The following is a 230,686-nucleotide window of genomic DNA, read 5'->3' as shown; positions in this document are numbered from 1 at the left end:
CATCTATTTTAATTTTATCTGTCTCTATCGTACTGATGATTCTTTTACAATTCATCGTACATAAAACAAAAATTGGCAAGGCAATGCGCGCAGTTTCACATGATGCAGATGCGGCACGCCTAATGGGAATTAACGTAGATAATACCATTTCAGCAACATTTGCTATAGGTTCGGCATTAGCTGGAGCTGCGGGTGTAATCTTCGGTGTGTATTATACGAAAATTGACCCGTTAATGGGTGTTATTCCAGGGGTTAAAGCGTTCATCGCCGCGGTTCTTGGTGGTATTGGTATTATTCCAGGGGCAATGGTTGGCGGTATGCTACTAGGTGTCGTGGAATCATTTGTAAGTGCACTTGGATTCTCTTTATGGCGCGATGCAGCAGCATTTGTCATTTTAATTTTAATCTTGATTTTCAGACCATCGGGTATCTTCGGTAAAAACGCCCGCGAGAAAGTGTAGGTGAGCGGTAATGATGAAGAAGTCTAAAGTTTTCTGGGGCTATGCAGTATTAGCGCTAGTCATCTATGTGGTTGTTCAGGCACTAATTACAACAGAAATAATTGACTTGTACTATAAAAATATGTTAATCACCATGTGCATTAACATCATGCTAGCTGTCAGCTTGCACATCGTTATCGGGGTTACGGGGCAATTCTCTATTGGACATGCCGGTTTCCTTGCAGTTGGTGCTTATATTTCAGCTATTATTACTACAAAGCTAATGCTGCCGTTCCCGTTAGCTATTTTCCTAGGGGCGCTTGCAGCAGCAGTAGCTGGTTTAATCGTAGGTATTCCAACACTACGTTTAAAAGGGGATTATTTAGCCATTGCAACACTTGGCTTTGCTGAGATTATTCGTATTGTCTTTTTAAATACGGATTACGTCGGTGGGGCAGCGGGGATGCAAGTGAAATATTTATCGAATTGGACATATGCATTCGTAGGAGTGGTATTGACGATTTTAGTTATTTCTAACTTTACAAATTCTCGCCATGGACGTGCTTGTATTTCGATTCGAGAAGATGAAATCGCTGCGGATGCCATGGGTATTAATACAACTTACTATAAAGTTGTAGCATTCGCGATTGGCTCTTTCTTTGCCGGTCTTGCAGGGGCTATTTTTGCACATAACTTCTACATTATTCAACCGACTACGTTCGGTTTCTTAAAATCATTTGATATATTAATTTACGTTGTGCTTGGGGGCTTAGGAAGTCTGTCAGGTTCTGTTATTGCAGCAGTATTTTTAACGTTGATTTCAACATACTTAGCGAACTTCCCAGAAACACGAATGATTATTTACAGCTTAGTATTAATCATTGTTATGCTATACCGTCCAACCGGTTTAATGGGGACAAAGGAAATTACGCATTTATTTAAGTTTGGTAAAAAAGGAGGTACAAAATAATGACTGGAAACCTTCTTATCAAAGTAGAAAACATGGGTATTCAATTCGGTGGTTTAAAGGCGGTACAGGGCGTTAATATGTACCTAAATCAAGGTGAATTAGTAGGGCTTATCGGGCCAAATGGTGCAGGTAAAACAACAAGCTTTAATATGCTAACTGGTGTGTATACGCCGACTGAAGGAACGATTACATTTAACGGATTAAAGTTAAATGGCCTTGCACCCTATCAAGTAACGCAAAAAGGTATTAGCCGTACGTTCCAAAATATTCGTCTCTTTAAAGAACTATCTGTATTAGATAATGTAAAAGTAGCGAACCATTCTCTAGCAAAACATTCGATGTGGTCATCTATTTTCCGTTTGCCAAGTCACTTTAAAGGTGAAGCGGCAATGGAACAGCAATCAACGGAATTCTTAAAAATATTTGGCTTAGATATTTATAAGAATGAGTTAGCAAAAAACCTTCCGTATGGTATGCAACGTCGTCTGGAGATTGCACGTGCATTAGCGGCAAATCCAAAGCTATTGTTACTTGATGAACCAGCGGCAGGGATGAATCCACAAGAAACACATGACTTAATGGAACTAATTGCTTTTATTCGTAAAGAGTTTGGATTAACGATTCTACTAATTGAGCACGATATGAGCTTAGTAATGGGGATATGTGAACGAATTTACGTCCTCGACCACGGGCAACTAATCGCTGATGGGACACCAGAAGAAATTCGCAACAATCCAAAGGTCATTGAAGCGTACCTTGGTGAGGAGGTTATCAGCTAATGCTAAAAGTACAAAATATTGATGTATTCTATGGAAATATTCAAGCATTAAAAGGCGTCTCTTTAGAAGTTAACGAGGGGGAAATTGTCACATTAATCGGTGCCAATGGTGCTGGTAAAAGTACATTATTAAAAACCTTGTCAGGCTTATTAAAACCTAAAGGGGGCATTCTAGAATATGAAGGCTTCTCGATTGCAGGTAAGGCTGCACAAACCATTGTAAAATCAGGTATTTCACACGTGCCTGAAGGTCGCCGTGTATTTGCTAATATGACAGTAGAGGAAAACCTTGAGCTTGGCGCATACTTGCGTAATGATAAGGCTGGCATAAAGAAAGATATGGATCATGTCTTTGAGTTATTCCCGCGTCTACTAGAGCGTCGTAAACAGCAATCTGGCACATTATCTGGTGGTGAGCAACAAATGTTGGCGATGGGTCGTGCATTGATGGCAAAACCAAAGTTGTTGTTAATGGATGAGCCTTCAATGGGGCTTGCACCACTTATGGTAAAAAATATCTTCAATATTATTGAACAAGTGAATAAAGAAGGTACAACGGTATTGCTGGTAGAGCAGAATGCCAATATGGCATTATCGGTAGCTGACCGCGCATACGTACTTGAAACAGGACGCATTGTATTATCGGGTACAGCGAAAGAGCTACAAGAAAGTGAACAAGTAAAAGCGGCATATTTAGGTGGTATGTAATTGGAAGGGGTGTCTCGGAATTGATTCGAGATACCCTTTTTCATGTTGTAGAACGACGATAATAGATGGAAGTAGCGCGAAACCTTTCTTTTTTGGTAAGGTGGGAAAAAGGAGTGAGGTTAGCATGCACTATTCAGCACAATATTTTATAGAAAAATTAGCATTGGCACAACATCCTGAGGGCGGATACTATATTTCTACGTTTAAATCGACAGAGGAAATAGCTGTAAGAGATGTAGAACGACCGATTTATACAAGCATTTATTTTTTATTACGTTCGCAAGATATCTCTCATTTACATCGGTTAAAGTCAGATGAGCTTTGGTATTATCATGCAGGTAGCCCATTAACGGTTCATATGATTTTCCCTGATGGTACATATGAGGCAAAAAAATTAGGCTTAAATATAGAAGCGGGTGAGGTGCCACAGGTGGCGGTGCCGAAAAATACGATTTTCGGTTCGTCTGTTGAGGATGCCAATACATTTAGTTTAGTAGGCTGCATGGTAGCACCAGGTTTTGATTTTGAGGACTTTGAGCTATTTACACAAAATGAGCTTTTAGCTGATTATCCGCAACATGAAGTGGTTATTCGTAAAATGGCTTACGAGACGATTAAATAGTCACAAAGAGTTTAGCAAAGAGCACTAGGTACACCGCAGAAAGCAACTGCGCAGTAAAAAGTGGTTGGGACATAACTAAAAAAATTTAAAGAACAGAGGAAAGGTGTTCATACATTTTTGCTATATGGAGAACTTAGCTATTCCTGCTTTTGCAATAAATAAAACATTAGAAGGGTTCACTAGTTGTTGGTAGCGGAGGCGGTGACTCCTGCAGGACAGCACACATCGTAAGACGCTGGCATTTCGCGCGTTAGCGAGGGTTGCGGCTTACTGTGCTGAGCGGAAAGTACCGTCGAAGCCAACAACAACGGCGAGCAAAAAAGGTGTTAGATTGACTGCCATCAATCTAACACCTTTTCTCTTTTGTCCTAGATTACCATAAAATTTCTTCAGGGTAGCTTGCATTGATTGGAATTTCATGTAGTGCTTTTTTTGTCGTACTGGCAACTTCGATTAATTGCGATTTAAGTGCAACGTATTCCTCATCCTCTAGCATTAAACGAAGTGCAAAGGAGGCTAAATGCGCTTTGCGTGTTTGCGTATTTAAATCTATGTATTCTAAATTTAGTACATCTACATACTGCGTAGCATAGCGGAAGGTTAAAGGGCTCTTAGAATGAATCATCCTTAAAAATACTAAAAATTCATCTTCCGTAAGCTCTTGCTCCAGACAGTCAGCAACCGCTGCTTGGAATTTACGAATCGTTGCCACATCACCATTCCAATCGGAAGAATCAATCAATTCCTGATGTAAGCGAATGAAATCATTTAAAGCAATCGCTGTAAAAAGAAGCTCCGGCCACAGTACCTCTGTCCCGTAGTAGACATTTTTAGTTGGAAAAATCGTTTCATGTCGAGAAAGTATACTTTTGTTCAGTCCATTACTGACAAATTCAAGCTGATGCTCACCTTGCATTGCTTGATGGAGATTACGGCAAATACCAAGAATGCGAAGTCGCGCACCTTGGTAATCATAGTATTTGTTTTCATCTCCAGTTACTTGATAAATCGCTTGAATAAGGGCATCTAAATCCCAAAAGTCACCGCTTATTCGTACACCCGTAAGTTGTTCAGTACTTTGAATAGAAAGCATCTTTCCAATCCTCCCAATTGCTTTATTTTACTGTGTAATTAAGTAGTTTAAATAATTCTGCTCGCTCTTTATCAGTTAAATCGCGCCATTGCCCGACCTTTAAATTGCCAAGCTTAATATTCATAATGCGTATGCGCTGTAATCGTTTAACGGAATACCCTAATGCTGAACACATACGGCGTATTTGGCGATTTAAGCCTTGCTCTAAAATAATTTTAAACACTTTATCTGAAATTTTTTCAACGTAGCAAGGTAATGTCGTTGTATCTAAAATATCAACGCCTGCAGCCATCTTTTTAATAAATTGTTCTGTTATCGGCTTATCAACTTGTACGATGTATTCTTTTTCATGGTGGTTTTCTGCACGTAGAATTTTATTTACAATATCGCCATCATTGGTCATTAATAATAATCCTTCAGATTCCTTATCCAGTCGACCAATATGGAAAATGCGTAGAGGATGATTGATAAAATCAACGACATTTCCTTTGATATGACGCTCTGTTGTACTTGTAATACCAACTGGTTTGTTTAAGGCAATATAAACTAGTTGCTCTTCTTTTTTTACCTCTTTGCCATCCACACAAACAATATCGCCCGCTTCTACTTGGCTGCCCACAGTAGCAAGTACGCCATTGATTGTTACTTTACCTTCTTCGACCCATTTATCAGCACCACGACGAGACACGATGCCCGCTTCACTTAAATATTTGTTAATTCTCATATAGTTCTCCTAAACATTTTATCGTAGCTTAAGTATACCCTATCGTTGTTTATAGCGTGAATTCTAGAAGCTTTTCTACTAAAAATAAATATTACAAAATTTTAATTTAAAAAGTTGAAATAATCATGCATTTCTGACAATATAGTGGGTAAGAAGGTTTCTATGAAAATATCGTTATTTCGATATATAATTACGATTTTTCTAGATATTTTCTATTATTTTGTGTAAAGGGGAGAAGTAAAATGGTTTATGCATTTCCAAACACTGAAGGATCGGTAGTTCAATTCAAAGAAAGATACGATAATTACATTGGTGGAGAATGGACACCCCCAGTGAAAGGTCAATACTTCGATAATGTCACTCCTGTTACTGGACAAGTTTTTACACAAGCAGCGCGTTCCTCTGCTGAGGATATTGAACTTGCACTTGATGCAGCACATGCCGCAAAAGATGCATGGGGACAAACATCCGCTACAGAGCGTGCTAACATTTTACTTAAAATTGCGGACCGTATTGAACAAAACTTAGAAAAGTTAGCTGTTGCCGAAACATGGGATAACGGTAAGGCAGTAAGGGAAACGTTAAATGCAGATATCCCTTTAGCCATTGATCATTTCCGTTATTTTGCTGGTGCATTACGTGCACAAGAAGGCGCGCTAAGTCAAATTGATAATGATACGGTTGCTTACCATTTCCATGAGCCAATTGGGGTAGTGGGTCAAATCATTCCTTGGAACTTCCCAATATTAATGGCTGTATGGAAACTAGCTCCTGCCCTTGCTGCTGGCAACTGTGTTGTGTTAAAGCCAGCAGAGCAAACACCAGTATCTATTATGGTATTAGTAGAGTTGATTGGTGATTTATTGCCACCAGGCGTACTAAACGTGGTGAACGGATTCGGTTTAGAAGCAGGAAAACCACTTGCATCTAACCCTCGTATTGGCAAAATTGCTTTTACAGGTGAAACGACAACAGGTCGTTTAATTATGCAATATGCTTCTCAAAACCTTATTCCAGTTACGTTAGAATTGGGCGGAAAGTCTCCAAATATTTTCTTCGAAGATATTATGGATGAAGATGATGCCTTTTTAGATAAAGCGGTAGAGGGCTTTGTATTGTTTGCCCTGAACCAAGGTGAAGTTTGTACATGCCCTTCACGCGCATTAATTCAAGAATCGATTTATGACAAGTTCATGGAGCGTGTATTACAACGTGTTGAAGCGATTCAAGTTGGGAATCCGTTAGATCCAAATACAATGATGGGTGCACAGGCTTCAAGTGAGCAAATGGAAAAAATTCTGTCTTACTTAGATATTGGTAAACAAGAAGGTGCACAATGTCTAATTGGAGGCGAGAAAAATAATGTAGGGGCAGGCTTTGAAAATGGCTACTACGTTAAACCAACTGTCTTCAAAGGGCACAATAAGATGCGTATCTTCCAAGAAGAAATTTTTGGCCCAGTTGTTGCAGTGACAACATTTAAAACAAAAGAAGAGGCATTGGAAATTGCCAATGATACATTGTATGGATTAGGTTCGGGCATTTGGACACGTGATATGAATACAGCTTATCGTTTTGGACGTGGTATTCAAGCGGGGCGTGTTTGGACAAACTGCTACCATGCATATCCTGCACATGCAGCGTTCGGTGGCTATAAAATGTCAGGAATCGGTCGTGAGACACATAAGATGATGCTATCGCATTATCAACAAACGAAAAACTTATTAGTAAGCTATAACGAAAACAAACTTGGTTTCTTCTAATTAGTAAGGAGGTGCTAACGCGTGGTTGAACGTGTTTTAGCAACAGAAGAAGCGCTGGCACTAATCGAATTATTGAAGGAAAAGCATGGACCGGTTATGTTTCATCAATCAGGGGGATGCTGCGATGGCTCCTCTCCGATGTGTTATCCTGACGGTGACTTAATATTAGGTGAGCAGGATATATGTTTAGGTAAGGTGGGGGGCACACCATTTTATATGCACAAAAACCAATATGATTATTGGAAGCATACACAAATTATTTTAGACGTAGTTGACGGCAGAGGCGGTATGTTCTCTCTTGAAGGCGTAGAAGGTAAGCGGTTTTTAACAAGGTCTAGAGCTTTTTCGACAGAAGAGTTAAAAGAGCTAGGTTTAATCGAATAGTTAGGGACAGCGGCAAAAAGCATTTTTGTCGCTGTTTTTTTATGCTAATTTTTTTGGAAAAGAGTATGTAGACTTACGTTAGTTGTGGAATTTCGCAATAATAAATAAAGCTGTATTCGGTGTTGTAAAGTTTGAGTGAATAAGTATTTTTTTATGGTTCTTTCAATCATAATAAAGCCCCCCATTCATCGTTTATTATCGTTATTTAACCATATAATACCTAATTCTTACATTAATTTAAGTTTACTTTTTATGTTTTTTGTTACAAAATGATTGAATCTTTACAACAGAATATTACGTAAATAGTGAAAAGGAGTGTGCCGAAGATGGATATTGTTATAATTGAAAACCAATTTACACAAACGGTAGAGGCTGTATCGAAGGTTGCAGGCAGGGCAGTTGATCGCAAAATTATCTTAGCTATTGCCAGCACATATGTTGCAGCAGGGAAAATGTTTGATACAGAAAAGTTTAAAGCTGTTATAGAAGAAATGAAGAGTCAAACATCGCGGATGTCGCCATTGCGTACATCAATAGGGTACATCAATAGGGTACAGCATTGCAGCCAATATGATGGAGCAAGACAATACCGAAGAGGCGGTAAAGACGTTATTAAATAATGAAAAAATATTAAAAGAAGCTCACTTTAAAAGAGGAAACTTTAGTTTTATTGGTGCTCAATTTTTAACAGAAAATGAAAATGAGAAGAGGGTGCATGCACAGACGGCAAGAGCTTTATATGAAGCTATTAGCAAACATCACCGCTTTCTCACTTCCTTTGATGTTATCCCATATACTGTGCTATTAAGTAGCCCGAATGACGATGTTGTTTTACGCGCAGAAACAATGAATCGTTATTATAAGGAATTACGCACGTATCAATTTAGTGTGGGAAATGAACTACAATGGTTATCCCAAATTTTAACCTTTTTATCTGCTCAATATGACAGTGACCTTATATCTACTGTTGCGACAATTCGCGATAATTTAAAGAAGCAAGGTGTCAAAGTAAAGTATATACATTATCCATTACTAGGTTTTTTAGCGATTTTTCAATTAAATTCAGGACAGCTACAGCAAATTATTGATTTGTATCATGATTTAAAGGGAATGAAATTATTGAAGTGGCATCAAGAATTTGTGTTGTTTATGGCGGTTCAAATGGCTATTTATGATATGGCTAAAGTGCAACAATCATTATCTATGGCAATTATGTCATCTATTGAATTACTAATTCAGGCACAACAGGCGGCGATGATATCCGCCATGACCGCAGCAGCAGTAGCGTCAAATTCCAGCACTTCATGATAAACTAAAGAGGAACAGAATATTCGGAGGTGTATTGAAAATGAACGAAACAAAGCTTTGGATAAATGGACAATGGCAAGAAGCGAAGGAAACCTATGAATTAACTTCGCCTTATAACGGTGAGATTATTGCAAAGGTTGCCAAGGCATCTGTTTCAGATGTTGAGCAAGCAATTGAAGGTGCCCAAAATGCTTTTCTTTCATTTAAACAAACTACTGCATACGACCGTGCCGAAATTTTATATAAAGTAGTCGACATTATGCGACGTCGAAAAGACGAATTGGCCGAAATTTTAGCACAAGAGGCGGGTAAACCTATTTCAGCAGGTTTACCTGAAATAGAACGCACGATTGCAACCTATCAGTTTGCAGCCGAAGGAGCGAAACAGGTGAAAGGGGAAACGGTACCGATGGATGCTGCGCCTGGAGCTGGCGACCGCATTGGCTGGACAAAGCGTGAGCCATTAGGCGTTATTTCTGCCATTACACCGTTTAACTTTCCTTTTAATTTAGTTGCGCATAAATTGGGACCTGCCTTTGCTGTGGGGAATACGGTCGTGTTAAAGCCCGCAACCCAAACACCGCTCAGTGCAATTGTAATGGCAGAAATATTTAAAGAAGCAGGATTACCAGATGGCGCTCTACAAATCGTTACGGGTAGTGGTGGTGAGCTAAGTGACACACTTGTGACTCATCCATTCGTGAAAAAAGTGACCTTCACTGGAAGTGGTAAGGTTGGATTAGGCATAAAAGAAAAAGTAGGCTTGCGCAAAGTAACGTTAGAGCTAGGCTCAAATGCGGCGGTGATTGTTGAGCCATCGACCCCTATTGAAAAAATTGTCGCGCGTTGTGTTAGCGGAGCATTTAGCTTTGCAGGACAAGTGTGTATTTCGCTTCAGCGTATTTATGTACATGCCTCGATTGTTGATGCTTTTACAAAAGCATTTGTAGCTCAAACGGAAAAGTTAGTTGTCGGTGATCCACTCGATAAAAATACAGATGTCAGTGCCATGATTAATCCGAATGAAGTTAGTCGTATTCATTCATGGATTGAGGAAGCGAAGGCTCAAGGTGCAGTGGTTGCTACGGGTGGAACATTTACTGAACGTACATTAACCCCAACAGTAATGACAAACGTGACTGCCGATATGAAAATTGTTTGTCAGGAAACATTCGCGCCAATCGTGTCAATTGTTTCATATGAAACATTAGACGACGCAATTCGACTAGTGAATGAGTCGGAACTTGGCTTAAATGCAGGGATTTTTACGAATGTCTTGCCAGATGCATTACGTGCAGCCGATGAATTACAAGCAGGTGCTGTTATTATTAATGATATTCCAACATTCCGAGTCGATAATATGCCATATGGCGGTGTGAAAATGAGTGGCTACGGTCGAGAGGGTATTAAATGGGCGATTGAAGAAATGACGGATATGAAGTTTATAACGATGAAAAAATCATTCTAAATTTGCATCCATTCTTTTTCTACGATACGATGACGAAAGGACATTACATGAAAGGAAGTAACTAGAACTATGACAACCAATGCTGTACCCATGAGCCAATCACGTACGGTTCAGACGCGTCTCGTATTACCACCGGATACTAATAATCATAATTCCATTTTTGGTGGAAGAGTGTTAGCTTATATTGATGAAATTGCGGCAATTACAGCGATGAAGCATGCAAAAGGGCATGTTGTCACTGCCTCCATTGATTCTGTTGATTTTTTATCAGCAGCGCATGTGGGTGATATTCTTGAAATTGAAAGTATTGTGTCATCTACAGGACGTTCATCTATGGAAGTCTATGTCCGTGTTATTTCTCGTAACATTGAGACGGGTGAAGAAAAATTAACAACCGAATCATTTGTAACGATGGTTGCAGTAGATGATGATGGTAAACCGAAGGCTGTTCCTGCTATTTTCCCAGAAACGGATGCAGAAAAACGGTTATTTGAAACAGGTCCGGCTCGACGAGAGCATCGCAAGCAAAAACGTGCTTTGGCACATTAAAACGAAAAGGAAATTGATACGATGTGATCAATTTCCTTTTTTTGTTGTGTTATATGTTTAATTCATTTACAACATTAATGAGTGAGTCAGAAGAAGAGGAGACGAGTGTTGCCCCTTGCGATAGCTCTGTAATTAAATTTGAAATGGCTGAAATATCCTTAGCCGTGTTTACATATTGTTGTTGAATACCTGATACTGCTTCAGCAATATCATTAAATGATTTCGAGAGGCTTGTTTGTGTATCAACGCTATGTTGGATTTTTTGATCCACATTGATAACTGAATTCGCCATTGTTGAAATATTACTTTCTGTTTCTTTTATCAGGTGTGACACGTTTTGCACAGCGCTTTTTGTTTCTTCTGCAAGCTTGCGGACTTCCTCTGCTACAACAGCAAAGCCTTTGCCATGCTCACCAGCACGAGCGGCTTCAATGGAAGCATTCAGTGCTAATAAATTTGTTTGGTCTGCAATACCTGTAACAAGTCCAACAATTTCAGAGATTTTTTGAGACGACGTACGCAATTGGTTCATCGTTACTTCAAGGCCATTAACACTTTGCAAAATAACATGTATTAAGTCATTTTGTTCTTGTAATTGCTGCTGTCCGCGTTTAGATTTGTCTTGTGTATCGGCAACGAAGTTCAAACCTTGTTTAGTGGCTACTGCAATATCATCCGTTTGAGAGGAGATGACTAAAAGGGAAGCGGCTGTTTCTTCGCTGATTGCATTTAACTCTTCTGCCGTACTTTGAATTGTAGTAACAAGTGCGTGCTTCGTTTTATCTGCAACGCTACGAATGCGTTCTTCTTCTTTTTCATAAGCCTCAATCACAAGTTGCTGTTCAAAGTTAATAAGTTTACAAAAGGCATTGATGGCACGGATAGCGTCATGCTTTGAAATATCTAAATCATTCGTAAAGTTTGTAAAAGTCGAAGTTAATGATTGGAATGAAGCGATATACCACTTTGATTGGAGCCCAATTCGAACATGTGTCTCAGCGATTGCCTTTCTTTCTTTAATGTAGTCGTCATTAATACGACTTTCGAACATATCACTTAGATGCTTATGTAAAGTCACTTTTAAACGGTCGATTTGTGATGTTCTGTTAATAATATCTAATAAATTTTGGCTTAAGCTAATCGCTGCATAAAATTGATCGACCATTTCAGGAATAACATTTTTCACTAATGGCTGCAATTGTTTAATGATGGCTAAATCTTCAGTAGTTAAGTCTAATAGTTGTAATTGTTTTTGTAACTTAGGATGATTAGAAACATCTAATTGTACTTGTTGTATAAACGCTTCTGGTGTTAGTGTAATTGAATAACCATAATTGTTCTTTTTTGAAAACCAACTCATTGTTGTCTGCTCCATTCTTTATAAATCCATAATAATATAGGTATCGAAGACGCTTTGTGTATATATTGTTAGGTTTGTAAATTTGGTGAATATATGGTATTTAATCTATTCTACTATTTTTTGTAGTGTATTTGGTTAAAAATTTCGTTTATTTCTATAATTTTTCACATTCTTGGCGGACATAATTCAGATTTACCTTTAAGCATTAGCGTTTCGCTCATAAAGCGTAATTTGAATTTCATTTAGGAAACATGTAAAATACGAACTGTTTAGCGTAACAAAAAAATGTATGTGAAAGAAATCGTATTGAGGAGGTATTACATGGAGAAGAAGCGTTTTAAGTTTGTGATTCCTGTGATGGTAATTGTAGCAATTGGATCTGTTTATATGTTAACGAACTATTATGCAGAGGTACCTGACTTAAACCAACTATTAATAACGATTTGTGCAACACTAATATCGGGCGTACTGGCATACTTTTTATTCCCGCAGCAAGGTGAAAATAAAGTAGATGATCGAGGTCCCTATTAATTATAGTGGAGACATTTAAAAGTTCCCCAAGTAAAACCAACTATTTTTTAAAATTAAAAATCCGCGTTTCGCCTTCTATGGGTAAAGCATGAGTTGCAACATGTACGAATGTAAGATGTTGTTCCTCATGTCTATTTTCCCTAGAGAGCTATGCGCGGATTTTGTTTTTCAAAAAAATTGTTTTGTTACTGCTTTAAGTTACGGTTTAAACAATTTGAACCAGCCTTTATATTTGAAAAATACCAACATAAATAGCCCAATCAATAGCATAATACCGAGAACGATAAAGTAGCTGTAACGGCCATGTAGTTCAGGCATATTATCAAAATTCATGCCATAAACTCCTGCTATAAATGTTAATGGAATGAAAATGGTGGAGACAATTGTAAGCATCATCATAATGCCATTCATTCGGCTAGAGTTCATAGCCATATAGCTATCACGCATATCTGCGGTCAGCTCACGATTAGATTCGACCATTTCCGTAAGTTTGACTAAATGGTCGTGAATATCCCCAAAGTAGGCTCTTTCTGATTTTTTTAGGGCAAAGCGATAAGAATTAAGTATTCGGTATAATAGGTCGCGCATTGGTAAAATGGTGCGCCGTAAATGGAGTAAATCACTGCGGAATTCAAAAACAATTTGCATCGCATTTACATTACTTTGATAAGTTAATTCATCTTCAAGAGCATTCAAATGGTCCTCAATTTTATAGACGAGAGGGAAATAACTATCAACTATTTTATCAATCGTTTGATAGGTCAGGAAAAAAGTACCGCGTTCCCAATATTTCGGTTGCTCTTCTAAAAGCTTCTGTACTTTATCGATTTCAGGTGCTTCATTTTTGTGGAATGTCACAATAAAATGATCGGAAACGAAAATATTTAATTCCTCAGCAATTAGCGTTTCTTCATTCAATTTATGAATAACGAAAAAGTGATAGTCTTCGTAAAAATCCAACTTTGGTCGTTGTAAACGCATTAAGCAGTCTTCAATCGCAAGCGGATGAAAGTGGAAAAATGTATCAAGCAATAGTTCTTCTTCAGTAGTTGGGCAACTAAAATCTACCCAATACCATTCGTAATGGTTTTGCTTAATGTTTTCAAGTGGAAAGTCCTTTATTAATTGTTGATCTTTCGTCATGGCCATCGTGCGAATCACGGCATTCACCTCAAATCTGTTTATCTCATTTTAAATAAGCACGAAGTCTCCCTTCAAAGCGTGAGAAGTAAAAGAAGACATGGGAAACGTCAGATCGAGTACCCGTAGTACTTATAGTACACCACTAAGTTGCAAGGATGCATCAGGAAGGGATGGAACCTTACTCTTTATAGCATATCCAACCACCAAATAATGTCGTTGCAAAAAATCGTGATGGCTGTGTAAAGCCTGCCTGCTGTAGAAGCGTAACAATGTCATCTTCACGCATAAATGAAAGCGAGCGTATGGACTGCTCCATGCTAGCTAAATCAGTAGTGGAAAGTTTTGTGTGCTGCTGCCAATATGCGCGCCATAGGTCAAATTGTAGCTCTGTGTCAGAAGAGTTGAGCTGTCCATATTTAGAAACAAGCACAAATGGTGCCCCTGATTTTAAATGGCTTGCAATCCCTTTTAATGTAGCAAGCTTCTCCTCATAGGAATTAATAAAATGAAGTACAAGTATACAGCTAGCAGCATCAAACTTTGTTGCAGGGATTGGTGCAGTTAGCATGGTGCCTTGTAGTAATGAAATCGCATTTGGTAGTGAATGTAGACGGTTTTCTGCAATTTCCAACATGGCTTCAGATGGATCGATACCGACAAAGGACCACTGTGGCCTTTGTTCAGCTAACTGTAGTATTTCATTGCCACTGCCGGAACCAACAACTAAAAAACTAGCATTCTCTTGTAAAGCGGATTGATAAAAAGTTTTCGTTAAACGTAGCATCGTATCGTAACTCGGTAAAGTACGACGAATGCCTTTTTCATATTCGTTCGCAAGTGTGCTGTTAAATTCCATCTGTGTATCACATACCTTTCAAAATAATTTTAAAATTGTCGAAACGATTTGAAACTATTTAGCGTATTGCTCCGTAAATAATAGTATTAATAAAAAGACATATTAAAAAGGGAAGGTTGAATAGATGGAAACAAAATGGTCTAAGGTCATCATACATGCCAGTGCGTTTTTTGCGCCATTTTTAGTGCCGATTATATTTTTCTTAATTAGTTCGGAAGAAGAAGTGAAAAACGTTTCTGTGCAAGCTTTATTGTTCCAAATCGCAATGGGCGTACTAATTGTCATTGCCAGTATTTTAAGTATTGTATTAATTGGTTTACCTTTCTTACTAATATTTATCGCTATGGTATACATCGTACCAATTATCGGAATCGTAAAGGCTATTTCAGAGGAACCTTGGCGTTATCCGATTGTCGGTCGCTGGGTATAATTGATAAAGACGCAAGTATATGCAAAAAGCATATGCTTGCGTTTTTTCTATAAGCAAAAAGGGTACATTAAACGATAAGTACGTTTTCGAGTGGTTAAAATTTTTTTACAATCAATCAACGATAAAAATTGCTTTAGACATTTCTCTGTGCGAATTAATTGCAATTATTTTTAAGCGTTTTGTATAATATACTCAAAGATAGTCAAAGATAGTCAAAGTCAGTGAGGTAAGCGAGGTGTATTCCTAACATGCGTAATATTTCAGACATCATAGAAGGCTACTTAAAGCAAGTACTTGAATTAGGTGGAGAAGGGCATATTGAAATTAAACGAAGTGAAATTGCAGATAAATTTCAATGTGTGCCATCACAAATAAATTATGTAATTAATACAAGATTTACAGCCGAGCGGGGTTACCTTGTTGAAAGTAAACGAGGTGGGGGTGGATACATTCGAATTTTACGTGTCCGTGCAAACTCACAAATTGATTTGATTGATGATGTGCTCCTACAAATTGAAGGTGGAGCCTCGCAAACAGTGGCGGAGGATTTAGTATATCGTTTAATTGACGAGCAGGTTATTTCAAAGCGAGAAGCGAAATTAATGTTAGCAGCGGTTGACCGTTCGACTTTAGATTTGCAGCTACCTTTACGGGACAGCATTCGAGCGAAAATTTTGCGAGCGATGTTAACCACTATAAAATACGAAAAGCAAAAGTAAAGAGGTGAGGGAAATGATTTGCGAACATTGCAAGCAGCGCAATGCGACAGTAACTGTGACACAAGTTCAAAATGGGCAGAAGGTGGAGCACCATTATTGCGATGTCTGTGCCTCGCAGTTCCATCCGTTCCATGCAGAGTTTAAACAAGAGCCTGTATCGATTCAACAATTGTTATCCAATTGGTTTGGCTCACCTACATGGCAAAAAGTTGGTGAAAAACAGCAAGCGCCACCTCAGCAACAAACATGTCCACAATGTGGATTTACGTATAAGCGATTTTTAAAAGAAGGTAAATTTGGATGTACCAGTTGCTATGACACATTTAGTGAGCATTTGCCAAAGCTATTTAATCGCATTCAAGCGGGGCCACAGCATATAGGGAAAATGCCTGGTGCTCGAAGCAATGTTTTTGTTATTAAAAAGCAAATTGAAGATATTCGAAAACGCATGAAGGCCGCTGTTGACGAGGAGCAGTTTGAAGAAGCAGCGAAGCTTCGCGACGAAGCAAAAAATCTCGAACAGCAGCTACAATTCGAAGGTGGTGATGTGTCATGATGATTGAATCGTTTTTAGCGCGAGCTACACCTGCATGGATGGAAATGGAGGATGATTATTCAGATATCGTCATCAGTACACGCATTCGGCTTGCTCGAAACTTAGACGGCTATCGTTTCCCTTTAGTTTTTTCAGAAAATGAAGCGTTACAAGTAGAGCAGGCTGTGACACATGCCATTCAAGACAGTCCGAAACTTCAAGAAAGATATTCTTATTTTTCCATAAAAGATTTAACACCGTTACAACGTCAAATTTTAGTTGAAAAGCATTTAATTAGTCCACAGCTTGCGAAAAAAGAGCAAGTCGGCTCCATGTTGCTATCTGAAGATGAATCAATTTGCATTATGGTGAACGAAGAAGACCATTTACGCATTCAATGTATGACGGCGAGTTTTCAACTTCAGAAGGCATACGAGGAAGCAAATAAAATTGATCGTGCCTTAGAAGGAGCCTTGCCATATGCATTTCGAGATACTTTCGGCTATTTAACAAGTTGCCCAACGAATATTGGTACTGGCTTACGTGCTTCGGTTATGATGCACCTTCCCGCACTTACACTGACAGGTCAGATGAATCAAATTATCAATGCAATGACACGTTTAGGGATGACTGTCAGGGGTATATACGGTGAAGGTAGCGAAAATTTAGGTAATGTTTACCAAGTATCGAATCAGATTACACTAGGTAAAACAGAAGAAGATATTTTAGCAGACATTCAAAGTGTTGCAGAAAAAATTATTCAAAAAGAACGGCAGGCAAGAAATAAGCTAATGGAAAAAGCGGAACTTGCCTTAGAAGATCGGATATACAGAGCTTTAGGTACATTAACGCATGCACGCATTTTAACAAGTGAGGAAGCGGCAACCTGTCTATCGAATGTTCGTTTAGGTGTAGATTTACAGTTGATTCAAAATATTAAAGCAACCACATTGAACGAGTGTGTGGTCAGTATGCAACCAGGGTTTTTACAGCACTATGCAGGAGAAGCTTTACCACCTGCTGAACGAGATCGAGTTCGAGCAAAAATGCTCCGAGAGGCATTATTTCTTGAAACAATGAGTAAGCCTACTATAGGGGGAAAAGGAGAGGATTCATATGATGTTTAATCGTTTTACACAACGCGCACAAAAAGTATTACAACTTGCACAGGAAGAGGCAATTCGTTGGAAGCACGAATCAATAGGAACAGAGCACATTCTTTTAGGGCTTATTCGTGAAGGCGGTGGTATTGCAGCGAAAGCATTAGAAGCCATCGATATTAGCCCTCAAATGATTGAAGCGGGGATTGAAGAGTTAGTTGGAAAAGGAACAGAGGATGTTGGACCAATCGTTCATTACACACCACGTGCCAAAAAAGTAATTGAACTATCTGTCGATGAGTCACGTAAATTAGGCCATTCCTATATCGGTACGGAGCACTTACTATTAGCGCTTATTCGTGAAGGTGAGGGGGTAGCCGCTCGTGTGTTAAACAATGCAGGTGTAGGCTTAAACAAAGCTCGTCAGCAAGTATTACTGTTGTTAGGCAATAATGATAACGCACAATCTGGACAACAAGCGACGCAGGCTGCAAATACGCCGACTTTAGATAGCTTGGCGCGCGATTTAACTCAAATTGCTCGTGAAGGTTCGCTAGACCCTGTGATTGGTCGCAGCAAGGAAATTACACGCGTTATTGAAGTACTATCACGCCGTACGAAAAATAACCCTGTACTAATTGGTGAGCCAGGTGTAGGTAAAACGGCAATCGCTGAAGGCTTAGCACAACAAATTATTAACAACGAAGTACCAGAAATTTTGCGTGATAAACGTGTTATGACGCTTGATATGGGGACAGTTGTAGCCGGTACTAAATACCGTGGAGAATTTGAAGATCGCTTGAAAAAAGTGATGGATGAAATTCGACAAGCAGGCAATGTTATTTTATTCATTGATGAATTGCATACATTAATCGGTGCTGGGGGAGCAGAAGGTGCAATTGATGCATCAAACATTTTAAAACCATCCCTAGCACGTGGAGAATTACAATGTATTGGTGCTACAACATTAGATGAGTACCGCAAGTACATCGAAAAGGATGCAGCGTTAGAGCGCCGTTTCCAACCAATTCAAGTGGATGAACCAACTGTTGAAGAAGCAATTCAAATTATTCACGGTTTACGCGATCGCTATGAGGCGCATCACCGTGTGAAAATCACAGATGAAGCAATTGAAGCAGCGGCAAAAATGAGTGATCGTTATATTTCAGACCGCTTCTTGCCTGACAAAGCCATCGACTTAATCGATGAAGCAGGGTCAAAAGTTCGCTTACGTTCATTTGCGGTGCCACCAAACCTAAAAGCACTAGAAGATAAACTTGAAAATGTTCGTTCTGAAAAAAATGCGGCTGTATCTGGTCAGGAATTTGAAAAGGCTGCGTCGTTAAGAGATACAGAGCAAAAGCTAAAAGACGAAATTGAAACGACACGTAAAACATGGAAAGAAGAACAAGGCAAAGCAGAATCGAAAGTAACAGTTGACGATGTGGCAGCAGTCGTTTCTATGTGGACTGGGATACCAGTAGCTAAAATTGCCCATGAAGAATCAGCTAAACTATTACAACTTGAAGAAGAGTTACACAAGCGTGTTGTTGGTCAAGGCGAGGCAGTCGAGGCAATTTCTCGTGCAATTCGACGTGCAAGAGCTGGTTTAAAAGATCCAAAACGTCCAATCGGTTCATTTATTTTCCTTGGTCCTACAGGGGTGGGGAAAACAGAACTTGCTAGAGCGCTGGCAGAAGTAATGTTTGGTGATGAAGATGCGATGATTCGCGTTGACATGTCTGAATATATGGAGAAACATTCGACTTCACGTTTAGTTGGCTCACCTCCTGGTTATGTAGGTTTTGATGATGGTGGTCAGTTAACAGAAAAAGTTCGACGTAAACCATATTCCGTTGTGCTTCTTGATGAAATTGAGAAAGCTCATCCAGATGTTTTCAATATTTTACTTCAAGTGCTGGAAGATGGTCGTTTAACAGATTCTAAAGGACGTGTCGTTGATTTCCGTAATACGGTTGTTATTATGACTTCAAACGTCGGTGCGGATGCGCTAAAATATCAAAAAAATCTTGGCTTCAGCTTAGGAAGCTCAGAGTCGAAACATAAAGATATGAAGGGCACAATGCTTGAAGAATTGAAAAAAGCATTCCGTCCTGAATTCCTAAACCGTATCGACGAAATGATTGTGTTCCATTCATTAGAAAAAGAACACTTAAAAGAAATCATTTCAATGATGGCCAATACGCTAACAAAACGTCTGCAAGAACAAGATATTACGTTAGAGTTAACAGATGCAGCACTCAATAAAATTGCAGAGGAAGGCTACGACCCTCAATATGGTGCTCGTCCACTCCGTCGTGCATTGCAAAAACAAGTGGAAGACCGTCTATCGGAAGAACTGCTGAAAGGCAATGTAGAAAAAGGAAACCAAGTCGTCATTGATTATGTGAATGATGAATTCGTCGTGAAGAAAAAAGAAGGCGTTTCAATTTCCAAATAAGCGGTTAGCCTATTTAACAAGCATAAATTCGGAAGACAGCGAGGCATATCGTGCCAAGCTGTCTTTTTTTATGTAAAATGAAAATAAGAACAAATATTCGAGGTGGTATGATGGCGAAGAAAAAAATTAAATTTGTCTGTACAGGTTGTGGCTATGAATCGGCAAAGTGGATGGGACGTTGTCCAGGATGTGGTGAATGGAATAAAATGGTTGAGGAAGTGGAGGTTGTAGCAAAAGGCCCTAGAGGAGCATTCCAACACTCTGCAACCGTCACGCAAAAAGCTGTACCTATTATCCAAGTAGAAGCGGCTGAGGAGTCCCGTGTAGCTACAGAAATGGGTGAACTCAATCGTGTCTTGGGCGGAGGAATTGTTCCGGGATCTCTAGTGTTAATCGGGGGTGATCCGGGTATCGGAAAATCGACATTGCTATTACAGGTGTCTGCGTTATTGTCCAATAAAGGTCATCGTGTGCTCTATATTTCTGGTGAGGAATCCATTCGACAAACGAAACTGCGTGCAGAGCGTTTAGGGGTTGTATCTCAAGAGCTGTATATATATTCGGAGACGAATTTAGAATTGTTAAATCAAACAATCGACGATGTACAACCAAAGTTTGTTATTGTGGATTCTATCCAAACGGTGTTCCATCCAGAGGTGACAAGTGCGCCAGGTAGTGTATCGCAAGTACGTGAATGTACAGCGGAGCTAATGCGGATAGCGAAAACAAAAGGCATTGCCATTTTCTTAGTTGGACATGTGACGAAGGAAGGGCAAATTGCGGGACCGCGTATTTTAGAGCATATGGTAGATACAGTGCTGTATTTCGAAGGAGAACGACATCACAACCACCGTATTTTACGGAGCCAAAAAAACCGCTTTGGCTCTACAAATGAAATAGCTATCTTTGAAATGCTTCAGGGGGGCTTAAAGGAAGTTTTGAATCCGTCTGAGCTATTTTTACAGGAACGTTCACAAGGTGCAGCAGGTTCAACAATCGTGGCATCGATGGAGGGAACAAGGCCAATTTTAGTAGAAATCCAATCACTTGTAACCCCTACAAGCTTTAATTATCCGAAACGGATGGCAACAGGGGTGGACCAAAACCGTGTGCAATTGCTTATGGCAGTGCTTGAAAAGCGCATGGGCCTCATGTTACAGGCACAAGATGCATATATTAAAGTTGCTGGCGGAGTAAAGCTAGATGAACCTGCCATTGACTTAGCTGTCTTGACGAGTATTGTGTCTAGCTTTAAGGATCAGGCAGTACGGGGAACAGATTGCTTTATTGGAGAAGTAGGGTTAACAGGAGAGGTTCGTCGTGTCACACGAATTGAACAACGTGTGCTAGAGGCGGCAAAGCTAGGGTTTAAGCGAGCATTTATCCCTGCTTCTAATATTGGCGGTTGGGATTTCCCACAAGGTATTGAAATAGTTGGTGTGGAAACAATTAAAGATGCATTAAATGCCTGCTTTAGAGAGCTTTAAAGACATGCAGTAATGCGTCACCATGTTGCGTCACGCTAGGCGTCTGTTGCTAGATGATGAAGTGGTTTCAACTAAAATAAATGCATGTTGGGCGACATCCTAGCATGCATTTTTACTTCATAGGTGCAACAATCATTAATTTCATGAAATTGGATAACAATTATTGTGGAAATTAGGCATCTCTTAAGCCTTCCATAACGTCCAATAAACTGAAGGAAATTTAATAATGTTTTGATGAGCTCAAAAAAGATTTTCTACAGTAAAATATGTATAATCGAATATAAGAATTGGAGGTGACAGTATGAAAAAATTTATTCAAATTGCTTTTTTACTGATTGGAGGAGCTTTAGGCCTTGTTTTCTTACCGCCATTATACGAATTGCTTCATTTATCATCTAATCCATGGCTTGATAATCCTTACGTATCAGTTGCTTTAGGTGCGTTTTTACTATTTACATTATCATTTGCTTTTTCCGATTATTTTGTTCGGTTAATTAGCTGGATGGAAGAGGTACTTTTTAAAGTGCCTGTTGGAGATTTATTATTTGGTACGCTTGGGTTAATTGTAGGACTTATCGTAGCCTATTTCCTAGGCTTTGCGATTGATAGCGTTCAAATTCGCGGTATTTCAGAAGTAATTCCAATTATCTTATCTTTTGTACTTGGATATTTGGGATTCCGTGTAGGTTTTAAAAAGCGAGATGAGTTACTTCAGTTATTCACCTTACGTGGGAATAATGCAAAGAAAAAAGCTGCTGAAGGGATTGACGTACCAGAAAATCGCGGTAGTTATAAATTGCTAGATACCAGCGTTATTATTGATGGGCGTATAGCGGATATTTCGGAAACAGGTTTTATTGAAGGCGTTTTGGTTGTACCGCAGTTTGTATTAACTGAGCTACAGCATATTGCAGATTCCTCAGATACATTAAAACGTACAAGAGGTCGCCGTGGTTTGGATATATTAAAGAAACTGCAAGATGAACGTATGACAAAAGTAGAAATTACCGAAGAAGATTTTGAAGATGTGCAGGAAGTGGATTTAAAACTTGTACGTCTTGCAAAGAAAATGGATAATGATACACAAATTGTGACGAATGACTTCAACTTGAACAAAGTATGTGAATTACATCAGGTGAAAGTACTGAACATTAATGATTTGGCAAATGCAGTGAAACCAGTTGTGATTCCTGGAGAAGATATGCAAGTGGTCGTTATTAAAGATGGGAAAGAGCATAACCAAGGTGTGGCTTATTTGGATGATGGCACGATGATTGTTGTAGAAGGAGGCCGCAATTTTATCGGACAGGCCATTACTGTAACGGTAACGAGCGTTCTACAAACATCTGCAGGTCGAATGATTTTTGCTAAGCCAAAGGACGATTAGGAAGTGGACAATGTGCAGTATGAAGTAGTGCTTCCGGCAGCAGGCAGCGGCAAGCGAATGGGAGCAGGTCAAAATAAATTATTTTTAGAGCTTTTAGAGAAACCGATTTTAATACACACATTAGAGGTATTTGAGCAAGATGAAAACTGTACTGGCATTTGGCTTGCGGTGAAACCTGAAGAACGTGCTGTTATTCAAAAGATGCTAGCAAACTATGGAATCTCTAAGGTCAAAGGCTTGCCTGATGGTGGAGCAGAGCGACAGCATTCAGTGCATGCTTGTATGAAAGAAATGGAGCAGGTTGATATTGTTTTAGTGCATGATGCAGCCCGCCCATTTATTACGCACGATATTATTGCAAACCTTGTACAAAGTGCGAATAATTTTGGTGCTGCAATCGCTGGTGTTCGTGCAAAGGACACAATGAAAAAAGTGCGTAATGGCATCATTGAAGAAACGGTGGACCGTGAAAGCTTATGGATGATTCAAACGCCTCAAGCCTTCCGCTTCGATTTGATAGTAGAAGCGGAAGATGTGGCTGAGAAAGTGGGCTTCCTCGGAACAGATGAGGCGATGTTAGTCGAGCGACTTGGTCATGAGGTGCACATTGTTGAAAGCAACTATGAAAACGTAAAGATGACAACAAAAGAAGATTTACTTTTTGGTGAAGCTATTTTACGTAAACGAGCGTTGGAGAATAATGTATAATCGCTTTAAAATCTCATCAGCAGAAGTAGCTGATGAGGTTTTTTTATACGATGGTAAACAAACTATAATATGTGGACTATAGTCGTTACGGACAGCTCAATTTCCTAGGAAATATGTTAAACTGTCTATAAATAGAAAATGAAAAAGGCAGGTGAATGCTGTTGCAATGGTCACTGTTGTAACGGCAGTATTGTATGTTTCGAGTAGGACAAGGTTTTGACGTACATGCATTTGAAGAAGGGCGTCCATTAATTATTGGTGGTATTACAATACCGCATGAAAAGGGTCTAGTAGGGCATTCGGATGCGGATGTCTTATTGCACACAGTAACTGATGCTGCGCTGGGGGCGATTGGAGAAGGGGATATTGGGCGACATTTTCCAGATACAGACCCAGAATGGAAAGATGCTGATTCAGCAAAGTTGCTAGAGTATATTTGGAAAATCGTTGAGGACAAAGGCTATGTGCTTGGCAATGTTGACTGCACAATTATGGCGCAACGTCCGAAAATGGCGCCTTATATTGAACAAATGAGAAATCGTATTGCAACTCTATTAAACGCTGATGCATCACAAGTAAATGTAAAAGCGACAACTACTGAACGACTCGGCTTTACAGGACGTGAAGAAGGCATTGCTTCAATGGCAACAATTTTACTGATTAAAAAATAAAAAAATGGCGCGTGTCCACTTGAAAAACACGCGCTACTTTAATTTCCTATACTACAGTGGTAAAATGAACAAAGTTAATAAGGTCGGAATTATTTTCAGACGAATATTTAGGAGGCATTTAATTATGACGAAAGAAGTTCGCGTTCGTTACGCGCCATCACCAACTGGATTTTTACATATTGGCGGTGCACGTACTGCGTTATTCAACTATTTATATGCAAAACATCATAACGGTAAATTCATCGTGCGTATTGAAGATACGGATATTGAGCGTAATGTAGAAGGTGGAGAAGCGTCTCAGTTAGATAACTTAAAATGGTTAGGTATCGAATATGACGAATCCATCGACATTGGTGGGCCGTATGCACCTTATCGTCAAATGGAACGCTTAGATATTTACAAAGAGCATGCTGAAAAGTTATTACAACAAGGCACAGCGTATAAATGTTTCTGTTCATCAGAAAAATTAGAAGCATCTCGTGAAGAACAAAAAGCTCGTGGTGTTGCAGCACCTACTTATGATGGAACTTGCCGTCATTTATCAGCGGAAGAAGTAGCGGCTAAAGAAGCGGCTGGCGAACAATATACAATTCGTATGCGTGTACCTGAAAACGTAACATATGAATTTGATGATTTAGTACGTGGACATGTAGCGTTCGAATCGAAAGATGTGGGCGACTGGGTACTTGTGAAAGCAAACGGTATTCCAACTTACAATTACGCAGTAGTATTAGATGACCACTTTATGGAAATCTCGCATGTGTTCCGTGGTGAAGAGCATTTATCAAACACACCAAAACAAATGATGATCTTCGATGCATTTGGCTGGGAGTATCCTCGCTTTGGACATATGACATTAATCATCAACGAAAATCGCAAAAAGCTATCAAAACGAGACGAATCCATTATCCAATTCGTAACGCAATATAAAGACCTTGGTTACTTACCAGAAGCGATGTTCAATTTCTTTGCTTTACTTGGTTGGTCTCCAGAAGGTGAAGAAGAGATTTTCTCTAAAGAAGAATTTATTAAAATCTTTGATGAGAAGCGTTTATCGAAATCACCATCTATGTTTGATAAGCAAAAGCTGACTTGGATGAATAATCAATACATCAAAAAATTATCTTTAGAAGAAGTAGTGGCATTATCTTTACCGCACTTACAAAAAGCAGGCTTATTACCAGAAGAGTTAACAGCAGAAGAGCGCGCTTGGGCAACAGATTTAATCGCACTTTACCATGAACAAATGAGCTTTGGTGCTGAAATCGTGGAACTGTCAAGCCTATTCTTTAACGATCATATTGAATATGATGAAGAAGCAAAAGCCGTTTTAGCTGGCGAGCAAGTACCAGAGGTAATGGCTGCATTTAAAGCACAACTTGAAAATTTAGAAGAGTTTACACCTGAAACTGTCAAAGCAGCTATCAAAGCTGTACAAAAAGAGACAGGTCATAAAGGTAAAAATCTATTTATGCCAATCCGTGTTGTGACGACTGGTGAAACACACGGTCCAGAGTTACCAAATGCGATTTGTTTAATTGGTAAAGAGAAAACAATTGACCGTGTAGAAAAATACGCGAAGTAATAGAATTTTATTGACAATTTATATTGTCGATGTAAAATGAATGTACATTGTGAAAGCGTTGATAAGGAGAAGTACGTAGCGCATGCTCTAAAGAGAGGACCATCACCGGCTGAAAGTGGTCTGAGCCAAGGCAAAACCGAAATGCACCTTTGAGCATAGAGCTGAACATTAGTAGGCTCTATCGGTTCGTTCCCGTTATAGGACGTCCAAAGTGGAAGGCTTTTGCCTTCAATCAGAGTGGAACCGCGCAAATTTCAGCGTCTCTGTCATTCCTTTATGGGAATGATAGGGGCGCTTTTTATTTTTTAAAAAAATTCATGTGTTAGATGTAAGAGGGCAATCATTACTAATAACAATAGGTTTTAAGGCTATTCATTGTGCGGGGTGTAGGATTTAAGGTCGCAAGGTTGAGGTCATGACACACATTGTAACGAAAAGGGGGAGTTTTAATGTTTAAAAGAATGAAGGAAGATGTAGATACTATTTTTGAGAATGACCCAGCGGCGCGCAGTGTACTGGAAGTCGTGTTAACATATTCAGGCTTGCATGCTACATGGGCGCATCGTATTGCACACTGGTTTTTTAAAAGACGTTTTTATTTTATCGCACGTGTAATTTCACAAATTAGTCGTTTCTTTACAGGAATTGAAATACATCCTGGTGCTAAAATTGGTCGACGCTTCTTTATCGACCATGGGATGGGAGTAGTTATAGGGGAAACGTGTGAAATAGGCGATAATGTTACCCTTTATCAAGGTGTTACACTAGGTGGTACAGGGAAAGAAAAAGGAAAGCGCCATCCGACATTAGAAGATAATGTATTAGTTGCCACTGGTGCCAAAGTATTGGGTTCTATTACAATTGGTGAGAATAGTAAAATTGGCGCAGGTTCAGTCGTTTTAAAAGAAGTGCCACCGAACGCTACGGTAGTAGGGATTCCTGGTAAAGTTGTGATGAAAGATGGCGTTCGTTTAGAGAAAAAACTAGACCATCAAAATATTCCTGACCCTGTAGAGGAACGTTGCCAAGGTTTCGAGAAGCAAATCGCAGCATTGCAAGAAGAAATCGGGCGCTTACAAAAGGAGAGAGAAAAACAATGAGTATTCAAATTTTCAACTCATTAACAAGACAAAAAGAAACGTTCGTACCGCTAGAAGAAGGAAAAGTTAAAATGTATGTTTGCGGTCCGACGGTTTATAACTATATTCATATTGGGAATTCACGTCCTGTCATTGTTTATGATACGGTTCGACGCTATTTCCAATATAAAGGTTACGATGTGAAATTCGTCTCTAATTTCACGGATGTCGACGATAAGATTATTAAAGCAGCTAATGAGCTCGGTGAGGAAGTTCATGAACTTACAGATCGTTTCATTGCCGCATATTTTGAAGATGTAACTGCATTAGGTTGCAAAAAGGCAGATGTCCATCCTCGTGTAACGGATCACATGGATGATATTATTGACTTTATTAAAGTGTTAATCGACAAAGGTTATGCATATGAGTCAGCGGGCGATGTCTATTACCGAACTCGAAAATTCAATGGTTACGGAAAATTATCACATCAATCGGTAGATGATTTGAAAATTGGTGCACGTATCGAAGCGGGCGAGAAAAAGGATGATGCATTAGATTTCGCATTATGGAAAGCAGCAAAGCCTGGCGAAATCTATTGGGAAAGTCCTTGGGGCAACGGCCGTCCTGGATGGCATATTGAATGCTCTGTGATGGCGCGTGAGCATTTAGGTGATACAATTGATATACATGCAGGTGGTCAAGATTTAACATTCCCGCATCATGAAAATGAAATAGCGCAATCCGAAGCGCATAATGATACAACATTTGCGCGTTACTGGATGCATAATGGATATATTAATATCGATAATGAAAAAATGTCAAAATCCCTTGGTAATTTTGTGCTCGTGAACGATATCCGTAAACAAATCGACCCGCAAATTTTACGATTCTTTATGTTATCTGTTCACTATCGCCACCCAATTAACTTTGCAAAGGATTTAGTAGATGCTGCAGCAACAGGTTTAGAGCGTATTCGTACTGCATATAACAATGTTAAGTACCGCCTATCTGCAACTGCAAGTCTTGGCGATTGCTCAGAGGAATGGCTCCGTCAAATTGCTCAACAAAAGGCGCAGTTTGAGGAAGCGATGGATGATGATTTCAATACGGCGAATGCTATTTCAGTATTATTTGAATTAGCGCGTATTGCAAATATTTACTTAAATGAAACAAATACGGATGAGAAAGTGTTATTAACTTTTATTGAAACTTTTGAGGTATTAGGTGACGTCTTAGGTATTGAATTTGCTAAAGAAGCTGAACTACTGGACGAAGAAATTGAAGCATTGTTGCAAGAACGCGTAGAAGCGCGCAAAAACCGTGACTTTGCCCGTTCAGATGAAATTCGTGACCATTTACAAGCGCAAGGTATCATTTTAGAAGATACACGCCAAGGGACAAGATGGAAACGAGGGTAAGTAACTTGGATAAACTCCGAAATGAAGATGTGAAGCAATTAAATGCATTAGCGCTTGCATATATGGGAGATGCGGTTTTAGAACAGAAGGTACGGGAGTATTTACTGCGTAGCGGACGCGTAAAACCGAACACACTCCATAGAGAAGCAACGCATTATGTATCAGCAAAGGCACAGTCAACAATTGTACATCGCATGATGGATGAAAACTTTTTAACAGAGCAGGAATTGGCAGTGTTCCGACGTGGACGCAATGCCAAATCCGGTTCTGTTCCCAAAAATACAGATGTACAAACTTATCGCAATAGTTCAGGCTTTGAAGCGGTACTTGGAAGCTTGTACTTACTAGGTGAATTAGAACGCGTTTATGCCATCATTGCATACGCTATTCAAATAATCGAGGAATTAAAAGGAGTGTCAAAATAATGGCAGAACAAAATGGTGAAATTATTGCCGGTAAAAACCCAGTGTTAGAAGCACTTCGTTCAGGCCGCGATATGAATAAAGTATGGATTGCAGAAGGTGTAAAAAAATCAGGGGTCAATGAACTGCTTGATTTAGCGCGCGAACGAGGCATCATTGTACAGTTTGTACCGAAAAAAAAGGTCGATCAATTATCAGATGCTAACCATCAAGGAATTGTGGCATCTGTAGCAGCATATAGCTATGCAGAACTAGACGATTTATTTGCAGCGGCACAAAACAAACAAGAAGATCCGTTTTTCTTAATTTTAGATGAGTTAGAAGACCCGCATAATTTAGGCTCTATTATGCGAACTGCAGATGCAATTGGCGTACATGGTATTATTATTCCAAAGCGTCGCTCAGTGAGCTTAACAGCAGTTGTGGCGAAAGCGTCAACAGGCGCCATCGAGCATGTACCTGTCGTGCGTGTTAATAACCTAGCCCAAACAGTCGATGAGTTAAAAGAACGGGGCGTATGGATTGCTGGTACGGATGCAAAAGGCTCTGCGGATTATCGCAAAATGGATGCAACTCTACCGCTTGCTATTATTATTGGTAGTGAGGGTAAAGGGATGGGGCGCCTACTAAAAGAGAAATGTGACTTTTTATATCATCTGCCTATGGTTGGGCATGTCACATCATTAAATGCTTCTGTAGCTGCGGCGCTTTTAATGTATGAAGTGTATCGCAAACGTCAAGAAGCGAATGACTAACGATGAAGAACATTTTGCTTGTTGACGGCTATAATATGATCGGAGCTTGGAAAGAGCTACGTCCATTACGTGACACGAACTTTGAAGATGCACGTAAGCGTCTAATTGAGCTTATGGCAGAATATAAAGCGGCGATAGGGTGGCGCGTGATAGTTGTTTTTGACGCCCATCTTGTGCCGGGCGTGGAGCAATCTTATATAGAAAATGGCGTCGAGATTATTTATACAAGGAAAAATGAAACAGCAGATGAACGCATTGAAAAGATGACACAAGAACTAAAAGCAAGACATATTCAAATTCACGTGGCGACTTCCGATATGGCTGAACAAAGTGTTATTTTTGGCAATGGTGCACTACGCAAATCGGCAAGAGAGCTTGAAATTGATTTAAGCATTATTCAACATAAAATTTCTCATGATGTAAAACGTAAGCAGGATAGCAAGCCACCTTCACGTATAGAGCTAAAGCCAGATGTGGCACTTGCTTTTGAAAAATGGCGCCGTGGTTTGAAATGATTGATTGACTGATATTTTCCAATTCCGTTATACTGTTCCTAATTATCTGTTGCAGCTGAGGTGATACCATGTTTAAAAATAGTATTGTACAAGTGACACAAGATTTTGAACGATTCAATGATGAAGAGCTTATTGAAATGGTGCATCAAGGTAATACAGATGCGTTGGATTTTTTAATTACAAAATACCGTTTGCTAGTAAGAGCAAAGGCGAGATCCTATTTTTTAATTGGTGCTGATAAAGAAGACATAGTACAAGAAGGAATGATTGGCTTGTATAAAGCTGTCCGTGATTTTAAAGGGGACAAGCTAGCTTCTTTTCGAGCTTTTGCGGAGTTATGTATTACAAGACAAATTATTACTGCAATTAAAACAGCAACAAGGCAAAAACACATTCCACTGAATTCCTATGTTTCGTTAGACAAGCCTATTTTTGATGAGGAATCTGATCGTACATTAATGGATGTATTAACAGGGGCGATTATGGATGATCCAGAAGAGTTAATGATTCATAGAGAAGAGTTTGGTTATTTAGAAGAAAAAATGAGTGAGATTTTAAGTGAATTAGAGCTACAAGTGCTAGCTCTCTATCTAGATGGGCAATCCTATCATGAAATTTCTGCAAAACTGAATCGCCATGTGAAGTCAATTGACAATGCTTTGCAACGAGTAAAGCGGAAATTAGAGCGACATTTAGTGCTCGAGGAAATGTCGTAGAGGTCACTTACCCTTGTTGACATTGACAATTTTAGGTGTTAGTCTTTAAAAGACAAAGTGCCAAAAAAGGTGATTACATGACAAAGAAAGTCGTGCTAAATTGTGAAAAATGCGGTTCGAGAAATTACACATTTCCTGCTAAGGGAGATTCTACTGTACGCCTCGAATTAAAGAAATTTTGCTCGCATTGCAATGAACATACAGTGCATAAACAAACGCTATAAAATATTTTGTAAATAGACAGATATGATTGATTCGGAGGTTAGGCTAGAATGGGTAAGATTAAAAGTTTTTTCAGCGACGTAATGTCGGAAATGCGAAAAACTAGCTGGCCAAAAAGTAAAGAACTGACGAAATATACAGTCGTTGTAATTTCAACTGTAGTAATTATGGCTTTATTTTTTGTGTTAGTAGACTTAGGTATTTCATCATTATTCCGCTGGTACTTAGATTTATAATTAGAAAAGAGCATGTTAATACTTTTGAAAATAGCCCGTCCTTTCCAATAACGGGTTTTTTCGTTTGTTTTATGAAGTAAAGAGCAGTAAAATGTTCTCATTATGATAAGCGTGCTACTAGTAAAAGTATGCTGGTAGCAATAGATGACTATGCTAATTAGGTATTTATCATCGGGCTTTCGCTTGCTATGGCGAAAGCTATGTTTTTCTATTGAGAAGCTTGTGAAAAGAATAAAGGATGCAAAATTGCATATCGCGATCATTTTCACTTTTATTAGTAAGGGAGGGACGGACGAGTAGTCCTAGCAGTTATGGAGAAAAATTGGTATGTTGTTCATACGTATTCAGGGTATGAGAACCGTGTAAAAGCAAACCTAGAAAAACGTGTTGAAACAATGGGGATGCAAGATAAAATCTTCCGTGTTATCGTGCCTGAGCATGAGGAAACAGAAATGAAAGACGGCAAAAAGCGCACAATGATGCGTAAAGTTTTCCCTGGTTATGTCCTAGTAGAACTCATTATGACAGATGATTCTTGGTATGTTGTACGTAATACACCAGGAGTAACTGGCTTTATCGGTTCATCAGGTGGTGGAGCAAAACCAACACCGCTATTACCAGAGGAAGCGGATCGTCTATTACAACAAATGGGTATGACAGATAAAGTTGTTGAAATCGATATCACAGTTGGTGAAGCGGTTGAAGTATTAGAAGGACCGTTTGCGCACTTCCAAGGGCGTGTTGAAGAAATTGACGCTGAAAAAGGAAAACTGAAAGTATCTGTAGATATGTTTGGTCGCGAAACGATTATGGAACTGGATTTTGAGCAAATTCAAAAATTATAACTTTAAATTCTAGTAACTAATTAGTGTATGATTGAGCGTATAACGCAAATTTTGTTAATTACTACTTGCTTAAAAAAATTAAAAGTGGTATCATTTCAAAGGTCAGACTGTCAAACTTCGGTTGACGTCTGTAATGATAATTTTAATGTTATCGGCACTTAGCTGACAGACAGATATTGAGTGGGAGGGGCAACCCAATTACCACATCACGGACTTAAGGAGGTGTGTCTCGTGGCTAAAAAAGTTATTAAAGTTGTTAAACTTCAAATCCCTGCTGGTAAAGCAAACCCAGCTCCACCGGTTGGTCCTGCATTAGGTCAAGCAGGTGTGAACATCATGGGATTCTGTAAAGAGTTCAATGCGCGTACTGCTGATCAAGCTGGTCTTATTATTCCGGTTGAAATTTCAGTATTCGAGGACCGTTCTTTCACTTTCATTACGAAAACTCCACCTGCAGCAGTTTTACTTAAAGTAGCAGCTGGTATCCAATCTGGATCTGGTGAACCAAACCGTAAAAAAGTTGCAACGGTTAAACGTGATAAAGTTCGCGAAATCGCTGAAACTAAAATGCCAGACCTTAACGCTGCTTCAGTTGAAGCTGCTATGTTAATGGTTGAAGGTACTGCACGAAGCATGGGTATTGTTATCGAAGACTAATTCCCATTTACTTGATGTTTTTGTTTTTTGGAAGGTTGCGGAGTTTCTTTGTGAACGCGCAACCTTTATTCGTGGGAGGTAAAATCCGCTATAACCACAATCAAGGAGGAAATATATAATGGCTAAAAAAGGTAAAAAACTGCAAGATGCAGCGAAATTAATCGACCGTAACAACGTATACGGCGCACAAGAAGCAATCGAACTTGCTCAAAAAACTAGCACAGTAAACTTCGACGCTACTGTAGAAGTTGCTTTCCGTTTAGGAATCGATACTCGTAAAAACGACCAACAAATCCGTGGTGCAGTAGTGCTACCAAACGGTACTGGTAAAACTCAACGCGTATTAGTATTCGCTAAAGGTGAAAAACTTAAAGAAGCAGAAGCTGCTGGCGCTGACTATGTAGGCGATGCAGAGTACATCCAAAAAATCCAACAAGGTTGGTTTGACTTCGATGTAATCGTAGCAACTCCTGACATGATGGGTGAAGTTGGTAAACTTGGTCGTGTATTAGGACCTAAAGGCTTAATGCCAAACCCTAAAACTGGTACAGTTACATTTGACGTAACAAAAGCAATCGAAGAAATCAAAGCTGGTAAAGTAGAATACCGCGCTGACAAAGCTGGTATTATCCACGCTCCTATCGGTAAAGTTTCTTTCGCAACAGAAAAACTTGTAGAAAACTTCTTAACTGTATTTGACGTTGTTCAAAAAGCAAAACCTGCTGCAGCTAAAGGTACTTACATGAAATCTGTAAATGTTACAACTACAATGGGCCCAGCTGTTAAAATTGACGCTGCTAACGTAGTAGTAAAATAATTTATTTATATAAATCGGTTGACAGCTATCCGCATCTTTGGTATGATGGATGCTGTTGTGAATCATCCATTTGTACCGTAGACAGTAGGAGTGACTTGTCACTTAATGTTCCTACCGAGGACATCGGAATTCGGATTCTTATTTTAAAGATGATGACTTTCAGCCTCTGTGTCTATATGACTCAGAGGCTTTTCTTTTGTCGGTATAAATGACCCATTCTAATAGGAGGTGTCATCATGAGCAAAGCAATCGAAAACAAACAATCTCAAGTGCAAGAAATCACAGAAAAATTCCAAAGCGCTGCTTCTGTAGTGGTAGTGGATTACCGTGGTCTTAATGTTGCACAAGTGACTGAACTTCGTAAACAACTTCGTGAAGCTGGTGTTGAGTTTAAAGTTTACAAAAACACTTTAACTCGTCGTGCTGCTGAAGCTGCTGGTGTTGAAGGGATCAACGAAGTATTAACTGGTCCTAACGCAATCGCGTTCTCAACTGAAGATGTTGTAGCTCCTGCTAAAATCATCAACGAGTTCGCTAAGAAAAACGAAGCTTTAGAAATTAAAGCAGGTATTATTGAAGGTGCAATCTCTTCTGTTGAAGATGTTAAAGCACTTGCAGAACTTCCATCACGCGAAGGTCTTCTTTCAATGCTTTTATCTGTACTTCAAGCTCCAGTGCGCAACTTCGCACTTGCAACAAAAGCTGTTGCAGAACAAAAAGAAGAACAAGGCGCGTAATTTCTTACGTAGCATAACTTCCGCGGCTTGACCGCAAAAAACTAAAACATATCCAATTAGGAGGAAATTATAATGAACAAAGAGCAAATCTTAGAAGCTATCAAAGCTATGACAGTTCTTGAATTAAACGATTTAGTAAAAGCTATCGAAGAAGAATTCGGTGTAACAGCTGCTGCTCCAGTAGCAGTAGTTGCTGGCGGTGCTGCTGCAGCTGAAGAAAAAACAGAATTCGACGTAGTATTAGCATCTGCTGGTGCTGAAAAAATTAAAGTAATCAAAGTGGTTCGCGAAATCACTGGTTTAGGTCTTAAAGAAGCTAAAGAAGTTGTAGATAACGCTCCTAAAGCTCTTAAAGAAGGCGTTTCTAAAGATGAAGCTGAACAAATCAAAGCTAAACTTGAAGAAGTTGGCGCATCTGTAGAAGTTAAGTAATCTCGTATTACTTTTATACAAAAGGAAGCTCGTCATTATGGCGAGCTTTTTCTTCATTCTGAGGAGGCGTGAAAATGTCAGATCACTATTATACAAGTAAGCCTCAAACTGAAAGTAAACCTCGTCACTGGACGTTCAAGTTACTTGGGCATACGTTTTCCTTTGAAACGGATGCAGGTGTATTTAGTAAAAGCGAAGTAGATTTTGGATCCCGTGTATTAATAGATGCGTTTCAAATGCCGGCTGTGGATGGTGCTATTTTCGATGTAGGTTGTGGGTATGGACCGATTGGGTTGTCTATTGCCAAAGCAAATCCTGAGCGAACAGTATTCATGATGGATATTAATGAGCGGGCAGTTGCGCTTTCACAAAAAAATGCGCAAGTAAACGGTGTTCAAAATGTACGTATATTTGTAAGTGACGGACTATCGAATGTTGATGATGAGGCGAAAGCTGCAGCTATTTTAACCAATCCTCCAATTCGCGCAGGAAAGGAAACGGTTTTCCGCTTTTACGACGGTGCTTATGATAAGTTAGTGACTTCTGGAGAGCTCTGGGTAGTAATTCAGAAGAAGCAAGGTGCACCATCAACGGTTAGCTATTTAGAGGAAAAATTTTCTGCAGTGGATATTGTGGAAAAGAAAAAAGGCTACTGGATAGTGCGTGCAAAAAAATAAATGAAATATGTATAAAATATTGACTTGACAAAACGGCTATGATAATATGATACAATGCAAAAATATTATTTTGAGGTCGTGTGCCCTTTTGGTATATGAATGATTTAATATGGGTATACTTGCCAAGATAAGTTTAGTTAACCGAAAATGAGATCTTTTGAAGACTCGTTTTCTTTTTGTCTTTCGAAATCATACACTATTTGGATGATTTTGCAAAGACCTAATATCGCTTTATTGAGGGGTGAATGAGTTGACAGGTCAACTAGTTCAGTACGGACAACACCGCCAGCGTAGAAGCTTTGCGCGTATTAAAGAGGTGCTTGAGCTTCCAAATCTGATTGAGATTCAAACGGCGTCTTACGAGTGGTTCCTTGAAGAAGGTTTACGTGAAATGTTCCGTGACATTTCGCCGATCGAGGACTTTACAGGTAATCTTTCATTAGAATTCATCGATTATTCATTAGGTGATCCTAAGTATGATGTCGATGAGTGTAAAGAGCGAGATGTTACTTACGCAGCTCCATTACGTGTGAAAGTACGTCTTTACAACAAAGAAACTGACGAAGTGAAAGAACAAGATGTATTTATGGGTGACTTCCCATTAATGACAGAAACAGGTACGTTCATTATCAATGGTGCTGAACGTGTTATTGTTTCGCAATTAGTTCGATCACCGAGTGTGTATTTCCATGATAAAACTGATAAAAACGGTAAAAAAGGCTTCGGTGCAACAGTCATTCCAAACCGTGGTGCTTGGTTAGAATATGAAACTGACGCGAAAGATGTAGTATATGTGCGTATTGATCGTACTCGTAAGCTACCAGTAACAGTGTTACTTCGCGCACTAGGCTTCGGTTCAGATCAAGAAATTATCGATATTATCGGTGATAACGAGTATTTACGTAATACGCTAGAAAAAGATAACTCTGAAAGTACAGAAAAAGCACTTTTAGAAATCTATGAGCGTTTACGTCCAGGTGAGCCACCAACAGTAGAAAGTGCGAAAAGTTTATTATACTCTCGTTTCTTCGATGCTAAACGCTATGATTTAGCGAATGTTGGTCGTTACAAAATGAATAAAAAGCTTCACATCAAAAATCGTTTATTCAACCAAACGATTGCTGAAACGCTTGTTGATCCAGAAACAGGCGAAATTTTAGTAGAGAAGGGCACTGTGCTTGATCGTCGTACTTTAGATAAGATTTTACCTTACCTAGAGGATTCTTCTAAAGGTATTGGCTACCGCACTTTATCACAAGTTGGCGGAGTACTTGAAGATGACGTAACAATCCAATCTATTAAAATTTATGCTCCGAAAGATGAAGCACAAAAAGAAATCAATGTAATTGGCAATGCCTACATTGACGAAGAAGTGAAGAACATTACACCTGCTGACGTCTTATCTTCAGTAAGTTATTTCTTCAACTTACTTTACCAAGTAGGGGCAACGGATGATATTGACCATTTAGGTAACCGTCGTCTACGCTCTGTTGGTGAATTATTACAAAATCAATTCCGTATCGGTTTATCTCGTATGGAACGTGTAGTGCGCGAGCGTATGTCTATCAATGATACAGCCGCTATCGTACCGCAACAATTAATCAATATTCGTCCAGTAATTGCGTCTATTAAAGAATTCTTTGGTAGCTCTCAATTATCTCAATTCATGGACCAAACAAACCCACTGGCAGAGTTAACGCACAAACGTCGTCTATCTGCATTAGGACCTGGTGGTTTAACACGTGAACGCGCTGGTTTCGAAGTGCGTGACGTTCACTATTCTCACTATGGTCGTATGTGTCCGATCGAGACACCTGAGGGTCCAAACATTGGTTTAATTAACTCATTATCTTCTTTCGCTAAAGTAAATAAATTTGGTTTCATTGAAACGCCATATCGTCGTATTGACCACGAAACTGGCCGAGTAACAGATCAAATTGATTACTTAACAGCTGACGAAGAAGATAACTACTATGTAGCGCAAGCGAACTCACTATTAAATCCTGATGGTACATTCGTAAACGATGAAGTTGTAGGTCGTTTCCGTGGGGATAATACTGTTTTCAACAAGTCTCAAATGGACTATATGGACGTATCGCCTAAACAAGTAGTTTCTGCAGCGACTGCATGTATTCCGTTCTTAGAAAACGATGACTCTAACCGTGCGCTTATGGGTGCCAACATGCAACGTCAAGCGGTTCCTTTATTAAATCCAGAAGCTCCGTTTGTCGGAACTGGTATGGAACACGTAGATGCACGTGACTCAGGTGCGGCTGTAGTAGCAAAATACGATGGTATTGTTGAGCATGTAGAAGCTCGTTCAATCCACGTACGTCGCATTGAAACAATCGACGGTAAAGAAGTTAAAGGCGATTTAACAAAATATAAATTACAAAAATTCATTCGTTCAAACCAAGGTACTTCATACAACCAACGTCCACTTGTAAAAGTTGGCGAACGTGTGAAACCTCGTGATATTTTAGCTGACGGTCCATCAATGGAAAAAGGTGAACTTGCATTAGGTCGTAACGTACTTGTTGCATTCATGACTTGGAACGGGTTCAACTATGAGGATGCTGTTATCATGAGTGAACGCCTTGTAAAAGACGATGTATATACTTCAGTTCATATTGAAGAATATGAATCAGAATCTCGTGATACAAAATTAGGACCTGAAGAAATTACACGTGACATTCCAAACGTTGGGGAAGATGCACTTCGTAACTTAGACGAACGTGGTATTATCCGTATCGGTGCGGAAGTACGCGATGGTGATATTCTTGTAGGTAAAGTAACGCCTAAAGGGGTTACAGAGTTAACGGCTGAAGAGCGCTTATTACACGCAATCTTTGGTGAAAAGGCACGTGAAGTTCGTGATACTTCATTACGCGTACCACATGGTGCGGGCGGTATCATCCTTGACGTGAAAGTATTTAACCGTGAAGACGGCGACGAGTTACCACCAGGTGTTAACCAATTAGTTCGTGCTTACATTGTTCAAAAACGTAAAATCCGCGTTGGGGACAAAATGGCCGGACGTCATGGTAACAAAGGGGTTATCTCTCGTATCTTACCGGAAGAGGATATGCCATTTATGCCAGATGGTACTCCTGTCGATATCATGTTAAACCCACTAGGCGTACCTTCTCGTATGAATATCGGACAAGTTTTAGAACTACATTTAGGTATGGCTTCTCGTTACTTAGGTGTTCATATGGCAACGCCAGTATTTGATGGTGCCAACGAAGAAGATGTATGGGAAACAATGGAAGAAGCAGGGATGAACCGTGACGGTAAAACAATCCTGTATGATGGACGTTCAGGTGAACCATTCGATAACCGTGTATCTGTAGGGATTATGTACATGATCAAACTTGCACACATGGTTGATGATAAACTTCACGCACGTTCAACTGGTCCTTACTCACTTGTTACACAACAACCACTTGGTGGTAAAGCGCAGTTCGGTGGACAACGCTTTGGTGAGATGGAGGTATGGGCACTTGAAGCATATGGTGCTGCATACACACTTCAAGAAATTTTAACTGTTAAATCTGATGACGTTGTTGGTCGTGTGAAAACATACGAAGCTATCGTTAAAGGTGAAAGCGTTCCAGAGCCAGGCGTTCCAGAATCATTTAAAGTATTGATTAAAGAACTTCAGTCTCTTGGTATGGATGTTAAAATGTTAACAATCAATGATGAAGAAGTAGAGCTTCGTGATTTAGACGAAGAAGAAGATCTTCAACCTGCTGACGCACTTAACATTGCGCCACAACCAGAAACAGAAGAAGAGCCAGTAGAGTCTTTTGAATAATGGATAAGTTCACATTCGTGTGAATATGGTCAAACTTATTTTTCAAATTAGTCGGGCAGGATTTAACGCCCTGCCCGACTTTCTTTACGAATGAAAACAATCTATTTTTAATCTTTTGTCAAAAGGTATTTTGGCAAACGATTGTCGAGCTGCGTAAAAGAGTCTTTATAAAGACCTATAACTAGAGGGAGGTAGGCTCCTTGATAGACGTTAATGAATTTGAATATATGAAAATTGGTTTAGCTTCCCCTGACAAGATTCGTTCTTGGTCATATGGTGAAGTAAAAAAACCAGAAACAATTAACTATCGTACATTAAAACCAGAAAAAGATGGTTTATTCTGTGAACGTATTTTCGGTCCTACGAAAGACTGGGAATGTCACTGTGGTAAATACAAACGCGTTCGTTATAAAGGCGTAGTTTGTGACCGTTGTGGTGTTGAAGTAACACGTGCAAAAGTTCGACGTGAACGTATGGGTCATATCGAATTAGCAGCCCCAGTTTCTCATATTTGGTACTTCAAAGGTATTCCAAGCCGTATGGGTCTTATCTTAGATATGTCTCCACGTGCTTTAGAAGAAGTAATTTACTTCGCATCTTACGTTGTCATCGAACCAGGTGCTACAAACTTAGAAAGTAAACAATTACTTTCTGAAAAAGAGTATCGTGCATACCGCGAAAAATTCGGTAACACATTCGAAGCTGCTATGGGTGCAGAAGCCATTAAAAAGCTTCTTGGTAAAATCGATCTTGAAGATGAAACACATTCTTTAAAAGAAGAGTTAAAATCTGCACAAGGTCAACGCCGTACACGTGCGATTAAACGTCTTGAAGTGGTAGAGTCATTCCGTAACTCAGGTAACTCTCCAGAGTGGATGATTTTAGATGTACTACCTGTTATTCCACCGGAGCTTCGTCCAATGGTTCAACTAGATGGTGGTCGTTTTGCAACTTCTGACTTAAACGATTTATATCGTCGTGTCATTAACCGTAATAACCGTTTAAAACGTTTGTTAGATCTTGGTGCACCAAGCATCATCGTTCAAAACGAAAAACGTATGTTACAAGAAGCAGTTGATGCATTAATCGACAACGGTCGTCGTGGTCGTCCTGTAACTGGACCAGGTAACCGTCCGTTAAAATCACTTTCTCATATGTTGAAAGGGAAACAAGGTCGTTTCCGTCAAAACTTACTTGGTAAACGTGTAGACTATTCTGGTCGTTCCGTTATCGTAGTAGGTCCAAACTTAAAAATGTACCAATGTGGTCTACCGAAGGAAATGGCGATTGAGCTATTTAAACCTTTCGTTATGAAAGAATTAGTAGAACGTGGTCTTGCACATAACATTAAATCTGCTAAACGTAAAATCGAACGTTTAAACAACGACGTATGGGACGTTTTAGAAGATGTTATCCGTGAGCATCCGGTCCTATTAAACCGTGCTCCGACGCTTCACCGTCTTGGTATCCAAGCATTTGAACCAACACTAGTTGAAGGTCGTGCAATTCGTCTTCACCCGTTAGTATGTACAGCTTACAACGCTGACTTCGATGGTGACCAAATGGCGGTTCACGTACCATTATCAGCAGAGGCACAAGCTGAAGCTCGCCTTCTAATGCTTGCTGCACAAAACATCCTAAACCCGAAAGATGGTAAACCAGTTGTTACACCATCTCAAGACATGGTATTAGGGAACTATTATTTAACACTTGAGCGTGAAAATGCTCGTGGTGAAGGTTCGATTTTCTATGGACCAAACGAAGTGCTAATCGCATATGATACTGGCCATGTTCACTTGCATACTCGTATAGCGATCAAAGCAAGTTCACTGCACAATCCAACGTTTACAGAAGAACAAAATAATATGTTCTTACTAACAACGGTTGGTAAAGTAATCTTTAACGAAATCTTGCCTGAATCATTCCCGTTCATTAACGAACCGACTGATTTCAACTTAGAGCAAGTAACACCAGATAAATACTTCGTAAACTTAACAATTGACGAAGAAACTCTAGCAGAGCTTGAAGCAGATGCTGCTTACAACCAATTAGATGAAAAAGGTAAAGTTGACGCACAACGTTCAGCGGTACTTCGCAAATACTTTGCATCTGTACCTGTTGTAAACCCATTCCGCAAGAAATTCTTAGGAAATATCATTGCAGAAGTGTTCAAACGTTTCCACATTACTGAAACATCTAAAATGCTTGACCGTATGAAAAACTTAGGTTTCAAATATTCAACTCGCGCTGGTATCACTGTTGGTGTATCTGACATCGTGGTATTACCAGATAAAGGTGACATCTTAGCAATAGCACAAGAGAAAGTAGATAAAGTTCAAGCGCAATTCCGTCGTGGTTTCATCACAGAAGAAGAGCGTTATGACCGTGTTATCTCTAGCTGGAGTGCGGCGAAAGATGAAATTCAATCAAAACTGATGAAGTCGCTTGAGAAAACAAACCCAATCTTCATGATGTCTGACTCAGGTGCCCGTGGTAACGCATCTAACTTTACACAGTTAGCAGGTATGCGTGGTCTGATGGCCAACCCGGCTGGTCGTATTATCGAACTTCCAATCAAGTCTTCATTCCGTGAAGGTTTAACAGTATTGGAATACTTCATCTCAACACATGGTGCGCGTAAAGGTCTTGCCGATACAGCCCTAAAAACTGCCGATTCAGGTTACTTAACACGTCGTCTTGTAGACGTTGCACAAGATGTCATTGTTCGTGAAGATGACTGTGGAACAGACCGTGGCTTAACAATCGGAGCGTTAATGGAAGGTACAGAACTAATCGAAGCGTTAGACGAACGTATTGTTGGTCGTCATACGAAGAAAACGATTTTCCATCCAGAAACAGGCGATGTTATTTTAGAAAAAGACGGCTTAATCGACCAAGATATCGCACGTATTATTACGGAAGCTGGTATCGAAGAAGTAACAATCCGTTCTGCATTTACATGTAATACAAAACATGGTGTATGTAAAAAATGTTACGGCATGAACTTAGCAACTGGTGAAAAAGTAGAAGTTGGGGAAGCAGTTGGTATTATTGCGGCTCAATCAATCGGTGAACCAGGTACTCAGTTAACAATGCGTACATTCCATACAGGTGGGGTAGCCGGAGACGATATTACACAAGGTCTTCCACGTATCCAAGAGATTTTCGAAGCACGTAATCCAAAAGGTCAATCTGTTATTTCTGAGATTGCTGGTACGGTGTCAGATATCACTGAAATCCGTGAAGGTCTAAAAGAAATTACCGTTCAAGGTGATGTAGAAACTCGTAAATACCAAGCACCTTATAATGCACGTCTAAAAGTCATCGAAGGTGACGCAATCGAACGTGGTCAAGTATTAACAGAGGGTTCTATCGATCCAAAACAATTATTAAAAGTAAAAGACGTTTCAACAGTTCAAGAATATTTACTAAAAGAAGTACAAAAAGTTTACCGTATGCAAGGGGTAGAAATTGGAGATAAACACATCGAAGTAATGGTACGCCAAATGCTTCGTAAAGTGCGCGTAATCGAAGCTGGTGATACAGAATTATTACCAGGCTCATTATTAGATATTCACCAATTCTCAGAGGCAAATGCAGATGCTGTGCTAAACGGCAAAAACCCTGCAACATGTCGCCCTGTAATTCTAGGTATTACAAAAGCTTCATTAGAAACAGAATCATTCTTATCTGCTGCATCATTCCAAGAAACAACTCGTGTGTTAACGGATGCTGCAATTAAAGGTAAACGTGATGAACTTCTAGGATTAAAAGAGAACGTAATTATCGGTAAACTTGTTCCTGCAGGTACTGGTATGCAACGTTACCGTCAAATCCGCATTGAAAAAGATGAGCTTGACGCAGAAGATCTAGTTTCTGCTGAATAACTTAAATGAAAGCTCCGAAGAGATGACAAAAGCGCATCTCTTCGGACTTTTTAAAGATATTAGTTGACAGTAGAAATTGATAATGATAATATATTGAAGGTTGATAGTTAACTGTCTGTACTTCGGAGGATATGAAAATGTCTTATGATAAAGTAAGGGCTAGTCAAACAATCATTGGTACAAAGCAAGCAGTAAAAGCAATGCAAGCTGGTTTAGTGAAAGAGCTTTTTGTGGCACTTGATGCAGACAATTGGGTAACCGATTCGGCCATATCTTTCGCGAGAGAAATCGGTATACCAGTTATTCTTGTCGAGTCCAAAAAGGAACTAGGCAAAGCCTGTGGAATCCATGTTGGAGCTGCGGTAGTTGCTATTGCTGTAGATTAGTTTTTGTGTATAAAACACAAAGACTTTGTTTTTACCCAAAAAATGAACCACCTGGATGTGTGGTATTAATAGTGAATGAATGAAGGGAGGAAAAACCGATGCCTACAATTAACCAATTAGTACGTAAGCCTCGTCAATCTAAAATCACGAAATCAAAATCACCAGCGTTAAACAAAGGATATAACTCATTTAAAAAATCTTTAACTGATGTTAAGTCTCCTCAAAAACGTGGTGTTTGTACTCGTGTAGGTACAATGACACCTCGTAAACCAAACTCAGCGTTACGTAAATACGCTCGTGTGCGTTTAACTAACCAAATTGAGGTTACAGCTTATATCCCAGGTGAAGGCCACAACTTACAAGAGCACAGTGTTGTTCTTATCCGTGGCGGACGCGTAAAAGACTTAGCGGGTGTTCGTTACCATATCGTACGTGGTGCTCTTGATACAGCTGGTGTAAACGGTCGTTTACAATCACGTTCTAAATACGGAACAAAACGCCCTAAAGAAAAAAAATAATTTAACACGCTAAGTGTTAATAAATAACGAGCCTGATGTTGGTATCACCGATTTCCAATCATGCTAGCTGATGTGGAAATGTAGTGATAACGACATTTTAGGCGAAGTTTATAAAAAAAATCGATAATTATTCGAAAGGAGGAAAACACATGCCTCGTAAAGGTCCTGTTTCCAAACGTGACGTGTTACCAGATCCAATTTATAATTCAAAACTAGTAACTCGTTTAATCAATAAAATGATGGTTGATGGTAAAAGAGGTACTTCTCAAAAGATTTTATACGGTGCGTTCGAACTAGTTAAAGAACGTTCTGGTGAAAATCCAATTGAAGTATTCGAAGCTGCTCTAAACAACGTAATGCCAGTTCTTGAAGTACGCGCTCGCCGTGTTGGTGGTTCAAACTACCAAGTACCAGTTGAAGTACGTCCAGAACGTCGTACAACTTTAGGTCTTCGTTACCTAGTTAACTATTCTCGTCTTCGTGGTGAAAAAACTATGGAAGAGCGTTTAGCTAACGAAATTCTAGATGCTTCTAACAACACTGGTGCATCAGTTAAGAAACGTGAAGATATGCACAAAATGGCAGAAGCGAACAAAGCATTCGCTCACTACCGTTGGTAATCTAAACATAGCATAAGCCCAATATGGAAGGAGAAATACCTAATGAAACGCGAATTCTCTCTAGAGAATACTCGTAATATTGGGATCATGGCTCACATTGATGCTGGTAAAACAACAACAACTGAGCGTATCCTTTATTACACAGGTAAGATTCACAAAATCGGTGAAACTCATGAAGGCGCTTCTCAAATGGACTGGATGGAGCAAGAGCAAGAACGTGGTATTACAATCACTTCTGCTGCAACAACAGCTCAATGGGCAGGCCACCGTGTAAACATCATCGATACTCCTGGACACGTAGACTTCACTGTAGAAGTAGAACGTTCTTTACGCGTACTTGATGGTGCTGTAACAGTACTAGATGCTCAATCTGGTGTTGAGCCTCAAACAGAAACTGTATGGCGTCAAGCTACAACTTACGGTGTTCCACGTATCGTATTCATTAACAAAATGGATAAAACAGGTGCAGACTTCTTGTATTCAGTAGGTACTCTACACGAACGTTTACAAGCAAACGCTCACCCAATCCAATTACCTATCGGAGCTGAAGATCAGTTCTCTGCTATCATTGACTTAGTTGAAATGAAAGCAACTTTCTACGGCGATGAAAAAGGTACTGCAGTAACTGAAGGTGAAATTCCTGAAGAGCACCGCGAAATCGCTGAAGAATACCGTGAAAAATTAATCGACGCTGTTGCAAGTGTTGATGAAGAAATCATGGAAAAATATTTAGAAGGCGAAGAAATCACTGTTGCTGAGCTTAAAGCGGCTATCCGTCGTGCTACAATCGCAGTAGAATTCTACCCAGTAATCTGTGGTACAGCATTCAAACACAAAGGCGTACGCCCAATGTTAAATGCAGTTATCGATTACTTACCATCTCCAGTTGATGTACCAGCAATCAAAGGTACTTCAGTTGATGGTGACGAAGAGTTAGAACGTAAATCTTCTGATGAAGAGCCATTCTCAGCTCTTGCATTCAAAGTTATGACTGACCCATTCGTAGGTAAATTAACTTTCTTCCGTGTGTACTCTGGAACATTAGATGCAGGTTCATACGTACAAAACTCTTCTAAAGGTAAACGTGAACGTGTAGGTCGTATCCTACAAATGCACGCTAACTCTCGTGAAGAGATTTCTAAAGTGTTCGCTGGGGACATCGCAGCAGCAGTAGGTCTTAAAGATACTACTACTGGTGATACTCTATGTGACGAGAAAAACCTAGTTATTCTTGAATCAATGGAATTCCCTGAACCAGTAATTTCTCTTTCTGTAGAACCAAAATCAAAAGCTGACCAAGACAAAATGGGTCAAGCTTTACAAAAACTTCAAGAAGAGGATCCAACTTTCCGTGCTCACACTGACACAGAAACTGGACAAACAATCATCTCAGGTATGGGTGAGCTTCACCTTGATATCTTAGTTGACCGTATGCGCCGTGAATTTAAAGTAGAAGCTAACGTAGGTGCTCCAATGGTATCTTACCGTGAAACATTCCGTAGCTCTGCAAAAGTTCAAGGTAAATTCACTCGCCAATCTGGTGGTCGTGGACAATATGGTGACGTAACGATTGAGTTCTCTCCAAATGAAGAAGGTAAAGGCTTCGAATTCGAAAACGCTATCGTTGGTGGTGTAGTTCCTCGTGAATACATCCCTGCAGTTGAAGCAGGTCTTCGTGACTCTCTTGACCGCGGTGTAGTAGCTGGTTACCCACTAATCGACATTAAAGCGAAATTAGTATTCGGTTCTTACCATGACGTTGACTCGAATGAGATGGCGTTTAAAATCGCAGCTTCTATGGCTCTTAAAGAAGCAGCTAAACAATGTGATGCTGTAATTTTAGAACCAATGATGAAAGTAGAAGTTGTAATTCCAGAAGAGTACCTTGGTGATATCATGGGTAACATCACTTCTCGTCGCGGACGCGTTGAGGGTATGGATGCTCGCGGTAACTCTCAAGTTGTTCGTGCAATGGTTCCACTTTCGGAAATGTTTGGTTACGCAACAACTCTTCGTTCAGCAACTCAAGGTCGCGGTGTATTCTCAATGACATTTGATCATTATGAAGAAGTACCAAAATCAATTGCTGCTGACATCATCAAAAAAAATAAAGGTGAATAATTGAATTTTCATCTTGCATAAAGTATAACTAATTTGTAAGCTATGATTGCAGGATAGAGGATGGGCCCGTTCTCTATCAGCATTCATTCTATAAATTTTTAAATAAAACATACAATTTCGAGGAGGCAATCTCTAATGGCTAAAGAAAAATTTGACCGTTCAAAAACGCATGCTAACATTGGTACAATCGGACACGTTGACCATGGTAAAACAACTTTAACTGCTGCAATCGCTACAGTTCTTTCTAAAAAAATGGGTGGTACAGCTAAATCATACGCTGATATCGATAACGCACCAGAAGAAAAAGAACGTGGTATCACAATCAATACTTCTCACGTAGAATACGAAACAGAATCTCGTCACTATGCACACGTTGACTGCCCAGGACACGCTGACTATGTTAAAAACATGATCACTGGTGCTGCACAAATGGACGGCGGTATCTTAGTAGTATCTGCTGCTGACGGCCCAATGCCACAAACTCGTGAACACATCCTTTTATCTCGTCAAGTAGGTGTTCCATACTTAGTAGTATTCATGAACAAATGTGATATGGTAGACGACGAAGAATTATTAGAATTAGTAGAAATGGAAATCCGTGACCTACTTTCTGAATATGACTTCCCAGGCGACGATATCCCAGTAATCAAAGGTTCTGCTCTTAAAGCTCTTGAAGGTGAACCAGAATGGGAAGAAAAAATCGTTGAATTAATGGACGCTGTTGATTCTTACATCCCAACTCCAGAACGTCAAACTGACAAACCATTCATGATGCCAGTAGAGGACGTATTCTCTATCACTGGTCGTGGTACAGTTGCAACTGGCCGTGTTGAACGTGGTCAAGTTAAAGTTGGTGACGTAGTTGAAATCGTAGGTATCGCTGAAGAAGCTAAATCTACAACTGTAACTGGCGTTGAAATGTTCCGTAAATTATTAGACTACGCTGAAGCTGGTGACAACATCGGTGCTTTACTTCGTGGTGTAGCTCGTGAAGAAATCCAACGTGGTCAAGTATTAGCTAAACCAGGCTCAATCACTCCACACACAAACTTCAAAGCTGAAGTTTACGTTTTATCAAAAGAAGAGGGTGGCCGTCATACTCCATTCTTCTCTAACTACCGTCCTCAGTTCTACTTCCGTACAACTGACGTAACAGGTATCTGTAACTTACCAGAAGGCGTTGAAATGGTAATGCCTGGCGATAACATCGAAATGACAGTAGAACTTATCGCTCCAATCGCTCTTGAAGAAGGTACTAAATTCTCTATCCGTGAGGGTGGCCGTACTGTAGGCGCTGGCGTAGTTGCTTCTATCCAAAAATAATATTTAGCTTAGGCTAATTTTAAAACCAATCTGTAGGGACGCTTACAGATTGGTTTTTTATGTTAAAATATATAAGTGAAAGGAGCGTCAGCGTATGGAAATGAAGGTTTTATTGATAGAAGATGATCCATCAATTTTTGCAATGATCGAAGAACGCTTTTTGCAATGGTCATTACGTGTTGTAGGTCCAACTGATTTTCAAAAGGTGATGGATGATTTTATTGAAGAGAAGCCACAGCTAGTTTTAATAGATATTCAACTACCGGCATATGATGGCTTTCATTGGTGCCGTGAAATACGACATATTTCAAAGGTGCCGATCCTCTTTCTATCTTCACGAGATCATCCAATGGATATGGTAATGGCGATGCAGATGGGTGCCGATGATTTTATACAAAAACCCTTCCATATGGAGGTGTTACTTGCAAAAGTTCAAGCTATTTTACGCCGTACTTATGACTATGTTGAAGAAACAATGGATGTGACGCGTTTCAATGGTGCTGTTTTGGATTATGCGCGTAGTGAGATTATGTATAATGGGCAGCTTGTTTCGTTAACTAAAAATGAACTGTTTATTTTACGAGTTTTATTGGAAAAGGCTAATCATATCGTTTCTAGAGAGGACTTAATGAGAAAACTATGGGACGATGAGCGCTTTGTGAATGATAATACATTATCAGTCAATGTTAATCGACTACGTGCTAAGCTAGAGGATATCGGCTTACAGGAAGTTATTGTGACAAAAAAGGGGCTCGGCTATATAGCAGTGACGCAGGTGACGTGAGTGAAAATGCTATTTTTATTTATAAGAGAACGACTAGCGTGGATTGGCTTTTTTGTTTTTCTTCTTGTTGTGCTTAACATATTATTTTCTTTAGACGTTGGTTTAGTTGGCATCTCTATTTGGTATGTCAATATGATTATGATTGTGGCGTTTTTCATTTTTTTATTATGGCGGTATACAAAGGAAATTGGTCAACTGAAAGATTTCCTGGGAAATGTAGATAGCAGGCTGGATGATGCTCATGCTAGAAGCTTAGCTCTATCACCTTTTCAGGAGGCATACTACCTAAAAATTGAAGACGTTTTCTATGATAAGGATGCAGAGCTGAATCATACGAAGGTGCAGCTACAGGAGTATTCAGATGAGTTGTTAGCATGGGTACATGAAGTGAAGGCTCCTTTAACAACTATAAATTTAATGTTAGATCGTATTGAAGACTCAACTTTGCGCAGGAAACTAGAGACCGAATGGTTAAGGTTGCATCTGCTTGTCGATCAGCAATTACACCAAACACGTCTTGCAACGATTGAAAAGGATAATTTTTTAAGTGAAATAGAACTGCGCGATGTTGTTTACAAAGAAATCCGTGCGATGCAAGCATGGTGCTTAGAAAAGGATATCGGCTTTGATGTTGGTGAATTAACAGAAGTAGTTTTAACTGATAGTAAATGGATAGCGTTCATTGTAAGGCAAATTCTATCAAATGCTATTAAATATAGCCCTATTAATACCGAAATCTTTATTTTTACAGAGGTTGATTCATCTGGTGCAACGTTGTTACATATTAAGGATAATGGCATTGGAATAAGAACAGATGATATGCCACGGATTTTCCAGAAATCGTATACAGGAACGGCAGGTAGAGAATCTGCACAGTCAACGGGGATGGGCTTGTATTTAGCACATAACATTGCTCAAAAAATTGGCGTTCGTATTAGTGTACAATCAGTAGTAGGGGAAGGGTCAGTCTTTACGCTACGATTCCCATTACAAAATGAATATGCCAAACTAACAGGTAGATGACGAAATTGTCACCTACCTTTTTATATTGTCATGTAAAACGCACGAATTGAACGTGTAGACAGGGTACACTTGTAGTATAGAAAGGGGCGTTAACCTGTGGCAGTTTTAATTGGACGTAAAGTAAAAAAAGTATATGGTAAAAAATCGACGGCACAAGAGGTGTTGAAGGGTATAGATTTAGAAGTGAATGAAGGAGAGTTTGTTGGCATTATGGGTCCGTCAGGCTCAGGGAAGACGACATTATTAAATGTGTTGTGTTCGATTGATTTTGCAACGGAAGGTGTCATTGAAATAAATGGACAAAGCTTACGAGGGATGAAAGAAAAAGCTTTAGCTAATTTCCGTCGCGAACAGCTTGGGTTCATATTCCAAGATTATAATTTATTGGACACTTTGACAGTGAAGGAAAACATCTTGCTGCCATTAGCGATTAGCAAGTTACCGAAAGCTGTAGCAGAAAGTCGTGTCAAAGAGCTTACTTATTTACTCGGTATTGGAGATATATTAAATAAATACCCAAATGAAATATCTGGCGGTCAAAAGCAACGTACATCGGCTGCGCGTGCATTAATAACAAATCCATCAATGGTCTTTGCAGATGAACCTACAGGTGCACTGGATTCGAAATCAGCAACAGCTCTGTTGAAAAATTTGCAAAGTATTAATGAAACCAAGAAAGCGACAATTATGATGGTGACGCATGATGCAGTGGCAGCGAGTTTCTGTACACGTGTTTTGTTTTTAAAAGATGGGCTGATTTACAGTGAACTATACAAAGGTGATAAAACAAGACAGGCGTTTTTCCAAGAAATCATGCATACGCAAAGTGTGCTAGGCGGTGACGGTTATGAGTCTTAGTAAGCTTGTATTCCGAAGTATGAAGAAAAATATGAAACATTATTATTTATACTTCTTTGCACTTATTTTTAGTGTGACACTCTATTTTTCTTTTGTGACATTACAGCATAATGGTGAAGTTTTTGATTCCGTTCAAAAGAGTGGCACAGCATCAGCAGGATTTAAGGCTGCAACTTATATTTTGTACTTTATTATTTTATTTTTCGTGTTATATGCAAACCACTTATTTATGAAGCGTCGTAGCAAGGAAATTGGCTTGTATCAGCTAATAGGAATGACAAAGGGATTAATTGTACGCTTATTGGCTTTAGAAAGCATTCTATTATTTGTAGGAGCTGTCGCTGTAGGGATAATTGTTGGTTTCTTTAGCTCTCGCCTAATCGCCATGATTTTATTGCGTATCATTGAAAAAGAGACGCTTGTGAAAATGACCTTTAGTACTCAAGCATTGCAGCAATCTATTGTTGTTTTCGCTCTCTTATTAGTTATCGTCTTGTTCCAAATGACGTGGATGATTCACCGTGTATCACTATTATCCTTATTTAGCGCGGCTAAACAAGCAGATGAGCGTGTAAAACGATTCAGCCCATTACAAATGGTTATTGGCTTTTTAGGGCTTGTACTCATTGCATATGGCTACTATGCATCAACGAAATTATTTGATATTAATAATGCAGGCAATCTATTTAATAATATGATTATTATTTTGGCTACAACAATTGGGGGAACATTCCTAGTTTTCCGTTTCTCTGTAGCATTTTTAATGAATACTGTTCGTTTAAAGAAAAATGGACATTTGACTGTCCATGATGTATTAGCGTTAACACCAATTATGCATCGCATGAAAAGTAATGCTAAATCATTGACACTGATTACAGTTTTAACGGGTGTATCACTTGGGATTACCACATTATCATATATTTCGTATTATTCTTCAGAAGCTGATGCCTATAGTCAAATCCCTGGCGATTACATTTTGCATGAAGATCAAGGACAGGATTTTTTAAAGAAACTAGAGGAAAATAATATCGCTTATGATAAGGTTGAATATCGTTTACAAGGGGTTACAGCTACCATCGCTCAGTTAATGGCTAAAGAACAAAAAGATAGTCCATTTTATAACATGGAAGGCACGATTTATACCATTCCACTTTCTGATTATCAACGTAGAAACCCAAATACAACAATTACGGGTAATGATGTTATTTTAACGAACTATGGTGGCTATATGGCGGAGATGTTCCCATTAGAAAAGGATCGTAATCTAGTCGTATCAGCAGGTAAACTTAAAGAAACACTGCATGTCAAAGCTATTCATGATGAAAGTATTATTGGTGGAACAGTAACGTCTGGTGGCGGAGGTCCAATTTTTGTAGTGTCTGATGCATTGTTTGAAAAATTGTCAACGCAAGCAAAACTATTCCCTTGGCATAAACAAACTTCGATTACATTACAGTCAAAGAAAGACCTTGCACTAGCTGAAAAATTGTATGAAGAATCAGGCGCAGATGCCATTACTATTTTTGATAATGATGGCAATACGCAAAACTTTAAAATCAAGTCATTTGAAGCTGAACGTAAAGGAAATATTGAATCACTTGGGTTAATAATTTTTACGACAGCATTTTTAGGCTTAGCATTTTTAATGACGACTGGTAGCATTCTGTACTTTAAACAAATGTCTGAAGCAGAAGAAGAACGAGGAGCTTATACAATTTTAAGAAAGATTGGCTTCTCAGAACGAGATATCATGAAGGGAATCTTTATGAAACAGGCGTTCAATTTTGGTGTTCCTTTACTGATTGGTCTACTTCATAGTTATTTTGCAGTGAAATCAGGATGGTTTTTATTTGGTTCAGAATTAACAACACCGTTATGGATTGCTATGAGCTGTTATGTCGCTTTATATGCAATTTTTGCAGTCCTTTCGGTTGGTTATTATAAAAAAGTAATAAGAGAATCATTATAACTATTAAATAGGAAGAAACTCCGAAAAACAGTATGATCTAATACAGGTCATACTGTTTTTTGAATTTTACATTTAATGAAATATTTCATAACAGCTTGACTTTCGTTTGTCAGAATATTAAAGTTTAACATATTAATAATCTAGTGTACGAAAGTGAAGTGTCTTTATGAATGCGGTAATTGTGGCAGTAGCTGTCATGTTAATATTAAGTTTGCTTCGAATCAATGTTGTCCTTTCACTTGTTTTAGGAACCTTTGCAGGGGGCTTAACAAGTGGTATGGGTATTCAAGCAACTGTTGAGTCGTTTACAGAGGGGTTAGGGGCAGGTGCTACTATTGCACTTAGTTATGGTCTACTTGGTGGATTTGCTATAGCTATCTCGAAGACAGGTATACCTGACTTATTGATTGCGGGTATGTTAAACGTGTTAAATAAAAATGGTTCAAGTAATAGGAAGGGCTTAGTAAAAGTATTAATTTTTCTTCTTATTTTTATCATGGCCATTTTTTCTCAAAATTTAATTCCAATTCATATTGCTTTTATCCCTTTACTAATACCACCGATTTTAAAGGTTTTAAATATGCTTGAAGTGGATCGTAGAATAATAGCAACATTGATTGCGGTTGGCTTAATTGGCACCTATAGTTTTGTACCAGCAGGCTTCGGGGCCATCTTCCAAGAAATTGTGTCAACGCAAGTTACAAATGCCGGAATGGTTGCACAAGCAAGTGATGTGCCTGTAGCAATGGCTATTCCTATCCTAGGTATGTTAGTAGGACTAGGGATTGCCTTCTATGTATATCGCAAACCACGTATATACAAAAATACAGATGTAGAAACAGCGACTTTAAATGTGAATGTCAGTAAATCAGTTATTATTTCTACGGCACTAGCATTAATTGTTTCCCTTATCGCGCAAATCGCAACAGATTCCATGATTGTCGGAGCCTTCGCAGGGATCATGATTATGTATTTTACGGGTGCTCTTAAATGGAGAGAGGCCGATGAAATTCTATCAGAAGGTATGAAAATGATGGCGTTCATTGGCTTCGTCATGATTGCTGCCAATGGATTCGCCTCAGTAATCAATGCTACGGGTGATGTAGATACCTTAATCACAAGCTCTCTGACGTACCTTGAAGGCAATAGAAGTTTGGCGGTATTTATTATGCTGGTGATTGGATTAGTTGTCACAATGGGCATTGGTTCTTCTTTTGCGACAGTACCGATTATTGCGACTTTATTTGTTCCGTTAGCACAAGGATTAGGAATGAGCCCTTTAGCGATATTGTGCTTAATCGGAACTGCGGGCGCATTAGGTGACGCAGGTTCACCGGCATCAGATTCAACATTAGGACCAACTGCTGGCTTAAATGTTGATGGACAACATAATCATATTTGGGATACATGTGTACCAACGTTTATCTTTATTAATATTCCACTCGTCCTATTTGGTTGGATTGCCTGTGTATTCTTTCTATAATATTGAGAAGCAGTTTCTAAATTTTAGAGACTGCTTTTTTTATTAATTGTTCGAAATGTTCGAAAACGTAGATAGCACAGGTTATGTGTTGCAAAATATACGAAAATTATATATACTAGTAAACGGCTTAAATAAGCGAGAAATATTAGTAGTAAAGAATATCTACAACATTTAAAAGAATTTAGCGAAAAGACTTGCTTATTCTTTTTTTATTGTATATAATGTTGAATGTTGGTCTTTGACTGCGATGAAACGAGAGGTTGCCGACACACCCGGCCGCTTTGCCATGGCGGTGCGTTGGAGAATTTTCGTGGAGAATGTCTAGAAAATAGGCGAGAAGGAGGGAAAATAATGGCAAAACAAAAGATTCGTATTCGTTTAAAAGCGTATGATCACCGTATTTTAGATCAGTCTGCTGAGAAAATTGTGGAGACTGCAAAACGTTCAGGTGCAAGTGTATCAGGTCCGATTCCACTTCCAACTGAGAAGTCTGTGTACACAATTCTACGTGCTGTTCACAAGTACAAAGATTCTCGTGAACAATTCGAGATGCGTACGCATAAACGTCTGATCGATATCGTTAACCCAACACCACAAACTGTTGATGCGTTAATGAAACTTGATTTACCATCTGGCGTTGATATCGAAATCAAACTTTAATGGTAAAAACAATATAACAACTTTTTAAAACTTACAGGAGGTGTGACAAATGGCTAAAGGAATCTTAGGTAGAAAAATTGGTATGACACAAGTTTTCGCTGAAAACGGCGATTTAATCCCGGTAACAGTTATCGAAGCTACTCCAAACGTAGTTCTTCAAAAGAAAACTGTTGAAACAGACGGCTACGAAGCAATTCAAGTTGGTTTCGAAGATAAGCGCGTTAAGCTTTCTAACAAACCAGCGCAAGGTCACGTAGCAAAAGCGAATACTGCTCCTAAGCGCTTCATTCGTGAATTCCGCAACGTGAACGTTGAAGAATACGAAGTTGGTCAAGAAGTCAAAGTAGAAATTTTCGCAGAAGGCGATGTAATTGATGTAACAGGTGTTACTAAAGGTAAAGGTTTCCAAGGTGTTATCAAACGCCACGGACAATCTCGTGGTCCTATGGCCCACGGTTCTCGTTACCACCGTCGTCCTGGTTCAATGGGTCCAGTTGCTCCGAACCGCGTATTTAAACAAAAGAAATTACCTGGTCAAATGGGTGGCACAGTAGTTACAATCCAAAACTTAGAAATCGTAAAAGTTGATGCGGAACGTAACTTACTACTTGTTAAAGGTAATGTTCCTGGTTCTAAAAAAGCTCTAGTTACAGTTAAAACTGCAATTAAAGCTAACTAATCACTTCAAGAAAGGAGGAAACAGGAATGACAAAAGTATCTGTACTTAGTCAAACAGGTGCTTCAGTTGGTGAAATCGAGTTAAACGAAGCGATCTTCGGAATCGAGCCAAATGAAGCAGTATTATTCGACGCAGTAGTTGCACAACGCGCTTCTCTTCGTCAAGGTAATCATAAGGTGAAAAACCGTTCTGAAGTTGCTGGTGGTGGTCGTAAACCATGGCGCCAAAAAGGAACTGGTCGTGCTCGTCAAGGTTCTATCCGTTCTCCACAATGGCGCGGCGGTGGTATCGTATTCGGTCCAACTCCACGTAGCTATTCTTATAAATTACCTAAAAAAGTTCGTCGTTTAGCTCTTAAATCTGCTTTATCAGCTAAAGTAGTAGAACAAAACTTCTTAGTTCTTGATGCTCTTACACTAGCAGCACCAAAAACAAAAGAATTCACTAAAATTCTTAAAGATCTTTCTTTAGAGAAAAAATCTTTATTCGTAACTGCTGACCTAGATGAAAACGTAGCATTATCTGCTCGTAACATCCCTGGTGTAACAGTGTTAACTGCAAACGGAATCAACGTTCTTGATCTTTTAGGTCACGAAAAAGTTGTATTCACAAAAGCTGCAGTAGAAAAAGTTGAGGAGGTGCTTGGATAATGGAAGCACGTGATATTTTAAAACGTCCGGTCATTACTGAGCGTTCTTCAGAACTTATGGCAGAGAAAAAGTATACTTTCGAAGTAGACACTCGCGCTAACAAAACTCAAGTAAAAGACGCTGTAGAAGAAATCTTTGGCGTAAACGTTGAGAAAGTAAACGTTCTTAACTACAAAGGTAAATTCAAACGCGTTGGCCGTAACGGTGGTTACACAAACAAACGTCGTAAAGCGATTGTTAAACTAACTGCGGACAGCAAAGACATCGAATTATTCGAAATGTAATCCTTTAAGGATTTATGATTTGAACAATCAAGAAGGAGGGAAACACAATGGCGATTAAAAAGTATAAACCTACCTCTAATGGTCGTCGTAATATGACGTCTTTAGACTTTGCGGAAATTACAACTAACAAGCCTGAGAAATCATTGCTTGAACCAACTAAACGCAAAGCTGGTCGTAACAACCAAGGTAAAATCACTGTTCGTCATCATGGTGGTGGTCATAAGAAGCAATATCGTGTTATCGATTTCAAACGTGTTAAAGATGGCATTCCAGCGAAAGTTGCTACTATCGAATATGATCCAAACCGTTCTGCGAATATCGCATTAATCAACTACGCTGATGGAGCAAAAGCTTACATCTTAGCACCAAAAGGTCTAGAGGTTGGTCAAACAATCGTATCTGGTCCAGATGCTGATATTAAAGTAGGTAACACATTACCATTAGCAAACATTCCAATGGGTACAACAATCCATAACATCGAGTTAAAACCTGGTAAAGGTGGACAATTAGTACGTTCTGCTGGTACTTCTGCGCAAGTACTTGGTCGTGAAGACAAATACGTAATCGTTCGTCTACAATCTGGTGAAGTACGTTTAGTTCTTGCTACTTGCCGCGCTACAATCGGTCAAGTTGGTAACGAACAACATGAACTTGTACACATCGGTAAAGCAGGTCGTAGCCGTTGGTTAGGTAAACGCCCAACTGTTCGTGGTTCTGTAATGAACCCTAACGATCACCCACACGGTGGTGGTGAAGGACGTTCTCCAATCGGACGTAAATCACCGATGACACCTTGGGGTAAACCAGCACTTGGTTACAAAACTCGTAATAAGAAAAACAAATCGGATAAATTCATCATCCGTAGTCGTAAAAAATAAAGTGGTTAAACTACGGTTCTATGTGAGAGCCGTGGTGGAATCACAGAGGGAGGTTCCTACATGGGTCGCAGTTTGAAAAAAGGACCTTTTGTTGACGACCACTTAATGAAAAAAGTGGAAGCACAAGAGGCTTCTGAGAAGAAACAAGTTATTAAAACTTGGTCTCGCCGTTCTACAATCTTCCCGAACTTCATCGGATTAACAATTGCTGTATATGATGGACGTAAACATGTTCCTGTATACGTAACAGAAGATATGGTAGGCCACAAACTTGGTGAATTCGCACCGACACGTACTTACAAAGGTCACGGTGCAGACGACAAGAAAACAAGACGCTAATTTTGAGAGGAGGTAAATCCTAATGACACAAGCTAAAGCTATCGCTCGCACAGTACGTATCGCTCCTCGTAAAGTTCGTCTAGTTGTAGACTTAATCCGAGGTAAGCAAGTAGGTGAGGCAGTTGCAATTTTACGTCATACTCCAAAAGCGGCGTCTCCAGTCGTTGAGAAAGTATTAAAATCTGCAGTTGCTAATGCTGAGCACAACTACGATCTAGATATCAACTCTTTAGTAGTTTCTGAAGTATTCGTTGATGAAGGTCCAACATTAAAACGTTTCCGTCCACGTGCACAAGGACGTGCAAGCGCAATTAACAAACGCACAAGCCACATCACTTTAGTGGTATCTGAGAAGAAGGAGGGTTAATCCGTGGGTCAAAAAGTACATCCAATAGGACTGCGCGTTGGTATTATTCGTGACTGGGAGTCAAAATGGTACGCTGAAAAAGACTATGCAACTCTACTTCACGAAGACATCAAAGTGCGTAAATATATTGAAACGGCTCTTAAAGACGCTTCTGTTTCTAAAGTTGAAATCGAACGTGCTGCAAACCGTGTAAACATTACAATTCACACTGCTAAACCAGGGATGGTAATCGGTAAAGGTGGTACTGAAGTTGAAAATCTTCGTAAATACCTTGGCGAATTAACTGGTAAACGTGTACACATCAACATCATCGAAATTAAACGTGCTGATCTTGACGCTCGTCTAGTAGCTGAAAACATCGCTCGTCAATTAGAAAACCGTGTTTCATTCCGTCGTGCGCAAAAGCAATCAATCCAACGCACAATGCGTGCTGGTGCAAAAGGAATTAAAACACAAGTATCTGGTCGTTTAGGTGGCGCTGATATCGCGCGTGCTGAACACTATAGTGAAGGAACTGTTCCACTTCATACTCTACGTGCTGACATCGACTATGCACACGCAGAAGCTGACACTACTTACGGTAAATTAGGCGTTAAAGTATGGATCTACCGTGGTGAAGTTCTTCCTACGAAGAAATCTGTGGAAGGAGGCAAATAATATGTTATTGCCTAAACGCGTAAAATACCGTCGTGAACACCGCGGAAACATGCGTGGCGAAGCGAAAGGCGGTAAAGAAGTATCTTTCGGCGAATGGGGCTTACAAGCTCAAACTGCTAGCTGGATTACTAACCGTCAAATCGAATCTGCACGTATCGCGATGACTCGTTACATGAAACGTGGCGGTAAAGTTTGGATTAAAATCTTCCCGCACAAACCTTACACGAAAAAACCTCTAGAAGTCCGCATGGGTTCTGGTAAAGGTTCTCCTGAAGGTTGGGTAGCAGTTGTTAAACCAGGAAAAGTAATGTTCGAAATTGCTGGTGTATCTGAAGAGATCGCACGTGAAGCACTTCGTTTAGCATCACATAAGCTTCCTGTTAAATGTAAGATCGTAAAACGTCAAGAAACTGGTGGTGAATCTAATGAAAGCTAATGAAATCCGTGACCTTGCCACTTCTGAAATTGAATTAAAAGTGAAATCACTGAAAGAAGAGCTTTTCAACCTTCGCTTCCAATTGGCGACTGGTCAATTAGAAAACACAGCTCGTATTCGTGAAGTGCGTAAAGCAATCGCGCGTATGAAAACTGTTATTCGTGAAAGAGAAATCAGTGCAAATAACTGATAAAGGAGGTTTTCAAGTATGACTGAGCGTAATCAACGCAAAGTTTACACGGGCCGCGTTGTTTCAGATAAAATGGACAAAACAATTTCTGTTTTAGTTGAAACTCACAAAAAGCACAAGCTTTATGGTAAACGTGTAAAGTACTCTAAAAAGTTTAAAGCTCATGATGAGCAAAACCAAGCGAAAATCGGTGATATCGTACGTATCATGGAGACTCGCCCGCTATCAGCTACTAAACGTTTCCGTCTAGTTGAAGTTGTAGAAAAAGCGGTTATTATTTAATAACTATTTCGGAACAACCAATTTCCGAAGGGAGGTAACCTAAGTGATCCAACAAGAAAGTCGTATGAAAGTTGCTGACAACTCAGGTGCACGTGAAGTTCTTACAATTAAAGTGCTTGGTGGCTCTGGCCGTAAAACTGCTAACATCGGTGATATCGTTGTTTGTACAGTTAAGAAAGCAACACCAGGTGGCGTTGTCAAGAAGGGTGACGTTGTTAAAGCTGTTATCGTTCGTACTAAATCAGGCGTACGTCGTAAAGACGGTACTTACATCAAATTTGATGAAAATGCTTGTGTAATTATTCGTGATGATAAATCACCACGCGGAACTCGTATTTTCGGACCTGTTGCACGTGAATTACGTGACAGCAACTTCATGAAAATCGTTTCTCTAGCTCCAGAAGTTCTTTAATTTCATGACAGTGCCAATCAAGGAGGTGCGACAGCATGCATGTAAAAAAAGGTGACAAGGTTAAGGTTATCACTGGTAAGGACAAAGGCAAAGAAGGAGTAATCCTAGCTGCTTTCCCTAAACAAGACCGCGTTCTTGTTGAAGGTGTAAACATCGTGAAAAAACACGTTAAACCTAACCAATTGAATCCACAAGGTGGGATTGTAAGCCAAGAGGCTGCAATTCACGTTTCGAACGTAATGCTAATCGATCCTAAATCTGGCGAGCCGACTCGTGTAGGTTATAAAATCGAAAACGGTAAAAAAGTTCGTGTTGCAAAAAAATCAGGTGCAGTAATCGACTAATTAGTAAATAAAAGAAGGGAGGTACACACATGAGCCGCCTAAAAGAAAAATATTTAAATGAAGTTTCTCCTGCTCTAATGAGCAAATTTGGATATAAATCAGTTATGCAACTTCCAAAAGTTGATAAAATCGTTATCAACATGGGTGTTGGCGATGCAGTTCAAAACTCTAAAGCGCTTGATGCAGCTGTAGAAGAATTGACAATTATCACTGGTCAAAAACCAGTAGTAACTAAAGCGAAAAAATCGATCGCAGGTTTCCGTCTACGTGAAGGTATGCCTATCGGTGCTAAAGTTACATTACGCGGTGAGCGTATGTATGAATTCTTGGATAAATTAATCGCAATCGCATTACCTCGTGTACGTGACTTCCGTGGTGTTTCTAAAAAAGCATTCGATGGTCGCGGTAACTACACTCTTGGTGTTAAAGAGCAATTAATTTTCCCAGAAATCGATTACGATAAAGTTTCAAAAGTACGCGGTATGGACATCGTGATCGTAACGACAGCGAACTCTGACGAAGAAGCTCGCGAGTTATTGACACAATTCGGTATGCCGTTCCAAAAGTAATTAAACAAGGAGGGCGAAAACGTGGCTAAAAAATCTATGATCGTTAAACAACAACGTAAGCAAAAGTTTAAAGTGCAAGAGTATACACGTTGTGAACGCTGTGGTCGTCCACACTCAGTATATCGCAAATTCAAACTTTGCCGTATTTGTTTCCGAGAACTTGCATATAAGGGACAAATTCCTGGCGTTAAAAAAGCCAGCTGGTAATCCCCTAATTTGGGAAGGAGGTAAATGTAATGACAATGACTGATCCGATTGCAGATATGCTTACTCGCATTCGTAATGCGAACATGGTTCGTCACGAGAAGTTAGAAGTACCAGCTTCCAACGTGAAAAAAGAAATCGCTGAAATTTTAAAGCGTGAAGGTTTCGTACGTGACGTAGAATACGTGGAAGACAACAAACAAGGTATCATCCGTATCTTCTTAAAATACGGTAAAGATAACGAGCGCGTTATCACTGGCCTAAAACGTATTTCTAAACCTGGTCTACGTGTATATGCTAAAACAAATGAAGTTCCTAAAGTACTGAACGGTCTTGGTATCGCTTTAGTGTCAACTTCACAAGGTTTATTAACAGATAAAGAAGCTCGCGCTAAACAAGTTGGCGGCGAAGTTCTAGCATACGTTTGGTAATTAGCAATAAATGAATGGAGGTGCAACTAAATGTCTCGTGTAGGTAAAAAAATTATCGAGGTACCAGCTAACGTAACTGTTACTGTCGCAGCTGACAACACTGTTACTGTTAAAGGTCCTAAAGGCGAACTTGTTCGTTCTTTCCACCAAGATATGAAAATTGAGCAAGAAGGAAATGTGATCTCTGTATCTCGTCCTTCTGATTCAAAAGAACACCGCACAAACCACGGTACTACTCGTGCGCTTTTAGCGAACATGGTTACTGGTGTTTCTGCAGGTTTCGAAAAATCATTAGAACTTATCGGTGTCGGTTACCGTGCGCAATTACAAGGTAAAAAGCTTGTTCTTAACGTAGGTTACTCTCACCCAGTTGAGTTCACACCAGAAGATGGTCTTGAAGTAGAAGTTCCGACTAATACAAAAATCATCGTTAAAGGTATCAGCAAAGAACGCGTTGGCGCTCTTGCATCTAATATCCGTGACGTTCGTCCACCAGAGCCTTATAAAGGTAAAGGTATCCGTTACGAAGGCGAATACGTTCGTCGTAAAGAAGGTAAAACAGGTAAATAATGCTGCTTAAGCATTAGAAAGGAGTGACCCTTGTGATTACGAAACAGGATAAAAATCAAGTTCGTAAAAAACGTCATGCGCGAGTTCGTTCTAAAATTTCGGGTACTGCTGAGCGTCCACGCTTAAACGTATTCCGTTCTAACAAGAACATCTACGCTCAACTTATCGATGACGTAGCAGGCGTAACACTTGTTAGCGCATCTTCTCAAGAAAATGGTTTTGAAGGTGCTGGTAACAACGTAGAAGCTGCATCAAAAATCGGTGAAACAATCGCGAAACGCGCTGCGGAAAAAAACATTACTGCAATTGTATTTGACCGTGGTGGTTACTTATATCATGGACGTGTAAAAGCTTTAGCTGAAGCTGCACGTGAGAACGGTTTAGAATTTTAATAAGAAGGAGGGACACATTTCATGAGTCGAATTGACGCAAACAAACTTGGAGAACTTGAAGAACGCGTAGTTACTATTAACCGTGTTGCTAAAGTTGTTAAAGGTGGACGTCGCTTCCGCTTCACAGCATTAGTTGTAGTTGGCGATAGAAACGGACATGTTGGTTTCGGTACTGGTAAAGCTCAAGAGGTGCCAGATGCTATCCGTAAAGCTGTTGAAGATGCGAAGAAAAACTTAATCGAAGTGCCACGTGTAGGTGGAACAACTCCACACTTAGTGCTTGGTCGCTTCGGTGCAGGAGAAATCCTAATCAAACCTGCTGCTCCTGGTACAGGGGTTATCGCTGGTGGTCCAGTACGTGCCGTACTAGAACTTGCTGGTATTACTGATATTCTTTCAAAATCACTTGGATCTAACACACCAATCAATATGGTGCGTGCTACTGTTCAAGGTTTAACTGAATTAAAACGCGTAGAGGACGTTGCAAAATTACGTGGCAAATCAGTGGAAGAAATATTAGGATAAGGGGGGAATAATAATGGCTAACAAATTAGAAATCACCCTTACAAAATCTGTGATCGGTTCTAAACCGGCACAACGTAAAACTATTGAAGCTCTAGGATTACGTAAATTAAATCAAACTGTTGAGAAAGCTGATAACGCTGCTACTCGCGGTATGCTTGATAAAGTAGCTCACTTAGTTACTGTAAAAGAAAATTAATTTTTAATTAATGAACAAGGAGGTGCCACCCACTATGAAACTGCATGAGTTAAAACCAGCAGAAGGATCTCGTAAGCAACGCAATCGCGTTGGTCGTGGTATCGGTTCTGGTAACGGTAAAACATCAGGTAAAGGTCATAAAGGTCAAAACGCTCGTTCTGGTGGCGGTGTACGCCCAGGCTTTGAGGGCGGTCAAAACCCGTTATTCCGTCGTTTACCTAAACGTGGATTTACGAACATTAACCGTAAAGAATACGCTATCGTTAACCTTGACACATTAAACCGTTTCGAAGACGGTGCAGAAGTAACAACTGCATTATTACTTGAAACTGGTCTTGTGAGCAATGAAAAAGCTGGAATTAAAGTTCTAGGCAATGGAACACTTAACAAAAAGCTTACAGTAAAAGCTCATAAATTCTCAGCTTCAGCAAAAGAAGCAATCGAGAATGCCGGCGGAACTACTGAGGTGATTTAATGTTTCAGACAATCTCTAACTTTATGCGTGTTCGAGATATAAGAAATAAAATCATCTTCACTCTTTTAATGTTAATTATTTTCCGTATTGGTACATTCATACCAGTACCGAATGTTGACGCAACTGTATTAAAGGCAACTGATGAGTTTAACCTCGTTGGTTTCCTCAATACTTTTGGCGGTGGTGCGTTGCAAAACTTCTCTATCTTCGCGATGGGAATTATGCCATACATCACAGCCTCAATCATTGTTCAGTTATTGCAAATGGACGTAGTACCGAAGTTTGCTGAATGGGCAAAGCAAGGTGAAGTCGGAAGACGTAAACTTGCACAATTTACTCGCTACTTTACAATTATTCTTGCTTTTATCCAATCATTCGCCATGTCATTTGGCTTCAACAAAATGTACGGTGGATCTTTGATTAAAGAAGAGGGAATTCTAACTTATATTACAATTTCAATTGTATTGACAGCAGGTACAGCATTCCTTGTATGGCTTGCTGAACAAATTACCTCACATGGTGTTGGTAATGGTATTTCTGTTGTAATCTTTGCTGGTATCGTGGCAGCATTACCTACAGGAATAAACCAAATCTATGCACAACAAATTGAGGGTGCAGGCGATAAACTGTTTATCAACATTATCATCCTTGCATTACTTGCTTTGATTTTACTTGCAATTGTCGTTGGGGTTATTTACGTGCAACAAGCACTTCGTAAAATTCCAATTCAATATGCAAAACGAGTTACTGGACGCAACCAACAAACAGGTGGTCAGCAAACGCACTTACCGTTAAAAGTAAATGCTGCAGGGGTTATTCCGGTAATCTTCTCAGTAGCGTTCCTTGTCACACCTCGTACGTTAGCAGCGTTCTTTGGTCAAAACGATATCACAGCATTCATTGAAAACACGTTCGATTATCAGAAACCTGTTGGAATGTTGATTTATGTTGCATTGATCGTCGCATTCACATATTTCTATGCATTCGTACAAGTGAATCCAGAAAATGTGGCAGACAACTTGAAAAAACAAGGTGCTTACATTCCAGGTATTCGCCCGGGTGAAAACACTCAAACGTATTTAACAAGCGTGTTATATCGACTAACATTTGTTGGTGCGATATTCTTAACTGTAATTGCTGTAATGCCGATTATATTCATCAACCTTATGAATCTACCTGCCTCAGTGCAAATCGGTGGTACTAGTATTATTATCGTAGTCGGCGTAGCGCTAGAAACGATGAAACAGCTAGAATCACAACTTGTTAAACGTCACTACAAAGGCTTTATGAAATAATGTTGATTTTTAGGGAACGTTCTTCGTTTCCTGAAATCAGCAAACCTTTTGTGGGAGGACTATTTCCGATGAATATCGTTTTAATGGGTCTGCCAGGTGCTGGTAAAGGTACACAGGCAGATAAAATTGTAGAGAAGTACGCAATTCCTCATATTTCTACAGGAGATATGTTCCGTGCCGCTATTAAAGACGGTACAGAGCTAGGCTTACAGGCTAAATCGTTTATGGATCAAGGTGCTCTAGTACCTGATGAAGTAACGATTGGTATTGTTCGTGAGCGACTTGCTAAACCTGATTGTGATAAAGGTTTCCTATTAGATGGATTCCCACGTACAGTTCCTCAAGCGGAAGCATTAGACAGCATTTTAGCTGATCTTGGTAAAGCTATTGAACATACGTTAAACATTCAAGTTGAAAAAGATGAGCTAATTGCTCGTTTATCAGGTCGTCGTATTTGTAAAACTTGTGGCACATCTTATCATTTAATTTTCAATCCACCTGCTGTGGAAGGTAAATGTGATAAAGATGGCGGCGAATTATACACACGTGCGGATGATAATCCTGAAACGGTTGCAAACCGTCTGGAAGTAAATATGAATCAAGCACAACCTTTATTGGACTTCTATGAAGCAAAAGGTGTGTTAACAAATATTGATGGACAGCAAGATATTAAAAAAGTGTTTGCTGATCTTGATGCTCTTTTACAGGGCAGCCGCAGCTGATACCCGGCTCCGGGCGCAGAATACTGCTTCCGCGGGAGGCATGCGGGAGCAACACCGAAACATAATTTTTTTGAGAGTTGCAAAAGCATATTGTGCCCGGTATATATTTCTTTTAAAAAGTGCAACATGACTTTTGAGAGAGTATAATGGGTTTCGTGGAAGCATCTGTGTAACGGGTATGAATATCTCATCAAAGACATTTCCGGTATTCGTGTAAACATGGGAGATTCAGTGCCCATACTGGTCCTGTATATTCCGTGGATTGTGTGAAGCGAAACCAGACGAGCGTCTTTCAAACATCTCTCATACAATCCAAACATATGTTGAAACGAGGTTGCTTCTATAGTTGCAGCAGATATCCGTTTGATGTAACGATGAGAACTTTAATTTGCATATAGAGAGGAGAGACAGAGTAGATGGCGAAAGATGATGTAATTGAAGTCGAAGGGACAGTTGTTGAGACTTTGCCAAACGCGATGTTTAAGGTAGAATTAGAAAATGGACATGTGATTTTGGCACACGTTTCTGGTAAGATTCGTATGCACTTTATCCGTATTCTACCTGGAGATAAGGTTACTATCGAGTTATCTCCTTATGATTTAACTCGCGGTCGTATCACATACCGTTTTAAATAATCTTTTGCGCTCCGGACTACTAAGGAGGTTAGGTTAGATGAAAGTGAGACCATCTGTGAAACCGATCTGCGAAAAATGTAAAGTAATTCGCCGACGCGGTAAAGTAATGGTAATCTGTGAAAATCCTAAACACAAACAAAAACAAGGTTGATTCTAAAGGAGGTGCACAACGTACATGGCACGTATTGCTGGTGTTGACATTCCTCGCGACAAACGCGTGGTAATTTCATTAACTTACATTTACGGTATTGGTAAAACTACAGCTCAGAAAGTATTAGCTGGCGCAGGTATTTCAGAAGATACACGCGTACGCGACTTAACTGAAGATCAGTTAAACCTAATCCGTGAACAATTAGATTCTTACAAACTTGAAGGTGACTTACGTCGCGAAACTTCATTAAACATTAAACGTCTGATGGAAATCGGTTCATTCCGTGGTATCCGTCACCGTCGTGGTTTACCTGTTCGTGGTCAAAATACGAAGAACAATGCGCGTACGCGTAAAGGTCCTCGTAAAACAGTTGCGAACAAGAAAAAATAATACGTAAAGGAGGTTCCTTCTTAACATGGCTCGTAAACAACAAACTCGTAAACGTCGTGTGAAAAAGAATATCGAATCTGGTATTGCACACATTCGTTCTACATTTAACAATACAATTGTAACGATTACAGATATGCAAGGTAACGCTGTATCTTGGTCAAGTGCTGGTGCTCTTGGTTTCCGTGGTTCACGTAAATCTACACCATTCGCTGCTCAAATGGCTGCAGAAACTGCTGCTAAAACATCCCTTGAACATGGTCTGAAAACGTTGGAAGTAACTGTTAAAGGTCCTGGTGCTGGTCGTGAAGCTGCAATTCGTGCACTTCAAGCTGCTGGTTTAGAAGTAACTGCTATTAAAGACGTTACTCCAGTTCCTCACAATGGTTGCCGTCCGCCAAAACGTCGTCGCGTGTAATGGGTGCTTCTCATAGTGTATGAGAACATCATTTTTTGTACAGACTGTCTTGTGCAGATAATAAACGATACGTCAATGACGATCGAATCTATGATGGAAAGAACCTATACATTCGATGTTTTGAAGGAGGGTAAATGAAATGATCGAAATTGAAAAACCAAAGATTGAAACGGTGGAGATCAGCGAAGATTCCAAATATGGAAAGTTTGTTGTAGAACCGCTTGAACGCGGATATGGAAACACTTTGGGTAATTCTTTACGTCGTATCCTTCTGTCTTCATTACCAGGAGCTGCTGTCACTTCAATCCAAATTGATGGCGTTCTTCACGAATTCTCAACTGTAGAAGGCGTTGTGGAAGATGTAGCTTCAATTATTTTGAACGTGAAAAAGCTTGCTCTTAAAATCTACTCTGACGAAGAAAAAGTTATTGAGATTGATGTAAAGGGCGATGGAACAGTTACGGCTGCTGACATTACACATGACAGTGACGTAGAAATTTTAAACCCAGATCTATATATTGCAACAATCGCTAAAAACGGTCATTTACGTATGCGTATGTACGCTCAACGCGGCCGTGGTTACACTCCTGCTGATCAAAACAAACGTGAGGATCTTCCTATCGGCGTGATCCCGATCGACTCTATTTACACTCCAGTATCACGCGTCAATTTCCAAGTGGAAAATACTCGTGTAGGTCAGTCTTCTGACTACGACAAACTTTCTCTTGATGTGTGGACAGATGGTAGCATCGGTCCGAAAGAGGCGATTTCGCTCGGAGCAAAAATTTTAACCGAGCATCTAAACATCTTCGTTGGCATGACAGATGAGGCTCAAACTGCTGAAATCATGGTCGAAAAAGAAGAAGATCAAAAAGAAAAAGTTTTAGAGATGACTATCGAAGAACTTGATCTTTCTGTTCGTTCTTACAACTGCTTAAAACGCGCTGGTATTAATACAGTACTAGAACTTGCGAATAAGTCAGAAGACGATATGATGAAAGTTCGTAACCTTGGACGTAAGTCATTAGAAGAGGTAAAAGCGAAGTTAGAAGAGCTTGGTTTAGGGTTACGCAAAGAAGACTAAGCGATTTAAACAAAACTTATAAGATCAGATATTTTTTATAAAGGAGGGAAACATCCATGGGTTACAGAAAACTTGGTCGTACAAGTTCTCAACGTAAAGCGATGTTACGTGACTTAGCTACTGATTTAATCATCAACGAGCGTATCGAAACTACTGAGGCTCGCGCTAAAGAAGTACGTAAAGCTGTTGAAAAAATGATTACTTTAGGTAAACGCGGAGATTTACATGCACGCCGTCAAGCTGCTGCATTCATCCGTCGTGAACTAGTAACAACTACTGACGAAGAAGGTAACGAAACAACTTCATTTGCGCTACAAAAGCTATTTGATGATGTTGCACCACGTTACGCAGAACGTCAAGGTGGTTACACTCGTATTCTTAAAGTAGGTCCTCGTCGTGGTGACGGTGCACCTGTTGTTGTGATTGAATTAGTTTAATCATAAGAGAAAACAAGTGGTGAAGAGGGTGGAACCACCACCCTCTTTCTTTATAAACGATTTATACGACAAATAATTAAGCTGAGCGTTATGATGAGCGGACACTGTTGTGTGGCGTCTCGTTTAGCTCTCCGCACCTCATTCAAAAGAGGCAAGGGCTTGAGCACCCGTGTTTCTTGTAAATGTAACGACTAGCGCATTTCTATCGAATGAGGTGCGCGCTTTTTTATTATTTTAATGAACAACGAAACAGCGCCAATTGATGGTGCTTTTTTTAATATAAAAGAATAAGCGCGTAGGCACTTTTCTTATACCGACATATTGATTGTAGTAGAATTCATACATAAAAAAGTGTAAGTTAGTTAGTATAGCTGAGCATGTAGAGAGGAGTTCTAGAAATGCCCGAAATTTTATCGTTAAATAATGTGACGTTTTCATATACACCTGAACAAGAGCTGCGAAATGCTGTTGAAAATGTAAGCTTTGCCGTCCAAGAAGGTGAGTGGATTGCCATCGTTGGTCATAATGGTTCTGGGAAATCTACGATCGCCAAATTAATGAATGGTTTATTATTCCCGCAACAAGGAGACGTTCGTATATTACGTGAAGTACTAAATGAAGATAACTTATGGGAATGCCGCTCACAAATGGGCATGGTGTTTCAAAATCCAGACAATCAATTTGTAGGGGCAACCGTACAAGATGATGTTGCCTTTGCGCTTGAAAATAACGGCATACCATTTGAAGAAATGGTAAAACGTGTACATGCCGCGTTGGAACAAGTGAAGATGAGTAACTTTGTGGATCATGAGCCACATCATTTATCGGGTGGACAGAAGCAACGTGTTGCAATTGCAGGGGCATTAGCACTGAAGCCAAAGTTGCTTATTTTAGATGAAGCCACATCTATGTTAGACCCACAAGGCCGTGTTGAAGTATTACAAACTGTCCAAACATTACGTGCAGAAACAGGGCTAACGGTGATATCGATTACCCATGATTTAGAGGAAGCCATGTTGGCTGATCGTATACTATTTATGAACGATGGTAAGAAGTTTGCGGAAGGATCACCTGCTGAAATTTTTTCACTGGGGGACAAGTTAACGGAGCTAGGGCTTGATTTACCATTTGCCATGAAGTTATCAAAGCTATTGCAAAAGGAAGGTGTTTCGTTAATGGGACAACATATGACAGAAGAAGAGTTGGTGAATGATTTATGGACATCAAACTTCAACAAGTAAGCTATGCTTATTCTCAAGGCACACCTTTTGAAAAACGGGCATTATTCGATGTCAATTTTGAAATTCCATCCCATACGTACCAAGCAATTATTGGACATACGGGTTCCGGTAAATCGACCATTCTTCAACATTTTAATGCACTGTTAAAGCCAACAACGGGCATTGTGCAATTAGGCGATCGCATAGTGGAGGCAGGTAAAAAAGCAAAGGATTTAAAAGCAGTTCGCCAACGTGTGGGTATTGTATTTCAATTTCCAGAGCATCAGTTGTTTGAAGAAACGGTATTAAAGGATATTATGTTCGGGCCAATGAACTTTGGTGTATCTGCAACAGAGGCTGAGGCGCGTGCTAGAGAACTTGTCCGTCTAGTTGGCTTACCTGAAAATGTGCTGGAAAAGTCACCATTTGATTTATCTGGCGGACAAATGCGACGTGTGGCCATAGCGGGTGTTTTAGCAATGGAGCCAGAAGTTATTGTTTTAGATGAACCAACAGCTGGGCTAGACCCCCGTGGTCAAAAGGAAATTATGGATATGTTTTATACATTACATCAAGAGCGTAATTTAACAACAATTCTTGTGACACACAGTATGGAAGATGCAGCTCGTTATGCGGACAATCTTATCATTATGCATGAGGGCAAAAATGTACTGAGTGGAACACCGCGAGAGATTTTTAAGGATATTGAGACATTGAAACAATTTCGTTTAGAGCCGCCTCGGATTGTGCGCTTTCAACAAAAAGTTGAAAAGATGATTAATACATCTTTGGCAAAGGTCTGTTTAACTGAAGAGGAGCTAGCGATTGAAATGGCTCGATTATTGAGAGAGGAGCGTGCAGAGTCATGATGGAGAAAATGATATTCGGGCGCTTCCTGCCAGGAGATTCTCCTGTTCATAAGCTTGACCCACGTTCGAAACTCGTTTTCGTATTTGCATTTATCATTATCGTATTTTTAGCGAATAATACGATAACATATGCAATGCTCTTAGCTTTTACGTTATTCATTGTTTTAGTATCGCGTATACGCTTGTATTTTTTAATAAATGGACTAAAGCCGGTGCTGTTTTTAATGGCGTTTACATTTTTACTGCATATTTTTATGACCAAGGAAGGCGACCTACTATTTCATTGGAAGTTTATCTCCATCTATGAGGGCGGTGTTCGCCAAGGGATTTATATTTCCACACGTTTCCTTGTACTAGTGTTTATGACATCCATTTTAACGCTGACAACATCACCAATTTCCATTACAGATGGGATTGAAGTATTGCTCAATCCATTGAAAAAAATCAAGGTTCCTGTCCACGAGCTAGCATTAATGATGTCCATTTCACTGCGCTTTATTCCAACGTTGATGGATGAGACAGATAAAATTATGAAGGCGCAAATGGCGCGTGGTTCGGATTTATCTTCCGGCCCAATAAAAGACCGAATTAAAGCCGTTGTTCCATTGTTAGTACCGCTCTTTGTAAGTGCCTTTAAACGTGCAGAGGACTTAGCAACCGCGATGGAGGTACGAGGATATCGAGGTGGCGAGGGCCGTACGCGTTATCGACAGCTCAAATGGGATATGGGCGATACATTTGCGCTTGCATTACTCGCGGCAATGGCGGTTTTATTATTTTTCTATAGAAGTTAAAGGAGTAGCTTGATGCGACGATTAAAAGCAATTATTAGTTATGATGGAACGCAATTTTCTGGTTATCAAGTGCAACCAGGAGAGCGTACAGTACAAGCTGAAGTAGAGCGTGTACTTGCCGTTATGCATAAAGGTAACAAGGTCAAAGTAACAGCAAGTGGTCGCACGGATGCAAGAGTACATGCAACTGGACAAACACTGCATTTTGATACGCCGCTTACAATACCGGTAGAAAAATACATGAAGGCGTTAAATGTACAGCTTCCTAGAGATATTCGTGTCTTATCCATTGAGGAAGTGGCAGCTGACTTTCATGCGCGTTATAGTGTAACAGGAAAACGCTATCGCTATATATGGTCGTGTGAGCCTGTACAAAGCCCGTTTCGTCGATATTACACAGTAGAGACCAATGGGGTTAAACCAGACGTTACAGCGATGCAGGAGGCGGCTAAGGCGATTATCGGGACACATGATTTCTCATGCTTCTGTGCAGCGAATACAAGTGTCCAAGATAAAGTGCGAACTGTTCATAAGCTCGATTTTGAATGGCATGGTGAAGAGCTACATATGGTGATTGAAGGTAGTGGCTTCTTATACAATATGGTACGCATAATTGCCGGAACTTTATGGGAAGTGGGCATAGGACGTCGAGAAGTGCAAAATGTCGAGCTAGTCGTTGCTTCAATGAATCGCGATAAGGCTGGCAAAACGGCGCCACCACAAGGTTTATACCTTGAAAAAGTGTTTTATTAAGGTCGATTGTTTAATAGAATATGGTATGTTTTAGAGAAGCGGCAATTCGCTTTAAAGAGAAAAAATATTAGGTGGAAAGGGACAATGTAAATGCCAAACGTTACCCTGTACAACTTCACCAGGTGTTTAATGAAATTACTTGACTTTAAAAGTCATTCATTATATGATAACAGATGGTATTTTCATTACCACCACAAATAAGCCCCGAAACTTATAGTGTAGACTAATGAAAAATAACGGTAATCGAATCGATTAGGAGGATATATACATGCGTACAACATTCATGGCTAAAGGTCACGAAGTAGACCGTAAATGGTTAGTAGTTGATGCAGAAGGCCAAACTCTTGGACGTTTAGCTTCTGAAGTAGCTGCAATCTTACGTGGTAAACATAAACCAACATTCACACCAAACGTTGACACAGGTGATCACGTAATCATCATCAACGCTGACAAAATCCATTTAACTGGTAACAAATTAGAGGGTAAACTTTACCGTCACCACACTCAATTTGCGGGTGGTTTAAAAACTCGTACTGCTGGCGAAATGTTAGAAAAGTACCCAACACGTATGATCGAATTAGCTGTAAAAGGGATGCTTCCTAAAAACTCTTTAGGTCGTAAAATGTTCGGTAAACTTAACGTTTACACTGGAACTGAGCACCCACATGCTGCACAAAAACCAGAAGCATATGAGCTTCGCGGATAATATAAATTAAGAGGAGGATATTACTTTGGCACAAGTTCAATACATCGGCACTGGTCGCCGTAAAAGCTCTGTAGCTCGCGTACGTTTAGTACCAGGTACAGGTAAAATTGTTATCAACAAACGTGAAATCGAAGAATACGTACCATTCGCTGCATTACGTGAAGTAATTAAACAACCATTAGTAGCTACTGAAACTACAGGAAGCTATGATATCCACGTAAACGTTAACGGTGGTGGATACACTGGTCAAGCTGGAGCTGTACGTCATGGTATCGCTCGTGCTCTACTTCAAGTAGACCCAGATTTCCGTGCTGCACTTAAATCAGCTGGATTACTTACTCGTGATTCACGCATGAAAGAACGTAAAAAACCAGGTCTACGCGGCGCTCGTCGTGCACCTCAGTTCTCAAAACGTTAATCAACCGATTCTATACGTTTTCAAAACCCTTTCCCACTTTTGTGGGGGAGGGTTTTTTGTGTTTAGAAAATTGTTTAGAAAATTGAATTATTAGAAATATTGAAAAATATTAGCTACCTTTAGTAAAATCTAAAAAAAGAATAGTAGATGCTAAGCATTTAGGGATTTAAAAATTACATAGACAAAGGATGTGAAAATGTTCTTATGAATATGGAAAAAAAGCAAGACCTTGCTTTTAAGTTTATTCTCGCCTACTTTATCGTTTTCATTATCTTAAAAGAAATATTTACTTTTTCAAGGCTGGTTAATTATTCCGTACCCATCATTGGAGTCCTCATCGCAGCATTTTTACGTTATAAATTGAAATATAAAAAATCCGAATAACTTATTTAAAATTTAGAACACATCGTTAAAATCTACGTGTTGACCCTCTGTTTGGATTACGTTTATTTCTGCATTTACATTTTTCATGAATAAACAAATAGACAAGGATGTGGAAACATTCTTATGAATATGGAAAAGAAGCGAGACGTTGCTGCAAAGTGTTTACTAGTATGCTTTGTTATTTTTAATTTCTTAACTACTGAAATTTTTGCTACATCAAAACAGTTTAGATATACAGGCTACTTCATTTGTTTCCTCATTGCTTTATTTTTACGCAATAAATTTAAAGATAAAAAATCGGACTAATATATAAAAGTACAAAAACCATCTTTCAAAACTTTTTTAGTGTTTGAGGGGTGGTTTTTGGTGTTTACATTACTTGTAATAGCGTTGAGACAAACAACTATTATCTGAAATATATTCAAAATGTATTAATGAAAATTTTTTTCATACAATTCTAATTATTGAAAATTATTTCTTTTTATATTATTTTAATTTTGAAAGCACTTTTATGTAATGAATGTTTAGATAGGGGGTGTATACATATGAATCTTTTGGATAGAATGCGAGATCAATTTCATTCCTTTACGGAAAAAGAACAAGTTATTGCGAGTTACATCATTCAGAGAACAAGCATACAGAATGAAAATATAACTGTATTGGCAAAAGAATTGAATACTTCACCTGCAACTATAACTCGCTTTTGTAAAAAGGTAGGCTGTAAAAGTTTTATTGAGATGAAGATGGAGTTAGAAAGAGGAGCTGCTATACACAAAAGTTTAAACAATCAACGAACATAAAAATGTATCTTAATTTGTCTGGAACTTTGGCTTGGGCATTTTTCATCCGTAAATTTATGGGCATATGGTGTGAAAACAATTGTTGATGAAAGCGTTTTAATCGTTTTAAATAATACTACGAAAAAGTGAGGTTAAGCAAAATGAAAAAAATATTATTCTGCTCAATACTACTTATTTCAATTATTATAGCAGCGGGCTGTAAATCTAAAAGTGAAAGTGAAGCGACAGAATCCTCTGAAGAAGCATCGGTAGAATCCTCCGAAGAATTATCAGGAGATATTGTGATGTGGCATTCATTTACACAAGGACCTAGACTAGAAAGCATACAAAAAACAGCAGATCAATTTATGAAGGATCATCCAAAAGTAAACATAAAAATTGAAACATTTTCATGGAATGATTTTTATACAAAATGGACAACAGGTTTAAACTCAGGAAATGTACCGGACATAAGCACAGCCCTACCTAATCAAGTTATAGAGATGGTAAATTCAGATGCATTAATCCCGCTCAACGATACGATTGACACAATAGGTAAAGAAAAATTCAATAGCAATGCATTAGATGAAGCAAAAGTGCAAGACAACTACTTTTCAATACCACTGTACTCACATGCACAAGTAATGTGGGTTAGAACTGACTTATTGGAAAAATATAATTTAGAAGTGCCCAAAACTTGGGATCAATTATATGAAGCAAGTAAGAAAATGAAGGAAGACGGAGTTTATGGAGTATCTGTTCCGATGGGGACGAATGATTTTATGGCGACAAGATTCCTCAACTTTTATGTAAGAAGTGCTGGCGGAAGCTTACTAACGAAAGATTATAAAGCTGATTTAACAAGTAAGATTGCACAGGACGGTATTAAATACTGGATTAAAATGTATGAAGAAATATCCCCGAAAGACTCCTTAAACTTCAATGTTTTACAACAAGCTACGTTATTTTACCAAGGAAAAACAGCATTTGATTTCAACTCAGGTTTCCATATTGGTGGCGTTCAAGCTAATAGCCCACAATTGTTAAATTCTATTGATGCGTACCCTATTCCAAAAGTAAATGAAGCTGATCCTGATTATGGGATTGAAACATCCAACGTACCTTTGGTTATTTGGAAAAACTCAAAGCACGCTGATGTCGCGAAGGCATTTTTAGAAAAGCTATTTGAAGAGGGCAACTATCTTGAGTTTTTAGATGCAACACCTGTCGGCATGTTACCAACGATTGATAATGTTACAGATAATCCTGCTTATAAGGAGAATGAAATAAGAAAGCAATTTGAACATGCTGAAGAGGTAATTACTAAAGCTGTAAAAGAAGGAACAGCTATTGGCTATGAGAATGGTCCAAGTGTTCAAGCGGGTATTATGACGAACAGACATATTATTGAAGAAATGTTCCAAGATATTATTTCAAATGGCACAGATCCGATGGAAGCAGCGAAAAAAGCGGAAATGAAGCTCAATGATCTATTCGAAACAGTAGCTGTGAATTAGAAGAAAGTATAAGTAGGCGACGACTCAAGTGGGACAAGCAAGGAAAGAAAAATCTGCGGCTAAGTTAGCAAGAATGCGGCTCTGCTTGCTCACAATCGTCTGCCGATTTTCAATAGACATGTTGGAAAGAAAAATGGAGTTGAATGTTCGTTGGACATAGTAGTCACGCAAAAGTAAAAAGGCGTTTCACTTTTTGCTTTAAAAGAAAGGAGTCAATATGCTAATAAAGAAATTTGATTACGCCCGCTGGCTATTTGTAATGCCAGCAATAATAATTGTCGGTTTACTATTTGTCTACCCATTTTTATCTAGTATTTATTTCAGCTTTACAACGAAAAATTTATTATCATCGAACTATCAATTTGTCGGTCTTGAGAATTATAGAAAAGTATTAGCTGACCCAGATTTTTGGAACTCATTTTTTAATTCATTAAAATGGACTTTCTTTTCTTTAGTCGGTCAAGTTTTAGTTGGCTTTATTTTAGCTCTAGCTATACATAGAATAAAGCGATTTAAATGGTTATATCGAACACTGCTTATTATACCTTGGGCATTTCCAACGATAGTTATCGCCTTTTCATGGCAATGGATATTAAACGGAGTGTACGGTTATTTGCCAAATTTAATCGTCAAATTAGGATTGATGAATAATCCACCTGCATTTTTTACTGATAGTACGTGGGCGTTTGTTTGTTTAGTAGGAATCAATATTTGGTTTGGTGCACCTTTAATCATGGTGAATGTATTATCGGCATTACAAACCGTTCCTCAAGAACAATTTGAAGCGGCTAGAATTGATGGTGCTTCCTCTTGGCAAGTATTTAGGTTTATCACGTTACCCCATATTCGGGTAGTCATTGGCTTATTAGTCGTATTAAGAACAATATGGATTTTTAACAACTTCGATATTGTGTACTTACTAACAGGAGGGGGACCTTCAAATGCCACAACGACACTCCCTATCTTTGCCTATAACCTTGGTTGGGGAACACAGCTATTAGGACGTTCCTCTGCAGTAACGGTATTGCTATTTTTATTCCTTTTAACAATTTGTTTACTTTATTTCTATATTATTAGGAAATGGGAAAAGGAGTCGAAATAAAATGGTTAAAAATAAAAAAACAATTGTAAGTTCGTTTCTGTCTCATGCTTTGCTAATAATAGCTACTATTCTTGCCGTATTCCCTTTAGTATGGATTTTCCTCTCCTCGGTTAAAGGCAAAGGTGAGTTAACGCAATTCCCAACAAGATTTTTTCCAAAGGACTTTACATTAGAGTATTTTATCCACGTAATTAGAGATTTACATTTTATAGATAATATCAAAAATAGTGTGTTAATCTCTTTAAGTACAACGGTCATTGCTATTATTATTTCCTCAACCGCAGCGTATGGAATAGTGAGATTTTTTCCGAAATTGGGTTCGATTATGTCGAAATTATTAATCACTACCTATATATTCCCACCTATATTATTAGCCATTCCATACTCTTTAGTAATGGCAACCATTGGTCTAAGTAATAGTCTAATTGGTTTAATTATCGTTTATCTATCATTTAGTGTCCCGTATGCGGTATGGCTATTAGTTGGGTTTTTTCAAACAGTACCCATTGGCATAGAAGAGTCTGCCCAGATTGACGGAGCAAATAAATTTACTATATTTTTTAGAGTTGTGTTACCTATCGTAGCTCCTGGGATTGTTGCTACGGCCATTTATACGTTTATCAATGCATGGAATGAATTTTTGTATGCCTTAATCTTAATTAATGATACTAGCAAAATGACCGTTGCAGTTGCTTTAAGATCATTAAACGGTTCGGAAATTTTGGATTGGGGAGATATGATGGCAGCTTCTGTCATCGTTGTGTTGCCATCGATTATCTTTTTCATTTTTATTCAAAATAAAATTGCAAGTGGGCTTTCGGAAGGTGCCGTTAAATAATTAGATGGAGGTGTTATTTTAATGTTTAAAGTCGGAACATTTAAAATAATGATTATCGTATTATTTTTCGTTTTTAGTACTTTAGGAAGTGCTCCAGTATATGCGAAAGATAGTTCAAATCCTGCTAAATTAGTTTATCAGACAGATAATGGGATATGAGAAATATGATTCTTGGTCGCGCAATGAGCTGCATTTAAAGAACGTTTTAAAGTTTGAAATATTAACATTGGAAGATATATATCAATAATAATTAGGAGGGAATACTCGTGGTGAATTATGCAATAGTGGGTACTGGATACTTTGGTGCGGAATTAGGAAGGTCCATTCTAAAAAACAAGGATGCTAACATTGTTGCCATTTATGATCCTGAGAATGCTAAAGAGGTAAGTGTAGAGTTAAAGGCAGAGGTTTCAACCTCCTTGGATGACTTAGTAACAAGAGAAGATGTGGATTGTGTTGTTGTAGCTTCGCCAAATTATTTGCATAAGGAGCCGGTTGTGAAGGCTGCTGAAAATGGCAAACATGTATTTTGTGAAAAACCTATCGCTTTATGCTATGAAGATTGTAAAGACATGGTAGAAGCTTGTAAAAAGAATAACGTGATATTTTTTGCTGGTCATATTATGAATTTCTTCAATGGTGTGCAGTATGCAAAGAAACTAATCAATGGTGGAGAAATCGGGGATATTTTGTTTTGTCATGCGGCAAGAAATGGTTGGGAAGAAAAGCAGCCGGAAGTGTCTTGGAAAAAAATAAGAGAGAAATCAGGTGGGCATTTATATCATCATATTCACGAATTAGATTGTATTCAATTTATTATGGGGGGGCTCCCTCAAAAAGCAACAATGATTGGCGGAAACGTTGCTCATAGAGGTGAGCATTTTGGAAATGAAGATGATATGATTTTTGTCAATTTAGAATTTGAGAATAAAAAGTTTGCGCTACTAGAATGGGGTTCAGCATTTCGATATGGCGAACATTATGTTTTAATCCAAGGAACAAAGGGATACATAAAATTGGATATGTACAATGTAAAAGGAACGTTAAAGGTGGATGGCAAAGAGAAGCATTTTCTTATCCATGAAACACAAGAAGAAGATGACGATCGGACAAGAATTTATAATAGTTCCGAAATGGATGGTGCTATCCAATATGGGAAACCAGGGAAAAGAACGCCTTTATGGCTTTCTTCTGTAATAGACAAAGAAATGAAGTACTTACATCAAGTGCTACAAGGAGCGGAAGTAAGCGAGGAGTTTCAAAAACTTTTAAACGGACAAGCCGCTTTAGAAGCCATTGCAACAGCGGATGCTTGTACACTTTCAATGATGGAAGATCGAAAAGTAGGGCTTTCGGAAATTGTAAAGTAGACAGAAAGCCTGTGATGTCGAGCAGAGGCTTTTAGTGAAATACTTGGCAGGTGTTTTTTGAAATAGAATTAACACGGGAAAGGATGTGGAAGTTTCCTATGACTATGCAGAAGAGAAAGATTGCTACAAAGTATTTGCTCGCATGCTTCATTATTTTTTATGTCATAAAAAGGATTATAAAGTAGGGAGACACTATGGTTAGTGAAAAAATATTCAAAGAAATAGAATCACTTTTATTTACAGAAGCTGAGTTTGGAGCACTTTTTGATATTCAAATCGATTATTTAAAGGAAACTGTCAGATTAGATGTGCTTAGTACAAGCAGAAAACGTATTAAAAAGACAATACTATTATTTGAGCAAGTACTTTCTTTGTACGTGTGTAAGTCTGAGGATGCAGAAGACTTTCGTTTAAACGAGCTAAATGATACAGCCGATGCATTATTATCAGAAATCAGCTACCACCCCTATGGCTTCGGTAAAATTAAAGCGGAGACCATAAGTGCAAAATTTAAAGGTAACAAAGAAATTACTTCAAATACTAATTTATATTTTCAAGTAAACAATAAAGATTATTTCTTTTTGGAAGCGAATCGTTTAGTCATCAATAATAAAGTGTTTAATAATTTGTTAGTTCCTTAAAAAACGTGAATTCTTTTAAATGAAGGAGATATTATGGAACATGAAAAAATAATGGAGGAAATTCAAACACTACTATCGGAAGAAACAGCGTTCGGTGTGGTGACGAATGTCGATATCGGTTATTTTGGAGAAACCGTTAAATTAGTTGTCGCTAAAAAATACAAACAAGAAGTGTTGAAAAAGGTTGTTTTCTTTGAACAAGTACTTTCCCTATACATGTGTCAGCTTGAAGATATAGAGGGATTCCGTTTAAATGACTACGATTATGGAGATGAGTTATTGCTAACAGGAATCAGTTATCATCCAGATGGCTTTGACAAAATTACAATCGAAAGTTTAGATTCTGAATTAAAAGGCATTGAAGAAATTTCATCTACTACAAATTTTAGCTTCCACATCAACAATAAAGATTATTTCTTTATAGAAGCGAATCGTTTAGTTTTTGAGGGCAAGGTTTTTAAAGATTTAATTGCTCCAGAAAATAAGCTGAAATGGGAAGATGAAAGTTAATTGTCTATAGGAAGATGCGATTGTACGCTGTAATGCAAGAAGTACATTAGAGGCCTTCATTAATTAAATAAAAATTTTCAAACTCTCAAGCCAATTGTTTGGGAGTTTTTTGTTTACTTTCTAGCATAGTTCCAACACGAACTTCGTACACTATAACTAAAGGGTGGTGGATATGGGTGAAGCGCTGGCTTGCACTAGGAGTAATTATGCTAATGAGTATAGTGGTCGTGGCATATGAAACGAATGCTTCGGACCGCAACTTCTTCTTACCTGACCCACTTGGTGGCACGAAAATTGTCATTGATGCGGGACATGGTGGTCAGGATGGAGGTGCTTCAAAGGGCGAAGTAATTGAAAAGGACATTACACTTGCAATTGCTCAGCACGTGGAGAAGCAATTAAAGAAGAAGGGCGCAACAGTCGTGATGACGCGTACACAGGATGGAGATGTTATTGATGAACACGCGCCATCAGAAAAATTTGGCACACTAAGGGAACGCAAAAAGCAAGATATCTTTTTAAGGAAGGATATTGTTGCAAAAGAACAGCCGAATATTTTTATTACGATTCATGCCAATGCAATTCCAGAGACAAAATGGCGTGGAGCACAGGTGTTTTATCATAAAGACGGACATGCTGATGGGGAATTGCTAGCCAATAGCATTCAGCAATCGATTCGTACGAAATTACAAAATACCGATCGGGAAGCGTTAGCAATTAAACAAATCTACTTGCTGAAAAAAGCGGAAGTACCTGCCGCATTAGTCGAGACTGGATTTATCAGTAATGATGAGGAACGTGCGCTATTAGTCGATAAAAAATATCAAGAAAAAATGGCGGATGCTATCGTTGAAGGTATTGAAGACTACTTACTTGGGAAAATTGAATAGAGCAACAGCTACTATGTAAATCAAAGCATTATGATATACTAACATTGACAGAAAATAAGGGGAGTGTTCGTCGTGATAACAGAACAACAAGTGCGAGAAATACTGGGACAACTACAAGATCCATTTTTACATAAATCATTAGCAGAAACTGACGGTATTACAAATGTGGCAATTAAAGAAGAAAAAAACCATGTCAGTGTAAAAATTGCGATTGCTAAAACAAATACACCGGAGCAAATGCAACTTCAAATGAAGATTGTAGATGTATTAAAAGAAGCGGGAGCTAACACGGTTGGTATTCGCTTTGAAGAATTATCAGCAGAAAAATTACAAAGTTTCCGTGGCACAGCAACAGAAGCTGAAGCGCAAGATATTTTATCACCACTAAGTACAGTACAAGTGATTTCAATTGCTTCCGGGAAAGGTGGCGTAGGGAAATCTACAGTATCTGTTAACTTAGCGGTAGCGCTAGCCCGTCTAGGAAAAAAAGTAGGTTTAATTGATGCTGATATTTATGGATTCAGTGTACCTGACATGATGGGTGTTACAGATATGCCAAAGGTAGTAGACAATCGTATTTTCCCAGTTGACCGTTTTGGTGTAAAAGTGATCTCAATGGGATTCTTCGTTGAAAATAATGCACCAATCGTTTGGCGTGGACCAATGCTAGGGAAAGTATTAGATCAATTCTTCCGCGATGTAGAATGGGGCGAGCTGGACTATCTTCTATTAGACTTACCACCAGGAACAGGTGATGTAGCTTTAGACATTCATCAAATGTTACCTTCTTCAAAAGAAATTGTTGTAACTACGCCTCACCCAACAGCAGCATTTGTTGCCGCTCGTGCAGGGGCAATGGCTCTACAAACTGACCATGAAATTCTAGGTGTTATTGAAAATATGGCATGGTTTGAGTCGAAATCAGGGGAACGTGAATTTGTATTTGGTCAAGGTGGCGGTGCAAAATTAACAGAAGAGCTACGTACAGAGCTACTTGGACAAATTCCACTTGGTCAGCCAGATTGGACGGATGAGGAATTTGCGCCTTCCGTGTATGCAGAAAAGCATCCAACAGGACAAACGTATATCAATATTGCGACGAAAATCATTCAAAAATTAAATAAATAAACAAAAAAGATTTCCTCAAATTGCTGAGGAAATCTTATTTGTTTTGTGAAGTTATTGGCCGCTCTGCTTTTTTTCTTTATCTGAGCTGCCGCCACCGTCAGCGCTAGCCTCTTTTTTGTTGCCGCTCTCAGATGAAGTACTCTCACCACTTTTTTTGATAAGCTCCAGCCATTTCGCCTGCATTAGTGGACTTTCAATCGTTTCCTTTACGACTTCCTCCATTTGCTTGCGCAAAGTAGAGGATTTTAAAATCGTCTCCATTTGCTTTTGCATATCAGGCTGACCAAAGAATGATTCCAAATCCTTTTGGTAAGTAGGATCTTTCATGAGTTCCTTCATAATATCCTGTTGTTGCTTTTGCATACTTTTGGCTACAGTTTCTTTGAATTTTGGATCTTCAAAAGTCTTTTTCCAAAAATCCTCTGCTTCTTTTGAAAGCAATGTTTCCTCTGTCGCCTTTTTTACTTCGTCATGTTCTAATATCAATAATTCACGAAAACTCGGCTCCTCTAAAAGCTGTCGCAACGCCTTTTTACCATCCTCTGTTTGTAGAGAGTCAATCATAATTTTTTTTATCTCATCATAAGACATGGTAGAGGTTTTATCTTGTGAACAGGCAGCAAGAAAAAGCGTTAAAATCAGTAATAAAGTCAATTTTCGCATGTAACATCAGCCCTTTCTATAGATAGACTCTTTCAATTATTGTTCACATTTATGATGACTTTATGTATTGCTTGCGAAGAGAAATAGCTTTTTTAACAATGCATTGTTAAAATGATTACAGATATATGAAGAAATTGGGGGACTTTGAGTTGTGACGATACGAAATTGGGCAAAGTTTTTCTTCTTTGCAATGCTCGTTGGTGGCGTAGTCAACGGAATTTTTAGTTTATTTATTCGATGGAGCTTCTTTCAACCATATGTAGCAAATGGTCAATGGGGTGAATTTTTCGCAGGGCTTTTATGGATGGTATTCCTAGGGTTTACAATGAGTGTTATTGCACAAGCAGGGTTTTTCGCCTATCTAACACTGCATCAAGTAGGTGTTAACATTTTTAGAACGCTAACGCTATGGAATTGGGTACAGCTATTATTGATTGCTGTTACCATCTTTGATATTGTGTTCTTCCGTTTTGTACCGGGTGTTAAAGATGGACAAAGCTGGGTATTCTATTTGGGACTTTTAATCGTTTTAATTTTTGCATCAGTAGCAACAGCCATGCAAAAAGTGAAAATGACTGGAAAAAAACATGTTTTAGTGTCCGCATTATTTTTTATGATTGTTATTACAACCTTAGAGTGGACAATCGCATTAATGGGACGTGATGAAAATATTAACGAATATGTTGCCTTATTATTATTCCCATTACTAGCTGTAAATGCATATCAATTATTAGTATTACCAAAATACAATGCAAAATCTGACGAAGATCGCCGAAAATTAGAAGAGCGTCGAAAAGCTCGCCTTAATCAAGCAAAAAATGCATAATGAATAAAAAATTGAGTAGCCTCAAAGATAGATGAGGCTACTTTTTTATGGGGTTTTTTTAGATTGAACTGAGTAACCGAATATATTTTCTTCAATAGATATAAATTTATTTTGCTGCAATAAAGTATTTAATGCTTTAAAAGAAACATTACTGTCTTGATGCAATGAAGTAAATAAGAAATCTCCTTTCTGTAATTGAGGCGTTTTTTCTCCTTGCCAAATGAGAGATGGCGACAGAATGTTTACTTGTTTTTGAAATAAGCTCTTTTGCAATTCCTGAGAATATTGATGATTTCTTGTGGCAAACCAAAGTGGTGTTGCCTTTAAATATCTTTCATAAGTTTCAACATCCTTTTGTATTAAGGAAATATCTATTGGTTTTTCTACTGAATCTTCAGGACCTAATAATCCTGTAGGTAGTTTCCTCTCTTGTATCACTTTAATATGCTCTGGTGAGCGTTCAATCCATGCAGCATCTAAAAGTAGAAGCGGATAAGGTGCTTTTACGTTTTTTAACCAATCTAACAACGCGTCATCAGAAAAAGAAATTTCGACAATAAGAGAAGTACCATAATGTCCTTTTGTTACAACAGTTGGTGCATTAGCGATATTAAATACAGAAATCATCGTAGAATTTAGCGGTTTGATAAAGACAAATAATATTACTATTAAACCCAGTGATATCAACGTTTTACGAATCATATTAAAGACCCCATTTCTATATTTTTAAAACGACAAAATAACCTCTTTAAAAAAACTTATGATTTTATGTTGACTTTCATGATTAATCGATGTTATTATGTATAAGTCGCCAAGAGATGACGCGACAAACGAAACAAAATGAACCTTGAAAACTGAACAAGCAAAACGTAATCAATATAGTTTTTATTAGCTATCTTATGTTAGTGAACGAAACAAAATTTTGGACATCAAAATTGATGCCAGCAAAACAATTTGAGCTAATCAAATTTCTTTTATGGAGAGTTTGATCCTGGCTCAGGACGAACGCTGGCGGCGTGCCTAATACATGCAAGTCGAGCGAACAGAGAAGGAGCTTGCTCCTTTGACGTTAGCGGCGGACGGGTGAGTAACACGTGGGCAACCTACCCTATAGTTTGGGATAACTCCGGGAAACCGGGGCTAATACCGAATAATCTATTGTCCCTCATGGGACAATACTGAAAGACGGTTTCGGCTGTCGCTATAGGATGGGCCCGCGGCGCATTAGCTAGTTGGTGAGGTAACGGCTCACCAAGGCAACGATGCGTAGCCGACCTGAGAGGGTGATCGGCCACACTGGGACTGAGACACGGCCCAGACTCCTACGGGAGGCAGCAGTAGGGAATCTTCCACAATGGGCGAAAGCCTGATGGAGCAACGCCGCGTGAGTGAAGAAGGATTTCGGTTCGTAAAACTCTGTTGTAAGGGAAGAACAAGTACAGTAGTAACTGGCTGTACCTTGACGGTACCTTATTAGAAAGCCACGGCTAACTACGTGCCAGCAGCCGCGGTAATACGTAGGTGGCAAGCGTTGTCCGGAATTATTGGGCGTAAAGCGCGCGCAGGTGGTTTCTTAAGTCTGATGTGAAAGCCCACGGCTCAACCGTGGAGGGTCATTGGAAACTGGGAGACTTGAGTGCAGAAGAGGATAGTGGAATTCCAAGTGTAGCGGTGAAATGCGTAGAGATTTGGAGGAACACCAGTGGCGAAGGCGACTATCTGGTCTGTAACTGACACTGAGGCGCGAAAGCGTGGGGAGCAAACAGGATTAGATACCCTGGTAGTCCACGCCGTAAACGATGAGTGCTAAGTGTTAGGGGGTTTCCGCCCCTTAGTGCTGCAGCTAACGCATTAAGCACTCCGCCTGGGGAGTACGGTCGCAAGACTGAAACTCAAAGGAATTGACGGGGGCCCGCACAAGCGGTGGAGCATGTGGTTTAATTCGAAGCAACGCGAAGAACCTTACCAGGTCTTGACATCCCGTTGACCACTGTAGAGATATGGTTTTCCCTTCGGGGACAACGGTGACAGGTGGTGCATGGTTGTCGTCAGCTCGTGTCGTGAGATGTTGGGTTAAGTCCCGCAACGAGCGCAACCCTTGATCTTAGTTGCCATCATTTAGTTGGGCACTCTAAGGTGACTGCCGGTGACAAACCGGAGGAAGGTGGGGATGACGTCAAATCATCATGCCCCTTATGACCTGGGCTACACACGTGCTACAATGGACGATACAAACGGTTGCCAACTCGCGAGAGGGAGCTAATCCGATAAAGTCGTTCTCAGTTCGGATTGTAGGCTGCAACTCGCCTACATGAAGCCGGAATCGCTAGTAATCGCGGATCAGCATGCCGCGGTGAATACGTTCCCGGGCCTTGTACACACCGCCCGTCACACCACGAGAGTTTGTAACACCCGAAGTCGGTGAGGTAACCTTTTGGAGCCAGCCGCCGAAGGTGGGATAGATGATTGGGGTGAAGTCGTAACAAGGTAGCCGTATCGGAAGGTGCGGCTGGATCACCTCCTTTCTAAGGATATTTTCGGAATACAAACCTTGGGTTTGTAAGATTACGTTTTGCGTTCAGTTTTGAAGGTTCATCATTACGATGAAATACTTCAAAACTGTGCTCCTGTCGCTACGCTTTCGTCGCAAATTTGCGAAGAAGTAGAAACAGGTAGTGAATTTGTTCTTTGAAAACTGGATAAAACGACATTGAAATTGTAACAAACACATTTATTTTTTTAAGTTTTTTATAGGCTTAATAACGAAATAGGGTTTCAAGACACAAGCAGTTCTAGGAAGCGAACGAGTGAATGAAGGAGCGTACTTACGTACGTGACTGATTGAACGAGAGAAGCTGACAACGAAATGCGCAGTGGATTGGAAGCCGATAGGTTAAGTTATTAAGGGCGCACGGCGAATGCCTTGGCACTAGGAGCCGAAGAAGGACGGCACTAACACCGATATGCTTCGGGGAGCTGTAAGTGAGCTTTGATCCGGAGATTTCCGAATGGGGGAACCCACTACGTTTAATCGCGTAGTATCTTGACGTGAATACATAGCGTCTTGAAGGCAGACCCAGGGAACTGAAACATCTAAGTACCTGGAGGAAGAGAAAGAAAAATCGATTCCCTGAGTAGCGGCGAGCGAAACGGGAAGAGCCCAAACCAAGAGGCTTGCCTCTTGGGGTTGTAGGACACTCTATACGGAGTTACAAAGGAATGAGTTAGATGAAGCGACTTGGAAAGGTCCGCCAGAGCAGGTAAAAGCCCTGTAGTCGAAAGTTCGTTCCCTCCAGAGTGGATCCTGAGTACGGCGGAACACGTGAAATTCCGTCGGAATCCGGGAGGACCATCTCCCAAGGCTAAATACTACCTAGTGACCGATAGTGAACCAGTACCGTGAGGGAAAGGTGAAAAGCACCCCGGAAGGGGAGTGAAAGAGATCCTGAAACCGTGTGCCTACAAGTAGTTAGAGCCCGTTAATGGGTGATAGCGTGCCTTTTGTAGAATGAACCGGCGAGTTACGATTACGTGCGAGGTTAAGCTTTAGAAGGCGGAGCCGCAGCGAAAGCGAGTCTGAATAGGGCGAATTAGTACGTGGTCGTAGACCCGAAACCAGGTGATCTACCCATGTCCAGGGTGAAGGTGAGGTAACACTTACTGGAGGCCCGAACCCACGCACGTTGAAAAGTGCGGGGATGAGGTGTGGGTAGCGGAGAAATTCCAATCGAACTTGGAGATAGCTGGTTCTCTCCGAAATAGCTTTAGGGCTAGCCTCGTGATGAGAATACTGGAGGTAGAGCACTGTTTGGACTAGGGGGCCATCCCGGTTTACCGAATTCAGACAAACTCCGAATGCCAGATATTTATACACGGGAGTCAGACTGCGAGTGATAAGATCCGTAGTCAAAAGGGAAACAGCCCAGACCACCAGCTAAGGTCCCAAAGTAATCGTTAAGTGGAAAAGGATGTGGCGTTGCACAGACAACCAGGATGTTGGCTTAGAAGCAGCCATCATTTAAAGAGTGCGTAATAGCTCACTGGTCGAGTGACGCTGCGCCGAAAATGTATCGGGGCTAAACGATTCACCGAAGCTGTGGATTGACATCTACGATGTCAGTGGTAGGAGAGCGTTCTAAGTGCGTTGAAGTCAGACCGGAAGGACTGGTGGAGCGCTTAGAAGTGAGAATGCCGGTATGAGTAGCGAAAGACGGGTGAGAATCCCGTCCACCGTATGACTAAGGTTTCCTGAGGAAGGCTCGTCCGCTCAGGGTTAGTCGGGACCTAAGCCGAGGCCGATAGGCGTAGGCGATGGACAACAGGTTGATATTCCTGTACCACCTCCTCACCGTTTGAGAAATGGGGGGACGCAGTAGGATAGGGTAAGCGCGCCGTTGGTTGTGCGCGTCCAAGCAGTAAGGCGTGTGTGTAGGCAAATCCGCACACTGTAACGTTGAGCTGTGATGGCGAGTCCGTATGGACGAAGTTCCTGATTTCACACTGCCAAGAAAAGCCTCTATCGAGGTGAGAGGTGCCCGTACCGCAAACCGACACAGGTAGTCGAGGAGAGAATCCTAAGGTGTGCGAGAGAACTCTCGTTAAGGAACTCGGCAAAATGACCCCGTAACTTCGGGAGAAGGGGTGCTCTTGAGCGTGCAAGCGCATGAGAGCCGCAGTGAATAGGCCCAGGCGACTGTTTAGCAAAAACACAGGTCTCTGCAAAACCGTAAGGTGACGTATAGGGGCTGACGCCTGCCCGGTGCTGGAAGGTTAAGAGGAGTGGTTAGCGCAAGCGAAGCTGCGAATTGAAGCCCCAGTAAACGGCGGCCGTAACTATAACGGTCCTAAGGTAGCGAAATTCCTTGTCGGGTAAGTTCCGACCCGCACGAAAGGCGTAACGATCTGGGCACTGTCTCAACGAGAGACTCGGTGAAATTATAGTACCTGTGAAGATGCAGGTTACCCGCGACAGGACGGAAAGACCCCGTGGAGCTTTACTGTAGCCTGATATTGAATTTTGGTACAACTTGTACAGGATAGGTAGGAGCCAGAGATCTCGGAGCGCCAGCTTCGAAGGAGGCGTCGGTGGGATACTACCCTGGTTGTATTGAAATTCTAACCCATGCCCCTTAGCGGGGCAGGAGACAGTGTCAGGCGGACAGTTTGACTGGGGCGGTCGCCTCCTAAAAGGTAACGGAGGCGCCCAAAGGTTCCCTCAGAATGGTTGGAAATCATTCGTAGAGTGTAAAGGCACAAGGGAGCTTGACTGCGAGACCTACAAGTCGAGCAGGGTCGAAAGACGGGCTTAGTGATCCGGTGGTTCCGCATGGAAGGGCCATCGCTCAACGGATAAAAGCTACCCCGGGGATAACAGGCTTATCTCCCCCAAGAGTCCACATCGACGGGGAGGTTTGGCACCTCGATGTCGGCTCATCGCATCCTGGGGCTGTAGTCGGTCCCAAGGGTTGGGCTGTTCGCCCATTAAAGCGGTACGCGAGCTGGGTTCAGAACGTCGTGAGACAGTTCGGTCCCTATCCGTCGTGGGCGTAGGAAATTTGAGAGGAGCTGTCCTTAGTACGAGAGGACCGGGATGGACACACCGCTGGTGTACCAGTTGTCTTGCCAAAGGCATCGCTGGGTAGCTATGTGTGGACGGGATAAGTGCTGAAAGCATCTAAGCATGAAGCCCCCCTCAAGATGAGATTTCCCATTACGCAAGTAAGTAAGATCCCTCAAAGACGATGAGGTAGATAGGTTCGAGGTGGAAGTGTGGTGACACATGGAGCTGACGAATACTAATCGATCGAGGACTTAACCAAAAAGTTTGAAACATTCAATGAACCGTTTATCCAGTTTTGAAAGAACAACCTTTCAATTAAATACTGTCTAGTGATGATGGCAAAGAGGTCACACCCGTTCCCATACCGAACACGGAAGTTAAGCTCTTTAGCGCCGATGGTAGTTGGGGGCTTCCCCCTGTGAGAGTAGGACGTCGCTAGGCGCAAAAAGTCGCTGCTGATACACTCAGTAGTGGCTTTTTTTAATTTCTTTCATTATGTGAAATATGACTATAGAGAGGCCATTAAACATGGCAAACTGTAAATTCATTTAAAAAGAATGGAGACATTTCACCATAATGCGTGAAATGTCTCCAAAATTGTTTTTTAAACAGTAGTCGCACGTAATTCAATACGACGAATTTTGCCCGATGTGGTCTTAGGAAGCTCATCTAAAAAGACAATACTACGAGGGTATTTATATGGTGCTGTTAGCGCTTTAACATGCTCTTGAAGTTCTTTTATTAATTCGTCCTCATCACGTCCTCTAAAGCTCTCACGTAAGATTACAAACGCTTTTACTATATGCCCTCTAATTTCATCTGGTGCAGCAACAACTGCACATTCTTGTACAGCCTCGTGTTTGTTTAAAGCATCTTCCACTTCAAATGGTCCAATTGTGTAGCCTGATGAGATAATAATGTCATCTCCACGTCCTTCAAACCAGAAGTATCCATCCTCATCACATTTTGCTTGGTCACCTGTAATATACCACTCACCTCTAAAGGCAGCTTGCGTGCGTTCAGGCTCACGGTAATATTCCTTGAATAAGGCAGGCGATGATTTATGGACAGCGATGTCTCCGACTTCTCCTACGGGTGCTTCATTACCTTCATGGTCTATAATACGTACAATATTTCCTGGTGTAGGAACACCCATAGAACCAGGTCGTAACTCTGTGTTTTCAAGCGTACCTATTAATAATGTATTTTCTGTTTGTCCATAACCATCTCGTACTTTCAGACCGAAATTGTTCATAAATGTTTCAATAACTGGACGATTTAATGGCTCACCTGCAGAAACAGCACTTCTTAATGAAGCTAAGTTGTAATCTTTAAGATTATCAATCTTTGCCATAATACGATATTCTGTCGGGGTGCAACATAGCACATTGACTTTTTCGTCCTGTAGGAGTTGAAGATACGTATGAGGTTCAAAACTACCATGATAGACAAAAGCCGTTGCTCCTAACATAATTGTCGATAAAAATGGACTCCAAATCCATTTTTGCCAGCCTGGTGCTGCAGTAGCCCAGACTAAGTCCCCTTCACGTACACAAAGCCATTTGGAAGCTGCTGTTCGAATATGCGCATAGCCCCAGCCATGAGAGTGAACCACCCCTTTAGGTTTACCCGTTGTGCCTGAAGTATAAGATAGGAATGCCATATCATCGCGTTTTGTCGCAACAGCTGTAAAGCTTGTAGGTTGCTTTTCAGCTAATGCATCTAAAGAAATCCAATTGTTCGTAGCGTTGCCAATTACTAATTTATTATCCAATGCTGCAACAGAAGAAGTAATTTTATCTACTTCACTAGTGAAAGCCTCGTAGGCAATAACAGCAGTTGCAGAAGAGTGTTCCATACGATATTCTAAATCACTTGCGCGTAACATCTCTGAACAAGAGATCGGAACAATACCTGCTTTTAAACAGCCAAGGAAAACAAAATAAGCTTCTGGTAGGCGGGGAATAATGACTAAAACACGATCCCCTTTTTGTAATCCTCTCTCCGTAAAAGCATTCGCGTATTGATTCATTTTTTGAATAAGATCGGCATAAGAAATTGTACGTCGGTTTTGTTGTGCATCCAACCATCTTATAGCTTGGCGATCACTATCTTGGGAGAATTTCTCTAATTCCTCCGTGATGTTGTAAAGCTCTGGTGCAATTAAATCCTTTGTTACCATATGAACATTCCTCCCCAAAACAAATTTAATAGAAAATTCGTAAAACTATTTTTATTTTAACAATTACAATAATATACAGCAAGAATATTTGATACATTAAATAGAAATATTAGATTTAATAGAGAACTATTGAGGTTTGATATACGTCAATTCGAAAATTATGCAATAAATTAAATAATTTTGTTGAAAAAGTATTGCATAATTTAGAATGCTTGCTATAATAATAAATGTACTTAAGAGGTTGTCAAAACCAAATTAAATAGTATTGTTCCGAAGTAGCTCAGTTGGTAGTAGCACCTGACTGTTAATCAGGTTGTCGCAGGTTCGAGTCCTGCCTTCGGAGCCATTTTTTTGCACTTTTTTAACTAATTTATAATTTAAAAAAGAAATTTTTAAAAAATACTTGCATCAAAATGAAAATGATGTTAATATAAATCTTGTCTTGTTTGAGACATAATAAATGGCCCCTTGGTCAAGCGGTTAAGACACCGCCCTTTCACGGCGGTAACACGGGTTCGAATCCCGTAGGGGTCACCATTTTCAAAACATCGTAGTAATGCATAGGCTTAAAAAGATAAATAAACTGTGAAGAAATAACACCTGTTTCTATGGAGGATTAGCTCAGCTGGGAGAGCATCTGCCTTACAAGCAGAGGGTCGGCGGTTCGAGCCCGTCATCCTCCACCATATAGTGTTTTTTCGGAGGGGTAGCGAAGTGGCTAAACGCGGCGGACTGTAAATCCGCTCCTTAGGGTTCGGCGGTTCGAATCCGTCCCCCTCCACCAGTTTTATTTATTTAAATGATTGGGGTATAGCCAAGCGGTAAGGCAACGGATTTTGATTCCGTCATGCCTAGGTTCGAATCCTAGTACCCCAGCCATTTTTTCTTTTATGAGCCATTAGCTCAGTTGGTAGAGCATCTGACTTTTAATCAGAGGGTCGAAGGTTCGAGTCCTTCATGGCTCACTTTTCTATATATTAAATTCAAAAGTGTAACATTAACTACAGATACTAATCTCTTGCTGAAAACAGCAGGAGATTTTTTTACGTATTAAATGAATAAATATACGATTTATTGTTGGGTTGAGCCAAGTGTATTGTAGGCTTTACAATAGTCTTATCACCAAAAGGGGGTATAAAAATATGAATAAACAACAAGTATCAATTATTGGAGTACCAACAGATTACGGACAAACACGAAGAGGGGTTGACATGGGGCCAAGTGCAATTCGATATGCGGGCGTTGTAGAGCGATTAGAGGCAATCGGACACGAGGTACATGATCAGGGAGATATACTTGTTAGTCAAAAGCATGATAGTAAAGAAGTTGATAAACAGCTATTAAATTTAGAGGAAGTTATAGATATCAGTACCACATTAGCTAACCAAGTACATGAAGTGTTAGAACAAAAAAAATTTCCGCTTGTATTTGGCGGTGATCATAGTATTGCAATCGGTACGCTTGCAGGACTTGGAGAGCACTTTCAAAACCTAGGTGTTATTTGGTTTGATGCACATGCCGATCTGAATACACCTGAAACAACACCATCTGGTAATATTCACGGTATGCCACTTGCGGTTAGTATTGGATTGGGTCATGAACGTCTTGTACAAATTCGCAACTATGCACCAAAGGTTAAGCCTGAAAATGTCATTATTATCGGTGCACGTTCAGTAGATCCGGGGGAACGTGAGCTAATTCGCCAACAAGGTATTAAGGTCTATACAATGCATGAAATTGATCGACTTGGTATGACGCGTGTGATGGAAGATGCAATCGCTTACTTACAAGAACGTAAAGTAGACGGTTTACATTTATCGTTAGATTTAGATGGTCTAGACCCGCTTTATACACCAGGAGTGGGAACGCCGGTGCCTGGCGGTATATCGTATCGTGAAAGTCATTTAGCAATGGAAATGCTACAAGAATCAGGGATGTTAACATCTGCTGAATTTGTTGAGGTGAATCCTATACTAGACGAGAAAAATAAAACGGCAGATGTGGCAGTAGCATTAATAGGTTCTTTGTTTGGTGAGACACTAGTTTAATGTAAATTGTGAAAAAAATCTTTATCGCCACATCGTTTAAAAAACTTTTGTTATAATTGAATATAAATTGAAACTTTTCTTATAGTCGGGTCGTATAGTATAAGACAGTTGTAAAGGTGGAGAAGTAAACACAATGGATGCGTTAGTAAATAAGAGAATAAAACAAGTGCTTAAAGGCGATCAAAACGCATTTGCCGATATTGTGAGTCTCTATCAGCACAAACTGTACCAAGTATGCTACCGAATGTTAGGAAACAAGCAAGAATCTGAGGATATTGCACAAGAAGCATTTGTTCGCGCTTATATGAACTTGCATACTTTTGATCAAAAAAGAAAATTTTCGACGTGGCTTTATCGCATTGCGACGAACCTCTGCATAGACCGTATTAGAAAGAAAAAGCCGGATTATTATTTAGATGCGGAGGTAGCTGGTACAGAAGGGCTCGATATGTATTCGCAGATTGCAGCAGATGACCAACTACCAGAGGAACAGTTAGAGCAGATGGAGCTACAAGATCGTATTCAATATGAGATTGGACGATTGCCGGATAAATATCGTTCAGTTATAGTATTGAAATATATCGAAGAATTATCGTTACAGGAAATCAGTGAAATTTTGGATATGCCTCTTGGGACAGTGAAAACGAGAATTCACCGCGGACGTGAAGCATTACGAAAGCAATTAAACAATCTGTAGGAGGGGGAGCGTCATGAATATTTGTCCAGAGCATATTATTGATTATATGCATGATTATTTAGACGGTGACATTAGTCGTGAGCATGAGCAAGAGTTGAAACAACATTTGCAATCATGCGGTGATTGCAAGCAATTGATGCAAGAATTGAGTGAAACGATCGCCTTTGTGAAGAGTGCTTCCCATATTACAGCACCTCCGGATTTCGAAGCTGCGGTGATGGCACGTTTACCGAAACCCAAAAGTCGTGTAGGTATGCAAAAATGGATTCGTCGTCATCCGTTCTTTGTGGCAGCAGCAGTTTTCTGTTTATTTATGAGTGCTACTTTATTAGGTAGTTTCATGGATGATCAAAACTTCTCGGTCTCCAAACAACCAAACCTTGTTGTAGAAGGACAAACGGTTATTGTTCCAGAAGGAGAGGTCGTAAAAGGCGATATCGTTGTCAAAAATGGCGACTTACTTGTTGAGGGTGAAGTAGATGGCAATGTAACGATTATTAACGGTCAGTATATGGCATCTTCAGCAGTCGTTTCAGGCAATATCGAGGAAATTGACGAAGCATTCGAATGGTTATGGTATACTATCAAAAATTCCGTCAAGGCAGCAATGACATTTGAGGAAAAAGAAACTAAATAGAACTCTATACGTCCTACATGGTAGTGCACGGTAGAGGATGAAAAGTCTACTCATATGGGTAGACTTTTCATTTGAAAAAAGTTACATTTGAAAAGAATGTGCTATACTTAAATGTGTATGGATTCGCAATGAAAAGTGGGGGATGCCACGTGCAAATTATCGAACAATTCACGGATTTAACACCAGTGAATATTGCTATTAACTTCATAGATGTACTGCTCGTTTGGTACGTTGTTTATAAAATTTTAACCCTCATTAAAGGGACGAAAGCTGTCCAACTATTGAAAGGCATTTTCGTCATAATTATTGCACGTATCGCAACAGACTTTTTAGGGTTAGAAACTTTGGGGTGGATGCTAAAGCAAGTAATCGAGTTTGGTTTCTTGGCCATCATTATCATCTTCCAACCGGAAATACGACGAGGTCTAGAACAAATTGGACGAGGAAAGCTTTTCCAACGTTCGACAAGTCAAGAAGAAGAAGAGCAAACAAGACTGATTGAGGCCATGAAGAAGTCGGTTAGCTATATGGCAAAACGCCGAATTGGTGCATTAATTTCTATAGAAAAAGACACAGGCTTGAATGAATATATTGAAACGGGAATAGGTCTAAATGCAGAAGTTTCTTCTGAATTGCTTATTAACATTTTTATACCGAATACACCATTACATGATGGTGCAGTCATTATGCAGAAAGATAAGGTTACAGCAGCAGCTTGCTATTTACCACTTTCGGAAAGTCCGTTTATTTCAAAGGAACTTGGCACACGACATCGTGCAGCTCTTGGGCTTAGTGAAGTAACAGATGCGATTACGATTATCGTATCAGAGGAAACGGGAGCTATTAGTATTACGTTAAATGGAAATCTACATCGCAATCTTTCTCTAGAGGAATTCGAAACACTGTTACGCAAAATGTGGTTCGGATCAGCACAAGAATCGAATGCAGCCTCTAAGTTGACTTGGAGGGGGAAAAAGAATGGATAAAATGATGGATAGCCCATGGGTATTGCGAATCATTGCGCTTTTTCTAGCGTGCTTACTATTTTTCTCTGTTCGGACTGAGTTAGCTTCTACAGATAAAACTGCGATGACTGAACAGGTTGAAGTCATTCGAGATGTACCCGTAGAAGTTTATTATGATGATGATAGTCTCATCGTGACGGGTATTCCAAAAACAGTGAATGTCACGGTAAGGGGACCAAAACAAATCGCCTTACAAGCAAAATTAGTGAAAGATTTCTCAGTATTTGTAAATTTAAATGATTTATTAATTGGTGAGCATAGCGTTGAACTACAATACGAAAATATTTCCGATAAGTTGCAAGTGACGCTAGACCCAGCAAAAGTAAATGTAAATATAGAGGAAAAAGTCACACAAGAGTTCCGTGTAGATCCGGAAATGAATAATCGTTTAATAGATGAAGGATATTACTTAAAAGGAATGTCTGCTAACCCAGCAACTGTGTTTGTAACAGGGGCAAAAAGTGCTATTGAAAGCATTAGCTATGTGAAAGCGACTGTTACGGGTGAACAAGGCTTGAAACAACCTTTCTCTCAAGCGGCGGCTGTTAAAGTATTAGATCGCGATTTAAATAAATTAGATGTGATAATAGAACCAGAACAGGTTAAGGTACGGGTAGATATTGCTGAATATAGCAAAGAACTTCCTGTTACGATAAAGGAAACGGGCAAAGCAGCAGAAGGGATTACCATTAATCAATTAACCCTTGATACTACTAGCTTAAGGCTATTTGGCAAGAAATCCATTATTGATGTTTTAACCGAAGTACCTGTTGAAGTGGATTTATCAAAAATCACGGAATCGAAAACGTATGAATTTGATGTGAAATTACCAGAGGGTGCGACTAAAGTATCTCAACAGAAAGTTAAAATTAAAGCGAATGTTACAAAGGCAGAGAAAGCCGAAAAGGTAGATCAGGTGGATCCAGTAGAACCGGTGGAAAAGGAAACGATTGCTAATCCTACAGAGACAAATCCTGAACCTGTGACAGAAGATATTGATTCTTAAACAATAACTGACTATAATTTTAACTTGATTCATATATGAGATTTCCTGTCTCTATAAATTGTGTGATCCAGCAAAGCGAAAATGCTGACGAACATAATGGCTCAAGTTAGCACCTGTATAATTCCGTTATAGTGAATGTGCGACACTTGAGTACCGACATCTTTTTGCCTTAGAGCCTTTAAAAGTGATTTAAAGAGGCCTAAATACTAGTAGATAAATAAAAAATAGACTTTTCCAAAAGTAAGCAGACGAGCCGTCCGATTGTCCGCAGGAAATAAGCATGATGCGGTCGTCTTGCATTGAAGGAGAGAACAATTAGAATGGGTAAATATTTTGGAACAGATGGCGTCCGTGGCGTCGCGAATAGTGAATTAACACCGGAGTTTGCATTTAAACTAGGCCGTGTAGGTGGCTATGTTTTAACAAAGGATGCAACAGGGCGTCCAAAGGTATTAATTGGTCGTGACACACGTATTTCAGGCGAAATGCTTGAAGGTGCACTAGTAGCTGGGCTTTTATCAATTGGCGTAGAGGTAATGCGTCTTGGTGTAATTTCTACACCGGGTGTTGCTTATCTTTCCCGAATTATGAGTGCAGATGCAGGCGTCATGATTTCAGCTTCACATAACCCAGTTGCCGACAATGGCATTAAATTTTTTGGTCCCGATGGTTTCAAGTTAACTGATGCTCAAGAAGCAGAAATTGAAGCAATTCTTGATGCTCAAGAAGATACATTACCACGTCCAATCGGTGCAGATCTAGGCATTGTAAGTGACTATTTCGAAGGTGGACAAAAGTATATTCAATACCTAAAGCAAACGGTAGATGAAGAATTTGATGGTATTCATGTAGCGCTAGATTGCGCACATGGTGCAACATCATCATTGGCAACTCATTTATTTGCCGACTTAGAAGCAGACATTTCAACAATGGGTGCTTCCCCAACAGGTCTGAACATTAATGACGGTGTTGGTTCAACACATCCAGAAGGTCTTGCTGCATTTGTGACTGAAAAGGGTGCAGATGTTGGTTTAGCATTCGATGGAGATGGCGATCGCCTTATTGCAGTAGACGAAAAAGGTAAAATTGTTGACGGTGACCAAATTATGTTTATCATTGGTAAACACTTAAATGCAGTTGGTCGTTTGAAAAAGCAAACGATTGTCTCAACAGTGATGAGTAATATGGGCTTCTACAAGGCTGTTGAAGAAAATGGCATGCATAGCGTACAAACGGCTGTAGGCGATCGTTACGTTGTGGAAGAAATGCGTGCTAATGAATACAATCTTGGCGGAGAGCAATCTGGTCATATTGTGTTCTTAGACTTTAATACAACGGGTGATGGCTTGCTGACAGGTATTCAACTCGTTAGTATTATGAAAGCTACTGGCAAAAAGTTATCAGAGCTTGCAGCAGAAATGACAATCTTCCCACAACGTTTAGTCAATGTACGTGTAACAGACAAGCATGCAGTGACGGAAAATGCTAAGGTTGCAGCTGTAATAGCAGAAGTTGAATCAGATATGGCTGGAAACGGTCGTATTTTAGTACGTCCTTCTGGCACTGAGCCACTTGTTCGTGTAATGGTGGAAGCTGCTACAGAAACGGACTGCGAAATTTATGTAGAACGTATTGCCAATGTAGTACGTACGGAAATGGGTTTAACGGAATAATTATAAATTACGCGATCTCCCACCATTGGGAGGTCGTTTTTTTATGTTTGAAATTTTTGAAGGAGGGAAGAATAAAGTAGAGTCACAATAAACAAGGGGTGTTTAATTTATATGGCTAAAATTGCAACAGTAATAACAGATATGTTTGAAGACGTGGAGTATACAAGTCCAAAGGCAGCATTAGAGGCTGCCGGGCATGAGGTCATTACAATTGACATTGAAGCAGGAAAAGAAGTTGAAGGTAAACATGGTGAAAAAGTGAAAATTGATAAGGGAATCGAGGAAGTTCATGCTTCAGAGTTTGATGCACTGTTTATTCCAGGTGGCTTTTCACCTGATATTTTACGTGCAGATGATCGCATTGTAGCCTTCGTCAAAACGTTTATGGATGACATGAAGCCAACCTTTGCAATTTGTCACGGGCCACAGCTACTGATTACAGCCAAAACATTAAATGGACGTGATGCAACAGGCTATAAATCCATACAAGTAGACTTGGAAAACGCAGGTGCTATTTTCCATGACGAAGAAGTATTTGTTTGTCAAAAGCAATTAGTAACAAGTCGTACACCAAAAGATTTACCAGCTTTTAACCGAGAAATTGTGAAATTACTTGCAAGCAAAGAGAGCTAAGCGTCGTTCCTTTTTAAGAGGCTGGGACATAACCTTAAAATATTAAATAGTGGTACATTGGTGTTGATAAATTATCGCTAATTAAATAAAAAGGAAAAACTAGTTGTTGGTAGCAAAGGCGGTGACTCCTGCTCAGGACGCACACAGCGTAAGACGCAGGCATTCTACAAGTTAGCGATGGTTGCGGCTTACTGTGCTGAGCGGAAAGCACCGCCGAAGCGGACAACAACGACACAGCAAAAAAGTGTTAGATTGGTGGCGGTCAATCTAACACTTTTTCACTTTTGTCCCAGCCATTTTGCTATTGTTATACAATCATGCTGGCATTTCTCATCTTACACTTTGATAGTTTGTCACAAAAAAAGTAGCTAAGGGTTATTTTTAATAACGAAAATTTGACGAATAGCATATGATTGAGTATTATGGAGAAGCTGACGGCTTGGGTGACCTTGTCCGCTTAGCAAGTGCTAAAGGAGGAAAGGAAGCACAAAAATCGGAAAACAATTATAGCGCCTGAGCTGAAGAAATTGGACGAAGACATCTTCAGCAGACGAGGTGGAGGTTTATCGAAAATTCGGCGGATGCCTCCCGATCGACATACCCGATTGTCATTTTTCATTTTGAAAGCATTTGAGTGATTGAATGTACAGAAAATGGAGAAGGTATAAGTAGAGCAATAGATAAATAGGAAAACTTCACGTATCGAGCAAAGCACTATTTTAGATAGCTGAAATAGTCTGAGGACGTGCGCGCATAAGTATGTTTATTTTCGTTTTGAAAATAAGCGGTACTGTTTACGCCCACCGAAAAATTTCGATAGGCTGAGGTCTAGTTTGTCATTGCGTTAATATGACAATATCGGAGGAAATATAATATGTGTGGAATTGTAGGATATATTGGTGAATCAGATGCTAAGGAAATTTTATTAAAAGGTTTAGAGAAGCTAGAGTACCGTGGCTATGACTCAGCAGGTATCGCTGTACGCAACGAAGAAGGCGTAACAATCTTCAAAGAAAAAGGTCGTATCGCTGATTTACGTGGAGCAGTAGACGAGGATGTAGCGGCTAAGGTAGGGATCGGTCATACACGTTGGGCAACGCACGGAGTACCTAACCGTTTAAACGCGCACCCTCATCAAAGCGCATCAGGTCGTTTTACGATTGTGCATAATGGTGTAATTGAAAACTATCATTTATTACAAAAAACATACTTAAAAGGCATCCCAATGAAATCTGACACGGATACAGAAGTAATCGTGCAGTTAGTAGAGCTATTTGTGAAAGATGGACTGCAAACAGCAGAGGCGTTCCGTAAAACATTATCTCTACTACACGGCTCTTATGCACTTGCATTATTAGATGCTGAAGCGGCTGATACAATTTTTGTGGCGAAAAACAAATCACCACTTCTTGTAGGTGTAGGCGATGGTTTCAATGTAGTTGCATCAGATGCCATGGCAATGCTACAAGTAACTGATCAATTTGTGGAATTACACGATAAAGAAGTCGTTATCGTGCACAAAGGTAGTGTGCAAATTACAAAATTAGATGGCACAGTAGTGGAGCGTGCACCTTACACAGCAGAGCTTGATATGAGCGATATTGAAAAAGGTACGTACCCTCACTATATGTTAAAAGAGATGGATGAACAGCCGACGGTTATCCGTAAAATCATTCAAGCGTACGAAGGCGAAAATGGCGATTTAACAATTGATGCAGCGATATTACAAGCATTGCAAGCTGCCGATCGATTATACATTATTGCTGCCGGCACAAGTTACCATGCAGGTTTAATCGGTAAACAATATTTCGAGAAAATGGCTGGTATTCCGGTAGAAGTGCATATTTCAAGCGAGTTTGGTTATAACATGCCACTACTTTCAGAAAAACCACTATTTATCTTTATTACCCAATCAGGTGAAACAGCGGATAGCCGCCAAGTACTTGTGAAAATTAAAGAGCTTGGGTATCCAACATTAACGATTACAAACGTACCAGGTTCAACGCTATCACGTGAAGCAGATTATACATTATTATTACATGCAGGTCCTGAAATCGCTGTAGCTTCAACAAAAGCATATGTAGCCCAGGTGGCAGTACTTGCACTAGCAGCATATGTGACAGCAAAAGCAAGCGGTAAAGGCTTAGAATTTGATTTAAAACAAGAGCTTGCAATTGCGGCCAACGGTATTCAAACAATTATTGATGCAAAAGATGTATTAGAAGACATCGCAGAGGACTACTTAAAAATTGCACGCAACGCTTTCTTCATTGGTCGTAATATCGACTTCTGTGTAAGTCTTGAAGGTGCTTTAAAACTAAAAGAAATTTCATATATTCAAGCAGAAGGTTTTGCAGGTGGCGAACTAAAACATGGTACGATTGCTTTAATTGAAGAAGGCACACCCGTTTTCGCCCTTGTCACACAAGAATCGGTAGCCTTAAATATTCGCGGCAATGTCAAAGAGGTAGCTGCACGTGGAGCATACCCATGCATTATTGCTATGGCAGGCGTAGACGAAGACGGCGACCGTTTAGTGATCCCGCATGTCAACGAATACCTAACACCACTTGTTTCAGTTGTGCCATTACAGCTAATTAGCTACTATGCGGCACTACACCGCCGCTGTGACGTTGATAAACCTCGTAACTTAGCTAAATCAGTGACTGTGGAGTAGGGCTTAGAGTTGTGGGTGTTAATTGTGTAGCTTTGTAAAAAAGATTGATCATTAATAATAAAGTTTGATAAAAAATAACCTCTTTGGGTATTATATCCGGAAGGGGTTATTTTTTATTTTCAGAAATTAAATATGGTTAAGGAGGATATATATTGTCTAATATTGAAGAATTACAATTTGGTAATTGGAAAATTGGTGGAACTGAATTTGTTTTAAGTGTAATATTACATGCAGATTATAGCAAAAATATTTTTGAGTTAGATTTTTATAGTGATACTCCAGATGCACTTCCTTACTATACGGATGTAGTTTATGGAAATACTTATCAAGGAAAAGCTTTTACTTTATACCAGTGCAATATTAATGGGGCGAGATCTACATCTATAGTTCATGGCTATAAAACAAAATATTTATATAAAGTTAATTGTAGTTACATTTTAGAAGGGGCAATGTTCAATTCTGAAAATGATATTTTAATAAAGGAGGTTTATTTTAGTGTAACAAACTTGAATAAATGGGCATTTCAAGAAGCAATTGAAATGGATTTAGATACATCTATGGAATATATGATAACTACTAAAGAAATTATTCCTATAATTCACAAGAATGAAAAATTTGAATTCAGTATTAGTTATGCTACGATGCCAGATTATAATTATAGATTTTCAAGTATGTTAAAAATAAGCACCAATGTAAGGCTAACAATTAAATTTGAAGAGCCTACGAGTTTGATTAGTGCCCATAAGATTGTATATCAAATTAGAGATTTCTTTTCATTATGCACAACTTTACCGACTTATATAGAATATATCTCTGGACTACCATATTATTCTCGACCTCAAGAAATCGATTTGCCAGTAAAAATTTATGGACAGGCAATTGAAACACTATTGTTTGATTTGGCTAGAAATAGTGGAGTCAATTAATGCAAGGTGAAGTAATTTTACATAATTTCGAATTAAATGATTTATAAATTTACATCCATTCGCTTATAATTTAAATAAGCGAACGGATGTTTTTGTTTAGAGGAATAATATTTTTGTTAATTTTTAGGAGGTTAAGTAGTTTGAAGATTAGGTATAAGGATTTTTTAACTGTAAGTGACTTTATCAATAAGAATGTTTTCATTGATAGTGAATATGTGATTAACAAAAATACTATTAGAAGAAATGCTATAACTAATGGGAAGCCACCATGGAAGGGGATTATACCAGGTGATGTATTAAGGTGGAAGTTAGCTTTGATTGATGCTTTTATAGACTTTACACCTTCGAATTCTAAAGTGAGAATAAAAAATATAGCTGCTTTAGAAGAAAGTGAAGTACGAATAGTTTCCTTTACATTAGGTATGTTATTTGCACAATGTTATGCCCAAAAATTTATGGGAACAAATCAACTTTATCATTTAAAAAATTTGATAAAAGATGGAACTATTACGGTCTCGACTAAGGGTAAATATCCAGATTTTATTGGTTTTAGTAAGAGCTTTGATGAAGTTTATTTGATAGAAGCAAAAGGATCTTCCACTAGGAGAAACTATATGTCTAATAAAACTATAGAAGAGGCTTCTGAGCAATTACAATCTGTTTTATCAATCGTAACTCATCAAATAGTTAGTGGAAATAATTATGATAAGTTGTATTTTGGACCAAATTTAAAAAAATATATAGTTGCAACGCATCCGGATTTAAATAACAATCTAGCGCAAGAAGTGATTGATCCAACAGAAGGAAGGGATTGTAAATTAGTAATGGATGCTGATAAAGCCGTATACTCATATTATGAACATCTACTTTTTTTACTTAATCATTCAACTAAAAGAAAAGTAGAAGTTTTAAATCATTCTTACATGGTTTTTGATATTCAAGGGTATCACTGTAGCATTGGTTTACTAACAGATCTTTATGAAATTTTGAATACATATTATAAAAAAGATTCTAGAAATATCGTTAGTGAGGGTTTAAAAGAAAAAATAGATGAAATTTTAGAGAACTTTAAAGAGGAAATTGATTTAGAACACGTTTCTATAGGGTATGATGGCATAATTTCAATGGATATAGATAAGGGGTGATTTAATGTAAAACGACAAAGAGGTTGGACTGAATCAAAATCTCTCGGTATATTAAGGAAGGTAGAGGGCAAGGTGAACTTGCTCTTTATAAGCCTTGGTTAACGATTCAAGATGTTCCCGTCGAGCGGGCGTATTCATCGTTTTATAGGGTGGAAAACGCCACGTGAGAATTTGTTCAATCATTATTCAAAACATGTGAGGATAGTCGAGACTGTCCGCAAAGTAACTTTAATGACTTTTCGGACAGCTCAGTTAATTTATAAAGTAACATCAATATAATTTTCACTTTGAAGAGGGCTTTTATAGGTGGAACTCTAAAAACCCGCCATTATATGCTTTTTTGTCATTATCGTAACTAACGATATACGTTAGCTTTTTAAACGCTAGTCCATTATTAGCCAACCACATTGTAATCTTGTCTGCACCCCTACTAATTTCAAAATCGGAGCTAGCTAATTTTTTTTGACGAGTTAAATAATGCTCAATTGCACCGGCTGTTAAGTCGGATATACTTAATAAATCTAAAAATAAAGTACCTTCGTCCTTAGGAAATGGTTTTCCGTAACCTAAAGTGTCATATTCGGCATTTTCAAAACTATAGATAGCGCTTTGTAAAAGATCTGCAATTTTCTGATGCATTTCTTCTGTTTCAATTGTTGAATCTTGATCGGACATCCAAAATATTTTTTTTTCATAAGGTACTAGTAAATGCACTAAATAAGAAATTAAAGTAAGAATCCGATATATTTTTTCTGCTACATCAGCTTTAACTGTGCCAAACCCTTGTTCTTCTAAAAATTTTGCAATAAATTTTTTTGAATTTTTTTCATTATGCCCATTTAACGAATGAATTTCCTTATCCACTACTAAAGTAAATACGATGCCGTTGACTGTATTATTAATCGCATTCAAATATTCATCCAACGAACGCTCAATAGGACCATATTTTAAGTCTTTAAAAGCAATTTCTTTTATTGGGTTATTTAATTGATACTTCTCTCGTATATTTTTCATAAAAACATCGAAAAAAGCAAGCTGATTATAGCCTACGAGTGTGATAGTATACGTAAAATATTTGCTATCTTTTGCTTCTCCACCATAATCTGTGAAAATTGCTACTGTTTCACACTCGTGAAAATTGGGTAGGACTAATTCGCCTCTAGATAATCTAGACATCAACCCATCATTTAATGATTTATAAAGAAGGGGAATATCTTCTCCTTCTTTTAAAATTGGAATTATAGGAAGGTGTATTTTTTCTTTTTGTAATAATAATGATTGTGCATATTCTTTTAAAACTTCACTCTCTGTCATCGCCAAACATCACCGCCTGATAAATTTTTTCGTTAGTATGAATCCTTATTCTTAAAATCAATTTTATCATCGTTTGCCTCTTTGGGCGTAAAAGATATGTTTCAGGGACGTTATTTAAAATAGGAGATGCAGAGAAATTTCGGACTCTGGTCATTATTAACAATCTTTTTTATAAAAACATACTAAATAAAACTCACACATTTTGATCAATCTTTATTCAAAATGTGTGGGTTTCTTCTATATAAAATCAACATTCGCAGCCAACTTTTTATAAAGCTACAATAAGTAATAGATTAGTAAACGAAAATATTAATCCGTTATATGTGGGCAAAAAATGGTCATCGGTTTCAAAGCGTTATTTTGCAGATAGATGGGATAAGTCATTATTGGATGGGGGGAATTAAAAGTGTAATAAGGTGGAAATTTGGATGTAATTTTTAATCAATCTTTTTTATAAAAATAGCTATTATGCCAAAACAGAACCCATGCATTTTAATCAATCTTTGTTTAAAACGCGTGGGTTTCTTCTATTGTAAAATTAATGTTTACAGTACACTTTTGAATCAAACTTTATTACAAACCTACAAATTGTGAGTTATAACTAATACTGTCACAATTTATAATTATGTTTGTCATAAATATATAAGATGTTGTGACATAAAAAATAAACCTTGGTACAGTGTAATCGATACTGTATCAGGGTTTGTTTTTTTATAATGTTTTTAAATATAAAATTCGTAATAAATAGATTGATTCTCATAGCAAAATATTATAATTAATATTGTCACTATTAAATATAGGTATTATCAGTCGGCAGAAGTATGTTCATACGGTTGATTGTCTACGTACAACTAAGTTATACCCTGCACAACATAATCGTACATGACATAACTTAGTTGTACCCTAATCTGTACACAACTCAATCGTGTGTAGCTTTGAAATAAAGTTGCGACGAAACACCCCTTTAGATTATTTTGGCAAAATGTATTTAAAGAAATTACTATGTTGAACAAGCATTTAAACAATACGATGCACATCGTCAAAAACGTAATCAAGATTTATATAAGCAGTGTTGGCAACCAAGAGATGAATTAAGTTATCTGAAGCAATCGCCCCCTTGAAATCGAATAAAAGAGCAACATTTCAAATAATGTTCCATGATATATTTCTCCTGTAATATAACTATGTTTGAATAAGGAGATGAAAGCATGAGTAAGTTAGCAGGAAAAGTCGCTTTAGTTACAGGTTCAAGTCGAGGAATTGGACGCAGTATTGCATTGCGTCTAGCACAAGAGGGCGCCTTTGTAATCGTTCATTACGGGAAAAGACGTAATGAGGCAGAAGCAGTTGTTCACAAGATCGAGCAAAGCGGAGGAAATGCTTGTGCGATTGGTGCTGACCTTAGTACTCTAAATGGGATTCAACATTTATTTACTACTTTGGATGATACTATTCGGGAATATTTGGGCGGTGACGGATTCGATATTCTTGTCAACAATGCTGGAATTGGTCAAATTATCAGTTTAGAAGAGACGACGGAAGAATCATTTGACGAGGTAATGAGGATTAATGTCAAAGCATCACTTTTTGTTACTCAGCAAGCTTTGCCACGTTTAAAAGATGGAGGACGTATTATTAATATTTCATCTTTTGTGACACGTTTAGCTTCTCCAAATGTCTTCACGTACAGTATGTCCAAAGGTGCTATCGACACATTTACGCGTCTTCTAGCCAAGCAACTAGGGAGCCGTAATATTACCGTAAACGCCATACAGCCTGGAATTATTAATACGGAGATGAATGCTGCGACTTTAGAAAACCTTGATGGACAAAAGTATGCGGCTGGTCTTTCAATCTTCAACAGATGGGGAGAACCCGAGGATGTGGCAGATATTGCCGCCTTTCTCGCTTCCTCAGACAGCCGTTGGGTAACTGGCCAATTGCTCGATGCAAGTGGCGGATCTCATCTATAGAACCTATAATGTCTTTCGCAAAACCAGCTAATAGTTGTCAATAATTTTCATTAAAAATAATAAAAATATCATGATATACTAAATTTGTGTATACCAAATAACCGTCCAAATACTTGATTTGGAAAGTTCAGGTCTACTTAGTTAAATTGTTAAATCAAGCTAAGTCTTAGAAAGAAGTTTTGCTTTTTAAAAGTGCATAAATCCAATGTAAGAGTTTGTTTGCACAGGCTATTACAGCTACTCTAAATGGTTTTCCTTCTTCCCGTTTTTTATCATAAAACGCACGTAATTTCTTATTACGAGGAAGGATTTCATTCGTTGTTTTCTGTTTTCGACAGTCACGAATAGCACATTTAACAGCCATATACAAAGCTTGCCGTAGTCTGCTAGAGCCTCTTTTGGTTATTCGGTTGTAAGTACCTTTGAATGTACCAGATTCAAAGACACTTGGATCAAGACCGGCAAATGCGACTAGTTTCTTAGGATGATTAAACCTTTCAATTTCCCCAATTTCAGATACAATCGTGGCAGCGATTTTTTCTCCGATACCGGGAATTGATCGGATAATCTTAGATTCTTCAATACTTTTTGATAAAGCATCTATCTCATTTTCAAGCATGGATAGATGTTTTTTATATTCAAAGAGCATATTAATATACATATCTAAGCTTAGGGCGAGACTAGAATATAAAGCCTTCTGAAAAGGGTTTTGAGCTGCTGCAGCCATTAGTTTTTCAGCTTGTTTGTTTGCCCACTGTAAAGAACGAGAATTACAGAATTCTTTTATTTTAGTTGCTAATACTTCATTATTGGCTTTCAATATATCCTCTGAAGTAGGAAATGCATGTAGTATTTTCAAAGAAACATCCGAATATAAGTCTCCAAAAACATTACTATATTCAGGAAAAACTTGATCTAAAACTGCTTGAAATTGTAGTTTAGTTTGTACAAACATGCCTGTAATATTATCGTGCTGTCTCGTAAGATTACGTAAGTTCGCAAGTTGGATACCACGCTTTTTATAAGGCTCTAAATCCTCCTTATAATACAGCTCACAGAGATGATTAGCATCAATGATATCTGTTTTTACCTTTCGTAAACTAGAACTTTTTGCTTTATAAGAGATGAGTGGGTTTACGATAATTACTAAATAACCTCTGTCCTCAAAATATTGAACAATTGGTGTGTGATAATGGCCTGTTGATTCCATAACAAGAGGGGGACGCTCTCCTGAAATTTCTTCTAATTCTTTAATAAAATCTAATAAACTAGCTAACCCATCAAGATCATGTTTTACTTTGAAACTTTTCTTGTAGGGCTTCTTTCTTTCCAAGTAAGCTTGAACCTGACTTTCACCTTTTGCAACATCCAGACCGATGACTGGATTCATTATAATTCCTCCTTCAAAATGATAATTGCCGGTAACCCCTAAATCCTCTTTGTAGTGTCATAGCTTCGCTTGTTATACGAGATCATTGTCCCAACCAGCCTCAAACATGTTTCTACAAATAGGGGGCGAACTGTTTTGCGGACGGGGTCTTAGCCCCACGGGCGCGAACGTTCTACCCCGGCTACCGTTATCATATATCGATATAAAAAATGGTCAACCAGAAATATTTTCTGGCTGACCTTATAATACGATCGGGCGCGACTGTAAAGGAACACAGATAGAAAATGAACAAACTTTTTATAAAACCGATATTTAAATCTGCTGTAAAAGTATCCATTTTGAACAATCTATATTTCAAAATGGATACTTTTTATTTGTATTTTTTGAAAACCCCTTGCTATGCGAGGGGTTCTAAAGAGCTTCTAGCTATGGACAAGAAAAAATCCCCAGCCGTACAATAAATTCAGGTCTGGTCAACCGACTTCGTACGAAAGGGGATCCAAATGGATAATAAAAGTTTAGCACACACAACATGGAATTGTAAGTATCACATCGTCTTTGCGCCAAAATATAGAAGGCAGATTATTTATGGACAAATTAAAGTAGATGTAGGTAGAATTCTTCGCCAGTTATGTGAAAGAAAAGGAGTAGAAATTATAGAAGCAACAGCCTGTCCTGATCATATTCATATGTTGGTAAGTATTCCACCAAAATTAAGTGTTTCATCGTTTGTGGGTTATTTGAAAGGGAAAAGTAGTTTAATGATATTCGACCGACATGCGAACCTGAAATACAAATATGGAAACAGGAAGTTTTGGTGTCGCGGATATTATGTAGATACAGTAGGAAGAAACAGAAAAATCATTCAGGAATATATAAAAAATCAATTACAAGAGGATATTCTTGAGGATCAAATGAGCATGAAAGAATTCATTGATCCATTTACAGGAGAAGAAATAAAAGCAAAAAAGCGAAAATGATAAAACCACTTTAGTGGTAGCGTGAAAACGGAGTGCGGTTGGCGGACCTTTCAGTGTGTCTTTAGACATGGGCGGCCAGTACCCCAGCGTTTCACGCGTAGAGCAAACCACCAGTTAGACTGGTGGTTCTGATTTTTATGTAAAAATGAACTAGAACATCTAAAGCCGAAAAGGGAGAATAAAGAAGGTCGTGGCTTTGGAGTTGGAGTGGATTATATGGGGAAATTATCAAAAAGTATTGTAAAAGAAACTAAACCTAATTTTAATCAAACTCTATTCCAAACCAACAAAAAGAACTTATTATTGAAAATATTTACATGGTTATGTTAGACTTAAATTGATTATATTGGAAATATATGAATTAAATATAAATTTAATAAATTTTTTATAAAAGAAAATTTATAGAAAAATATTGTAATTTATTGAAATAATTTGTTATTATTGGTAATAACAAGTCGCATTCAGAGGTGAATTATGGTTGATAATAATTTACGTTTTCTAAAACGTTTAGAGCCTTTACAAATAGGAGATTATCTAGAAAATGGTACTATTGATTCTGTTAATGATGTAAAACTATATGATTACATAGATGATTATAATTATTTACTAGTTTTCTTTTTTAGTACTGCATGTAGTGGGTGTTTACCAGTTATGGAAGCACTTAAAGATTTTATTGATAAACATCCCAATGTAAACACCCTAGTTTTATTTGATAGCCCTACAGAAAATGTAGAGTTTTTAAAGGAATATTATGATAATAAAACTAGTGTTTATCAAATGAAGCATAGAGACATGGAAAAAGTTTTTAATACTTCTTCTACACCTAGTATTTTTTTATTAAATAGGGTAGGACAAATATTGTTTACTGAATTAGGTCATCATGGGAAGACCTTTTACCAAATAGAAAAATTAATATCGAGCATAGTATCTGAAAAAGAGGTGTAATTATGAGTATTAAGAGTTTAAAACAAATGTTCATGAATCATAAAGATATACGCGAAGAAATGGAAATATTAGAGATAGGTAATGTTTTTCCACTATCCTTAGAAAATTATGAACTATCTGGAAAAACTGTTGTTTGCTTCGCATCTCTATATTGTAAAATTTGTATTGATCTATTACCTGGGTTAAGTAGATTTAATCAGGACTTTGTCTTAATAACAGACGGTTCAGAATCAGATAATGAAGAAATAATTAAAGAGTTTGAATATTCATTCCCGGTTTTGTCACTTCATTATGATTCATTTCATGATTTATTAGCTACGACACCAAGTCTTGTACTCATTGATACTAATGGAATAATCCAAAAACTCAAAGAAATTGATGAAATTGGAGAGGTTATTAGTTTTGTAGAAGAAAGTAGGTAATTGATATTGAATTACTTTTCTATGATCATAAGTTTACTGATTTCGAGTACATTCATTGCGTCATTCTATATGAAGGCAAAGTCATTTCCTAGTACAAAATGCGAAATTTATTCTTACAAAATTATAAAAAATCGTCAGCTTATTAATATCTCTAGTCATTTTCTTCTAATTACAGAATTATTGATAGCTATATGCTTTGCTTTTAATTTATTTGGTTACATAAAGATTGTTTTTTGTGGGCTCTTATTAATATTCTTTTGTTTAATTCTATTAAGTAAGAGAAAAAAAGAGAAAGATATAAAAGGTAGAAGCTGCAGTTGCTTTGGAGACATGGAGTTTATGAATAAATATCCCTTATTTAGAAATGGCATTTTATTGGGACTCTTATTTATTCAGCTTTTCTTACCAAATTATCACTTAGACTTTAAATTGGAAGTCACTTTATTTTTACTTATTGTTATAGTTATCGTTTTTTATGATTTAGTTTTACAAATTAAAAAGTTGAAGGCAAACTACATATGATAGATATCTTCATAATTTTCCTAATATTATTACTATTGTTGATTTTAATCAGTGTTTATTATATCAATAAAAAAATCTACTCAAATGATATACAAATACTCAAAAACTTCCTATTGAAAAATAATTTGAAAATAGATGGCTCAAATGAGTTTAAACTTGTATTTATTAATTATGAGTCTCCTGATTTCAAAAGAATGGATGATTTTCTGAGTTCTACTGAAGTAAAATTTCATGTGTTTTTAAATTCTCCTACTTGGTTATTTAAAACAAAAATAGATAAGTGGAAATATCATAATTTAAATCAAACAAAAGAATTTTTGTTCGAACAAAAGTATGAGTTAGTAATTTATGATCCAATAAATAATAGCTTATTAAAACATTCAAATTTATTAAGCACGTTCGAGTGTATAGATGCTCTAGACGTAAATAATAAAAACTAGAAGGGTAAGAAAACATGAATATAAAATGTCAAATATTGGTTGCTGAAAATATTGAATTTGATCCAATTGGAAAACAACATACGATTTTTAATGTATTAAATAGAATGTCAGTTCCTACAATTCCAGCAGCAGCAGTAACAAATGTCTACTTCAAATACCTTTTTAATGAAGACCTTGAATTAAATTCATGTGTATGTAGTGTAAAGGTTTTAGACCCTTTAGATGAACTAGTATATGAAGCTATGTTACCTGAGTTGAAAAATTTTAGAATTAAAGAAATGTTTCCAGGAATTGATGGGATGGTTGAAATACGATTTCCTGTTCTTATTAGTGGGAATTACAAATACATTATTTATGCAAATAATGAAGAAATTTTCAGATACCCGCTATATATAGACAAACAATAAACTGTTTATACATCAATATCTTTAAAGGAGGTGAAAATTATGTCGTGTGATCAAAGTAAAGTATCATATAAAGTGATTCAAGGTTCATCATTCTGCTCAGGTGCATGTGGAACTAAGAAACTTAGATGGCAAAACTATCGATATGTTTATACAAATGGAACTGATTGTTATGGTGATGAGTACCAAGGTTGTTGCTAATTTCAAATAAAATTACAAATACATCATTTATGCAAATAAAGAAGAAATTTTCAGACATCCGCTATATTTAGACAAACAATAAACTATTTATACATCAAAATCTTTAAAGGAGGTGAAAATTATGTCGTGTGATCAAAGTAAAGTATCTTATAAAGTAATTCAAGGTTCATCATTCTGCTCAGGTGCATGTGGAACTAAGAAACTTAGATGGCAAAACTATCGATATGTTTATACAAATGGAACTGATTGTTATGGTGATGAGTACCAAGGTTGTTGCTAATTTTAAGAAAATCTTCTCTAAGTTATTTGGAGGAGATTTTTTTGTGTAGAACTTTCAAATGAAAAAGGGGAGAAGGTATGTTAAAGAAGATAAAAAGTAATTGTAAGTTAATAACTTTTATAACAGTAAAGACAATTTCAACTATTTATAAGGTTTCTCCAATATACCTCTTAAGTACCTTATTTATAGTTTTATTAAAAGGGCTCTCACCTTTAATATATATATATTTGACTGAAAGAACAGTTAGTTCTTTGATGAGTGATTTAGAGTATTCATCGATTTCTAGTACACCATTTCTGTTCATTTTAATACAATTTGGATATTTTGTTTTGATGGAATACATAAATTATTTAAGTAAAATTATAGAATTCAGATTAAAACAAAAAATGGAGTATTTTTTTAATAACGAAATTTTTACGATGTGTGCAAGTATTCCGTTAATTTACTACGATGATTTAAATTATTATAATTCATTGCAAAGAGCTACATTAGATGTTGGAGGGACATCATGTACATATTTACAGCAGGTACTTGCCTGTATCCAAGCATGTATAACTTTCACAGGATTTATTGTTAGCCTTTATTTTATACACTGGTCTATCGCACTCCTACTTTTTATTATAATCATACTTTTAATGGGTATCAATTTCCATACATCAAAATCAGATTATGATCAATTTTTAAGTCAAATATTAAAAAATAGAAAAATTGAATATTTAGAGGAATTGTTCAAATCCAAAGAGGTAGCTAAGGAATTCCGTATATTTAAACATGAATCATACTTCATAAGAAAGTGGAAGGAACTATATTGGATAGTTGGTAACGATAAATATAGTTTAGAGAAAAAAAATAATAGGAAGCTGTTATATGTAAGCTATTTACAATTTTCTTTAAATCTTCTCTTTTTGAGTTTACTAGCATTCTATGTTTTAACAATGAAAATTACAATCGCTAAATTTGTGGCATTATCTCAAATGCTTTCGAGCTCATTAGGTATTAGTTATCAACTTGCATCATCAACGGGAAGAATTTACAGGGAATCTCTTACTCTTAATGACTATTATGAGTTCGTAAAAGATGTCCCTATTGAGAAATCAAATATAAAAAAGGAAATATTTAATAGTGAGTTTAAAAGTCTCAGCGTAAATAATATTTCTTTCTCATATCCTAATCACGAACATCTTATTTTAAAAAATATCTCATTTGAAATAACTGCTGGAAAGAATGTGGCCATCGTCGGTAGAAATGGTTCCGGTAAAAGTACATTGGTAAAATGTTTAACAGGTTTATATACTACTAAGAATGGTAAAGTTCTTTTGAATGGAGAAATTATCTGTAAAGAGGACAGAGATAGGTATTTTAGTACTGTTTTCCAAGATTTTTTAAAGTATGAGATGTCATTATTGGAGAATATCACGCTAAATAATGAACTAAACGAAGATATTAAGGATAAATTTAACCAAGTTATTCAAAGAACTGGAACATCCGAATTATTAAGAAAATATGATTTAGGAATAACAGATAATGTCGGTGCCACTTTACATGGAAGAGAACTCTCTGGAGGAGAATGGCAAAAAATCGCACTAGGTAGGGCGTTATTTAAAGATAACCCGATTATTATACTGGATGAGCCAACTGCAGCTTTAGACCCCGTTAGTGAGGCAAAGATTATTGAAGAATTTTTAGATATTTCGATAGGGAAAACTTCCATATTCGTTACACATCGTTTGGGGAGTTGTATAAATGCGGATGTAATTTTAGTTATGAAAGATGGAGAACTTGTTGAGCAAGGTACTCATGATGAATTGATACTCCTTAATGGCGAATATACAGAACTATTTAATATGCAAGCTAAATGGTATAAACAAAAAGAATATGAATACAACTAATAACGGTAATAATTGGGTTTATAATTAAGATTTAATAAAAAACAACTTCAGGGAATTATATCCGGGATAGGTTGCATTATTACTTTAGGGATAAATAAGGAGAGACTAACGGTACGTACTAATTATGTTATGTAGCACTTAACAAAAATTCACTTAATTACTTCTGGTATTGAAGTTTCTTAAAATAGCCAGACATAAAGAAATGCATATTAAACTAAAGCAAAATAAGGATTTGAAAAATATACCAAACATCAAACTGGATAAGATAGTAAATATAAATTGTTTATCATCAATTACTTTTATTTTATATTGTTTAAAGATAGTTACTAAAGCCATTAGTCTTCTAAAGTCTTTGTAAAGTGGAGGACTTTGAATTAAAAGGAGTATTGATGTACAGTTACGAACTTGATTTGGAGCGAGAAATCCACATAACAACTGACCATGGGATGACAACAATAACGTTACTAGTAGAAGCTCTAGTAAATAAGCCCAGAAAATTTTACAATGCGTAAAACTTTCTGGGCTTGCTAGCTCTTCATAGTTTATTTATCGCTCACTAGTTGTGGGGCTGGCTTTAAAAAGAACCAAACAATTAGTAACGTTACAAGTGCTAATATAAAAGTACCCATATAAATAAAATGTACACTGGAAGCCAATGCCTCTTGTGATTTGGTCGCTATGTTTGCTGTTGTTCCAGCATGTCCTCCAGAAGATACAAGGTCTAGGTTTTGAATACCTTGTGCATGGATCATCGTGTTGAACATCGCCCCGAAAACTGCAGCTCCTAACGTTTGGCTAAATGTATTAATAAATGTATTTAAACCAATGGCTGTTCCGCGTGTTTGATTTGAAACCGCTGTTTGAATTGTTACCATGTAAATTGGCGTCACAAGCCCCATGCCTAATCCGAATAATCCAACCCCAACATAAATAAGGAAAGCGGGTGACTCTATCGATAATGTAAATAATGAGAAGGCGGCAACGGATAGCACGCTAACCCCTAGTAGAATGATTTGTTTGGTATTGAAGCGACCTACTAGTTTACTAGAGAATAATGTACCAACTGTCCACATAACAGGTAGGGGCATTAAAATAAGCCCAGCATCTGTTGCGTTTTTCCCTAACACTCCTTGGCTCCAAATAGGAAGATACATCGTAATGCTGATAAGCATAGCACCAGAGATAAGGGTTAATATATTAATAGTTGATAATGTACGGTTAGAGAATAAGGCTAACGGAATTAATGGTTCCGGTGATTTTTTCTCTATCAATAAGAAAATAATAAATGACACAACGGCAAAGATTAGGAGACTTATAATGGACATGTCTCCCCAGTTGTTTTTGCTGCTACCTGTTAATAATGCGTAAAGTAGAGCGATTGCACTTAATGAGAACACTGTTGCACCAAGATAGTCGATATGATGTTTTGCAGGCCTAATAGATTCTTTGTAATAAATGACAATCATTAAGCAAGCGATAATGCCAAAAGGAACGTTTAAGAAAAAGATGTAGCGCCAAGAAAGAGAGTCAACTAAAAAACCGCCAACTAATGGTCCGATAACACCCGAGACACCCCAAACGGCACTAATCCATCCTTGCGCTTTTGCACGGTCTTTCACTTCGCTATATAGGTCGCCAATAATTGTCATTGTAATAGGCATGATGGCGCCGGCTCCAAGACCTTGAAGGGCACGAAAGACGATAAGCTGTTCCATTGAGGTTACAACACCGCAAAGCGCAGAACCGATTAAAAAAATGGCAGCGCCTATAAGTAATACTTTTTTGCGACCAAATAAATCTGCTAGTTTCCCGTAAATTGGGGTCGAAACGGCGGTGGCAAGCATATAAATGGCATACACCCAACTAACAAGTTCGACACCTGACAAATCACTTGTAATACGGGGGATTGCTGTACTAATAATTGTTCCTTCTACAGCAGAAAGGAATGTCATTAACATTAATGACACAATAACTTTTTTTCTCATAGTTTCCCTCTATACTTCCATACAGTTAAATTTATTCAATATATATTACCCCTAAATCTCCCAAATAACAAACCTAGTTTCACTTTGATAATATACCAAGCTAAAGCCTACGATTTTAATTCCCTTTGCGGACACCTTCTTTGTTATTCGTATAGGTTTTGATGAAAAATCCATCTGTCTGTGACCATTCCGCATACAAAATATCCTGAATTGTAGGGAAGCCTTCCTTGCGCAGTTCATCATATAACCATTCTTTGGATTTACCCGTATACCTTAATATTTCTTCGTTAATTTCTCCTTCATCCACAAATAGGAAGTTCATCGTGTCGTCTTTCGTTTTTAAATGAAGCATAGCTGGTGTGATAGTATCAAATTCAGCATATTTTTTTAGACTAACCGTACCACCAGGTTCTAAGTATAAATCACAAACTTCCCGAAGAGAGAAGACACCTTGCTGTCGTAGCATAATCCGTAACTGCTCCATTTCTAGATGATTCGCTTGTAGTTCTTTTAAGTTAAATTCACCATCTCTAATTAAAATGGACGTTTCGCCCTTTAGAAGAACTCTAAATTTATTGGAACGTTTCGATAGATTTTCGATGATGAACAGCAGCATTCCCCAAACGGCAACCGCGAACCATACATGAAGAGCTGAAATTTTGTTATCATAGATGCTTTCTTCCAATATACCGCCAAGAACAATGGAATATACAAAGTCAAAGGGGGTAAGCTGTGATATTTCTTTTTTGCCCAACAAACGTGTCACAAGTAATAAAGCAATTAACCCGAAAAATAACTTCAATCCAATATTCATATACGTCATGACAACAACTCCTCTGTTGATTTTCAATTTGTCCAATCTTTCCTCGTCGCTTGTAGTATCCTTTACCCGTTCTAAAAGAAATTTCATCCTCCATTTGGCTGTCCTTTCACAACCTGTGGTAGGATGATTATTGTGACCCAATTTAGATTAAACTATAATGAAGTTTAATAATTAACTAACTAGCAAAGGATTGAAACGATGACGATGGAAAAGGGAACGAATTGTCATATAGAAGAAATAGAGTCTTTATATAATGAGTTAAACGATTATCTTGATGCACATATTAATTATCCTGGATGGAAAAAAGGGATATATCCGATAAAAGAAACGGCAATTAAGGGTATACAGGAAGGTAATTTATATGTGCTGAAAGATGGAAGTCATATTGCAGGGACGGTTATTTTAAGACGTGAGCAGGAGGTTGCTTATTCGAAAGTGGATTGGAAAATTCATTTAGCTCCTGAAGACATATTGGTTATACATACTTTTGCCGTACATCCGGCTTATCTAAAAAAGGGCATTGGCACAAAAATTATGGATTTTATTATTGAGCATAGTAAAGCCATGAATATTAAGGCCATTCGCTTGGATGTATATGAAAAAAATCAACCTGCTATCAACCTCTATAAAAAATATGATTTTGCGTATATTGATACAGTTGATTTAGGTTACAGTGAATATGGTTTAGAGAAATTTGAACTGTATCAAAAGTTACTATAAAGTTTTAACTAGGGGCTGGGACATAACTAAAAAAATTTAAGAAATAGACGAAAGGTGTTCATGATTTTTTGCTAAATGGAGAACTTAGCTATTCTTGCTTTTGCAAAAAAAATTAGAAGTGTAATTAATCTTGCTATGCTGTTGTTGTCCGCTACGGCGGTGCTTTCCGCTCAGCACAGTAAGCCGTAACCCTCGCTAACGCGCGAAATGCCCGCGTCTTACATTGTGTGCTGTTCTGAGCAGGAGTCACCGCCTTCGCTCCAACGACTAGTGAGTCAATCTAACACTTTTTCTCTTTTGTCTCAGCCACTTCTTGGGTCTATCTCCATTAGGTATTCCTTTTATTAGAAAATAATGAATTGACAAAATTATTCTTTTGGTATAAAGTTACAAATAATTGAATGGAGGAGATTATATGTCGTTTTTACAACGTCTAATTTCAGCAACTCAACATCATCATATCCACTAGTCTTGCTATCTTTATTAATTTTTTAATAATGAATAGGAAGACTATTTCTCATGAAATCGTATAACTAAGCCGAAGTTGGAGCTTATGTTAGTACGGTTTTTTATTTTCTAAAAAAAGGAGCAATGAAGATGAAGAAAATGGATTATCAAAATGTTAGAGGAACGCAAGATTATTTACCAGAGCAAGAACGTATTCGTCGTAAAATCCGGCGTACGTTAGAAGATACTTTTATCACCTATGGGTGTAAACCACTCGAAACACCGATTTTAAACTATACAAACTTAATGGCATCTAAATACGCAGGAGGTGCTGAAATTTTACAAGAGATGTATGTGCTATCGGATCGAGGAGAACGTGAACTAGCATTACGTTATGATTTAACGATTCCATTCGCAAAGGTCTTTGCAATGAACCCTACATTACCGATGCCATTTAAACGTTATGAAATTGGCAAAGTGTTCCGAGATGGCCCGATTAAAGCGGGGAGATTTCGCGAGTTTACACAATGTGATGTAGATATTGTTGGAGTTGATTCACAAGCAGCTGAGGCGGAATTGATGATGATGGCATTAGATGCTTTTGAAAAGCTAGAGCAAGATGTTGTCATTCAATATAACAATCGTAAGCTATTAGTTGGCTTACTTGGTGTTTTTGGTGTAGATGCTGATGTGCAAAGTCGAGTAATTTTAATACTCGATAAAATTGAAAAAGTAGGTCATGATGCAGTTTTAGCAGAGTTAACAGAGCTAGGTTTGCAACTTGCTGTTGTAAAGCAAATCGCATATTTTTTACAAGACGATAGAAAAAATACACTTGCTTATTTCGGCCAATATGATGAGCCTCTGATTCAAGAAGGGGTAGCCGAAATGGAAGAATTAGAACACTATTTAAATAAGCTTGGTATTACAAAAAATTGTCTATTTAATCCTTTGCTTGCTCGTGGGCTAGAAATCTATACGGGAACTATTTATGAAATGTTCGTACGGGATGGTCGAATAACATCCAGTATAGGAAGCGGGGGTCGTTATGATAATGCGATTGGCGGGCTATTAGGGGGAACCGAAAAGTTCGCTACGGTCGGTATTTCATTTGGGTTAGATGTTATTTTTACAGCCATGATGTTAGATGAACAAAAAAACCAGGAGACATTAATTGATATTTATATCATTCCCATTCATACAACAGTAGAGTCTCTTGTATTAGCAAAAGCATTGCGGAAAGACTATCGCGTTGAAGTAGAGCTTAGTGGTAAAAAATTAAGAAAAGCGATGGATAAAGCAAATCGTGAAAACATTCCTTTTGTCATTGTGTTGGGGCAAGAGGAAGTAACGCAAAATCACTATATGTTAAAAAATATGCAGACAGGGGAGACCGTTACTAAAACTTTTATTTTCAATGCATGAATGGAACGATAACGAACGGTAAGGGGATAGATTATGGAGATTCGTATTTTAAGTAAATCAGATGCACAAGTATATCAAGAAGTGCGTTTAAGTGCATTAAGAAATAATCCGGAAGCATTTGGTTCCACATATGAGCGTGAAGTAAACGTTTCGTTACAAGAAGTTGCAGAGCGAATAGAAGCAACAGCGGAAAAGTTTGTGCTCGGTGCTTTTCATAACAATGGTTCGTTGGTAGGCATTGTAACTTTTGTGCGTGAAGACAGTCCAAAAATGAGTCATAAAGGGAATGTTTTTGGTATGTATGTTGCACCTGAAGGAAGAGGGCGTGGATTAGGGAAATTACTGATGAGCGAACTAATAAAGAGGGCGAAATGTTGTGAAGGTTTGGAGCAAATAAACTTAACAGTTGTTTCCGATAATAGTTCAGCCCAAAAGTTATATAAGTCATTAGGCTTTGAGGTTTACGGCTTAGAACGCAATGCCCTTCAATTTAATGGGCACTATTATGACGAGGAATTGATGGTGTTATATCTCTAATTTGAAAGAACTTATGATTTCACTTCTATCTTTGACTCATTCCTCATTTGAAAACCACCCGTCTCATCGCGGGTGGTTTTAATGCCTTAGAGGCTCATTCTATTTTTCCTTGATAAGCTGTAACGTTTTATCTCTAATTTCCCAAATTTGATCAGCTACTCTTTCTACAATAAGCTGATCGTGAGTAGTAAAGAGCACTGTTCCTTTATAGCCTAGTAAAAATTTTTCCAATGCTTCAATGGTAGCTAAGTCTATAAAATTTGTCGGTTCATCTAAAATAAGGACATTAGAAGGTTTGGCAAAAAGGGCTGCCAAAGAAATTCGTGTTGCTTCTCCACCACTCAGCGCATGTAAAGGTTTTCTAATAGTGGCTTCTTCAAAGCCAAGGTTACTGAGAATCGCCCGAATAAAACTTTCTTTATACTCACTCATCTTCATAAGATACTCTAATATACTTATGTCCCCACTCAGTTTATAATCCATTTGCTGATAAGTGCAAAATGCAATTTTCGAGGAAAGCGTGATACCATCTTGATTATTCATTATATAGTGTAAGAAAGTTGATTTACCTACTCCATTGTCTCCTACTATAGCTATCTTCTTGCCAAGTGGGAATTGGAAATCCTGTTCTGCAAGAAGTATATTGTCTCCAGCTGTTACTGTAATATTATGTCCCATTATTGGAAAACGATTATTTATTTCAAGCTCTTTCACTATCGGAAAAGAAATTGGTTTAGGATCTTTGTCAATATGAATCTCCTCTAACATGTCCATTCTTTTCTCTATTGATTTAACGGTTTTCATCATACTCTTTTGAACCGTGTCTTTTTGTTTGGAAGAAGCTAAGCGATTCGGTTTGATATTTCTTTGTTTGTTTTTTTCACTAACGATAGAAATTTTCTTTGCCTGACTCTTTTTCACTTCTACAGCTTCTTGTAATCGTTCTTTTTCTTTTGTGACTTTTTGATATTTTCTTTGTAACTCCAATTTCTCTTGTTGTTTCTGTTCCAGATATTGATCGTAATTGCCGTTAAATTCCTTGATTTTCCCATTCTCTATTTCCCAGATTTTTGTGGCAATTGCATTAATAAAATAGCGATCATGGCTGACAAATATTAAAGTACCGTAGTAATAATTTAATTCTTCAATCATTATGTCAATGCCATTTTTATCTACGTGCGTTGTCGGTTCGTCTAGCAGCAGACCCATTTTATATTGAGAAAGTAACTGAACTAAACGAAATTTTGATTGTTCTCCACCACTAAGTGTTTCAACACTGTTAGTAGGAACGTTCAAGCGGCTAAGTAGTTGGGAATCTAAATAGTCAGCATTCGTTTCTTCCTTTAGCTCGCCGATTTGTTGAAAATAATTGAAATCGACAAATCGTTCAATCTTTCCATTATCAGGTGTAATCGTACCTGCAATGATATTCAATAAAGTCGTTTTGCCTTGGCCATTTTTCCCTACGATACCAATGCGATCATTTTGATAGACGGTTAATTCCTTAGTATCAAAGATTTCCTTGTCCCCAAAACTAATTTGAACATTGTTTAATTTTAAAGCAAGCTCTTCCATTTGTATCCCTCCAGTCTCAAAAATGAAGATGGCATGTTCCTCTTCTTTGAATAAAACGTGTAGATCATGCTAAAAAAGAGAAAATTATTTCCATGGAAATATAAATTGTAGAACGATGCTTGTTTTAGTTTGGGTTTAAAATAAGGTTAGCGTTAGTTGCTTTCTTTTTCATAGCAATTCGTTGTTTTAAAACTCTCCAAACCATATTTCCAACTAATTCTTCCTCTTCTGATTTAATACCAAACAGTCTTATACATGTCATATGTATTAAACTTCGAATAATATTAAAATCAAATCGATTTTCATTTAATAATTTGTTAAAGTAGTTGGACAATTGAAGCTCCCAGTAGCTCAGTTGTTCTTTGTTGAAAGTAAAATGATGAGCTAAATCAGGATTTGAAGATGTAGCAATATCACTAAATACCAAATATTTATGTCTATTTTCACGGAAATTTTTTGAAAAGTCCTTATTCGAATAACCATCATCCATAATACGGAACTGTTGATGTAGATCTTTGGTATGAAGAGATAGTAGTTTAAAAACAAGATAAATAGCATGATCCACTTTATCTATTTTTTCATCTACTAAACAAGAAGCTAACAAACTAAGAATAAGCGTACTATCAGCACAGAAAAAATCCTCTGCCTCCGACATGGTAGTCAATCCTCCATATCTTTCGTATTCTGGGTCGTACTTTCCACTACTATAATCGATGATATCTCCGGCTATGACGCCTTGTGCTAAATATTCATCGATTCCATTAAATTGAGAAGTTGGAGAAATTCTTAATCTTATATGATGTCTATCATCAAAATAACGAATGTAAAAAGACTTAGTAATTGCACCGTTGGATTTTAGCTCTTTAATAAGCTCATTTAAATAAGTGCCTAAAAAGTCGTCTTGGAGTTCGTGCGGTAAATAAATATTAAAATGTTGCCAGTTAACTTTTCTTTCTAAATTTAATTCTTCCTTTGTTTGAAACAAAGGTAGTTGGACAAGTTTCTTAGGCTTAATCTTTTGTGCGACAAAGTTAAAAACAAACTCAGACATATAATGGTTGCCTTCTGAGTCAAGCGTAATGAAGTTTGCTAAGTTCAATGAATTTTCTTCAAGGTAAATAGTAAAAGAATTATCCGTTTTATAAATATCCCATAAAATATCTAAATCCTCTTTACGATGAGTATCGATTAATATTCTTAGGTCATTACATCTAACAAAAAGCGAATCCGGTATTTCATAAATCGTTTTCATTTCGGTAAACTTGCTGAAAAATTGATCTTGTGAGCGAATATCTCCCATATAATTTTTAATTAGCCAAGATTGAGGGATTAATTCAATGTCGTTAAAGAGAACCTTTGGAAAATGAATAAAGTCTTTCCGTATTTTTTGAATATCGAATAGTAGCGACATAATATTTGCGTAGTAATTGCTACTCCAAAATAGCAAGTCATTTAAAATATGTGGGGAAAAATGTTCAATATTAGATACATTATATTGCTCAAACTTTACTATTTTTTCGATACCACCATCTAATAATGCAGAAAGTGTTATTTTATTATCTTGTATGCTAATAAAGAGCTGCTCTAATGGAACTGATTGTTGATTTTCAGCAGTTCCATATTGAAGATTTAAATTGCCATCATAGCAATCATTCATAATATTATAGTAGTGTTGATTTTTAGGCATATATTTAACGGTAATGACCTCTGTATTAGCTTCTGCAATTTTTCTTCTTTCAATATTTTTCATTGTTGTAAAATAGGCTGGATTTATATAAGAAAAGCGTCCTTCTAAACGTCCAAGTCCCGAATTTCCAGCATACGGGGTTAGTGAAAAGTTAAGTTGTCCATTTTTACTCTCTAAATAAAAACAACTTTGTATTGTTGGAGAAATTTCGCTTTCTATTTTTAGGTCTTCAAAATGCAAATTTGCTATGTCGATTTCTTTTAAATGTCTGTATGCTGCCGTAGATGTTAGTGCTAATAATTGCATTTTTATTTTTTTCTCTAAATCTGAAGTTTTGCGTTCTAGCGAACAATTTTTCTCTCTAATCAATTGATAGTTTTTGTAGAAATCTAAAAACTTTACTTTTGAATTTCCGTACTTTTCTTTAAAAAAATGGATATCAGCTTGATATCTATCACTTACAGGTACCCGTATTGCATAAGTCGATAGGAAATTAACGAAAGGTAAGAGAGTTTTTTCTATAAGATCTTTATCTAAATCAAGATTAATAACGTTAGTTTCACTATCAAAGCGAAGGTAATGTTCACAATTATGAATTGAAGCTAATAGTTTTTCCAACTTGTTTACAGTATCTATATTGAACTTGCTTATAGAATTATTTTGATTTTTTATTAAAGTTCTTATTTGCTTGATCGCATCTTTTGGGAAAGAATAATTTTTCTCTTCAACATAGCGAATTAGAAGTTCGAAGTCTTGAATAAATGTTAAATTGTCTAAATCCGTAATCAAATAGCCACCGTGGATCAATTGTTTCACTACATTTAATAAAATTTTAAATGGTAAAAGAATACGATTTTGTTCTTCGAGTTTTTTGGCTAACTCTTCAACAGTAACGGCATTTTTTGCATGGACTTGAATTGCTTCTAATAGAGAATTTATTTGAATTTTATTTGTATTAAACTTCTTTTTATCATCTAATGTCCAATTATTATATAAAAAATTGGAATTTTGGTAGACCACATTTGAATTCCACGTAACCTGTAAGCTTGCTAAATTTTCATTTTTTAGAGTGGAAATAAATTTACTTATCCATTCTGAGTCAATACTTGTATATACTTTAAAGTCATGTTGAATAATCATTTGATTTGTTGAATGATTTACTTCATCTATAGTATTGAAGTAGACAGATGAAAATAAGCCGAAGGGTGTTGCTCTATATCTAGATCTATTTAAATATTTTCTTTTAGCTAGTGTGGCTTTGTTAAAATTCTCATTCCTTTGCAATTGATGATATAAGCTACTGGAACTAGTAAAAAGTTTTTTATCAAACCAACGATCTTGATTTTCCTCGTTAGTTGAGTGATTCGCTGTTCTTACATTGATATAGGGCATCATTTCATACATGTGATTCACCTCAAAATTATTTAATTAAGAGAGGTTTTCAATTGAGTTATATTTTTAAAGAATGGACTTTCTCTAATCCGCTATGCTCAAGTATGAAGTCCAGCATTCGATTAAACATAACTTCATGTTCGCGGGCTTCTATATGCCCAACAAACTCAATTGTTTTTATTACTTCTGAAATGGAATTTTGATCTTTGTGTATTGTGATGTCATAAAACCCTTTAAATATTTTGAACAGTGCTTTTTCAAAGAAATCACTATCATTTAGTTGTATGGTGTTTAATAAATCAATCCATTTAGTAGTGTAAAATGAATCTTTTTGTTCAAAGGCTAAAATTAATGCATTGACTACAAGTCTAAAGCCTTCATTTCCATAAGGCCTAGTCTGACTGTATTTATTAAACCTTTGAATACAACGTATAAGAATAGCATCGATTAATTCTAATGAAAAAACATACATACTATTTGTAAATAGTACTAGTTCATAATGAGTCCAAAATTCAGTACTGATTAAATACTTAAATAAACTGCTTTTTTTGCCATCAATATCCTGCCCCAACAACCTACAAATCCTGAAATTCAGAAGATCGGTCATATGTTCATTTTTTAAACCAGTAAAATCTGCCTCTAGTTTCTTCCTTAAAGAGCGCAATTCTTGAATATTCTGCACCCTATATGCTCTAGATAATTCTTTTAAAAAGCAAACTACTTTATCACTCGCATAGTCGCTATGAATTAAGAAAAACTCATTAGGAGAAATATGCAATCTATCCATAAATAAGGATAGATTGTGGATACTAGTGTCAGTTTGACCGCTGGCAAAACGATGATAAGCAGCTCGAGTCACTATGCCATCACAAAGATCCTTTATTTTAATCTTTTTACCTTCTCTTATCATTTCAATTGTAGGACCAAACATAGCAAAACCTCCTAAAATGTATATATTTGTATACATTTTACCATTCAATCAATTTATTTCTCTATTATCAAACATATAAACAACAGCGTTTATTCGATTTGAGAATACAGTTTAAGTTGAAAGGAGGTTTTATTAAATGGGTGGATGGATTGATATTTTCTACGTAATTACTCTATTTATTTTTTAATGAGTAGGCTAGGAGGGGCTTGGATTTGAAAAAATCTATTATTTTTGGAATAAAAAATAGAAGTACATTTCTTTTGATTTCTATTTTAATTGTTTCAACATTAATGGGGACAATTATCCAATTTATTAAAGGTGATTTATTTCAAGGAGCACTTGATCAAAATTTAGATAAAGTCTCTACGTATATTTTGATTTTCGGGGTTTTAATTTTAATCGAAGTGCTATTTTACTTTTTAGAATGGAAATATGAAAATCATTTAATTAGAAATACTTTTGCAAAACTTAAAAATTCAATTATTAACAACGTATTAAAGACTAGAGACTTTTCAAATATAAAGGTGAAAAATGAACATCACTTAAATGCGTTAACGAATGTTGTTGATAGTTTAGAGTATCAATATTATAGAAGTTCTTTTGATGCTATTTACTTAACGCTAAGGATCGTTTTCGTTACAACGTCTTTACTTATTATTAATATCTATATTGGCTTAGTTGTAATTGCTTTTATGTTTCTGCCTTTATTGGTAACTAAATTATTCAAAGATAAACTGGCGAATCTTGAAAAAAGCTTTTTAAACCAAAAAGGGGATAACCTTAGCTTTTTTAAAAATCTATTAGATAATCTAAAGTACGTAAGAATTTTAAATGCTGATGCCCTTTTTCGAAATAGGTCTAGAAATGAAATTAATAAAGAAAGAGATGCGGGGTTAAAAACGGAGAATTATAGAATTACATTAAATACAATGTATTCCTTGCTATCATATTCATCTCATTTCTTAATTCTAGCGATATCGGTTTTATTAATTATTAAAGGTCATATTACTCCTGGTGTTACGATTACCCTTTTAGGTTTAGTAGAGCAATTAAGTATGCCGATTTTATCGCTTTCAAGGAGTATAAATAATATAAACAGCACAAAAAAACTAAGAGAAGATATTAACTCCATTATCTGTGTAGAAACAGATAATCTTGAAACAGCGATTAGCTATGATAACGCAATTACTACTAAAAAATTATCCTTTAAATTTGATAATACTGTTTTCAACTATAATGATGTAACTTTCCAAAAAAACAACACACATATTATTACAGGGCAAAGTGGTTTAGGCAAATCTATATTTTTAGAATCAATATTGGGATTATTAAAGAGCAACCATACTGGGGAAATTTGTTATGACAACAATAGTCTTAAGGTTGATAGTAATCCATTTAAAGATATTATGTACGTTATGACTGACAACAATCTTTTTGATGGTTCACCTATATTTAATATTTTATTAAGAGATGAGTATAGTGAAGAAGAACTTAATTATATGAAGAAGTTTTTATCAGAAGAGAAACTTTTAAGTGAAGACGTAACAAAACTCTCTAGCGGTGAAAAGAGAAGATTGCTTATTTTAAGAGGATTAATGTCAGATAAATCGACTTTAATTTTTGATGAACCTACTTCTAATCTTGATAGTTTTAATAGTCAAATATTTTGGGATGAGCTGTTAAATATAAAAGATAAAACAATCATTGTTGTTTCGCACAACACACCAGAGGATATCTACGACAAATTTGATATAAAATACGATTTTACAAATTATGTCGATAAGGAGTCTGTGGCATATGTCTAAAGTAATCACGATAGAGGAAGAAACTTTGGAGAAAATTTTCGAAAAATTCGGAATACTAATCCAGAAAAGTGATTTTAAAATATCCATCATAGATATTTATCCTCCATTACCGAAAGAGATCCAATCCAATACGATTGTGAAAGCTAACGGTAAAGCACCTGATGTTAGTAGTAATTGGGCAGTTGGGGAAAACATAGTGGAGTTTGATAATGGTAGTCAGTGGATTTTAACTTTAGAAGACTTCGATTGGAGCCAGATTGTGTACGAAAATTTTACTAGTAATAATCACTTGTTTTTACAATGTATTAGTTTTGATGTCATTCCAGAAATAGATGAACAAATCTATAAGAAAAATATCGTGATCGATTTAAGAGTTAATTTCGGCGGGGAATTGCAGAAGATGATTAATTACTATAATTGGTTTGTTCACACCTGTAAGAAATATTCAATTGCTCATATCTATATACTCGTCTCAAATTCAACATGTAGCTCTGCTGAGTTATTTGCGGATAAATTCAAGGATGACAAAAATACCACAATTATTGGTAGTAAGACTTATGGAAAAGAGTATATCTATAAACAAATTACCGTGCCCAATAAAAAAGTTCTTATACCTATATCGAAAATAGAAACTGATTTTAATATCGATATTCCTTTTGATTTTAATTATTACTATGCCATTAAAAGCATGGCTAACACCCGTAGCTACAAGCCCCCTGAAATAATGATGCTTTAGCTATCAATTAGCACTATTAAAGGAGGTGAAAATAGATGAAAAAGTGGATTAGCCCAAAAATGGACGCATTACAAATCACAAAATTCGATAATAAAATTTTATCAATTGAATCAGCATTATACGCAAGCAGTGGACACCGTGGAGAACTGACACGTAACTGATAGCTCGCAAAAATATAAGGAGGTGAAGACAGATGAAAAAATGGATTAGCCCAAAAATGGACGCATTACAAATCACAAAATTCGATAATAAAATTTTATCAATTGAATCAGCATTATATGCAAGCGGTGGACACCGTGGGGAACTGACACGTAACTAATAGCTCGCAAAAATATAAGGAGGTGAAGACAGATGAAAAAATGGATTAGCCCAAAAATAGGACGCATTACAAATCACAAAATTTGATAATAAAATTTTATCAATCGAATCAGCATTATACGCAAGCAGTGGACACCGTGGAGAACTGACACGTAACTAATAGCCAGCAAAAATATAAGGAGGTGAAGACAGATGAAAAAATGGATTAGCCCAAAAATGGACGCATTACAAATCACAAAATTCGATAATAAAATTTTATCAATCGAATCAGCATTATATGCAAGCGGTGGACACCGTGGGGAACTGACACGTAACTAATTTTTATAATTAAGTTGATTTGAAGAGGTGATCAGATGAAGAAATGGATTTGTCCTAAGATAAAAGCTTTATCAGTCAAAAAGTTTGATAATAGGATGTCGTCAATTGAATCTTCTCTATATGCAAGCAATAGTAGTGGTCACCATGGGGAGCTTACAAGAAATTAATGTTATTAAGAAGGGGCTGTGTTAAAAGTTGATTTTAGTATGGGGCAAAAATATTCAACCAGCCTAAAGAGATACGTTTAACACAGCCTAATACCAAAAAGTGAGGGATTAAGATGAAAAACTATGAGTATATTGAAACTGGCAATACAGCGGTAGTAGATATTGATGGGAAAGATCCAGTTTTTTTAAATGAAACAGCATCTTCAATCATTAAAATGCATATTAACGGAACATCACTTGTAGACATCAAAAATAAGCTAATGAAAGAATACTCTATTCCTGAAGGCGATTTAAGTGAGTTTGAACAGCAAGTTGAGGTAACAATTAAGAACTTTGAAAATATGTTAGAGAGTGATGCGTGAGTGGAGCGTTTAAAGATAAATTTTAACTTTTTCGGTGATGTAATAAATATAGAGAGTAATGATTCGTATTTATTGAAGCAATTAGCATATATTTATAGAGAGTACGTAGATAACGATACTACAACATCAATTGCTTATTATATTAAAATTGAGAATCGCTCTTCTTATAACATTATGGTCAGTGATATGTTATCAAATGATAAACTAGTCATTCTTCATGGACCAGATGAAAATTCACTTGAAAAATGGGTTGAAGAGGCAACATTTCTCCCGCCCATTACAGTACCCTTCTTTAGAAATAAGTATTCATTTTTTCATGGGTGTGCAATTAGGGTTAATAATAAAACAATTGCTATTTTTGGCCCTAGTCGCTCAGGTAAGACGACATTAATAATGGAATTATTGGAATATGGTCATCGTTTAATTAGTGATGATTTATTAGTTATTGATAATGAAACAGGAGAGATTCTGCCTTTTAAAAAACCGATAGGCCTTAGAAATACAACAAAAGAGTATTATGAAGATAAGTTTAAACAGATAGTTGAAAAAATTCCTAGTGAAATGCCAACGTTTCATATCGAGGAAACGGGTTTAACGACAGAGTTAATTCATATTAGCGATGTTCCTGGTTGGAATTATTATGAGAATGTCAGTAAAATTGATTCAATATTTTTTGTAGATAAGCATACGGAATTAATAGATAAGCCATATGATTTTTTTGAGTTAATTAGTAATCAGGCTTGTTTAGCTGATAACCCTTTTAAAACAGTATTAAAGATCTTTAAGAACTTAAATACTACCTCTATGAGATTGAATATTCGCGACCTTAATGTGAGCGCTCAAATTTTACGAAGCATTGAGGATAAATGCTTAAGTTAAATAGGTTAAATATGTAAAGCATTGGATAATAAAAATCCCAATGCTCTTTTTTTAATCTAAATTTATAGATGATTCTTTTTTTGGCTATGTAGTCATTAAATAAAATAGAGAGAGCCTTTTGTAAAACGAAGGGAGAGGAAGAGATGCATCTCTTTATAGAGAATATAAAAGATATCACTTTTTTGATAATCTTACTTTCTAGTTTTATTTACCGACGACAACTTAAATTAACGAAGTGGAAACGAAAGCTTACTAAAGGTGAAATGTTGATGTATTTTCTTACATCTATCGCACTTCCTATTTATGGGGTTATCTATTGTGTGCAGCTTTTGGCAACATAGCAATGATGTATAGGAAAAGGACAATAAAAGTAGCTGGAGAGAAACATGTCTGTTTTTCTTAGGCTACTAATTTTTATGCCTTTATTCATTACGATTTTTCAATAATACATACAAAAGGAAAAAATAAACATCCTAAATATTCTAAAAATATATTGAAATTCATGCTTTACATAATTATAATGATAATGATTATCATTATCGGTCATTTAATTATTTGATTGGAGGAAAATTATAGTGAACTCTATTAAATTTATAAGCTTTAGAAAGATGGTCATGTTTTTAGTATTGTTATTTGCATTGGTGTTAGTCGGATGTGGAAATAAGGAATCTGAAGATGCTTCGAATGCGGATGACAATAATACAACGCAAGAAAGTAGTACTGAAAATAGCAGTCGAGAAGTTACACATTCCTTGGGTACAACAACAATCGAAGGGACACCTACGAAAATCGTTACGCTTTATCAAGGTGCTACGGATGTTGCTGTAGCGATGGGCATCAAACCTGTAGGAGTTGTAGAATCTTGGGCAGATACACCATATTATGAGTATTTACAAAAGGACTTAGAAGGTATTCCTCTTTTAGGGGAAGAAACACAGCCTAACTTAGAGGAAATTGCAAAACTTCAGCCGGATTTAATTATTGCTTCGAAAAATCGTCATGAGGAAATTTATGAACAATTATCACAAATCGCACCGACAGTTGTTCATCAAGATGTATTTGATTTTAAAGGGACAATCAATTTAATCGGAGAATCGACTGGTAAAGAAGATAAAGCAAAAGAATTACTTGCAGAATGGGAAAGTCGTGTAGCTGATTTCCAAACAAAAATTAAAGATAAGCTAGGGGATAAATGGCCAATTAGTGCTTCGGTTGTCAATTTTAGAGCTGACCATGCACGTGTTTATCCAGCCGGTTATGCAGGTGAAATTTTAACAGAGCTTGGCTTTAAAGGACCAAAAAATATAACGGAAAATCCGCTACCTATCGTTTTAAGGTTTACAGATAAAGAAAGCATTCCGCAAATGGATGCAGATGTCATTTATATGTTTTATATCGAAGATGAAGCAACGAAAAAAACATTAGAAGAATGGACAAGCCATCCATTATGGAAAGAGCTTGAAGCGGTTAAAAATGACCAAGTATATCGTGTGGAAGAAGTGTACTGGAATTTTGCAGGTGGTATTTTAAGTGCCCATATTATGTTAGATGATATTTATGACAGATTTGAGCTAGAAAAGTAAGAAAGCAGATATAGTCGATTAAGGTATCGCAAGGAATGCTATTCTTTGCATCAAAAAGGGGGCTCTAAAGCGATGAGCCCCTTCATTTCTAAATAATGCTTCATCTATTGTATATGGGAAGATGCAAGAGGTGGCTAGAAAAAGACATAAATAAGGTTAAGAAAGTAGGAGTTCAATGCAAAATTTGCTTACCAGTACCTCAATGAAAAAAAGTGTCTTTATTATTTGTTGTGTGTTGCTGATAGTGGCATTTATGTTAAGTGTAGCTCTTGGTCAAACATCAATTCCATTTCGATTAGTGTATGATGCTTTTTTCAACTATGATGCATCAAATGCGGAGCATGTAATCATTCGGACATCTCGTTTCACTAGAGCTGTTGTTGCTACTGTAGTTGGAGCAAGTCTTGCAATAGCAGGGGCTTTAATGCGTGCTTTGACGAGAAATCCTTTAGCCGCACCAGATATTTTAGGTGTTAACGCAGGCGCATTATTTTTTATTGTTTGTGCAATTACATTTTTTTCTATGGACTCGTTAATCCATTATATGTGGGTTGCTTTTTTAGGAGCTGGTGTTGCGGGTGTTCTTGTGTTTTTCTTAGGGTCTTTAGGAAGAGACGGCTTAACGCCGATCAAAATTGTGCTTGCGGGTGCTGCTATTTCGGCATTATTTGTCTCATTTACACAGGGATTGTTGGTAATCGATGAGCAGGGCATACAAAGTGTGCTTTTTTGGCTTGCGGGTTCTGTTTCAGGGAGAGATTTGAATATGTTATTACCTGTATTACCATTCATCGTAATAGGTAGCAGTGTGGCCTTTTTAATGGGGCGTTCCATCAATATTTTGCAGTCAGGAGATGATATTGCGAAAGGCTTAGGGCAACGCACGATTTTAACAAAGGTTGTTATGGGTATTATTGTTATCTTGCTTGCTGGGGGATCAGTCGCAGTTGCTGGCTCCATTGGCTTTATCGGCTTAATCGTGCCTCATATGGCGATGGGCTTAGTAGGTACAGATTACCGCTGGATAATTCCGTTTAGTGCAGTCATTGGTTCAACATTATTACTGTTGGCAGATATTGCAGCTCGCTTTGTGATTATGCCGTTAGAAATGCCCATCGGTGTTATGACAGCATTTATTGGTGCACCCTTCTTCATTTATATAGCACGAAGGGGGTTAGCGAAAAATGCATAATTATATAACGGTAAGAACGAAATCAAATAAAATATCTTTTCAACTATCAAAAAAAGTAGCAATGGTTACTATCCTTCTTTGTATATTGCTATGCGGCATGATTATGCTTGCGCTTTCGGTAGGAAGTGATTTTATACATCCAGTGACTGTACTAAAGGAATTGTTTGGCTACGGTACAGGTGAATATCTATTTACAATCCAAACGTTACGACTTCCTAGAGTATTGCTTGCCGTGCTAGTTGGGATGGCGCTTGCTGTATCAGGGTTAATATTACAGGGCATTATTCGAAATCCTTTAGCTGCACCGGATATTATAGGTGTAACAAGTGGTGCATCAGTAGGTGCAATGTTATTTCTTACGTATGCAACGGTGAGCATACACTACTTACCATTAGCAGCCATTATAGGAGCGGGAGTAGTATCGGCTATTATCTATCTCTTGTCTTGGAATAAGGGTGTCACACCTATACGAATGGTGTTAATCGGTATTGGGATTTCGGCACTTACGAAAGGGATAGTGACAATGCTAATTGTCATGGGTGAAGAAGTACGCACAACAAGAGCTTACATATGGCTTACAGGTAGTTTGTATGGGGCCAATATGCAGGATGTTTACTTATTACTCCCATGGGTGATTGTTTTAAGTATCTTCACTTTTGTCATGGCAAGAGTCATTAATGTAAAAGAATTAGGTGATGATGTTGCAGTAGGTGTAGGAGTTAAAGTACAAGTTTACCGAGTATTGTTCTTGTTGATTAGTGTTATGTTAGCTGGCACAGCCGTTGCCTTTGTAGGAGGAATAGCATTCGTCGGATTAGTAGCACCTCATATTAGTAGAATGCTGGTAGGCCGTTCATTTGCCGCACTTATTCCGATTTCTGCAATGGTCGGAGCCATTATCGTAATTTTTGCAGACATTGTTGGTCGTACACTATTTTTGCCAAAAGATTTACCAGCAGGTGTATTTACTGCTGCAATTGGTGCGCCATTTTTTATTTATTTACTGTTCCGTACAAGAAATCAACATTCATAACACGTTTAGAAATGAACGATACATAAGGAACATTTATATATAGATTCTTATGTAGCAGTACAATATGAGAAAGAGGTGTAACAATTTTGAATAATGTACTAGAGGCGAATGCATTAACAGTTACCTATGGGAATGCCAACATACTTGAGGATTTACATTTACAAATACCAAAGGGGAAAATTACAGTTTTAGTTGGTGCAAATGGCTGTGGCAAATCAACATTATTACGGACATTTGCACGCCTAATTAAACCGAAAGATGGACATGTATTATTAGACGGTGAAAAAATACGAGATTTATCGACAAAAGCAGTTGCGAAACGATTAGCGATATTGCCACAAGGACCAATAGCGCCTGAAGGATTAACAGTTTTACAATTGATTAAACAAGGTCGGTACCCGCATCAAAGCTGGATCAAGCAATGGTCAAAAGAAGACGAGCAGATTGTCAATCAAGCATTGGAAGCAACACAGATGACATCATTTGCGAATAGCCCTGTCAATGCATTATCTGGAGGTCAACGCCAGCGGGCATGGATTGCAATGACATTGGCACAAAAGACAGACTTGATTTTATTGGATGAGCCAACGACTTACTTAGATATGGCACACCAAGTAGAAATTTTAGATTTATTGTTCGATTTAAATAGCAAAGAAAATCGTACGGTTGTTATGGTTTTGCATGACTTAAATTTAGCTTGTCGTTATGCCCATCATATCGTGGCAGTGCGCGATAAAAAAATTTACGCACAAGGAAGGCCAGAGGATATTATAACAATTGATTTAGTGAAGGATGTATTTGGCATGGGTTGCACGATTATGAACGATCCTCTTTTTGGCACACCTTTATGTGTACCGCATGGAAAGGGCATCAAGTGCTGCCTTAGAGCCTAAGCAGGAGGAACTTTTATGGTAAATGTACCGAATGATAACCGACTAACGCCGACAGATATTGCTATTCTAACAGAGAACTATCGTTTTACGGAGACAAATTTGCCCTCTTCGCCCTATTCAATTTCATCCAAGGATTTGCTATGTGGAGAGCACTGTCGTCAATATCTACAAACCATTTCGCCAATTTTTAATTCTACTTCTTTAATCACTACAGCTTCTTTATTCGGAAAGCGCTATAGCGTATTAACAATGGCGGCACCTCTGTTTGCTATGTCGATGCTCCAAAAGGGGATAAATGCGTCGATTGACAATGTTCGTGTGGAGTCAAGCTATCAGGAAGATTTATGGCTCCCAAAAATAGCATTGGTTGATGCACAAGTGTTTCTACCCATAAGCAGAGCGGAATGGAGAGATCAAATCCTCCAATCGTTATTTGCGGATAATATAACAAAGGTATGGAAGGCGCTGTCGACTACAGCTAAAGTTTCAAAAGCGGTTTTATGGGAGCATGCGGCTATGTATGTGCACTGGTTTTATGAAACGCAATTTCGCCAAGGGGCAAGTGAAAGGGAAATCGAATTTTTAGAAGAAGACTATCAGTACATTATGACGGAAGCTCCAGGTGAAATTTTTGGCGAACGTAAAAATCCGTTTACGCGATATAATACGCCAAAGGTTATGACTAGAGGCACCGACAAGCCTATAAGACTACGTAAAACTTGCTGTTATTATTATTTAACCTCTGAAGAAGAACATGATTATTGTATATCATGCCCCAAAATGCCAACGTAAAATAAATGGTTTTCGGCTCTATTGTAGAGTGAATGAAACTTTCCTTTCTTTAAAAGTCGATAATTGATGCTAAGGCACAAGAAAAATGCCACCTTGTGCCCGTGCATTAATTATAGTAAGTAAGCGTTGTAATCCCCAAATTCCTTGAATTTAACCATGCATTAGTAGTAAGCGTTTCTTTTCTCTCCTAAATTGTGGATTATTTTTTAACATTAACTTGTAAATTGAAGCATACATTGTTATTATATAATTGATAATGATAATCGTTCTCAATTATTTTTCCGTGGGAGGAGTAGGTTTGACACAACAGCAAATAAGCAATTTACAAAATCAAATCATTATACAGAAAGCAAAGGAAATGGGCATAGTTTGTACACCATTACTTGCAGATTGTGAGGATTTTTTAGAGCTATCTTATAAAGACAAAACAGTTATTATCAATAAATCAAGGTCTCATCAGTTGTTGTTGATAAGCGGATTGTTAGCACAAAATAAGGAAGCAACAAACAAATTATTAGCAAGAAATAAACTACCTATTACCGATACGCTTATCGTAGAGGAAGTTGGAGAACCAGCTATTCAATTTTTAACAAAGAATAAAACGGTTGTAGTGAAACCTATTAATGCTAAATGTAGTTTAGGTGTAACCATTGGCATTAAAACGCTAGAGCAATTAGAGCAAGCAGTGATAGTTGCTAAACAATATAGTCAAAAGATTATGCTTCAAAGATATGTAGTTGGACATGATTATCGCGTGTTAGTAATAGATGGTGAGATGATTGGTGTTTTAGAATATCGATCAGCTTTTATAGAAGGTGACGGCTATTCGACTATTCGTCAATTGCTAGAGAATTTAAAAGATAAGCAATTGAAAAAAAACACGCTTGAGCCTGAAAATAATCAAGCAATCGAAGCGGAATCGATAGATTTGCAAAATATATTACATCGGAATGGGCTTACGCTTGATGATGTTTTAGTAAAGGGTCAACAAGTAGAGTTATTTGTGGATGACAATATGTTAGTAACGGACTTTTATGATGTTATAACAGATCGCACAGCAGATATTTGTCCTGAAAATATTGAGATGGCGATTCGTGCAGCCAAAGCATTGCAAATTGACGTGGCAGGCATCGACATTCGATGTTTACATATTGATAAACCGTTAGATCAAACAAATGGCGTCATTTTAGAAGTAAATGCCTTGCCAGATTTGGTGGACCCCTCGAATTATTTTGCAAAGAGTACTAAAAATGCAGCTGAATCATATTTAACCTATCTATTAGAAATAGAAAAGGAGCAGTGACAACATGGCAACAGAGAATGTTCAAGAAGAATATTTGATGTTTCAAAGGGAGCGTGAATCAAATGCACGAGCATATTCGCGACATTTCCCATTTATTTTACAAAAAGCACAAGGTGTAGTTGTGACAGATGTAGCAGGCAAACAGTATTATGATTGTTTAGCTGGAGCGGGTACATTGGCCTTAGGGCATAATCATGATGTCATCATAGCAGCTATCAGGGAAGTATTGGATCAACAAATTCCACTTCATACATTGGATTTAGCAACACCGTTAAAAATAGAATTTATGAAAGAAATCTTCTCTGCATTGCCAGCGGAAATGAAACATACCGCAAAAATACAATTTTGTGGCCCGACTGGCGCAGATGCGGTCGAAGCGGCTATTAAATTAGTGAAACATGCTACAAAAGGCAAATCTATTTTAGCTTTTCAAGGGGGATATCATGGCTCCACACAAGCAACGATGTCCATGAGCGGTAATTTATCTAAAAAACAGCATTTGCAAAGCTTACTGCCAGATGTACATTTTCTACCTTTCCCTTATGAATTTAGATGCCCATTTGGTGTGGGAAATGGTATGACTGCAACGATTAGTGCACAATATATCGAACATTTATTGGATGATTGTGAAAGTGGTGTAGCTAATCCATGCTGTGTAATTGTAGAAACGGTGCAAGGAGAGGGAGGTGTTATTCCAGCGGATGTAATTTGGCTACAGCAATTGCGAAAAATAACTGCAGAACGAAATATCCCATTAATTATTGACGAAGTACAAGCAGGGATAGGGAGGACTGGGAAGATGTTTTCATTTGAGCATGCGGGCATTATTCCAGATGTAATTATATGCTCAAAAGCGATTGGTGGTAGTTTGCCAATGTCTGTCGTCATTTATCAGGAAGCTTTAGATCAATGGCAGGCAGGTGCGCATACAGGCACTTTCCGAGGAAATCAATTAGCAATGGCAACGGGATTAGCAACATTAAAATATGTGCGCGAACAGCGTGTATTGCAAAATGTTGAAGAAAGAAGTGCTCAATTTTTTGAAGGTTTGCAACAATTGCGACGATTGTACAGTGAAATTGGCGATGTGCGTGGAAGAGGATTAATGATAGGTGTAGAAATTGTTAATCCCAATAAGCCGTTCGATCGTCTTGGGCACTATCCTCCAGATGGCGAATTAGCCGCTATGATTCAGAAAAGATGCTTTGAAAATGGATTAATTATTGAAGTGGGTGGACGTAAGGGGGCAGTACTAAGATTTTTACCACCTCTTATCATCAATAAAACTGAAACCGAAAAAGTATTAGATATATTTGCCGAGTCTGTACAACAAGCGGTTGAGCTGTATGCATTATGTTAAACATTCAAGCTATGAAGAAACATTCAGCCTTACTTGCCGTTTTTATCGCTGCCTTTTCACTCGTACTTACAAATAGTTCCTTTAATATTTTATTACCGAGCTTTATGCAGCTATATGGCATTAGTGCAAGTTCGGCAGGTTGGGTCATTTTGGCATATCTATTGTCAATGACCATTACTATGCCTCTCACACCATTAGTCGTAGACCGCTTAGGTAGGAAAAGGGCGTATATTGCGGGTGTTGCAATATACGGACTTTCTTCTATCATAGGTGGATTATTCGATCAATATGTTCAAGTGGTGTTGATTGTCCGCAGTCTTCATGGCATTGCAGGTGGCATCATGATTCCACTATCCCTTAGTTTATTGTTTGATGTTTACGAGAAAGAAGTACATGGACGAGTGGCGGGGATTTGGGGAATACAGCTAACAGTAGCGTCTATTATTGGTCCAACTGTTGGAGGGCTTATTATTCAATTTGGTCAATTACAATATCTATTTTGGCTGAATGTTCCTTTTGCCATCGTATCGTTATGTCTATGTGCTACTCAAATTAATTCATATCAAGTTATGCGCAAAAAAGAGATGGATTTGTTTAGCATTATTTACATGGTACTAAGTATTTTAATGCTAAGTGTCAGCATTCAACTGTTTCTAAAGCAGGTTCTTCCTACGTGGCTAGTAGTCATGATGCTAGTAGGTGGTTTGCTGTTATTAATTCGATTTATTCAGTTAGAAAATAAGAAAATCGAACCGCTATTAAATTATAAGTTATTACAACGTAAAACAATCTTCGCCATCACAGTGCTAATTGCTGCAATACAAGATGTCGTGATGCTTGGGGCAGTTTTTGTATTGCCCCTACTATTTCAGGAAGTATATCAACTCCCGTCTTCCGCGGTAGGTGCGATGTTCATTCCGACAGCCATTTTTACAAGTTTGTTTATGTGGTTGGGAGGACATTGGATGGATAAAGGGAAATCTAAAAATTTTATAGTAGTCGGCATCGTGATTGTCGCCATATCTATTATATCCTTTTCTTTTTTACCAAAGTCTGTATCCATATTCGTATTGATTTTGTTGATGATTGGCAGGGGGATAGGCGGAGGTCTTTCGAATATGACTGTCACAACAATTGGTCTTCATACACTTTCACAAGAGGAGTTACACGAAGGCTCAGCATTAGCTAGTACGATTGAACGGTTTTCTTCGTCGTTTGCAGTCATGTTATTAACGATTTATTATGACTTCAGATGGAGCATGTTAATAAATGCAGGTCTTTCTGTAGCAGACGCAAAATGGATGGCAATCAAAGAAGAATGTGTGATTTTAGGGAGCATCATGTTGGTTACTGTTCCTTTTGTATTATATATAACAAGAAAGAGAGTTGACATTGGTGTTCATTAAAGAAGGAGCTTTGCAAAGTCATCATGAAAAGCAAGCCGCTATTTATAGTTGTAAAGTGTTGTTAAATTGTTATTTGCGAGAATGCTGTGAGAATCAAAGAAAGCTACTGAAGGTTAATAGGCAGGATTATACATTTTCTCTACATTTTCAAGCAAGTCACGAAACGATTACTGGCAAGTTTACTTTTTATTCGCCGAATGGTGAGCATGAATATGCATATTTTTCCTTGCAAAATGGCCAAGCTTTAACCTTGACCTTCCTTGCTTCATTAATTGTTCAGGAATACTTGCAACACAATAAAGCCATCACACATGACCATGTACAAAATTTTATAGCTAAAGTGGAAAATAGCTATCAAAACATGGCTGTATTTTTGAAACATGCGACAAGCAGCCTTATTAACGACTACTTGTCTTCTGAACAATCACTCCTATATGGTCATCCTTTCCATCCATATCCCAAAAACACGGTGGGCTTTACATCACAGGAAGTAGCGACCTATTGCCCAGAATTACGTACTTCATTTCCGCTTTGTTACCTTGCTGTTCGATATGACATCTTTCAAGAAACGTGGGTCACTGAAAGTGCAGCACATGAATTTTTGCAAAAGTTTGAATACGATATTCGCCAGCAATTAAAATTTGATGATGATAATTATCGTATATTGCCGATGCATCCTTGGCAATATGCTTATGTGCAAACATTAGAGGCAGTGCAAGAATTTGAAAGACAACAAAAAATAAGATTTTTGGGAAGTAGGGGTCCTGTTTGTTATCCAACATCATCTGTTCGAACAGTCTATATTCCACAATTTAAATGTAATTTGAAGTTGTCTCTGTCAATTCAAATTACCAATATGCTTAGGATTAATAGCCAAGAGCAAATGACAAGAACTCTAGATGCGGCGCATTATTTGTTAGCACATGATTGTTTTGTAGAAGAGCACTATACAAAGGTTCTGTATGAAACAGGTGTCTGTACGTGCCGTTTTGAAGAGGAAGCATTAACAGCTTTATTTACGATGGCGTATCGACCAATGGTGCTAGACGAAAAATCAACCTATGTTGTTGCTAGTTTAGTAGAAGCGCCCATTCAAGGGAAGCCTTGTCGACTTTATGAATGGTTGAAAGGACAGAATGTGGAGCAATGGTTTCGACAATATATAACGATTTCTTTATTGCCAATTGTTAGACTCGCGGATAAAAAGGGCATTCACTTTGAAGCGCATTTACAAAATACGCTTATAACGCTTCGGGATGGTAAACCACATATTTTTTGGATACGGGATTTAGAAGGCGTAAGTATCGAACAAGAAAAAGTAGCTACACATAGACAAGCACAGGGACCTTTGTTTTATGAAAAAGAACAGGCGTGGTCAAGGACAAAATATTATTTCATGGTAAATCATCTAGGGTCATTTATACATGCGCTTGCAAGAGATTTTCAGTTAAGCGAAGCCCATTTTTGGCAAATTGTACGAGAAATGCTACTTGAAGAATGGGAACAAACACAGAATGAGCTAGTAGCCCATCTGTTAACGACAGCTGTATTTTATGCTAAGAAAAATTTGTATAGCTGTTTAATTGGCAAAAGTGAAACACCAGAATATGTTGCAGTTAAAAATGCTTTGTATAAGGGGAATGAATTGTATGAAATTGATGACAGCTTTCATGCCAGTAAGTGAAGCATCCTATAAGACAGTACAGGAGAGATTGAAGTGCCAAACATTAGAGGCATTGCTTTTTGAAGAAATTATTCCAGTAACGAAAAATGGAAAACATTATAGCTTCCAAGGACAAAATGTTCAAGGAGAGGCGGTCCTTTATACATGTGAAGTAGTAGAAAAATGGTCATTCGGTCGAGTGAAAGTGAAACCGAATTCCATTCAAAGAGACGGAGATACCAATGTAAGTATCTATACTTTTCTGGAAGAAGTCGTTCAGCAGACGTTAGACGGTCAGCATACAAAGACATTTGTTCAGGAGTTATTGGAGACCTTTGTGAAGGATAGTCAGGCAAAGAGCAATCAGCCACCGTCTATACCGGCGGAGGATTTGCACTATGAGGCGTTGGAAAGCCACATGATTGATGGTCATCCGTATCATCCAAGCTATAAATCCCGAGTTGGTTTTACTTTGGCAGATAATCATTTGTATGGTCCTGAATTTAATCAGGATATAGCGTTAACTTGGCTTGCTGTTCGTCGGCACTTTGTAGATATTGCCGTATTAGAACCAACTGCAATCAATAAGATGTATCAGCATCATTTACAGCCAGAGGAGTTAGCGCATTTTACACAACAATTACGAGCGCAAATAGATGAAGATGAACAAGCTTATGTTTTTCTCCCCGTTCATCCGTGGCAATTTGAACATATTATAGCGACCGTATTTTACCCACAAATCGCTGATAAGACGATTATTATATTAGGGAAATCAGAAAGCTCATATCGAGCACAGCAATCCATTCGCTCGTTATCAAATCGCCATAGTGCACAAGCGAGTTATTTAAAATTACCTCTTAGCATTACAAATACATCTACTAGCCGTATTTTAGCGCATCATACGACACAAAATGCGCCTATTATTAGCGCTTGGCTAGATCGAATTATTAAAAGTGATGAATACTTGAAAAATTGTCAGTTTGAAATTTTAAAAGAGACAATCGGGGTATCTTTCCGCTATCAAAAATTATCTGTTATGCAATATGCAGTGGCTTATGGAACATTAGGCGTCATCCATCGAGAAAATATTGCACAATATTTGCAAGAGGATGAACAAGCGTGGCCATTAAATGCATTGATGCATAAGCAAAAAAATGGCGAGGCGTTTATTCAGCAGGCGATTGCATTCTATGGGGTAGAAAAATGGAGCCGAGCCTTAATCGAAACGCTGGTAACGCCAATTGTTCATTTACTCTATGTCCACGGAATTGCGTTAGAATCTCATGCGCAAAATATTATTCTCGTATTAAAAAATAATTTTCCGCATCGAATCATTATTAAGGACTTACATGATGGTGTGAGGTTTTGTTCTTCAGAGCTCCTTCATCCGGAATGGGAGCCAAAGTTAAATCCAGAGCCAGCCACACATCGACAATTTAATCGGTATTCATTTTTAAAAACAGCTAAAGTTTCAGAAGTAAGAGATTATACATTCGATGCTTTCTTCTTTATCTGTATGACTGAACTTTGTTTTACGCTTGAGGAGTTTGGATTGCGGGAAGAGGATTTTTGGCGCACCTGTACGGAAGTTATTTTAGCTTATCAGCAACAACATCCTCAATATAAAGAACGTTTTCAAACGTTTGATTTATTTGCAGCGGATGCTTTAATCGAGGAAATGACAAAAAGACGTATTTATGGTGATCAAACATTGTATTTTAGAAAGGCTCAAAATCCTTTACTACAGGCATTGGAGTTTTTGAAAAATGAAGAGAAATAAGTTGAAGGATAAAATAAAACGTCATCAAACGGTATATGGGTTATTTGTTTCGATTCCTCATCCAAGTGTAATTGAATTAATTGGTCACGCTGAATTTGATTTTGTCATTATTGATTTAGAGCACACGACAATTGATTTAGAAATATTGGAAAATATGATTCGTGCGGCAGAGCTACTCGAGATAACCCCACTTGTAAGAATTGCAGAAATAGATCGTACTTCAATCTTAAAAGTATTGGATTGTGGGGCACAGGGTATTGTCATTCCACATGTAAGTTGCAAAGAGCAAGTCAAACAGGTTATTGAGTATAGTTATTATCATCCGATTGGGCATCGGAGTTTGAATAGTGGCCGCCCTGCAGCTTTTGCCAAAGAACCTTTAACTGAGTATATTGCTGCAGCCAATGAAGAAATTATGATGATTCCAATGATTGAAAGCATAGAAGGCATTCGTAATTGTAAGGATATTTTATCACTACCACAAATCGGATTTGTTTTGGAAGGAGCGGCAGATTTATCGCAATCATTAGCCGTACCTTGGCAAATTGAACATCCCCAAGTGCAGAATGCGATCGAAGCGTTATATGACATTGTAAAAACATGCCATATACCGTATGCGACTGTTTCAAGAGAGATGCATCAGCATCGACGATATGCTGACAAAGGTGTACGCATCTTTGTGTTAGGGGATGACCGAAATACAGCGTTTCGAGCATATCGACAAAAGAAAATGGACTATCAAAATATAACAGGAGGCCAATATGAGTGATTCGTTACTAGCTGTTATTCAGTCATTAAATACTAATAAAACAGCGCCTGTTTGTGCTTATATTTACGACTTAGATGGTATTCAAGCACATGTAAACCGAATGCTTGAAACTTTGCCAAAGCAAATATTTTTGTTTTATGCGATTAAAGCAAATCCTGATCAACGAATCATTAAGGCCCTTTTACCATATGTTCGTGGCTTTGAAGTTGCTTCTATCGGAGAATTAGTAAATGTGCGTGCAGTGTCTGAGGATGTACCAATCTTATTTGGCGGACCTGGAAAAAAGGATGCCGAATTGGAGATGGCTATACGCCAAAAGGTCTCATATATTCATGTTGAAAGTTTATTAGAATTACGACGTATTCAAATGCTCGCACAAAAATTAAATAAAAAGGTCGATATTTTATTACGCATAAATTTACGTACAAATGCACTTCCTGAAACAAAAATTACGATGGGAGGTACTGCGAGTCCATTTGGCTTGGACGAGTCAGATATTCAACAAGCGGTGGCACTTGTACGACAAGACCCACTACAGCTTGTACAAATTAAAGGTTTCCATTTTCACTCATTATCGAATAATGTGCATGCATCATTGCATGTAGAAATGGTACGACTTTATGTGCAAAAAGCACTTGACTGGCAACGCTTGTATCAATTAGATGTGCAAGTACTGAATGCCGGAGGTGGATTTGGTGTTTCCTATAATGAAAATGAAGAACCATCTTTTGACTGGCAACAATTTACGTCCTTATTACAAGCTAGTGATATTTTGCAGGATTTAAATGGCATCCAACTCTTTTTTGAGCCAGGGAGATTTCTTGTTGCTGATTATGGCTTTTATGCTACAGAAATACTAGATATTAAACAGTCCCATCAACAGTATTTTGCCGTTGTAAGAGGTGGCACACATCATAATAGATTGCCAGCCTCATGGGGACATAATCAACCATTTCAGCTTTATGCTAGTGAAACGTGGACATATCCATTCCAACGCCCTAGCTTGCACAATAAGAAGGTCCATCTAGTTGGGGAATTATGCACGCCAAAGGATCGATTGCATACAGATGCTTTTATGTCTTCCGTTCGTGTAGGTGATATTGTCATCTTTGAAAAATCAGGTGCATATTGTTGGACAATTTCACATCATGATTTTCTGGGTCATCCTCATCCAGCATTTTATTATATCCAAGGAGGCCATATTCAATGATTGTACAGCAAAGTGTATCAGCAAGAGAAAGAGCTACAGAAATTATTAAGAAGGACTTAATGGATGCATTTTTAGTCGAGCAGTTCTTTGACGGGGATACGTATTTAAAGCAATCTCTTCAAGATGCAGCGAAAGAAATAAGTGCTTTATTTGCCCATTACCATTCACATGAAGTAGAGGTCTACATAGGAAACTTTTGTTTTCTTGTTGAAAAAAGCTATAAGCAGGGTGAGCAATGGGTGCGTCATTCTCCTATTTATCGACAAGTGGCTGGACAGTGGCAGTTAATCGTGTCAATTGAAGAGCTTGCCACATCCATTTTGCAGACTAGTCTCTCTGCCAAAGCCTATCAGCATCCAGCAGTGGCAGATTTTTTAAAGGGGCTACTAGTAGCTGTTGAGCAATTAACATTGAGTATAGAACAAATGAATAATTATGATGCATCGGCTCCTCAAACACCATACCAATGGCATGTCAAAGGAGAGCTGATTGCCTCGTTTCGAGATCGGCCATTTCATCCGCTTGCGAAAGCTAAAATTGGATTTTCAGCGCAAGATTATCAACAATATATGGCGGAATTTGGTCAACCCATCTCACTTCGTTGGGTCGCCATTCGTCATGATGTGGTAGTAAAAGGGAATGAGCAAACACCCATCCAATGTTTTGATTTACTTGAGGAAAAACAAAAGTATGAGATAGCGCAAGAATTTGAACGACGAGGTTTACGGCAAAGTGAGTACACGATGATGCCTGTGCATCCATGGCAGTTACAAAACATTATTTTAAAAGATTTTGAGCAGGAACTAGCCGATGGAACGATTGTTATATTAACAGCAAAAGCAGGCGATTTATGTGCGACTTCATCCTTACGTTCTTTAGCATTTAATCAACCGTCTAGCAGGATGCTAAAACTACCAGTAAGTGTACTTTCTTTAGGTGCATCGAGATATTTGCCTGTTGTTAAGTTGTTTAATGGTCTAGCAGGTGAAAAGTTGCTGCGACAAGCCATTTCTTGCGACCCTATATTAACGGAAAAGGTTATTTTATGTGAGGAACAAAATTGGTGGGGGTATATGCCTGAAACGATGGGGCTGTTTGATGACCATCCCCGTCATCTAGCGGCGCAAATACGCATTTATCCAAAGCAGCTTTTAGATGCGAACTATAAAATCATTCCGATGTCATCTTTAGCCGTAAATTTAAAGGGTCATCATTATTTAGATGAACTCTTCGGCCAAACTTTAACAAAACAGCAAGTAATAGATTTTTATACAGAAATGGTAACGATGTTTTATGAAATTGCCATGAGATTATTCAAAGTAGGGGTTTTGCCTGAAATACATGGTCAAAATTGCTGTCTGGTATTAAAGAATAATCAAATCCATCGTTTATTGTTCAGAGACCATGACTCAGTTCGTCTTCATATGCCTTATTTAGAACGCCATCATATTCAAGATCCGCAATATTATATTCGACCAGGTTATTCCAACAGCTTATATAATGAAAGTGTGGAGAAGCTGATTTTTTATATTCAATCATTAGGGACACAAGTAAATTTAGCTTCCATTATGGAGGCACTTGCACAAGTATATTCTATTTCTGAGCGAACTTTATGGTATACGACGAAGCAGACGTTAATGAAGGCTGTAACAGTTGTTGATATTCCAGCAGCAGATAAAGTAAGGTTATGGAAAGTTTTATTTGAGCAACAACAATGGCCAGTAAAACTGATTATTCGACCGCTGTTAGAGGCGGATGGTGTGCCAGGAGCGATGCCTTCTGGAAAAGGGCAAGGGTATAATCCATTTTGGAATTTATAAAGTGAATTATATTGCTGAAAATTGGTTGAGGTTTTGCATATTCTCCTACGATTGGGTACATTTTGACAATAAGTTGCATAGAATAATTTTAGAATCTGTGAGAGGATTGAGAAAATGTACTATGCTCCTTATTATGCCAATATACCAATGTATAGCTATGGAAATCAGTCTGTTCACTGGCCTGTTCCATATGAAGTAGTACTACCGAATAGTGCCTATCCATATCAAGCTGTCAACGGAAATAACAGTCAAATGAGTACCGATTATGGGCAACAGCCTTTTGTTGTAAATATGGAGGAGGCAACCAAGCGGAATAATACGTACCGTACTGCTCTATGGACAGGAAGCCATTTGCAAATTACGTTAATGAGTCTCAATATAGGTGAGGATGTAGGTTTAGAAATGCATCCACATGTCGATCAGTTTGTCTATATTGAACAAGGGCATGGGACTGTGCAAATGGGGTCGAGTAAAGAAAATTTAAGCTTTACACAAAATGTCCATGATGATTACGCGATCGTAATACCTGCTGGAACTTGGCATAATTTAACCAATATAGGGAATGTGCCATTAAAGCTGTTTTCAATCTATGCTCCTCCTAACCATCCATTCGGAACTGTCCATGCTACAAAGGCGGATGCAATGGCTTCGCACGGAGGCTATGGTCAACACAATTAATCACGATAATAATTTTTCATAGTAGAAGCAGAGTTGTTGATGTATAGCAGCTCTGCTTTTACTATGCCAAGCTAAACTCAATTTTTGGATGATATATTGACGAAATTAAAATTTACGTGTTATAATTATCTCGAATTCAAGATATATTAATTCGAGATAATTAAATCGAATGTGCAAAGCATTCTCTAATTAGAAGTTTGAAGTTGCACGTAGTTAGAAAACATATACAAAGAAAATAATTTATTTATGAATATGAAGGGGAACTGTTACTATGAACAAACATACAGAAGGAATTCACCACATCACAGCTATTGTAGGGCATCCACAAGAGAATATTGATTTTTATGCGGGGATTTTAGGTTTACGGTTAGTAAAACAAACAGTTAACTTTGACGACCCAGGCACGTATCATCTTTATTTTGGTAACCATGCTGGTAAGCCAGGAACAATTATGACGTTCTTTCCTTGGCCGAATGCTTATCAAGGGCGTATCGGCGACGGTCAAGTTGGTGTAACAACATACGTTGTACCAGAAGGAGCACTACCTTTCTGGATTAATCGCCTTGCAAAATTTTCTGTTCCATTTAAAAAAGCTGAACGCTTTGGAGAACAAGTCGTTCAATTTGATGACCCACATGGACTTCATATTGAATTAGTAGCTCGTGCAGAAGGTGAACGAAATAATTGGACATTTGGTGAAGTTACACCGGAAGTTGCCATTAAAGGTTTTGGAGGTGCAACGCTTTATTCAAGCCATCCACAAGAAACAGAAAAGGTATTAGTAGATGTGATGGGGCTTGAAAAAATTGCAACAGAAGGCGAATATGCTCGATTCAAATCAAGCGCTGACATCGGAAATATTATAGACTTAAAAACGGTATCAGGCGTACGAGGCCACATGGGGGTCGGCACAGTCCATCATATTGCTTGGAGAGCAAAGGATAATGCAGATCATTTAGCGTGGCAAGAGCATGTGATGAATCATGGGCAGCATGTGACGGAAGTAAAGGATCGTAACTATTTTAACGCTATTTATTTCCGTGAAGCAGGTGAAATTTTATTTGAAATTGCGACAGATCCACCAGGATTCGCGCATGATGAAACATTGGAGACAATGGGGAGTCAATTAATGTTACCGTTGCAATATGAACAACATCGAGAACGGTTAGAAAGCGCGTTAATCCCGATTCAAGTACGTTCATTAGATGAATAAAAAGGGGGGAGTTATTTGATTTCGATTGATCCGAAGAAAAATACAGAACGTGAAAACTATAAATTATTAGTTGGCAGCATTATTCCTAGACCTGTTGCCTTTGTCACGACTTTGTCCGAGCAGGGCATTATAAATGGCGCACCGTTTAGTTACTTTAATATCGTATCATCGAATCCACCGATGATTTCCCTTGCAATTCAAAGAGCAACAGGGCGCTTAAAGGATACCGCTCGTCATATTTTGTATCAAGAACAATTTGTAGTGCATATTGTAGATGAGGACAATGTTAACCAGGTAAATGAAACAGCTGCTTCGTTACCGGTAACAGAGAGTGAAATTGAAAGAGCTAACTTTACAGTAATCGACAGTCAGCGAATAATTGTTCCAGGTGTGAAAGAGGCGAAAGTCCGAATGGAATGTCGCTTAGTACAAAGTGTTCCTTTAATGAATAAAGAACAGCAGACAGGCGATTTGTTTATTGGTGAAATTGTACAATTTCATTTAGATGATGTGATTTATCATGAAGGACGAATAGACGCTAGCGCATTCAAGGCAGTAAGCCGATTAGCTGGAGCGAGTTATGCAAAAATCGGCGATATTTTTGACATAGAACGCCCTCAATAAAGTAAATAAGCAAAATTTTTGAAAAGATATATGGCTCGTGAATGGCTTACTACAGAAAATAGTCGAACCATTCACGAGCATTTCCTGTTTCTTAAATGGTAAATCCTTTTGCACCTTTTATACGATTTCCTGACATGCCCACGCATCAATTTCTACTTTTAATATGGGCGAAGCAAGTGCTACTACATATACCATTGTCATACAAGGGCAGTGATCACCAAAAAAGTCACCCATCACGTGCTTTCTTTGTGCTGTGTCAAATTCTCCAACTAAATAAAATACAACCTTTGTTAAATCTGCAACAGTCATGCCAGCACACTCAAGATTTTTTTTAATATTGTTAAGCGCTAGTTGCAATTGAATGATTGGATCTTCAGGTACAGTTCCGTCTAACGCCATCCCGATTTGACCTGAAAATGTTAGCCATCTGTTTGGGCCAGTTATTTCAATTTGGTGTACATATGGAGCTACAGGCGGGTGAATTTCCTTTGGATTTCTTGAGATTTTCATCGAATCATTCCTTACCTATTCTAATTTGGAGATACTTCTGAAATATCGTACTGAAATTAACATAAAACAAAAGAAGTTGCTTTGGATATGATAGTTTATAAGGGTATAATAGAATTATTAAAATTTTGGCTATAACGCTGATGTAGCTTTCAATACACATTAATCGTATTGTCTTTCATTCTAATTCGAAAAGTATAAAAAATCTATTTTACAATAGATTGAACTTCTTGAAAAAGGGTTGTTGAACGGAGTAATGGAAATACGCTGTCTAGACAGAGGTTTTTATCCCCCTAAACTCAAAGGACCATGAAAATGATAAATATTGATAACTAATAATTTTGTCTACTTGCTTAATATATTTCGCGTTCTGTAAGTTGGCAGTAGAGGCAGCGAAGCCGTTTTGTAGAAGGAGTGAATGCATGAGTAATTTTTTTCGAAGTAATGGATTTAAACGTTTTGTTATTCTAGCTGGGATCGCTGTTGCACTTTATTTAATGCGGAGTATGATTAACCTTATTCTTCTGACATTCATTATAACCTACTTAATGAATGAGCTTTCTACTAAGGCGACAAAAGAGTTTAAACGAATCGCACCCATCAATGAAAAAGCGATGATTGTCTCCCTTTACCTCTTACTTGTAGCTGCTATTATTGCAGTGATCTATAAGTATTTGCCGGTTGTAACCCAACAAATTACACAGCTTTTTGATTTGATTGCAGCTTTTAATCTCAATCCGAACGATAATGAGGTTGCGAGATATTTGGCGCCGACATTTGAGAAAATTGAACTTGGAAAATATTTAGAACAAGGTGTTGACCTTACGTTAAAAAATTTAACGAACATTGGGAAAGTCATTTTGCACGTGTTCATTGCACTTATTTTAAGTTTGTTCATCCTTTTGGAGAAGAAACGAATTATTGAATTTACTGCAAAATTTAAAGATAGTAAAATCGGTCCGCTTTACGACGAGTTAACATATTTTTCTAAAATATTTATTCGTTCTTTTGGAAAAGTAATTGAAGCGCAATTTATCATTGCTGCGGTAAACTGTGTTTTATCCGTTATTGCTCTTTCTATTATGGGCTTCCCACACTTAATTGCACTTGGAATCATGCTTTTTATTCTTGGTTTAATTCCTGTAGCAGGCGTAATTATTTCATTGGTACCGCTAAGCATTATTGCTTACAGCATCGGTGGACCGATGTACATTGCTTACATTCTGATTATTGTCGTGGTGTTGCATGCGATTGAGGCTTATTTCTTAAATCCAAAGCTCATGTCTGCCAAAACAAATCTTCCTATTTTTTATACATTTATCGTCATCCTATTCTCGGAGCAATTCCTCGGGGTATGGGGATTAATTATCGGTATTCCATTGTTTATGTTCCTGCTCGATATTTTAGGTGTCACGTCTTTAGAGGAGGAAACCCAACGATCTGTAGCTATCAATGACCATAAGTAAACTAAAAGGAAGCATCGCTTTATGCGCATGCTTCCTTTTTTGGTGCCTGCGGTTCTCGCAGGAGTCGAGCAACCCCTCACTACAATCAACAAGGAGGCACGCACACAATTTACCCACTAGTTTGAATAAACCGCGCGTGGCTTTCTTTTAATAAATAAGAGAATGAGCAATGCTGTAATGCCTTCAGCAACCGGGAAAGTCCACCAAATTGCTTGCGCGCCGAATAATTTAGGTAGCAATAGGAGTGCTGGAATAAATAAAATAATACTGCGTAGTAACATAATCGTTGTTGCAAGACGAATTTTTTCAATTGATTGGAAAAATTCTGCAAGCACCATATTCATACCTAAGAAAACGTAGCCAATTGCAAAATGGACAAAGCCTTGTGTTGCCATTGTGCGAATTTCAATTTTACTATCTCCAAACAGTTCCATTAATTGAGAAGGAAATAGCATCGCAATAATGGCAATGCTTAAACCGAGTATGAGAGCGGTAGCTAAGCCGATCTTCAAAAGCTCGAGTAAACGTTTTTTTAATCTGGCACCGTGGTGGTAACTGACTAGAGGTTGGAGTGCCATACCAATGCCTAAGAACACAGTTAATAATACCGTATGAATATAGTTAACCATTGCATAGGCTGTCACACCGTTTGCTCCTAAATAGTGCAGAAACGACACATTATATAAAATCACGATTAACGCCATAGAGGCTTCTACAATAAAACTAGGTAAACCAATGGCGAATATTTTTTTCAAATCGGATACGTTGAAAAAAGTAGAGACAAATTTTAATTCAGACTGCTTTTGGAAGAAATGGAGACATAGTACCGACATGCCGATGATAGTAGAGATTGCTGTCGCTAACGCGCAACCCTTAACGCCGTAATGGAGTACGAAAATAAATACGTAGTTTAAAAGGATATTTAAAATGGATGTTGTGATTAAACCCATCATAGCAAGCTTTGGGTTTCCATCATTTCGGATGAAAATGCTTAATAAATTTTCGATTGTGTAAAAGACACCGAATATCAAAATGACATGCAAGTATTCTTGGACATAAGGATAAGTCACATCACTTGCCCCAAAAATATAGGCAATTTCCTTTAAATTTAATAAAAGTAGTAGCACTAAAGTTAAAACTACCGCCAGCATCGTTGTAAACGAAAGTGTAAAAAGTTGATGTGCGCGTTTTTTATTACCTTCTCCAAGTGAAATGGAGTACAATGTTGCACCGCCCATACCAATCCACAGAGATATGGATAATAAGATGGAGAAAATCGGCACAGCAATATTGACGCCTGCTAGAGCAGTTGGGCCAACGCCATGACTGACAAAAATACCATCGACTAAAATATTTACTGACATCAGTAGCATACCAATCATCGCTGGGAATAAATAAGAAAGAAATAATGGTCTTAAGGGTCTTGTTTCAATTGGATTAATGGTCGTCATGAGTACGTACCTCTCTTACCATTACTTTTTCGCCCTTTTCATCGAGTTCCCCATTAAAGACGAACCCAAATAGTTGATAGAGATGAATGGCTACTTTATTGTTGTCATAAACACTTAAAAATATTTTTTCGCAATTGTATGTTGCCTGTAAAAAATCGATTAGCTGTTGCAAAAAGTATTTTCCGAGCCCTTTATGCTGATAACGTTCATCGATTAAATAACGGTCAAGCCATACTCGCTGTGATCCATCCTCATGAGGAAACAGACCATACATTGCGAAGCCGACTACGGTATCCTCCCTATATAAGCCAACGGGTATAAAGCGTTGGTCAGACGCTGCTTCGTCTAGGCATTGCTGTGTCGTTTCAATAAAGTCCTGCTGATTAGCAGCAATGTGTAATGCTAATACGTTTTGTTTGTTTAAAGCTGTGATGTCACGTATTTCCGTGAACATAATGTCAAAACCTTTCTAAATTTATTGTGGATAGCTACAATCTAAAGTATATAGTAACTATATAGTCAAGAAAGGAAATTTAAAATGCTTAATAAAAATGTAAAATATTTTACAACTGGTGAATTTGCCAAACTGTGTAAGGTTAATAAACAAACACTGATTTACTATGATCAAATCGGCCTGTTATCACCTATTATGAAAGATCATAAAGATTATCGTTATTATACAATTGCCCAGTATGATTTTTTTAGCGTCATCGAATTGTTAAAGACAGTCGGTATGTCGTTAAAAGATATTCAAAAGTATATGGCAGATAAATCACCTGAAAATTTTTTAGAGTTAATGCATCAGCAAAAAGCGCTTGTAGCAAAGAAGCGGCAAGAGCTCGAAATGATAGAGAGTATTATAGAAGTGAAAATTGAAACAACAGAGGACGCCTTGCAGACAGATTTTGATAGTATTACGATTGGTCATTTTCCAGAGGAAACATTGTATTTAAGTAAAAATATTGAAGATTCCACTGAAGAACAGTTTGTTAAGGCGGTCTCGGATTTTATTGATGAATTGGATCGCTCGCAGCTTGATACAGGTTATCCGATTGGTGGCATTACTAGAAGAGAGCAAGTTTTAGCAGGGAACTATGATAATTATTGTTACTTGTATATGGAGCAACCACATCCGCAGGAAGGGCATCCTTATTTTAAGGCGATTGAAGGGGACTTTATTATTGGCTATCATCTCGGGTTATCAACAGAACTTGGACAAACGTACGAACGTTTATTTAAGGTTATGGCTGAAAGAGGCTACGAGCTGGGGCAGTATGTATATGAGGAATATATTTATGATGCGGTGATTAAAAATCGAGAAGAAGAGTATGTAACAAAAATTATGATGGAAATAACAAAAAAGGCGAACTAGCATAATGGCTGCTTACATAAAAAGAATCTACGACACTGCGGCCGCTGACCCGCAAAGTGAGTAGATTCTTTTTATATGTAAAAGCCCTTAGCAGTTGCATGCGAGTTTATTTGTAATGGTAAGCGTTCGCTCTTGGATTGTTGCGTTGAATTTTATTAAACCATGCTTCGTCTTTTTCTTCTTGTTTTAAAGTATTAACGATGGTTGAGGCACAGTTAACACAAATTTTAGCTTGTGTAATTTTACCGCAACGTTCACATGGTGCACCAAGATTAGGGAAGATAGATGTTTTTAATTTTCCTGTCTTTACCCATTTATATAGTAAGTCAGATGAAATACCTGTTAATGCAACAATTTCATCATTTGTTAATTGACGATTATTTTTCCGTAGTAAAAAATGATGTAATTCCGAGAAAATATCCTCTTCTCGAGCGTCTATTTTTTTTTCGAAAAGTAGCATTTTATTCCTCTCCTTTATCTAGTTATTTAATGATTTCTTTATTTTCAATGACATTGTGAGGGTGTTCGTCATATTTGTAGTTTTCCCAACGATTGCGTGCTAATTTTCGATATTTATTTGAAACACTGCGATCCCCAATCAAGCGGGAGAATCCTTTTTTGGCTTCTCCAATATCACCGAGGCGAAGGCTTAATTCTGCATGTAAATATAGAATTCGCTCGCTGCCTTCTTGATTGGATGCAAAAGATTTACTGTAAAAATCTCTCGCAGCATATAAATAGTGAATTTCAGATTCGCTTTCATTTTTTAAACGGTAAAGCCAGGCTATTTTCAGTGCGATATTAGCCATTAATAGTGCTTCTTCCATAGAAGCTTTTGCAACGAGGTAGGCTAATTTGTAGCTTATGATAGCATCTTCGATAGTCCGTTCTTGACAGATGTTCATGGGCTTTTGTAGTTCTTTAATATATAGTTCGTCGATTAGTAGCATGAAAGGTCCGTAAGTTCTCGTCATAGATTTATGGTAGGCATATCCGCAATGTGGGCATACAGCAACTTCATACAGCAATGGATTTAAACCTTCATAAACAGGCATAAAATCCGTTTGTTCTTCGACTACTTTATAACGATTCGGACGTACTTTATATGTTGTATATTGCTTTTTACAAAATTTGCAATCCACATTACTTTCGTAGTAGTAAATATTAAAACCCATATGAATCAACTCCTCTGTGTCGAGTTTTTAACATTTCTTTAGTTCTACTTAAATGGACATAACACTCGTTCAATATATTTAATGGATTTTCGACTATTTTAGCAATTCTATGTTTTTTGATATAATCCTTTAGCATTATTAAAGTAGTGTCAAATGAATGGTTTTATTTTTATGTAAAGAGAATGTTAGTTTAAATACACTAGCAATAGTATGTATCGGTGGTATATGTGGAAAAGTTAAATAGTTATGCCTACATTGTTAAAATTACGTCAGACATACCTAGAGAGCTTTTTGTTATTCATCTTTTAGTAGGTTTATTATAATACATGTAGGATAATTTTACTATTCATTAATATGCTGAATATAAAGTAACTTTGTGAACGGCTAAAAAGATTAAGGATGTTTCGGTTATGCTCTTTTTGGTGTAAAATAATTGAAATTATTGATAGTTAATTTAAAAGGAGCGCATACATGTATGGACTGCAAAATCGTCTTTTTTGATGTAGATGGTACATTGATCAATTATGAGGATGGTTGTATTGAAAGTAGTACCAAGAATGCTTTACATACACTAAAAAACAAAGGGATTCGATTAGTCGCTGCAACTGGTAGACCACTATCTATGTGTCAGGACTTACGTAAATTGGGTATTGATACATTTATTACGGCGAATGGTGCTTATGTTCGGCACGGAGACCAAATCATCTATGCCAGCCCCATCGCTCAAACTATTGTACAAAGTGTTAAAGCTTTTGCTGACGACCATCAAAATAGCCTGTCATTTTTCACTGAACAATTATCGATGAATAGTGTGCAGCACCCTGCAACACTAAAGGCAATGAATGAGACATTGTCTTTAAGACAATATCCGCCCGTCAATAAAAATATTTTAAATGAGCAAGTTTACTTAATGTGTTTATATGTAAATGAACAGGTAGAGAAAAAGTATAGAACACAATTTCCAAATTTGAAGTTTGAAAGATGGCATCCTATGATTACGAATGTTTTACAAGAGGATGTATCAAAAGCAATTGCTGTTGAAGCTGTACTTAGTTATTTCAATTTACATCCAAAAGAGGCGATTGCTTTTGGGGATGGAGATAATGATATAGATATGCTAAAGCAAGTTGGATATGGTATTGCAATGGGCAATGGAAGTGTAGCCTTAAAAAATATTGCGGATGAGGTCACGATGGCATCGAATAAAGGCGGCATTGATTACGCCTTGCGCAAACTACAGTTGATCTAAAAAGAAATGCCATCTTTGCTATTGGTAATGGCGACTCTAGCGGGATGAACATGGAGAGAAAAAAGCCCCGCAGGAAGTGAGGGTAGTAGATATCTACATACAAAGAAAAAGTGTTAGATTGACAATCAATCTAACACTTTTTTGTTGAACCGTTGTTGTCCGCTTCGGCGGTGCTTTCCGCTCAGCACAGTAAGTCGTAACCCTCGCTAACGCGCAGGTTTGATAGCCAAAATTTATGAACACCTTTCTTCTGTTCCTTAAATTTTTTAAGTTTGCCCCAGCTTTTTTGTAACTAAGGCAAAATAGCAAATGAGCGTACGGGGAAGCCAGATGCTTTTTCAGGCTTTGGCACAATATTGAAAATGACTGCCCCCTTTGGTGGTAGTTTGTCTAAGTTTGTCATTAGCTCAATTTGGTATGTATCCTGATCCAGTACGAAGTATTCGCCATTTAACGTACCATTTTTACGGAAATCAGCCGCTGAATCTGTATCAAACGTTTCATGACCAATGGCACTTATATTTCTTTCTGTAAATAAAAACGTTAAAGCTTCTAATCCCCAACCTGGAATATGGTTGTGACCATCCTTGTCTTTATTACTAAATAATTCTTTATCCGGCCAGCGTTTACTCCAATCAGTTCGCAGTGCCACAAATGTTCCTGCTTCAATCTTTCCATATTCCGCTTCGAAGTTGAGTATATCTTGTACACTTAAAGTGAAATCATAGTTCGAAGCGGCCTCCTTGGACTTATCAATCACAATAAGTGGAAGAACAAGTTCTTTTAATGCTAATTCATCCAAGTAGCGTGCATCTGAAACAAAGTGAATGGGTGGATCAATATGTGTACCATATTGCCCGGGAAACGTAAATTGTTGTGCAAAGAAACCATCATCATGGGAAAATAACGTTTCAAACTTCGCATCATCAAACATAAAGAAATGTGGCGAGTTAGGTCCGAAAGTATGTGTTAAGTCAACCCATTGTTTTGATTTTAATAGTTGCAGTGCTTGTAAAAGTTCATTTGTCATTTTTATTCCCCGCTTTCTCTGACTATGTGTAGTGTAAAAAAACAAAAAGAGCCCTACTTGTAGTAGAGGACTCTCATGTAACTGAAGTCAATCTTCTCATCTTTTCGAATCTCGCACTTGGAATTAGCACCATGCCTTAGACTGGTTGCTGAGACTTCATAGGGCCAATCCCTCCATCTCTCTTGATAAGAAAAATATATGAATTTTCAGAATTAGTAATACCAACTACTTTAGCATAATCATCTATAGTTTACAAGTTCTATAGGAATATATGGATATAAATATAGCAATATAGATAAGGATTGTCACACAGCGGATTTTCCCCATCCACTTGCAAGGACTATGCGGGGTGCTTTTTTAGTGGGAACTATATAGTAGATATTTGAATGCCTTGAGATATAAAAATAATGTACGTGTCAATAGTCAGTAAATATCAAATAATTTGAAATATCAGCAAATTAATATAAATCTTATATAATAATTAATAATTCGGTAAATATATTTATTTTGCATTATTTTGAAAATTGTAGTTAAATAACCCTGATTTTTAGCTTAATTATTGAAATGTTATCTGTGATTATTTAGAATAATTTTAAATAGATTTGAGGGGGGTGTGATACGATGGCACAACAGATTCTATGTGAAGTCAATAACTGCACGTATTGGGGTTCAGGAAACAAATGTACTGCAGAGGCTATTTACGTTGTTAGTCAAAAAGGTCAGCGGGCATCCAATAGTGAAGAAACAGGATGCAAAACATTTACACCTGAAGAGCATTAAGGCCGGTAGAAGCCGGGGCACAAGAGAAAAAGTGTTAGATTGACGACAATCAATCTAACACTTTTTTGCTTTGCGTTAATGTATGCTACGGAGGATGTTTTCAAATGTCGTAATTGGTTATATCTATTTGAACAATAGGGTAGGTGCATTTTTTCTTTTTACCCCACATAATCCAATGAGTGATACCAGCTACTTTAGCATAACCATCTATAGTTTATAAGTTCTGTCGGAATATATAGATACGAAAATAGCAAGTCTCTTAGTCACCAATATAACACTAACGCTAAACTACAACACCCACCTTCTCTCAAAACAATACGAATATTATCTGGCGTATATTTCGCTTCAAACTTCGTTGTAATTCCAGCAGAAGAAATAAGTTTTTGGACTTCATCTTGATTGGATAGCTGTGCGGCGTTTTTAAGATCATGTGCAAATTGATCAGAACCCTCAATTTTCTCTGTCAGTAATTGCACTTGTTGCATAATTGTTTGCATCCCTTTTGCTGACGTCTTTAACTTTATGGTATTAATAGGCGGATAAGGGCTTGTTGTCGTGGTAGGCATGGCAAGTTGTCTAGGGACATGATGGGGTGTAGGTGGGATAGACATTCCCCAATCTGGATAATGGTTATAAACATAATACGGATAAGGATTGTAATACAGCGGATTTCCTCCCATCCATTTGCTAATCTCTTATGTATCTTATGTAGTTACATAACGTTTTGTGTGAGGCTGTTCTTCTTTCAAGACAGAGCATAAGGCATATATAATGATTTGCATTAAAGGGAATTAAAGAAAAAAATAGAATAAGTAATAGATATTGAGAAAAGGGGGTTATTGCATGAATCGTTTAAATTTAATTACATTGGGTGTAAAAAGTATGGTTGAGTCGCTTGCATTTTATCGTGAAGGGCTTGGTTTTGAGGTGGTTGTCTATGGAGATGAAACAAATCCTGATGTGATTTTCTTCAATAATGGAGGAACAAAAATTTCTCTATTTCCTATAGAACGATTAGCAAAGGATATAAATGAAGAAAACCCACCAAAAGCAGGCACCGACTTTACGGGCTTTACGCTTGCCTATAATGGAAAATCTAAAGAAGAAGTCGATGCAATCTTTTCCCTAGCAAAAAAAGCTGGAGCAAACATTGTCAAAGAGCCTGAAACGGTGTTTTGGGGAGGGTATAGCGGTTATTTCCAAGATCCCAACGGTTATTATTGGGAAGTTGCATATGGAGATACGTGGGAATTTGATGAAACAGATATGTTAATTATTAAATAATAAATAGCGTGCGTAAAATTTAACTAGTTGGACAGAGGGGTTGAGATGGTGCAGCAACCATTTTGGGAGAAAGAGTACTTAGCAGATACGCATTTCGCTTTTGGTAATCCTAGTGAGGAAGTAGTGGAATGGGCAAAAAAATTACCAGCGGATGCACGCATTTTAGATATAGGATGTGGCGATGGTAGACATGCCGTTTATTTAGCACAGCTGGGGTTTAAGGTAGAAGCCATTGATATTTCAGAGGCAGGTATTGCTAAAATAAATAGATACAAAGCGTCGCACCAGCTACATAATTTACAGGCAGATGTTCAAGATATTACTACATATCAGTTTAGCGATACGTATGATTGCATCATTTCACATGGCCTATTTCATTTTTTAGCGCGCGAAGATTGGCATCGCATTATTCAGTTAATGCAACATTATACCAAGATAGAGGGCATCAATATTATTACTGTATTTACAGACGAAGTTGACATTCCAGAAGATTTAGCACCGTTTGTCAAAGGCATATGTCAAGAAGGTGAGATTAGAGAATTATACGAGCAATGGTCCATTGCATTTTATCGCTCCTATCAATTTGAAGATCAGCATGAAAATAATATAAGACATTGTCACGCAGCCAATAAACTAGTCGCTATAAAAAGAGCATTGTAAATACAGTGATAGTTTTACTTTAGGTTAATTTTGGGTTTATTTCTTAGCTGAAGTATTGAATACACCAATTTTGTTAAGGATAACAAAAGAGGAGGTGTGATACGATGGCACAACAGATTTTATGTGAAGTCAATAACTGCACGTATTGGGGCTCTGGAAACAAATGTACGGCAGAAGCTATTTACGTTGTTAGTCAAAAGGGTCAGCAGGCATCCAATAGTGAAGAAACAGATTGCAAAACATTTACACCTGAAGAGCATTAAGGACGGTAGAAGCCGGGGCACAAGAGAAAAAGTGTTAGATTGATTGAGGTCATTCTAACACTTTTTGCGATGGCGGAAATTTTCTAATGTCGTAATTGGTACATATCTATTTTGTCTCTCTTGAACAATAGGGTATGTGCATTTTTTACTTTTTCCTCTACATAATCCAATGAATAATTGCCAAATGCATCCGTTAAGTCACCAATGGCGCGCGATAAATTATCAATCACAGGAATTAATGTATCAAGCTCCATTGGTTCTTTCCTAGTGTTCATTTCATCCATAATTTCATGAGCAAGATGTTGAATTATTCGCAGGCGTTTGTTTTCAGCTTGCATCATATCCTCCTTTAAACAGCAACTTTTTACACTCAATAAATATATGAAGGTCGTTTACAGTTCATGAGTGATTACTTTCGCTTGAACGTATATGGCACACATAACAAGACAAGGAAAAAGCCAGACTTCATCAAATGGAGTCTGGCTTTGTTTTTTAGTATTGAAATGTAACGCGAACAGCTGCACTAATGGTTAGTTGACCTTGCTCAATGGGGGTTGTCATAGATGAATCAGCCATTGCCATTGATTTATAAAGCACAGGGGCATGATCGTTTTCTTCGATGATTTCAATCGGTTGTGGCTGTACAGATAAGTGCATCGTTTGAGCGATTGTTTTCGCCTTCATTTGTGCATTATGAAGTGCTAAGCTGAGAGCCTGCTGATAGTATTCATCCGCATGCTCAATTTTAAATTGGATGGAGGAAATCTGATTTGCACCATTTTCGACAGCTGTATCAATAACAGCTCCTACTAGATTGGTATCAGGTATTTTTACCGTGATAGCATTTACTACTTCATAGCCTTTAAACATTTGTTTACCTTCTACATAATCATAAATAGGTGTAATCGTATAGGTGGCGGTCTGAATGTTTTCTCTTGGGATAGATAACGCCAAAAGAGCATGAATAACACGATTCATAGAGCTAGCATTTTGGTGCTGCGCTTGTTTTACACTTTCGCCTTGTGTCGTGACCTCTATTTGAAGCTGGACATAACTAGCGTTAGCGACTACTTTTCCATTTCCGCTAACAGTCATTACTCGTGATGTGTGGGGTACTTGTGCCTGGGCATGTGTGTAATACATTTGAATCCCACCTCCCGACTGGTTTCTAGCATGTTAAATCATTTTTAACAATGCTTCTACACCAGTCATTCCTGCAAATATACCTAGTTGCTCCGCTTCAAATGTAACAGATTCAAGAGGGGCGGTTAATAGCTCATCTATCGTCTTCACGCCAACCGCTCGACCTGCCACAATTTTTCGATCTAATAAGCGACTATTTAAAAGACCGACATCTAATGCACCACACATGATGTAGCCTGTATCATTAGATATAGTTAATAACGTTGTTTTTGGTAAATGCACAATCACAGCAGTGAAAAAATGACCTTTAATCATAATAGGTTCAATTGTCACCATGAACATCACTCCTTTTCTCTCTATACATATGGCAATAGATAAAAAGGTGTTCAATATTTCTACTAAAATTCTAAAGCGAAAAAAATCCACTGCGCTTTTGCGTGCACGAAGTAAGCCGCAACCTTCGCTAGCGTGAGGCCTGTTGCGTCTTACGTAGGGTGCATTTTTGCAGAAAGCTACGTGGATTTTAATTTCTCAATAGATAAATTGTGTCAGTGTCAGGCACTGATTATTTTGTATATGAAAGCATAGCTGTTTGTTTTATATTTTTTAACGCTAATTTAGCCTCATCTTGCGTAGTGTACTCGAACATACGGAATGTATCTTGCTCAAAAACAGTAATAACCCACATTGTAAAATCCCCTTTGTTGTCAATTTGTAGTATAACAGTTGTGTTATTTTGAATAATTGTTATATATCAGTTATGCCCTTTATTTTACACTGATTTTCAAAAAAATAAAGGGCTAAATGAAAGGTTTCACATTTCGTTCAAAATTTGACGTTGCGTAAATGAAAATTATTTAAAAATAAAGGTGGGCGAAATAAATTTAAGTAAAAAACTGTGAATGATGAAGAAATTGTTTGTTAATTGGTTTTTTAACATATCTTTTTAAAGGGTTTAAGTAAAAACAGGTAGCACCTCAATAGTATAATTTAGCGGCTTTCGTAAATAGTAAGATGAGCTGAAATATGCGAATGAAACATGGGAGGTGATACTGTGATACGTAAAAATGTATTGTTTTTGACGGTTTGCTTATTATTCATGTCGATATGTTTAACAGACATGCGTACCTCTGCAGAAAAAGGACGTAGTGAATATGAGAAGACTGGTGAAGTTGTTTGGGATATAGATACAAAGGATAAAATCGTTGCCTTAACTTTTGACGATGGTCCACATCCAAAATACACCGCAAAAATACTAGATACTTTAGCTAAGTATGAAGCAAAGGCTACATTTTTTATTATTGGTCAAAATGCAGAAAAGTATCCAGAGCTTGTTTCACGAACTTATAAAGAGGGCCATGAATTAGCCAATCATACGTACTCTCACCCGTATAAAGTTTCAATTCCTGATTTACAGGAAGAACTAAGGCAGACAAACCAGATGATTTATAGTATTACTGGCTTTTCTCCTGTTTTATTCCGTCCTGTGGGTGGCAATTATACTGAAAAGATGATCAATACTGCTGTAAACAACGGTTATAAAGTAGTCATGTGGTCTTGGCATCAAGATACACAGGATTGGAAAGAGCCAGGGGCGAATAAAATCGTCCAAAAGGTGTTAGGAGGAACAAAACCAGGAGATGTGATTTTGTTTCATGATGGAGGCGGCAACCGCACTCAAACGATTAAAGCCCTAGAAGAAATCATACCAACCTTAAAAAAACAGGGCTATACATTTGTAACAGTATCAGAATTAATTGAAAAAAAGCAGCAACAAGAGAAAATTCAATAAAAAATAAGCCATTTCATTATATTGAAATGGCTTATTTTTCTCTATAAGAAGCGGATATTCTAGGTATTTATAGATTAGAAAAATAATAAAGGTGCCAACGCAATACCAGCAATTGCTCCAAATGCAAAACCAATGCCAAGTCCAGCGCCAAATCCTGGTCTAAATCCCCAACCCCAAAGACCTAAGCCGTATCCTCTATATTGTCTATCAGGTAGAACCCATACCTGTTTTCTATCCACTTTCGTTATTTTTCCAACATGAACATTGCCAGATGTGTCAGTAATTCTTACACGTTTACCGTGATATTTACAGCAAAGATTATAACAATCAGTTGGATTCACAAGAATCTCCTCCTTTCTACGTCCTTACAAGTTAATATATGCCGTTGCATACATTTATCACTAGCCGATTGTCTATTGGAAACATAAGCTATCGTAAGGGGGTGCGTGAATGTCGGTAATATCAACAGATGATTGGCTACATGAGTTCAAAACTAGTCGAAAATTGAAGCATAGTAGAGAGTTTGAAGATTTACAATGTACGATTCTTTGTAGCCGATTACTAGACCATTTTAAAGGTGGAACGCCACAACAAATCCAATTTGAACTACAACAACAAGGGTTGTTTCGAGCGCATGAAAATATCGATATAAAAAGCCTGCAAGCGCAAAATGCTTGGCAAATTATACGAGAGGAATTGTTCTATTTAAAGAAGAAATGGAGCGGGCCTGATATACCCATCTATATTTTTCCTCTAACACAGGAGCAAAGCGTCACAAATAAAAATGGAGTTGCCTATCCAGATGCTCTATTTTTATTTATAGGAGAATTAGAAAGGCAAGAGTTACAGGCGTTATTTGCACATGAGTATAATCATGTTTGTCGACTGCACTACTTAAACAAATCATTAGAGGAAGTAACGCTATTAGATTCATTAATTATAGAGGGCTTAGCGGAATGTGCAGTGGAGGAATTATACGGTGCCAAATGGTTAGCGCCTTGGTTGAAAGATTATTCTACGGACAAAATGTTAGCTATATGGAAGACATACTTTTTGCCTAACATGAATGTTAAAGGTTTAGATCATCATATTGAGTTTTTATATGGTGGGAGGCTTCCTTCACATATAGGATACTGTATTGGTTATGAAATGGTCCGAACATATATACAAAAGCATGCATCAAATAAGTTACATGAAAAACATTCTGAAGAAATACTTAAGGGTTCTATATTTTCGGTATAACTAAAAACCAGTTGTCGATACACAAATCGACAACTGGTTACGCTAATTTAAATGGTAATAATCCCTATTGCTATTGCAATGCCTAGTAAAACAATGCTTAAACCCCACATCCAAAAGAAAGAGTATTTTAGGTGTTTTCCCATCTCTAAACCAGATAAGCCTAAAGCTAACCAGACAGCAGGGGCAAGTGGTGAAACAAACGTACCGACAATATTACCAATAATCATGGCATATGCAGTGGAGAGAGAGTCAATACCAAAAGATAAACCAATCTGTTCAACTACAGGAAGCAAGGCGAAATAATAGGCATCCGTACTTAATAATAAATCAAAGGGTACACCTAATATACCGATCATAATATGCAAATAAGATGATAGTCCTGCCGGTAAAATATTGACAGCATTATTGGCAATAGCATTTAACATGCCTGTGCCATTTAGTATGCCCAAAAATAAGCCCGCTGCAATAATAATCGACGCCATCGTTAACGCATTCGGAGCATGTGTCCGCACGCGCTCCATTTGTTCTTTAGGTGTACGATAATTAATGGGCAGAGCAATAGCTACCCCGATTAAAAAGGCTAATGCTGCCGGTACAATACCCGCGACTAAAACCCCGATTACCATGACAGCAATTACTGCATTCACCCACAATAGTTTTGGTCGTCGTAAAGATAGGTCTACTTCGGATGACACAACACCTTGTGTAATATGTTGGTCGTCATGCGTAAAATCAAGTGTGCCGTATTGCTTCAGAATACGGTGCTTTTCTCTAAAGCCAAGGTATAAGGCTAAAGCTAACATTAATAGAACACCAATGATTTGAATGGGTATTAACGGGTACCATAGTTCAGTGATATCCACCTCTAACACGGAAGCCACCCGTCCTAATGGACCTCCCCAAGGAACCATGTTCACCACTGCTGCAGCTCCAGCAATTAATAAAAGTAATAAGTATGGATTCATGCGCAAGCGTAAATATAAAGGCAATAGTGCTGGAATCGTAATTAAAAATGTAGAAGCACCAGACCCGTCTAGTTGAGCCACAACAGCAATTAGTACAGTTACAATAGCAACGACAACAATACGCCCCTTTGTAAGCGCAATCATTTTGTTGATCAATGGCTCAAATAATCCAACGTCCTGCATAATACCAAAGAAGATAATAGCAAAGATAAACATTACCGCTACGTTCATCACAGAACTTAGTCCGGAACTAAAGAATTCCCCTAATTCCTCGAAACGAAAGCCAGCGATAAAAGTAGCGATTATCGGTGGAATAACCATTGCAACAAGCGGCGAGACACGCCCACTTATTAATAAGGCAATAATGACGATAATGGTGATGAAACCAAGGATACTTAAGCTCAAAAAAACCCCTCCCTTTAATTGAGTATTCTGACTACTAAAAGGTAGCATGCTGTAAATAGGGAGGGAATAATATGGTCATAAGTTAGATAAGATACATACTATTCATTTTGTTCATAAGTTCCATAGTATATATATTTTCTTTCAGGTCTACCAATTGTTCCGTATATCGGTTTGATGTACAAAAACTGTTCACCAACTAAGTATTCTAAATAGCGGCGGGCAGTTGAACGACTAGAACCGATGATTTCACTCAATTGTGAGGCTGTAAGTTCCTTGGTTTTTATTTTTTCGAAGACCTCTTTAACTGCCTGTAATGTGTGTAAATCAATGCCTTTTACAAAGGTATCTTCTGTAGCAGTAGATTCACGATAAAATATGGAATCAAGGTCAACTTGCGTGAAGTTTGATGTGTGTCGAAATAAATGAAATGTATGCAAATATTTTTTAAACGCTTGATGAAGTCGTTGTTGTTCAAAAGGTTTAATTAAGTAATCTAAAATGCCTAAATCTATGACATCTTTTATTAAATCTCTTTCTGTTGCAGCAGAAATAACGATTATGTTGATGGCAGGATAATGATGCCGTATATGGTGTACTAAAGAGCTCCCTTCGACATCAGGAATATACAAATCGGTTAAAATAATCGCTGGTAAGTTGGTGGATTGTTTTAGCTTTTCAATCGTTTCTTGCCCAGTCCGTAAATTTTCAGTAACGGTAAAACCACCTATTGTATGAACATAATCTGCATGAATGTTTGCTACTCTAAAGTCATCTTCTATAATCCATACACTTGTGCAGGCTGTTGTCATAAGCGCTTACCTCCTTTAGGAACGATTATTAAAAAGCACGCTCCTGATAAATCTCCAGCATCTAATAAAATATCTCCATTTATTTTTTCGAGAGCTTTTTTGCTGATTGTTAAGCCATGTCCTCGATCTAAGCCTTCCTTTGTTGAAAAACCTTTCGCAAAAATTTTATCGGTCAGCTTGTGGTCAATACCAGGGCCGTTATCTTGAATCTCCAATAAATAATGATTTTTATAATCGTTAATAGATAATTGAATTATTTTATCGGAGGACGGCAAGTTTTTTAAAGATTCAATAGCGTTTTGAAGAACATTGCCAAGTGCTGTAAGAATAGCATCTTCCTGAAGTTTAGATAATTTCATAGATGGGGGAATTTCCTTCAGCTCGAGTTTAATGCCCAGTTCCGTTGCTTCTGCCAGCTTCCCTTGAATTAATGCTAGGAGTAGAGGGGATGTGCCATTATTATTTAGAAAAGCTTGATGTTTAAGATGAATATTTCGTTGTTCTTTAATGTACTCAATTGCCTGATTGTAATGTTTAGAAAATAGCAAACCTAGAATAATATGAAGCTTATTCGCAAATTCATGTGTATAGGCGCGTTGCATATTGGCATACTGTTTGACTTGTTTCAGTTCATCAATAATTTTTTGGATGTCTACTTTTTTTCTAAATGTATATAAAGAACCTATTTTCCTTTTCTTTTCCACTAAAGGCGCTTTATTTAAGATGATAATATGTTCATTGAGTGTTAGCTCTAAGTTATGAATATGTTGTTCTGCAACGATTTTAGGTGTGAAAATATGCTCGATTTTAGTTCCCATCCATGCTGAAATGGATTGATTGTGAGTAGAATCTAGCATTCCGTATGCACTTTTATTAATAGTGGTAATTTGATTTAAATGATCGACCGCAATAATCCCTTCTTCCGTCGTTTCTAAAATCACTTTGTTTTGTTGATATAATTTAGCAATTTGGATTGGTTCCATATTAAATAATAATTTTTTAATATAAAGAGAGATGGCGATTGCCCCAAGTATACCTATGAAAAGAATAATAATTGTGTAATTGAGCCACTTCATAAGATGGTCTTTGATGATTGTATCGATATGCGCGGTTAAAAAACCGACAGAAACAACACCGATAATGTTTTCGTCTATCATAATAGGGGCTTTACCTCGGATTGATTCACCTAAGGAACCAACCGTTTTAGAAATATAGGCTTGTTTATTTAGTAATGCAGCATCATTGTCCCCACCGACCATGGGATGTCCTATTCGATCTTTTGCGGGATGGGAATAACGAACACCTTGTGCATTGCCAACTACGATAAATGCTGCATTTATCTCCTCTCTTAAAGGTTCGACGATTGGTTGGATAATGTCACTTGGATTTTCATGCTCGAATGCTGTAATAATCTCCTCCATAGAAGCGATTGTTTTAGCAATATTCAATGCTTCCACGCCTATTTGCTTTTCTGTTGTATCTCGTATATGTTCTTGCAATAGATACATAAAGAGCCCACATATCATTAAAATTAAAATCGACATTAAAAAAATCATTTTAACTGTTAGAGACTGGAATAAACTTCTCATATTTCACCTCTAGATAGTTTTCGTTTGCCATCTTGTAAAAAGAGCGTATTTGGGAATAGAATAGCATACACCAAATAAAGAGTTCGAGTCATTTTATAGTGGCTAAAGTAATCATAAAAAGAATTTTGCTGTAAATACTTAGCGTTACAATAAAAGCAAGGGGTGATGGCTATGTCAAATGAAGTGAAAAATGTACTGCCACCTGTTGTTGATGCTTCAACAAAGGTGCTTATTGTTGGCTCAATGCCAGGAAAGCTCTCATTAGAGAAACAGCAATATTATGGCAATCCGCGCAATCACTTTTGGGCTATTATTGGGCAAATTGTAAAGAGAACAATACCGGAAGATTATAAAATGCGAATAGAGTTGCTAAAGGAAAATGGGATTGGTCTTTGGGATACCATCGAATCGTGTGAGCGCAAGGGTAGCTTAGATGCCGCCATTCGCAATGAAAAACCAAATGATTTTAAAACGCTTTTTAAACAGTATCCAAATATAGAACTTGTGCTTTTTAATGGTGGGAAAGCTTTTGAAGTGTTTAAAAAGCATATTGGTGTTGAGGTTTTAGATGGACGAGCCTATCAAAAGATGCCATCGACTAGCCCAATCCCTGGAAAAAATATAAAATCCTTCGACGAAAAGTTAGCGGATTGGCGAGTGATGCAATCGTATTTAACGTAAACGAGGTCATATGGTAGGCTAATTGCTCAAGCGACTTTCGCCCTCTTACATATAGTGAAATATGTAAAAGGGGGGAGTTTGTATTGAATTTATATCCAAATAATAATTATGGGGAAAATTTCAGAGGTCCGAGTTGGAATGTTCCAGGTATTCCGCCAGTTGGACCACCACCAAATATGGGCCAACCACCAAACTTTGGACCACCGTCTTCTGGGCAAATGCCAATGAGTGCTCCACCAAACTTTGCTCCACCTATGCCCGCGTGGCATGGTGGCTCAAATGGCATTCAATCGTGTTTATTTAGAAACACGTATTTATGGATGAACAACGGAAGAAGTTTTTGGTTTTTCCCTACGGTCATAGGTAGAGAATTTATTGCGGGATTCCGATGGAGTAATAGATATGGATGGCGTTTCCGTACATTAACAAGAGACCATATTCTTTCGTTTGAATGTTTTAGATAATGGATTTAAATCGTAGGGATTCGAATGGAGCATGTAGAAAACTGCCAAAATTTAAGTGGGCATTGTGCCATAGCGATTTTCTAAAAGGCGCGAGATGAAAATACGAAGCGAATGTATTCTGTTTTTAAGTAATTGATGTTACAATAATTGTAACTAAACATGAAGGGACGATGGGTGGCTAATGATTAACTAATCTTATTTTTTGCACATGAAATGTATATTTCAATGAATCAAAAATAGGATTAGTCTGCCCATTTTCCATAAAGTACACGATTGTAGGCTCAAACGCCTGCTATTGTTGAACGTATACTAAAAATGCAAATTACCGTACGAACGCTTGGTGTGGCATTTTTAGTATTGGAGCATCTCATAATAAGGCTCAAACATTGAGCTTTTTTGTGTTTGATATTTCGCGACTAATCCTTCCAAAATAATTGGAGGGATTTTTTTGTCCCTCTATATAGAGAGGAACGGATGAAATGAAAGAACTTTTAAAAATACAGAATGTACAGTATGAGGTAGGAGACATACGGATTTTTGAACAGGTGACGGCAACAGTAAAACAAGGCGAAGTCATTGGTATTATAGGAAAGAATGGAGCTGGCAAATCGACATTATTACAGCTTATTCAAGGCATCCTAACTCCTACGGCAGGACAGCTAGTGCCGTTGCAGCATGTTAAAATGGCCTATGTGGAACAAGAGCAAGCAACTATCGACAGTTGGGAAGTAAGCGCAGAAGAAGCGGATTTACTTGCCAAATGGCATGTACCAAACATTGAGTTTGCAGCATTAAGCGGTGGAGAAAAGTTGAAAAGGCGACTAGCAAGAGGTTTTTCACAACATGCGCAATTACTACTGTTGGATGAACCGACAAATCATTTAGATGAAACAAGTACAGCGATGCTTATCGCTCAAGTAAAAAAATATGATGGTACAATTATTGTTGTTTCTCATGATCGTTATTTTTTAGACGAAGTTGCCACTAAAATATGGTCTTTGGAAGATGGTAAACTGCTCGAACATAGCGGGCATTATACAAGTTATATAGCGGCTAGAGAGCAACAAAGGCTAGCGCAACAACGCGCCTATGATAAGCAGCAAAAGAATATTGAACGAATTGAAGCGCAGATGAACGAGCTATCCTCTTGGTCGCAAAAGGCACATGCACAATCGACCAAGCAGGAGAGCTTTAAAGAGTTTTACCGAGTAAAAGCAAAACGAATGGATGCACAAGTAAAATCAAAGAAAAAGCGCTTGGAAAAAGAGTTAGCAAAGAACAAAGTTGAGCCGCCTAAGCAAGAAGATGAAGTGCGGTTTTCAGTAGAAACAAACCAGCGAGTAGGCAAACGATTTTTAGAATGTAAGCATGTAACAAAATCTTTTGGTCAGCGTCTTATATTTCAAGATCTAACAATGACAATACAATTTGGTGATAAAATTGCCATTACAGGTCCAAATGGTAGTGGCAAAACGACTTTATTGAAGGTGCTGACAGGACAAGAAAAAGCAGATGGTGATTTGTGGATTTCACCGGCAGCTACTATCGGCTATTTAACGCAGGATGTATTCGATTTGCCATTGAATCTTACACCAGAGCAATATTTTCACAAGGAGACGTTCGAGGAAAGAGGGAAAGTCCGCAATGTCATGAAACATTTAGGGTTTACTGCAAGTCATTGGACAGCACCTATTGGCAATATGAGTATGGGCGAGCGTGTGAAGTGTAAGCTGATGGCGTATATTTTAGAAGAAAAGAATGTTCTAATTTTAGATGAGCCAACGAATCATCTTGATTTGCCTTCAAGAGAGCAATTAGAGAAAACGTTGGAGCTCTATACAGGTACATTGCTCGTTGTGTCGCATGACCGCTATTTTATTGAGAAAACAACAAATATTGTGTGGCAGCTTGAAAATAAAGGAATCGTGAAAAAATGGAGAGAGAGCATACCACAGCAACAAAATGATACAAGTGCACAACGGCTAAAGTTAGAAAATGAAAGACAAGAAATACTTGGAAAACTTAGCTTTCTAACCGCCAAAGATAAGGAATATGCTGTGCTTGATCGGAAATTTAATGAGTTGACGAAGCAAATTAATGAACTCCGCTAGTTTGGCGTTTAAGACAGCAAAAAGTGGGGAACATTAACGTAATTTCAGTAAACAATTGCTCGCTTTTATAAGTGGGGAGACTCTTATGAATGTCATAAATCTTCGGGCACACTCGAAAAATTAGGACGTAATAGATAAAAAGCAAATATTGAGGTGTCTAGATGAAAAAATTATTTTTTATAACTATACTAACGATTAGTATCATTAGCGCATGTACTGAAAGAGATACGAATAGTAAGCAAGATACACAACAAGACCATCAATGGAACGAAAATAAACTTTGTATTTCTGAAACAACATCTAAAGACACAGTCTCTTCTTTAACGCAGGCAGAAGCATTGAAAACCATAAAGGAGCAGCTTGGAACAAAACTAGCCATTGTTTTGCCAACGAATGTTCCACTAACGGAAGGAGCTTTTTTAACCGCAACAACTAAAAGTGAAGAACAACAAGCTGAAGTTCTATTTCTAGAAAGTAAAGAGTATCTTCCGGTTAATGATGTAAAGCTAAAAAATGCAACGGCCGCAACTGCGATTGCCAAACTTACTGTAAAGCTCTATGACAGTATAGATGAGGCAAGCGAACAGATTGCTTATGAAGAATTTAGTAAAAATGGAGGGCAACAAGTTCCGCTTGGCTTCAATATGACTGGTTATCAGGATGCAGGCGCAGGCTCGTTATGGACTGGTTGGAATGAAGGAAGATGGGCAATAGCAACTCATACCCGAACAGATAATCCAGAAGCTGGAGTAGAGCTGGCAAAACAAGCAGTACAATATTTAGAATCCCATACACTTCCAATCCCACACGAACACGGTATGGTACATTTAGATGTTTATAAAACAGGAAACTTAATCGTATGGCAGGATGGAAAGCTTGTCTATACGCTTGATTCCATCAAGGACCCGATGAAGGCACTTGCAATGGCAACAGCTTTTAAGCAATAATAAGTAACCCCTGAGCGCAAGTACGCTCAGGGGTTTTTAATGACTTATTAGCTTTTGTAATAGCCATGTTAATTATGCATTTTACCAATTCAAATGCGACAAGTTATGCGAACTTGGTGTTAAGAGCATTCATTTCTTTTTACTTATGAAAGATTGCACGAAATAAACGCGTTATGCCTTCTTGTATTTCATCTTTCTTTAAATGTCCGAATCCTAAAATAATTTGATTGTTATGTTTCCCTTTACTAATGGAATGATCTTCTACGGGATATACTTTCACACCAAATTGCTCAATTTTTTGGAGTAATGCGCTTGAGAAATGAATGTTTTGCATTTCTACAACGAGGTGCAATCCAGTGGAATAGCCTAAAATTTTTATTTTATTTGAAAAAGTTGTATGTAAACAATCGATAAGAAAATCTCTATTATTCTTATAATACTTTTTCATTTTTGCAATATGTCGTTCTAAGTAACCCTCTTTAATAAAACGAGCAAGAATAAGCTGATCTATCGAAGGTGTGTGTAAGTCAGAAAACCATTTAAGCTGACGGCATTTTTCAACAAGGTCTATTGGGAGAACCAAATAACCAATTCTTAATGCGGGTGAAAGAATTTTACTAAAAGATCCAATGTAAAGCACATGATGGGGGTCTAATCCTTGCAATGAACTTACAGGAGGACCTTCATACCTAAATTCACTATCATAATCGTCCTCTACCAAATAACATTCTTTGTGCCTTGCATAGTTTATTAATTGAATTCTGCGTTGGATTGGTAAAGTACCCCCTAATGGAAACTGATGAGAAGGGGTAATAAAGATGAATTTTGGCTGTCGATCTTGCGGTAGTAAGGCTGTTCGCATACCGCATTGATCGACAGGAATAGCATAAATAGAAGCTCCAGAAGATTTAAATATCGTTTGAATATCATTTGTAATGGGGTCTTCCATAATCGCTTCATCATTTGCTAACAAAAATAATCGAGTGATAACAGTCAATGCTTGTGTAGCACCTGAGGTGATAACAATTTGATCTGGATGACAGTCAACACCCCTCGTTCTTAGTAAATAGTTGGCTAATTCTTCTCTTAATTCATATCGACCTTCGGGTTGATCGTAACCAAAAATGGCAGGATCCGTATCGTTCCAGATATTATGGGATAATTTAGCCCATGTTTTCCGGGGAAATAAGTCTAACGCAGGTATGCCCGAACGAAAATCAATTTTTGGTGCTGTTGTTTTGTCTTCTATCTTTTTTTGAACAGTTTCTTTGCTAGATAGAGTTAAGTGGGCGCCATCTGCAACAAATGTACCTGAGCCTCTATGGGAAACTAAAAACCCTTCTGCCACGAGTTGCTCATAGGCTTCTAATATGACATTTCTGGAAACATTTAATTCAGAACAAAGTTTACGTGTTGAAGCCAATCTCTCCCCGCCTTGTAATGTTCCATTTAAAATTTTTTCACGAATTTGTCGATAGACCTGTTTATTTAATGGTATATCTAACGCTCTATTTATAGGTATCCATAACATGTTTGCTTTTCTCCTTCTTAAAATTGGTACCGTCAAAATGTATAATAAGTGGCTCTATTTTTACCAATATTACCATGATAGAGTAATTTTAAATAATACACAGGAGATGAATAGATGAAAAAACCACAAGAGTTAGTTATGGAAGCATTGAAGTCGGCTGCAAGAAATAATCAAATGAAAGATGCATTTCAACAATCGAAAGAGCTGTATCCATTATTGTTGAAAGCCGCAAAAAGATATGTGGCAGGGGAAGTTAGAGCAGACGCCATTGCTGTAGCAGAAAATTTATTAGCGAAAGATTATCAAGTTTCACTGGAGTTTATAGGCGAAAATACTGTGCATCTTGAGGAATGTCAAAAGGCTGTGAAGGAATTTATGACGCTAATTGATGAAATGGGTACGCTGTCTTTGAAGCAAACCGTATCGTTTGATTTGTCGCATATAGGACTGTCTATAGACAAGGAAATTGCTTATAAACACTTGCTTCAACTTGTTCAGCATGCTAATACGCATGGCATTATTTTAATGGTTAGTATGGAGGAATCTTCAAAGACGGATGCTATTCTCGACATTTATAAAAAGATAGCGGCGCAATACGACAATATCGGAATAACCGTACAAGCTCATTTATACCGCACTGAAATGGATTTACAAGAGCTTGTTCAATATCCTGGAAAGATTCGAATAGTCAAAGGGGCATTTCAAGAGCCAAGCACTATTGCGATGGAGAGGTCAGAAGCATTGAATCGTCGCTATCTACAATTTATAGATCAGTTAATTAAGTGGAATCATCCTTTTTCAATAGCAACCCATGATGAAGCCCTTATACAAGAGATGGAACAACGTCACTATTTTCACCAATCAAATGTAGAAATCGAGATGCTTTATGGCATTCGTCCAGATTTAATTCGAAGTTTACAGCGAAAGGGATATAACTGTAAGGTATATCTGCCATATGGGCAAGAGTGGTATTTATACTTGTGTCATCGTCTTGCTGAAAACCCAGAAAACTTATATTTAGCAGTAACAGATATGTTAAGTACATCATTACTAGATAGCAATGAAGGCTATTGATGAAACAAATTATTCCAGAGGGTGTTTTGAAAGTTGAAACATAGGAGAAAAGTGCATTGAATGGATGGAATTTTACAATGACGTTATAGAATAATATGTATCGTTAAACGCCCGTGCAACCGCAAGGACGCTCATATGTTCATAGAATATTATGTTTTGCAAGTATGTTTAGACTATGTAGATACTCACACACTATATGAAGAATCCGACTGTAAAGGTTTTTGGCTTGGACCCCAACGATTTGTCTGTGGCTGACTATCAAGCACTGTAAATACAAATAGTACGATTGCTCCAAAGGGGATGAAAATGATTAAAATCCATGCTCCACTGCGCCCTATATCATGAAGACGGCGGACCGTCACAGACAAACTAGGAATCATAAAGATTATTCCAAACAACGTGCTGAGTATTCCCACCTCTGGTGAAAATTTGAGATTTAGCATCTCTTCAATCATTACTATTACAAATGAAATAATAATTCCGAAAAGGTAGTACATCCAATATTCTTGTCGTCGAGCGCGACCACTAAAATTGAATGTGTTCTTCAAGGCATGTACAAACCACTTCATCAAAATGTCTCCTTACTAGAAATCTAAAATAGTTTATATTTAAGAGAGAAGGATGTATAGAGAATTTAATTGTTTCATCTAACATAGACTTTTCACTTAAGAAAGGGGTGTTGTTCCCAAAGGTTGTTAATCATTATTTTTAATGGTTGAAATTCAATAAATCAACTTCTTTCTTAATCTTAATAATGCTTGTTATGAAATAGGTTGCATTTTTTCCTTAATATGTATTATACGTTATACTAAATACAATATAAGTCAATTAGAATAATGTTGAAAAACTACTAGAATACCATGTATCTATTACAGTAGATACATGGTTAGAAAACCGTTTCTAGTGCTCATGTTTTTCTTTGCTATATAGTAAAATGGTTATTTAGAAGTAGATGGTGATAGTAAAATTGAGCTTAAACTAGTTTAAGGCGAAGAGGTACATGAAAACAGAGAACGAAGAATAAAAGTGAGTTTTAGTATCAACAGTAAAAAATTGTTGAATGAATAATTCTTGAACAAGTAACTACTTTGTCAGAACACAACTCAGTTATCCCTACACAACTTCGCAAAAGGAGGTATAAAAATGGGCTATCAACAAGCTTTATCACGTTATATTGACGCAACAAATACACATGATTTTAACAACGTCAAAGCATTATTACATCCACAGGCGGTTTATTGGTTTACGGATCGAACATGCACGTCGCTAGAAGAAATAGAAGCTTATTTCAAGCATGCATGGCATGTTATTCAAGATGAGGTTTATCGTGCAACCAATGTACAATGGCTTACTGCTGATGAAAATGCCGCTACATGTATCTATACATACCATTATGAAGGCTATCACAATGGCACATTTGTATCAGGTAGCGGGAGAGCAACGAATGTTTTTACTGTTATGAATAATGAGTGGAAACTTATTCACGAACATTTAAGTAGCTAAGGCGACCTTTAAAATCACTTGAATTAGAAGCAATGACAATTGCCTAGCACCCTTTTTAATCTCGCTTTGCCGCATAAATGCGAGAGCTTTCTCCCCAAGGATGATAGCCAGTACCGATATAGGAAAAGCCATAGCGCTCATATAGACCGATATGATTTGTACAAAGATAGAGCTGTGGAAAACCATGTTGCTTTGCATCCTTCTTAGCTTGCTCTAATAGCAATGCACCATAGGCATGACCACGATGGCTTTCCTCAATATACACCGCACAGACCCAAGGATATAAATCCATCCGACTTATAAAGTCATTGGTAATTAAACCAGCACAGCCGATGATTTCATCATTAATCATTAATACATACCACTGTGGGAGCGGTACCTGTGCATCGATGCAATGGGCAATACAATCCTCATAGAGCATCATACTTTCCTCACTTGCCCATTTGCTCTGAATATAACGGGTCGCCATTTCAGCATAGCTTGGCTCCTTGCGTATGGAAATAATCTTCATTTTCGCCACCCCTTTGAAAAGTTAATAGATACGGTTATTATTGTAATTAATGGAAACATCAATAAGCAATAATAACTTGGGGAGGCTATAAACTTGCAGCAAGAAATCTATCAATGGGGATACGCCCAACATCCCACTTTAGTTTTTTTTCACGGTCTTGGTAGTACAGGTCTAGCATTTGGCGAACTAGCAAATTATTTACCAGCACATCATATCGTATCATTTGATTTACCTGGACATGGGTATGCATCAGCCTTGACAGAAGAAGCGGCTTATCTCCCATCAAATGTCATAGCATCAATCGAAAAGATGCTAACACAAAAGTTAGGTAATAAAAAATTTTATCTTATTGGACATTCTTTAGGTGCAGATTTAGCTTTACATTACGCAGCTACTTTTCCAAAGCAAATAGCTGGTCTTATTTTATTGGATGGTGGCTATTTAAGTTCACAAGATATGGGGATGACAGTAGAAATGGAGTTGCAGAACATTGAAAGTTTCTGTAACGATGTTAGATTCTCCTCTTGGGATGAATTTTTTCAATCGGAAAAAGAGGAGCTTTCGCGCTGGTCTGCTGAACTGGAAGCTGCTTCGCGTGCACAAGTAAAAGCATTGGATGGCGAAATTAGACTAGCTCTTTCCACGTTTACAGCACAATCGCTAATTAAAGGGCTTGATGCTGAACCCATTCGTCACAAACTTCAGCATGTGAAGTGTCCAACTTTATTGGTAAGTGCTACAAAACCTATTGAACTGGAACAAGTAAGAAATAAAAGTATAGCGGATTTCCAAGCAAAAGTAAGCAATGTTCAGGTAGAGCCTGTCCCGAATGCAGGGCATGATATTTTCCGCGATGCACCTGAGCAGGTAGCAGAAAAAATAACTGCATGGCTAGCTAATAATAATGGCTAAAGAATAATCGAAGCTGTACATTTAAAATAGGGGTTTAAATTACATGAAAAAGTTACGAACAGAACGAGATTTAATAACGTTGATTGAATCTGATACGTGGATGATGGAAATTTTGCGCTGTGTGGAACAACAACAGTTACCCGACAGTTGGGTTTGTGCTGGCTTTATTCGTTCCAAGGTGTGGGATTATTTACATGACTATCAAGACAGAACGCCCTTAGCGGATATTGATGTTATTTATTTTGATAAGCAGCTAATTTCAGAAGAACAAGAGAAGCAATATGAACAGCGTTTATTGGAACTTTTACCAAAAGAACCGTGGTCTGTGAAAAATCAGGCGAGAATGCATATCGTAAACGCTAGTGAACCTTATCAATCTTCCGTTGATGGCATGGCACATTTTCCGGAAATCCCAACAGAGATTGGTGTAAGGCTTACAAAAGGTGTACTGGAATTGGCTGCACCTTATGGCATACAGCATTTACTGTCGGGTATTGTGGCACCGACCCCTTTTTTTTATAAACATACACATTTACATGAGATTTATCAAAAGAGAATTTATAATAAACAGTGGCAATCTAACTGGCCAAAACTATTTATAACGACACGATAGGCTAAAGGGGCGAAAAGAGATTGCAACAAGAAAAAAAGCAAATACTTATGCATTATGAAAAATCTATATTGTGGTTAGAGCACCTGTTAGATGTTACGGAGCAACAGTGGCGCATGCCAATCCAGCAAGGGAAGTGGACAGTAGCAGAGGTTATTGGACATCTAATTCCTTGGGATCAATTTGTATTAAACGAACGTTTGCCCTTTTTATTTTCAAGAAATCAGCTACCAAAGGGGCCAAATGTAGAACAGATGAATGCTCAAGCTGCAAGTAGTAGCCGCTTACAAAGCAAAGCGCAAATAGTGCAGACATTGTTGAAGTGTCGGCGTTTACTGTTACAAGCGCTTCACGATTTACCGGATCAACAGTGGCAACAAAGTTTTAAGATTGGTTGCTCTGAACTTACACTTTACAGCTATTTTGCTGGATTGGTAGAACATGATCAGCATCATTTTTTACAAGTACAAAGTGTGCTAGGTGAAAAGCAATGGATATAAATATAAATCAAATCATTGATTATTATGCACAAGCAACTGTCAATTTTGTTGATATTTTCACAAATACAATGGAACCAGGACGAAAGGATACAGGACGTACTACTGCGCCTGGGAAATGTGGTTTAGTTTTCCCATTAGCTGGAAGTGCGTCTTTTAGTTTTAATGGGACACCCTATGCGATGGTGCCTGGAATGGTTGTCCATGCAGGACCACAAATGCCAATTGAAATTCAAGCGACTGGCGATAAGATATGGGAGTACGCAGTGGTTCATTATATACCATCAAAAGACATGGTGCCTTTCGCATTAGCCAATCAGCATTTTGCCATTCATACTGGAGATTATTCAAATATTATTAATCTTGTACAACAGTTAAAAGAAAGCTATGCCATGCCAGGGAGTATGGCGATTTTGAAATCTAAGGCAATATTTATGAATTTAGTGGAAGCTATCTTAATTTCAGCAAAGATGAAGATTCTTGACTCGGCAAATGAAATGATGGAACAAGTCGTTCAATACATACACGAGTACTATGCGAGACCACTATCGGTATCGAATATTGCGCAAGCATTCGGTGTCGAGCGTCGAAGATTAGCTTATCTTTTTGAACAACATACGGGCATGAATCCAAGTAGCTATTTAACAGAATATCGCATACGGCGGGCAAAAGACTTGCTAAGATATTGCAATTTTACGGTGGCAGAAATTGCTGAATGTGTAGGCTATATTGATAGCTTTTATTTTAGTCGGGTATTTAAAAAAAACACAGGCATGTCTCCAACAGCATTTCGAAAATTAATGATGGAAGAAGCCAAATATGTATAAAGCAGACGAGGGAAACCGCCAATAAAAGCACATGAATCGCCAGTACACCTGCGCACAACAAAAGTGTTAGATTGATTGCAGTCAATCTAACACTTTTTCTTTTTTAGTGCAGGGTTTTTGATAAATATTTTCGGCAAAAGTCCATATAGAAAACGAAATTGTCCATTCACAACTATTTTTCTCTTTGGTAGGATAGAACACGTAAATGATAATGACTATCAATTAATTAGTGAATTACTATTGACTTATTAATGAAAATGATTATCATTATCGTTGATAGATGACCATGATGAGGAGAGATTTAATGTGAATAAATATATCAAAATGTGTGCGCCTGCACTTTTAGCACTATCCCTTGCTGCTTGTAATACCGATAAAGCGGCAGAGTCTACAGCAGTAAAAAATGAAGCGGCTACAAGTTCTACAGAAACACAAACAGAACAAGCAACAACACAGAACATTACATATTTAGGCGAAACGTATGAACTACCAGCAAAGGTAGAAAATATTGTAGCGGCAAGTTTAGAGTCTATGGAAGATGCTGCAATGCTGGGTATTAAACCAGTGGGTGTACTCGATATTGGTGGCAAAATTCCATCCTATCTTACAAAGGAATTAGCAGGAGCCCAACTTGTAGGCAATAAAATGGAGCCAAATGCAGAGGCCATTTTAGCACTGGATCCTGACGTTATTATTGGGACATCCAAGTTCCCAGAAGAAACGGCGGGAAAGCTCAATAAAATTCAAACAATGATTCCTTACTCGCATATTTCAACAAATTGGAAGGAAAACTTAACATTGCTCGCACAGCTTACTGGGAAAGAAGAGGATGCTAAAAAAATCATTGCAGACTATGAAACGAAGGTTGCCGATGCTCAAATGAAATCAAAAGAGCAACTAGCAGACAAACAGGTGTTAATTGTTCGTTTGCGTGGTGGCATTATGTATATCTATCCTGCGGGTGTTTACTTAAATCCTGTGCTTTATGAAGACTTAGGGGCACCAGTTCCTGAAATCGTAACAACAACGAAGGCACAAGCGGAACTTTCACTTGAAACGTTAGCGGACATCAACCCGGATGCAATTTTCCTGCAATTTGAGGAATCTGAAAATACAGATGCTCCGAAAGCATTAGAAGATCTGCAAAAAAACCCAATCTTTGCAAGCCTAAAGGCAACTAAAAATGAACAAATTTTTGTTAATGCCATTGAGCCTCTAGCTCAAGGTGGTACTGCTTGGTCTAAAGTGAAATTCCTAGATGTTGCAATGGAGAAATTACTTAAATAGATGAAATAGGCTGGTAGTAGAATTGGTGGAATCACCGGGCTATTACCAGCCTTTTCATAAGATAACGAATAAATAGAAAAAGGTGTCGCAGTTGAAAAAAACAAACATAGTATCATTTTCTATATTGGTAGCTTCACCTTTCCTCATTGCGATTGTGGCTTTAATGTCTATTATGTACGGGACAAAGGATATTAGTGCCTTAACAGTGTGGCAAGCCATAACAGTATTTGATCCTGCAAATATTGACCACCAAATTATAAGGACTAGCCGTATGCCTAGAATGTGCGCCGTATTGCTTGTAGGTGCGTTTTTAGCAGTAGCGGGTGCAGTTATGCAAGGTATTACTCGAAACTATTTAGCATCGCCATCCTTAATGGGCGTTAACGATGGTTCAGCCTTTGTTATTACATTAGCCATTGTATTCTTTCCTGGACTCCCAAACTATCAAATGATATTGCTATCGATGCTCGGCTCAGCATTAGGTGCTGGCATTGTTTTCGGCTTCGGTTCCCTTATTCGAGATGGGCTATCGCCAGTTCGATTAGCCATTATAGGGACGGTTATAGGGACATTTTTAAGTAGTATAGCGACAGCAATTGCAATGTATTTCCAAGTATCACAAACGGTTAGCGCTTGGTATAACACAAAGGTACATATGGTCGACAATAGTATGCTCTTACTATCCATTCCTTTTGGCTTAATTGGTCTAATGCTGGCGTTATTTTCGGCAAGGGCCATTACAATCACCGCATTAGGTGATGATATTGCTATAGGTCTCGGACAAAAAACAAAAGCAGTAAAAATGGTTAGTATGCTCGCCGTCGTATGTTTAACAGGAACTGCGGTTGCACTTGTAGGAAAAATTGCTTTTGTTGGGCTTGTTATTCCACACATTACACGTTTTCTTGTTGGCGTGGATTACCGTTTTATTATCCCATGTGCAGCACTAATAGGTGCATTCTTCTTAGCGCTTTGCGATGTGCTCAGTCGTTTCGTTAATTATCCATTCGAAACGCCCATTGGTGTATTAACTGCACTGGTCGGTGTTCCATTCTTCTTATATTTAGTTCGTAAGCACGGAGGTGAAAAGCGTGCATAGTAGAGCTTCCCGTGTAGTCATTACGGTCATCACTATACTTCTTTTATTAATTTTAGGGGCAAGCTATCTCCATTTGACAAATGGTGTTTTTGATATGTCCGTAATGGATGTACTAAAAACACTCTTGCGAATTGAACCCAACCCGAAATTTGATCTTGTTATTTTTGAATTTCGTCTCCCACGAATAGTCATCGCGGCACTTGTTGGGGTAGGGCTAGGAATGGCGGGAGTCGTGTTACAGGGTATTACACGCAATGGCTTAGCAGACCCTGGAATTTTAGGCATTAATGCTGGCGCGGGTGCAGCGGTTGTTATTTTTATGTTTTTCTTTCAGTTCCGTGTGGTCACAGCGGATATCAGTAGCTGGTTATCCATTTTAATGATGCCGATTTTTGGTTTTGTTGGTGGTACGATGGCCGCGGCTTTAATTTTCTCCTTTGCGATGAAAAATGGTCATTTAGATATGCAACGTTTGATTTTAACAGGGATTGCTATTAATAGTGGTTTTGGCGCGTTATCGTTGTTTCTATCATTAAAAATGAATGCACAAGATTATGAGTCCGCTGCCGTTTGGATGGCTGGTTCTATCTACAATGCCAATTGGATTTTTGTCGTGTCGATGTTGCCATGGCTCCTATTGTTAGGTTTTTATGTTTATCGAAAATCGTATTTACTCGATTATTTTCAATTGGAAGAAGACAGTATTACGAGCTTAGGCATAGCGCTGGAAAAGGAAAAAATGAAGTTATTATTGGCGAGTGTCGGCTTAGTGAGTGCCTGTGTATCCGTTTCGGGGAGTATAGGCTTTATAGGCTTAATGGCGCCACATATTGCAAAACAGCTTGTTGGTATTCAACATCGTTATGTTATGCCGGTAAGTGCGCTTATAGGGGCTTGTTTACTAGTGCTAGCAGACTTTATTGGTAAAACGGTGTTTGCACCTTCAGAGTTGGCTGTAGGCATTGTTGTGTCCATTATTGGTATACCTTACTTTTTGTATTTGTTAGTAAAGTCAAAAGCTTAGGGGGAAATCGTGTGCAAACTGCATTTAGAATGGAAAATTTATCTTCAGGTTATGAGCATGTCCGTGTATTTGAAGGGTTGAATTTAACGATAGAAGAGGGCAAAGTGACAACGATAATAGGACCAAATGGTTGTGGTAAATCAACATTATTGAAAACAATTGGGCGCATTTTAAAGAAGCAACAGGGAATCGTTTATTTGCAGGAACAAAATATGCAAAATTTATCGACCAAAGAAATTGCAAAAAAGTTAGCGATCTTATCCCAAACACCAATTGCTCCAGGACAGTTAAAGGTAGAGGAGCTAATTGCATACGGTCGTTATCCACATCGTCATAATGTCAATCGTTTAACGAAGAAGGATGAAAAAATGATTGAGTGGGCCTTAACAGTTACAAATACATTGGAGTATCGCAGTCGTGAACTCGCACAACTTTCAGGAGGGCAACGACAGCGTGTCTGGTTAGCAATGGCATTGGCGCAAGAAACGAGTATTTTGTTGCTAGACGAGCCCACGACTTATTTGGATATGGCACATCAGCTAGAAGTGCTTGATATCGTAAAAAATTTAAATGAACAACATGGCTGTACGATTGTGATGGTTTTACATGATATTAACCATGCAGCGCGCTATTCAGACCATTTAATCGCTATGCGTCAAGGTGTTGTAGTGGAAACAGGTACTCCACAGGAAATTTTATGCGCGGATGTGATGCGCAAGGTTTTTAATATTTCTGCGAGAATTATGGAAGATCCAGCAACAAACACCCCTGTATGTTATGGCTATGATGTGTTAAAGGAGGGAGACAAATGATTGTTGGACAAGTAGACAGTGTATCTGATTTTTTTTGCTATGAAATGACGTCGATGTTTACAGATTATACGTATTCGATAAATGTTTATGTCCCTCAAGGGCAAGCACCTAAAGAAGGCTTTCCTATAATCTATGTATTAGATGGTTCGTCCTATTTCCAGTACGTGAAGGAAGCCATCCGTCTACAAAGTCGTAACGCACCTAAAACGGGAGTATTACCTGCCATTGTTGTCGGTATCGGTCATCTAGCTGATATGCATGAACGCCGTTTCTACGACTTTACAGCACCTGCAAAAACGTATAGTTATCCTGCCAGATTTAAAGGCAAAGGTTATCATCAGCATGGAGGGGCAGAAAACTTTAGTCGCTTTTTACAGGAGGAATTAAAGCCGCGACTTTCTGCACAATTTCATGTAAATGAACAGCAACAAACATTATTTGGTCATTCGTTAGCAGGTTATTTCGCACTATGGCAATTATTAAATAATAGAGGTAGTTACCAACATTATATCGCTATTAGCCCCTCAATCTGGTGGAATGAACATGAGTTGTTTGCTAGAGTAAAGGCTTTTATGGAAGCGCATCAACATGTGAAGGAAACCATATTTATTGGCGTAGGAGAACTGGAAACGTTTATGGTAGAAGATGCGCGACAAATAGCGGATCAGTTAGAGAAAGTAATGGACATAGTCTTTTATGAGGCATTAAGCGAAAACCATGCATCTGTAGTCCATACTGTTATGAGTAGAGCCATACGCTTTGTGCATAAAAATTAACTTTGCAACCGCATTATCTTAGGTAATGCGGTTTACTTTTGGATAAAAATACAATAATATGTATTTAAAATCAAAAAGGTGTGATATAAGTGGGCGTTATTTTAGCAGATAGTCAACATGCACACATAGTGCATAAAGTCATGATGCAAGCTTTTAAAGAATATGAACATGCAACACCGCCGTCTAGCGCATTAAGCGAAACAGTTAGCTCAATTGAACTGGCACTACAAAATGGCGAGCAAGCTTTTATTAGTTATATGGAAAATGAACCTGTCGCGATGGTTCGATTTACATTGAATGATGAGGGGATATATTTCTTCCGATTATCTGTAGTTCCGGAAAAGCAAGGTCAAGGTTTGGCCAAGATGTTAATAGCTGAAGTTGAAAATTATGCGCGTGCTCAAGGCAAAAGTGTAAGCGAATGTAAAGTCCGTATGAGTGTACCACGTAATATTGCATTGTATCGTGCATTGGGATATGTTATTACGAAAGAAACGATGGCAGAAAATCTTAACGGTATTTCGCTTCCTATTGTAACAATGGAGAAGACACTGTAGGGGGGCATGTATTTGAAAAAAAGAATAGGCTGTTTGCATGCACATCATTCAAATATAGACTACATAGAGCAAGCATTTAATGGTTTTCAAGAGATAGAGCTAGTGCACTTTGTTGACCCGGGACTCATTCAGCATGTGACAAAGGGTACTGATCATTTGTCCTTAAAGGTAAAAGAGCAATTGGAGTGGATAGCAAGTTGTAATATCGATGTCATTTTGATTACATGTACAAATTACATTGCATTGTTAAAAGAAGAGCAACTGTTATTATCTATACCGATTATAAAAATGGATGAACCTTTTTTTCAAATGATATGTGAAGAGACACAGCCCCAATTTATTCTTTTTACAAACCCTGCAACGGTAGATGGAACGATGGAGAGACTTTACCAATATGCGAAGCGCCATAAGAAGGCCATCAATGTCCAGGTGAAGGTACTAGACAATACATTTGACCTCATTATGCAAGGGAATAAGGCAGCGTATAACAATGCAATTATCCAATATTTCCGGGAAATAATGAATGATGGGCTGCGGATTGCTGTTGCACAGCTTTCGATGGTGGAGGCCGCACAACAATTTGAAGAGGAGTTCGGTGTAGCCATTACACACCCATTGTTATCGTTAGTGGAATTTTGGAGACTCGTTGATACAAAATGTGCAAATCCCGATAAAAAATAAAATGAAAATGAAATGAAACTTTTAAATTGGTAGTATAATGAATTTAGAAATAGAAACGGGGGCGAGCTAAATGAACGATTTACGCTATCCAATTGGACAATTTCGATTTCCAGAAGTAGTGACCGCACAGCATGTACAGAAATGGATTGATGATGTCCGTCTATTGCCGAGGCAATTAGCGGAAGCATTAAGTGGAGCAAGTGAACAATCATTAGCAAAATCCTATCGAGAGAACGGTTGGACAGTCACGCAATTAGTCCATCATCTAGCGGATAGTCATATGAATAGTTTTATTCGCTTTAAGTTAGCTTTAACTGAAGATACACCGACAATTAAGCCCTATAACGAAGAACATTGGGCAATGCTCCCTGATTCAGATATGCCAGTTGCGACTTCCTACAAGTTGCTAGAAAGTTTACACGAACGTTGGGTCTATTTGCTGACAAGTTTAACCGATGAGCAATTACAAAGTGCATTTCACCATCCAGACAATGGGTTCATGACGCTTGAAAAAGCACTCGCTCTGTATGCATGGCATGGAAAGCATCATCTTGCGCATATACACAATGCTCTTGCAAAATAAATTAAGAGGCGACTTTTTCTCACGTTTGAGAGAAAGTCGCCTCTTAATTTATTTGTAAATGCATGCTACTAAACATGTATCAAATTATACAATTGTTATACCTGCACTTGCAGTACCAGTTAATACTTGTGCAACAGCTACACCAGTTGTAGTGATAGAGTACACCATTATTAGTTTGTCACCAGCAGAAACTGCTACCGGTGCAAAACTGCCTGAACCAAACGCTGTAGCACCTAATGCTATTGCTCCTGTAAATGCTGGAGCTAAGTTAACTGTAGCATCTGTAGCAGTATAAGTCGTACTTCCAGCAGGTGCACGATAGATTGTCGCAGTAACTGTAGTAGAGCCCACTAGAGCAATGGCAACTGTAGCAGAGAATGATGCAGATAAACCTGTAATACTACCAGCACGTGGTACTGTAAATGCTTCTGTTACAACGCCTGATAAGTCAAGCGTGTTACCTACAAGCGTTACACCAGGAACTGCAGTACCGAATCCGATAAGGGATGGTGTAGCGATTAGCCCAGTAACTAAAGAAGTTAACACAACAGGTGTAATCCCAGAAGAGAATGGAATAATGGAACCGCCTGTAGCTGGTTGTGATGGTGTGATACATGCAGCATCAACCGCTAAAAATGGACCTAATGCATGACATTCCATACCTCTAGATGAGCAACCACATCCGCTATTAGACATAGGATCATTTAAGAACATATTTACACCTCCTTTCTTCATTATTCTATTCATAGAGGAATAGAGTAAAAGGGCTATTAACTAAATACATAAAGCTATTTTTATCTTCATTAAAAACTAAAGAAAGGTTATATGGCGTAACATGATAGTCTATCGTCTATTTGTTAAATGTCACAGCTAAAAATACGCAACCATCAATGTAAATGAGGGGAATGTGGACATGAAAAAGTCCAATAGGTATTGTGAATACTTATTGGACCGTTTCATATAGGAATTGTAATGGCTATTTTCATGGTATTGAATGGTTTTTCCTCCGAGGCGTTCAAACTAATTACGTCTACGAAATAGATTGAAAAATAAAGAATTTTTTTCTTTTTTCTGGTCTACTTCTATTACTTCTTCTATTGATTCTTCTACCATTACCTTTTCAACGATTTCTAGTTGGTTGCTAGCTTCTTCATTCGTTGCTATAAGCGGCGTATGTTCTTCTATAACTAAATCATTGTTGTAGACTGTTTCAGCTTCCATAGCAGGAGGCATAGTTGGAGTATCTACCGTTGCCTGAACTAATGACGAAGATTCTGTTAGCACCAAGTCATTAGCTATGGGCGCTGTTAAACTATTTGTTTCCAAGATGCTTACAGGGACTCCCTGTGTATCTGCTGCATTTTTAAAGTGAAAAGTCGATTCTGCAGTAGTGTTTCGATATAAACCGTTGTGAATATGACTTGGATGGGTATTAATTGATTGAAAATAATGCTGGTTAAAATGACGTTCTTCATGTTTTTTATCGGAATTAGGATTAGGTGGAAGATGCATGCCGGTGTTTATATTTGTTGCTTTGCCAGCCAAACTTTGAAGAAATTGATAAGTTGGTTCGGTCGTAGTTAATGATGGTTGTACAGCTGTTTGAGCTATTTCTTCTAAAAGCTTTTTTGTAGGGTTGGCAATATTTTTTAACGAGTTTTCATCAATATTCGTAAAATGAGTATCTGTTGGCGGTGATGCTCCATTGTTATCAACCGTTATTATTTTATTTAATACGGCTAAAATTTCCTGATTCATTTCTTCTATTGTTTGATTAAGGGATTGTATTTGAATCGAAAGCTGCTTTACTTGTTCCTCGTATTCTTTAATTTGTAAGCTTTGCTTATCATCAATTGTTTCAGTTAAGCCCTCTATATGAGCGATTTGCGTTTTCAGCTCCTCAAACTCATTCTTCACAAATAGATAATCTTCAATTGATGTACCCGCTTTTAAAGTAGTTAGCGTCTCTCTATAGGAATCAATTTTTTCTTTCAATTTTTCAATGTCTTGAGTGGAGTACAACTTCGAATCTTCCATTGCATTTCACCCCTTTCAGTCCATTAGTATTTTATTAAAAAACTCTACGTTCTGTTACAAAACCATGTAAACAGCCGAGAAGAAAGCAACGGTTCTATTCACTACTCGGGCAACAGCATCTCTTGAATAAATATCCTGTAAATTATTTGTTAGCCCATGCACTTAACGCTAAAAAACATATGCTACAAACGAAAGATAAAAAACTTATGGAGGTGTCAAAAGGATGCAAGATAATATGCCATCCCAGGCGCGCGAACTAATTTGTATAAATGTCGATAAGGTATATGACTGGATTGTAAAGGAAATGTCATTTGATATTTCGCCAACAGGTGCCATTACTTTCCCTGGTATAACACCAACGACAGTTTTAACAGGTGCAACTGTTACGTGTAGAGTAACTCCGGCTGCGACAAACCCAATCGTGATTCTTAATCGTGAGAATCGCCAATTCTCTATTGATGGATCAACAGTTTGTCTGCAACACTTGAATATTCAAAAGAACTTCATTCTTACAATTGTAGTTACTTTACCAAATGGTACTGTGTTTACAAGCAGTGAGATTCCGGTATCACGTTGTGAACAAGTTACATTATGTGCACCTAAAGGAACAGATGTTGAAATTCTTTATACAGATTTAGATTGCTTCGTGTGCACAACAGGTACGCTTACTGCTGGTACTGGAACAATTACATTTTCTGCGTTAACAATTACAGTAGCAGTATGTCAAAGTATTCAATCTACGTTCCCAGTTACTGTAGAGTTCTTAGCAAACTACTGCGAACCAAGAGCAGATTTACCATTCTCATGCCCAACTGCGGTTCGTCCAAAACAATGTTCCGTTATTTTCCCAACAATGGGGTAATGGTGCTAACACATAAGAAGTTGTCATAACATAAAGAGAGGATTATCCTCTCTTTTTTATTTTGGTTACTTATTATATAGGCAAGGGGGCCCTAATTATGAGTATTCATCATGAGTCTGTGCAAGAAAAAATAAGAAAGCTGAAAGAACAAACAACATTATATGTCGATGAAATGAAAAGACTGGTGAAAGAGCTCGACCAGAAAAAGGAAGTAAGTAGCGTTAGTTATTTCACAACGTCACTTAATATTTCATATGATGCTGATCAAGAAAGCCTATGCCTTGGCTCTTATCATATTCGCAATATCGGTAATCAACCACTAACAAATCCGTATATTTGTATAAAGCTGCCTGATGATTCTCCTTTTTCATTTTCAGGAAGGTATGTTTATGAGCATTTTAATCAAAATTTAAAAGTTTCCGGTAGCTGGGAACGAATACATGATACTTCTAACAAAACAGAATTTTGGCTTAAACCAATAGGGAAACCAACAATTGAGCCAAATGAGACGATTTCATTTACTAATTTCCAAATTAAATGGTCCCATCATTTATCCTATGCAGGTACAATAACGGGATTTACATATTGTGATGAGCTACAAGACGGTGTCTTAGTAATAAATCCTATTAATCTTAATGGAATGAGCAGTGTAAAGGAGGGGCAAGATGAGTGAATTAGAGGAACAAAAATTAGAGGTAGGGCTTGAGCAAATCGTACGTCAATATATGAAGGATCGGCTGATAAATGTCTCAGACTTTAAACAGGAGGAAGATAATAGTTTTGCTTTTCTAGAAAAAAACACGTTGCAACTATTGCTTGCCTCCTTGCTATCCGGAGACAAGAGAGTACCAGTAGAGAATGGCAATGGGCAATTTGAATTGAGTATTGTAAAGCAGCTAGATGAAATGATTGAGGAAACGAAAGTGCAGTTTGAGGAAGTAATGGATCTTTTGAAAAAGCTATCGTGATAGGAGGTACTAACGTGGATAATCAAAGCGTTAAAAATAACGATCCTATACAGCTACAGCAAATGATTATTTTTTTAAGAGCAGAGCTTGCGAAATATAAAAATGAAATAAATCGACTTAGAGATAGCGATTATTATTCACTCGTACTAAGACTAGAGCGAGAAAATGTCCGACTGACAAGACAAAATAAAGAACTTTCAATGGATCGTATGAAGTTAAAGAGAACGTTTGAAAGGGAGTCAAAGGCTTATGAAGAAGATAGACAAAAAAGAGAGATTCAACGACAAAAACATATTGCCTCGATAGACCTACTATTAAAAGAAATAGAGCGCTTACGTACAGAAAATAAACAGTTACAGTATACAAGGAAGCAGACCCATCAGGATATAGCAGTAGATGATAAGCGTGCTATAGAGAATCTCGAAATACAGTTAAGTACATTTACGAAAGAACTCAATGCAAAAGTGAATTCGATAATGGATACTTTACAGCAAGATGACACAACTAATGTCTATGATTATTTAGTTAAAGAACTAGCAGAGAGAAACGATGAAATCCATAGATTGTCCATAGAGTTAATGGAAATAAAAAGTAAAAAAACAAATGCTGAAGCCCTATCGAATGAAAAAGCCCTATCCGAGTTAAACGCTAAGATTGAAAAAATAATAGCTCAATCGATTGATTTTGAAGAGCAGCTCGAAAAGAAAGTACGTATACTGGATGACTTAGAGCAACAATTAAACCAGCTCGTTATAGAAATCAATGCCAATCAATCGATGTAAAATAAGTACTGGCATCATTTAAGCGGTTTATATGTGGAATCAGGATGGATGTATCCTCTTATGTAAAATCAAAAAATATAGGGGCTCACTAGTAGTTGATTATGGAGGACATAGAAGTGCTACTCAAAATACTCAAATGGAAGCCGCAACTAACGTGAATCAGCGAGTTAGTTGCGGCTTATTGTGTGCCTGCGTACGAACATCATGGCACAGCCTGAAGCTATTTTTTTCTATAAATGTTACGCAAAATTAAGCGCTGTTATTATTTTGTTTCTCGGTGTAATGTAACACGCTTCAAACGGGGTGAATATTTCTTTAATTCCAGTCTTTCAGGATTATTTCGTTTGTTTTTAGTTGTAATGTAATTTTTATCGCCTGTTTCAGTGCAGGCTAAAGTAACTTGAACACGCATATTATCGACTCCTTTTAAATCGTAATTATTACGCTTTAGATAATATATTGTTTACATACTAATGTCAATGTTTTGCGTTACAAAAAGTTATGCATTGCATTTTTATATTTTTTATGATTAAATTACAAACTATAAATAGTAATCATTACGATTTATAATGATGGAGGTTATAAAATGACAAATAAAATTCCAGTGACTGTATTAAGTGGTTATTTAGGTTCGGGTAAAACGACGATAATGAATCATGTGTTACAAAATGAAAAAAACATGCGTGTAGCTGTTATTGTCAATGATATGAGTGAAATTAATATTGATGCAGAGTTGATTGCAAATGGTAGCGGTATTTCTCGGACAGAGGAAAAATTCGTAGAGCTTTCCAATGGCTGTATTTGTTGCACACTACGTGAGGATTTACTACAAGAAGTAGAGCGTCTCGCAAAGTTAGGGAATATTGATTATATTTTAATTGAGTCGACAGGTATTAGTGAACCAATACCAGTTGCACAAACCTTTAGTTATTTAGACGAGGAGCTCGGTATTGATTTAACGAAGTTCTGCAAACTCGATACAATGGTAACTGTAGTCGATGCTAATCGTTTTTGGCATGATTTTCAGTCAGGTGAAAGTCTATTGGAACGTAAGGAAGCAGTTGGTGAATTAGATGAACGCGATGTAGCAGATTTATTAATTGACCAGATTGAATTTTGTGATGTTTTAGTGCTGAACAAGTGTGATCTCGTAACAGAAGAAGAGCTTGAAAGACTAGAACGTATTTTGCGAGCACTACAACCTGAGGCAAAGCTTATTCGTACCGTTAATGGGGTAATAGAGCCAAGCGAAATTTTAAATACAGGAAGATTCGATTTTGAGAGAGTATCAGAATCGGCAGGCTGGTTAAAAGAGCTAGAACTTGGTCATGAAAATCATACACCGGAGACAGAAGAGTACGGTATTGCTTCATTTACTTATAAGCGTAAAATCCCTTTCCATCCAATGCGCTTTGTAGAGTGGTGTGATAACATGCCAGAATCAATTGTCCGTGCCAAAGGTATTATTTGGAGTGCGAGGCATCAAGATGTGGCATTATTACTGTCACAAGCAGGTTCGTCTGCGAAAATTGAACCTGTTTCTTATTGGGTAGCAGCTTTACCTACAGCACAGCAACAGGATGTCTTTTTACAAAGCCCAGAGGTATTGGACGATTGGGATGAAGAATTCGGTGACCGTATGACACAGTTAGTCATTATAGGAATAGACTTAGATCAAGAAGAAATTACAAAAGAGCTTGATGCATGCCTTTTGACAACGAATGAGTTTGCGGAGCCTTGGGAACAGCTAGAGGACCCTTTTAATTGGGAGTGGAGTTAAAGAGGCTAAATAGTGGGTTGCCTGTTCAGCTTAATTTTAATGATAGGAGTTAACGAGCTATAAGGTTTAATCAAAGTAAAGGGTTGCTCGACGCCTATGGAATAGCAAGAGACTTAAGCCACCCCTGCAAAAAAGCGAGCAATCGGTCACTGCACCAACTTCACTTTGAATGTTGCAGTGCATACCTCAGGCTAGCAGTTTCAAACTTTGAGATTGTAGTGAAGGGTTGCTCGACTCCTGCGGGAACAGCGTGAGCCTTAAGACCCCGCACGTAGCGAAGCGGAGGAGGAGGCTTAAGCCACGCCCGCAAAAAAGCGAGCAACCCGTAACGGCAATCAACTTGCACATAGAAAATAACTAGGAGACTCGGCGCTTGCCTATGAAAAGCGTAGTGTTCGGGCTCGCTGGATTTAGTAATAATGCATGGAATTACTGTAGGAGAAACTGGATCTACCACATTACTTTTGTGGTAGATCCTTTTTAAATACATGATTATAGTCAGTCGCATCTCGTAATGCCTTTTCTTCTATTGGGATTCTTACTGATAGCATTGTAATGTTTAAGAGTGTAAAGCAAAATGCTGTAAAATAAGCTTGAAACATAATAGGCAACAGCAGAATTTCTAAACTAACAACGGCATAATTAGGGTGACGCATAAATGTATAGGGTCCCTTTCTGACAACTTCTGCACCTGGTAAAATTAAAATTTTCGTATTCCAAAAAGGTCCTAATGACCGGATACACCAAATACGTAAAGCTTGCACTAAGAGGAATAATAAGAAAAGTAACGGAAATAAGGGCGATGGTCCAAAATTATTGGAAACAACTTCAACAATCAAAAATAGAAAAAAACTAAAATGCATGGCAACCATATAGGAATAATGTGATTCACCTACTTCATAGGCACCTTTTGCAAGCATCCATTTTTCATGGCGTTTGGCTATAAAAACCTCTGTTAATCTTTGTAGAATTACAAGAATTAAAATAAAGTAAAATAGCATACTACTCCCTCCATTTAAGTAATACAACTTCCGCACAGAATCCAGGGCCGAGGGCGACAAGCAACCCAATATCATCTATCTGCCCTTCGTTTAACATAAATTGTTCGAGTACATATAATACGGTAGGCGAGGACATATTACCGTGATTGCGTAATATTTCCCGAGAAATGTCGGTTTTTTGTTGAGAAAGATAGAGCGCATCCTCATAGGCTTTTAACACCTTTTTCCCTCCAGGATGTGCAATAAAATGATCGAGCTGTTCGCTGAAAAGATGTTGTTCGACTAAAAATTGTTCAATGAAAGGGCCTAGCCAATTCGTAATAATCGCTGGAATACTTTTTTGGAAAACGACATGAAGCCCGTTATTTTTTATATTCCAGCCCATCACATTTTCTGAATCAGGCATCCACTTCGAGCCAGTTGTAACAATCGAAGGAACTGCTTTCTTCGTCTGTATTGCTGCATCGTCTCCGCAAACGAGTATGCAAGCTGCACCATCTGCGAATAAGGATGCACCGATTAAATTACTTTTTGAAAAATCGTTTTGTTGAAAGGTTAAGCTACAAAGTTCAACACATACAACAAGCACCTTTGCTTGAGGATGTGCTTTGCAATAATCATAGGCACGACTTATGCCAGCTGCTCCACCTGCACAACCTAACCCCCATAGAGGAATACGTTTTAATCGATCTGAAAAAGGTAGTTGATTCATAATTCTAGCATCGATGCTTGGTGTAGAGATGCCCGTACTACTTACGAAAATAATGGCATCTATTTCGTTAGGAGAAATCGGTGCTTCTAAAAATGATTCATTTTGTAAACAAGCTTGAATGACCTCAACGCTATATTGCGTTGCTAACGCTATATACAGATTGTTTCGCTCTTCGAAAGTATGCTCATTGCGGTGCCATTCGGCTGGTACACAGAAATGGCGAGTCTGAATGCCACCATTATCGAATACTTTTAAATAACGCTCTAATTTGGGGATTTTTTCGTAAAATAGTTCTTTTGTTAATGCCTCTGCATTCGCTTGCTGCAATGTGTAAGGTGGTTGATATGTACTTATCGAAATAATTTTTGACAATTCAACATCTCCTTCGTAAATAGGGGTCTTGTACATTATATGCAGATAGGAAGGGCATACATGCTTCATATAGATCAATTTGACAATTTTGAAAAAATTAGATATATTGGAAACATCTAAATTGGAAGTAGGTGATGTGACATGATGAATAGAGCCGTTTTTAACGAACTGCATTTCGGTTTGTTCAATTTCACACGCCTAAAATATACAATTTGACCTTGCTTTGTAGCGTGAAATACTACGATGTGGCAATGGCTATTTGTGTATTCCCTTAAACGTGCCTGTGAAACTTTGTAACTGCCGAAATGCAGTTGCAAAGTTTTTTTATGTTTGTAACGCATTAAGAGGCGTAATGGATAGACACATTTAGGAGGAATAACAATTGAATTTAACAACTTTAGGTTTTTCAACATATTTTCAAGAGCAATACACTGCATTTAAAGAGCAAACAAAGTTAGCAAATTGCGTACCTGCAAGGGTTGCTTTGGAGCATAAACATTCATACCGTGTGTTAGCTGAAGATGGAGAATGGTTAGCGACCATCGCTGGGCATTTTGCGTATACATCGCTCGCGAGAGAAGACTATCCAGCAGTTGGGGATTGGGTACTAGTGGAGAAGATGGCGGGAGAAGAAAAGGCAATTATTCATAAATTATTTACCCGCAAGTCCGTTTTTTCTCGCAAGGTTGCAGGAATAGAAATTAAAGAACAAATTGTCGCGTCAAATGTGGATATCGTTCTTCTTGTCATGAGTTTAAATGCCGATTTTAATATTCGCCGTTTAGAACGCTATTTAGTAGCCGCTTGGGATTCAGGGGCTAAGCCGGTAGTTGTACTGACCAAGGCCGATTTATGTGAGGATATACCGAGCATGGTACGTGAGGTTGAGCATGTCGCATTTGGAGTAGATATTTTTGTTACTAGTGCACGTTCAGGTGAAGGGATAGAAGCTATTCGCATGCTCTTTACGGACGGGGTGACGGGTGCACTGCTCGGTTCATCGGGTGCGGGAAAATCTACTTTAATGAATGCATTAAATGGAGAAGAGCTTATGAAAGTTTCAGCTATACGGGAAGATGATGCGAAAGGTCGCCATACAACAACACATCGGGAATTAATTGTACTGCCGAGTGGCGGTTGCTTAATTGATACGCCAGGGATGCGTGAATTGCAATTATGGGATCAAAGTGAAAGTCTATCTTCTAGTTTCCGTGATATTGAAGAATTTGCGACAGCATGTCGTTACAGGGATTGCACCCACCATAAAGAGCCGCATTGCGCCGTACAGCAAGCCATTTTAGATGGAACGCTTGAACCATCACGCTTACAAAGCTATTTTAAATTGCAAAAAGAACTTGCTTTTATTGAGCGGAAAACGAATGTGCAAGCAAAACTGAATGAGCAACGCAAATGGAAGCAAATTGCGAAAGGGTTAAAGAAGGGAAAGAAATAGTCGAGAAACGTTAAGGAGCAACTTCGCAATGACTGCGGAGTTGCTATCTAATTGTTTGAGGAGATGTATTATGGCTATACAAACTATTAATCATTTTTTATTTTCTGTTTCAGATCTAGCGCAATCTATAGCATTTTACCAAAATATTTTTGATGCGAAGCTTTTGGTGAAAGGGAGAAGCACAGCCTATTTTGATGTAAATGGGCTATGGCTTGCGTTAAATGAGGAAGCGGATATTCCACGTAACGAAATTCACCAATCCTATACACATATTGCTTTCTCTATCGATGCAAAAGATTTCGATACGATCTATGAAAAGCTTGTACATTATAAAGTCAATATTTTAGAGGGTAGGGTAAGAGATGAGCAAGATAAACAATCTATCTATTTCACTGATCCCGATGGTCATAAATTTGAATTCCATACAGGTACTTTGCAGGATCGCTTAGCTTACTATAAAAAAGAAAAACCGCATATGGAGTTTTTCAATGATTAAAAAAGGAGTGGTAATATGAAAAAAGCAATTATTTTTGATATGGATGGCACATTATTTCAAACAAATCTTATTTTAGAGCCGGCTCTTTCTGCGACATTCGATGTGCTACGTACAAAGGGATTATGGCAGGGGGAGACACCCATTGCCCAATATCGTGAAATTATGGGGGTTACATTGCCTGTTGTATGGGAAACATTATGCCCTATGCACACATTAGAGGTGCGTGAAGCTAGTAATGTTTTATTTCATGAAAAGCTTATCGAGCTAATACGAAACGGCAAAGGCGCATTGTATCCAAATGCAGAGCAAACACTCGCTACTTTAGCAAACGACTATCATTTATACATAGCGAGCAACGGACAACAAGAGTACTTGCAAGCAATTGTTGAAACATATAAGCTGAACCGTTTTATAGAAGGAACATATAGTATTCAATCTATTCCAAGTGGTCATAAATCTGATTTAGTAAGAAGTGTAATCGAAGCAAACGCCATTCAAGCTGGCACTGTTGTCGGAGATCGTTCGTCGGATATCCAAGCAGCACGAGATAATCAGCTATTTTCAATTGGTGTACGCTTTGATTTTGCTCAAGAATCCGAGTTACAAAAGGCACATATTGTGATAGATAATCTACAGGAAATACCATCTGCACTAGCGACTATTTTATAAAAATGTATCATTGTTCTTCATCCATCTATAGCAAGCTCGTAATGTTTACGTTGCATTCCATAAGGGGAAAGAGTAAAATAGTGCCAAACTATAATAAAAGCGTTGAGAAGGAAAAGTAAATTGGACAAGCATTTAATAGAGAGCCTCTGTTGGTGGAAATGAGGTAAATGAACCCTTTTGAAAATGACCTTTGAGCTTCGTACCGAAAGCTTTTTGCGAGTAGATTACGACGAGGTGGGCACTCGTTACAACAGCGGCAGTATCTCTTATATAAATGCAAGACGTACTGATTAAGGCAAATAGTGTAAGCTATTTGTAAATATAGGTGGTAACACGGGTATACTCGTCCTAATCAGTCATGATTAGGGCGTTTTTTTTATCTTCAAAAAGCGTTAGCTATTAAAAATTAGGAGAAAATTCTAATAAGGGACGAATGAAGATAGGAAAAACATGTTATCCGCATAACAAGAAATTTGGAAGATTGAGGGGAGTAACTTAAGATGACAATTGTAATTGGAGGAGCGTGGCCTTACGCGAATGGTTCATTGCATTTAGGGCATATCGCTGCATTATTACCAGGTGATATTTTGGCTAGATATTACCGACAAAAAGGTGAGCAAGTATTGTATGTTTCAGGAAGTGATTGTAATGGTACGCCGATTTCAATTCGAGCTGCACAGGAAAATACGACGACAGAAGCAATCGCAAACCATTACCATAACGAATTTACACAATGTTTTCATGACTTAGGATTTACGTATGATTTGTATACAAGAACGGATGCAAAGCACCACCATGATGCGGTACAGTCTATTTTTTTACAACTGCTAGCAAATAATTATTTATACAAAAAGAAGATTGAACAGGCCTATTGTGAAACGGATAAGCAGTTTTTACCTGATCGCTTTGTAGAAGGTATTTGTCCAAATTGCGGAGCGAAGGCACGTGGAGATCAATGTGATAATTGTTCACAAATTTTAGATCCACTCGAATTAATCGATAAGCGTTGCAAAATTTGTGGCAATGAGCCTGTTATCCGAGAAACAGAACATTTTTATTTTACTTTTAGTCAATTTCAAGGAAGACTTGAAACGTTTTTAGCTGAAGCCAAAGCAGATAAACGCTGGCGAGACAATGCACTAGGCTTAACTGAACGTTACTTAGCGGAAGGCGTACCAGATCGTGCTGTTACCCGTGATTTACCGAACGGAGTTGACGTACCTGTTCCAGGCTTTGAAGGAAAGAAAGTTTATGTGTGGATTGAAGCGGTAGCAGGATATTTAACAGCTAGTATGGAATGGGCAAAACAACACAATAGAGCACTTGAAGATTTGTGGAATGAAGAAACCATTGCTTACTATGTGCATGGCAAAGATAATATTCCATTCCATACAGTTATTTGGCCAGCGATTTTGATGGGGATTGGGGCAAAAGCATTGCCAACACATATTGTCTCAAATGAATATTTAACATTGGAAAAACGAAAATTATCTACGAGTCAAAATTGGGCCGTGTGGGTGCCATATATTTTAAGTCGCTATGATGCAGATTCGATACGATATTTTTTAACAATGAATGCGCCGGAAAACCGAGATACTGATTTTTCTTGGCGAGAATTTATTTATAGTCACAATGGAGAATTGCTAGGAGCTTACGGCAACTTTGTCAATCGCACGTTGAAGTTTATTGAGAAGTCATTTGATGGTCAAGTGCCTCAGGTGGATGTCGATGGGTCTGTAAGGAAACAAACGATTCAATTGTTTAGTGATGTCGGTGTGGCGATTGAAGCGGGGCATTTTAAACAAGCGTTAGAGGGGGTTTTTGCATATATTCGCGCAGCCAACCGCTATTTTGACGAACAGCAACCATGGTTACAAGTAAAGGACAATTTGGAAGATTGCCATCAAACGCTCGCAACATGTGTTTATATGATTGCAAATTTAGGTCAAGTACTACAGCCATTTTTACCGTTCTCTACAGAGAAAATTCGGAACATGTTAGGCATAACCGAATTGCTGTGGCATGAGCAAGTAGAGCTACCTAAAAGCATTACCGAAGTAACACCGTTATTTGAACGGCTTGATGTAGGGCTAATTGAAGAAGAATACCAAAAGTTAGTAAATGACAGTCAATAAAATTGTTTAAGTGACTGGAATTGTATGAGTGCCTGGCACTGTACTTTCCCTGGGCACACGATAAGCCGCCATATACTCGCTAATGCGCGGTTATGGCGGCTTATGTTCTGTGCGGATTCCACTGAAGTCTCCACGGATTTTTCTTTAAAACATATGTGAATTGTATGAGAATTGTATGAGTGCCTGACACCTAAACAATTTAGTTCGTAACGGGTGTTAGGTTCGCTACAACAATGCTGTTGATAGCATTGATATAAGCCATTGCACTTGCTTTTAAAATATCTGTATCTGCCGCTTTTGCAATATATTTCGCGCCTTCGTGTTCAATTGTAATTTTTACTTTACCAAGCGCTTCTTTACCACGAGATACGCTGTTAATGTTATATTCCACAAGTTTTACATCTATTTGTACAATATCTGCAATGGCAGAATACAAGGCGTCAATCGGGCCTGAACCGACTGCACTAGCTTTTAATACTTCGCCACCTTTGCGAATTTTTACACTAGCAGAAGGGAAGCTTGCATTGCTGACGACTTGTAAATCGACAATGTCAAAAAATTGCTCACTATAATGAGTCGCATTGGCATGATTTGCGTCATGCTTTTCATAATAACTTTCTACAATGACATATAAGTCGTGGTCGTAAACTTCTTTTTTAGCATCAGCTAATTTTAGGAAGCCGTCAAAGATACCTTCAAATTCTTCATTCGATAGATTTGAAAAGCCTAACTTCTCCAGTGCATTTTTTACTGCATGGCGCCCTGAACGAGCCGTTAAAACAAGTTCCATATCATCCAGACCTACATCTTCGGGATGGACAATTTCATAGGCATCGCGAGATTTAAGCAAACCATCTTGATGAATACCTGAAGAATGGGCAAATGCATTGTCTCCAGTAATGGCTTTGTTCACTTGTACATCTAAGCCCATAAAGCTAGAAACAAGGCGTGATGTGTTCATAATTTCTTTTGTGTTAATGCGCGTAGTTGCATTGTAGATAGAACTGCGTGTTTTCAATGCCATGACAACTTCTTCGAGTGCGGCATTTCCTGCACGTTCCCCGATACCATTGATGGTACATTCGACTTTGTCTGCCCCGTTTTTAATAGCAGCAAGTGTGTTAGCTGTTGCCATTCCAAGGTCATTGTGACAGTGTACACTTAGTAAAACACTGTCATTTAGATTTTTCATGCGGTCATTCAGCTTGTAAATCATAGCGCCAAATTCCTCAGGTTCAGCAAATCCAACAGTGTCCGGCACGTTAATCATCGTTGCGCCAGCCTTCATCACTGCCTCAATTGTTTTCCATAGGTATTCAAAATCTGAGCGAGAAGCATCCTCTGTTGAATACTGCACTTGTGGTAAAAGTGTTTTTGCATATTTCACAGCATCTACGCCAATTTGTAATATTTGATCTTTCGATTTACTGAATTTCTTTTCAACATGGATATCAGAAGTGCCAAGTACCATATGAATCATTGGATTTTCAGCATATTTTACAGCGTTGTATACCGAATCAATATCAGCCTGTACTGCTCGTGCTAAAGCTGTAATCATAATGTCATTCGTATTGCCGACCTTTTGTGCGACAGCTTTTACAGCATCAAAGTCACCTTGTGATGAAGCAGGGAAACCAGCTTCGATAATATCGACGCCTAATTTTTTGAGTTGCTGTGCAATCTCTACTTTTTCGTATAAGTTTAGTTTTGCCCCTGGCACTTGCTCGCCATCACGTAAAGTTGTATCAAACACCCAAATTTTTCTTCCCATTTTCAAACACTCCTTTTGTTGTAATTAATAAAAAAATAAAAAAAACCCGCCTCTATATCAAAATATAGAGACGAGTTATTGCTCGCGGTACCACTCTAATTGACCTTTTCTTTCAAGAAAAAGTCCCCTTATCGACAGCTATCACTGTCTATCCCAATAACGGTGGAAACCGACATCCCTTACGTTGAAACCGGCATTTAACTTACTAAGCATCGTATGCCTTATTCGATGAGGTTCAGGGAGTAGCTCATGGATGAGTTCAAAATGTGTGTCTACCGATTTTCACCAACCACCGGCTCTCTACAAGTACACGAGCATTTCTACTACTTCCAATCTTTGCTTACAATGTGTTGTTGAGAGTTATAATACGTGGATATTTTCAGTATGTCAACAATATTCTAAAAATTATTTGTTTTCTGTTTTAAAGATAAAATGTACTAATAGGTTTTGAATCAGCGGATTTTCACACGCTATTTTTAACAAATAAAGGTATATTTTATGAGATAATATGGGGGATTTTATATACATCGAAAGTAGGTAAAACAATGAAATTTGTATTTGATTTAGATGGCACGATTTGTTTTAAAGGTCAGCCTTTGAGTGCTGGTATTATAGCTGCATTAGAGAGTTGTCTACAGAATGGACATGAAGTAATTTTTGCCTCTGCTCGTCCGATTCGAGATTTGTTACCAATATTGCCCGAGTCGATGCATCAACTTTCGATGGTTGGAGGTAATGGAGCATTTGTTGCAGTCAATGGGGCCATAAAAGAGATAGTAGCATTCGAGGGACAAATTGTTGAAGACATTAAGCATATTATAACGGCTTATCAATTAGCTTATTTAGTGGACGGTGAATGGGATTATGCCTTTACAGGTAGTGAGACACATCCAATCTATCAAAATTTAGATCCACTCAAGCTAGCAAAGCAAGTGACATTGCAAGAGCTAAAGGACATCGTGAAAATTGTATTATTCCCTGGTGCACATCACTTAGAAATATTAACGCAGCTACAAAAGCTACCGATTTCGATATATGAACATGCATCCGAAAACATAATAGATATAAGCCCAAGCGGAATTAATAAGTGGACCGGCTTGGAGAAATTAGGCGTAGAACAAAATCAGTTTATCGCCTTTGGCAATGATGCAAATGATGCATCCATGTTTGCAAAAGCATTAGACAGTGTTTGTGTTGGAGCGCATAAGGTAAGCCAGCTTGCAACATTACAAGTGCCAAGTGAAGAAACAGCAGTAATTGAAATGATCCAACGGTTAAATTGTTTGAGTGCCAGTCACTGAATAGGGCACAAAAAAGCCGCAACAAACGGCGCGACAGCGACAGTTGCGGCTTATTGTGTGGGTGCCAGTCACCCACACAATTTTGCTATTGAACTTTAAATTTGGAAACTTGTGATTGTAATTCTTCTGCCATTGTCGATAAAGTAGCGGCAGAAGCTGCAACCTCTTCGATTGTTGCGAGTTGTTCTTCTGAAGCAGAAGCAACATTTTGCAAGTTCGAAGATGACGTTTGGGCAATTGTCGCAATGTCATCAAAGGATGCGTAAATTTGTTCAGCACTTGAGGACATTTCCTCTGAAACAGTTGTTGCTTCTTGTATTTGTTTGGAAACTTGCTCAATAAGGTCAACGATTTTTGAAAAGCCTTCCTCTGCCACTTTAACAACCTTCATCCCAACTTGAACTTCTTGTGTACCAGTATCCATCACAGTGACAGCACGATTTGTTTCCTGTTGAATTTCAGAAATTAAACCAGCAATCTGTTCAGCAGAGTTCTTCGATTGCTCAGCTAATTTTTTTACTTCATCAGCAACAACTGCAAAGCCGCGACCATGATCGCCAGCTCGAGCTGCTTCAATAGCAGCATTCAACGCTAGTAAATTAGTTTGCTCAGCGATATCAGTAATAATGCTAATGATATTGCCAATTTCTACAGAATGATTTCCTAGTTTTTTGACAACAGTAGCAGACTCCAAGACAGCTGTATTAATTGTATCCATTTGAGAAATAACACGCTGAAGCGAATCATTCCCTTTGTTTGCCTCAGTATTGGTTTCAATAGCCAATTCAGAAACAGCAGCAGTTGTCGATGCTAGTTGTTGAATGCCATTCGTCATGTTTTTCATAGCTTGCGAGCTTTCAGTTGCATTTTTTCCTTGGGCTTCAGAGCCGCTTGCCACTTCTTGCATAGCGGAAGTAATTTGTTCAGTTGCTTGAATAGTTTGATCTGCGCTAGCTGTTAATTCAGCCGCAGAGGCACTTACTTGCATCGTATTTTGACTGACATTGGTAATCAAGTTCTTTAAATTTTGAGCCATTTGATTAAAGGCTAATGCTAAATCACCAACTTCATCACGATTTTTAATGCGAATTTGCTCAGCCGTTAAATCACCTTCAGCAATTTTTTGTGCTGCCTTTGCCATACCTTTAATAGGACGAGAAATAATTGTTCCCATAATCATTGCAATTATCAGACTAATAAGTACGGCAAATATGCCAAGCAAAATCATTTGCATCTTAATGCCATCAATCTCATTGGAAGTAGCAGTTATTTTGGCTTCTACAGCTTCACTTTGGTAATTGGCAAGGTTTTCAACGCGCTCATCAAATTGTTTTAAAATAAGACGTCCTTGTGTGCTATCTAATTTTTCATATTGTTCGGTTTCACCAGCATCTTTTAATGAAAACATTCGATCGGCAAATTGCTGAACATTTTGCTCACTTTTATTGACGGCTTCTAACAGTTCAATTGATTTTTTGGACTCTAGTGTAGCCATTAAACTTTCTGATTTTGTTTTAAATTCTTCACGAGCGGATTTATTACCTTCACGATTTTGTTTATCGCCAAGTAGAAGGTATCCACGCATACTAACTATTTCTTGTTTTGCAAGTACTCTTAGTTCTTGTATACTAATAGACTTTTTAGTTTGTTCTTCGAGTAAATCTTGATAAGTGCCATTTACAGAATTAAGCTGTTTAAAATTTAGCGCAATCGTGCCTATTAAAACTAATATAACTATAAAAAAACCGAGAATTAATTTTTTATAAATCGTAAATCGCATGTTTGAAAAGTCCTTTCCTAGTAATTTTAGTAGAAATGTTACAAAAAGGTGAAATATGTATATATACCATTTATATCAGATTATATGGATTTTAAAAAGCAATATGAGTTTATTCATAGTAAAAAATATGAAATAAAGAGGGAATTAAGTTATAGATTATACTACTTAAAGCGGAGATAAATGTATTATTTTGTGTCAGTAGTGAATGAAAATACAGTGAATGGTATTAAGCTGTAATGTTTTTCATATAAATAATTGAAACTAAAAAGTTGAAACAACCGTATACATACCATAAACGTTAACCAAGGATGTGGGACAATGTATCGACCAATCTTAACATTACCAAAAACAAAGTATGAAAAATGTTTGGACGTTATTGGTAGCGGGTTATTTACTGTATCCATCCTATTTATTATTTTACAATGGGGTAATTTACCAGAAGAAATACCTGCACATTTTAATGCTAAGGGCGAGGTTGACCGATGGGGTTCGAAAATAGAAGTATTAATTTTACCAGGTATCGGAATTTTTATGTGGATATTTTTAGGGCTTCTCGAGAAAGCGCCACATATGCATAATTATCCAGCCCGATTAAATGAGCGCAACGTTGAGGCATTTTATTTAAATAGTCGTAGATTATGCAATGAAGTAAAAAACTTTTGTTTAATTTTATTTGCAATCATTTCTTGTGAAATAGTACTTGTTGCATTAGGAAAGATCGAAGGATTAGGCTGGTGGTTCTTGCCAGTGGTGCTAATTGGTACAGGTATCCCGATTTTGAAAGGTCTAATTGCTTCTTCAAAGATTAAATAAATAGTGCACGGATTAATTATAAATATGGGAGGTAATAGCTTGTTACTGTTCTATTGATTTTTTGCAGCTATCTAATAGTAAAAATATTAGGAGTTGAGAAAATGATTTATAAGAATTCACTCAAAGGTATATCTGCAAATATGTTAAATGGTTTTTTTGTAGACTGGCCGAATCCACCTAATCCCCAAACACATTTACGATTGTTGGAGAATAGCAGCAAAATAGTTTTGGCGATTGATGAGGATACAAATGAATTAATAGGATTTATTACGGCGATAAGTGATGGTGTATTATCTGCCTATGTTCCATTATTGGAAGTATTACCTCAATACAAAAATAAAGGTATAGGTAAGGAATTAGTAAGTCGAATGCTAAAAGAATTGGATGAGATTTATATGATTGATTTATGCTGTGATGATGACCTTGTACCTTACTATGAAAAATTTGGGATGAAGAAAACAAACGGCATGGTTTATAGGAACTATGCAATGCAAGCAGGAAGATAAGAAAAGAAAGAACAAAGCGCTTGGAGAATTGATCCAAGCGTTTTTTTGTATATATTTTGGACAATTGAAGTTAATTTAAATACTTTGTGATAAATTTAGGGTAAATTAAGACTTATGTCATTGGTTGATACATTTTTATTGTTAGCATTAAAACAGCAAGTAGCTAATGTGTAAGCGACTATGAATGTATGGTCCCTTTATTACGCGCTATACTGATAGAAAATCCAAATGATGTTGCTGTTTAAGACGCGCAAACGTCAGGATATCAAAAAGATTGGGCACGATACATTTAGAGTGCGAAAAAACAAGAGTCACAGCTAGCTCGTTTAGCGGAGATGCATGAAATCACAAGGGCTAGTTTTATACGAAAGAACACAACCGGAAGGCAAAGGGTTGAGCATAAGGTTCTCGGGGTAAAAGCTATATGCTGTAAAACTTTTGTCGATTGTTGTAGCAATGACACTGTCACTATTGCCAACTAATAATCTTCATACTACTATTAAGGAATATTTTTAATTCATTCTAGAAGCAAAATATTGAAAAGTGGGGGAATTTCATGCATGCATATATCGAACAAGTAGATGAAAAATGGCGAGATAGCTTTGCAAAGCTTGCGGACGTAGTAGCAACGAATATTCCTGATGGCTTTGAACAGACAATGACTTACGACATGATTAGTTATGTAGTGCCGTTATCGTCATATCCTAAAGGTTATCATGTAACACCTAATACACCACTACCATTTATTAGCTTAGCAGCGCAAAAGCGACATATAGCAGTTTACCATATGGGTATTTATGCAGATAATGCTTTATTATCTTGGTTTCAAGAGGAGTATGCAAAGCGTGTACCAACTAAGCTAAATATGGGGAAAAGCTGTATTCGTTTTACGAGTACAAAAAATATTCCATATGATTTAATTGGAGAACTTGTTTCCAAAATGACCCCTGCACAATGGGTTAATAGATATGAGGGAGAGTTGAATATATGAAAAGTGCTACTACATTTTTAATGTTCCAAGGACAAGCGCATGAAGCTATTTTGCAATATAAGCAATGGTTCCCAGAGTTAATAATTGAAAACTTGACTTATGTGGAGGACACACAACAGGTTGCAATGGCTGAAATCGATTTAAAAGGTCTGAAAATTATGATGAATGACAGTTCAATCAAGCATGCTTTTTCCTTTACCCCTGCAATTTCCATCTTTTTGACGTGTGAGACGATAGAAGAAATCGAAAGTTTAGTTGCACAAATAGTGGATGGTGGACAAGCGTTAATGCCCTTAAATAACTATGGGTTCTCTAAGCAGTTTGCTTGGATTCAGGATCGTTTCGGTGTATCGTGGCAACTTACGTATAATTAAATATCAGGGGGAGTATATATGAATCAATGGATGGAGCGAGCAGTGGAGCTTGCTCTTCAAAATATAGCACAAGGCGGTCAGCCATTTGGAGCTGTCTTGGTAAAGGGCGATGAAATCATTGGGGAAGGCGTCAATGAACTGCATTTGCGACCGGATAGTACAGGTCATGCTGAGCTACTTGCCTTAAGACGTGCACAAGAAAAACTCGGTTCTATCGATTTGCGAGGCACGGTTATGTATGCAAGTGGGGCACCTTGTCCGATGTGCTTCGGTGCAATGGCAATGGCGGGTGTCGACAAGGCTTATTATGCTAATTCACTAGCTGATGCAATGGCAGTTGGTTTAAGTCGCTCAAGTGAGGTTTATGCAGATTTGCAGAAAATTAATGAAGAGCGTGTGTTTCGCATGATTCATATGCCAGTAGAGGATATAGCAAAAAGTCCAATGCATGTTTGGCATAGTAAAACCTAAATACGTAAAAGGAGAAAAGAATATGGCAGTAACTTTAGTAAAGCATGACATAAAATATGCTGAAGCAATGCATGCATTGTCTTCAATGCCACAGGTTCGGGATGCGCTTGGGTTACCTGCTGGGAAAGTGGAAGATACCATTAATTTTATCAAACGTGAATGTGTAGACGAGGAAGAAGGAAAGACTGTTCCTCGTGTTGTGCTAAATGAGGAAGGTCGACTCATTGGTGTCACAGCATTGATGTTTATAGACCATATAAATAAGTGTTGTCACATAGGGTCATGGCTAGGATATGAGTTTTGGGGAAAAGGCTACAATGAGGAAGCGAAAAAGGCCATTTTAGAAATTGCTTTTTTTGATTTAGGGCTTGAACGCGTTTTCGCAGGGGCTAGAAAGATCAATATTCGCTCACAAAAGGCACAGGAAAAGTTGCCTTTTATTCGTCTAGGTGTAGAAAAAGAGTTTCCGCAGGAACATTCTTGGTTAGAAGTAAAGGAAAAGCAACCTTGCGTATTAAACGTTTTTGAACGTGTGGATTTTGTACGTTATTATACAACAATAGAAAAAGTGGAAGGTAGCCGTGAAAGTTACTTACCATATTTATTACTAGCGGATGAAAGTGAAATGACCGTTCGCCAATATATGAATGATGGTGAACTTTACACCATTAAATGCGGTGAAAAATTGGCAGGTACAGCCTTGCTTATTCCACAGTCTGATGCAACAATTGAGTTGAAAAATATAGCGGTTGTGGAAGCATTTCAGGGCAAAGGCATTGGGAAGGAAGCTTTGAACAAAATTTTTGCCCTTTGTAAAGGACAAGGATATGAAAATATTTTAGTAGGCACAGCAAATTCTAGTATTGACAATATTGCGTTTTATCAAAAATCAGGCTTCAGGATGGATACCATCGAAAAGAATTTTTTCAGTAAGTATCCTGAACCCATTTATGAAAATGGCATACGAGCATTAGATATGATTGTCTTTTCAAAAGCATTATAACAGGCAATGTCTAGAATAAGGCTGTCATAAAGAAATACCCGACCAACAATTGTTGAGCGGGTATTTTTATTTACCAAATAACAAGGCCATTAACTTTTCTTTGGAGTGTAAAAAATCGTCAAGAGAATAGCGATCAAGGACAGCCATATATGCTTGTAATGCCTCATAGAGGACACCTTTTAACTGGCATTCAGGTGCAATTTTACACAAGTTGTTTTCTTTGTCGAAACACTCAACAAGATGAAAATCCTCTTCTGTATGGCGTACAATTTCACCAATCGTAATGGACTTTGGATCGATTGCTAAACGGATACCGCCACCTCGACCGCGAATCGTTTCGATGTAACCAAGCAGTCCTAATTGGTGTGTCACCTTCATTAAATGGTTTTTTGATATATTATAGGCATCTGAAATTTCTTGAATGGTTGATAGTTGACCGTCTTCCTTCGCACCTAGATAAATGAGTGTTCGAAGGGAGTAATCTGTGTATAAAGTTAATCGCATTGGAACACCCTACTTTCTGTAATTCACTTCAATAATTATAGCATTTTTACCTTAAATTATTGTAAATCAGTACTTTTTTAAAACATGTATTTCAAATACATCAAATTTGTCTATTTTGTTAAAGATGTATTTTATATATTGCTTTAATGAATTGTAAGCGTTATATTGTAATCACGAAAGGATGGTATGCGATATGTTAAAACAAGAAACAGTACAAATTATTAAAGCAACAGTGCCCGTATTAGAAGTTCATGGGGTAGAAATTACTAAGACGTTTTATAAAAATATGTTTCAAGCTCATCCAGAATTATTGAATATTTTTAACCACACAAACCAAGAAAAAGGCCGTCAACAAACTGCATTAGCAAATACCGTGTATGCAGCAGCAGTTCATATTGAAAATTTAGAAGCGATTTTACCAGCCGTTATGTTAATTGCTCATAAACATCGTAGTTTAGGAATTTTACCAGAGCATTACCCGATTGTAGGGGAACATCTACTAAAAGCAATTAAAGAAGTGCTTGGTGACGCGGCAACAGATGATATTATCAACGCATGGGCTGAAGCATATGGCGTTATTGCGGATGTTTTCATTCAGGTAGAAGAAGATCTTTATCAAAAAGCTGAAAATAATGGTGGATGGCGTTTGTTTAAACCACTGAAAGTAGCTAAAAAAGAAGTTGTAAGCGACCTTGTTACTTCTATTTACTTTGTGAATGAAGATGGATCGCCACTTCCGGCATATGAACCAGGGCAATATATTAGCATTCGTGTCAAAGTACCAGGGGAAGAATATTTATTAAACCGCCAATATACACTTTCACAAGCGAGTGCTGAGGATGGCTACCGTATTTCAGTAAAACGTGAAAGCGATCATACACCAAATGGTAAAGTATCTAACTTTATTCACGATGTGTTACAAGTTGGAGATTTAGTAGATGTAAGTGTGCCAGCAGGTTTATTTGTATTAGAAGAAACTGCAGCTCCAATTACATTTGTTAGTGGAGGAATCGGCGTAACACCATTAAACAGTATGCTACAATCTTTAAAGGATGATGCAGTGAATGAAGTGCATTTTATCCAATGTGCACGTAATGAAAAAGTAGTAGCATTTAGTGATGACATCCAAACTAAAGTAAATACCCTTCCGAATGCATCCTATACAGCCCTTTATTCGGATGAGGATAAGTTATTGACGAAAGAACTATTGGCAGAACAGATTCCACATAATACGGACGTTTATATCTGTGGTCCTGTTGGTTTTATGGAGGCAGTTATTAAAAATCTCCATGAAATTGGTATTAAAGATGAAAAAATTCACTATGAATTCTTTGGACCTGCCATGCAATTAGCAAACTAAAATTATAATGAACTCTGTTATAAGCTGCATTTTACGCACTTGTAACAGAGTTTTTTTTATGTCATGCGTTATGAAATCTATATGTAAAGCGCTTTAAGAAAAAAATAGATCTTTCATGTTGACATTATACCTAATGGGGTATATTATAAAACACGTAAGCAAGATGAATCACTTAATTCGAAGGGAGGCGTACACATAATGGCGTACGATGCTAAAACAGCAAATCGTGTAAAACGAATGGAAGGCCAATTGCGTGGGATTTTACGCATGATGGAAGAAGAACAAAGCTGTAAAGATGTGATTACACAGCTATCTGCCGTGCGTTCTGCAGTTGATCGGACGATAGGTGTTATTGTCAGTGAGAACTTGCTGAATTGTGTTGCGACTGCTGATGGGGATTCAGAGAAAATGAATAGTGCCATCCAAGAAGCGATGGATTTGGTCGTAAAAAGTAGATAAATTTATTATACCCTTTATAGTATATAGATAGGAGGTAGTGATACTTGGAAGCATGGATTATGATCGCTATTGTGATTGGGTTTTTAGTTTGGCGTATGAAGCCAGCAAAAGGAGTGCAGTCCATATCAACAGCTCAATTAAAAAATGTGCTGAATGATAAAGATAAAGTATTCATCGATGTGCGAACGCCAGCTGAATACAAAGGTCGCAACATCCCGCAATTCAAAAATATTCCGTTAGGCTCTAGCTTTGATAAAATACCGAAGGATAAAGAAGTTGTCGTTATTTGTCAGAGTGGTATGCGTAGTAGTCAGGCGTGTAAGCAATTGAAAAAACTAGGATATGAGCGCGTAACAAATGTCCGTGGTGGCATGAGCGCCTATTAGGAGGAAACGATTGTGAAGGAAATTTCAGCAAAAGAAGTACAACAAGCTTTAGCAGATGGACAGATGTTAAAAATAATCGACGTTCGTGAAGTGGACGAAGTGCAGGCTGGACATATTCCTGGAATGATGAATATGCCACTTGGCTTACTTGAGTTTCGCATGCACGAGTTAAATAAAAATGAACCATATATTATCGTTTGTCGATCAGGTGCTCGCAGTGGTCGTGCTACACAATTTTTAGAAAGCCAAGGCTTTGATGTAACAAATATGGTTGGTGGCATGCTTGCATGGGAAGGCGAAGTACAGTAATAGTCTATAGTGAGGGTATACCCTATTCTATATTTTTTTAGCAAAAATAATACCCTTATAGGTATAAGGAGGAAGTTATGAGTATTAAGGCAGATTTTCAACTAGATGCCAAAGGGCTATCCTGCCCGATGCCAATCGTTAAAACGAAAAAGGCAATGGCTGAATTAGCGGATGGTCAAATTTTAGAAGTTTCAGCTACAGATAAAGGTTCAAAAGCCGATATCGCAGCTTGGGCTGAGTCTGTAGGGCATCAGTATATCGGGACAGTGGAAGAAGATACTGTGCTTAAGCATTACATTCGTAAATGCGCGCAGGAGTCAGCTGATGAAAAAACGTTTGAGTCCACAATTGAGTTGGAACAAATCGTAGGAAGAGATGGACTTATCCTCGATGTGCGTGAAGAAGCGGAGTTCGCATTCGGTCACATTGAAGGGGCAAAATCCATTCCGATGGGTGAGCTTGAAGAGCGCCTTTCTGAACTCGATAAAGATCGTGAAATTTATGTGATTTGTCGTACAGGTGCTCGCAGTGATTTAGCTGCACAAAAGCTAGTAGCAAATGGCTTTACAAAAGTATTTAACGTCTTACCAGGTATGACATCTTGGACGGGCGAATTAATTAAAACTATTTAAATTGGAGGAATTTATTATGTCAAACAAAGTAGCAATTATTGCAAGTAACGGTGGTCTTTTTGATGCGTATAAGGTGTTCAATATCGCAACAGCAGCGGCAGCTTCTGATAAGGAAGTAGCAATCTTTTTCACATTCGAAGGATTAAATTTAATTCATAAGCAAGGCATGAATGCTTTACCAATGCCTGCTGGTACAGAACATTTTGCAGAAGGTTTTGCGAAAGCAAATGTACCTGCAATTCCGCAATTAGTAGTAATGGCACAAGAATTAGGTGTTAAATTTATTGCGTGTCAAATGACAATGGATGTAATGGGCTTAACAGTAGAAGATTTTGTAGACGGTATTGAGGTTGGGGGAGCTGTAACATTCTTAGAATTCGCTAAAGATGCAGCACCATCATTAACGTTCTAATTAAGTTGCAACAGCTGTAGACGGTTTATCATGAGTGATAACCGAATGCTGAATATATTCAGTAGTGCATTGGATTTTGACTAGAAGATAACAATAAGCGGAGAGGTATGTCCTTTCCGCTAAAAAAATCAACGAAATAATACCTTGGGGGGTAAACGGAGTGTCAGTATTAAAATGGAGCGCTGCAGAAGTAGCGAAAAAAGTAATCGAAAACAAAGAATTATTTATTTTAGATGTACGTAATACAGATGCATTTGAAGATTGGAAAATCGATGGACACAAATTTGAATACCTTAATATTCCGTATTTTGAGCTATTAGATGGTGTCGAAGAAATTTTACCTAAAATCCCTACGGACAAAGATGTATTAGTCGTTTGTGCAAAGGAAGGATCTTCAATGATGGTGGCAGAGATGCTATCTGATGCTGGACGTACTGTTGCCTATTTAGAGGGCGGTATGAAAACGTGGAGTGAATATTTAGAACCGATTAAAGTAGGCGATTTAACAGGTGGTGGTGAGCTTTACCAATTCGTTCGTTTAGGTAAAGGCTGTCTATCTTATATGGTTATTTCTGAAGGCGAAGCAGCAATTATTGACGCTGTACGCTTCACGGATGTATTTACAAACTTTGCAAAAGAGAAAAACGTTCAAATTAAACATGTTTTTGATACACATTTGCATGCGGATCATATCTCAGGTGGACGCCATATTGCAGCACAAACAGGTGCAACATATTATTTACCACCAAAAGATGCAGAAGAGGTTGTATTTGATTATACGCCATTAGTAGATGGCAATGTGGTGCAAATTGGGGCTTCGAAAATTGATGTAGGTGCACTTTATTCACCAGGTCATACAATTGGCTCAACGTCGTTTGTTGTAGATAACAAATATTTATTAACAGGGGACATCTTATTTATTGATTCAATTGGTCGTCCTGATTTAGCAGGACTTGCAGAAGACTGGGTTGGTGATTTACGTGAAACACTTTATAAACGTTACCGTGAATTATCGGACGATTTAATTGTTCTACCTGCTCATTTTATGATTATTGATGAGCTAAATGAAGATGGTACTGTGGCAAAACGTTTAGGGGAGTTATTTGCTGAAAATCATGGTTTAAACATTGAAGATGCTGAAACATTCCGCAGTATTGTTACAGATAACTTACCACCACAACCAAATGCATATCAAGAAATTCGTCAAGTGAATATGGGGAAAATAACGCCAGCTATAGAGGAACAAACTGAAATGGAGATTGGCCCGAACCGCTGTGCAGTAAGATAAGTGCCAGTCACCCAAACAATTTACAAACAATTTAAAAGGAGATTAACATGAACTCAAATTTACAATTAGATGCAAAAGGTTTATCTTGTCCAATGCCGATCGTAAAAACAAAAAAGGCGATGGATACACTAGCTTCAGGTGAGATTTTGGAAGTACAAGTAACAGATAAAGGGGCTTTAGCGGATATCCCTGCATGGGCAAATGCAGGTGGTCACACGATTTTAGATAAATCGGAAGACGCGGGCGTCATTACATTCTTTATTCAAAAAGCGTAATGAGACGGGTGAGTGTTCAAGCAGGACACTCACCTTTCCACTTCATTCTACAATGCATTTTGCCGAATGCAGTAATAGCCTTGGTGAACTTAGCTTTTGCGTTAAGGAACAAGGTGTAAACGACTTGAAAGAAGGAAAAATAGATGGATATAACATGGGTTATTACGATATTTTTAATCGGCTTTGTAGGATCTTATATTTCAGGTATGCTTGGTATTGGAGGCTCGATTATTAAATATCCAATGCTATTATATATTCCACCTTTACTAGGATTTACTGCATTCACAGCACATGAAGTATCAGGTATTAGTGCTGTACAAGTGTTTTTCGCTTCGATTGCAGGGGTATGGGCATATCGTAAAGGTGGCTATCTAAACAAATCCCTGATTATTTATATGGGTGGGGCAATTTTAGCAGGTAGCTTTGTCGGTAGCTTTGGTTCCCAATATTTATCGGAGGCAGGCGTTAATATCGTTTATGGGATTTTGGCGCTTATAGCGGCAATTATGATGTTTATTCCTAAAAAGCAAATTGACGATAAGCCAATGAATGATGTTACTTTTAATAAGCCCGTAGCGGTAATTTTAGCATTCATAGTCGGTATTGGTTCTGGTATCGTAGGAGCAGCAGGTGGTTTCCTACTTGTACCGATCATGCTTGTTGTACTAAGAATTCCAACGCGTATGACGATTGCTACAAGTTTAGCCATTACTTTTATCTCTTCCATTGGGGGAACAATAGGAAAGCTAATGACGGGGCAAGTGGATTATTATCCAGCAGCCATCATGATTGTGGCAAGTTTAATAGCAGCGCCATTAGGAGCAAAAGCAGGGAAAAGTTTGAATACGAAAGTATTACAAGGGATATTAGCTGTCTTGATTCTAGCAACGGCTATTAAAATTTGGATGGATATTTTATAGGAGGATAACAATGAAAATTGAAGTGTTTTCTGACTTCTCATGCCCATTTTGTTATATAGGGAAAAGAGAGTTAGAACAAGCAATAAAAGAGGCTGGATATACTGATCAAGTAGAGATAGAGTACAAATCCTATCAAATTGATCCTACTGCACCGAAAGAGACGGGGCAAAGTTTTTATGAACATTTTATGGCTCAGCAAAACGTAACGCTTGAAGAAGCTGAACAAATGACAATTGGTATTACTGAACGAGCAAAGGAAGTTGGGCTCACATATCAATTTGCTGAGATGAAAAAAGTGCATACAGAGAAAGCCCACCGCTTGGCAAAATGGACGAAGCAATTTGGGAAAGAAGCCGCTTATATAGAAGCGTTAATGGCTGCTTATTTAATGGAAGGTAAAGACTTAAATGATGATGCCATGTTGCTAGCGGTTATTAAAGAGTTAGGCTTAGATGTTGCCGAAGCACAACAAGTATTGAATACAAATGAAGCTTTTAAGGAAGAGTTAGATAAAGATCGCTACGATGCGCAACAGATTGGGGTACAAAGCGTGCCATTCTTTGTTTTTGAAAATCGTTACGGTATTAAAGGTGCTGAGCCGAATGAAGTATTCGTACGTACATTGCATCAAGCTGCGGAAATTGCTGGTATTAAACCCACTTTAAATATGGTTGGTAACGGTGATGCTTCTTGTGCGGATGGTGCATGTAAATTATAACTGCATCATCATACGCTATTGCACAAAAGTGAAAAAGTGTTAGATTGACTGAGGTCAATCTAACACTTTTTTTGCTATGCCGAAGTTGTCCGCTACGGCGGCGCTTTCCGCTCAGCACAGTAAGCCACAACCCTCTGCTTGCGTTCTGAACAGGAGAGTCGCCTCTACGCTAGCGTTATTCCTACCGAACAATATGCTACAAAGCAAGCCGTTGGTTTTTTATTTAATCGTGTTAGCAGATAAAAGTGGAAACTACAAGGGGTATTAAGCATTGTTTCTGTTGTTATAGCACAAATTTTTATGTATATTAATTCCATTTTTATCGGCTTTATGGTTCTAAAATTGCGAAGTGTGAGAAAAATCACATCCTGCCATATATTATCTTGCTAGAATAAAATTAACATACAAAGGGGGGTATTAGTGATGAAGAAAATGACAACTGGTATAGCAGGAACAATCTTAATAGCTGCTACTCTTTTTGTTGGAGCAGCCATTAGTGACAAAATATTAGGTGACGCCAATGGTGAGACGAACGAAGCGGCGGTTAAAACACAAATACCAACGACGGCAAATTCACAAAAAATCGTTTACGCTCCGCCAAGTATCGAAGAAGTACCGGATGGACCGATGAAAGAAGCGATTTTATATGGTTATGAACTGGTAAGTAATACGCATGTTGCGGCAGATGAATACGTAGGAAATCAGCTATCTTGCACAAGCTGTCATGCAGGTGCAGGGTATGATGAACAAGCTTCTTCTCTAGTTGGTGTCACAGCTAATTATCCACAATATATTGCTCGTTCTGGAGGCATTGTAACGATTGAAGAGCGCATTAATGGTTGTATGGTGCGAAGTATGAACGGTAAAAAATTTGAAATGAATAGTGACGAGCTTGAAGCGATGGTAGCCTATTTTGCTTATATTTCACAAGGCGTGCCTGTTGGTGCAGAGCGTGAATGGGCTGGCACAAGTAATATGAAAAGCGTCCCTATTCCAGATGTAGCACATGGTGAAGAACTGTATGCGCAATCTTGTATTGCTTGTCACGCTGCTGATGGTTCTGGAACGGGTGCAACTACAGGTCCTGCATTATGGGGCGAAAATTCCTTTAATGATGGAGCGGGCATGGCACGTATGTCTAAAATGGCTGGCTACATTCAAAACAATATGCCAGTTGGAGCGGGTGGTACGTTATCAGATCAAGATGCTGCTGATTTAGCTGCTTACATTTTATCGCAAGATCGTCCAGAGTGGGCCAACCACGATAAAGACTGGCCTAAAGGTGGTCGTCCTAACGACTTAATGAACAAAGAAAAACGCGAACAAGTGAAAAATGGCACAATTGATTGGGAGCAAGTGCTCTCTACGAACTAACAAGTGCCAGTCACTCAAACAATTTTGAAATTTAAAAATCCACGAAGACTTCTTTGGGAACACACGAGTTGTTGTGTCTTACAATGTACCCATGGAAAGCGGAGTGGATTTTTTCGCTGTAGGAGAGTACATACTAGATAAAAGGTGCTAATGGAATGACTTGAACTGATGAAGATATGTTTCTGTAAAACCTCTTGTTGTCGTTAGTGGCTAGTAAAGGAAAGTTCGTTCATGAATTTGTTATACTAGCAGTATTAGGAAAAACAGCGGGAGGTGGCACTTGTTGGTTTATTTGAAGTTACTAATTCAAATTATTTTTGTTGCAGGAATTATTTATTTTGTTAGCGGACGGTTAATAGGTTCTAATATAAATTTTGTACGCAGAGTGCTCTCTGTTGTTATTAGTGTTACGCTTACGTCCTTTGTATATTGGTATTCCTACTTACGCCATCGAGATTTTTTATCGGAAACGATGATGCAAACCGTTACGGAAGTAAGCACCCTTATTTGGATAGGTAGTATGCTCCTTATCTCCATGCTGCTCTACCTCGTTTTCGAACTTTTTGATCCGATTGGTATTAAAGGTGGAGAGCGCCGTCATGGGCAAAAATCAATTTTATTGAGATTGCGTAGCTACTGGCGTCAGCAGAAGCGATTACGTCAGGTGTTAAAAATTGCAGTGACGAATGGGATTGTCCAAACGATTAAATATGCGAGGCAACGAGAAAATGAAAAGGAGCTTGCCATTGCCTTAAGAACAACGTTAGAGCAATGCGGCGGGATTTTCGTCAAATTCGGGCAAGTACTATCTACGCGTAAAGAATTATTTTCTCCAATTATCATTGATGAGCTAGAACATCTACAGCAAAGTGTAAAACCTTTGCCGCATGAGCAGGTGACAAAGATTTTAGAAACTTCCTTGCCAAGGTCAGTAGATGATGTCTTTATTCACTTTCAAATGGAGCCATTAGCAGCAGCCTCTATTGGACAAGTACATAAGGCACGACTGAAAAATTACGAAGAAGTTGTGGTGAAGCTACTGCGTCCTGAGGTAAAGGGAATTATGCGTGATGACCTTGATATTTTAGAGGAATTTGCAAATTGGTTTTCCAACAAATCTACTTGGGCAGAGTCGTTAGGCTTTCGAGAATTAGCTGGTGGATTTGCTGATGGGTTAAGGGAAGAAATTCATTTAGATATCGAGGTACGTAATACACTACAGGTAACAAATGCTCTTGCTAAAAGCGATTATAAAGTGCGCATCCCTAAAATATATACAGAGTTTTGTGATGAAGACATTATTGTTATGGAATACGTTCGTGGTAAAAGTGTGGCGGAAGGGGCATCTGAATTTCGACGACTAAACATTGATCGTAGCCAATTTGCACGAACAATTTTGTATTCCTTTTTTGAACAAATGTTATTTTCAGGGATATTTCATGCCGATCCACATCCAGGGAACGTTTATATTGATGAGACCGATGGAGTCCCAATTCTGCTAGACTTCGGAGCGGTTGGACGTCTAGGTGCTACTCAGCAAGAAGGGTTAAAGCTATTTTTACTAGGTATTCAACAAAATGATTCAGGTATTTTATATGATGGCTTAATGCTACTCGTAGAAAATAAAGAACATGCGGAACGTGCTAGGGTGGAGCAGGCTATGGATCAAATCTTGCTGAAAATATCCTATGTTGATCGTATCCCTACCGAAGAACTAATTCATTCGTTATTTACAGTGGTACGGGATTTTGGTCTTGCGTTTTATCCTTCTGTTGGTTTGGCGCTTCGATCATTAGTAACACTAGATGGAACATTACGTGTAATTGATTCACAATTTGATATTTTTACAGAAGCGAAGGATTTTTCGGCATCTTATATGCGAGCTGCATTTTTAAGACCGTTTAAAGAACCGTTAGAAACAAAAGAGCGTATACAGGAAGAACTGTCCATGTTAATACCTACTTTACGAAAAATGCCAAGGCGTATCGATCAGCTAATTCAACGAGTAGAAAGTGGAAAAATTATATTGCATCATGATATTTTTTCAGATGACCACAATGCACGGTTCATTACTCAGCTATTTTCGCGTTTTGTCTTATTACTTGTCGGCATTACATTTGGAATCATTTCTGTTGCGTTGTTAGCCATTTCTCAATTTATACATGAGCCATATGCAGTGTATTTGAATACGGCCGCATATCTAGGGTTATTTCTATGTGCGATATTATTAGTACGGCTGTCCATTCAAGCTTTACGTTCAATGAAATAGTAGGTAGGGGATGATTCTCCTACCTTTTTTATATTACAAAAAGATTACAAAACACCAAGGTGAAATGGACTACTTGGAGATGAAAACGTCATTTTCTAGCTGTATATAAAGGTTTTGTAGAAAAATGTCGCGTTTTATACAATGTTACAATTATATTTCGAGTTTTACTTTACGATTAAAACGGTGAGAAATAGTATAAAAGTTACGGCATTAATGCTAAACTTTAAAAGGCTAATAAAAACATAAGAACTTAATTGAATCGTTCAAGTATTTACATAAGGAAATAAAGAGCGAAATTGATAGATGAAGGGAAATGAAGATTCATGGGTAAGCGCAATAAATGGCGTAAGTCGATGGTGCTAACATTAGCACTTGCAGGCGGCTTATTATTTAATACAGTACAACCGATTGAAGCACACGCTGAAGAAACGTCTCAGCAAATGATCGAGAAAAAAGCAAAAATCGATGCGGAAGTAAAAAAATTAGAGACAGAATTACAACAGCTACAACAAGAAATCGATGAAAAAGTGAAAGTATTTAACCAAGTACAAGCTGATATCAAAGAAGTAGATGCAGGTATTGCTGAAACTGAAAAACGCATTGAGCAACGTTCAGCTATTTTAAGTGAACGTATGGCGGCTTATCAAGCACAAGATAACACTGTAGGTGTCTATTTAAGCGTTGTGCTAGAAGCAAAGAGTTTTGCAGATTTAATGGACCGTGTCGTAGCGGTTAAAACATTAATGGATGCTGACCAAGAGCTAGTAAATCAACAAGAAGCAGACAAAGTGAAATTAGAACAACAAAAAGCAACATTAGATGAAAAACAAAAAGAGCTTCAAAAACAATTCCAAGAGCTTCAACAAAAGGAAAGCGAAATGGAAGTGAAAAAAGCTGAAAACCAAGCAAAATCACTTGCATTAAAAGCTCAAATTGCAACGAAACAAGAAGAAGAGCGTTTAGAAGCTGAACGTAAGGCTGCTGAAGAAGAAGCGGCTCGTTTACGTGCACTTCAATCAGCTACACCTGTTGTTCAAGTGAACAATAATGGTGGCAAACCACAGTCAATCGTCGTGGGGTCTGGTGCTGGTACAGCATCTTCAGGTGGTGCTATTTCAACTGCCAAGCAATTCCTAGGTCGTGCGTATGTTTGGGGTGGTAGTAACCCTACAACAGGCTTTGACTGTTCTGGTCTTGTACAATGGTCTTACAAGCAAGCTGGGGTATCATTACCTCGTACAGCATCACAACAATACTTAGCAACACAACGTATTTCAGCAAGTGAAGCTCGCGTTGGTGATTTAGTATTCTTTAGCTATGGTTCAGGCGTAGCACATGTTGGGATTTACCTTGGTAATAACACAATGATTGATGCGCAAAATAAAGGCGTAGTGATCGAATCACTTGATTGGTGGAACCAATATTTAGTAGGCTTCGGTCGTATTCAATAAGCTTATAAAAGTTAGACGAATGAAATAGCAAAAAAGTTAAATAAAAATATACAATAGCATCTATTATCGGATTATCACGATAATAGGTGCTATTTTTATTTGCAGTTAAGTCCTTTTAGTGATTTAAAATCGATTGATAATGAAAATAGTAATAGTTATTCCCTATAGAAATAATGCTAAAGTATCGTATTTGAGAGAAGTTTGAGAGTTACTATTGTTATGCTGATTACGGCATTCATTTTAGAAAAATAAAGAGGGAGAGGAGAAATAGAATGCAGAATAAGAAATTGATACATGTTGTTATTATTTTATTCATGCTACTTAGCTTGCTTCCGATTGCACCTCGAGAAGCAAAAGCAGCATCGTTAAACCAAATATTTTTAGGAGAACCACAAGCGGTATTTTCGGGTAGAACGATTAGCTCTGGAAAAAAAGTAGTAGCTATTGGAAAAGATAGTGATGGTACACTCCACATGGCAGGAATGGTGGGTTTAACACCCTTTACGTTAAGCGATTTAAAAGGAGTACCTGCCTATCAATTACATAATGGGAGTCGGGAGCTGAATGAATTTTATAGTACAGCAATGACTGACTTAGATGGTGATGGTAAACAGGATATTGTTTCAGCCGGATCAAATGGCGTTCCAGAAAGCCCTAATAATATTATTTTATGGAACCATGATAATCAAACATTAACAAAACAATCTACGTTTAATCTATTTTCAATAGCCTTTTATGGTAAGAGTGTGCAAACGGGAGATGTCAATAATGATGGAAAAAATGATATCATTTGGTTTACAACAGATAACGTATATGTAGGTATTAATAATAGTACACCAAATAATCCTTCATTCTCGTTGAAAGTAAATGCGGGCGTAGATAATCAATCAGGAAATAATGGTTGTTCTATGGGCGATTTTAATGGTGATCACAATTTAGACTATATTTGTTCGACAAATAATAAAAATCATAATGATTTATTTAAAATTGGACTAGGTAATGGCGATGGTACATTTCAGCTTGAAGCAGTACCTCAAAGATCGGATAGTATAGTCGCACTATATGTTGCTTCAGATGATTTAAATCAAGACGGAAAAGATGATTTTGTATTAGTGAGAGGTAGTTACCCATCGAAATCAATTGAAATATCTGTAGGACTTCGTAATAGTACGAATACAGGTTTTGATATAACGCTATTAAGTCGAAGTGCATTTATAAATGGTTCAATTGCAATTGGTGATTTAAATAATGACGGTTATAAGGATATTGCTCTTACAGCTTTAAATAATGCAAATCAAAAGAAATTAGACGTTCATCTTAATAATGGGATAGGTCAATTTAACAGCGCTCCTGATGTTACTACAAATGGGGGGGATATCGAGCAACTATTTATAGAAGATATGAATAATGATGGTGTTAATGATATTTTGACAGTTGGAACTAGTCAAGTTAGTTATTATCCAGTAAATCCATATAAAGAAGTTACTAATTTAGCGCTCGATCAAACGAATATAGCGCTTAAAGCAAATGCAACAAAACAGTTAACAGCTTTATTTACTCCTGCGGATGCAACATCTCAAGATGTAACGTGGGAATCTAGCGACTCCACGATTGCAGCAGTTGACCAAAATGGTTTGGTGACAGGGTTAGCAGAAGGTAGCGCTACCATTACGGTCACTTCAACAAAAGATGGCACAAAATTTGCAACATGTAATGTTTTAGTTGGCAATCCACCAACATTATCTAATTTAACTGTGAGTGAAGGAACACTAAGCCCTGCTTTTGCAGAAGACACAAATGACTATATCGTCCATGTAGATAATGCGGTAACTTCATTAAAGGTAACACCGACAGTGATGGATACTGCAGCAACAATAAAAGTACTAGATACAGATGTTACTAGTGAAAGTCCATCTGATGAGCTTTCACTTCAAGTTGGGAAAAATAGTATACCTGTCGTTGTGAAATCTATCGAGGGTATCGAAAATACGTATACTCTAACTGTAATCAGAAACGCAAGTAGCCCATTGGTTACAAGTGCTTCGACTACGGAACATAGCCAAACACAAAGCGGATTAGTTATTACATCAGAAGATGGAAATGCCGTTACACATCTAAAAATTAGTAATATTCAAGGTGGGGCATTATTCAAAAACGATGGTACAACAGTCATCCAAGATGGAGATTTTATTACCATTGCAGAAGGGAATAGTGGCTTAAAGTTCACGCCGACACAATATTTAAATTCAGTGGCAAATGATGTCTTTAGTTTTGATGTTGCTGCAGCACTTGATACAACAGATAGTGGCCTAAGTAATACGGCTCAAGCTACTATTACTGTGAGTGAAGTGAATGATGAACCAATCGCGACAGATGATACACTATCAGTGAAAGAAAATGCTAAAGCTAAAATCATCACGTTTGTTGAGCTGCTTGCTAATGATAAAGCAGGTCCAGAAAACGAAAACAATCAAAAGCTTAGCATGAAATCTGTTGATAATGCAGTAGGCGGAACGGTAACGATTGAAAATGATGAAATTAAGTTTGCCTTTGAAAAGGATTTTAAAGGTCAAGGGAGCTTTAACTATACAATTGTAGATGATGGTACAACTTCCGGATTAATTGATCCGAAAGAAGCAACAGGAAATGTCGTTTTTTCTGTACAAGAAAACCAAATACCTACTGTCAATGAACCGATTGCAAATCAACAAGGTATTGCAGGTGGCGATGTTATCTCCTTGGACTTGTCAAATACGTTTAAGGATTTAGATAATGATTCTTTGACATTATCCGCAACCTCAAATAAAGAAGCAATTGCAACAGTCTCAATCAAAGATAATAATTTAAAAATTAATCCATTATCAGCAGGCCAAGCTACTATTACTGTGACTGCTGAAGACGACTTTGGAGGCAAAGTTACAACTGATTTTGAAATAACGGTTGTACAACAATATACTGTTACCTTTGAAGTGAATGGCGGTAGTAAAGTGCAAGCGCAAAAAGTAAAAGTAGGAGCTGTCGCTACAAAACCAAGCGAAAATCCAACAAAAGCTGGATACACTTTTGGCGGTTGGTATATGGATCGTGAACTGACGAAGGTGTTTGATTTTACAAAAGGTATAGTAGGCAATACAACGGTCTATGCGAAGTGGGAAGTGATATCTAGTGGTGATGGTGGTTCTTCTAGTACTCCGTCAACGTCGGAACCTACTCCAAAGCCGACTCCTACAGAAGATGTAAAAGTACTTGTTAATGGTAAAGAAGAGGCCATTGGTAAAGCGACAAGCACACAGGTAGGAAATCAAAAAGTAATGACGGTAACGGTAGATTCTAAAAAGTTACAGGAAAAACTAGCGGCAGAAGGTAAAAAAGCAGTTGTGACTATTCCTGTAAACAAGGATGCTGATATCATTATTGGAGATTTAAATGCTCAAATGGTAAAAAATATGCAGAATGAGCAAGCATTAGTAGTTATTCAAACACCAACAGCTTCTTACACATTGCCAGCTTCACAAATCAATATAGATGCAATTTCTACAGAAATAGGAAAAGATATTTCACTTGAAGACATTAAAGTACAAATCGAAATTGCGAAGCCTACAAACGATATGGTGAAGTTTGTAGAAAATGTGGCACAACAAGGTAATTTCTCTTTAATGGTTGCACCTATTGAGTTTACTGTAAAAGCGGTAAGTACTATAAAAACGGTTGATATTACAAGCTTCAACGCTTATGTTCAACGAACAATAACGATACCAAAAGACGTGGAAGCAAGCAAAATTACAACGGCTATCGTCGTTAAACAAGACGGCACAGCACAACATGTACCGACAAAAGTGATACAAAAAGAAGGAAAGTACTATGCGGTGATTAATAGTTTAACAAATAGTACGTATGCTCTTGTTTGGAATCCTATTGAATTTACCGATGTGGCTAATCATTGGTCAAAAGAGGCTGTGAATAATCTTGGCTCTCGAATGATTATTAATGGAGTACGTGAGGGCATATTTGCACCTAATCAAGATATAACACGTGCACAATTTGCTGCTATTATAGTCCGTGCGCTCGGTTTAAAAACAGATGACCTTACTAGTCATTATGCAGATGTAACAACAGATGCATGGTATGCAAGCTATATCAATGCTGCAAGTGAATACAAGCTTATTCAAGGTTACAGCAATGGTCACTTTGGACCGAATGATAAAATTACACGTCAGCAAGCAATGACAATTTTAGCGCGTGCTTTGTTGTTAACCGATATAGATACAACGATTTCAGAGCAAGAAGCGGCAACTATTTTAGCTGCGTTTATAGATGAAGGACAAATTGCCGAATATGCTAAATCTCCTATTGCAGTTGCAGTAAAAACAGGTTTAGTAACAGGTAAGGCAAATAAAACAATCGCGCCAACTGCTAATATTTCGCGTGCAGAAGTAGCGGTAATAATCGAACGCTTCTTAAAGAAAGCAGAGCTTATTAATTCAAAGTAATAGACAATAATATAGGGCACTTCTATTTATCATGAATAGAATGTGCCCTGTGTTTATTTTTATTTGTCGTTGGATAGAGCCGTAAATCATAGCTTAGCGAGCTACTTACGTCTTGACGTCCCCATTTTTCAAGCAACTGTCCAATTTATTTCACATCTGCTAGATTTTAAAATTGATTTTAATAACCCCTGTTTCTTTTAAGGCGAACAATAAGATGATAACAAATGGCCCTACAAGTAAGCCGATGATACCAAATAGTTGTAGACCGACAAACATCGCTATTAATGTTGGCAGAGGAGATAAACCAATATGTGCGCCCATTACTTTAGGCTCGACAGTTCGACGAATAATTAATAAAATAGCTGCAAGAACAAAGAGCTTAATGGCAATCGATGTATTCCCCATCAACAGGTGGTAAGTTCCCCAAGGCGCTAAAATAATAATGGAGCCGAGGAACGGGATAACATCAATAATCCAAATAATAAAAGTCATTGTTAGCGCAAATTTTGGTTGAATAAGGAGTAATCCAATAAATGTAACTCCGGCAATGATAAAGCTAACAAGAACTTGTGCCTTCATAAAACCGAAAAATGCATCTTTTAAACGATTCGTAATAATTTTTAATTTCTTTTCTGTTGATGGCTTTAAATATTTATAAGTTATCTGTTTTAATTTAGGTAAATCGAGCATAAATAAAAATAGAGCAATCATATAAACGAGAAGACTAATAAAGAGGCTTGGAATTTGTGAAAAGAAGGTCGTAACTTTGGTATAATTAAAGAAGTTTAAAAAAGATTCTTCAATTTTCTTAATAAAGTCGGTTGCCGTTTTTTGAAGTGAGGAACTCACTTCAGTCGGAAAGTCTTCTGTATATTTTGAAATATTCTCTTGCATATGCCCCCACATCTCAGATAGCTTAGAAATATAGTAAGGTGCTTGTTTGGAAATGGAAATTATTTGCGACATTAGTTGGGTAATAGTAAAGTAACAGATAATAGAAATAAAAATAACACTTACTATGTATATAAACGCAACAGCTATTTTCCGAGACATTTTCCATTTTCGTTTAAAAAACATGACAATGGGTTCCAATAAAAAAGCTGTAATACCCGCTAATAGTATGGGCACGGAAACTGGTATGATAAAATATGCAGCTACTAGTAGGCATATAATCGCTAGCGTTCGTATAATCAACTTTCGAGTTATAGATCTATTCATAAGCTCTCCTTTTTATCATTAATTTAAGTACAGTGTAACACAATAAAATTAAAATTTAAAAACGTTCTGAAAGTAATGAAGGTAGGGATAAATCATGGAAAAAGAGATTTTAGAGCTTTTTAGTAATTTAACAGAGCGTGACCGTGAAATTGAATACGAGTCTTATAGAAAATTGATGAAAATTGTGCAAGAACCAGTTGATTGGACATATGCAGTTTGGGAACAACTTGTTAAAGCCCTTACATATAATAATGGACATGCGCGTGCGCGTGCTGCACAGTTTTTATGTGCGTTAGCAGCAAAGAGTGATCCAGAAGAGCGTGTTCTTGATGATTTTCTAAAAATCTGGGCAGTGACGTATGATGAAAGTAAAGTAACAGCAAGACAGGCATTACAAGCAATCTGGCAAATTGGGCTTGCTGGACAGGTTCAAAGAGATTTAATTGTTTCTTATTTAGCGAAAAGGTTCCAAACTTGTATGGATGAAAAACAACCAACACTTATTCGTTATGATATAATTGTCTCTTTTAAGAAGTTATTTGATGCTACTAATGATCATAAACTATTGGATATTGCGATGAGATTAATTGAAGAAGAGCAAGATACAAAATGTAAAAAGAAATATAAAACAGCCATCCGTTAACATAGCGAGATGGCTATTTTTATGGCGAGCGAGTTATTTTGAAGAAAGAAAAGTTATTGTTATAATGAAAAAAACAGTATTTTTGATTCATATAAATGTAGGTCTTATTTACTTATCTGGAATTTAGTATGCAATAGTTACTAAATTTCTAAAAAGCGACAAAACCATTTGTTGAGGAATAAGCAACATAATTATTCACGCAATATACAGGGTGAGGGGTTATAGTTGGTCATTCTATATAAAAAAATAGTAACTAGAAAGGGTCGAGATAATGGGTATTTATAATTATTTAGTAAAGAAGCCAAACGGTGAAATTTTATCAATGGAAACGTATCGTGGAAAGACGATGCTAATTGTCAACACAGCTAACCAATGTGACTTTACATATCAATTCGAAGATTTACAGAAAATGTATGATAAATATGGCGAGAATAATTTCGTTGTGCTTGGTTTCCCTTGTAATCAATTTGGAGAACAAAACCCAGAAGATGGAGCAAAGACGATTAAACTTTGTCAAATTAACTACGGGGTAACGTTCCCAATCTTTGAAATAGTTCAGGTAAATGGCGAAGGGACACATCCATTATTTAATTATTTAAAGCACGAAGTAGATTTTCGTGAATTCGGTAAAGCCAATATGCAGGAAAAGATGTTAGCGGAATCAATTATCCAAATCGCTCCTAGCTTTTTAGATGGGCGTAATATTCGTTGGAACTTTACGAAATTTTTAGTAGATAATCAAGGTAATATAGTGGAACGCTTCGAACCAACCGATTCCCAACTAGATATTGAGCAAGCAATTGAAAAAATTTTATAGCTAGCTCTTTTAGTCAGAATTATTAGGAAAGAATAACGAATAGCTGGTCACTATGTAGAAATAGTGCTAAGTACGGTGTGGATATATTCGATTATGCTTCAATCTCATAACTATTTTTTTAAATCCATATATGATAAACTGCTATTCAAGTGAATAATTCTTGCAGAATAATGGTGCTAATTTTAGCATAATCGGGAATTCGGTGTAAGACCGAAGCTGTTTCCGCAACTGTAAGTACAAAAATCATAATACATGCCACTGTCCAAAGACAACAGGATGGGAAGGCTTTATGAGCGCTACGAAATGAAGGTAGCTAACTGTACGAGCCAGGAGACCGACCGTTATTTAATGTATAAAAACTCTTCGGAAGCTAGGAGGATATACGGCAAATACATTAGCTGTCTTCGTTAGACAACACTATATATGCTATTTTCGTCGTTCCCTAGGGAGCGACGTTTTTTTATGCACCTTTTAAGCAAAATCTGTTCATGAAAGAAAGAAGGGATTACAGATGAAAAAAGATGCGCGTTATTCTTGTTACCCGTTCATGCGTGAAAAAATATCTACAGTTGATTTTGAAATCCGTACAGATAGTTTAACAACGCATATCGGTGTAGCATTGGCTGCTGTAAAAGCCGAAGAAGTT

241 protein-coding genes, 6 tRNA genes, 3 rRNA genes, 1 pseudogene, 2 riboswitches and 4 other annotated features (2 of these 257 running past the window's edge) are annotated in these 230,686 nt (G+C 37.8%); of the genes and pseudogenes, 209 read left to right on the top strand and 42 right to left on the bottom strand.

Going from position 1 to position 230,686, the window contains the following annotated elements:
* The 5 genes from T479_RS22155 to T479_RS22135 form a co-directional block, all read left to right on the top strand.
* Nucleotides 1-461 carry the 3' portion of a branched-chain amino acid ABC transporter permease gene (locus T479_RS22155; RefSeq protein WP_024364419.1) on the top strand. It extends 415 nt beyond the left edge of the window, so only the last 461 of its 876 coding nucleotides appear in the window; its start codon lies beyond the left edge, outside the window; its stop codon occupies nt 459-461.
* A gap of 13 nt (nt 462-474) precedes the next feature.
* Nucleotides 475-1,410 carry a branched-chain amino acid ABC transporter permease gene (locus tag T479_RS22150; RefSeq protein WP_025220858.1) on the top strand — a complete coding sequence of 312 codons (936 nt, stop codon included), beginning with the start codon at nt 475-477 and terminating at the stop codon, nt 1,408-1,410.
* Nucleotides 1,410-2,189 carry an ABC transporter ATP-binding protein gene (locus tag T479_RS22145; RefSeq protein ID WP_024364417.1) on the top strand — a complete coding sequence of 260 codons (780 nt, stop codon included), beginning with the start codon at nt 1,410-1,412 and terminating at the stop codon, nt 2,187-2,189. Before T479_RS22150 ends, T479_RS22145 begins: the two co-directional genes overlap by 1 nt.
* Entirely contained in the window at nt 2,189-2,896 is a 708-nt protein-coding gene (locus T479_RS22140; RefSeq protein WP_025220857.1) for an ABC transporter ATP-binding protein, read from the top strand. Before T479_RS22145 ends, T479_RS22140 begins: the two co-directional genes overlap by 1 nt.
* 124 nt (nt 2,897-3,020) lie before the next feature.
* Entirely contained in the window at nt 3,021-3,518 is a 498-nt protein-coding gene (locus T479_RS22135; RefSeq protein WP_025220856.1) for a cupin domain-containing protein, read from the top strand.
* 373 nt (nt 3,519-3,891) lie between these two features.
* Here T479_RS22135 and T479_RS22130 read toward each other — a convergent pair whose 3' ends face one another.
* Together T479_RS22130 and rluF are read right to left on the bottom strand one after the other, a co-directional pair.
* Nucleotides 3,892-4,611, bottom strand: coding sequence for a DUF6904 family protein (locus T479_RS22130; protein ID WP_025220855.1), 720 nt, complete (start codon nt 4,609-4,611; stop codon nt 3,892-3,894).
* Between the two features lie 22 nt (nt 4,612-4,633).
* Nucleotides 4,634-5,335, bottom strand: coding sequence for a 23S rRNA pseudouridine(2604) synthase RluF (gene rluF / locus T479_RS22125; RefSeq protein ID WP_025220854.1), 702 nt, complete (start codon nt 5,333-5,335; stop codon nt 4,634-4,636).
* A 242-nt stretch (nt 5,336-5,577) separates the two neighbouring features.
* Here rluF and adh point away from each other — a divergent pair, with 242 nt between their 5' ends.
* From adh to T479_RS22100, 6 genes are all read left to right on the top strand, one after another.
* Nucleotides 5,578-7,098, top strand: a complete 1,521-nt coding sequence (adh, locus tag T479_RS22120) for an aldehyde dehydrogenase (RefSeq protein ID WP_024364412.1) — start codon at nt 5,578-5,580, stop codon at nt 7,096-7,098.
* Nucleotides 7,099-7,119: 21 nt separating this feature from the next.
* On the top strand, nt 7,120-7,482 hold the full coding sequence (locus T479_RS22115; protein WP_024364411.1) for a DUF779 domain-containing protein: 363 nt from the start codon (nt 7,120-7,122) through the stop codon (nt 7,480-7,482).
* Between the two features lie 326 nt (nt 7,483-7,808).
* Nucleotides 7,809-8,102, top strand: a complete 294-nt coding sequence (locus T479_RS24150) for a hypothetical protein (RefSeq protein ID WP_227665390.1) — start codon at nt 7,809-7,811, stop codon at nt 8,100-8,102.
* A complete protein-coding gene (locus tag T479_RS22110) occupies nt 8,053-8,790 on the top strand; it encodes a DUF4003 family protein (protein ID WP_227665389.1) in 738 nt (245 codons plus the stop codon). The genes T479_RS24150 and T479_RS22110 overlap by 50 nt, the downstream gene beginning before the upstream one ends.
* A 40-nt stretch (nt 8,791-8,830) precedes the next feature.
* Entirely contained in the window at nt 8,831-10,258 is a 1,428-nt protein-coding gene (locus T479_RS22105; protein ID WP_024364407.1) for an aldehyde dehydrogenase family protein, read from the top strand.
* Between the two features lie 69 nt (nt 10,259-10,327).
* On the top strand, nt 10,328-10,807 hold the full coding sequence (locus T479_RS22100; protein ID WP_024364406.1) for an acyl-CoA thioesterase: 480 nt from the start codon (nt 10,328-10,330) through the stop codon (nt 10,805-10,807).
* Nucleotides 10,808-10,856: 49 nt separating this feature from the next.
* Here the strand turns inward: T479_RS22100 and T479_RS22095 are convergent, their stop codons facing one another.
* A complete protein-coding gene (locus T479_RS22095) occupies nt 10,857-12,167 on the bottom strand; it encodes a globin-coupled sensor protein (protein WP_024364405.1) in 1,311 nt (436 codons plus the stop codon).
* Nucleotides 12,168-12,488: 321 nt separating this feature from the next.
* Between T479_RS22095 and T479_RS22090 the strand changes: the two genes are divergently transcribed.
* Nucleotides 12,489-12,698: a hypothetical protein gene (locus T479_RS22090; RefSeq protein ID WP_024364404.1), complete on the top strand. Its 210-nt coding sequence runs from the start codon at nt 12,489-12,491 to the stop codon at nt 12,696-12,698.
* 198 nt (nt 12,699-12,896) lie between these two features.
* Here T479_RS22090 and corA read toward each other — a convergent pair whose 3' ends face one another.
* Both corA and T479_RS22080 read right to left on the bottom strand, forming a co-directional pair.
* The gene (corA, locus tag T479_RS22085) at nt 12,897-13,859 is read right to left on the bottom strand and encodes a magnesium/cobalt transporter CorA (protein WP_024364403.1); all 963 of its coding nucleotides are present in this window, start codon (nt 13,857-13,859) and stop codon (nt 12,897-12,899) included.
* Between the two features lie 160 nt (nt 13,860-14,019).
* Entirely contained in the window at nt 14,020-14,697 is a 678-nt protein-coding gene (locus tag T479_RS22080; RefSeq protein ID WP_025220853.1) for a class I SAM-dependent methyltransferase, read from the bottom strand.
* 124 nt (nt 14,698-14,821) lie between these two features.
* On the opposite strand from T479_RS22080, the gene T479_RS22075 reads away from it, so the two are divergent.
* The 82 genes and pseudogenes from T479_RS22075 (at nt 14,822) to T479_RS21675 (ending at nt 82,685) form a co-directional block, all read left to right on the top strand.
* The gene (locus T479_RS22075; protein ID WP_024364401.1) at nt 14,822-15,127 is read left to right on the top strand and encodes a DUF4870 domain-containing protein; all 306 of its coding nucleotides are present in this window, start codon (nt 14,822-14,824) and stop codon (nt 15,125-15,127) included.
* A 248-nt stretch (nt 15,128-15,375) separates the two neighbouring features.
* On the top strand, nt 15,376-15,846 hold the full coding sequence (locus tag T479_RS22070) for a CtsR family transcriptional regulator (protein WP_024364400.1): 471 nt from the start codon (nt 15,376-15,378) through the stop codon (nt 15,844-15,846).
* A gap of 13 nt (nt 15,847-15,859) precedes the next feature.
* Nucleotides 15,860-16,402: a UvrB/UvrC motif-containing protein gene (locus T479_RS22065; protein WP_024364399.1), complete on the top strand. Its 543-nt coding sequence runs from the start codon at nt 15,860-15,862 to the stop codon at nt 16,400-16,402.
* Nucleotides 16,399-17,508, top strand: coding sequence for a protein-arginine kinase McsB (locus tag T479_RS22060; protein WP_024364398.1), 1,110 nt, complete (start codon nt 16,399-16,401; stop codon nt 17,506-17,508). Before T479_RS22065 ends, T479_RS22060 begins: the two co-directional genes overlap by 4 nt.
* Nucleotides 17,498-19,942: an ATP-dependent Clp protease ATP-binding subunit gene (locus T479_RS22055; protein WP_024364397.1), complete on the top strand. Its 2,445-nt coding sequence runs from the start codon at nt 17,498-17,500 to the stop codon at nt 19,940-19,942. Before T479_RS22060 ends, T479_RS22055 begins: the two co-directional genes overlap by 11 nt.
* Nucleotides 19,943-20,052: 110 nt before the next feature.
* The gene (radA, locus tag T479_RS22050; RefSeq protein WP_025220852.1) at nt 20,053-21,429 is read left to right on the top strand and encodes a DNA repair protein RadA; all 1,377 of its coding nucleotides are present in this window, start codon (nt 20,053-20,055) and stop codon (nt 21,427-21,429) included.
* 301 nt (nt 21,430-21,730) lie between these two features.
* On the top strand, nt 21,731-22,816 hold the full coding sequence (locus T479_RS22045; protein WP_025220851.1) for a PIN/TRAM domain-containing protein: 1,086 nt from the start codon (nt 21,731-21,733) through the stop codon (nt 22,814-22,816).
* 12 nt (nt 22,817-22,828) lie between these two features.
* A complete protein-coding gene (ispD, locus tag T479_RS22040) occupies nt 22,829-23,524 on the top strand; it encodes a 2-C-methyl-D-erythritol 4-phosphate cytidylyltransferase (RefSeq protein WP_025220850.1) in 696 nt (231 codons plus the stop codon).
* A gap of 194 nt (nt 23,525-23,718) precedes the next feature.
* Complete coding sequence (ispF, locus tag T479_RS22035; RefSeq protein ID WP_024364393.1) at nt 23,719-24,195, top strand: 2-C-methyl-D-erythritol 2,4-cyclodiphosphate synthase; 477 nt, start codon at nt 23,719-23,721, stop codon at nt 24,193-24,195.
* A gap of 124 nt (nt 24,196-24,319) precedes the next feature.
* Nucleotides 24,320-25,780 carry a glutamate--tRNA ligase gene (gene gltX / locus T479_RS22030; protein WP_025220849.1) on the top strand — a complete coding sequence of 487 codons (1,461 nt, stop codon included), beginning with the start codon at nt 24,320-24,322 and terminating at the stop codon, nt 25,778-25,780.
* 49 nt (nt 25,781-25,829) lie between these two features.
* Nucleotides 25,830-26,048 (top strand) — a binding site (T-box leader).
* Between the two features lie 181 nt (nt 26,049-26,229).
* On the top strand, nt 26,230-26,880 hold the full coding sequence (gene epsC / locus T479_RS22025) for a serine O-acetyltransferase EpsC (protein ID WP_024364391.1): 651 nt from the start codon (nt 26,230-26,232) through the stop codon (nt 26,878-26,880).
* Nucleotides 26,877-28,277, top strand: a complete 1,401-nt coding sequence (gene cysS / locus T479_RS22020; RefSeq protein ID WP_025220848.1) for a cysteine--tRNA ligase — start codon at nt 26,877-26,879, stop codon at nt 28,275-28,277. The genes epsC and cysS overlap by 4 nt, the downstream gene beginning before the upstream one ends.
* A 5-nt stretch (nt 28,278-28,282) precedes the next feature.
* Nucleotides 28,283-28,702: a Mini-ribonuclease 3 gene (locus T479_RS22015; RefSeq protein WP_024364389.1), complete on the top strand. Its 420-nt coding sequence runs from the start codon at nt 28,283-28,285 to the stop codon at nt 28,700-28,702.
* A complete protein-coding gene (rlmB, locus tag T479_RS22010) occupies nt 28,702-29,454 on the top strand; it encodes a 23S rRNA (guanosine(2251)-2'-O)-methyltransferase RlmB (RefSeq protein ID WP_024364388.1) in 753 nt (250 codons plus the stop codon). Before T479_RS22015 ends, rlmB begins: the two co-directional genes overlap by 1 nt.
* Before the next feature lie 2 nt (nt 29,455-29,456).
* Complete coding sequence (locus tag T479_RS22005) at nt 29,457-29,969, top strand: NYN domain-containing protein (RefSeq protein WP_024364387.1); 513 nt, start codon at nt 29,457-29,459, stop codon at nt 29,967-29,969.
* Nucleotides 29,970-30,037: 68 nt separating this feature from the next.
* Complete coding sequence (gene sigH / locus T479_RS22000) at nt 30,038-30,685, top strand: RNA polymerase sporulation sigma factor SigH (RefSeq protein ID WP_024364386.1); 648 nt, start codon at nt 30,038-30,040, stop codon at nt 30,683-30,685.
* A gap of 77 nt (nt 30,686-30,762) precedes the next feature.
* The gene (rpmG, locus tag T479_RS23425; RefSeq protein ID WP_080653390.1) at nt 30,763-30,909 is read left to right on the top strand and encodes a 50S ribosomal protein L33; all 147 of its coding nucleotides are present in this window, start codon (nt 30,763-30,765) and stop codon (nt 30,907-30,909) included.
* Between the two features lie 48 nt (nt 30,910-30,957).
* On the top strand, nt 30,958-31,143 hold the full coding sequence (gene secE / locus T479_RS21995) for a preprotein translocase subunit SecE (RefSeq protein ID WP_004233589.1): 186 nt from the start codon (nt 30,958-30,960) through the stop codon (nt 31,141-31,143).
* Nucleotides 31,144-31,454: 311 nt separating this feature from the next.
* On the top strand, nt 31,455-31,988 hold the full coding sequence (gene nusG, locus T479_RS21990; protein WP_024364385.1) for a transcription termination/antitermination protein NusG: 534 nt from the start codon (nt 31,455-31,457) through the stop codon (nt 31,986-31,988).
* 231 nt (nt 31,989-32,219) lie between these two features.
* A complete protein-coding gene (gene rplK, locus T479_RS21985) occupies nt 32,220-32,645 on the top strand; it encodes a 50S ribosomal protein L11 (RefSeq protein ID WP_004233593.1) in 426 nt (141 codons plus the stop codon).
* Nucleotides 32,646-32,763: 118 nt separating this feature from the next.
* Nucleotides 32,764-33,462 carry a 50S ribosomal protein L1 gene (gene rplA / locus T479_RS21980; RefSeq protein ID WP_024364384.1) on the top strand — a complete coding sequence of 233 codons (699 nt, stop codon included), beginning with the start codon at nt 32,764-32,766 and terminating at the stop codon, nt 33,460-33,462.
* A gap of 57 nt (nt 33,463-33,519) precedes the next feature.
* Nucleotides 33,520-33,666 (top strand) — a sequence feature (ribosomal protein L10 leader region).
* A gap of 32 nt (nt 33,667-33,698) precedes the next feature.
* Complete coding sequence (rplJ, locus tag T479_RS21975) at nt 33,699-34,199, top strand: 50S ribosomal protein L10 (RefSeq protein WP_024364383.1); 501 nt, start codon at nt 33,699-33,701, stop codon at nt 34,197-34,199.
* Nucleotides 34,200-34,271: 72 nt separating this feature from the next.
* The gene (gene rplL / locus T479_RS21970) at nt 34,272-34,631 is read left to right on the top strand and encodes a 50S ribosomal protein L7/L12 (protein ID WP_010860618.1); all 360 of its coding nucleotides are present in this window, start codon (nt 34,272-34,274) and stop codon (nt 34,629-34,631) included.
* 74 nt (nt 34,632-34,705) lie between these two features.
* Nucleotides 34,706-35,308, top strand: a complete 603-nt coding sequence (locus tag T479_RS21965; RefSeq protein ID WP_025220847.1) for a class I SAM-dependent methyltransferase — start codon at nt 34,706-34,708, stop codon at nt 35,306-35,308.
* A 241-nt stretch (nt 35,309-35,549) separates the two neighbouring features.
* Nucleotides 35,550-39,125 carry a DNA-directed RNA polymerase subunit beta gene (gene rpoB / locus T479_RS21960; protein ID WP_172583030.1) on the top strand — a complete coding sequence of 1,192 codons (3,576 nt, stop codon included), beginning with the start codon at nt 35,550-35,552 and terminating at the stop codon, nt 39,123-39,125.
* 200 nt (nt 39,126-39,325) lie between these two features.
* Nucleotides 39,326-43,012 carry a DNA-directed RNA polymerase subunit beta' gene (gene rpoC / locus T479_RS21955; protein WP_025220846.1) on the top strand — a complete coding sequence of 1,229 codons (3,687 nt, stop codon included), beginning with the start codon at nt 39,326-39,328 and terminating at the stop codon, nt 43,010-43,012.
* Between the two features lie 137 nt (nt 43,013-43,149).
* Nucleotides 43,150-43,398: a ribosomal L7Ae/L30e/S12e/Gadd45 family protein gene (locus T479_RS21950; RefSeq protein WP_024364379.1), complete on the top strand. Its 249-nt coding sequence runs from the start codon at nt 43,150-43,152 to the stop codon at nt 43,396-43,398.
* 98 nt (nt 43,399-43,496) lie between these two features.
* Nucleotides 43,497-43,916, top strand: coding sequence for a 30S ribosomal protein S12 (gene rpsL, locus T479_RS21945; RefSeq protein ID WP_010860613.1), 420 nt, complete (start codon nt 43,497-43,499; stop codon nt 43,914-43,916).
* A 149-nt stretch (nt 43,917-44,065) separates the two neighbouring features.
* Nucleotides 44,066-44,536, top strand: a complete 471-nt coding sequence (rpsG, locus tag T479_RS21940) for a 30S ribosomal protein S7 (RefSeq protein ID WP_024364378.1) — start codon at nt 44,066-44,068, stop codon at nt 44,534-44,536.
* Nucleotides 44,537-44,578: 42 nt separating this feature from the next.
* Nucleotides 44,579-46,657: an elongation factor G gene (gene fusA, locus T479_RS21935; protein WP_025220845.1), complete on the top strand. Its 2,079-nt coding sequence runs from the start codon at nt 44,579-44,581 to the stop codon at nt 46,655-46,657.
* Between the two features lie 135 nt (nt 46,658-46,792).
* A complete protein-coding gene (gene tuf, locus T479_RS21930) occupies nt 46,793-47,980 on the top strand; it encodes an elongation factor Tu (RefSeq protein ID WP_024364376.1) in 1,188 nt (395 codons plus the stop codon).
* Nucleotides 47,981-48,080: 100 nt separating this feature from the next.
* On the top strand, nt 48,081-48,764 hold the full coding sequence (locus T479_RS21925) for a response regulator transcription factor (RefSeq protein ID WP_025220844.1): 684 nt from the start codon (nt 48,081-48,083) through the stop codon (nt 48,762-48,764).
* 6 nt (nt 48,765-48,770) lie between these two features.
* Entirely contained in the window at nt 48,771-49,787 is a 1,017-nt protein-coding gene (locus T479_RS21920; protein WP_025220843.1) for a sensor histidine kinase, read from the top strand.
* A gap of 96 nt (nt 49,788-49,883) precedes the next feature.
* Entirely contained in the window at nt 49,884-50,645 is a 762-nt protein-coding gene (locus T479_RS21915) for an ABC transporter ATP-binding protein (protein WP_024364373.1), read from the top strand.
* On the top strand, nt 50,635-52,614 hold the full coding sequence (locus tag T479_RS21910) for an FtsX-like permease family protein (RefSeq protein WP_025220842.1): 1,980 nt from the start codon (nt 50,635-50,637) through the stop codon (nt 52,612-52,614). The genes T479_RS21915 and T479_RS21910 overlap by 11 nt, the downstream gene beginning before the upstream one ends.
* 166 nt (nt 52,615-52,780) lie before the next feature.
* Nucleotides 52,781-54,097 carry a Na+/H+ antiporter family protein gene (locus T479_RS21905; RefSeq protein ID WP_025220841.1) on the top strand — a complete coding sequence of 439 codons (1,317 nt, stop codon included), beginning with the start codon at nt 52,781-52,783 and terminating at the stop codon, nt 54,095-54,097.
* 351 nt (nt 54,098-54,448) lie between these two features.
* Nucleotides 54,449-54,757, top strand: a complete 309-nt coding sequence (gene rpsJ / locus T479_RS21900; RefSeq protein ID WP_004233624.1) for a 30S ribosomal protein S10 — start codon at nt 54,449-54,451, stop codon at nt 54,755-54,757.
* A 49-nt stretch (nt 54,758-54,806) separates the two neighbouring features.
* Complete coding sequence (gene rplC, locus T479_RS21895; RefSeq protein ID WP_024364370.1) at nt 54,807-55,436, top strand: 50S ribosomal protein L3; 630 nt, start codon at nt 54,807-54,809, stop codon at nt 55,434-55,436.
* Between the two features lie 26 nt (nt 55,437-55,462).
* Nucleotides 55,463-56,086 carry a 50S ribosomal protein L4 gene (gene rplD, locus T479_RS21890; RefSeq protein ID WP_010860604.1) on the top strand — a complete coding sequence of 208 codons (624 nt, stop codon included), beginning with the start codon at nt 55,463-55,465 and terminating at the stop codon, nt 56,084-56,086.
* Nucleotides 56,086-56,370 (top strand): 50S ribosomal protein L23, encoded by a 285-nt coding sequence (gene rplW / locus T479_RS21885; protein ID WP_038510042.1) that lies wholly within the window; start codon nt 56,086-56,088, stop codon nt 56,368-56,370. Before rplD ends, rplW begins: the two co-directional genes overlap by 1 nt.
* A gap of 47 nt (nt 56,371-56,417) precedes the next feature.
* Nucleotides 56,418-57,248 (top strand): 50S ribosomal protein L2, encoded by an 831-nt coding sequence (gene rplB, locus T479_RS21880; protein WP_024364368.1) that lies wholly within the window; start codon nt 56,418-56,420, stop codon nt 57,246-57,248.
* Nucleotides 57,249-57,308: 60 nt separating this feature from the next.
* The gene (gene rpsS, locus T479_RS21875) at nt 57,309-57,587 is read left to right on the top strand and encodes a 30S ribosomal protein S19 (protein WP_004233637.1); all 279 of its coding nucleotides are present in this window, start codon (nt 57,309-57,311) and stop codon (nt 57,585-57,587) included.
* Between the two features lie 22 nt (nt 57,588-57,609).
* Nucleotides 57,610-57,954, top strand: coding sequence for a 50S ribosomal protein L22 (gene rplV, locus T479_RS21870; protein ID WP_004233639.1), 345 nt, complete (start codon nt 57,610-57,612; stop codon nt 57,952-57,954).
* A 3-nt stretch (nt 57,955-57,957) separates the two neighbouring features.
* Entirely contained in the window at nt 57,958-58,611 is a 654-nt protein-coding gene (gene rpsC, locus T479_RS21865) for a 30S ribosomal protein S3 (RefSeq protein WP_024364367.1), read from the top strand.
* A 1-nt stretch (nt 58,612) separates the two neighbouring features.
* Nucleotides 58,613-59,047, top strand: a complete 435-nt coding sequence (gene rplP, locus T479_RS21860) for a 50S ribosomal protein L16 (RefSeq protein ID WP_010860599.1) — start codon at nt 58,613-58,615, stop codon at nt 59,045-59,047.
* Nucleotides 59,037-59,237, top strand: a complete 201-nt coding sequence (rpmC, locus tag T479_RS21855; RefSeq protein ID WP_004233646.1) for a 50S ribosomal protein L29 — start codon at nt 59,037-59,039, stop codon at nt 59,235-59,237. Before rplP ends, rpmC begins: the two co-directional genes overlap by 11 nt.
* 18 nt (nt 59,238-59,255) lie before the next feature.
* Nucleotides 59,256-59,519, top strand: a complete 264-nt coding sequence (rpsQ, locus tag T479_RS21850) for a 30S ribosomal protein S17 (protein WP_024364366.1) — start codon at nt 59,256-59,258, stop codon at nt 59,517-59,519.
* 43 nt (nt 59,520-59,562) lie between these two features.
* On the top strand, nt 59,563-59,931 hold the full coding sequence (gene rplN, locus T479_RS21845) for a 50S ribosomal protein L14 (RefSeq protein WP_004233650.1): 369 nt from the start codon (nt 59,563-59,565) through the stop codon (nt 59,929-59,931).
* 35 nt (nt 59,932-59,966) lie between these two features.
* Complete coding sequence (rplX, locus tag T479_RS21840) at nt 59,967-60,275, top strand: 50S ribosomal protein L24 (RefSeq protein ID WP_004233652.1); 309 nt, start codon at nt 59,967-59,969, stop codon at nt 60,273-60,275.
* Between the two features lie 29 nt (nt 60,276-60,304).
* Nucleotides 60,305-60,844: a 50S ribosomal protein L5 gene (gene rplE, locus T479_RS21835; RefSeq protein ID WP_024364365.1), complete on the top strand. Its 540-nt coding sequence runs from the start codon at nt 60,305-60,307 to the stop codon at nt 60,842-60,844.
* 21 nt (nt 60,845-60,865) lie between these two features.
* Nucleotides 60,866-61,051 (top strand): type Z 30S ribosomal protein S14, encoded by a 186-nt coding sequence (locus tag T479_RS21830; RefSeq protein ID WP_004233656.1) that lies wholly within the window; start codon nt 60,866-60,868, stop codon nt 61,049-61,051.
* Between the two features lie 29 nt (nt 61,052-61,080).
* Nucleotides 61,081-61,479 (top strand): 30S ribosomal protein S8, encoded by a 399-nt coding sequence (gene rpsH, locus T479_RS21825; protein WP_008181717.1) that lies wholly within the window; start codon nt 61,081-61,083, stop codon nt 61,477-61,479.
* Between the two features lie 30 nt (nt 61,480-61,509).
* A complete protein-coding gene (rplF, locus tag T479_RS21820) occupies nt 61,510-62,049 on the top strand; it encodes a 50S ribosomal protein L6 (protein ID WP_024364364.1) in 540 nt (179 codons plus the stop codon).
* A 32-nt stretch (nt 62,050-62,081) separates the two neighbouring features.
* Entirely contained in the window at nt 62,082-62,441 is a 360-nt protein-coding gene (gene rplR / locus T479_RS21815) for a 50S ribosomal protein L18 (RefSeq protein ID WP_024364363.1), read from the top strand.
* A 21-nt stretch (nt 62,442-62,462) separates the two neighbouring features.
* On the top strand, nt 62,463-62,966 hold the full coding sequence (rpsE, locus tag T479_RS21810) for a 30S ribosomal protein S5 (RefSeq protein WP_024364362.1): 504 nt from the start codon (nt 62,463-62,465) through the stop codon (nt 62,964-62,966).
* A 13-nt stretch (nt 62,967-62,979) separates the two neighbouring features.
* Nucleotides 62,980-63,162 (top strand): 50S ribosomal protein L30, encoded by a 183-nt coding sequence (rpmD, locus tag T479_RS21805; RefSeq protein ID WP_024364361.1) that lies wholly within the window; start codon nt 62,980-62,982, stop codon nt 63,160-63,162.
* A 34-nt stretch (nt 63,163-63,196) separates the two neighbouring features.
* Nucleotides 63,197-63,637, top strand: coding sequence for a 50S ribosomal protein L15 (rplO, locus tag T479_RS21800; protein WP_024364360.1), 441 nt, complete (start codon nt 63,197-63,199; stop codon nt 63,635-63,637).
* On the top strand, nt 63,637-64,932 hold the full coding sequence (secY, locus tag T479_RS21795; RefSeq protein WP_024364359.1) for a preprotein translocase subunit SecY: 1,296 nt from the start codon (nt 63,637-63,639) through the stop codon (nt 64,930-64,932). The genes rplO and secY overlap by 1 nt, the downstream gene beginning before the upstream one ends.
* Before the next feature lie 68 nt (nt 64,933-65,000).
* On the top strand, nt 65,001-65,654 hold the full coding sequence (locus T479_RS21790; protein ID WP_025220839.1) for an adenylate kinase: 654 nt from the start codon (nt 65,001-65,003) through the stop codon (nt 65,652-65,654).
* A 250-nt stretch (nt 65,655-65,904) separates the two neighbouring features.
* Nucleotides 65,905-65,982 (top strand): annotated as a pseudogene (locus tag T479_RS23605) (type I methionyl aminopeptidase); the annotation flags it as partial.
* Nucleotides 65,983-66,070: 88 nt separating this feature from the next.
* Nucleotides 66,071-66,289 carry a translation initiation factor IF-1 gene (gene infA / locus T479_RS21785; protein ID WP_004233690.1) on the top strand — a complete coding sequence of 73 codons (219 nt, stop codon included), beginning with the start codon at nt 66,071-66,073 and terminating at the stop codon, nt 66,287-66,289.
* Between the two features lie 37 nt (nt 66,290-66,326).
* On the top strand, nt 66,327-66,440 hold the full coding sequence (gene rpmJ / locus T479_RS21780) for a 50S ribosomal protein L36 (protein WP_000868344.1): 114 nt from the start codon (nt 66,327-66,329) through the stop codon (nt 66,438-66,440).
* A 24-nt stretch (nt 66,441-66,464) separates the two neighbouring features.
* Nucleotides 66,465-66,830 carry a 30S ribosomal protein S13 gene (gene rpsM, locus T479_RS21775; protein WP_024364357.1) on the top strand — a complete coding sequence of 122 codons (366 nt, stop codon included), beginning with the start codon at nt 66,465-66,467 and terminating at the stop codon, nt 66,828-66,830.
* A gap of 25 nt (nt 66,831-66,855) precedes the next feature.
* On the top strand, nt 66,856-67,245 hold the full coding sequence (rpsK, locus tag T479_RS21770; RefSeq protein WP_004233731.1) for a 30S ribosomal protein S11: 390 nt from the start codon (nt 66,856-66,858) through the stop codon (nt 67,243-67,245).
* A 139-nt stretch (nt 67,246-67,384) separates the two neighbouring features.
* Nucleotides 67,385-68,329, top strand: coding sequence for a DNA-directed RNA polymerase subunit alpha (locus T479_RS21765; RefSeq protein ID WP_004233733.1), 945 nt, complete (start codon nt 67,385-67,387; stop codon nt 68,327-68,329).
* Nucleotides 68,330-68,385: 56 nt separating this feature from the next.
* A complete protein-coding gene (rplQ, locus tag T479_RS21760) occupies nt 68,386-68,766 on the top strand; it encodes a 50S ribosomal protein L17 (RefSeq protein WP_010860588.1) in 381 nt (126 codons plus the stop codon).
* Between the two features lie 398 nt (nt 68,767-69,164).
* Nucleotides 69,165-70,007, top strand: a complete 843-nt coding sequence (locus T479_RS21755; RefSeq protein WP_025220838.1) for an energy-coupling factor ABC transporter ATP-binding protein — start codon at nt 69,165-69,167, stop codon at nt 70,005-70,007.
* A complete protein-coding gene (locus tag T479_RS21750) occupies nt 69,983-70,855 on the top strand; it encodes an energy-coupling factor ABC transporter ATP-binding protein (protein ID WP_025220837.1) in 873 nt (290 codons plus the stop codon). Before T479_RS21755 ends, T479_RS21750 begins: the two co-directional genes overlap by 25 nt.
* Nucleotides 70,852-71,649 (top strand): energy-coupling factor transporter transmembrane component T family protein, encoded by a 798-nt coding sequence (locus T479_RS21745; RefSeq protein WP_025220836.1) that lies wholly within the window; start codon nt 70,852-70,854, stop codon nt 71,647-71,649. The genes T479_RS21750 and T479_RS21745 overlap by 4 nt, the downstream gene beginning before the upstream one ends.
* Nucleotides 71,650-71,661: 12 nt before the next feature.
* Nucleotides 71,662-72,402 carry a tRNA pseudouridine(38-40) synthase TruA gene (gene truA / locus T479_RS21740; protein ID WP_024364353.1) on the top strand — a complete coding sequence of 247 codons (741 nt, stop codon included), beginning with the start codon at nt 71,662-71,664 and terminating at the stop codon, nt 72,400-72,402.
* A 268-nt stretch (nt 72,403-72,670) separates the two neighbouring features.
* Nucleotides 72,671-73,108: a 50S ribosomal protein L13 gene (rplM, locus tag T479_RS21735; protein WP_024364352.1), complete on the top strand. Its 438-nt coding sequence runs from the start codon at nt 72,671-72,673 to the stop codon at nt 73,106-73,108.
* Nucleotides 73,109-73,133: 25 nt separating this feature from the next.
* Complete coding sequence (gene rpsI / locus T479_RS21730; RefSeq protein WP_004233744.1) at nt 73,134-73,526, top strand: 30S ribosomal protein S9; 393 nt, start codon at nt 73,134-73,136, stop codon at nt 73,524-73,526.
* Between the two features lie 929 nt (nt 73,527-74,455).
* Nucleotides 74,456-74,710 (top strand): MurR/RpiR family transcriptional regulator, encoded by a 255-nt coding sequence (locus T479_RS21715; protein ID WP_024364349.1) that lies wholly within the window; start codon nt 74,456-74,458, stop codon nt 74,708-74,710.
* A 140-nt stretch (nt 74,711-74,850) separates the two neighbouring features.
* Complete coding sequence (locus T479_RS21710; protein WP_025220834.1) at nt 74,851-76,206, top strand: ABC transporter substrate-binding protein; 1,356 nt, start codon at nt 74,851-74,853, stop codon at nt 76,204-76,206.
* 217 nt (nt 76,207-76,423) lie between these two features.
* A complete protein-coding gene (locus T479_RS21705) occupies nt 76,424-77,308 on the top strand; it encodes a carbohydrate ABC transporter permease (protein ID WP_038510026.1) in 885 nt (294 codons plus the stop codon).
* Nucleotide 77,309: 1 nt separating this feature from the next.
* Nucleotides 77,310-78,146, top strand: a complete 837-nt coding sequence (locus T479_RS21700; RefSeq protein ID WP_024364346.1) for a carbohydrate ABC transporter permease — start codon at nt 77,310-77,312, stop codon at nt 78,144-78,146.
* Nucleotides 78,147-78,167: 21 nt separating this feature from the next.
* Nucleotides 78,168-78,305 (top strand): hypothetical protein, encoded by a 138-nt coding sequence (locus tag T479_RS23860; protein ID WP_158497912.1) that lies wholly within the window; start codon nt 78,168-78,170, stop codon nt 78,303-78,305.
* 107 nt (nt 78,306-78,412) lie between these two features.
* Complete coding sequence (locus T479_RS21695) at nt 78,413-79,516, top strand: Gfo/Idh/MocA family protein (protein WP_025220832.1); 1,104 nt, start codon at nt 78,413-78,415, stop codon at nt 79,514-79,516.
* A gap of 194 nt (nt 79,517-79,710) precedes the next feature.
* A complete protein-coding gene (locus tag T479_RS21690; RefSeq protein ID WP_025220831.1) occupies nt 79,711-80,157 on the top strand; it encodes a YxiG family protein in 447 nt (148 codons plus the stop codon).
* Between the two features lie 33 nt (nt 80,158-80,190).
* Nucleotides 80,191-80,667, top strand: a complete 477-nt coding sequence (locus T479_RS21685) for a YxiG family protein (protein WP_025220830.1) — start codon at nt 80,191-80,193, stop codon at nt 80,665-80,667.
* 176 nt (nt 80,668-80,843) lie between these two features.
* Nucleotides 80,844-81,557, top strand: coding sequence for an N-acetylmuramoyl-L-alanine amidase (locus T479_RS21680; protein WP_024364341.1), 714 nt, complete (start codon nt 80,844-80,846; stop codon nt 81,555-81,557).
* Between the two features lie 72 nt (nt 81,558-81,629).
* Nucleotides 81,630-82,685, top strand: a complete 1,056-nt coding sequence (locus T479_RS21675) for an iron-sulfur carrier protein/transcriptional regulator SalA (RefSeq protein ID WP_024364340.1) — start codon at nt 81,630-81,632, stop codon at nt 82,683-82,685.
* 51 nt (nt 82,686-82,736) lie between these two features.
* Here the strand turns inward: T479_RS21675 and gerD are convergent, their stop codons facing one another.
* Complete coding sequence (gene gerD / locus T479_RS21670; RefSeq protein WP_024364339.1) at nt 82,737-83,348, bottom strand: spore germination lipoprotein GerD; 612 nt, start codon at nt 83,346-83,348, stop codon at nt 82,737-82,739.
* A gap of 151 nt (nt 83,349-83,499) precedes the next feature.
* On the opposite strand from gerD, the gene T479_RS21665 reads away from it, so the two are divergent.
* Nucleotides 83,500-84,174 (top strand): KinB-signaling pathway activation protein, encoded by a 675-nt coding sequence (locus T479_RS21665; RefSeq protein WP_024364338.1) that lies wholly within the window; start codon nt 83,500-83,502, stop codon nt 84,172-84,174.
* 45 nt (nt 84,175-84,219) lie between these two features.
* Here T479_RS21665 and T479_RS21660 read toward each other — a convergent pair whose 3' ends face one another.
* A complete protein-coding gene (locus T479_RS21660) occupies nt 84,220-84,876 on the bottom strand; it encodes a hypothetical protein (protein ID WP_025220829.1) in 657 nt (218 codons plus the stop codon).
* A gap of 271 nt (nt 84,877-85,147) precedes the next feature.
* Between T479_RS21660 and T479_RS21655 the strand changes: the two genes are divergently transcribed.
* The 3 genes from T479_RS21655 (at nt 85,148) to rrf (ending at nt 90,175) form a co-directional block, all read left to right on the top strand.
* Nucleotides 85,148-86,699, top strand: a 16S ribosomal RNA gene (locus T479_RS21655).
* 366 nt (nt 86,700-87,065) lie between these two features.
* A 23S ribosomal RNA gene (locus T479_RS21650) occupies nt 87,066-89,993 on the top strand.
* A gap of 66 nt (nt 89,994-90,059) precedes the next feature.
* A 5S ribosomal RNA gene (gene rrf, locus T479_RS21645) occupies nt 90,060-90,175 on the top strand.
* The 16S, 23S and 5S rRNA genes sit together here, the layout of an rRNA operon.
* Nucleotides 90,176-90,338: 163 nt before the next feature.
* On the opposite strand, the gene mbcS is transcribed toward rrf, so the two are convergent.
* Nucleotides 90,339-91,916, bottom strand: a complete 1,578-nt coding sequence (gene mbcS / locus T479_RS21640; RefSeq protein ID WP_024364065.1) for an acyl-CoA synthetase MbcS — start codon at nt 91,914-91,916, stop codon at nt 90,339-90,341.
* A gap of 269 nt (nt 91,917-92,185) precedes the next feature.
* Between mbcS and T479_RS21635 the strand changes: the two genes are divergently transcribed.
* The 16 genes from T479_RS21635 (at nt 92,186) to T479_RS21560 (ending at nt 104,383) form a co-directional block, all read left to right on the top strand.
* Nucleotides 92,186-92,262, top strand: a tRNA-Asn gene (locus T479_RS21635).
* A 116-nt stretch (nt 92,263-92,378) separates the two neighbouring features.
* A tRNA-Glu gene (locus T479_RS21630) sits at nt 92,379-92,453 on the top strand.
* A 73-nt stretch (nt 92,454-92,526) separates the two neighbouring features.
* Nucleotides 92,527-92,602, top strand: a tRNA-Val gene (locus T479_RS21625).
* Between the two features lie 14 nt (nt 92,603-92,616).
* Nucleotides 92,617-92,700, top strand: a tRNA-Tyr gene (locus tag T479_RS21620).
* Between the two features lie 20 nt (nt 92,701-92,720).
* A tRNA-Gln gene (locus T479_RS21615) sits at nt 92,721-92,795 on the top strand.
* A gap of 13 nt (nt 92,796-92,808) precedes the next feature.
* Nucleotides 92,809-92,881 (top strand) — tRNA-Lys (locus T479_RS21610).
* Between the two features lie 177 nt (nt 92,882-93,058).
* Nucleotides 93,059-93,964: an arginase gene (gene rocF / locus T479_RS21605; protein ID WP_024364064.1), complete on the top strand. Its 906-nt coding sequence runs from the start codon at nt 93,059-93,061 to the stop codon at nt 93,962-93,964.
* Between the two features lie 133 nt (nt 93,965-94,097).
* A complete protein-coding gene (gene sigW, locus T479_RS21600; protein ID WP_004225410.1) occupies nt 94,098-94,661 on the top strand; it encodes an RNA polymerase sigma factor SigW in 564 nt (187 codons plus the stop codon).
* A gap of 13 nt (nt 94,662-94,674) precedes the next feature.
* Nucleotides 94,675-95,298 (top strand): anti-sigma factor family protein, encoded by a 624-nt coding sequence (locus T479_RS21595; protein WP_024364063.1) that lies wholly within the window; start codon nt 94,675-94,677, stop codon nt 95,296-95,298.
* A 149-nt stretch (nt 95,299-95,447) separates the two neighbouring features.
* Entirely contained in the window at nt 95,448-96,284 is an 837-nt protein-coding gene (cdaA, locus tag T479_RS21590) for a diadenylate cyclase CdaA (protein WP_024364062.1), read from the top strand.
* Nucleotides 96,277-97,329: a CdaR family protein gene (locus T479_RS21585; RefSeq protein WP_025220828.1), complete on the top strand. Its 1,053-nt coding sequence runs from the start codon at nt 96,277-96,279 to the stop codon at nt 97,327-97,329. The genes cdaA and T479_RS21585 overlap by 8 nt, the downstream gene beginning before the upstream one ends.
* A gap of 320 nt (nt 97,330-97,649) precedes the next feature.
* Nucleotides 97,650-99,002 (top strand): phosphoglucosamine mutase, encoded by a 1,353-nt coding sequence (gene glmM, locus T479_RS21580; protein WP_024364060.1) that lies wholly within the window; start codon nt 97,650-97,652, stop codon nt 99,000-99,002.
* A 111-nt stretch (nt 99,003-99,113) separates the two neighbouring features.
* Nucleotides 99,114-99,635 (top strand): type 1 glutamine amidotransferase domain-containing protein, encoded by a 522-nt coding sequence (locus T479_RS21575; RefSeq protein WP_025220827.1) that lies wholly within the window; start codon nt 99,114-99,116, stop codon nt 99,633-99,635.
* Between the two features lie 874 nt (nt 99,636-100,509).
* Nucleotides 100,510-102,312 carry a glutamine--fructose-6-phosphate transaminase (isomerizing) gene (gene glmS, locus T479_RS21570; RefSeq protein ID WP_024364058.1) on the top strand — a complete coding sequence of 601 codons (1,803 nt, stop codon included), beginning with the start codon at nt 100,510-100,512 and terminating at the stop codon, nt 102,310-102,312.
* Between the two features lie 152 nt (nt 102,313-102,464).
* On the top strand, nt 102,465-103,238 hold the full coding sequence (locus T479_RS21565; protein ID WP_025220826.1) for an ApeA N-terminal domain 1-containing protein: 774 nt from the start codon (nt 102,465-102,467) through the stop codon (nt 103,236-103,238).
* Between the two features lie 140 nt (nt 103,239-103,378).
* A complete protein-coding gene (locus T479_RS21560; protein ID WP_025220825.1) occupies nt 103,379-104,383 on the top strand; it encodes a hypothetical protein in 1,005 nt (334 codons plus the stop codon).
* A 300-nt stretch (nt 104,384-104,683) separates the two neighbouring features.
* Here the strand turns inward: T479_RS21560 and T479_RS21555 are convergent, their stop codons facing one another.
* Nucleotides 104,684-105,697: a hypothetical protein gene (locus T479_RS21555; protein ID WP_144340677.1), complete on the bottom strand. Its 1,014-nt coding sequence runs from the start codon at nt 105,695-105,697 to the stop codon at nt 104,684-104,686.
* Nucleotides 105,698-106,905: 1,208 nt separating this feature from the next.
* Here T479_RS21555 and T479_RS21550 point away from each other — a divergent pair.
* Complete coding sequence (locus T479_RS21550; RefSeq protein ID WP_025220823.1) at nt 106,906-107,670, top strand: SDR family oxidoreductase; 765 nt, start codon at nt 106,906-106,908, stop codon at nt 107,668-107,670.
* A 166-nt stretch (nt 107,671-107,836) separates the two neighbouring features.
* Here the strand turns inward: T479_RS21550 and T479_RS21545 are convergent, their stop codons facing one another.
* Nucleotides 107,837-109,060: an IS110 family RNA-guided transposase gene (locus T479_RS21545; RefSeq protein WP_038510019.1), complete on the bottom strand. Its 1,224-nt coding sequence runs from the start codon at nt 109,058-109,060 to the stop codon at nt 107,837-107,839.
* A gap of 503 nt (nt 109,061-109,563) precedes the next feature.
* On the opposite strand from T479_RS21545, the gene tnpA reads away from it, so the two are divergent.
* From tnpA to T479_RS21510, 8 genes are all read left to right on the top strand, one after another.
* Entirely contained in the window at nt 109,564-110,040 is a 477-nt protein-coding gene (tnpA, locus tag T479_RS21540; protein ID WP_024364892.1) for an IS200/IS605 family transposase, read from the top strand.
* A 474-nt stretch (nt 110,041-110,514) separates the two neighbouring features.
* The gene (locus tag T479_RS23055) at nt 110,515-110,985 is read left to right on the top strand and encodes a peroxiredoxin family protein (protein ID WP_025220822.1); all 471 of its coding nucleotides are present in this window, start codon (nt 110,515-110,517) and stop codon (nt 110,983-110,985) included.
* A 2-nt stretch (nt 110,986-110,987) separates the two neighbouring features.
* Nucleotides 110,988-111,407: a peroxiredoxin family protein gene (locus T479_RS21530; RefSeq protein ID WP_025220821.1), complete on the top strand. Its 420-nt coding sequence runs from the start codon at nt 110,988-110,990 to the stop codon at nt 111,405-111,407.
* Between the two features lie 21 nt (nt 111,408-111,428).
* Nucleotides 111,429-111,929 carry a MauE/DoxX family redox-associated membrane protein gene (locus T479_RS24365; RefSeq protein WP_407080997.1) on the top strand — a complete coding sequence of 167 codons (501 nt, stop codon included), beginning with the start codon at nt 111,429-111,431 and terminating at the stop codon, nt 111,927-111,929.
* Nucleotides 111,930-112,383: 454 nt separating this feature from the next.
* Nucleotides 112,384-112,776, top strand: coding sequence for a hypothetical protein (locus T479_RS21515; protein WP_025220818.1), 393 nt, complete (start codon nt 112,384-112,386; stop codon nt 112,774-112,776).
* Nucleotides 112,777-112,815: 39 nt separating this feature from the next.
* The gene (locus tag T479_RS23855; protein ID WP_158497911.1) at nt 112,816-112,974 is read left to right on the top strand and encodes a hypothetical protein; all 159 of its coding nucleotides are present in this window, start codon (nt 112,816-112,818) and stop codon (nt 112,972-112,974) included.
* Between the two features lie 121 nt (nt 112,975-113,095).
* On the top strand, nt 113,096-113,254 hold the full coding sequence (locus T479_RS23850; RefSeq protein ID WP_158497911.1) for a hypothetical protein: 159 nt from the start codon (nt 113,096-113,098) through the stop codon (nt 113,252-113,254).
* 77 nt (nt 113,255-113,331) lie between these two features.
* Nucleotides 113,332-115,143, top strand: a complete 1,812-nt coding sequence (locus T479_RS21510; protein ID WP_025220817.1) for an ATP-binding cassette domain-containing protein — start codon at nt 113,332-113,334, stop codon at nt 115,141-115,143.
* A 542-nt stretch (nt 115,144-115,685) separates the two neighbouring features.
* On the opposite strand, the gene T479_RS21505 is transcribed toward T479_RS21510, so the two are convergent.
* The gene (locus T479_RS21505; protein ID WP_025220816.1) at nt 115,686-117,128 is read right to left on the bottom strand and encodes an MDR family MFS transporter; all 1,443 of its coding nucleotides are present in this window, start codon (nt 117,126-117,128) and stop codon (nt 115,686-115,688) included.
* Between the two features lie 115 nt (nt 117,129-117,243).
* The gene (locus tag T479_RS21500) at nt 117,244-117,951 is read right to left on the bottom strand and encodes a DUF421 domain-containing protein (RefSeq protein WP_025220815.1); all 708 of its coding nucleotides are present in this window, start codon (nt 117,949-117,951) and stop codon (nt 117,244-117,246) included.
* Nucleotides 117,952-118,149: 198 nt separating this feature from the next.
* On the opposite strand from T479_RS21500, the gene T479_RS21495 reads away from it, so the two are divergent.
* The 3 genes from T479_RS21495 (at nt 118,150) to T479_RS21485 (ending at nt 121,080) form a co-directional block, all read left to right on the top strand.
* On the top strand, nt 118,150-118,671 hold the full coding sequence (locus tag T479_RS21495; protein ID WP_038510015.1) for a GNAT family N-acetyltransferase: 522 nt from the start codon (nt 118,150-118,152) through the stop codon (nt 118,669-118,671).
* 606 nt (nt 118,672-119,277) lie between these two features.
* Nucleotides 119,278-120,543, top strand: a complete 1,266-nt coding sequence (locus tag T479_RS21490) for a histidine--tRNA ligase (RefSeq protein ID WP_025220813.1) — start codon at nt 119,278-119,280, stop codon at nt 120,541-120,543.
* A gap of 33 nt (nt 120,544-120,576) precedes the next feature.
* On the top strand, nt 120,577-121,080 hold the full coding sequence (locus T479_RS21485; RefSeq protein WP_025220812.1) for a GNAT family N-acetyltransferase: 504 nt from the start codon (nt 120,577-120,579) through the stop codon (nt 121,078-121,080).
* A gap of 99 nt (nt 121,081-121,179) precedes the next feature.
* Here T479_RS21485 and abc-f (T479_RS21480) read toward each other — a convergent pair whose 3' ends face one another.
* From abc-f (T479_RS21480) to T479_RS21470, 3 genes are all read right to left on the bottom strand, one after another.
* On the bottom strand, nt 121,180-122,655 hold the full coding sequence (abc-f, locus tag T479_RS21480) for a ribosomal protection-like ABC-F family protein (RefSeq protein WP_025220811.1): 1,476 nt from the start codon (nt 122,653-122,655) through the stop codon (nt 121,180-121,182).
* A 124-nt stretch (nt 122,656-122,779) separates the two neighbouring features.
* Nucleotides 122,780-125,746, bottom strand: a complete 2,967-nt coding sequence (locus T479_RS21475; RefSeq protein WP_025220810.1) for a lantibiotic dehydratase — start codon at nt 125,744-125,746, stop codon at nt 122,780-122,782.
* A 46-nt stretch (nt 125,747-125,792) separates the two neighbouring features.
* Nucleotides 125,793-126,665: an Rgg family transcriptional regulator gene (locus T479_RS21470; protein WP_025220809.1), complete on the bottom strand. Its 873-nt coding sequence runs from the start codon at nt 126,663-126,665 to the stop codon at nt 125,793-125,795.
* A 212-nt stretch (nt 126,666-126,877) separates the two neighbouring features.
* Here T479_RS21470 and T479_RS21465 point away from each other — a divergent pair, with 212 nt between their 5' ends.
* The 23 genes from T479_RS21465 to T479_RS21365 all read left to right on the top strand — a co-directional run bounded on the left by T479_RS21465 (nt 126,878) and on the right by T479_RS21365 (nt 150,569).
* Nucleotides 126,878-128,470, top strand: coding sequence for an ATP-binding cassette domain-containing protein (locus T479_RS21465; protein WP_024364036.1), 1,593 nt, complete (start codon nt 126,878-126,880; stop codon nt 128,468-128,470).
* Entirely contained in the window at nt 128,463-129,206 is a 744-nt protein-coding gene (locus T479_RS21460) for a S41 family peptidase (RefSeq protein ID WP_025220808.1), read from the top strand. Before T479_RS21465 ends, T479_RS21460 begins: the two co-directional genes overlap by 8 nt.
* A gap of 35 nt (nt 129,207-129,241) precedes the next feature.
* Nucleotides 129,242-129,367 (top strand): hypothetical protein, encoded by a 126-nt coding sequence (locus T479_RS24265; protein WP_255702602.1) that lies wholly within the window; start codon nt 129,242-129,244, stop codon nt 129,365-129,367.
* A 32-nt stretch (nt 129,368-129,399) separates the two neighbouring features.
* Nucleotides 129,400-129,525, top strand: coding sequence for a hypothetical protein (locus T479_RS24260; RefSeq protein ID WP_255702601.1), 126 nt, complete (start codon nt 129,400-129,402; stop codon nt 129,523-129,525).
* Between the two features lie 191 nt (nt 129,526-129,716).
* On the top strand, nt 129,717-129,842 hold the full coding sequence (locus T479_RS24255; RefSeq protein WP_255702601.1) for a hypothetical protein: 126 nt from the start codon (nt 129,717-129,719) through the stop codon (nt 129,840-129,842).
* Nucleotides 129,843-130,122: 280 nt separating this feature from the next.
* A complete protein-coding gene (locus T479_RS21455; RefSeq protein ID WP_024364034.1) occupies nt 130,123-130,371 on the top strand; it encodes a hypothetical protein in 249 nt (82 codons plus the stop codon).
* On the top strand, nt 130,372-131,250 hold the full coding sequence (locus T479_RS21450) for a phosphoenolpyruvate carboxykinase (ATP) (protein WP_025220807.1): 879 nt from the start codon (nt 130,372-130,374) through the stop codon (nt 131,248-131,250). It abuts the gene before it with no gap.
* A 608-nt stretch (nt 131,251-131,858) separates the two neighbouring features.
* Entirely contained in the window at nt 131,859-132,833 is a 975-nt protein-coding gene (locus T479_RS21440; RefSeq protein ID WP_038510681.1) for an ABC transporter substrate-binding protein, read from the top strand.
* Between the two features lie 175 nt (nt 132,834-133,008).
* On the top strand, nt 133,009-134,025 hold the full coding sequence (locus T479_RS21435; RefSeq protein WP_024364030.1) for a FecCD family ABC transporter permease: 1,017 nt from the start codon (nt 133,009-133,011) through the stop codon (nt 134,023-134,025).
* Complete coding sequence (locus T479_RS21430; RefSeq protein WP_024364029.1) at nt 134,018-135,058, top strand: FecCD family ABC transporter permease; 1,041 nt, start codon at nt 134,018-134,020, stop codon at nt 135,056-135,058. Before T479_RS21435 ends, T479_RS21430 begins: the two co-directional genes overlap by 8 nt.
* Nucleotides 135,059-135,144: 86 nt before the next feature.
* Nucleotides 135,145-135,951 carry an ABC transporter ATP-binding protein gene (locus T479_RS21425; RefSeq protein WP_024364028.1) on the top strand — a complete coding sequence of 269 codons (807 nt, stop codon included), beginning with the start codon at nt 135,145-135,147 and terminating at the stop codon, nt 135,949-135,951.
* 15 nt (nt 135,952-135,966) lie between these two features.
* Nucleotides 135,967-136,743: an IucA/IucC family C-terminal-domain containing protein gene (locus tag T479_RS21420; RefSeq protein ID WP_025220805.1), complete on the top strand. Its 777-nt coding sequence runs from the start codon at nt 135,967-135,969 to the stop codon at nt 136,741-136,743.
* 298 nt (nt 136,744-137,041) lie between these two features.
* A complete protein-coding gene (locus tag T479_RS21415; RefSeq protein WP_025220804.1) occupies nt 137,042-138,046 on the top strand; it encodes an ATP-grasp domain-containing protein in 1,005 nt (334 codons plus the stop codon).
* Between the two features lie 4 nt (nt 138,047-138,050).
* A complete protein-coding gene (locus T479_RS21410) occupies nt 138,051-139,406 on the top strand; it encodes a diaminobutyrate--2-oxoglutarate transaminase (protein ID WP_025220803.1) in 1,356 nt (451 codons plus the stop codon).
* Entirely contained in the window at nt 139,400-140,812 is a 1,413-nt protein-coding gene (locus tag T479_RS21405) for an MFS transporter (RefSeq protein ID WP_025220802.1), read from the top strand. The genes T479_RS21410 and T479_RS21405 overlap by 7 nt, the downstream gene beginning before the upstream one ends.
* The gene (locus tag T479_RS21400; RefSeq protein ID WP_137036938.1) at nt 140,802-142,496 is read left to right on the top strand and encodes an IucA/IucC family protein; all 1,695 of its coding nucleotides are present in this window, start codon (nt 140,802-140,804) and stop codon (nt 142,494-142,496) included. The genes T479_RS21405 and T479_RS21400 overlap by 11 nt, the downstream gene beginning before the upstream one ends.
* Nucleotides 142,462-144,255, top strand: coding sequence for an IucA/IucC family protein (locus T479_RS21395; RefSeq protein WP_025220800.1), 1,794 nt, complete (start codon nt 142,462-142,464; stop codon nt 144,253-144,255). The genes T479_RS21400 and T479_RS21395 overlap by 35 nt, the downstream gene beginning before the upstream one ends.
* The gene (locus T479_RS21390; protein WP_024364021.1) at nt 144,242-145,024 is read left to right on the top strand and encodes an HpcH/HpaI aldolase family protein; all 783 of its coding nucleotides are present in this window, start codon (nt 144,242-144,244) and stop codon (nt 145,022-145,024) included. Before T479_RS21395 ends, T479_RS21390 begins: the two co-directional genes overlap by 14 nt.
* The gene (locus T479_RS21385) at nt 145,017-146,234 is read left to right on the top strand and encodes a type III PLP-dependent enzyme (protein WP_025220799.1); all 1,218 of its coding nucleotides are present in this window, start codon (nt 145,017-145,019) and stop codon (nt 146,232-146,234) included. Before T479_RS21390 ends, T479_RS21385 begins: the two co-directional genes overlap by 8 nt.
* Complete coding sequence (locus T479_RS21380; protein ID WP_025220798.1) at nt 146,231-148,054, top strand: IucA/IucC family protein; 1,824 nt, start codon at nt 146,231-146,233, stop codon at nt 148,052-148,054. The genes T479_RS21385 and T479_RS21380 overlap by 4 nt, the downstream gene beginning before the upstream one ends.
* Nucleotides 148,055-148,168: 114 nt before the next feature.
* Nucleotides 148,169-148,732: a cupin domain-containing protein gene (locus tag T479_RS21375; protein ID WP_025220797.1), complete on the top strand. Its 564-nt coding sequence runs from the start codon at nt 148,169-148,171 to the stop codon at nt 148,730-148,732.
* Nucleotides 148,733-149,003: 271 nt separating this feature from the next.
* A complete protein-coding gene (locus T479_RS21370) occupies nt 149,004-149,945 on the top strand; it encodes a ring-cleaving dioxygenase (protein WP_025220796.1) in 942 nt (313 codons plus the stop codon).
* Between the two features lie 15 nt (nt 149,946-149,960).
* Nucleotides 149,961-150,569, top strand: coding sequence for a flavin reductase family protein (locus tag T479_RS21365; RefSeq protein WP_025220795.1), 609 nt, complete (start codon nt 149,961-149,963; stop codon nt 150,567-150,569).
* 117 nt (nt 150,570-150,686) lie between these two features.
* Here the strand turns inward: T479_RS21365 and T479_RS21360 are convergent, their stop codons facing one another.
* The gene (locus T479_RS21360) at nt 150,687-151,079 is read right to left on the bottom strand and encodes a RidA family protein (protein ID WP_025220794.1); all 393 of its coding nucleotides are present in this window, start codon (nt 151,077-151,079) and stop codon (nt 150,687-150,689) included.
* Between the two features lie 419 nt (nt 151,080-151,498).
* On the opposite strand from T479_RS21360, the gene T479_RS21355 reads away from it, so the two are divergent.
* Nucleotides 151,499-152,542: an AI-2E family transporter gene (locus T479_RS21355; RefSeq protein WP_024364014.1), complete on the top strand. Its 1,044-nt coding sequence runs from the start codon at nt 151,499-151,501 to the stop codon at nt 152,540-152,542.
* Between the two features lie 116 nt (nt 152,543-152,658).
* Here T479_RS21355 and T479_RS21350 read toward each other — a convergent pair whose 3' ends face one another.
* The gene (locus tag T479_RS21350) at nt 152,659-153,993 is read right to left on the bottom strand and encodes an MATE family efflux transporter (RefSeq protein ID WP_025220793.1); all 1,335 of its coding nucleotides are present in this window, start codon (nt 153,991-153,993) and stop codon (nt 152,659-152,661) included.
* Nucleotides 153,980-154,447 carry a GNAT family N-acetyltransferase gene (locus tag T479_RS21345; protein WP_024364012.1) on the bottom strand — a complete coding sequence of 156 codons (468 nt, stop codon included), beginning with the start codon at nt 154,445-154,447 and terminating at the stop codon, nt 153,980-153,982. The genes T479_RS21350 and T479_RS21345 overlap by 14 nt, the downstream gene beginning before the upstream one ends.
* A gap of 84 nt (nt 154,448-154,531) precedes the next feature.
* On the opposite strand from T479_RS21345, the gene T479_RS21340 reads away from it, so the two are divergent.
* Nucleotides 154,532-155,365 carry a MerR family transcriptional regulator gene (locus T479_RS21340; RefSeq protein WP_024364011.1) on the top strand — a complete coding sequence of 278 codons (834 nt, stop codon included), beginning with the start codon at nt 154,532-154,534 and terminating at the stop codon, nt 155,363-155,365.
* Between the two features lie 106 nt (nt 155,366-155,471).
* On the opposite strand, the gene T479_RS21335 is transcribed toward T479_RS21340, so the two are convergent.
* Both T479_RS21335 and T479_RS21330 read right to left on the bottom strand, forming a co-directional pair.
* Complete coding sequence (locus T479_RS21335; RefSeq protein WP_024364010.1) at nt 155,472-155,825, bottom strand: hypothetical protein; 354 nt, start codon at nt 155,823-155,825, stop codon at nt 155,472-155,474.
* A gap of 22 nt (nt 155,826-155,847) precedes the next feature.
* Nucleotides 155,848-156,540 carry a DUF2225 domain-containing protein gene (locus T479_RS21330; RefSeq protein WP_024364009.1) on the bottom strand — a complete coding sequence of 231 codons (693 nt, stop codon included), beginning with the start codon at nt 156,538-156,540 and terminating at the stop codon, nt 155,848-155,850.
* A 475-nt stretch (nt 156,541-157,015) separates the two neighbouring features.
* Here T479_RS21330 and T479_RS21325 point away from each other — a divergent pair, with 475 nt between their 5' ends.
* Nucleotides 157,016-157,789, top strand: a complete 774-nt coding sequence (locus T479_RS21325) for a Cof-type HAD-IIB family hydrolase (RefSeq protein ID WP_025220792.1) — start codon at nt 157,016-157,018, stop codon at nt 157,787-157,789.
* Between the two features lie 292 nt (nt 157,790-158,081).
* Here T479_RS21325 and T479_RS21320 read toward each other — a convergent pair whose 3' ends face one another.
* Nucleotides 158,082-158,819, bottom strand: coding sequence for a cyclase family protein (locus T479_RS21320; RefSeq protein WP_025220791.1), 738 nt, complete (start codon nt 158,817-158,819; stop codon nt 158,082-158,084).
* Nucleotides 158,820-158,912: 93 nt separating this feature from the next.
* A riboswitch (SAM riboswitch) is annotated at nt 158,913-159,011 on the bottom strand.
* Nucleotides 159,012-159,440: 429 nt separating this feature from the next.
* On the opposite strand from T479_RS21320, the gene T479_RS23415 reads away from it, so the two are divergent.
* Entirely contained in the window at nt 159,441-159,599 is a 159-nt protein-coding gene (locus T479_RS23415; protein WP_069508162.1) for a DUF1540 domain-containing protein, read from the top strand.
* Nucleotides 159,600-159,862: 263 nt separating this feature from the next.
* Here the strand turns inward: T479_RS23415 and T479_RS21315 are convergent, their stop codons facing one another.
* Entirely contained in the window at nt 159,863-160,279 is a 417-nt protein-coding gene (locus T479_RS21315) for a YuzC family spore coat inner layer protein (protein ID WP_227665388.1), read from the bottom strand.
* Nucleotides 160,280-160,442: 163 nt separating this feature from the next.
* Between T479_RS21315 and T479_RS21310 the strand changes: the two genes are divergently transcribed.
* The 3 genes from T479_RS21310 to T479_RS23410 all read left to right on the top strand — a co-directional run bounded on the left by T479_RS21310 (nt 160,443) and on the right by T479_RS23410 (nt 161,806).
* Nucleotides 160,443-160,883, top strand: a complete 441-nt coding sequence (locus tag T479_RS21310) for a VOC family protein (RefSeq protein WP_025220789.1) — start codon at nt 160,443-160,445, stop codon at nt 160,881-160,883.
* 45 nt (nt 160,884-160,928) lie between these two features.
* Nucleotides 160,929-161,543, top strand: coding sequence for a methyltransferase domain-containing protein (locus T479_RS23050; RefSeq protein ID WP_025220788.1), 615 nt, complete (start codon nt 160,929-160,931; stop codon nt 161,541-161,543).
* Between the two features lie 104 nt (nt 161,544-161,647).
* A complete protein-coding gene (locus T479_RS23410; protein WP_069508156.1) occupies nt 161,648-161,806 on the top strand; it encodes a DUF1540 domain-containing protein in 159 nt (52 codons plus the stop codon).
* 83 nt (nt 161,807-161,889) lie between these two features.
* Here T479_RS23410 and T479_RS21300 read toward each other — a convergent pair whose 3' ends face one another.
* The 4 genes from T479_RS21300 to T479_RS24250 form a co-directional block, all read right to left on the bottom strand.
* Complete coding sequence (locus T479_RS21300; RefSeq protein ID WP_024364004.1) at nt 161,890-162,144, bottom strand: hypothetical protein; 255 nt, start codon at nt 162,142-162,144, stop codon at nt 161,890-161,892.
* 154 nt (nt 162,145-162,298) lie between these two features.
* Nucleotides 162,299-162,949 (bottom strand): SIMPL domain-containing protein, encoded by a 651-nt coding sequence (locus tag T479_RS21295; RefSeq protein ID WP_025220787.1) that lies wholly within the window; start codon nt 162,947-162,949, stop codon nt 162,299-162,301.
* A 33-nt stretch (nt 162,950-162,982) separates the two neighbouring features.
* Complete coding sequence (locus T479_RS21290) at nt 162,983-163,285, bottom strand: YunC family protein (RefSeq protein ID WP_024364002.1); 303 nt, start codon at nt 163,283-163,285, stop codon at nt 162,983-162,985.
* Nucleotides 163,286-163,514: 229 nt separating this feature from the next.
* Nucleotides 163,515-163,637, bottom strand: a complete 123-nt coding sequence (locus T479_RS24250; protein WP_255313814.1) for a hypothetical protein — start codon at nt 163,635-163,637, stop codon at nt 163,515-163,517.
* 411 nt (nt 163,638-164,048) lie between these two features.
* Between T479_RS24250 and T479_RS21285 the strand changes: the two genes are divergently transcribed.
* On the top strand, nt 164,049-164,741 hold the full coding sequence (locus T479_RS21285; protein ID WP_227665478.1) for a polysaccharide deacetylase family protein: 693 nt from the start codon (nt 164,049-164,051) through the stop codon (nt 164,739-164,741).
* Between the two features lie 74 nt (nt 164,742-164,815).
* Here the strand turns inward: T479_RS21285 and T479_RS21280 are convergent, their stop codons facing one another.
* Nucleotides 164,816-165,082, bottom strand: coding sequence for a hypothetical protein (locus tag T479_RS21280; RefSeq protein WP_024364000.1), 267 nt, complete (start codon nt 165,080-165,082; stop codon nt 164,816-164,818).
* Between the two features lie 109 nt (nt 165,083-165,191).
* Between T479_RS21280 and T479_RS21275 the strand changes: the two genes are divergently transcribed.
* Nucleotides 165,192-165,983, top strand: coding sequence for a DUF2268 domain-containing putative Zn-dependent protease (locus T479_RS21275; RefSeq protein WP_025220786.1), 792 nt, complete (start codon nt 165,192-165,194; stop codon nt 165,981-165,983).
* Nucleotides 165,984-166,030: 47 nt separating this feature from the next.
* On the opposite strand, the gene T479_RS21270 is transcribed toward T479_RS21275, so the two are convergent.
* The 3 genes from T479_RS21270 to T479_RS21260 form a co-directional block, all read right to left on the bottom strand.
* Nucleotides 166,031-167,353: a CitMHS family transporter gene (locus T479_RS21270; RefSeq protein ID WP_025220785.1), complete on the bottom strand. Its 1,323-nt coding sequence runs from the start codon at nt 167,351-167,353 to the stop codon at nt 166,031-166,033.
* A 98-nt stretch (nt 167,354-167,451) separates the two neighbouring features.
* On the bottom strand, nt 167,452-168,162 hold the full coding sequence (locus T479_RS21265) for a response regulator (RefSeq protein ID WP_024363997.1): 711 nt from the start codon (nt 168,160-168,162) through the stop codon (nt 167,452-167,454).
* The gene (locus tag T479_RS21260; protein ID WP_025220784.1) at nt 168,159-169,751 is read right to left on the bottom strand and encodes an ATP-binding protein; all 1,593 of its coding nucleotides are present in this window, start codon (nt 169,749-169,751) and stop codon (nt 168,159-168,161) included. Before T479_RS21260 ends, T479_RS21265 begins: the two co-directional genes overlap by 4 nt.
* A 171-nt stretch (nt 169,752-169,922) precedes the next feature.
* On the opposite strand from T479_RS21260, the gene T479_RS21255 reads away from it, so the two are divergent.
* From T479_RS21255 to T479_RS21240, 4 genes are all read left to right on the top strand, one after another.
* On the top strand, nt 169,923-170,432 hold the full coding sequence (locus T479_RS21255) for a DNA-deoxyinosine glycosylase (RefSeq protein WP_025220783.1): 510 nt from the start codon (nt 169,923-169,925) through the stop codon (nt 170,430-170,432).
* A gap of 83 nt (nt 170,433-170,515) precedes the next feature.
* Nucleotides 170,516-170,896 carry a hypothetical protein gene (locus T479_RS21250; RefSeq protein ID WP_025220782.1) on the top strand — a complete coding sequence of 127 codons (381 nt, stop codon included), beginning with the start codon at nt 170,516-170,518 and terminating at the stop codon, nt 170,894-170,896.
* A gap of 479 nt (nt 170,897-171,375) precedes the next feature.
* Nucleotides 171,376-173,007, top strand: coding sequence for a ribosomal protection-like ABC-F family protein (gene abc-f / locus T479_RS21245; protein ID WP_025220781.1), 1,632 nt, complete (start codon nt 171,376-171,378; stop codon nt 173,005-173,007).
* A gap of 161 nt (nt 173,008-173,168) precedes the next feature.
* Nucleotides 173,169-173,954, top strand: coding sequence for a hypothetical protein (locus T479_RS21240; RefSeq protein ID WP_025220780.1), 786 nt, complete (start codon nt 173,169-173,171; stop codon nt 173,952-173,954).
* Nucleotides 173,955-174,093: 139 nt separating this feature from the next.
* Here the strand turns inward: T479_RS21240 and pdxR are convergent, their stop codons facing one another.
* On the bottom strand, nt 174,094-175,485 hold the full coding sequence (gene pdxR / locus T479_RS21235; protein ID WP_025220779.1) for a MocR-like pyridoxine biosynthesis transcription factor PdxR: 1,392 nt from the start codon (nt 175,483-175,485) through the stop codon (nt 174,094-174,096).
* 114 nt (nt 175,486-175,599) lie between these two features.
* Here pdxR and T479_RS21230 point away from each other — a divergent pair, with 114 nt between their 5' ends.
* Nucleotides 175,600-176,559 carry a proline dehydrogenase family protein gene (locus T479_RS21230; protein WP_025220778.1) on the top strand — a complete coding sequence of 320 codons (960 nt, stop codon included), beginning with the start codon at nt 175,600-175,602 and terminating at the stop codon, nt 176,557-176,559.
* Nucleotides 176,560-176,744: 185 nt separating this feature from the next.
* Here the strand turns inward: T479_RS21230 and T479_RS21225 are convergent, their stop codons facing one another.
* Entirely contained in the window at nt 176,745-177,128 is a 384-nt protein-coding gene (locus T479_RS21225; RefSeq protein WP_024360822.1) for a DUF805 domain-containing protein, read from the bottom strand.
* A 574-nt stretch (nt 177,129-177,702) separates the two neighbouring features.
* Here T479_RS21225 and T479_RS21220 point away from each other — a divergent pair.
* On the top strand, nt 177,703-178,062 hold the full coding sequence (locus tag T479_RS21220; RefSeq protein ID WP_038510005.1) for a YybH family protein: 360 nt from the start codon (nt 177,703-177,705) through the stop codon (nt 178,060-178,062).
* A gap of 55 nt (nt 178,063-178,117) precedes the next feature.
* On the opposite strand, the gene T479_RS21215 is transcribed toward T479_RS21220, so the two are convergent.
* Complete coding sequence (locus T479_RS21215) at nt 178,118-178,573, bottom strand: GNAT family N-acetyltransferase (RefSeq protein WP_025220777.1); 456 nt, start codon at nt 178,571-178,573, stop codon at nt 178,118-178,120.
* A 93-nt stretch (nt 178,574-178,666) separates the two neighbouring features.
* Here T479_RS21215 and T479_RS21210 point away from each other — a divergent pair, with 93 nt between their 5' ends.
* The 12 genes from T479_RS21210 (at nt 178,667) to T479_RS21155 (ending at nt 188,238) form a co-directional block, all read left to right on the top strand.
* On the top strand, nt 178,667-179,485 hold the full coding sequence (locus tag T479_RS21210) for an alpha/beta fold hydrolase (RefSeq protein ID WP_025220776.1): 819 nt from the start codon (nt 178,667-178,669) through the stop codon (nt 179,483-179,485).
* 43 nt (nt 179,486-179,528) lie between these two features.
* The gene (locus tag T479_RS21205; protein WP_025220775.1) at nt 179,529-180,098 is read left to right on the top strand and encodes a nucleotidyltransferase family protein; all 570 of its coding nucleotides are present in this window, start codon (nt 179,529-179,531) and stop codon (nt 180,096-180,098) included.
* Between the two features lie 20 nt (nt 180,099-180,118).
* Complete coding sequence (locus T479_RS21200) at nt 180,119-180,595, top strand: DinB family protein (protein ID WP_024360817.1); 477 nt, start codon at nt 180,119-180,121, stop codon at nt 180,593-180,595.
* Nucleotides 180,586-181,419 (top strand): AraC family transcriptional regulator, encoded by an 834-nt coding sequence (locus T479_RS21195; protein WP_227665387.1) that lies wholly within the window; start codon nt 180,586-180,588, stop codon nt 181,417-181,419. The genes T479_RS21200 and T479_RS21195 overlap by 10 nt, the downstream gene beginning before the upstream one ends.
* 306 nt (nt 181,420-181,725) lie before the next feature.
* On the top strand, nt 181,726-182,706 hold the full coding sequence (locus T479_RS21190; RefSeq protein WP_025220773.1) for an ABC transporter substrate-binding protein: 981 nt from the start codon (nt 181,726-181,728) through the stop codon (nt 182,704-182,706).
* A gap of 91 nt (nt 182,707-182,797) precedes the next feature.
* Nucleotides 182,798-183,805: a FecCD family ABC transporter permease gene (locus T479_RS21185; RefSeq protein ID WP_025220772.1), complete on the top strand. Its 1,008-nt coding sequence runs from the start codon at nt 182,798-182,800 to the stop codon at nt 183,803-183,805.
* Complete coding sequence (locus T479_RS21180; RefSeq protein ID WP_025220771.1) at nt 183,798-184,829, top strand: FecCD family ABC transporter permease; 1,032 nt, start codon at nt 183,798-183,800, stop codon at nt 184,827-184,829. Before T479_RS21185 ends, T479_RS21180 begins: the two co-directional genes overlap by 8 nt.
* Nucleotides 184,830-184,858: 29 nt before the next feature.
* The gene (locus T479_RS21175) at nt 184,859-185,641 is read left to right on the top strand and encodes an ABC transporter ATP-binding protein (RefSeq protein ID WP_029747439.1); all 783 of its coding nucleotides are present in this window, start codon (nt 184,859-184,861) and stop codon (nt 185,639-185,641) included.
* Nucleotides 185,638-186,417, top strand: a complete 780-nt coding sequence (locus T479_RS21170) for an alpha/beta hydrolase (protein ID WP_025220770.1) — start codon at nt 185,638-185,640, stop codon at nt 186,415-186,417. The genes T479_RS21175 and T479_RS21170 overlap by 4 nt, the downstream gene beginning before the upstream one ends.
* 89 nt (nt 186,418-186,506) lie before the next feature.
* Nucleotides 186,507-186,974 carry a GNAT family N-acetyltransferase gene (locus T479_RS21165; protein WP_025220769.1) on the top strand — a complete coding sequence of 156 codons (468 nt, stop codon included), beginning with the start codon at nt 186,507-186,509 and terminating at the stop codon, nt 186,972-186,974.
* Between the two features lie 6 nt (nt 186,975-186,980).
* On the top strand, nt 186,981-187,655 hold the full coding sequence (locus tag T479_RS21160; protein ID WP_051147785.1) for a hypothetical protein: 675 nt from the start codon (nt 186,981-186,983) through the stop codon (nt 187,653-187,655).
* Nucleotides 187,656-187,725: 70 nt separating this feature from the next.
* Nucleotides 187,726-188,238 (top strand): YfiT family bacillithiol transferase, encoded by a 513-nt coding sequence (locus T479_RS21155; RefSeq protein WP_025220768.1) that lies wholly within the window; start codon nt 187,726-187,728, stop codon nt 188,236-188,238.
* 84 nt (nt 188,239-188,322) lie between these two features.
* Here T479_RS21155 and T479_RS21150 read toward each other — a convergent pair whose 3' ends face one another.
* Together T479_RS21150 and T479_RS21145 are read right to left on the bottom strand one after the other, a co-directional pair.
* The gene (locus T479_RS21150; protein ID WP_025220767.1) at nt 188,323-188,952 is read right to left on the bottom strand and encodes an exosporium glycoprotein BclB-related protein; all 630 of its coding nucleotides are present in this window, start codon (nt 188,950-188,952) and stop codon (nt 188,323-188,325) included.
* Nucleotides 188,953-189,258: 306 nt separating this feature from the next.
* Nucleotides 189,259-190,275: a hypothetical protein gene (locus tag T479_RS21145; RefSeq protein WP_025220766.1), complete on the bottom strand. Its 1,017-nt coding sequence runs from the start codon at nt 190,273-190,275 to the stop codon at nt 189,259-189,261.
* Between the two features lie 223 nt (nt 190,276-190,498).
* On the opposite strand from T479_RS21145, the gene T479_RS21140 reads away from it, so the two are divergent.
* From T479_RS21140 to T479_RS21125, 4 genes are all read left to right on the top strand, one after another.
* Entirely contained in the window at nt 190,499-191,137 is a 639-nt protein-coding gene (locus T479_RS21140) for a BMQ_0737 family morphogenetic spore coat protein (protein ID WP_025220765.1), read from the top strand.
* Nucleotides 191,138-191,234: 97 nt separating this feature from the next.
* On the top strand, nt 191,235-191,810 hold the full coding sequence (locus T479_RS21135; protein ID WP_025220764.1) for a hypothetical protein: 576 nt from the start codon (nt 191,235-191,237) through the stop codon (nt 191,808-191,810).
* Entirely contained in the window at nt 191,803-192,105 is a 303-nt protein-coding gene (locus T479_RS21130; RefSeq protein ID WP_025220763.1) for a hypothetical protein, read from the top strand. The genes T479_RS21135 and T479_RS21130 overlap by 8 nt, the downstream gene beginning before the upstream one ends.
* Before the next feature lie 14 nt (nt 192,106-192,119).
* Nucleotides 192,120-192,887: a V-type ATP synthase subunit I domain-containing protein gene (locus T479_RS21125; RefSeq protein WP_025220762.1), complete on the top strand. Its 768-nt coding sequence runs from the start codon at nt 192,120-192,122 to the stop codon at nt 192,885-192,887.
* A 262-nt stretch (nt 192,888-193,149) separates the two neighbouring features.
* Here the strand turns inward: T479_RS21125 and rpmG (T479_RS21120) are convergent, their stop codons facing one another.
* Nucleotides 193,150-193,299, bottom strand: a complete 150-nt coding sequence (gene rpmG, locus T479_RS21120) for a 50S ribosomal protein L33 (RefSeq protein ID WP_004231780.1) — start codon at nt 193,297-193,299, stop codon at nt 193,150-193,152.
* A 174-nt stretch (nt 193,300-193,473) separates the two neighbouring features.
* Between rpmG (T479_RS21120) and T479_RS21115 the strand changes: the two genes are divergently transcribed.
* Complete coding sequence (locus tag T479_RS21115; protein WP_024364607.1) at nt 193,474-194,667, top strand: zinc metallochaperone ZinU; 1,194 nt, start codon at nt 193,474-193,476, stop codon at nt 194,665-194,667.
* A 458-nt stretch (nt 194,668-195,125) separates the two neighbouring features.
* Here the strand turns inward: T479_RS21115 and T479_RS21110 are convergent, their stop codons facing one another.
* Together T479_RS21110 and T479_RS21105 are read right to left on the bottom strand one after the other, a co-directional pair.
* Nucleotides 195,126-195,668, bottom strand: coding sequence for an isoprenylcysteine carboxyl methyltransferase family protein (locus T479_RS21110; protein ID WP_025220761.1), 543 nt, complete (start codon nt 195,666-195,668; stop codon nt 195,126-195,128).
* Nucleotide 195,669: 1 nt separating this feature from the next.
* Entirely contained in the window at nt 195,670-196,752 is a 1,083-nt protein-coding gene (locus tag T479_RS21105; protein ID WP_024364605.1) for a type III polyketide synthase, read from the bottom strand.
* A gap of 382 nt (nt 196,753-197,134) precedes the next feature.
* Between T479_RS21105 and rsgA the strand changes: the two genes are divergently transcribed.
* The 4 genes from rsgA (at nt 197,135) to metG (ending at nt 201,505) form a co-directional block, all read left to right on the top strand.
* Nucleotides 197,135-198,205: a ribosome small subunit-dependent GTPase A gene (rsgA, locus tag T479_RS21100; protein WP_025220760.1), complete on the top strand. Its 1,071-nt coding sequence runs from the start codon at nt 197,135-197,137 to the stop codon at nt 198,203-198,205.
* Between the two features lie 70 nt (nt 198,206-198,275).
* Nucleotides 198,276-198,701 carry a FosM family fosfomycin resistance protein gene (gene fosM, locus T479_RS21095; RefSeq protein ID WP_024364603.1) on the top strand — a complete coding sequence of 142 codons (426 nt, stop codon included), beginning with the start codon at nt 198,276-198,278 and terminating at the stop codon, nt 198,699-198,701.
* Nucleotides 198,702-198,716: 15 nt separating this feature from the next.
* Nucleotides 198,717-199,370, top strand: coding sequence for an HAD hydrolase-like protein (locus T479_RS21090; RefSeq protein ID WP_025220759.1), 654 nt, complete (start codon nt 198,717-198,719; stop codon nt 199,368-199,370).
* 93 nt (nt 199,371-199,463) lie between these two features.
* Nucleotides 199,464-199,724 (top strand) — a binding site (T-box leader).
* Between the two features lie 146 nt (nt 199,725-199,870).
* Nucleotides 199,871-201,505 carry a methionine--tRNA ligase gene (gene metG, locus T479_RS21085; RefSeq protein WP_024364601.1) on the top strand — a complete coding sequence of 545 codons (1,635 nt, stop codon included), beginning with the start codon at nt 199,871-199,873 and terminating at the stop codon, nt 201,503-201,505.
* Nucleotides 201,506-201,704: 199 nt separating this feature from the next.
* Here the strand turns inward: metG and T479_RS21080 are convergent, their stop codons facing one another.
* Nucleotides 201,705-203,276: a 2-isopropylmalate synthase gene (locus T479_RS21080; RefSeq protein WP_024364600.1), complete on the bottom strand. Its 1,572-nt coding sequence runs from the start codon at nt 203,274-203,276 to the stop codon at nt 201,705-201,707.
* A 63-nt stretch (nt 203,277-203,339) separates the two neighbouring features.
* Nucleotides 203,340-203,622, bottom strand: a binding site (T-box leader).
* A gap of 199 nt (nt 203,623-203,821) precedes the next feature.
* On the opposite strand from T479_RS21080, the gene T479_RS21075 reads away from it, so the two are divergent.
* Nucleotides 203,822-204,577: an HAD-IIB family hydrolase gene (locus T479_RS21075; protein ID WP_025220758.1), complete on the top strand. Its 756-nt coding sequence runs from the start codon at nt 203,822-203,824 to the stop codon at nt 204,575-204,577.
* An 85-nt stretch (nt 204,578-204,662) separates the two neighbouring features.
* On the opposite strand, the gene T479_RS21070 is transcribed toward T479_RS21075, so the two are convergent.
* Nucleotides 204,663-206,357, bottom strand: a complete 1,695-nt coding sequence (locus tag T479_RS21070; RefSeq protein WP_024364598.1) for a methyl-accepting chemotaxis protein — start codon at nt 206,355-206,357, stop codon at nt 204,663-204,665.
* A gap of 318 nt (nt 206,358-206,675) precedes the next feature.
* On the opposite strand from T479_RS21070, the gene T479_RS21065 reads away from it, so the two are divergent.
* From T479_RS21065 to T479_RS21040, 6 genes are all read left to right on the top strand, one after another.
* Nucleotides 206,676-207,170: a DUF1648 domain-containing protein gene (locus T479_RS21065; protein WP_025220757.1), complete on the top strand. Its 495-nt coding sequence runs from the start codon at nt 206,676-206,678 to the stop codon at nt 207,168-207,170.
* Between the two features lie 101 nt (nt 207,171-207,271).
* On the top strand, nt 207,272-207,676 hold the full coding sequence (locus T479_RS21060) for a GNAT family N-acetyltransferase (protein ID WP_025220756.1): 405 nt from the start codon (nt 207,272-207,274) through the stop codon (nt 207,674-207,676).
* Between the two features lie 556 nt (nt 207,677-208,232).
* A complete protein-coding gene (locus tag T479_RS21055; RefSeq protein WP_024364595.1) occupies nt 208,233-208,667 on the top strand; it encodes a DUF1801 domain-containing protein in 435 nt (144 codons plus the stop codon).
* Nucleotides 208,664-209,041, top strand: a complete 378-nt coding sequence (locus T479_RS21050) for a VOC family protein (protein WP_025220755.1) — start codon at nt 208,664-208,666, stop codon at nt 209,039-209,041. Before T479_RS21055 ends, T479_RS21050 begins: the two co-directional genes overlap by 4 nt.
* Nucleotides 209,042-209,059: 18 nt before the next feature.
* Nucleotides 209,060-209,512 carry a nucleoside deaminase gene (locus T479_RS21045; RefSeq protein WP_024364593.1) on the top strand — a complete coding sequence of 151 codons (453 nt, stop codon included), beginning with the start codon at nt 209,060-209,062 and terminating at the stop codon, nt 209,510-209,512.
* A gap of 22 nt (nt 209,513-209,534) precedes the next feature.
* Nucleotides 209,535-210,515, top strand: a complete 981-nt coding sequence (locus tag T479_RS21040; protein WP_025220754.1) for a GNAT family N-acetyltransferase — start codon at nt 209,535-209,537, stop codon at nt 210,513-210,515.
* Nucleotides 210,516-210,581: 66 nt separating this feature from the next.
* Here T479_RS21040 and T479_RS21035 read toward each other — a convergent pair whose 3' ends face one another.
* The gene (locus tag T479_RS21035; protein WP_024364591.1) at nt 210,582-211,019 is read right to left on the bottom strand and encodes an RrF2 family transcriptional regulator; all 438 of its coding nucleotides are present in this window, start codon (nt 211,017-211,019) and stop codon (nt 210,582-210,584) included.
* Between the two features lie 193 nt (nt 211,020-211,212).
* Between T479_RS21035 and hmpA the strand changes: the two genes are divergently transcribed.
* The 14 genes from hmpA (at nt 211,213) to T479_RS23045 (ending at nt 227,362) form a co-directional block, all read left to right on the top strand.
* Nucleotides 211,213-212,379 (top strand): NO-inducible flavohemoprotein, encoded by a 1,167-nt coding sequence (gene hmpA / locus T479_RS21030; RefSeq protein WP_025220753.1) that lies wholly within the window; start codon nt 211,213-211,215, stop codon nt 212,377-212,379.
* Nucleotides 212,380-212,577: 198 nt separating this feature from the next.
* Entirely contained in the window at nt 212,578-212,838 is a 261-nt protein-coding gene (locus tag T479_RS21025) for a metal-sensitive transcriptional regulator (protein WP_024364589.1), read from the top strand.
* A gap of 44 nt (nt 212,839-212,882) precedes the next feature.
* Entirely contained in the window at nt 212,883-213,224 is a 342-nt protein-coding gene (locus T479_RS21020) for a rhodanese-like domain-containing protein (protein WP_024364588.1), read from the top strand.
* A gap of 12 nt (nt 213,225-213,236) precedes the next feature.
* Entirely contained in the window at nt 213,237-213,533 is a 297-nt protein-coding gene (locus tag T479_RS21015; RefSeq protein ID WP_024364587.1) for a rhodanese-like domain-containing protein, read from the top strand.
* A 77-nt stretch (nt 213,534-213,610) separates the two neighbouring features.
* Complete coding sequence (locus tag T479_RS21010; RefSeq protein WP_038509995.1) at nt 213,611-214,165, top strand: sulfurtransferase TusA family protein; 555 nt, start codon at nt 213,611-213,613, stop codon at nt 214,163-214,165.
* A gap of 16 nt (nt 214,166-214,181) precedes the next feature.
* On the top strand, nt 214,182-214,577 hold the full coding sequence (locus T479_RS21005; protein WP_025220751.1) for a DsrE/DsrF/DrsH-like family protein: 396 nt from the start codon (nt 214,182-214,184) through the stop codon (nt 214,575-214,577).
* Nucleotides 214,578-214,737: 160 nt separating this feature from the next.
* The gene (locus tag T479_RS21000; protein WP_025220750.1) at nt 214,738-215,865 is read left to right on the top strand and encodes an MBL fold metallo-hydrolase; all 1,128 of its coding nucleotides are present in this window, start codon (nt 214,738-214,740) and stop codon (nt 215,863-215,865) included.
* 47 nt (nt 215,866-215,912) lie between these two features.
* On the top strand, nt 215,913-216,140 hold the full coding sequence (locus T479_RS20995; protein ID WP_024364583.1) for a sulfurtransferase TusA family protein: 228 nt from the start codon (nt 215,913-215,915) through the stop codon (nt 216,138-216,140).
* 143 nt (nt 216,141-216,283) lie between these two features.
* Entirely contained in the window at nt 216,284-217,060 is a 777-nt protein-coding gene (locus tag T479_RS20990) for a sulfite exporter TauE/SafE family protein (protein ID WP_024364582.1), read from the top strand.
* 10 nt (nt 217,061-217,070) lie between these two features.
* Entirely contained in the window at nt 217,071-217,778 is a 708-nt protein-coding gene (locus T479_RS20985) for a DsbA family oxidoreductase (protein WP_025220749.1), read from the top strand.
* A gap of 423 nt (nt 217,779-218,201) precedes the next feature.
* Nucleotides 218,202-219,152, top strand: coding sequence for a c-type cytochrome (locus T479_RS20980; RefSeq protein ID WP_025220748.1), 951 nt, complete (start codon nt 218,202-218,204; stop codon nt 219,150-219,152).
* Between the two features lie 283 nt (nt 219,153-219,435).
* A complete protein-coding gene (locus tag T479_RS20975; protein ID WP_024364579.1) occupies nt 219,436-221,421 on the top strand; it encodes an ABC1 kinase family protein in 1,986 nt (661 codons plus the stop codon).
* A 323-nt stretch (nt 221,422-221,744) separates the two neighbouring features.
* Nucleotides 221,745-222,872 (top strand): C40 family peptidase, encoded by a 1,128-nt coding sequence (locus T479_RS20970; protein WP_029747435.1) that lies wholly within the window; start codon nt 221,745-221,747, stop codon nt 222,870-222,872.
* Between the two features lie 272 nt (nt 222,873-223,144).
* Nucleotides 223,145-227,362: an S-layer homology domain-containing protein gene (locus T479_RS23045; RefSeq protein WP_052599540.1), complete on the top strand. Its 4,218-nt coding sequence runs from the start codon at nt 223,145-223,147 to the stop codon at nt 227,360-227,362.
* 159 nt (nt 227,363-227,521) lie between these two features.
* Here the strand turns inward: T479_RS23045 and ytvI are convergent, their stop codons facing one another.
* Nucleotides 227,522-228,580 carry a sporulation integral membrane protein YtvI gene (gene ytvI, locus T479_RS20955; RefSeq protein ID WP_024364578.1) on the bottom strand — a complete coding sequence of 353 codons (1,059 nt, stop codon included), beginning with the start codon at nt 228,578-228,580 and terminating at the stop codon, nt 227,522-227,524.
* A 94-nt stretch (nt 228,581-228,674) separates the two neighbouring features.
* On the opposite strand from ytvI, the gene T479_RS20950 reads away from it, so the two are divergent.
* The 3 genes from T479_RS20950 to T479_RS20940 all read left to right on the top strand — a co-directional run.
* Nucleotides 228,675-229,223, top strand: coding sequence for a hypothetical protein (locus tag T479_RS20950; protein WP_024364577.1), 549 nt, complete (start codon nt 228,675-228,677; stop codon nt 229,221-229,223).
* A 271-nt stretch (nt 229,224-229,494) separates the two neighbouring features.
* The gene (locus T479_RS20945) at nt 229,495-230,040 is read left to right on the top strand and encodes a glutathione peroxidase (protein ID WP_024364576.1); all 546 of its coding nucleotides are present in this window, start codon (nt 229,495-229,497) and stop codon (nt 230,038-230,040) included.
* A 154-nt stretch (nt 230,041-230,194) separates the two neighbouring features.
* Nucleotides 230,195-230,397: riboswitch (cobalamin riboswitch) on the top strand.
* Nucleotides 230,398-230,551: 154 nt separating this feature from the next.
* Nucleotides 230,552-230,686 carry the beginning of a cobalamin adenosyltransferase family protein gene (locus T479_RS20940; protein ID WP_024364575.1) on the top strand. It continues 408 nt past the right edge of the window, so 135 of the gene's 543 nt are visible here — the first part of the coding sequence; its start codon is at nt 230,552-230,554; its stop codon lies off the right edge, out of view.

The sequence above is a fragment of the Lysinibacillus sphaericus genome, from assembly GCF_000600105.1.
Taxonomy (GTDB): domain Bacteria; phylum Bacillota; class Bacilli; order Bacillales_A; family Planococcaceae; genus Lysinibacillus; species Lysinibacillus sphaericus.
This window is presented reverse-complemented; position numbering and strand designations above follow the sequence as displayed.

What these genes read in the sequence shown, in the direction of transcription:
- adh (WP_024364412.1), top strand. Translation starts at nt 5,578, where the DNA reads ATGGTTTATGCATTTCCAAACACTGAAGGATCGGTAGTTCAATTCAAA.
- T479_RS20970 (WP_029747435.1), top strand. Translation starts at nt 221,745, where the DNA reads ATGGGTAAGCGCAATAAATGGCGTAAGTCGATGGTGCTAACATTAGCA.
- T479_RS21035 (WP_024364591.1), bottom strand. Translation starts at nt 211,019, where the DNA reads ATGCGATTAACTTTATACACAGATTACTCCCTTCGAACACTCATTTAT.
- T479_RS21010 (WP_038509995.1), top strand. Translation starts at nt 213,611, where the DNA reads ATGAGTATTAAGGCAGATTTTCAACTAGATGCCAAAGGGCTATCCTGC.
- T479_RS21135 (WP_025220764.1), top strand. Translation starts at nt 191,235, where the DNA reads ATGAGTATTCATCATGAGTCTGTGCAAGAAAAAATAAGAAAGCTGAAA.
- T479_RS21065 (WP_025220757.1), top strand. Translation starts at nt 206,676, where the DNA reads ATGTATCGACCAATCTTAACATTACCAAAAACAAAGTATGAAAAATGT.
- T479_RS21070 (WP_024364598.1), bottom strand. Translation starts at nt 206,357, where the DNA reads ATGCGATTTACGATTTATAAAAAATTAATTCTCGGTTTTTTTATAGTT.
- T479_RS21215 (WP_025220777.1), bottom strand. Translation starts at nt 178,573, where the DNA reads ATGAAGATTATTTCCATACGCAAGGAGCCAAGCTATGCTGAAATGGCG.
- T479_RS21595 (WP_024364063.1), top strand. Translation starts at nt 94,675, where the DNA reads ATGAATATTTGTCCAGAGCATATTATTGATTATATGCATGATTATTTA.
- rplO (WP_024364360.1), top strand. Translation starts at nt 63,197, where the DNA reads ATGAAACTGCATGAGTTAAAACCAGCAGAAGGATCTCGTAAGCAACGC.
- T479_RS22135 (WP_025220856.1), top strand. Translation starts at nt 3,021, where the DNA reads ATGCACTATTCAGCACAATATTTTATAGAAAAATTAGCATTGGCACAA.
- T479_RS21745 (WP_025220836.1), top strand. Translation starts at nt 70,852, where the DNA reads ATGATGGAGAAAATGATATTCGGGCGCTTCCTGCCAGGAGATTCTCCT.
- T479_RS21225 (WP_024360822.1), bottom strand. Translation starts at nt 177,128, where the DNA reads ATGAAGTGGTTTGTACATGCCTTGAAGAACACATTCAATTTTAGTGGT.
- T479_RS22005 (WP_024364387.1), top strand. Translation starts at nt 29,457, where the DNA reads ATGAAGAACATTTTGCTTGTTGACGGCTATAATATGATCGGAGCTTGG.
- T479_RS21910 (WP_025220842.1), top strand. Translation starts at nt 50,635, where the DNA reads ATGAGTCTTAGTAAGCTTGTATTCCGAAGTATGAAGAAAAATATGAAA.
- T479_RS21130 (WP_025220763.1), top strand. Translation starts at nt 191,803, where the DNA reads ATGAGTGAATTAGAGGAACAAAAATTAGAGGTAGGGCTTGAGCAAATC.
- T479_RS22100 (WP_024364406.1), top strand. Translation starts at nt 10,328, where the DNA reads ATGACAACCAATGCTGTACCCATGAGCCAATCACGTACGGTTCAGACG.
- rpsL (WP_010860613.1), top strand. Translation starts at nt 43,497, where the DNA reads ATGCCTACAATTAACCAATTAGTACGTAAGCCTCGTCAATCTAAAATC.
- T479_RS21275 (WP_025220786.1), top strand. Translation starts at nt 165,192, where the DNA reads ATGTCGGTAATATCAACAGATGATTGGCTACATGAGTTCAAAACTAGT.
- rplQ (WP_010860588.1), top strand. Translation starts at nt 68,386, where the DNA reads ATGGGTTACAGAAAACTTGGTCGTACAAGTTCTCAACGTAAAGCGATG.
- T479_RS21285 (WP_227665478.1), top strand. Translation starts at nt 164,049, where the DNA reads ATGTCGATATGTTTAACAGACATGCGTACCTCTGCAGAAAAAGGACGT.
- T479_RS21345 (WP_024364012.1), bottom strand. Translation starts at nt 154,447, where the DNA reads ATGTTCACGGAAATACGTGACATCACAGCTTTAAACAAACAAAACGTA.
- T479_RS21055 (WP_024364595.1), top strand. Translation starts at nt 208,233, where the DNA reads ATGCATGCATATATCGAACAAGTAGATGAAAAATGGCGAGATAGCTTT.
- T479_RS21170 (WP_025220770.1), top strand. Translation starts at nt 185,638, where the DNA reads ATGATTGTTGGACAAGTAGACAGTGTATCTGATTTTTTTTGCTATGAA.
- sigW (WP_004225410.1), top strand. Translation starts at nt 94,098, where the DNA reads ATGGATGCGTTAGTAAATAAGAGAATAAAACAAGTGCTTAAAGGCGAT.
- T479_RS21515 (WP_025220818.1), top strand. Translation starts at nt 112,384, where the DNA reads ATGAATATAAAATGTCAAATATTGGTTGCTGAAAATATTGAATTTGAT.
- T479_RS23850 (WP_158497911.1), top strand. Translation starts at nt 113,096, where the DNA reads ATGTCGTGTGATCAAAGTAAAGTATCTTATAAAGTAATTCAAGGTTCA.
- T479_RS21715 (WP_024364349.1), top strand. Translation starts at nt 74,456, where the DNA reads ATGAATCTTTTGGATAGAATGCGAGATCAATTTCATTCCTTTACGGAA.
- sigH (WP_024364386.1), top strand. Translation starts at nt 30,038, where the DNA reads ATGTTTAAAAATAGTATTGTACAAGTGACACAAGATTTTGAACGATTC.
- T479_RS21790 (WP_025220839.1), top strand. Translation starts at nt 65,001, where the DNA reads ATGAATATCGTTTTAATGGGTCTGCCAGGTGCTGGTAAAGGTACACAG.
- T479_RS21350 (WP_025220793.1), bottom strand. Translation starts at nt 153,993, where the DNA reads ATGACGACCATTAATCCAATTGAAACAAGACCCTTAAGACCATTATTT.
- T479_RS21585 (WP_025220828.1), top strand. Translation starts at nt 96,277, where the DNA reads ATGGATAAAATGATGGATAGCCCATGGGTATTGCGAATCATTGCGCTT.
- T479_RS20980 (WP_025220748.1), top strand. Translation starts at nt 218,202, where the DNA reads ATGAAGAAAATGACAACTGGTATAGCAGGAACAATCTTAATAGCTGCT.
- fusA (WP_025220845.1), top strand. Translation starts at nt 44,579, where the DNA reads ATGAAACGCGAATTCTCTCTAGAGAATACTCGTAATATTGGGATCATG.
- T479_RS21690 (WP_025220831.1), top strand. Translation starts at nt 79,711, where the DNA reads ATGGTTAGTGAAAAAATATTCAAAGAAATAGAATCACTTTTATTTACA.
- T479_RS20990 (WP_024364582.1), top strand. Translation starts at nt 216,284, where the DNA reads ATGGATATAACATGGGTTATTACGATATTTTTAATCGGCTTTGTAGGA.
- T479_RS24250 (WP_255313814.1), bottom strand. Translation starts at nt 163,637, where the DNA reads ATGTGGGTTATTACTGTTTTTGAGCAAGATACATTCCGTATGTTCGAG.
- truA (WP_024364353.1), top strand. Translation starts at nt 71,662, where the DNA reads ATGCGACGATTAAAAGCAATTATTAGTTATGATGGAACGCAATTTTCT.
- T479_RS21025 (WP_024364589.1), top strand. Translation starts at nt 212,578, where the DNA reads ATGGCGTACGATGCTAAAACAGCAAATCGTGTAAAACGAATGGAAGGC.
- rpmC (WP_004233646.1), top strand. Translation starts at nt 59,037, where the DNA reads ATGAAAGCTAATGAAATCCGTGACCTTGCCACTTCTGAAATTGAATTA.
- glmS (WP_024364058.1), top strand. Translation starts at nt 100,510, where the DNA reads ATGTGTGGAATTGTAGGATATATTGGTGAATCAGATGCTAAGGAAATT.
- T479_RS21710 (WP_025220834.1), top strand. Translation starts at nt 74,851, where the DNA reads ATGAAAAAAATATTATTCTGCTCAATACTACTTATTTCAATTATTATA.
- T479_RS22080 (WP_025220853.1), bottom strand. Translation starts at nt 14,697, where the DNA reads ATGGAATTTAACAGCACACTTGCGAACGAATATGAAAAAGGCATTCGT.
- T479_RS24150 (WP_227665390.1), top strand. Translation starts at nt 7,809, where the DNA reads ATGGATATTGTTATAATTGAAAACCAATTTACACAAACGGTAGAGGCT.
- T479_RS21905 (WP_025220841.1), top strand. Translation starts at nt 52,781, where the DNA reads ATGAATGCGGTAATTGTGGCAGTAGCTGTCATGTTAATATTAAGTTTG.
- rplC (WP_024364370.1), top strand. Translation starts at nt 54,807, where the DNA reads ATGGCTAAAGGAATCTTAGGTAGAAAAATTGGTATGACACAAGTTTTC.
- rplB (WP_024364368.1), top strand. Translation starts at nt 56,418, where the DNA reads ATGGCGATTAAAAAGTATAAACCTACCTCTAATGGTCGTCGTAATATG.
- T479_RS21435 (WP_024364030.1), top strand. Translation starts at nt 133,009, where the DNA reads ATGCAAAATTTGCTTACCAGTACCTCAATGAAAAAAAGTGTCTTTATT.
- T479_RS21370 (WP_025220796.1), top strand. Translation starts at nt 149,004, where the DNA reads ATGAACAAACATACAGAAGGAATTCACCACATCACAGCTATTGTAGGG.
- T479_RS21150 (WP_025220767.1), bottom strand. Translation starts at nt 188,952, where the DNA reads ATGTTCTTAAATGATCCTATGTCTAATAGCGGATGTGGTTGCTCATCT.
- T479_RS21755 (WP_025220838.1), top strand. Translation starts at nt 69,165, where the DNA reads ATGCCCGAAATTTTATCGTTAAATAATGTGACGTTTTCATATACACCT.
- T479_RS21660 (WP_025220829.1), bottom strand. Translation starts at nt 84,876, where the DNA reads ATGATTCGTAAAACGTTGATATCACTGGGTTTAATAGTAATATTATTT.
- rpsQ (WP_024364366.1), top strand. Translation starts at nt 59,256, where the DNA reads ATGACTGAGCGTAATCAACGCAAAGTTTACACGGGCCGCGTTGTTTCA.
- T479_RS21195 (WP_227665387.1), top strand. Translation starts at nt 180,586, where the DNA reads ATGGATATAAATATAAATCAAATCATTGATTATTATGCACAAGCAACT.
- hmpA (WP_025220753.1), top strand. Translation starts at nt 211,213, where the DNA reads ATGTTAAAACAAGAAACAGTACAAATTATTAAAGCAACAGTGCCCGTA.
- T479_RS21495 (WP_038510015.1), top strand. Translation starts at nt 118,150, where the DNA reads ATGACGATGGAAAAGGGAACGAATTGTCATATAGAAGAAATAGAGTCT.
- T479_RS21405 (WP_025220802.1), top strand. Translation starts at nt 139,400, where the DNA reads ATGTTAAACATTCAAGCTATGAAGAAACATTCAGCCTTACTTGCCGTT.
- rpsE (WP_024364362.1), top strand. Translation starts at nt 62,463, where the DNA reads ATGAGTCGAATTGACGCAAACAAACTTGGAGAACTTGAAGAACGCGTA.
- T479_RS21485 (WP_025220812.1), top strand. Translation starts at nt 120,577, where the DNA reads ATGGAGATTCGTATTTTAAGTAAATCAGATGCACAAGTATATCAAGAA.
- T479_RS21500 (WP_025220815.1), bottom strand. Translation starts at nt 117,951, where the DNA reads ATGACGTATATGAATATTGGATTGAAGTTATTTTTCGGGTTAATTGCT.
- rplV (WP_004233639.1), top strand. Translation starts at nt 57,610, where the DNA reads ATGACACAAGCTAAAGCTATCGCTCGCACAGTACGTATCGCTCCTCGT.
- T479_RS21750 (WP_025220837.1), top strand. Translation starts at nt 69,983, where the DNA reads ATGGACATCAAACTTCAACAAGTAAGCTATGCTTATTCTCAAGGCACA.
- T479_RS21430 (WP_024364029.1), top strand. Translation starts at nt 134,018, where the DNA reads ATGCATAATTATATAACGGTAAGAACGAAATCAAATAAAATATCTTTT.
- T479_RS21470 (WP_025220809.1), bottom strand. Translation starts at nt 126,665, where the DNA reads ATGTTTGGTCCTACAATTGAAATGATAAGAGAAGGTAAAAAGATTAAA.
- T479_RS22105 (WP_024364407.1), top strand. Translation starts at nt 8,831, where the DNA reads ATGAACGAAACAAAGCTTTGGATAAATGGACAATGGCAAGAAGCGAAG.
- T479_RS21265 (WP_024363997.1), bottom strand. Translation starts at nt 168,162, where the DNA reads ATGACAACAGCCTGCACAAGTGTATGGATTATAGAAGATGACTTTAGA.
- T479_RS22145 (WP_024364417.1), top strand. Translation starts at nt 1,410, where the DNA reads ATGACTGGAAACCTTCTTATCAAAGTAGAAAACATGGGTATTCAATTC.
- T479_RS21440 (WP_038510681.1), top strand. Translation starts at nt 131,859, where the DNA reads ATGGTCATGTTTTTAGTATTGTTATTTGCATTGGTGTTAGTCGGATGT.
- T479_RS21700 (WP_024364346.1), top strand. Translation starts at nt 77,310, where the DNA reads ATGGTTAAAAATAAAAAAACAATTGTAAGTTCGTTTCTGTCTCATGCT.
- T479_RS21530 (WP_025220821.1), top strand. Translation starts at nt 110,988, where the DNA reads ATGAGTATTAAGAGTTTAAAACAAATGTTCATGAATCATAAAGATATA.
- T479_RS21205 (WP_025220775.1), top strand. Translation starts at nt 179,529, where the DNA reads ATGAAAAAGTTACGAACAGAACGAGATTTAATAACGTTGATTGAATCT.
- T479_RS23045 (WP_052599540.1), top strand. Translation starts at nt 223,145, where the DNA reads ATGCAGAATAAGAAATTGATACATGTTGTTATTATTTTATTCATGCTA.
- T479_RS21315 (WP_227665388.1), bottom strand. Translation starts at nt 160,279, where the DNA reads ATGGGAGGAAATCCGCTGTATTACAATCCTTATCCGTATTATGTTTAT.
- rocF (WP_024364064.1), top strand. Translation starts at nt 93,059, where the DNA reads ATGAATAAACAACAAGTATCAATTATTGGAGTACCAACAGATTACGGA.
- rpmG (WP_080653390.1), top strand. Translation starts at nt 30,763, where the DNA reads ATGACAAAGAAAGTCGTGCTAAATTGTGAAAAATGCGGTTCGAGAAAT.
- T479_RS21320 (WP_025220791.1), bottom strand. Translation starts at nt 158,819, where the DNA reads ATGACAAATGAACTTTTACAAGCACTGCAACTATTAAAATCAAAACAA.
- nusG (WP_024364385.1), top strand. Translation starts at nt 31,455, where the DNA reads ATGGAGAAAAATTGGTATGTTGTTCATACGTATTCAGGGTATGAGAAC.
- T479_RS23410 (WP_069508156.1), top strand. Translation starts at nt 161,648, where the DNA reads ATGGCACAACAGATTTTATGTGAAGTCAATAACTGCACGTATTGGGGC.
- T479_RS21160 (WP_051147785.1), top strand. Translation starts at nt 186,981, where the DNA reads ATGTATTTGAAAAAAAGAATAGGCTGTTTGCATGCACATCATTCAAAT.
- T479_RS21555 (WP_144340677.1), bottom strand. Translation starts at nt 105,697, where the DNA reads ATGACAGAGAGTGAAGTTTTAAAAGAATATGCACAATCATTATTATTA.
- T479_RS21295 (WP_025220787.1), bottom strand. Translation starts at nt 162,949, where the DNA reads ATGTATTACACACATGCCCAGGCACAAGTACCCCACACATCACGAGTA.
- rplP (WP_010860599.1), top strand. Translation starts at nt 58,613, where the DNA reads ATGTTATTGCCTAAACGCGTAAAATACCGTCGTGAACACCGCGGAAAC.
- T479_RS21115 (WP_024364607.1), top strand. Translation starts at nt 193,474, where the DNA reads ATGACAAATAAAATTCCAGTGACTGTATTAAGTGGTTATTTAGGTTCG.
- gerD (WP_024364339.1), bottom strand. Translation starts at nt 83,348, where the DNA reads ATGCGAAAATTGACTTTATTACTGATTTTAACGCTTTTTCTTGCTGCC.
- metG (WP_024364601.1), top strand. Translation starts at nt 199,871, where the DNA reads ATGACAATTGTAATTGGAGGAGCGTGGCCTTACGCGAATGGTTCATTG.
- T479_RS21765 (WP_004233733.1), top strand. Translation starts at nt 67,385, where the DNA reads ATGATCGAAATTGAAAAACCAAAGATTGAAACGGTGGAGATCAGCGAA.
- T479_RS21550 (WP_025220823.1), top strand. Translation starts at nt 106,906, where the DNA reads ATGAGTAAGTTAGCAGGAAAAGTCGCTTTAGTTACAGGTTCAAGTCGA.
- T479_RS23050 (WP_025220788.1), top strand. Translation starts at nt 160,929, where the DNA reads ATGGTGCAGCAACCATTTTGGGAGAAAGAGTACTTAGCAGATACGCAT.
- radA (WP_025220852.1), top strand. Translation starts at nt 20,053, where the DNA reads ATGGCGAAGAAAAAAATTAAATTTGTCTGTACAGGTTGTGGCTATGAA.
- T479_RS21410 (WP_025220803.1), top strand. Translation starts at nt 138,051, where the DNA reads ATGGCAACAGAGAATGTTCAAGAAGAATATTTGATGTTTCAAAGGGAG.
- T479_RS21045 (WP_024364593.1), top strand. Translation starts at nt 209,060, where the DNA reads ATGAATCAATGGATGGAGCGAGCAGTGGAGCTTGCTCTTCAAAATATA.
- T479_RS21685 (WP_025220830.1), top strand. Translation starts at nt 80,191, where the DNA reads ATGGAACATGAAAAAATAATGGAGGAAATTCAAACACTACTATCGGAA.
- rplL (WP_010860618.1), top strand. Translation starts at nt 34,272, where the DNA reads ATGAACAAAGAGCAAATCTTAGAAGCTATCAAAGCTATGACAGTTCTT.
- abc-f (WP_025220781.1), top strand. Translation starts at nt 171,376, where the DNA reads ATGAAAGAACTTTTAAAAATACAGAATGTACAGTATGAGGTAGGAGAC.
- T479_RS23415 (WP_069508162.1), top strand. Translation starts at nt 159,441, where the DNA reads ATGGCACAACAGATTCTATGTGAAGTCAATAACTGCACGTATTGGGGT.
- T479_RS21300 (WP_024364004.1), bottom strand. Translation starts at nt 162,144, where the DNA reads ATGCAAGCTGAAAACAAACGCCTGCGAATAATTCAACATCTTGCTCAT.
- tuf (WP_024364376.1), top strand. Translation starts at nt 46,793, where the DNA reads ATGGCTAAAGAAAAATTTGACCGTTCAAAAACGCATGCTAACATTGGT.
- rplJ (WP_024364383.1), top strand. Translation starts at nt 33,699, where the DNA reads ATGAGCAAAGCAATCGAAAACAAACAATCTCAAGTGCAAGAAATCACA.
- rplM (WP_024364352.1), top strand. Translation starts at nt 72,671, where the DNA reads ATGCGTACAACATTCATGGCTAAAGGTCACGAAGTAGACCGTAAATGG.
- T479_RS22095 (WP_024364405.1), bottom strand. Translation starts at nt 12,167, where the DNA reads ATGAGTTGGTTTTCAAAAAAGAACAATTATGGTTATTCAATTACACTA.
- T479_RS22045 (WP_025220851.1), top strand. Translation starts at nt 21,731, where the DNA reads ATGAAAAAATTTATTCAAATTGCTTTTTTACTGATTGGAGGAGCTTTA.
- T479_RS21090 (WP_025220759.1), top strand. Translation starts at nt 198,717, where the DNA reads ATGAAAAAAGCAATTATTTTTGATATGGATGGCACATTATTTCAAACA.
- T479_RS21545 (WP_038510019.1), bottom strand. Translation starts at nt 109,060, where the DNA reads ATGAATCCAGTCATCGGTCTGGATGTTGCAAAAGGTGAAAGTCAGGTT.
- fosM (WP_024364603.1), top strand. Translation starts at nt 198,276, where the DNA reads ATGGCTATACAAACTATTAATCATTTTTTATTTTCTGTTTCAGATCTA.
- T479_RS24255 (WP_255702601.1), top strand. Translation starts at nt 129,717, where the DNA reads ATGAAAAAATGGATTAGCCCAAAAATGGACGCATTACAAATCACAAAA.
- rpsK (WP_004233731.1), top strand. Translation starts at nt 66,856, where the DNA reads ATGGCTCGTAAACAACAAACTCGTAAACGTCGTGTGAAAAAGAATATC.
- rpmG (WP_004231780.1), bottom strand. Translation starts at nt 193,299, where the DNA reads ATGCGTGTTCAAGTTACTTTAGCCTGCACTGAAACAGGCGATAAAAAT.
- T479_RS21175 (WP_029747439.1), top strand. Translation starts at nt 184,859, where the DNA reads ATGGAAAATTTATCTTCAGGTTATGAGCATGTCCGTGTATTTGAAGGG.
- T479_RS21475 (WP_025220810.1), bottom strand. Translation starts at nt 125,746, where the DNA reads ATGTATGAAATGATGCCCTATATCAATGTAAGAACAGCGAATCACTCA.
- T479_RS23860 (WP_158497912.1), top strand. Translation starts at nt 78,168, where the DNA reads ATGTTTAAAGTCGGAACATTTAAAATAATGATTATCGTATTATTTTTC.
- T479_RS21040 (WP_025220754.1), top strand. Translation starts at nt 209,535, where the DNA reads ATGGCAGTAACTTTAGTAAAGCATGACATAAAATATGCTGAAGCAATG.
- rplF (WP_024364364.1), top strand. Translation starts at nt 61,510, where the DNA reads ATGTCTCGTGTAGGTAAAAAAATTATCGAGGTACCAGCTAACGTAACT.
- T479_RS22075 (WP_024364401.1), top strand. Translation starts at nt 14,822, where the DNA reads ATGGAAACAAAATGGTCTAAGGTCATCATACATGCCAGTGCGTTTTTT.
- T479_RS20945 (WP_024364576.1), top strand. Translation starts at nt 229,495, where the DNA reads ATGGGTATTTATAATTATTTAGTAAAGAAGCCAAACGGTGAAATTTTA.
- T479_RS21490 (WP_025220813.1), top strand. Translation starts at nt 119,278, where the DNA reads ATGGATTATCAAAATGTTAGAGGAACGCAAGATTATTTACCAGAGCAA.
- T479_RS21925 (WP_025220844.1), top strand. Translation starts at nt 48,081, where the DNA reads ATGAAGGTTTTATTGATAGAAGATGATCCATCAATTTTTGCAATGATC.
- T479_RS21140 (WP_025220765.1), top strand. Translation starts at nt 190,499, where the DNA reads ATGCAAGATAATATGCCATCCCAGGCGCGCGAACTAATTTGTATAAAT.
- T479_RS21455 (WP_024364034.1), top strand. Translation starts at nt 130,123, where the DNA reads ATGAAAAACTATGAGTATATTGAAACTGGCAATACAGCGGTAGTAGAT.
- T479_RS21240 (WP_025220780.1), top strand. Translation starts at nt 173,169, where the DNA reads ATGAAAAAATTATTTTTTATAACTATACTAACGATTAGTATCATTAGC.
- ispF (WP_024364393.1), top strand. Translation starts at nt 23,719, where the DNA reads ATGTTTCGAGTAGGACAAGGTTTTGACGTACATGCATTTGAAGAAGGG.
- rpsG (WP_024364378.1), top strand. Translation starts at nt 44,066, where the DNA reads ATGCCTCGTAAAGGTCCTGTTTCCAAACGTGACGTGTTACCAGATCCA.
- rpmD (WP_024364361.1), top strand. Translation starts at nt 62,980, where the DNA reads ATGGCTAACAAATTAGAAATCACCCTTACAAAATCTGTGATCGGTTCT.
- glmM (WP_024364060.1), top strand. Translation starts at nt 97,650, where the DNA reads ATGGGTAAATATTTTGGAACAGATGGCGTCCGTGGCGTCGCGAATAGT.
- T479_RS21385 (WP_025220799.1), top strand. Translation starts at nt 145,017, where the DNA reads ATGAGTGATTCGTTACTAGCTGTTATTCAGTCATTAAATACTAATAAA.
- ytvI (WP_024364578.1), bottom strand. Translation starts at nt 228,580, where the DNA reads ATGAATAGATCTATAACTCGAAAGTTGATTATACGAACGCTAGCGATT.
- epsC (WP_024364391.1), top strand. Translation starts at nt 26,230, where the DNA reads ATGTTTAAAAGAATGAAGGAAGATGTAGATACTATTTTTGAGAATGAC.
- T479_RS21705 (WP_038510026.1), top strand. Translation starts at nt 76,424, where the DNA reads ATGCTAATAAAGAAATTTGATTACGCCCGCTGGCTATTTGTAATGCCA.
- T479_RS24365 (WP_407080997.1), top strand. Translation starts at nt 111,429, where the DNA reads ATGATCATAAGTTTACTGATTTCGAGTACATTCATTGCGTCATTCTAT.
- pdxR (WP_025220779.1), bottom strand. Translation starts at nt 175,485, where the DNA reads ATGTTATGGATACCTATAAATAGAGCGTTAGATATACCATTAAATAAA.
- rplD (WP_010860604.1), top strand. Translation starts at nt 55,463, where the DNA reads ATGACAAAAGTATCTGTACTTAGTCAAACAGGTGCTTCAGTTGGTGAA.
- T479_RS20950 (WP_024364577.1), top strand. Translation starts at nt 228,675, where the DNA reads ATGGAAAAAGAGATTTTAGAGCTTTTTAGTAATTTAACAGAGCGTGAC.
- T479_RS21335 (WP_024364010.1), bottom strand. Translation starts at nt 155,825, where the DNA reads ATGCTACTTTTCGAAAAAAAAATAGACGCTCGAGAAGAGGATATTTTC.
- T479_RS21420 (WP_025220805.1), top strand. Translation starts at nt 135,967, where the DNA reads ATGGTAAATGTACCGAATGATAACCGACTAACGCCGACAGATATTGCT.
- T479_RS22060 (WP_024364398.1), top strand. Translation starts at nt 16,399, where the DNA reads ATGATGATTGAATCGTTTTTAGCGCGAGCTACACCTGCATGGATGGAA.
- T479_RS22110 (WP_227665389.1), top strand. Translation starts at nt 8,053, where the DNA reads ATGATGGAGCAAGACAATACCGAAGAGGCGGTAAAGACGTTATTAAAT.
- infA (WP_004233690.1), top strand. Translation starts at nt 66,071, where the DNA reads ATGGCGAAAGATGATGTAATTGAAGTCGAAGGGACAGTTGTTGAGACT.
- T479_RS21145 (WP_025220766.1), bottom strand. Translation starts at nt 190,275, where the DNA reads ATGGAAGATTCGAAGTTGTACTCCACTCAAGACATTGAAAAATTGAAA.
- T479_RS24260 (WP_255702601.1), top strand. Translation starts at nt 129,400, where the DNA reads ATGAAAAAATGGATTAGCCCAAAAATGGACGCATTACAAATCACAAAA.
- T479_RS21060 (WP_025220756.1), top strand. Translation starts at nt 207,272, where the DNA reads ATGATTTATAAGAATTCACTCAAAGGTATATCTGCAAATATGTTAAAT.
- T479_RS21230 (WP_025220778.1), top strand. Translation starts at nt 175,600, where the DNA reads ATGAAAAAACCACAAGAGTTAGTTATGGAAGCATTGAAGTCGGCTGCA.
- T479_RS22130 (WP_025220855.1), bottom strand. Translation starts at nt 4,611, where the DNA reads ATGCTTTCTATTCAAAGTACTGAACAACTTACGGGTGTACGAATAAGC.
- T479_RS21330 (WP_024364009.1), bottom strand. Translation starts at nt 156,540, where the DNA reads ATGGGTTTTAATATTTACTACTACGAAAGTAATGTGGATTGCAAATTT.
- rlmB (WP_024364388.1), top strand. Translation starts at nt 28,702, where the DNA reads ATGGCAGAACAAAATGGTGAAATTATTGCCGGTAAAAACCCAGTGTTA.
- rluF (WP_025220854.1), bottom strand. Translation starts at nt 5,335, where the DNA reads ATGAGAATTAACAAATATTTAAGTGAAGCGGGCATCGTGTCTCGTCGT.
- T479_RS21255 (WP_025220783.1), top strand. Translation starts at nt 169,923, where the DNA reads ATGTCAAATGAAGTGAAAAATGTACTGCCACCTGTTGTTGATGCTTCA.
- T479_RS21575 (WP_025220827.1), top strand. Translation starts at nt 99,114, where the DNA reads ATGGCTAAAATTGCAACAGTAATAACAGATATGTTTGAAGACGTGGAG.
- tnpA (WP_024364892.1), top strand. Translation starts at nt 109,564, where the DNA reads ATGGATAATAAAAGTTTAGCACACACAACATGGAATTGTAAGTATCAC.
- T479_RS21375 (WP_025220797.1), top strand. Translation starts at nt 148,169, where the DNA reads ATGTACTATGCTCCTTATTATGCCAATATACCAATGTATAGCTATGGA.
- cysS (WP_025220848.1), top strand. Translation starts at nt 26,877, where the DNA reads ATGAGTATTCAAATTTTCAACTCATTAACAAGACAAAAAGAAACGTTC.
- T479_RS24265 (WP_255702602.1), top strand. Translation starts at nt 129,242, where the DNA reads ATGAAAAAGTGGATTAGCCCAAAAATGGACGCATTACAAATCACAAAA.
- T479_RS21360 (WP_025220794.1), bottom strand. Translation starts at nt 151,079, where the DNA reads ATGAAAATCTCAAGAAATCCAAAGGAAATTCACCCGCCTGTAGCTCCA.
- T479_RS21080 (WP_024364600.1), bottom strand. Translation starts at nt 203,276, where the DNA reads ATGGGAAGAAAAATTTGGGTGTTTGATACAACTTTACGTGATGGCGAG.
- T479_RS21220 (WP_038510005.1), top strand. Translation starts at nt 177,703, where the DNA reads ATGGGCTATCAACAAGCTTTATCACGTTATATTGACGCAACAAATACA.
- rplA (WP_024364384.1), top strand. Translation starts at nt 32,764, where the DNA reads ATGGCTAAAAAAGGTAAAAAACTGCAAGATGCAGCGAAATTAATCGAC.
- abc-f (WP_025220811.1), bottom strand. Translation starts at nt 122,655, where the DNA reads ATGGAAGAGCTTGCTTTAAAATTAAACAATGTTCAAATTAGTTTTGGG.
- T479_RS23855 (WP_158497911.1), top strand. Translation starts at nt 112,816, where the DNA reads ATGTCGTGTGATCAAAGTAAAGTATCATATAAAGTGATTCAAGGTTCA.
- T479_RS22070 (WP_024364400.1), top strand. Translation starts at nt 15,376, where the DNA reads ATGCGTAATATTTCAGACATCATAGAAGGCTACTTAAAGCAAGTACTT.
- rpmJ (WP_000868344.1), top strand. Translation starts at nt 66,327, where the DNA reads ATGAAAGTGAGACCATCTGTGAAACCGATCTGCGAAAAATGTAAAGTA.
- T479_RS21950 (WP_024364379.1), top strand. Translation starts at nt 43,150, where the DNA reads ATGTCTTATGATAAAGTAAGGGCTAGTCAAACAATCATTGGTACAAAG.
- T479_RS21260 (WP_025220784.1), bottom strand. Translation starts at nt 169,751, where the DNA reads ATGAGAAGTTTATTCCAGTCTCTAACAGTTAAAATGATTTTTTTAATG.
- secY (WP_024364359.1), top strand. Translation starts at nt 63,637, where the DNA reads ATGTTTCAGACAATCTCTAACTTTATGCGTGTTCGAGATATAAGAAAT.
- T479_RS22065 (WP_024364399.1), top strand. Translation starts at nt 15,860, where the DNA reads ATGATTTGCGAACATTGCAAGCAGCGCAATGCGACAGTAACTGTGACA.
- T479_RS21395 (WP_025220800.1), top strand. Translation starts at nt 142,462, where the DNA reads ATGAAATTGATGACAGCTTTCATGCCAGTAAGTGAAGCATCCTATAAG.
- rpsH (WP_008181717.1), top strand. Translation starts at nt 61,081, where the DNA reads ATGACAATGACTGATCCGATTGCAGATATGCTTACTCGCATTCGTAAT.
- T479_RS21965 (WP_025220847.1), top strand. Translation starts at nt 34,706, where the DNA reads ATGTCAGATCACTATTATACAAGTAAGCCTCAAACTGAAAGTAAACCT.
- rpsM (WP_024364357.1), top strand. Translation starts at nt 66,465, where the DNA reads ATGGCACGTATTGCTGGTGTTGACATTCCTCGCGACAAACGCGTGGTA.
- rpsS (WP_004233637.1), top strand. Translation starts at nt 57,309, where the DNA reads ATGGGTCGCAGTTTGAAAAAAGGACCTTTTGTTGACGACCACTTAATG.
- rpsJ (WP_004233624.1), top strand. Translation starts at nt 54,449, where the DNA reads ATGGCAAAACAAAAGATTCGTATTCGTTTAAAAGCGTATGATCACCGT.
- T479_RS21510 (WP_025220817.1), top strand. Translation starts at nt 113,332, where the DNA reads ATGTTAAAGAAGATAAAAAGTAATTGTAAGTTAATAACTTTTATAACA.
- T479_RS22140 (WP_025220857.1), top strand. Translation starts at nt 2,189, where the DNA reads ATGCTAAAAGTACAAAATATTGATGTATTCTATGGAAATATTCAAGCA.
- T479_RS22150 (WP_025220858.1), top strand. Translation starts at nt 475, where the DNA reads ATGAAGAAGTCTAAAGTTTTCTGGGGCTATGCAGTATTAGCGCTAGTC.
- T479_RS21310 (WP_025220789.1), top strand. Translation starts at nt 160,443, where the DNA reads ATGAATCGTTTAAATTTAATTACATTGGGTGTAAAAAGTATGGTTGAG.
- T479_RS21005 (WP_025220751.1), top strand. Translation starts at nt 214,182, where the DNA reads ATGTCAAACAAAGTAGCAATTATTGCAAGTAACGGTGGTCTTTTTGAT.
- T479_RS21290 (WP_024364002.1), bottom strand. Translation starts at nt 163,285, where the DNA reads ATGGTGACAATTGAACCTATTATGATTAAAGGTCATTTTTTCACTGCT.
- secE (WP_004233589.1), top strand. Translation starts at nt 30,958, where the DNA reads ATGGGTAAGATTAAAAGTTTTTTCAGCGACGTAATGTCGGAAATGCGA.
- T479_RS23055 (WP_025220822.1), top strand. Translation starts at nt 110,515, where the DNA reads ATGGTTGATAATAATTTACGTTTTCTAAAACGTTTAGAGCCTTTACAA.
- T479_RS20985 (WP_025220749.1), top strand. Translation starts at nt 217,071, where the DNA reads ATGAAAATTGAAGTGTTTTCTGACTTCTCATGCCCATTTTGTTATATA.
- T479_RS21460 (WP_025220808.1), top strand. Translation starts at nt 128,463, where the DNA reads ATGTCTAAAGTAATCACGATAGAGGAAGAAACTTTGGAGAAAATTTTC.
- T479_RS21155 (WP_025220768.1), top strand. Translation starts at nt 187,726, where the DNA reads ATGAACGATTTACGCTATCCAATTGGACAATTTCGATTTCCAGAAGTA.
- mbcS (WP_024364065.1), bottom strand. Translation starts at nt 91,916, where the DNA reads ATGGTAACAAAGGATTTAATTGCACCAGAGCTTTACAACATCACGGAG.
- T479_RS21075 (WP_025220758.1), top strand. Translation starts at nt 203,822, where the DNA reads ATGAAATTTGTATTTGATTTAGATGGCACGATTTGTTTTAAAGGTCAG.
- rplX (WP_004233652.1), top strand. Translation starts at nt 59,967, where the DNA reads ATGCATGTAAAAAAAGGTGACAAGGTTAAGGTTATCACTGGTAAGGAC.
- T479_RS21325 (WP_025220792.1), top strand. Translation starts at nt 157,016, where the DNA reads ATGGACTGCAAAATCGTCTTTTTTGATGTAGATGGTACATTGATCAAT.
- T479_RS20995 (WP_024364583.1), top strand. Translation starts at nt 215,913, where the DNA reads ATGAACTCAAATTTACAATTAGATGCAAAAGGTTTATCTTGTCCAATG.
- rplW (WP_038510042.1), top strand. Translation starts at nt 56,086, where the DNA reads ATGGAAGCACGTGATATTTTAAAACGTCCGGTCATTACTGAGCGTTCT.
- T479_RS21920 (WP_025220843.1), top strand. Translation starts at nt 48,771, where the DNA reads ATGCTATTTTTATTTATAAGAGAACGACTAGCGTGGATTGGCTTTTTT.
- T479_RS22055 (WP_024364397.1), top strand. Translation starts at nt 17,498, where the DNA reads ATGATGTTTAATCGTTTTACACAACGCGCACAAAAAGTATTACAACTT.
- T479_RS21050 (WP_025220755.1), top strand. Translation starts at nt 208,664, where the DNA reads ATGAAAAGTGCTACTACATTTTTAATGTTCCAAGGACAAGCGCATGAA.
- rplE (WP_024364365.1), top strand. Translation starts at nt 60,305, where the DNA reads ATGAGCCGCCTAAAAGAAAAATATTTAAATGAAGTTTCTCCTGCTCTA.
- T479_RS21390 (WP_024364021.1), top strand. Translation starts at nt 144,242, where the DNA reads ATGAAGAGAAATAAGTTGAAGGATAAAATAAAACGTCATCAAACGGTA.
- T479_RS21340 (WP_024364011.1), top strand. Translation starts at nt 154,532, where the DNA reads ATGCTTAATAAAAATGTAAAATATTTTACAACTGGTGAATTTGCCAAA.
- T479_RS22090 (WP_024364404.1), top strand. Translation starts at nt 12,489, where the DNA reads ATGGAGAAGAAGCGTTTTAAGTTTGTGATTCCTGTGATGGTAATTGTA.
- T479_RS21355 (WP_024364014.1), top strand. Translation starts at nt 151,499, where the DNA reads ATGAGTAATTTTTTTCGAAGTAATGGATTTAAACGTTTTGTTATTCTA.
- T479_RS21380 (WP_025220798.1), top strand. Translation starts at nt 146,231, where the DNA reads ATGATTGTACAGCAAAGTGTATCAGCAAGAGAAAGAGCTACAGAAATT.
- T479_RS21505 (WP_025220816.1), bottom strand. Translation starts at nt 117,128, where the DNA reads ATGAGAAAAAAAGTTATTGTGTCATTAATGTTAATGACATTCCTTTCT.
- T479_RS21110 (WP_025220761.1), bottom strand. Translation starts at nt 195,668, where the DNA reads ATGCTATTTTACTTTATTTTAATTCTTGTAATTCTACAAAGATTAACA.
- gltX (WP_025220849.1), top strand. Translation starts at nt 24,320, where the DNA reads ATGACGAAAGAAGTTCGCGTTCGTTACGCGCCATCACCAACTGGATTT.